Origin of the sequence: Marinobacter sp. DSM 26671 (assembly GCF_900112835.1) — a bacterium.
Classification (GTDB): Bacteria; Pseudomonadota; Gammaproteobacteria; order Pseudomonadales; family Oleiphilaceae; genus Marinobacter; species Marinobacter flavimaris.
The window spans coordinates 57,672-288,357 of sequence record NZ_FONF01000004.1 but is presented as its reverse complement, the minus strand read 5'-3'; the positions used below and the strand labels follow the sequence as shown (position 1 = coordinate 288,357).

Annotated in this window: 202 protein-coding genes and 1 riboswitch (2 of these 203 only partly in view); of the genes, 81 read left to right on the top strand and 121 right to left on the bottom strand. The window is 58.3% G+C overall.

Annotated features, from left to right (window positions below):
* The 20 genes from BM035_RS06755 to tssB all read right to left on the bottom strand — a co-directional run.
* Nucleotides 1-246, bottom strand: the 5' portion of a protein-coding gene (locus tag BM035_RS06755; protein WP_092030822.1) for a DNA ligase. Its footprint begins 609 nt before the window's first position; 246 of the gene's 855 nt are visible here — the first part of the coding sequence; its start codon is at nucleotides 244-246; its stop codon lies off the left edge, out of view.
* Between the two features lie 77 nt (nucleotides 247-323).
* Complete coding sequence (locus BM035_RS06750) at nucleotides 324-773, bottom strand: DUF4124 domain-containing protein (protein WP_227497864.1); 450 nt, start codon at nucleotides 771-773, stop codon at nucleotides 324-326.
* Between the two features lie 20 nt (nucleotides 774-793).
* Complete coding sequence (locus tag BM035_RS06745) at nucleotides 794-1,669, bottom strand: hypothetical protein (protein WP_008175742.1); 876 nt, start codon at nucleotides 1,667-1,669, stop codon at nucleotides 794-796.
* Entirely contained in the window at nucleotides 1,644-4,511 is a 2,868-nt protein-coding gene (locus tag BM035_RS06740; protein WP_092030820.1) for a toxin VasX, read from the bottom strand. Before BM035_RS06740 ends, BM035_RS06745 begins: the two co-directional genes overlap by 26 nt.
* Nucleotides 4,504-5,370 carry a DUF4123 domain-containing protein gene (locus tag BM035_RS06735; RefSeq protein ID WP_092030818.1) on the bottom strand — a complete coding sequence of 289 codons (867 nt, stop codon included), beginning with the start codon at nucleotides 5,368-5,370 and terminating at the stop codon, nucleotides 4,504-4,506. The genes BM035_RS06740 and BM035_RS06735 overlap by 8 nt, the downstream gene beginning before the upstream one ends.
* Nucleotides 5,370-7,448 (bottom strand): type VI secretion system Vgr family protein, encoded by a 2,079-nt coding sequence (locus tag BM035_RS06730; protein ID WP_092030840.1) that lies wholly within the window; start codon nucleotides 7,446-7,448, stop codon nucleotides 5,370-5,372. The genes BM035_RS06735 and BM035_RS06730 overlap by 1 nt, the downstream gene beginning before the upstream one ends.
* Nucleotides 7,449-7,564: 116 nt before the next feature.
* Nucleotides 7,565-11,158: a type VI secretion system membrane subunit TssM gene (gene tssM, locus BM035_RS06725; protein WP_092030817.1), complete on the bottom strand. Its 3,594-nt coding sequence runs from the start codon at nucleotides 11,156-11,158 to the stop codon at nucleotides 7,565-7,567.
* Nucleotides 11,159-11,190: 32 nt separating this feature from the next.
* Nucleotides 11,191-12,627 carry a type VI secretion system protein TssA gene (gene tssA, locus BM035_RS06720; protein ID WP_092030815.1) on the bottom strand — a complete coding sequence of 479 codons (1,437 nt, stop codon included), beginning with the start codon at nucleotides 12,625-12,627 and terminating at the stop codon, nucleotides 11,191-11,193.
* A 34-nt stretch (nucleotides 12,628-12,661) separates the two neighbouring features.
* Nucleotides 12,662-13,309: a type VI secretion system-associated protein VasI gene (gene vasI / locus BM035_RS06715; RefSeq protein WP_092030814.1), complete on the bottom strand. Its 648-nt coding sequence runs from the start codon at nucleotides 13,307-13,309 to the stop codon at nucleotides 12,662-12,664.
* On the bottom strand, nucleotides 13,306-14,877 hold the full coding sequence (locus tag BM035_RS06710) for a sigma-54-dependent Fis family transcriptional regulator (RefSeq protein ID WP_008175727.1): 1,572 nt from the start codon (nucleotides 14,875-14,877) through the stop codon (nucleotides 13,306-13,308). The genes vasI and BM035_RS06710 overlap by 4 nt, the downstream gene beginning before the upstream one ends.
* A 178-nt stretch (nucleotides 14,878-15,055) precedes the next feature.
* Nucleotides 15,056-17,689: a type VI secretion system ATPase TssH gene (gene tssH, locus BM035_RS06705; RefSeq protein ID WP_092030812.1), complete on the bottom strand. Its 2,634-nt coding sequence runs from the start codon at nucleotides 17,687-17,689 to the stop codon at nucleotides 15,056-15,058.
* 10 nt (nucleotides 17,690-17,699) lie between these two features.
* Nucleotides 17,700-18,527, bottom strand: a complete 828-nt coding sequence (icmH, locus tag BM035_RS06700; RefSeq protein WP_092030811.1) for a type IVB secretion system protein IcmH/DotU — start codon at nucleotides 18,525-18,527, stop codon at nucleotides 17,700-17,702.
* A 3-nt stretch (nucleotides 18,528-18,530) separates the two neighbouring features.
* Nucleotides 18,531-19,865 carry a type VI secretion system baseplate subunit TssK gene (tssK, locus tag BM035_RS06695; RefSeq protein WP_092030809.1) on the bottom strand — a complete coding sequence of 445 codons (1,335 nt, stop codon included), beginning with the start codon at nucleotides 19,863-19,865 and terminating at the stop codon, nucleotides 18,531-18,533.
* On the bottom strand, nucleotides 19,865-20,398 hold the full coding sequence (gene tssJ, locus BM035_RS06690) for a type VI secretion system lipoprotein TssJ (protein ID WP_092030807.1): 534 nt from the start codon (nucleotides 20,396-20,398) through the stop codon (nucleotides 19,865-19,867). The genes tssK and tssJ overlap by 1 nt, the downstream gene beginning before the upstream one ends.
* Entirely contained in the window at nucleotides 20,395-21,711 is a 1,317-nt protein-coding gene (gene tagH, locus BM035_RS06685) for a type VI secretion system-associated FHA domain protein TagH (protein ID WP_092030805.1), read from the bottom strand. The genes tssJ and tagH overlap by 4 nt, the downstream gene beginning before the upstream one ends.
* A 20-nt stretch (nucleotides 21,712-21,731) precedes the next feature.
* Nucleotides 21,732-22,748 carry a type VI secretion system baseplate subunit TssG gene (tssG, locus tag BM035_RS06680; RefSeq protein ID WP_008175716.1) on the bottom strand — a complete coding sequence of 339 codons (1,017 nt, stop codon included), beginning with the start codon at nucleotides 22,746-22,748 and terminating at the stop codon, nucleotides 21,732-21,734.
* On the bottom strand, nucleotides 22,712-24,484 hold the full coding sequence (tssF, locus tag BM035_RS06675; protein WP_092030804.1) for a type VI secretion system baseplate subunit TssF: 1,773 nt from the start codon (nucleotides 24,482-24,484) through the stop codon (nucleotides 22,712-22,714). The genes tssG and tssF overlap by 37 nt, the downstream gene beginning before the upstream one ends.
* A gap of 145 nt (nucleotides 24,485-24,629) precedes the next feature.
* Nucleotides 24,630-25,070 carry a type VI secretion system baseplate subunit TssE gene (gene tssE, locus BM035_RS06670; protein WP_062785799.1) on the bottom strand — a complete coding sequence of 147 codons (441 nt, stop codon included), beginning with the start codon at nucleotides 25,068-25,070 and terminating at the stop codon, nucleotides 24,630-24,632.
* Nucleotides 25,071-25,073: 3 nt separating this feature from the next.
* A complete protein-coding gene (gene tssC / locus BM035_RS06665; protein ID WP_092030802.1) occupies nucleotides 25,074-26,555 on the bottom strand; it encodes a type VI secretion system contractile sheath large subunit in 1,482 nt (493 codons plus the stop codon).
* A 56-nt stretch (nucleotides 26,556-26,611) separates the two neighbouring features.
* Nucleotides 26,612-27,109, bottom strand: coding sequence for a type VI secretion system contractile sheath small subunit (gene tssB, locus BM035_RS06660; protein ID WP_008175709.1), 498 nt, complete (start codon nucleotides 27,107-27,109; stop codon nucleotides 26,612-26,614).
* A 278-nt stretch (nucleotides 27,110-27,387) separates the two neighbouring features.
* On the opposite strand from tssB, the gene BM035_RS06655 reads away from it, so the two are divergent.
* Both BM035_RS06655 and BM035_RS06650 read left to right on the top strand, forming a co-directional pair.
* Entirely contained in the window at nucleotides 27,388-27,648 is a 261-nt protein-coding gene (locus BM035_RS06655; protein WP_008175707.1) for an acyl-CoA-binding protein, read from the top strand.
* A 133-nt stretch (nucleotides 27,649-27,781) separates the two neighbouring features.
* Complete coding sequence (locus BM035_RS06650) at nucleotides 27,782-28,099, top strand: site-specific integrase (RefSeq protein WP_092030801.1); 318 nt, start codon at nucleotides 27,782-27,784, stop codon at nucleotides 28,097-28,099.
* Between the two features lie 9 nt (nucleotides 28,100-28,108).
* On the opposite strand, the gene BM035_RS06645 is transcribed toward BM035_RS06650, so the two are convergent.
* Nucleotides 28,109-28,558, bottom strand: a complete 450-nt coding sequence (locus BM035_RS06645) for a hypothetical protein (protein WP_092030799.1) — start codon at nucleotides 28,556-28,558, stop codon at nucleotides 28,109-28,111.
* Between the two features lie 111 nt (nucleotides 28,559-28,669).
* Entirely contained in the window at nucleotides 28,670-29,185 is a 516-nt protein-coding gene (gene greB / locus BM035_RS06640; RefSeq protein WP_014578652.1) for a transcription elongation factor GreB, read from the bottom strand.
* Between the two features lie 302 nt (nucleotides 29,186-29,487).
* Here greB and BM035_RS06635 point away from each other — a divergent pair, with 302 nt between their 5' ends.
* Nucleotides 29,488-29,769, top strand: coding sequence for a hypothetical protein (locus BM035_RS06635; protein WP_014578653.1), 282 nt, complete (start codon nucleotides 29,488-29,490; stop codon nucleotides 29,767-29,769).
* A gap of 17 nt (nucleotides 29,770-29,786) precedes the next feature.
* Here the strand turns inward: BM035_RS06635 and BM035_RS06630 are convergent, their stop codons facing one another.
* The 8 genes from BM035_RS06630 to ftsY all read right to left on the bottom strand — a co-directional run bounded on the left by BM035_RS06630 (nucleotide 29,787) and on the right by ftsY (nucleotide 37,831).
* Nucleotides 29,787-31,253: a HAMP domain-containing sensor histidine kinase gene (locus BM035_RS06630; protein WP_092030798.1), complete on the bottom strand. Its 1,467-nt coding sequence runs from the start codon at nucleotides 31,251-31,253 to the stop codon at nucleotides 29,787-29,789.
* Nucleotides 31,240-31,920, bottom strand: coding sequence for a winged helix-turn-helix domain-containing protein (locus BM035_RS06625; protein ID WP_008175694.1), 681 nt, complete (start codon nucleotides 31,918-31,920; stop codon nucleotides 31,240-31,242). Before BM035_RS06625 ends, BM035_RS06630 begins: the two co-directional genes overlap by 14 nt.
* A gap of 103 nt (nucleotides 31,921-32,023) precedes the next feature.
* Nucleotides 32,024-32,803 (bottom strand): hydroxypyruvate isomerase, encoded by a 780-nt coding sequence (gene hyi, locus BM035_RS06620; RefSeq protein WP_092030797.1) that lies wholly within the window; start codon nucleotides 32,801-32,803, stop codon nucleotides 32,024-32,026.
* 7 nt (nucleotides 32,804-32,810) lie between these two features.
* Nucleotides 32,811-33,722: an NAD(P)-dependent oxidoreductase gene (locus BM035_RS06615; protein ID WP_092030795.1), complete on the bottom strand. Its 912-nt coding sequence runs from the start codon at nucleotides 33,720-33,722 to the stop codon at nucleotides 32,811-32,813.
* A gap of 150 nt (nucleotides 33,723-33,872) precedes the next feature.
* The gene (gene rpoH, locus BM035_RS06610) at nucleotides 33,873-34,733 is read right to left on the bottom strand and encodes an RNA polymerase sigma factor RpoH (RefSeq protein WP_008175688.1); all 861 of its coding nucleotides are present in this window, start codon (nucleotides 34,731-34,733) and stop codon (nucleotides 33,873-33,875) included.
* Between the two features lie 191 nt (nucleotides 34,734-34,924).
* Entirely contained in the window at nucleotides 34,925-35,932 is a 1,008-nt protein-coding gene (ftsX, locus tag BM035_RS06605; protein ID WP_092030793.1) for a permease-like cell division protein FtsX, read from the bottom strand.
* Nucleotides 35,922-36,614 carry a cell division ATP-binding protein FtsE gene (gene ftsE / locus BM035_RS06600; protein WP_008175683.1) on the bottom strand — a complete coding sequence of 231 codons (693 nt, stop codon included), beginning with the start codon at nucleotides 36,612-36,614 and terminating at the stop codon, nucleotides 35,922-35,924. The genes ftsX and ftsE overlap by 11 nt, the downstream gene beginning before the upstream one ends.
* Before the next feature lie 29 nt (nucleotides 36,615-36,643).
* The gene (ftsY, locus tag BM035_RS06595; protein ID WP_092030792.1) at nucleotides 36,644-37,831 is read right to left on the bottom strand and encodes a signal recognition particle-docking protein FtsY; all 1,188 of its coding nucleotides are present in this window, start codon (nucleotides 37,829-37,831) and stop codon (nucleotides 36,644-36,646) included.
* 161 nt (nucleotides 37,832-37,992) lie between these two features.
* Here ftsY and rsmD point away from each other — a divergent pair, with 161 nt between their 5' ends.
* A complete protein-coding gene (gene rsmD / locus BM035_RS06590; RefSeq protein ID WP_092030790.1) occupies nucleotides 37,993-38,643 on the top strand; it encodes a 16S rRNA (guanine(966)-N(2))-methyltransferase RsmD in 651 nt (216 codons plus the stop codon).
* A gap of 77 nt (nucleotides 38,644-38,720) precedes the next feature.
* On the opposite strand, the gene BM035_RS06585 is transcribed toward rsmD, so the two are convergent.
* Entirely contained in the window at nucleotides 38,721-39,899 is a 1,179-nt protein-coding gene (locus tag BM035_RS06585) for a DesA family fatty acid desaturase (protein ID WP_008175676.1), read from the bottom strand.
* Between the two features lie 140 nt (nucleotides 39,900-40,039).
* Here BM035_RS06585 and mutM point away from each other — a divergent pair, with 140 nt between their 5' ends.
* The 8 genes from mutM to BM035_RS06545 all read left to right on the top strand — a co-directional run bounded on the left by mutM (nucleotide 40,040) and on the right by BM035_RS06545 (nucleotide 46,678).
* Entirely contained in the window at nucleotides 40,040-40,852 is an 813-nt protein-coding gene (gene mutM / locus BM035_RS06580) for a bifunctional DNA-formamidopyrimidine glycosylase/DNA-(apurinic or apyrimidinic site) lyase (protein WP_092030789.1), read from the top strand.
* A 184-nt stretch (nucleotides 40,853-41,036) separates the two neighbouring features.
* Nucleotides 41,037-41,366 (top strand): hypothetical protein, encoded by a 330-nt coding sequence (locus BM035_RS06575; RefSeq protein WP_008175672.1) that lies wholly within the window; start codon nucleotides 41,037-41,039, stop codon nucleotides 41,364-41,366.
* Nucleotides 41,367-41,461: 95 nt separating this feature from the next.
* A complete protein-coding gene (yrfG, locus tag BM035_RS06570; protein ID WP_092030787.1) occupies nucleotides 41,462-42,151 on the top strand; it encodes a GMP/IMP nucleotidase in 690 nt (229 codons plus the stop codon).
* Between the two features lie 41 nt (nucleotides 42,152-42,192).
* Nucleotides 42,193-42,600: a ribosome-associated heat shock protein Hsp15 gene (gene hslR / locus BM035_RS06565; RefSeq protein ID WP_008175667.1), complete on the top strand. Its 408-nt coding sequence runs from the start codon at nucleotides 42,193-42,195 to the stop codon at nucleotides 42,598-42,600.
* A 69-nt stretch (nucleotides 42,601-42,669) separates the two neighbouring features.
* Nucleotides 42,670-43,524, top strand: coding sequence for an Hsp33 family molecular chaperone HslO (gene hslO / locus BM035_RS06560; protein WP_008175666.1), 855 nt, complete (start codon nucleotides 42,670-42,672; stop codon nucleotides 43,522-43,524).
* A gap of 172 nt (nucleotides 43,525-43,696) precedes the next feature.
* On the top strand, nucleotides 43,697-45,232 hold the full coding sequence (locus BM035_RS06555) for a phosphoenolpyruvate carboxykinase (RefSeq protein WP_092030786.1): 1,536 nt from the start codon (nucleotides 43,697-43,699) through the stop codon (nucleotides 45,230-45,232).
* 87 nt (nucleotides 45,233-45,319) lie between these two features.
* Nucleotides 45,320-45,598 carry a hypothetical protein gene (locus BM035_RS06550; RefSeq protein ID WP_088558734.1) on the top strand — a complete coding sequence of 93 codons (279 nt, stop codon included), beginning with the start codon at nucleotides 45,320-45,322 and terminating at the stop codon, nucleotides 45,596-45,598.
* A 45-nt stretch (nucleotides 45,599-45,643) separates the two neighbouring features.
* On the top strand, nucleotides 45,644-46,678 hold the full coding sequence (locus BM035_RS06545; RefSeq protein ID WP_092030784.1) for a DUF2157 domain-containing protein: 1,035 nt from the start codon (nucleotides 45,644-45,646) through the stop codon (nucleotides 46,676-46,678).
* Between the two features lie 22 nt (nucleotides 46,679-46,700).
* On the opposite strand, the gene BM035_RS06540 is transcribed toward BM035_RS06545, so the two are convergent.
* Nucleotides 46,701-48,764: a TRAP transporter large permease subunit gene (locus BM035_RS06540; protein WP_092030782.1), complete on the bottom strand. Its 2,064-nt coding sequence runs from the start codon at nucleotides 48,762-48,764 to the stop codon at nucleotides 46,701-46,703.
* Between the two features lie 26 nt (nucleotides 48,765-48,790).
* The gene (locus BM035_RS06535; RefSeq protein WP_092030839.1) at nucleotides 48,791-49,855 is read right to left on the bottom strand and encodes a hypothetical protein; all 1,065 of its coding nucleotides are present in this window, start codon (nucleotides 49,853-49,855) and stop codon (nucleotides 48,791-48,793) included.
* A gap of 294 nt (nucleotides 49,856-50,149) precedes the next feature.
* Here BM035_RS06535 and BM035_RS06530 point away from each other — a divergent pair, with 294 nt between their 5' ends.
* Nucleotides 50,150-50,422: an HU family DNA-binding protein gene (locus BM035_RS06530; protein WP_008175654.1), complete on the top strand. Its 273-nt coding sequence runs from the start codon at nucleotides 50,150-50,152 to the stop codon at nucleotides 50,420-50,422.
* Nucleotides 50,423-50,464: 42 nt separating this feature from the next.
* Here the strand turns inward: BM035_RS06530 and BM035_RS06525 are convergent, their stop codons facing one another.
* The 8 genes from BM035_RS06525 to gshB form a co-directional block, all read right to left on the bottom strand.
* The gene (locus tag BM035_RS06525; RefSeq protein WP_228743866.1) at nucleotides 50,465-51,430 is read right to left on the bottom strand and encodes a putative solute-binding protein; all 966 of its coding nucleotides are present in this window, start codon (nucleotides 51,428-51,430) and stop codon (nucleotides 50,465-50,467) included.
* Nucleotides 51,431-51,714: 284 nt separating this feature from the next.
* Nucleotides 51,715-53,019 carry a dihydroorotase gene (locus BM035_RS06520; RefSeq protein ID WP_092030780.1) on the bottom strand — a complete coding sequence of 435 codons (1,305 nt, stop codon included), beginning with the start codon at nucleotides 53,017-53,019 and terminating at the stop codon, nucleotides 51,715-51,717.
* Nucleotides 53,016-54,029: an aspartate carbamoyltransferase catalytic subunit gene (locus BM035_RS06515; protein WP_008175649.1), complete on the bottom strand. Its 1,014-nt coding sequence runs from the start codon at nucleotides 54,027-54,029 to the stop codon at nucleotides 53,016-53,018. The genes BM035_RS06520 and BM035_RS06515 overlap by 4 nt, the downstream gene beginning before the upstream one ends.
* Before the next feature lie 27 nt (nucleotides 54,030-54,056).
* On the bottom strand, nucleotides 54,057-54,566 hold the full coding sequence (pyrR, locus tag BM035_RS06510; RefSeq protein ID WP_092030778.1) for a bifunctional pyr operon transcriptional regulator/uracil phosphoribosyltransferase PyrR: 510 nt from the start codon (nucleotides 54,564-54,566) through the stop codon (nucleotides 54,057-54,059).
* Nucleotides 54,567-54,573: 7 nt separating this feature from the next.
* A complete protein-coding gene (gene ruvX, locus BM035_RS06505; RefSeq protein ID WP_008175643.1) occupies nucleotides 54,574-54,996 on the bottom strand; it encodes a Holliday junction resolvase RuvX in 423 nt (140 codons plus the stop codon).
* Nucleotides 54,989-55,555 (bottom strand): YqgE/AlgH family protein, encoded by a 567-nt coding sequence (locus tag BM035_RS06500; RefSeq protein ID WP_039882120.1) that lies wholly within the window; start codon nucleotides 55,553-55,555, stop codon nucleotides 54,989-54,991. The genes ruvX and BM035_RS06500 overlap by 8 nt, the downstream gene beginning before the upstream one ends.
* On the bottom strand, nucleotides 55,552-56,418 hold the full coding sequence (locus tag BM035_RS06495) for an energy transducer TonB (RefSeq protein WP_092030776.1): 867 nt from the start codon (nucleotides 56,416-56,418) through the stop codon (nucleotides 55,552-55,554). Before BM035_RS06495 ends, BM035_RS06500 begins: the two co-directional genes overlap by 4 nt.
* Nucleotides 56,419-56,466: 48 nt before the next feature.
* On the bottom strand, nucleotides 56,467-57,420 hold the full coding sequence (gene gshB / locus BM035_RS06490; protein WP_014578672.1) for a glutathione synthase: 954 nt from the start codon (nucleotides 57,418-57,420) through the stop codon (nucleotides 56,467-56,469).
* 297 nt (nucleotides 57,421-57,717) lie between these two features.
* On the opposite strand from gshB, the gene pilG reads away from it, so the two are divergent.
* The 12 genes from pilG to BM035_RS06430 all read left to right on the top strand — a co-directional run bounded on the left by pilG (nucleotide 57,718) and on the right by BM035_RS06430 (nucleotide 74,535).
* Entirely contained in the window at nucleotides 57,718-58,110 is a 393-nt protein-coding gene (gene pilG / locus BM035_RS06485; protein WP_008175635.1) for a twitching motility response regulator PilG, read from the top strand.
* Nucleotides 58,111-58,142: 32 nt separating this feature from the next.
* A complete protein-coding gene (gene pilH, locus BM035_RS06480; protein WP_011787171.1) occupies nucleotides 58,143-58,505 on the top strand; it encodes a twitching motility response regulator PilH in 363 nt (120 codons plus the stop codon).
* Between the two features lie 20 nt (nucleotides 58,506-58,525).
* Nucleotides 58,526-59,071: a chemotaxis protein CheW gene (locus tag BM035_RS06475; RefSeq protein WP_008172777.1), complete on the top strand. Its 546-nt coding sequence runs from the start codon at nucleotides 58,526-58,528 to the stop codon at nucleotides 59,069-59,071.
* A gap of 91 nt (nucleotides 59,072-59,162) precedes the next feature.
* On the top strand, nucleotides 59,163-61,238 hold the full coding sequence (locus BM035_RS06470) for a methyl-accepting chemotaxis protein (protein ID WP_175497350.1): 2,076 nt from the start codon (nucleotides 59,163-59,165) through the stop codon (nucleotides 61,236-61,238).
* 27 nt (nucleotides 61,239-61,265) lie between these two features.
* Complete coding sequence (locus BM035_RS06465; RefSeq protein ID WP_069182281.1) at nucleotides 61,266-62,165, top strand: CheR family methyltransferase; 900 nt, start codon at nucleotides 61,266-61,268, stop codon at nucleotides 62,163-62,165.
* Nucleotides 62,166-62,176: 11 nt separating this feature from the next.
* Entirely contained in the window at nucleotides 62,177-69,772 is a 7,596-nt protein-coding gene (locus tag BM035_RS06460; RefSeq protein WP_092030772.1) for an Hpt domain-containing protein, read from the top strand.
* Nucleotides 69,772-70,824, top strand: coding sequence for a chemotaxis protein CheB (locus BM035_RS06455; protein ID WP_092030771.1), 1,053 nt, complete (start codon nucleotides 69,772-69,774; stop codon nucleotides 70,822-70,824). Before BM035_RS06460 ends, BM035_RS06455 begins: the two co-directional genes overlap by 1 nt.
* A gap of 11 nt (nucleotides 70,825-70,835) precedes the next feature.
* Nucleotides 70,836-71,297, top strand: a complete 462-nt coding sequence (locus BM035_RS06450; RefSeq protein WP_008172769.1) for a chemotaxis protein CheW — start codon at nucleotides 70,836-70,838, stop codon at nucleotides 71,295-71,297.
* A gap of 73 nt (nucleotides 71,298-71,370) precedes the next feature.
* The gene (locus tag BM035_RS06445; RefSeq protein WP_014578678.1) at nucleotides 71,371-71,862 is read left to right on the top strand and encodes a Fur family transcriptional regulator; all 492 of its coding nucleotides are present in this window, start codon (nucleotides 71,371-71,373) and stop codon (nucleotides 71,860-71,862) included.
* Nucleotides 71,855-72,622 carry a zinc ABC transporter ATP-binding protein ZnuC gene (gene znuC, locus BM035_RS06440; RefSeq protein WP_092030769.1) on the top strand — a complete coding sequence of 256 codons (768 nt, stop codon included), beginning with the start codon at nucleotides 71,855-71,857 and terminating at the stop codon, nucleotides 72,620-72,622. The genes BM035_RS06445 and znuC overlap by 8 nt, the downstream gene beginning before the upstream one ends.
* Entirely contained in the window at nucleotides 72,609-73,421 is an 813-nt protein-coding gene (locus BM035_RS06435) for a metal ABC transporter permease (protein ID WP_092030767.1), read from the top strand. Before znuC ends, BM035_RS06435 begins: the two co-directional genes overlap by 14 nt.
* A gap of 91 nt (nucleotides 73,422-73,512) precedes the next feature.
* The gene (locus BM035_RS06430; RefSeq protein ID WP_008172765.1) at nucleotides 73,513-74,535 is read left to right on the top strand and encodes a PAS domain-containing protein; all 1,023 of its coding nucleotides are present in this window, start codon (nucleotides 73,513-73,515) and stop codon (nucleotides 74,533-74,535) included.
* Here BM035_RS06430 and BM035_RS06425 read toward each other — a convergent pair.
* Both BM035_RS06425 and BM035_RS06420 read right to left on the bottom strand, forming a co-directional pair.
* On the bottom strand, nucleotides 74,517-74,765 hold the full coding sequence (locus BM035_RS06425; protein WP_092030765.1) for a CDGSH iron-sulfur domain-containing protein: 249 nt from the start codon (nucleotides 74,763-74,765) through the stop codon (nucleotides 74,517-74,519). The two genes, BM035_RS06430 and BM035_RS06425, sit on opposite strands and share 19 nt — an antisense overlap.
* 63 nt (nucleotides 74,766-74,828) lie before the next feature.
* Nucleotides 74,829-75,911, bottom strand: a complete 1,083-nt coding sequence (locus BM035_RS06420; RefSeq protein WP_092030764.1) for a patatin-like phospholipase family protein — start codon at nucleotides 75,909-75,911, stop codon at nucleotides 74,829-74,831.
* Between the two features lie 195 nt (nucleotides 75,912-76,106).
* Here BM035_RS06420 and BM035_RS06415 point away from each other — a divergent pair, with 195 nt between their 5' ends.
* Nucleotides 76,107-77,174, top strand: a complete 1,068-nt coding sequence (locus tag BM035_RS06415) for a GGDEF domain-containing protein (RefSeq protein ID WP_014578682.1) — start codon at nucleotides 76,107-76,109, stop codon at nucleotides 77,172-77,174.
* A 19-nt stretch (nucleotides 77,175-77,193) separates the two neighbouring features.
* On the opposite strand, the gene BM035_RS06410 is transcribed toward BM035_RS06415, so the two are convergent.
* Nucleotides 77,194-78,114, bottom strand: coding sequence for an alpha/beta fold hydrolase (locus BM035_RS06410; protein WP_008172759.1), 921 nt, complete (start codon nucleotides 78,112-78,114; stop codon nucleotides 77,194-77,196).
* Between the two features lie 196 nt (nucleotides 78,115-78,310).
* On the opposite strand from BM035_RS06410, the gene folE reads away from it, so the two are divergent.
* The 12 genes from folE (at nucleotide 78,311) to BM035_RS06350 (ending at nucleotide 91,758) form a co-directional block, all read left to right on the top strand.
* Nucleotides 78,311-78,880, top strand: a complete 570-nt coding sequence (gene folE, locus BM035_RS06405; RefSeq protein WP_008172758.1) for a GTP cyclohydrolase I FolE — start codon at nucleotides 78,311-78,313, stop codon at nucleotides 78,878-78,880.
* 24 nt (nucleotides 78,881-78,904) lie between these two features.
* Nucleotides 78,905-79,279 carry a dihydroneopterin triphosphate 2'-epimerase gene (folX, locus tag BM035_RS06400; RefSeq protein ID WP_053113274.1) on the top strand — a complete coding sequence of 125 codons (375 nt, stop codon included), beginning with the start codon at nucleotides 78,905-78,907 and terminating at the stop codon, nucleotides 79,277-79,279.
* Nucleotides 79,280-79,302: 23 nt separating this feature from the next.
* On the top strand, nucleotides 79,303-79,740 hold the full coding sequence (locus BM035_RS06395) for a CoA-binding protein (protein WP_053113275.1): 438 nt from the start codon (nucleotides 79,303-79,305) through the stop codon (nucleotides 79,738-79,740).
* A 106-nt stretch (nucleotides 79,741-79,846) separates the two neighbouring features.
* Complete coding sequence (locus tag BM035_RS06390; protein WP_092030762.1) at nucleotides 79,847-81,163, top strand: HD-GYP domain-containing protein; 1,317 nt, start codon at nucleotides 79,847-79,849, stop codon at nucleotides 81,161-81,163.
* Between the two features lie 55 nt (nucleotides 81,164-81,218).
* Nucleotides 81,219-83,486, top strand: a complete 2,268-nt coding sequence (locus tag BM035_RS06385; protein ID WP_254775401.1) for a bifunctional diguanylate cyclase/phosphodiesterase — start codon at nucleotides 81,219-81,221, stop codon at nucleotides 83,484-83,486.
* A gap of 50 nt (nucleotides 83,487-83,536) precedes the next feature.
* Complete coding sequence (locus BM035_RS06380; RefSeq protein ID WP_008172753.1) at nucleotides 83,537-83,848, top strand: hypothetical protein; 312 nt, start codon at nucleotides 83,537-83,539, stop codon at nucleotides 83,846-83,848.
* 101 nt (nucleotides 83,849-83,949) lie between these two features.
* Nucleotides 83,950-84,354, top strand: a complete 405-nt coding sequence (locus BM035_RS06375; RefSeq protein WP_175497349.1) for a MerR family transcriptional regulator — start codon at nucleotides 83,950-83,952, stop codon at nucleotides 84,352-84,354.
* 6 nt (nucleotides 84,355-84,360) lie between these two features.
* Entirely contained in the window at nucleotides 84,361-86,982 is a 2,622-nt protein-coding gene (locus BM035_RS06370) for a heavy metal translocating P-type ATPase (RefSeq protein WP_092030759.1), read from the top strand.
* A 126-nt stretch (nucleotides 86,983-87,108) separates the two neighbouring features.
* Complete coding sequence (locus tag BM035_RS06365) at nucleotides 87,109-87,558, top strand: DUF411 domain-containing protein (protein ID WP_008172744.1); 450 nt, start codon at nucleotides 87,109-87,111, stop codon at nucleotides 87,556-87,558.
* A 156-nt stretch (nucleotides 87,559-87,714) separates the two neighbouring features.
* Complete coding sequence (locus BM035_RS06360) at nucleotides 87,715-89,433, top strand: diguanylate cyclase (RefSeq protein ID WP_092030758.1); 1,719 nt, start codon at nucleotides 87,715-87,717, stop codon at nucleotides 89,431-89,433.
* 74 nt (nucleotides 89,434-89,507) lie between these two features.
* Nucleotides 89,508-91,493: a ribonuclease R family protein gene (locus BM035_RS06355; protein WP_053113280.1), complete on the top strand. Its 1,986-nt coding sequence runs from the start codon at nucleotides 89,508-89,510 to the stop codon at nucleotides 91,491-91,493.
* A gap of 61 nt (nucleotides 91,494-91,554) precedes the next feature.
* Nucleotides 91,555-91,758 carry a hypothetical protein gene (locus tag BM035_RS06350; protein WP_008172739.1) on the top strand — a complete coding sequence of 68 codons (204 nt, stop codon included), beginning with the start codon at nucleotides 91,555-91,557 and terminating at the stop codon, nucleotides 91,756-91,758.
* 10 nt (nucleotides 91,759-91,768) lie between these two features.
* Here the strand turns inward: BM035_RS06350 and BM035_RS06345 are convergent, their stop codons facing one another.
* Nucleotides 91,769-92,662 (bottom strand): acyltransferase, encoded by an 894-nt coding sequence (locus BM035_RS06345; protein WP_053113281.1) that lies wholly within the window; start codon nucleotides 92,660-92,662, stop codon nucleotides 91,769-91,771.
* Nucleotides 92,663-92,887: 225 nt separating this feature from the next.
* On the opposite strand from BM035_RS06345, the gene BM035_RS06340 reads away from it, so the two are divergent.
* Nucleotides 92,888-94,039, top strand: coding sequence for an alpha/beta fold hydrolase (locus tag BM035_RS06340; RefSeq protein WP_092030756.1), 1,152 nt, complete (start codon nucleotides 92,888-92,890; stop codon nucleotides 94,037-94,039).
* Between the two features lie 148 nt (nucleotides 94,040-94,187).
* Here BM035_RS06340 and BM035_RS06335 read toward each other — a convergent pair whose 3' ends face one another.
* Complete coding sequence (locus tag BM035_RS06335) at nucleotides 94,188-94,859, bottom strand: haloacid dehalogenase type II (protein WP_092030755.1); 672 nt, start codon at nucleotides 94,857-94,859, stop codon at nucleotides 94,188-94,190.
* Between the two features lie 151 nt (nucleotides 94,860-95,010).
* Between BM035_RS06335 and BM035_RS06330 the strand changes: the two genes are divergently transcribed.
* The 5 genes from BM035_RS06330 (at nucleotide 95,011) to BM035_RS06310 (ending at nucleotide 100,751) form a co-directional block, all read left to right on the top strand.
* On the top strand, nucleotides 95,011-96,216 hold the full coding sequence (locus BM035_RS06330) for an alpha/beta hydrolase (RefSeq protein ID WP_254775397.1): 1,206 nt from the start codon (nucleotides 95,011-95,013) through the stop codon (nucleotides 96,214-96,216).
* Between the two features lie 33 nt (nucleotides 96,217-96,249).
* The gene (locus BM035_RS06325) at nucleotides 96,250-97,161 is read left to right on the top strand and encodes a LysR family transcriptional regulator (RefSeq protein WP_008172727.1); all 912 of its coding nucleotides are present in this window, start codon (nucleotides 96,250-96,252) and stop codon (nucleotides 97,159-97,161) included.
* Between the two features lie 235 nt (nucleotides 97,162-97,396).
* Nucleotides 97,397-98,617 carry a Bcr/CflA family multidrug efflux MFS transporter gene (locus BM035_RS06320; RefSeq protein ID WP_092030752.1) on the top strand — a complete coding sequence of 407 codons (1,221 nt, stop codon included), beginning with the start codon at nucleotides 97,397-97,399 and terminating at the stop codon, nucleotides 98,615-98,617.
* Between the two features lie 70 nt (nucleotides 98,618-98,687).
* Nucleotides 98,688-99,185, top strand: coding sequence for a thiol peroxidase (gene tpx, locus BM035_RS06315; protein ID WP_014578719.1), 498 nt, complete (start codon nucleotides 98,688-98,690; stop codon nucleotides 99,183-99,185).
* Nucleotides 99,186-99,413: 228 nt separating this feature from the next.
* Nucleotides 99,414-100,751 (top strand): MATE family efflux transporter, encoded by a 1,338-nt coding sequence (locus tag BM035_RS06310; protein WP_254775396.1) that lies wholly within the window; start codon nucleotides 99,414-99,416, stop codon nucleotides 100,749-100,751.
* Here BM035_RS06310 and BM035_RS06305 read toward each other — a convergent pair.
* Nucleotides 100,737-101,162, bottom strand: coding sequence for a thioesterase family protein (locus BM035_RS06305; RefSeq protein WP_008172718.1), 426 nt, complete (start codon nucleotides 101,160-101,162; stop codon nucleotides 100,737-100,739). The two genes, BM035_RS06310 and BM035_RS06305, sit on opposite strands and share 15 nt — an antisense overlap.
* Before the next feature lie 292 nt (nucleotides 101,163-101,454).
* On the opposite strand from BM035_RS06305, the gene BM035_RS06300 reads away from it, so the two are divergent.
* The 4 genes from BM035_RS06300 (at nucleotide 101,455) to BM035_RS06285 (ending at nucleotide 106,230) form a co-directional block, all read left to right on the top strand.
* Nucleotides 101,455-103,092: an MBL fold metallo-hydrolase gene (locus BM035_RS06300; protein ID WP_092030750.1), complete on the top strand. Its 1,638-nt coding sequence runs from the start codon at nucleotides 101,455-101,457 to the stop codon at nucleotides 103,090-103,092.
* Nucleotides 103,093-103,283: 191 nt separating this feature from the next.
* Nucleotides 103,284-104,681, top strand: coding sequence for a succinylglutamate desuccinylase/aspartoacylase family protein (locus tag BM035_RS06295; RefSeq protein WP_092030749.1), 1,398 nt, complete (start codon nucleotides 103,284-103,286; stop codon nucleotides 104,679-104,681).
* 45 nt (nucleotides 104,682-104,726) lie between these two features.
* A complete protein-coding gene (locus BM035_RS06290; protein WP_053113289.1) occupies nucleotides 104,727-105,695 on the top strand; it encodes a DMT family transporter in 969 nt (322 codons plus the stop codon).
* Nucleotides 105,688-106,230 carry a carbohydrate-binding protein gene (locus BM035_RS06285; protein ID WP_008172708.1) on the top strand — a complete coding sequence of 181 codons (543 nt, stop codon included), beginning with the start codon at nucleotides 105,688-105,690 and terminating at the stop codon, nucleotides 106,228-106,230. The genes BM035_RS06290 and BM035_RS06285 overlap by 8 nt, the downstream gene beginning before the upstream one ends.
* 18 nt (nucleotides 106,231-106,248) lie before the next feature.
* Here the strand turns inward: BM035_RS06285 and BM035_RS06280 are convergent, their stop codons facing one another.
* Nucleotides 106,249-107,433 carry a MalY/PatB family protein gene (locus BM035_RS06280; RefSeq protein WP_053113290.1) on the bottom strand — a complete coding sequence of 395 codons (1,185 nt, stop codon included), beginning with the start codon at nucleotides 107,431-107,433 and terminating at the stop codon, nucleotides 106,249-106,251.
* Between the two features lie 211 nt (nucleotides 107,434-107,644).
* Between BM035_RS06280 and BM035_RS06275 the strand changes: the two genes are divergently transcribed.
* The 11 genes from BM035_RS06275 to BM035_RS06225 all read left to right on the top strand — a co-directional run bounded on the left by BM035_RS06275 (nucleotide 107,645) and on the right by BM035_RS06225 (nucleotide 119,076).
* Nucleotides 107,645-108,532, top strand: a complete 888-nt coding sequence (locus tag BM035_RS06275) for an AEC family transporter (RefSeq protein ID WP_008172703.1) — start codon at nucleotides 107,645-107,647, stop codon at nucleotides 108,530-108,532.
* Nucleotides 108,533-108,575: 43 nt separating this feature from the next.
* Nucleotides 108,576-109,466, top strand: coding sequence for a prenyltransferase (locus tag BM035_RS06270; RefSeq protein WP_092030747.1), 891 nt, complete (start codon nucleotides 108,576-108,578; stop codon nucleotides 109,464-109,466).
* 68 nt (nucleotides 109,467-109,534) lie between these two features.
* Nucleotides 109,535-109,948 (top strand): hypothetical protein, encoded by a 414-nt coding sequence (locus tag BM035_RS23170; RefSeq protein ID WP_175497348.1) that lies wholly within the window; start codon nucleotides 109,535-109,537, stop codon nucleotides 109,946-109,948.
* Between the two features lie 235 nt (nucleotides 109,949-110,183).
* A complete protein-coding gene (locus tag BM035_RS06260; RefSeq protein ID WP_092030745.1) occupies nucleotides 110,184-112,691 on the top strand; it encodes an acyl-CoA dehydrogenase in 2,508 nt (835 codons plus the stop codon).
* A 15-nt stretch (nucleotides 112,692-112,706) separates the two neighbouring features.
* Nucleotides 112,707-113,198 (top strand): tRNA (N6-threonylcarbamoyladenosine(37)-N6)-methyltransferase TrmO, encoded by a 492-nt coding sequence (gene tsaA, locus BM035_RS06255; RefSeq protein ID WP_092030744.1) that lies wholly within the window; start codon nucleotides 112,707-112,709, stop codon nucleotides 113,196-113,198.
* Between the two features lie 292 nt (nucleotides 113,199-113,490).
* On the top strand, nucleotides 113,491-114,279 hold the full coding sequence (locus tag BM035_RS06250) for an ABC transporter ATP-binding protein (RefSeq protein WP_254775394.1): 789 nt from the start codon (nucleotides 113,491-113,493) through the stop codon (nucleotides 114,277-114,279).
* Nucleotides 114,269-114,988, top strand: coding sequence for an ABC transporter ATP-binding protein (locus BM035_RS06245; protein ID WP_092030742.1), 720 nt, complete (start codon nucleotides 114,269-114,271; stop codon nucleotides 114,986-114,988). The genes BM035_RS06250 and BM035_RS06245 overlap by 11 nt, the downstream gene beginning before the upstream one ends.
* 64 nt (nucleotides 114,989-115,052) lie before the next feature.
* Entirely contained in the window at nucleotides 115,053-116,270 is a 1,218-nt protein-coding gene (locus BM035_RS06240) for an ABC transporter substrate-binding protein (RefSeq protein ID WP_092030741.1), read from the top strand.
* 45 nt (nucleotides 116,271-116,315) lie between these two features.
* Nucleotides 116,316-117,206, top strand: coding sequence for a branched-chain amino acid ABC transporter permease (locus BM035_RS06235; RefSeq protein WP_175497352.1), 891 nt, complete (start codon nucleotides 116,316-116,318; stop codon nucleotides 117,204-117,206).
* A gap of 5 nt (nucleotides 117,207-117,211) precedes the next feature.
* The gene (locus tag BM035_RS06230; protein WP_092030738.1) at nucleotides 117,212-118,132 is read left to right on the top strand and encodes a branched-chain amino acid ABC transporter permease; all 921 of its coding nucleotides are present in this window, start codon (nucleotides 117,212-117,214) and stop codon (nucleotides 118,130-118,132) included.
* A 5-nt stretch (nucleotides 118,133-118,137) separates the two neighbouring features.
* Nucleotides 118,138-119,076, top strand: a complete 939-nt coding sequence (locus BM035_RS06225) for an ornithine cyclodeaminase family protein (protein ID WP_092030736.1) — start codon at nucleotides 118,138-118,140, stop codon at nucleotides 119,074-119,076.
* Here BM035_RS06225 and BM035_RS06220 read toward each other — a convergent pair.
* Nucleotides 119,073-120,020: a LysR family transcriptional regulator gene (locus tag BM035_RS06220; protein ID WP_092030734.1), complete on the bottom strand. Its 948-nt coding sequence runs from the start codon at nucleotides 120,018-120,020 to the stop codon at nucleotides 119,073-119,075. The two genes, BM035_RS06225 and BM035_RS06220, sit on opposite strands and share 4 nt — an antisense overlap.
* Nucleotides 120,021-120,248: 228 nt before the next feature.
* Between BM035_RS06220 and BM035_RS06215 the strand changes: the two genes are divergently transcribed.
* Nucleotides 120,249-121,199 (top strand): DMT family transporter, encoded by a 951-nt coding sequence (locus BM035_RS06215; RefSeq protein WP_092030733.1) that lies wholly within the window; start codon nucleotides 120,249-120,251, stop codon nucleotides 121,197-121,199.
* Here the strand turns inward: BM035_RS06215 and BM035_RS06210 are convergent.
* The 11 genes from BM035_RS06210 to BM035_RS06160 all read right to left on the bottom strand — a co-directional run bounded on the left by BM035_RS06210 (nucleotide 121,156) and on the right by BM035_RS06160 (nucleotide 137,007).
* Complete coding sequence (locus tag BM035_RS06210; protein WP_008172690.1) at nucleotides 121,156-121,620, bottom strand: hypothetical protein; 465 nt, start codon at nucleotides 121,618-121,620, stop codon at nucleotides 121,156-121,158. The genes BM035_RS06215 and BM035_RS06210 overlap by 44 nt on opposite strands.
* A gap of 207 nt (nucleotides 121,621-121,827) precedes the next feature.
* Entirely contained in the window at nucleotides 121,828-123,516 is a 1,689-nt protein-coding gene (locus tag BM035_RS06205) for a phosphoethanolamine transferase (RefSeq protein WP_092030731.1), read from the bottom strand.
* 75 nt (nucleotides 123,517-123,591) lie between these two features.
* Nucleotides 123,592-124,158 (bottom strand): gamma-glutamylcyclotransferase, encoded by a 567-nt coding sequence (locus BM035_RS06200; RefSeq protein ID WP_092030729.1) that lies wholly within the window; start codon nucleotides 124,156-124,158, stop codon nucleotides 123,592-123,594.
* 36 nt (nucleotides 124,159-124,194) lie between these two features.
* Complete coding sequence (locus tag BM035_RS06195; RefSeq protein WP_008172684.1) at nucleotides 124,195-124,818, bottom strand: MarC family protein; 624 nt, start codon at nucleotides 124,816-124,818, stop codon at nucleotides 124,195-124,197.
* Between the two features lie 115 nt (nucleotides 124,819-124,933).
* Entirely contained in the window at nucleotides 124,934-125,887 is a 954-nt protein-coding gene (locus BM035_RS06190; RefSeq protein ID WP_053113307.1) for a transglutaminase family protein, read from the bottom strand.
* 10 nt (nucleotides 125,888-125,897) lie between these two features.
* On the bottom strand, nucleotides 125,898-128,402 hold the full coding sequence (locus BM035_RS06185; protein ID WP_092030727.1) for a circularly permuted type 2 ATP-grasp protein: 2,505 nt from the start codon (nucleotides 128,400-128,402) through the stop codon (nucleotides 125,898-125,900).
* A gap of 89 nt (nucleotides 128,403-128,491) precedes the next feature.
* Nucleotides 128,492-131,794 (bottom strand): transglutaminase family protein, encoded by a 3,303-nt coding sequence (locus BM035_RS06180; protein ID WP_092030725.1) that lies wholly within the window; start codon nucleotides 131,792-131,794, stop codon nucleotides 128,492-128,494.
* A gap of 35 nt (nucleotides 131,795-131,829) precedes the next feature.
* Complete coding sequence (locus tag BM035_RS06175; protein WP_008172676.1) at nucleotides 131,830-132,768, bottom strand: alpha-E domain-containing protein; 939 nt, start codon at nucleotides 132,766-132,768, stop codon at nucleotides 131,830-131,832.
* Nucleotide 132,769: 1 nt separating this feature from the next.
* Nucleotides 132,770-134,230: a circularly permuted type 2 ATP-grasp protein gene (locus BM035_RS06170; protein WP_053113310.1), complete on the bottom strand. Its 1,461-nt coding sequence runs from the start codon at nucleotides 134,228-134,230 to the stop codon at nucleotides 132,770-132,772.
* Nucleotides 134,231-134,244: 14 nt separating this feature from the next.
* Nucleotides 134,245-135,306 (bottom strand): zinc-binding metallopeptidase family protein, encoded by a 1,062-nt coding sequence (locus BM035_RS06165; protein WP_092030723.1) that lies wholly within the window; start codon nucleotides 135,304-135,306, stop codon nucleotides 134,245-134,247.
* A gap of 117 nt (nucleotides 135,307-135,423) precedes the next feature.
* The gene (locus BM035_RS06160; protein ID WP_092030722.1) at nucleotides 135,424-137,007 is read right to left on the bottom strand and encodes a flavin-containing monooxygenase; all 1,584 of its coding nucleotides are present in this window, start codon (nucleotides 137,005-137,007) and stop codon (nucleotides 135,424-135,426) included.
* A gap of 506 nt (nucleotides 137,008-137,513) precedes the next feature.
* Here BM035_RS06160 and BM035_RS06155 point away from each other — a divergent pair.
* The 3 genes from BM035_RS06155 to pntB all read left to right on the top strand — a co-directional run bounded on the left by BM035_RS06155 (nucleotide 137,514) and on the right by pntB (nucleotide 141,232).
* The gene (locus tag BM035_RS06155; RefSeq protein ID WP_092030832.1) at nucleotides 137,514-138,146 is read left to right on the top strand and encodes a TetR family transcriptional regulator; all 633 of its coding nucleotides are present in this window, start codon (nucleotides 137,514-137,516) and stop codon (nucleotides 138,144-138,146) included.
* A gap of 104 nt (nucleotides 138,147-138,250) precedes the next feature.
* Entirely contained in the window at nucleotides 138,251-139,828 is a 1,578-nt protein-coding gene (locus BM035_RS06150; RefSeq protein WP_092030720.1) for a Re/Si-specific NAD(P)(+) transhydrogenase subunit alpha, read from the top strand.
* A 12-nt stretch (nucleotides 139,829-139,840) separates the two neighbouring features.
* Complete coding sequence (pntB, locus tag BM035_RS06145; RefSeq protein WP_053113313.1) at nucleotides 139,841-141,232, top strand: Re/Si-specific NAD(P)(+) transhydrogenase subunit beta; 1,392 nt, start codon at nucleotides 139,841-139,843, stop codon at nucleotides 141,230-141,232.
* A 30-nt stretch (nucleotides 141,233-141,262) separates the two neighbouring features.
* Here pntB and bamE read toward each other — a convergent pair whose 3' ends face one another.
* A complete protein-coding gene (bamE, locus tag BM035_RS06140; protein ID WP_053113314.1) occupies nucleotides 141,263-141,568 on the bottom strand; it encodes an outer membrane protein assembly factor BamE domain-containing protein in 306 nt (101 codons plus the stop codon).
* 155 nt (nucleotides 141,569-141,723) lie between these two features.
* Nucleotides 141,724-142,836: an NADH:flavin oxidoreductase gene (locus tag BM035_RS06135; RefSeq protein WP_092030718.1), complete on the bottom strand. Its 1,113-nt coding sequence runs from the start codon at nucleotides 142,834-142,836 to the stop codon at nucleotides 141,724-141,726.
* 89 nt (nucleotides 142,837-142,925) lie between these two features.
* On the opposite strand from BM035_RS06135, the gene BM035_RS06130 reads away from it, so the two are divergent.
* Nucleotides 142,926-143,396 carry a winged helix-turn-helix transcriptional regulator gene (locus tag BM035_RS06130; protein WP_053113315.1) on the top strand — a complete coding sequence of 157 codons (471 nt, stop codon included), beginning with the start codon at nucleotides 142,926-142,928 and terminating at the stop codon, nucleotides 143,394-143,396.
* Nucleotides 143,397-143,554: 158 nt separating this feature from the next.
* The gene (locus BM035_RS06125; protein WP_008172661.1) at nucleotides 143,555-144,271 is read left to right on the top strand and encodes an OmpW/AlkL family protein; all 717 of its coding nucleotides are present in this window, start codon (nucleotides 143,555-143,557) and stop codon (nucleotides 144,269-144,271) included.
* Nucleotides 144,272-144,420: 149 nt separating this feature from the next.
* Here BM035_RS06125 and BM035_RS06120 read toward each other — a convergent pair whose 3' ends face one another.
* Nucleotides 144,421-145,743, bottom strand: a complete 1,323-nt coding sequence (locus BM035_RS06120) for a DEAD/DEAH box helicase (protein ID WP_008172658.1) — start codon at nucleotides 145,741-145,743, stop codon at nucleotides 144,421-144,423.
* A 320-nt stretch (nucleotides 145,744-146,063) separates the two neighbouring features.
* Between BM035_RS06120 and BM035_RS06115 the strand changes: the two genes are divergently transcribed.
* Nucleotides 146,064-146,879, top strand: a complete 816-nt coding sequence (locus tag BM035_RS06115) for a prolipoprotein diacylglyceryl transferase family protein (RefSeq protein WP_092030717.1) — start codon at nucleotides 146,064-146,066, stop codon at nucleotides 146,877-146,879.
* A gap of 40 nt (nucleotides 146,880-146,919) precedes the next feature.
* Here BM035_RS06115 and BM035_RS06110 read toward each other — a convergent pair whose 3' ends face one another.
* Nucleotides 146,920-147,375 carry a DUF302 domain-containing protein gene (locus BM035_RS06110; RefSeq protein WP_092030715.1) on the bottom strand — a complete coding sequence of 152 codons (456 nt, stop codon included), beginning with the start codon at nucleotides 147,373-147,375 and terminating at the stop codon, nucleotides 146,920-146,922.
* 69 nt (nucleotides 147,376-147,444) lie between these two features.
* Nucleotides 147,445-148,365 carry a lysophospholipid acyltransferase family protein gene (locus tag BM035_RS06105; protein WP_092030714.1) on the bottom strand — a complete coding sequence of 307 codons (921 nt, stop codon included), beginning with the start codon at nucleotides 148,363-148,365 and terminating at the stop codon, nucleotides 147,445-147,447.
* Nucleotides 148,366-148,559: 194 nt separating this feature from the next.
* On the opposite strand from BM035_RS06105, the gene mltF reads away from it, so the two are divergent.
* On the top strand, nucleotides 148,560-149,936 hold the full coding sequence (gene mltF, locus BM035_RS06100) for a membrane-bound lytic murein transglycosylase MltF (protein WP_092030712.1): 1,377 nt from the start codon (nucleotides 148,560-148,562) through the stop codon (nucleotides 149,934-149,936).
* Here the strand turns inward: mltF and BM035_RS06095 are convergent, their stop codons facing one another.
* Both BM035_RS06095 and BM035_RS06090 read right to left on the bottom strand, forming a co-directional pair.
* Entirely contained in the window at nucleotides 149,937-151,463 is a 1,527-nt protein-coding gene (locus BM035_RS06095; protein WP_092030710.1) for a flavin-containing monooxygenase, read from the bottom strand.
* Between the two features lie 155 nt (nucleotides 151,464-151,618).
* Complete coding sequence (locus BM035_RS06090; protein WP_008172644.1) at nucleotides 151,619-152,167, bottom strand: YgjV family protein; 549 nt, start codon at nucleotides 152,165-152,167, stop codon at nucleotides 151,619-151,621.
* A gap of 143 nt (nucleotides 152,168-152,310) precedes the next feature.
* Here BM035_RS06090 and BM035_RS06085 point away from each other — a divergent pair, with 143 nt between their 5' ends.
* On the top strand, nucleotides 152,311-153,345 hold the full coding sequence (locus BM035_RS06085; protein WP_092030709.1) for a histone deacetylase family protein: 1,035 nt from the start codon (nucleotides 152,311-152,313) through the stop codon (nucleotides 153,343-153,345).
* 1 nt (nucleotide 153,346) lies between these two features.
* Here the strand turns inward: BM035_RS06085 and rlmE are convergent, their stop codons facing one another.
* Entirely contained in the window at nucleotides 153,347-153,967 is a 621-nt protein-coding gene (rlmE, locus tag BM035_RS06080; protein WP_092030707.1) for a 23S rRNA (uridine(2552)-2'-O)-methyltransferase RlmE, read from the bottom strand.
* Between the two features lie 156 nt (nucleotides 153,968-154,123).
* Between rlmE and BM035_RS06075 the strand changes: the two genes are divergently transcribed.
* Nucleotides 154,124-154,852: a TrmH family RNA methyltransferase gene (locus tag BM035_RS06075; RefSeq protein ID WP_092030706.1), complete on the top strand. Its 729-nt coding sequence runs from the start codon at nucleotides 154,124-154,126 to the stop codon at nucleotides 154,850-154,852.
* A gap of 116 nt (nucleotides 154,853-154,968) precedes the next feature.
* Nucleotides 154,969-155,637, top strand: a complete 669-nt coding sequence (locus BM035_RS06070; protein WP_092030704.1) for a transglutaminase-like domain-containing protein — start codon at nucleotides 154,969-154,971, stop codon at nucleotides 155,635-155,637.
* A 24-nt stretch (nucleotides 155,638-155,661) separates the two neighbouring features.
* Here BM035_RS06070 and BM035_RS06065 read toward each other — a convergent pair whose 3' ends face one another.
* Complete coding sequence (locus BM035_RS06065; protein ID WP_092030703.1) at nucleotides 155,662-156,816, bottom strand: ABC transporter substrate-binding protein; 1,155 nt, start codon at nucleotides 156,814-156,816, stop codon at nucleotides 155,662-155,664.
* Nucleotides 156,817-157,006: 190 nt separating this feature from the next.
* Nucleotides 157,007-158,593: an alkyl hydroperoxide reductase subunit F gene (gene ahpF, locus BM035_RS06060; protein ID WP_092030701.1), complete on the bottom strand. Its 1,587-nt coding sequence runs from the start codon at nucleotides 158,591-158,593 to the stop codon at nucleotides 157,007-157,009.
* A gap of 259 nt (nucleotides 158,594-158,852) precedes the next feature.
* On the opposite strand from ahpF, the gene BM035_RS06055 reads away from it, so the two are divergent.
* Together BM035_RS06055 and BM035_RS06050 are read left to right on the top strand one after the other, a co-directional pair.
* A complete protein-coding gene (locus tag BM035_RS06055; RefSeq protein ID WP_092030700.1) occupies nucleotides 158,853-159,608 on the top strand; it encodes a DUF3581 domain-containing protein in 756 nt (251 codons plus the stop codon).
* Nucleotides 159,589-160,065, top strand: coding sequence for a peroxiredoxin (locus BM035_RS06050; RefSeq protein WP_008172631.1), 477 nt, complete (start codon nucleotides 159,589-159,591; stop codon nucleotides 160,063-160,065). Before BM035_RS06055 ends, BM035_RS06050 begins: the two co-directional genes overlap by 20 nt.
* Nucleotides 160,066-160,142: 77 nt before the next feature.
* Here the strand turns inward: BM035_RS06050 and ahpC are convergent, their stop codons facing one another.
* The 6 genes from ahpC to BM035_RS06020 form a co-directional block, all read right to left on the bottom strand.
* Nucleotides 160,143-160,706, bottom strand: coding sequence for an alkyl hydroperoxide reductase subunit C (gene ahpC, locus BM035_RS06045; RefSeq protein WP_008172630.1), 564 nt, complete (start codon nucleotides 160,704-160,706; stop codon nucleotides 160,143-160,145).
* Nucleotides 160,707-160,868: 162 nt separating this feature from the next.
* The gene (locus tag BM035_RS06040) at nucleotides 160,869-162,086 is read right to left on the bottom strand and encodes a choline transporter (RefSeq protein WP_092030698.1); all 1,218 of its coding nucleotides are present in this window, start codon (nucleotides 162,084-162,086) and stop codon (nucleotides 160,869-160,871) included.
* Nucleotides 162,087-162,296: 210 nt separating this feature from the next.
* Entirely contained in the window at nucleotides 162,297-163,982 is a 1,686-nt protein-coding gene (gene betA, locus BM035_RS06035; protein WP_092030697.1) for a choline dehydrogenase, read from the bottom strand.
* A 25-nt stretch (nucleotides 163,983-164,007) separates the two neighbouring features.
* The gene (betB, locus tag BM035_RS06030) at nucleotides 164,008-165,477 is read right to left on the bottom strand and encodes a betaine-aldehyde dehydrogenase (RefSeq protein WP_092030695.1); all 1,470 of its coding nucleotides are present in this window, start codon (nucleotides 165,475-165,477) and stop codon (nucleotides 164,008-164,010) included.
* A gap of 63 nt (nucleotides 165,478-165,540) precedes the next feature.
* Nucleotides 165,541-166,134, bottom strand: coding sequence for a transcriptional regulator BetI (gene betI, locus BM035_RS06025; protein WP_014578776.1), 594 nt, complete (start codon nucleotides 166,132-166,134; stop codon nucleotides 165,541-165,543).
* Nucleotides 166,135-166,329: 195 nt separating this feature from the next.
* Nucleotides 166,330-166,542: a hypothetical protein gene (locus tag BM035_RS06020; protein WP_053113332.1), complete on the bottom strand. Its 213-nt coding sequence runs from the start codon at nucleotides 166,540-166,542 to the stop codon at nucleotides 166,330-166,332.
* 240 nt (nucleotides 166,543-166,782) lie between these two features.
* Here BM035_RS06020 and BM035_RS06015 point away from each other — a divergent pair, with 240 nt between their 5' ends.
* Nucleotides 166,783-169,257 carry a 7TM diverse intracellular signaling domain-containing protein gene (locus BM035_RS06015; protein ID WP_254775392.1) on the top strand — a complete coding sequence of 825 codons (2,475 nt, stop codon included), beginning with the start codon at nucleotides 166,783-166,785 and terminating at the stop codon, nucleotides 169,255-169,257.
* Here the strand turns inward: BM035_RS06015 and BM035_RS06010 are convergent.
* The gene (locus BM035_RS06010) at nucleotides 169,215-169,988 is read right to left on the bottom strand and encodes a CLCA_X family protein (protein WP_092030693.1); all 774 of its coding nucleotides are present in this window, start codon (nucleotides 169,986-169,988) and stop codon (nucleotides 169,215-169,217) included. The genes BM035_RS06015 and BM035_RS06010 overlap by 43 nt on opposite strands.
* A 163-nt stretch (nucleotides 169,989-170,151) precedes the next feature.
* Between BM035_RS06010 and BM035_RS06005 the strand changes: the two genes are divergently transcribed.
* Nucleotides 170,152-172,254 carry a molybdopterin-dependent oxidoreductase gene (locus BM035_RS06005; protein WP_092030692.1) on the top strand — a complete coding sequence of 701 codons (2,103 nt, stop codon included), beginning with the start codon at nucleotides 170,152-170,154 and terminating at the stop codon, nucleotides 172,252-172,254.
* 57 nt (nucleotides 172,255-172,311) lie between these two features.
* Here the strand turns inward: BM035_RS06005 and BM035_RS06000 are convergent, their stop codons facing one another.
* The 9 genes from BM035_RS06000 to BM035_RS05965 all read right to left on the bottom strand — a co-directional run bounded on the left by BM035_RS06000 (nucleotide 172,312) and on the right by BM035_RS05965 (nucleotide 178,417).
* Nucleotides 172,312-172,644: a putative quinol monooxygenase gene (locus tag BM035_RS06000; protein WP_092030690.1), complete on the bottom strand. Its 333-nt coding sequence runs from the start codon at nucleotides 172,642-172,644 to the stop codon at nucleotides 172,312-172,314.
* A 125-nt stretch (nucleotides 172,645-172,769) separates the two neighbouring features.
* On the bottom strand, nucleotides 172,770-173,393 hold the full coding sequence (locus BM035_RS05995; RefSeq protein ID WP_092030689.1) for a DUF2931 family protein: 624 nt from the start codon (nucleotides 173,391-173,393) through the stop codon (nucleotides 172,770-172,772).
* 17 nt (nucleotides 173,394-173,410) lie between these two features.
* Nucleotides 173,411-175,291: a phospholipase effector Tle1 domain-containing protein gene (locus tag BM035_RS05990; protein ID WP_092030687.1), complete on the bottom strand. Its 1,881-nt coding sequence runs from the start codon at nucleotides 175,289-175,291 to the stop codon at nucleotides 173,411-173,413.
* Between the two features lie 193 nt (nucleotides 175,292-175,484).
* The gene (locus BM035_RS05985) at nucleotides 175,485-175,946 is read right to left on the bottom strand and encodes a hypothetical protein (protein WP_092030685.1); all 462 of its coding nucleotides are present in this window, start codon (nucleotides 175,944-175,946) and stop codon (nucleotides 175,485-175,487) included.
* A gap of 118 nt (nucleotides 175,947-176,064) precedes the next feature.
* A complete protein-coding gene (locus tag BM035_RS05980) occupies nucleotides 176,065-176,478 on the bottom strand; it encodes a GNAT family N-acetyltransferase (protein ID WP_092030683.1) in 414 nt (137 codons plus the stop codon).
* Nucleotides 176,479-176,580: 102 nt separating this feature from the next.
* Nucleotides 176,581-176,931: a hypothetical protein gene (locus tag BM035_RS05975; RefSeq protein ID WP_053114992.1), complete on the bottom strand. Its 351-nt coding sequence runs from the start codon at nucleotides 176,929-176,931 to the stop codon at nucleotides 176,581-176,583.
* A gap of 101 nt (nucleotides 176,932-177,032) precedes the next feature.
* Nucleotides 177,033-177,452: a hypothetical protein gene (locus tag BM035_RS05970; RefSeq protein WP_092030681.1), complete on the bottom strand. Its 420-nt coding sequence runs from the start codon at nucleotides 177,450-177,452 to the stop codon at nucleotides 177,033-177,035.
* Between the two features lie 10 nt (nucleotides 177,453-177,462).
* Nucleotides 177,463-177,621, bottom strand: a complete 159-nt coding sequence (locus tag BM035_RS22600; protein ID WP_175497347.1) for a hypothetical protein — start codon at nucleotides 177,619-177,621, stop codon at nucleotides 177,463-177,465.
* A gap of 97 nt (nucleotides 177,622-177,718) precedes the next feature.
* The gene (locus BM035_RS05965) at nucleotides 177,719-178,417 is read right to left on the bottom strand and encodes an aspartate/glutamate racemase family protein (RefSeq protein ID WP_175497346.1); all 699 of its coding nucleotides are present in this window, start codon (nucleotides 178,415-178,417) and stop codon (nucleotides 177,719-177,721) included.
* Nucleotides 178,418-178,661: 244 nt separating this feature from the next.
* On the opposite strand from BM035_RS05965, the gene BM035_RS05960 reads away from it, so the two are divergent.
* Entirely contained in the window at nucleotides 178,662-179,621 is a 960-nt protein-coding gene (locus BM035_RS05960) for an integron integrase (RefSeq protein WP_092030678.1), read from the top strand.
* A 14-nt stretch (nucleotides 179,622-179,635) separates the two neighbouring features.
* Here the strand turns inward: BM035_RS05960 and BM035_RS05955 are convergent, their stop codons facing one another.
* The 11 genes from BM035_RS05955 to urtA all read right to left on the bottom strand — a co-directional run bounded on the left by BM035_RS05955 (nucleotide 179,636) and on the right by urtA (nucleotide 192,731).
* A complete protein-coding gene (locus tag BM035_RS05955) occupies nucleotides 179,636-180,694 on the bottom strand; it encodes a ribonucleotide-diphosphate reductase subunit beta (protein WP_092030676.1) in 1,059 nt (352 codons plus the stop codon).
* 30 nt (nucleotides 180,695-180,724) lie between these two features.
* Complete coding sequence (locus BM035_RS05950) at nucleotides 180,725-183,490, bottom strand: ribonucleoside-diphosphate reductase subunit alpha (RefSeq protein ID WP_092030675.1); 2,766 nt, start codon at nucleotides 183,488-183,490, stop codon at nucleotides 180,725-180,727.
* 129 nt (nucleotides 183,491-183,619) lie between these two features.
* Nucleotides 183,620-183,798: riboswitch (cobalamin riboswitch) on the bottom strand.
* Between the two features lie 155 nt (nucleotides 183,799-183,953).
* Nucleotides 183,954-184,307, bottom strand: coding sequence for an FmdB family zinc ribbon protein (locus BM035_RS05945; protein WP_092030673.1), 354 nt, complete (start codon nucleotides 184,305-184,307; stop codon nucleotides 183,954-183,956).
* A gap of 5 nt (nucleotides 184,308-184,312) precedes the next feature.
* Nucleotides 184,313-185,545, bottom strand: coding sequence for a formamidase (gene fmdA, locus BM035_RS05940; RefSeq protein WP_092030671.1), 1,233 nt, complete (start codon nucleotides 185,543-185,545; stop codon nucleotides 184,313-184,315).
* A gap of 101 nt (nucleotides 185,546-185,646) precedes the next feature.
* Nucleotides 185,647-186,690, bottom strand: a complete 1,044-nt coding sequence (locus BM035_RS05935; protein WP_092030669.1) for an AAA family ATPase — start codon at nucleotides 186,688-186,690, stop codon at nucleotides 185,647-185,649.
* A 15-nt stretch (nucleotides 186,691-186,705) separates the two neighbouring features.
* Entirely contained in the window at nucleotides 186,706-187,752 is a 1,047-nt protein-coding gene (locus BM035_RS05930) for an aliphatic amidase (RefSeq protein WP_053113349.1), read from the bottom strand.
* A gap of 14 nt (nucleotides 187,753-187,766) precedes the next feature.
* Nucleotides 187,767-188,456 carry an urea ABC transporter ATP-binding subunit UrtE gene (gene urtE, locus BM035_RS05925; RefSeq protein WP_014578803.1) on the bottom strand — a complete coding sequence of 230 codons (690 nt, stop codon included), beginning with the start codon at nucleotides 188,454-188,456 and terminating at the stop codon, nucleotides 187,767-187,769.
* 2 nt (nucleotides 188,457-188,458) lie between these two features.
* Nucleotides 188,459-189,217, bottom strand: a complete 759-nt coding sequence (gene urtD, locus BM035_RS05920; protein ID WP_053113350.1) for an urea ABC transporter ATP-binding protein UrtD — start codon at nucleotides 189,215-189,217, stop codon at nucleotides 188,459-188,461.
* On the bottom strand, nucleotides 189,217-190,425 hold the full coding sequence (urtC, locus tag BM035_RS05915; protein ID WP_014578805.1) for an urea ABC transporter permease subunit UrtC: 1,209 nt from the start codon (nucleotides 190,423-190,425) through the stop codon (nucleotides 189,217-189,219). The genes urtD and urtC overlap by 1 nt, the downstream gene beginning before the upstream one ends.
* 9 nt (nucleotides 190,426-190,434) lie before the next feature.
* Nucleotides 190,435-191,361, bottom strand: a complete 927-nt coding sequence (gene urtB, locus BM035_RS05910) for an urea ABC transporter permease subunit UrtB (RefSeq protein WP_014578806.1) — start codon at nucleotides 191,359-191,361, stop codon at nucleotides 190,435-190,437.
* Nucleotides 191,362-191,459: 98 nt separating this feature from the next.
* Nucleotides 191,460-192,731, bottom strand: a complete 1,272-nt coding sequence (urtA, locus tag BM035_RS05905) for an urea ABC transporter substrate-binding protein (protein ID WP_014578807.1) — start codon at nucleotides 192,729-192,731, stop codon at nucleotides 191,460-191,462.
* A 297-nt stretch (nucleotides 192,732-193,028) separates the two neighbouring features.
* On the opposite strand from urtA, the gene BM035_RS05900 reads away from it, so the two are divergent.
* From BM035_RS05900 to BM035_RS05890, 3 genes are all read left to right on the top strand, one after another.
* The gene (locus BM035_RS05900; protein ID WP_092030668.1) at nucleotides 193,029-196,412 is read left to right on the top strand and encodes an ATP-binding protein; all 3,384 of its coding nucleotides are present in this window, start codon (nucleotides 193,029-193,031) and stop codon (nucleotides 196,410-196,412) included.
* Nucleotides 196,399-197,304: a response regulator transcription factor gene (locus tag BM035_RS05895; RefSeq protein WP_053113353.1), complete on the top strand. Its 906-nt coding sequence runs from the start codon at nucleotides 196,399-196,401 to the stop codon at nucleotides 197,302-197,304. The genes BM035_RS05900 and BM035_RS05895 overlap by 14 nt, the downstream gene beginning before the upstream one ends.
* 108 nt (nucleotides 197,305-197,412) lie before the next feature.
* Nucleotides 197,413-198,105, top strand: a complete 693-nt coding sequence (locus BM035_RS05890) for a DUF3047 domain-containing protein (RefSeq protein WP_175497351.1) — start codon at nucleotides 197,413-197,415, stop codon at nucleotides 198,103-198,105.
* A 6-nt stretch (nucleotides 198,106-198,111) separates the two neighbouring features.
* Here the strand turns inward: BM035_RS05890 and BM035_RS05885 are convergent, their stop codons facing one another.
* From BM035_RS05885 to BM035_RS05785, 21 genes are all read right to left on the bottom strand, one after another.
* Nucleotides 198,112-198,948, bottom strand: a complete 837-nt coding sequence (locus BM035_RS05885; protein ID WP_254775390.1) for a substrate-binding periplasmic protein — start codon at nucleotides 198,946-198,948, stop codon at nucleotides 198,112-198,114.
* A 91-nt stretch (nucleotides 198,949-199,039) separates the two neighbouring features.
* Complete coding sequence (gene nhaB / locus BM035_RS05880) at nucleotides 199,040-200,545, bottom strand: sodium/proton antiporter NhaB (RefSeq protein WP_092030666.1); 1,506 nt, start codon at nucleotides 200,543-200,545, stop codon at nucleotides 199,040-199,042.
* A 340-nt stretch (nucleotides 200,546-200,885) separates the two neighbouring features.
* Nucleotides 200,886-203,039 carry a TonB-dependent siderophore receptor gene (locus BM035_RS05875; RefSeq protein ID WP_092030664.1) on the bottom strand — a complete coding sequence of 718 codons (2,154 nt, stop codon included), beginning with the start codon at nucleotides 203,037-203,039 and terminating at the stop codon, nucleotides 200,886-200,888.
* Between the two features lie 106 nt (nucleotides 203,040-203,145).
* On the bottom strand, nucleotides 203,146-204,105 hold the full coding sequence (locus BM035_RS05870; RefSeq protein WP_092030662.1) for a helix-turn-helix transcriptional regulator: 960 nt from the start codon (nucleotides 204,103-204,105) through the stop codon (nucleotides 203,146-203,148).
* A gap of 55 nt (nucleotides 204,106-204,160) precedes the next feature.
* Nucleotides 204,161-204,631 (bottom strand): hypothetical protein, encoded by a 471-nt coding sequence (locus tag BM035_RS05865; RefSeq protein WP_092030661.1) that lies wholly within the window; start codon nucleotides 204,629-204,631, stop codon nucleotides 204,161-204,163.
* 101 nt (nucleotides 204,632-204,732) lie between these two features.
* On the bottom strand, nucleotides 204,733-206,565 hold the full coding sequence (gene glmS / locus BM035_RS05860) for a glutamine--fructose-6-phosphate transaminase (isomerizing) (RefSeq protein ID WP_092030659.1): 1,833 nt from the start codon (nucleotides 206,563-206,565) through the stop codon (nucleotides 204,733-204,735).
* Between the two features lie 30 nt (nucleotides 206,566-206,595).
* Complete coding sequence (gene glmU / locus BM035_RS05855) at nucleotides 206,596-207,960, bottom strand: bifunctional UDP-N-acetylglucosamine diphosphorylase/glucosamine-1-phosphate N-acetyltransferase GlmU (RefSeq protein ID WP_053113388.1); 1,365 nt, start codon at nucleotides 207,958-207,960, stop codon at nucleotides 206,596-206,598.
* A 149-nt stretch (nucleotides 207,961-208,109) separates the two neighbouring features.
* Nucleotides 208,110-208,532 carry a F0F1 ATP synthase subunit epsilon gene (locus tag BM035_RS05850; RefSeq protein ID WP_008172596.1) on the bottom strand — a complete coding sequence of 141 codons (423 nt, stop codon included), beginning with the start codon at nucleotides 208,530-208,532 and terminating at the stop codon, nucleotides 208,110-208,112.
* 47 nt (nucleotides 208,533-208,579) lie between these two features.
* Nucleotides 208,580-209,974 (bottom strand): F0F1 ATP synthase subunit beta, encoded by a 1,395-nt coding sequence (gene atpD / locus BM035_RS05845; protein WP_008172594.1) that lies wholly within the window; start codon nucleotides 209,972-209,974, stop codon nucleotides 208,580-208,582.
* Nucleotides 209,975-210,029: 55 nt separating this feature from the next.
* The gene (gene atpG / locus BM035_RS05840; protein WP_008172593.1) at nucleotides 210,030-210,893 is read right to left on the bottom strand and encodes a F0F1 ATP synthase subunit gamma; all 864 of its coding nucleotides are present in this window, start codon (nucleotides 210,891-210,893) and stop codon (nucleotides 210,030-210,032) included.
* 75 nt (nucleotides 210,894-210,968) lie between these two features.
* Nucleotides 210,969-212,513 carry a F0F1 ATP synthase subunit alpha gene (gene atpA / locus BM035_RS05835; RefSeq protein ID WP_008172590.1) on the bottom strand — a complete coding sequence of 515 codons (1,545 nt, stop codon included), beginning with the start codon at nucleotides 212,511-212,513 and terminating at the stop codon, nucleotides 210,969-210,971.
* 28 nt (nucleotides 212,514-212,541) lie between these two features.
* Nucleotides 212,542-213,078: a F0F1 ATP synthase subunit delta gene (locus BM035_RS05830; protein WP_008172588.1), complete on the bottom strand. Its 537-nt coding sequence runs from the start codon at nucleotides 213,076-213,078 to the stop codon at nucleotides 212,542-212,544.
* A gap of 15 nt (nucleotides 213,079-213,093) precedes the next feature.
* Nucleotides 213,094-213,564 carry a F0F1 ATP synthase subunit B gene (locus BM035_RS05825; protein WP_008172587.1) on the bottom strand — a complete coding sequence of 157 codons (471 nt, stop codon included), beginning with the start codon at nucleotides 213,562-213,564 and terminating at the stop codon, nucleotides 213,094-213,096.
* A gap of 69 nt (nucleotides 213,565-213,633) precedes the next feature.
* The gene (atpE, locus tag BM035_RS05820; RefSeq protein ID WP_012138088.1) at nucleotides 213,634-213,891 is read right to left on the bottom strand and encodes a F0F1 ATP synthase subunit C; all 258 of its coding nucleotides are present in this window, start codon (nucleotides 213,889-213,891) and stop codon (nucleotides 213,634-213,636) included.
* Between the two features lie 75 nt (nucleotides 213,892-213,966).
* Nucleotides 213,967-214,839 (bottom strand): F0F1 ATP synthase subunit A, encoded by an 873-nt coding sequence (atpB, locus tag BM035_RS05815; RefSeq protein WP_008172580.1) that lies wholly within the window; start codon nucleotides 214,837-214,839, stop codon nucleotides 213,967-213,969.
* 19 nt (nucleotides 214,840-214,858) lie between these two features.
* Entirely contained in the window at nucleotides 214,859-215,257 is a 399-nt protein-coding gene (locus tag BM035_RS05810; RefSeq protein WP_008172578.1) for a F0F1 ATP synthase subunit I, read from the bottom strand.
* Nucleotides 215,258-215,529: 272 nt separating this feature from the next.
* The gene (locus tag BM035_RS05805) at nucleotides 215,530-216,405 is read right to left on the bottom strand and encodes a ParB/RepB/Spo0J family partition protein (protein WP_039881967.1); all 876 of its coding nucleotides are present in this window, start codon (nucleotides 216,403-216,405) and stop codon (nucleotides 215,530-215,532) included.
* Nucleotides 216,406-216,465: 60 nt separating this feature from the next.
* Nucleotides 216,466-217,260 carry a ParA family protein gene (locus BM035_RS05800; RefSeq protein WP_008172572.1) on the bottom strand — a complete coding sequence of 265 codons (795 nt, stop codon included), beginning with the start codon at nucleotides 217,258-217,260 and terminating at the stop codon, nucleotides 216,466-216,468.
* Between the two features lie 50 nt (nucleotides 217,261-217,310).
* On the bottom strand, nucleotides 217,311-217,955 hold the full coding sequence (gene rsmG / locus BM035_RS05795; protein ID WP_008172570.1) for a 16S rRNA (guanine(527)-N(7))-methyltransferase RsmG: 645 nt from the start codon (nucleotides 217,953-217,955) through the stop codon (nucleotides 217,311-217,313).
* Between the two features lie 9 nt (nucleotides 217,956-217,964).
* A complete protein-coding gene (mnmG, locus tag BM035_RS05790) occupies nucleotides 217,965-219,851 on the bottom strand; it encodes a tRNA uridine-5-carboxymethylaminomethyl(34) synthesis enzyme MnmG (RefSeq protein ID WP_092030658.1) in 1,887 nt (628 codons plus the stop codon).
* 339 nt (nucleotides 219,852-220,190) lie between these two features.
* Nucleotides 220,191-221,489 (bottom strand): MFS transporter, encoded by a 1,299-nt coding sequence (locus BM035_RS05785; RefSeq protein ID WP_053113389.1) that lies wholly within the window; start codon nucleotides 221,487-221,489, stop codon nucleotides 220,191-220,193.
* Between the two features lie 228 nt (nucleotides 221,490-221,717).
* Between BM035_RS05785 and BM035_RS05780 the strand changes: the two genes are divergently transcribed.
* On the top strand, nucleotides 221,718-222,983 hold the full coding sequence (locus BM035_RS05780) for an EAL domain-containing protein (RefSeq protein ID WP_092030656.1): 1,266 nt from the start codon (nucleotides 221,718-221,720) through the stop codon (nucleotides 222,981-222,983).
* A gap of 12 nt (nucleotides 222,984-222,995) precedes the next feature.
* On the opposite strand, the gene BM035_RS05775 is transcribed toward BM035_RS05780, so the two are convergent.
* Genes BM035_RS05775 through BM035_RS05765 form a run of 3 tightly spaced genes read right to left on the bottom strand, consistent with a single transcriptional unit; the run spans nucleotide 222,996 to nucleotide 227,839 of the window.
* Nucleotides 222,996-226,142 carry an efflux RND transporter permease subunit gene (locus tag BM035_RS05775; protein ID WP_092030655.1) on the bottom strand — a complete coding sequence of 1,049 codons (3,147 nt, stop codon included), beginning with the start codon at nucleotides 226,140-226,142 and terminating at the stop codon, nucleotides 222,996-222,998.
* 3 nt (nucleotides 226,143-226,145) lie between these two features.
* Nucleotides 226,146-227,240, bottom strand: coding sequence for an efflux RND transporter periplasmic adaptor subunit (locus tag BM035_RS05770; protein WP_092030653.1), 1,095 nt, complete (start codon nucleotides 227,238-227,240; stop codon nucleotides 226,146-226,148).
* Nucleotides 227,241-227,278: 38 nt separating this feature from the next.
* A complete protein-coding gene (locus BM035_RS05765) occupies nucleotides 227,279-227,839 on the bottom strand; it encodes a DUF3833 domain-containing protein (RefSeq protein ID WP_092030651.1) in 561 nt (186 codons plus the stop codon).
* Nucleotides 227,840-228,086: 247 nt separating this feature from the next.
* Between BM035_RS05765 and BM035_RS05760 the strand changes: the two genes are divergently transcribed.
* Nucleotides 228,087-229,907, top strand: coding sequence for an acyl-CoA dehydrogenase C-terminal domain-containing protein (locus BM035_RS05760; RefSeq protein WP_092030650.1), 1,821 nt, complete (start codon nucleotides 228,087-228,089; stop codon nucleotides 229,905-229,907).
* A 165-nt stretch (nucleotides 229,908-230,072) separates the two neighbouring features.
* Nucleotides 230,073-230,686, top strand: partial view of an ectoine hydroxylase gene (thpD, locus tag BM035_RS05755; RefSeq protein WP_053113394.1) — the 5' portion only. Its footprint extends 322 nt past the window's final position; the window shows 614 of its 936 coding nt (coding positions 1-614); its start codon is at nucleotides 230,073-230,075; its stop codon lies off the right edge, out of view.

The following is a 230,686-nucleotide window of genomic DNA, read 5'->3' as shown; positions in this document are numbered from 1 at the left end:
TGCCGGAAACCCTCTGGTGAACCAACCGGGTGCCCGATACTCATGACCGCCACGGGAAAGAAATCGCTCGCCAGTCCAGTATGCTCGCACCCCGTCGAGCTTTTCACTGACCCAGTAGCCGTCCAGCGGCATGCCCTTTTGATACACGTTGGCGAGTGTCAGCTCGGGCTGTTTCGCTACCGCCACGGGGGAAAACAGAAGGGAAATCAGCACCGGCAGCGCGGCGCTGAACAATCGAAACGGCATGGCAATTCCTTTGCTCTCAGTTGCTTTTTCCTACAGAGGTCAGACTTTCCTTTCCGCCCCTGGTCAGCATCCGCGTATTAGTCGTTTCCGCAGGTGCTCCTCACCTTTTCCCGGAAATCCTCACGAATACGGGTATTCTCGGCCTCATTGACATAAATCCGCTCGCCCTGATCGTTGATGTTGTAGAAGGTCGAAACGCTGGCAAGAAACTTGAGGCGCGCCCGAAGCTTTCTGCACAGCTCGGCTTGCTTCTCCGCCTTCTCCTCGGCTTTGGCATTGGCAGCCTGCCGCGTCTCACGCTCTTCCTGCTGCTGCTCCAGAAACTCGGTCATCTTCTGATGCCGCTCCCGGGCTCCCGCATCCACGCTGGCCGGGGCGGCCTTTACCGTAACTTCACTTGATGCTGCCTGAGCTGGTGGACGGTCCCCGAAATGGGTCTGACCGTTGGCATCGACCCATTTGTAGACGCCGGCGTTTGTGGAGAGGGGAATAAGGCAGAGGAGCATTAGAGCGATTTTTACAGACACCGCGAATTCCTTTTCAATGGCTAGTAGTAATTGGCTTTACCGAAAATGGCTTCAATTTCCTTCGGCCATTTGTATTTAAAGGGGGTAAAATTCCACCAAATAATACTCGGAACAAATAAAATGACCCCCAAACACTCAACAATTTTGATCCCAATTGATTTCTTTTTCAGATCCTCTTTATAGAAATCGTAATTAACCCAGGCAAGATTATCGAAGTCCTCTCTAGTGGTTCCTTCATCATAATACCTGACAATAAAATTCCATTTCTGGTAAATACGTTCTTCTTTAAAACCGGAAGATATTTTTTTCCGCTGCAGGGGCATCTTTGGGGGCTTTCCACAAAAGTAATGCTTTTCCCGCATAAAAAGGTGGGCGTAGTACTGTCGTTCCCATACAACCCCGGAGCCTAAATATTGCCAGTTGTAAGAAAAGGTCACTTCCAATTCGTCCCAAGGAATCCGGTAGAACGTCCCTCTATGCCCTACGTAAACAAATCCTTCCTTTCGGTCGATCCGGACGGGCAACGTGAGGGGAAGAAAAATTTCGAACACATAGACGGCCACCCAGACTGGCCCAAAAGCAATCAACATCGCAAACAGTGCTTTTGAATAAAAAAAGCTAATAACCCAACCCAATACCATAACAATAATCATGAAAATATTGATGATTGCTGGCAAGCCTGAGCGAAGAGACATTAAGGCAGTGCGAATGTCCACGAAACGTTCACCGATGCAGGCAAAACTGTGCTCCATCTTTTCCGACGAATCGGACACCCCCCTCACTTTTCGTGCCGGCGGACTAGCAAGCCGCGCTCCGTGGGTTCGGTACAGCTTCTTTTCCAGTTGTTGTTCCAGGTTCGTGTCCGGAAAATCACACTTCAAAGGCAAGTCTTTCATCGATACCCAGTTCCTCTACATCGTTGTTATCCAGAATGACTCTAAGCCCGTTTTCACCCGTTACGCTCCTGCCGTCTTTCTCATACTCGATCAGCATTTCGAGCTGTTCCCAATTGTCGTGATTGTAGTGCGTGAACCGATACATTAAGCCCTGCGAAGTGGAGTCTATCCTCGCTGTTCTATTAAACAGATCTGTGATTTCCCTCGACTCGTTCTCCACTAACCAGTTTCTATTAGCCACGAAAAGCTTGATGGAGACAGCGCAGTTACCTTCAATGTAACCTGGAAAATACACGATGAGACTGGTGAATTCTGATAGAACTCGCTGCTCACCCTGTTGGGTTACCGCCCAATGCTTGGGCATGTACTCAGTTATCTTTACCAGGGGGGAGAACAGCAAATAGTAGAATCCATCCAGTTCCGCTTCGAAATATCGCCTGACATCGACACCCTCACCCTGAGAAACAATGGTTCGGCTATCTTCCAGAAGCTCTGCGCTTGATGGCCTGGATTGCTCATCCCAGTACCGCAATGTAGGCGCGTTACCCCAGAATGACAGTGAAATGAAATCCTCGATCCTAGATCGGGCTATATATAGCTGTACCATACTGATGACGAAAGAGATCGCGACCAGTACTGAACCCACCACAAGCACAACGGGTAAACCCGCCCCGGTAACGGCGCCCGCTACTGCCAAAGACGCCAGGTAAGTGATGCCGATACTCAGCCCAATCTGGACCCCGGATAGCGACGCCATTGCGTAATGGCCTGTGTTCAGAGCCTTGTGGCTCGTCCAGCCTTCCAGACCTATTGACAGTATGACACCGACGTAAGGAAGGGGCTTTATGCTGATTCTCGCAAGACTCACCGTAATATCTGCGACCTTGCTAACAAACCTTAGCCCATTAAAAGCCACCGAAACCCTGGCACCAGCCGCAGAGAGACTTGCCCCCAAGGCTCTGGCATATTCCTCCTTGACTAATACTCCACTGAGATTAACAACGCCCTCGCCGACGCTCCATAGGCCGGACAAAACAGCCCCCCACCGGTCAATAGCTGTCCTATCGCCAATCATCACGTCCTTCCGAGTCTTATCCAACCCAGAAAACAGGTTTGCCAGATTAATCGCGTGGAAGAAAGTCACGGCGCCGATGAACTTGCCCCTATTCTGCTTGATGCTTTCAACTACCGGGTCCAGACGGGTATGAAGCCAGCCAAAGGGGTTGTCCTTGAAGTCCGGGGTCAGGTGGAATACGTCGATCAGTGCCCTGTTCAGGTAGGCCCTGATACGTGCATCCGCCATTCCGGCGGCCAGGGGTGTCATTGCAAGTTCTGAGAGATTATGGCCGGCCCCTTCCAATGATTTACGGTGGACCTCGTGGAGCAAGTCGGCCGCGGTATTCAATGTTATTCCGTGTCGGTGGACATCAATGCCATAACGTCGCTGGACGGCCCTGGTCCACTTTCTCCACTGCGGCCAAGTTTGAGGGTCTTTCGCCCAGGTGCCCATCTTGGCAGCGGGAGCGGCAAATTCCAGCATCAGAGTATCGGTGGCGGTGCTCACCTGCACATAGGCAGGCATATCGAAGATACTATCCACGATCTTTAGGCTGCCATAGTCAAAGCCGGGCAGGCCTTTCAGTTTTTCGGTCATGCCGTTGGTAGCAGATGCGAGGAACAGGACGGTTTTTAACATGTTCCCAACCGTACCCGCGTCGCCCTCATCAGCAGCTAACCAATTTTCAGAGTCTTCCTTACCTTTCTCCGAACTGACGTAGCCATCCAATATATCTGCCAGTTCCTGCTCAACCGCCTTGAACCCTTCGGCGCAGTAACAGTCGTTGAGCTCCAGCTTCCTGGCCAGTTGGTCAGAATCAATCCATCGCTTCCAATCATCGAATACCAATGTTCGAGCGTGGTCATACTTTTCAAGCTGCTTGTGGTAGCTTTCGACGAATGCGTCTTTTTCCTCTGAACGAACTCGTTCTTTAAGTTCCTCAGCAGTTTCCTGCTGGTCCTCAGGCGATTCCTTTTTGCCAGCCTCACGGGCAATGAGCGCATCTACCATCTGGGCGGTTGTATAGGCGTATGCGTTCTCCTCGGCATAGTTCGTAATCAGATTCACATAAAGAGCATGCAATTGACTCAAATCAGATGTGATACCGATTTCGTCTTCAAGAGCAACGCAGTAAGAAAATTCAGTTTCTTTTTTGCATTGGCCCTGCAAATCCGATTCACCGATTCCATGCATTAAGGTGGTCAGACTCCATTCAAAATCCAACGGTTCTGATCGAAAATCTTCAACCACCTCGCTTATCGCTTCAGTTTCACTGATATTAACGGCCTCACCTCTTCCAGGTAGGCTTCGCAAGTCGAACGGCTGCATGTGCTCTTCGCGAATTTCCGCATCCGTGCGTACAAGTTCCTGCAAACGGGAAGTCCATCGATGCTGCACAAACTTAAGAAAAACTTTTCCTTCCGCAGGGTGATGTAAGGCGGGCAAAGCGCTTTCTGCGTCCACAGCGGAAAAAAGAACCGAGTTGAACCCCGGCTGCACTTCTGTCAACTCGCCTTGTTCGTCAACACGATACTCATGCAGCGTTCCGAATACTTCGGAGAACATATACACCCAACCGGGCGTTAGTTTTCGTACACAGTAATGCGTGGTTTCAAGCGCAACGGTGGGCGGTCGGAAGTGAGGGGGCAGCGCTACTTCTTCCTGACTGATCGCCCAACGTACCGGATACAACGCAACGGTTTTGAACTGGAGCGGGCACATCTGTGCCGCTGAGTCTATGTCATCAGCACCCTGTATAAACGCTGAGCTGTTAGCGCTACCCATGAACCAGTCCCTCCGTTGACTTTTTCTCGGCGAATTCTGCAATTCGCGCTATGGCTTTGCCTGGCGCTGCGGAATTCTCTTTCCACAGAAGCTGTACTTCACTGTCGTCGAATGCCTGGTGTCCAAGCCAGCCAATCGTATTGATAAACAGCGCAATATCTCGGGTACTACAGAGTCCCCGCGCTTTCGCCGCATCGACTAAAGCAGAGACCATCCCCCAATCCTTCCCATCTGTATCCGTTTTCTGAAGCAAATGGGGAAAGTAGTTTGCAACGTGAAGTTCGAGTTTCCTGAGGGCCGTCCGTTCCGCCGCTCTTTCCATGGCAACCTGGTGTTCCTCACGAATGCTTAACCTCTCAGCCTGCCGCTCACTACTGGGCTGATCATTATGAAAATAGTCCCACCCACCAGTGCGGCGATCCTGAATGGCGAACAGGCTACAAGGCCCCATCAATCGCCTCACACTTTCACCTGATGAATCCAGCTTCAACAGGTGCCGCGCGATTTCAGGATCATAAAACCGGAAAACAACCTCATCTCCCGTGACCAACCTCGCCATAAGCAATCCACGCAAGTGGTGCATGACCTCTTCGAAGTGGCATTCAGCCCGCAATAAGATGGCAACACCCTGATGTTTCCAATCATTGAAGCATTTAAGTGTCAGCGAGCTATCTATTCCCGTTTCAACCAGCCACGGTGAAATTTCCAATAGGTCGGCAAGCTCCGTTTGCCTGTAGAGCGCATCACAATGAGGTGTTTCGATCTCACGATAAATAACTTGGGGCAGATTATTTACTTTGGCGCCATCAATAAGAATGAACGTCTTCCCCTCACCGGGAAGTTCAGCCAGATGCCCCATCAGATCGCACCTTGTGATTCTGATGAGCAGACCTGGCAAATTCCCTTACCCTGATTCGCGGCATTCTTGATGGCGCGCATCTGGTCGGACTTGGCCATCGGTCTTTGCTGTGTCTCCGGCAGGGCCACCGGCGCAACAGCCCCCCCATTCTTCTCCACCAACCCCGGCATATCCGGCACCTGCACCCTCTGCCCACTCCCCTTACCCGGGGCCCCTCCAGCATTAAGTTTGATCGTCGCCCCAGCCATAGCCACACCGCTGGGGTCGATCTTCACGAAGCTGCCACCGGCATTGAGGGTGATTTCCGCACCGGCTTCAATAACGGCTTTCTGGCCGGCCTTGATATGCAATTCGGTGCCAGAGTCGGTTAGCCAGGCCGTGCCGGCTTTCAGGTGCAACGTACCAGTGACGTTGAAACTGCGGTCTTTGCCGTTTTTCTCCCGTTTTTCACCGTTCACCGTGGCGTGGCCACTGCCTTTTATGTGGGCCTTGCGGTCGTTGCCCACGGTCAGGTGGCAATCGTTCCTAATGACTTCAGTGCGGTTGTTCTCCGTGATCAGAGCTAGGTCTTTCTGGGCGTGAACGTAGATCTGTTCTTCGCCGGCTTCGTCTTCAAACCGAAGCTCGTTACTGCCCTCGCCCTTGTGGGTTTTGGTTTTCAGGGTGGTGCGGGTTTTGTGTTCCGGCAGCGAATACGGCGGTGTGTTGGTGGCGTGCCAGGTCCGGCCGGTGATGATCGGCTGGTCCGGGTCGCCGTCCAGGAAGGAAACGATCACTTCATGGCCGATCCTCGGCAGTGCGGTGAAACCATACTGGCCGCCGGCCCAACCCTGGCTGACTCGGAGCCAGGCACTGCTGTGTTGATCATTTAACGCATAGCGATCCCAGGGAAAGCGCACTTTCACCCGGCCGTATTGGTCGCAATGAATTTCTTCGCCTTCCGGGCCGGTCACCATGGCCATCTGGGGTCCGTCCATCAATGGTTTGTGCTCACACACGGGCCGCCAGCTACGGTCTGCGGGGATGGCGGTAAAGTGGTTGCCGTAGCGTGTCGGTTCGCTGCCACCCTCTTCTTCCAGGGCCTGGGGTTGTGAGCCAGTATGGGTGATCGCTGTGAGAAGCCAGTCGCGGTTCACAGCCTCGTTGTCGTGGTCGGTCAGGAGCACCCTGGCCCCAGGTGCAAACTCCGGGCGATTGCTCTCGCCAAAGGCTGTGCTGGCATCGCTGCGCAGCGCCGCAAGCCTGGCTTCAGTGAACGGCCGACCACTGGCATCCTGTTTGAATCGGCCGGGGTAGTCGTAGTGCTGGTAATCCTCCCGGTGGACGAGCTTATCGCCAGACTGCTCATGCATCAGGGCATAGGCCGGGTTTTTGAAGGTGTAATCCTTCATGGCGACCGAAGCAGGGCGCACCCGTTCCCGGTACGCGAACCGGAACACACAGGGCGTTCGGGTGCTGCCCCCTGCTTTGCCGTTGTAAGGGACGGCTTCGAGCCGTGGCGAATCGCGATGATGATCGGCAAAAACCAGGGCCGGTGGCTCCTGACCATCGAGGCTGCCGTGCTGGTAGCGGTAGTGCCAGCCTTCTTCGGCAGCCAGACGTTCAACAAAGGCCAGATCACTTTCCCGATGCTGGACGCAGTATTCCCGCTCCTCGGGGCGGCGTTCAAGGTCGAAGACGGTATCGACAATCCCCCGCTCCTCCAGCAGGGTACGCACAATCTCATCCGTGCCGCGGTTCTGGAAAATACGGCTGTTGTGCATCAGCGCCAGGCGCCAGAGCGGTGGTTGGAAAACCAGTTGGTAGCGGGTACGCCGATGGCCGGATTCGCCGCGGGCAAATTCGCTGACGACGCCGGTAAAACGGCGCAGCGGGGTCCCGTCCCGCCAGATCACGAGATCTATCGGTTGCTCCAGAACGCTGGAGGCGCCAACAGACGAGTCAGTGCTGGCTAGGTCAAGACGTCCATGCAACAGCTCCGACAGTCGCTCTGTCAGCGCAAAGCCAACAACGGAAAAGTGATCAGAGGAGAATTCGCCAATGGTGGCGGTGAATTGCAGTCCGCTTGCCTGGGGCATGTCTTCGGTCCCTGAAGAAAAATAAAGTCCGGGCTTTCGCACCATCCTGTGCGAAGGCCCAGCCCTGATAAGAACATCCTGCTCTCATCAGGGCGGCCCTGTTTTAGTGGCAGAGTTTAATACAAGCTGCGGGGTATGCGGTACCCCGCCAGTAGTTGCTGTGTGAACGGGTTGGTATTGCTGGCCGCATGGAGGCGATAACGCATCTCACCGTCGTCGACCCGGAACCGCACATCCACCGCGCTACTGCTCACGCCGGTAATCTCGGCGCTATCGAGCAGTCGGAACAGCGCCCAGGGGCCGCTTTCCGAGAGGCTGCGCGGCGAACGATTCACCTGGACCGGCACCAGGGTAATACGGCTCTCCACAGAGTCCCGAAGGGTATTCGGCCAGACCAGCGGAATGCTTTGGCGCGGGCCGTGGCTGAACTCCACCAGCTGGCCGTCCACGTTAACCACGCTGCGGCGTTTGTTGGCTGAGAGATTGAGCGGTTCCAGGGCAAACTCCACATCCAGGGAACCACCCCGGGTAAAGTAGGCCCTGCGGATTCGGTCGGCATTTTCCAGGGAAGTCAGTACCGCTCCGCGCACCAGGCCGGCACGTCGAGCATCGCCCACCTGTTCCGGGTGATCCTCGAGGAACAGTTTCAGGTTGTCCTGATAGAAGGCGTCCAAAACCCCGCCCGGGGAAAAGAAGCGTTCGAAGTCCTGCAGTGCAACATCCCGCCCTGAATCCGGATTAAACGGGTAGTGTCGGGCCAGATTCTGCTGGAAAGGCTGATATACCTCGCGATACCACTCACGCTCCAGCTGCGCCACTGCCTGGTCCAGAACTACTCGCCAGCTTTCCGTGGCCAACCGGGTCAGAAGCCGGTTTAGAGGCTCCGGCTGATTATCGGCCATGCGCTGCAGGGTGAAGATCGGGTCGGCACCCTGCAGGCCCATGCGGGCCCGGGCAGCAGCCAACGCAGCCTTGCCCTTGTCTGGCGCTTCCTGGATGTTGCGCATGTACTCGTGAAGTTCCCCGACCACCAGCATGATCTGCTCAAGCCCGGTTGCCTGATCTCCATTTTCCCGGGTCAACTGGTTGAGCTCCGCAAACTGGCGTTCAATATCCTGCAGCATGCGGAAATGGGGTGACTGCTCCAGAAGCTCACGAGCTGCGGCATTCTCCCCTTCTGCCGAAGGAACAAGACGCGTGTTATGGCTAACCTGCCTGAGCAGGCTTGCCAGGGGCTCGTGGCCGCTGGTCAGGCTCTCGAGAATGCGTACGCCGTGGTTCAGGTCCTCAAACCGCTGAATATCGATGCGGCTCAAGGCAGTACGCCAGGCCTCGGCGTAGTGCTCAGCATAGAGGGTCTGCAAACTGGCCAGCAGCCTGGCTTCATCCGCATTGCTAAAATCGACGTTGTCCCGGCGGCCCAACACCCAGGCGTCTACCAGGGCCAGCTCCGTTACCGAGCCGGACTTGCGCAGGAACCACTTCTCAAGCCCCTCCCGCGTCAGCAACGCGGGGATAGTCAATGGGTCTTCCTCGACCGCTGCCCCAGATTGGGATGGCTCGCCATACCCATCCACCCGAGTGAACACCGTGCTGAATGCCGGCCCGGATGCCCGGGCCAGTTCCAACGGTGCCCGAAATTCCTGTTCTGCTTCAATTTCCAGATCCTTATAGACCCGGTCTGGCGTAGCAATCCGACCAAGCTCATGTTGTGCCCACTCGACGCTGCTACGAAACGGCGCCAAAGTCATATCGGCAACTGCATCCCCTTGGCGAGTGAGCTGTGCCAGATCGGTATGCGCCATGGCATAGTCCAGATGACCCAGTAGCCGCTGCTGCAGTTCACTCTGGCCGGGGAACGCCTCCTGCCAATGGTGCTGCATGTAGCGGGTAACAATATCGTCGCGACGACCACTGGCGTCATACAACATGCGCAACACCCGCAGGTGCTCCAGACGCTCAGTGCTGTTGTCCGGCGCCTGGCCCATCTCGGCCATCACACCGAACATCAGGGCTGGCAAATACTGGTATGCCAGCATATCCAGATAGGATTCTTCTACTTCCGGGCCAACCTCATGGCCACGGTACAGGCCCATATCACTGAATAACGGCCAGTTCCGGCGATAATCGCCAAAGGCCAGGGTCGCCTCACGAAGTTCATCCAGCGGGCCGAGCAAATTCCGTCCGGTGTTATCCGGTTCAAAGCCCACCGGCTGCCAGTTATCGATGAACCCCTTAACACGGGTTTCCACGGCGGTCGCGGCCTCTGCATTCTTGATAAAGAAATGCTGCCAGCCGGCGGTCATACCCGCACCGGCACAAATGGCCACCACGGCGGCCACGGCCAGCCGCCGTTGGCGGGACTGAATCACCCGTCGGTTATCACCGGCCAGGCCCGCCTCCGGATAGATGATCTGGGGGAACAGTGCCCGGGTAAACAGGGCAGCGGACTGCCCTGTCCGTTGAGCAGGCTGAATGGGTCCGGCAATCTGATAGTTGGCGGCAGCTGCTGAGACAAAGGCATCCTCCGGAACGCCCTCCTGCAACACCGAGGTGAAGTAGGTGCCGCGAACCATCGCAGGTGTCGAGAACACATCCGCAGACAGCAAATCGGTCAGGAATTGCTCCAGAACAGGCTTGAGGCCAGCAAGCTGGCGAGTAAAAGAGTAGGCTGCTGCCCGCTCCTCGGCGTCCCGGGTATTGGCCAGAACATCCGGCAAGCGATCGGTAAGCCGCACAACCATGGCGGTGTATCGGTCCGCGAACTGGTGCAGCCAATCGTCGTTGTCCATCTGGCCTTCGAGGCTGAAGGTAAAGCCAAGAGCCTGTTCCTTCTCCTGCTTGCTCAAGGTCCGCACGAGCGGGCCAAAACCGTAGAGCAGGTCCATCTTGGTGAAAGTGACATAAACGGGCAGGCGGGAGCCGATTTGCTCCATCAGTTCCCTCAGGCGCGTCCGTAACAGGATGGCACGGTCCCGCCTCTGGCCGGGGTCTGCCACGCTGAGACTGGCCACATCAATGGCCAGCACCACACCATTGAGGGGGCGTTGCGGGCGATTTCGCTCAAGCCAGGCAATGAAATGATTCCAAAGACGTTGCTGGATCTCCGCACCGGCACCCTCACCCTGACTCTGGCTCAGCAGTTCACCATCCGGATCGATAAGGACACCCTCATCGCCAATCCACCAGTCAAAACCGAAGGCATTGCGATCCACCCGATTGTTGCGGGTTACGTTGGTGAGCGTGTAGGTCTGCCCGGAGCGTTGAATCAGGCTGGTCTTGCCAGCATCCTCCAGGCCCATCACCAGGTACCAAGGCAGCCGGTAAATGCCTTTGCGGCCGGGGAGGTTGCTTTTCAGGGCCGCCAGCTGGCGATCCAGCAGGCGCTGCTGCTTGCGCTCCATCGGCAGAATCGGATCTTCCTGTTCCTTCTGCACTTCGGCCTGCTGGACATTCACCTTGCGCAGGCGGCGCGCCAGCACCATGCCCCACATCATCGCGACCACAAGGACAACGCCCAGGGTTACGAGGGCCCGCATCTGCCAGGCCGCCAATGGAAACTCACCACTCAGCTCCCAGCGGGGCCCCAGCCACCAGGTGGCCACCAGCAAGGCGATAACGCCCAGTGTCAGCGTGACCGGGGCTGCATTTTTAAGGTATGGCAAAAGCCAGCGACAGATGAGTAAAGCTTTTCTCCACATGGTTTCCATTCCTGCTGTGATTCCTTGGTGTGCTCCGGGGATCAGCCCAGCTTTTCAAGCTGCCTGATCAGGGCTGGCTCCCAGTCCTCGAGAGCCAGCCCGCGAACCTGCGTTTGCAGATCCTGGACCTGCTGCGCGGCCAACGATTTAAGGCCTGCGTCTTTCATTAAACGGGCGCTGGCAAGACGCCAGTAAAAGCGGTCTCTTGGTTCTCTCGCTTCTGCCAGCCCGTCCTCCAGAAGTTGCATCCCGGCAGCCAGTTCCTTTTGTGAAACAAAATCCCGAGCTTTGTCATAAGCCTGCTCCCAGGCGTTGGCGCTGCCGGCGGAACCACTAGTCGCCGGCGCGGACCAGAGCCACTCTTCCGCCTCGCAGGAGAGGAACGGCGTGCCATCGTTGAAGGTGAGCTCCGGCAACTGGGTAAGCCGCTCAACAAACTCCTTTGCAGACACACGGATGGCTTCAGCACAAGCATGATGGCCCAGGGCTGTCGCTACCCGGGCACTCAACCAATGGCCGTCGAGCCAGAACGGACTGACGGACAAGCTCTGCTCGATTTTCTGCCACAACGCCAGGTCGGCGGACTTTTCCAGGGCTTCCCGATAGTCGGCCACACGATCGGCACTGACGGCGGCAAGATCGGTACGCTTTCCATCCCGTGTCGGCGGTACCGTGGTGATGTTCTGCCAGATGGCGTAACGGCGAATCTGGTAACCCAGAGGCTGGTCCGGCCCGGTTTCGGTGAGCATGTCCGCGACTTTCAGAAGACTCTGCCGGGTTGCTCGCTCATCGCCCGGGTCCAGGGTGAGTGCCCCAAGGGAAGCCTTCGACGATGCGGGTTTCTGCTCTGGCATTTCCGTTCCAGAATCCTGGTTGACCGATCCTGCCGGCGAACGGGGTTCGGGGGCTGCCGTGGCGTCGCTCACCCTGGGAAGCTTTTCAACCGCCCGTTTAAGATCCTGCAGTGACTCCTCGGGTAACTCCCGGCCAGTGGCCTGGTCCATCAATCTGGCCAGAAGTTCAAGGCAGAACGCCCGACCGTCGCCAACACTGCCATCAAACGCCAGGGCGTCGACGCCTTTGCCGGCGCGCTGGAGCATCTGGGTGAACATCATCTTGCGTGCCCGCTTGCCCGTCTCTCCAGGGTAGGGCCAGGCCTGCTCCCACCATTCGTCCAGCACCCGGTGCAGCAGGTACAGGGATAGGGCGAACCGTTCACCATCACCACCGCGTTGCAGGGCGACCAGAAGAAAACCGAGCACTTTCAGATCCTTGCTGCGGTCCGAGAGAATCGTCAGGGCATCGCTTTCAACCTTGCTCCAGTCGATGTCGGTATGGGCCAGAGAGCCCACCTTCATGATCTCGTTTTCCAGAGACTCGAGCGTTGCATCGTCTCCGAGTGCCTCGCCGACACCGGAATCGCCGGGCAATGGTGAGACAACCTGTTCAACGTAGGGATGTTGCTCAATGATCTGCATGTTGCTGTCCTGAATCGCTGTGTTCAGCCGGCATTTACCAGCCACAGGTCTCGCGTAGCGGTTCGATGGCCCGGCGGTATCCCGAGAGATCAAACAGCAGGCCATCAATGCGACCGTTGGGCGAGTCAATGCGCGCCTCTGTGCCGTCGATCATGGCTTTCACGGTACGAATGGCTGGCAGTCCCCGGCCGCCGCTGAGCACGAAACCGTTGTCCCGCACCCGCCAGACGGTCTGTCCCCGGCCAAACCCCAGCCGAATCCGCTGCTCGTCCATTGCCTCGGGCAGCATCAGCGTGAGTTCCGTGATGTTGTTGTAGCACTGAAGGGCCAGCAGAGGTCTGGGAGGTTGAACGCCCAGAGCCGGAACCGTCACCAGGTGGCCAGCTGCTCGCCCGGTATTCCGGTAAAGCACACCGGCACCGGCATTTTCTGCATCAAGGCTGGCGTAGGCCTGTCGCCATCGCTCGGATCGCCGGGCATCCGGGGCCGCAAGTTCCTCGCCGGATGCCGCCAGGGGAGTACCAAAAACCTCGTCAAAGCAGGCCAGCCGTTCAAGTCGCTGGGGCTCACTGGTACAGAGTCGGGCATCTTCAAGCTGGTCAGCGCTGGCATTGGAGACCAGCGAAAGCAGCGCCAATGCCGCTGCAATACCACCGGTTAATCGCACTCTTCGGGGAATCATGACTCTGTCACCCGGTACTTGAGACACTTGTGGGCCAGGGTCCGCTTTGGCAGGCCGAGGCTTTCTGCCGCCTGGGCCCGGTTGCCACCATACTGGCGCAGACGCTCGCGAATAATTGCCGCTTCAAAGGCCTGTGCCGCGACTTTAAGATCCCGGACCTCTTCCACAGCAGGTAGATCAACGGGATTTCTGTCTCTGGCATCCGAGGGTGCGCGGGTCCAGCCATCGGGCTCTTCAAACAGGTCATTAATCCTCAGAACTTCCGGCTGGATATCATCCCCGCCCGGGGTCTGCAGGCAGGCCAGTTCAATGATGTTGCGCAGCTCACGGACATTGCCCGGGAAGTCGTATCCAGCCAGCAGGTGCAGAGCGTGGCTGGAAATGCCCATGGGCCCGCTACCCTCACGCTCGGTATACAGGCGGATAAAGTGACGGCTCAGGGCTTCGAGGTCCTCGGGGCGCTCCCGCAAGGGCGTCACCCGCAGCGGAAACTGGCTCAGGCGATAAAACAGGTCCCGCCGGAAGCTGCCGTCTTCGATACCTGCCTGCAGCGGCTGGTGGGTGGCCGCTACCAGGCGAAAATCGGAGTGCTGTTCCTCACGGGCGCCCAGTGGGCGGAACTGACGGCTCTCCAACACCCGGAGCAGCTTCGACTGCAGGGCCAAGGGCATGTCGCCGATTTCATCCAGGAACAGGGTGCCGCCGTTGGCCTGTGCCAGAAGCCCCTGCTTGTCCCGGTCGGCGCCTGAGAACGCTCCCCTGGTATGCCCGAAAAGTTCGCTTTCCAGGAGGGTATCGGGAATCGCGGCGCAGTTGACCACCACCATCGGGCCGTCGGCCCGGTCGGACAGTTCATGGATACCGCGGGCGACCACATCCTTGCCACAGCCGGTTTCACCCTGCACCAAAACGGACAGTTGGCTGCCGGCGGCCCGGACGATCTGGGCCCGGAGGCTGGTCATGACCTGGGAGTTGCCGACCAGGGTTCGGGCCAGTTGTTCGCACCGGGTGCGAACGGTTTCGGCGTCGTGCAAATGATCCAGTGAGCGCTTGAGCAGGCGACGCTGCCAGACCTGATCACGGCTCTGAAGCTGGGTAATCCATTGATGAACCAGCAGTTGCCGTAGGCCACAATACAGAGGCTGGCCGGTAATGCCGTCCCAGTCGGGTTCGTCCCGACACAGTACGAGCACCCCCAGGGTTCGGCCGTCATTACCGGTGAGGGGCTCAAGCCACAGGGAACGCGGCCGGTCGCTGGCCTCAAACAGGGCCTGGAAGCCGACGTGGTCCAGGCGGTAGCTGGCGGCACGGGTAAGTTCCCGGGCTTTGCCGGTTTGCAGCACGTGGGCAAAGGGGTGGCTGAAGTCACCGCAGTCGAATTCGCCGTGTTCGGCGAGGTCGCTGCAGTGCAGGGTCCGGCCACTGAGGTCGAGTTCGAGTGCCCAGCAGCGGGTCAGGCCGAAGGCGTTTTCCAGCTGTCTTGTGGCGGTTTTCAGCAGATCCGGCAGGTTGTCTTGCTGGATCAGGGCCACCGCCAGGTCGATTCCGGTGTGCAGTTCCATCTGCATCCGTCCCATGGTTCTCTTCCCTAAGATTTTTATGCTTTTGTGTTCGCCAACCGCACACCGTGCGGATTTGCTTTCCAAAACACGCCGTGAATACGTCCCTGTAGGCTCCGCTCCGCCATCCATGGCTCCGCAGGGTTTTGAAAAGCCGAACCCCACGCTGCGCTACTTTGGAGTGGCCCTAAACCACCATTCCCGTGAATCTGGCATCTTCAACACCCAACGTCACCTTTGTAACCGGCTCCCTCGCCGCCAGTTTCTCCAGCAACGCGAGTGAAACAGGCGGCAACAACTCACCCTCTATGATCGACTCAAGCATCCTTGCGCCATTTTCACTTCTTGTCGCACGGATTCGAATAGCCTCGATAAGTCCTTCTTCCAGTTCCACCTCGGTGTGGTAGCGGCCCTTGATCTGGTCTGCCAGGCGCTGGAGTTTGTCGCCAACGATTCGGTTGAGGGTTTCCTCGCCAAGAGGCAGGTAGGGCACCACTTCCATTCTTGCCAGCAAGGCCGGCTTGAAGAAGCTGGCCAGTTCCGGGTAGAGAGCTTCGTCCAGGCTGGCCGGCGACTCGGCGTGGTTGACGATGGTCTGGTATCCGAGGTTGGAGGTGAGAAAGAAGACGACGTTCTTGCAGTCGATCAGACGGCCTTCGCCATCGGCCAGTTCGCCTTTGTCGAATGCCTGGTAGAACAGATTGAGGACTTCCGGATGGGCTTTTTCGACTTCGTCGAGCAAGACCACGGAGTAGGGTTTCTGGCGGATGGCTTCGGTGAGGATGCCGCCTTCACCAAAACCCACATAGCCGGGGGGCGAGCCGATCAGACGGGAGACGGTGTGTTTTTCCTGGTATTCGGACATGTTGATGGTAGTAAGGAACTGACGACCGCCGTAGAGGAGTTCAGCCAGCTGTACCACGGTTTCGGTTTTGCCAACGCCGCTGGGTCCCACCAGCAGGAAGGCGCCCATGGGGCGGCCGGGCCGGCGCAGGTCGGCGCGGGCGGTAAGCAGGTGTTGGTGCAGGCAGTCGATGGCGGTGTCCTGGCCTTTGATGTGCTCCTGCAGATACGCCGGCAAATGGGTGATTTTTTCCAGTTCGTCGGTGGTCATGCGATTGACCGGAATACCAGTCCAGTCGGCAATGACTTCGGCCACCTGTCTGGCGTCAACCCGGGTGTGAACCAACGGCTCGTCGGCCTGGAGTTCCGTCAGTTCCTGCTCGATGGCGGCGGCTTCGCTTTTCAGGTCCGGGCGTTCTTCTGTTATCCCATCGGTCAATTCAGGGGTATTCGCTTCAGCCTGCGATTCGCCGGTGAGCAACTTTTCCCGGATCTCCACCAGTCGTGCCACCAGTTCGCGCTGGTCGTTCCAGCGTTGTTCCAGGGCTGCAGATTCAACAGTGATCCCGGCAACGCGCTGTTCCAGTTCCCGTTCCCGTTCGGCATCCACGGTCTGTCCCAGGGTGTGTTCCCGGCTCAGCAGGTTCTGTTCCATGGCCAACTGATGCAGCTCGCTTCGGACGCGGCTCAGGCGTCTGGGCGGCGTGCTCAGATTCAGGCTAACGCGGGCGCAGGCGGTATCCAGCACGTCGATGGCTTTGTCCGGTAGCTGACGGCCGGCAAGGTAACGGGCAGACATTTCGGCGGCGGCTTTCAGGGCGCTGTCGGCGATAAGTACCTGATGGGCTTTTTCATAGACGGTGCGCAAGCCACGGAGGATGTGGACCGCTTCCACGGGAGTGGGCTCATCCAGCGCCACAGGCTGGAAACGGCGGCTCAGGGCTGGGTCTTTTTCGAAGTATTTCTTGTATTCGCGCCAGGTGGTCGCTGCGATGGTACGCAGCTCGCCCCGGGCAAGGGCAGGTTTGAGCAGGTTGGCAGCGTCAGAGCCGCCTTCGCTGTTGCCTGCGCCAATCAGGGTATGGGCTTCGTCAATGAACAGGATGATCGGGGTAGCCGAGCCTTTGACCGCTTCGATCACGCCTTTGAGGCGTTTCTCGAACTCGCCCTTCACGGAGGCGCCCGCCTGCAGCCCCCCCATGTCCAGGGTCCATAGCTCAACGCTCTTCAGACGGTCAGGCACGTCGCCGTTGACGATGCGCAGAGCCAGGCCCTCCACCACGGCGCTTTTGCCCACGCCGGCATCGCCCACCACAATCGGGTTGTTCTTGCGGCGGCGGCAGAGGATGTCGATCATCTGGTCGATCTCGGCGTCACGGCAAACCACGGGGTCCAGTTTGTCCTCCCGGGCCAGTCTGGTGAAGTCGGTGGCGTAGCGTTTGAGCGGGTCCAGATCCACGCTGGCCACTGGTTGCCCGGGTTCCTGCTCGCTTGGTTCCAGTCTCTCCGCGGAGCCCTCGGTGAACCGGTCAAATTGCTTGCGCAGCTGCTCACGATTGATGTCCACCATTGCCTTTGCCACCCGGGGCATCAGGTATCGATCGGCATTCATCAGCAGGGCCAGGAATACCGCGCCGGAACGCAATTCGGTGTGGCCCAGTTCGGTGGAAGCCAGCAGCCAGGCATCCTGCATCAGCTCCACCAACAGCGGAGAGAACGATGGGTAGGGCTCAGCGCTTTGCGACTCTCCGTTCAGGCTATCGCCTACCAGCGGTTGCAATTGCTGATGCTCAAGGCCGGTGTGCTCCAGAATCTGGCGCACGTCGGAAAACGGCGTTTCCAGCAGTTTGAACAGCAAATGGGCCGGAGTGATTTCCGCGCCCTGACGGCTGATGCACAAAGCGGCCGAGGCTTCCAGCGCCTGGCGTGACATGTCGTTGAGGCGCCCGATCAGCGCTGGCAGTTCTACCCGAATCACGTTGATGTCCTTATTTCGGTAGTTGGTCGAGTACGCGCAATACGTCCGTGATGCGCTCGTTCAGTGCGATGTTATACAGCGAGTAGATGCCGGCCATGGCCGCCACAAACAGACCAGCAATGCCCCAGACAGGCATGCCGCTGCGCAACCGGTTCCGGGTTGGCGTTACATTTGCCCGGGCATCCGCAAGAGGCGCCGGTTCCTGCTCCTCCTGTAACGCTTTCAGTTGCTCGTGCAGGCCACGTACAATCTGGTCGTATTCATCGCGGCCGTTTTCCATCACCTTGTATCGCCCCTCGAAACCCAGACAGAGACACAGATAGATAAACGACAGCATGTCGCGATAACGGGCCGGCTCCTGCTCCATCCGGGCAAGAATGGCAAAGACCTTTTCTCCACCCCATGTCTCGTTGTGGAAGCGGGACAGCAGGGAGTGCTGTGACCAGATGCTATGGGCGCCCCAGTCGGTTCCCAGCACGGCCTCGTCGATTAAGGCGCAGAGGACGTACCGATAGGCGACAACAACCGGCCGGTCGTAACCCTGTTCCACCAGTTCCCGGTCGATGGCCGAGATCTCATCCACCACCTGCTGGTAGAGGATTTCCACTGCGCGATAGTCTGCCAACCTGCGTATCCTGATCACCAGGCCCAGCAATGGTGTGGCGGCGTCAATCAGGCGGTTATGTTCCAACCCTCTGAGCTGAAAATGCTCGTCGACCTGGCCTTCCCTGTCGCCCTCAGCTGCTCCCCGGCTGTCGGCAAAAATCAGATCACTGAACGCACTGCTGCCGGAATTTCTGCTGCCATTGGGTAAGTCCATTACCTGTGCATCTGCCATGATTTAGCTCCTGATTGCCCAGAACTGCATTTCCATGCCCGGGAAACTGCCGGCCACGTGGAATGCGAAGCCGCTGGCGTTGTCGAGCATTTGCCAGGCCTGGCTCTGGTCGTCCAGGCGGAAGTACACGAAGCCGGCGTGGTACGGCAACTGCCGGGGTGCAACCGGCAATGCAGCAAGCGGAATCCCCGGCAGCTGCAGGCTGATCAGATCCCGGATCTTTTCCACAGAGGCCACCTTGCACTGCTGAGTGAACTGCTTGCGCAGATCGTCCAGTGGCATGTCGGCTTTGACCGCCAGAATGAATTCCGCATCCCGGACCAACTGGGCATCCTGGACCGGGGCCACAGTCAGGCCGTACTGGCGCTGCTGGAGCTGGATAGCCAGGGCCCTCGGTTCCAGCACTGTGCTCAGGGACTGCCGCAGAACCTGCATGAGCGGGGTAAAAGCATCCTCCGGGAGATCGTGGTCATAGGCCGGATACTCCCTCGGCAAACGCCCTTCATCGGTGAAGGTCACCAGCTCACCACAAAGTTCAAGCAGAGCTTCGAACAGCCGTTCAGGATGCAACTGGCGAAGGCGAGCCAGATGCATGAACCTGGGGTGGGCGCGATTCAGCATCTGCAGCAACATGAAATCCGCCACGTCTGCAACGCCGCCCTGCCCAGGGGCACCGACACGTTCGGAAATATTGCGCGCCCGTTCCCGCATCAGTCCCGCCATTTCACCGACAAATCGCTGCAGCCTGGGTGCAGCTCGCACACTCAGCATGGTGGGTAGGAAGTTCGGATCCATCACCAGGCTTCCGTCCGGGCGCTTTTCAAGAATCCGGCCGATAGCCAGGGCCGCATAGGCGCTGCGATCTTCCCTCTCCAGCATCAGGCGGGGCGCCACTCGGCCCACATCAATGGTGTGGGCATCGCCGTCAATCGAATGCAGGTCCCGGATTTCCCGTGAGTCGGCACGGAACCGGCCGGCCACGGGGGCGTCCGGCCATTCCACTTCAGCCAGGCTTTCACTGCCCAGGGGTAACGCCAGGTAGACGACTTGGTTGGCCACTGAGGCATCGGTGATCTCCATCGGTTCAGGCATCACGTCGTCCTGGGGAAGACTGAAGCGGGTGCCATCCGGGAACAACCCCGATGCCCGAACCAGGCCCACCCGGCCGAAACTCAGATACTCCGCATTCAGCTCCAGGTCGCTGAAGCCATAGAGATAATCGGAGATCGCGAGCGCCCGTTCATTGATCTGATGCTCCAGATATCGTTGCTGTTGCTGGAAATGTTGAGGCTTGATAAACAGGCCATCACTCCAGACGACTCGATTGATTACCGCCATCAGGTGTCATCCGAATGCTTGAGTTGAACTTCCCGCTCCCGCAGGTTCACCAGCAGGTTGTAGCGGCCGCCGATTGGATCCACCTTTACCACCTTCTTCCATTGGGACAGGTTGGGGTAGGCGTAAAAGGCGATCACGCCGATAAATCGGGTGTCCTCGCCAATCTCGAAGGGTTCGATGTACTTGAACTGACCCGGCACCAGGGAGTAATCGCTGTGGTCCACATAGTTCTGACCCAGTGAAGACTCAAGGTCACTCAGTAGCTGGTCGAAATCCCCGGCCATCAGTAGTGAGCTGTCGCGCATCTCGATGATCTGAAACGCAACGGGCGTGGGTGCCAGGGATTCATTCGGGTTTGCATCCGGTTCGGCCACCATGGTCAGACCTACCCGGCTAGGCAGATCCTCCGGGTACCCCACCGGGATATCCGGGTCCCAGAGCACTTTTGCGGTTTTGGTGACGGCGTTATAGGGTGTGCTGCATCCGGCAAGCACGAATACGACGGCCAGCAAACTCCATTTGCAGGTCTTCACAACGGGTTCTCCCTCTGTAGTTGGCGCAGGTTCTGGTCGTAAGCCTGTTCGAACACTTCCTGGAACAGACGCTCGAATCCCTGCTGTCGACTGGATTTCAACTCCCGGTAATAGTGCTGGTACATATCCCATGCCCAGCGTCCCTCGTCCTCGTTCTGGCGCAGCCCCCGGCGGTAACCATGGAAACGACGCAGCAAGGCCTCGGGCGAAAAGGCATGCAGGATGGCCTCCAATGCCTCGCTGATGGCCTCACGGGTTGCCTGCTGGTGATGATTCAGGCTCTGCAGACTCTCCCGCACCGCCGCCGGCGCCGACAGGTGAACCGGGCTACGATGGCTGGCGAACAGGGTCTGCACCGTATCCTCATAACCCTCACCCAACCGCAGTGGATTATCCTCAATGGGTTGCAGGCGGGTTCGCAGCGCCTGATGCCTGCTGTCTTCTCCCTGATGCAGGGCCAACAGGCCTTCCACGGTCGACTTCAGTGTCTGTCCTGCTTCCTCCAGGAACAGACGCATCTCGTCGCTGTCGGCAAAATCCAGCCCGACTTCCATACCCCGCAACAGGGGTGCACCACTGATGTGCTTGCTGCTCTGATCGGAGGCCTCCCGGCGATCAGCGCTCTCTGAAATCTCAGACATCCTGTCTTTCTCTCCTTTGCGAACTGGCAGGCCCATCGCTACGTCGCGGTTTTCACGGTACTCATCCGAAACCTGCCTTTCGGCGGCGCGCCAGGAGGTCTCGCTGCCCATCAGCGCGTCAGCATCCGACGTCTGTTGGTCCTGCTGTAGATTCCAGGGTGCCAATGGGTCATCACTGACTGCCTCCCCGGCTACCGCGCCAAAATTCTGCATCGGCTCCGGGTTCTCAGTCTGGCTGGTTAAGTACTCGGCCCGCATCAGCGGCCCTTCATCGACATCAATCAGTTGCCGGGCCTGATCTGCCTCACCTCTCTCAAGCAACGGTTCACTTACAACCTCGGCCAACTCCGCACGGAGTTGATAGCGACCAATACTGATGGTATCGCCATGATTCAGTCGTGCCCGACGGCCCCGACCCACCGGCTGACTTGCGCTATTGATGTAGGTCCGGCCACTGCGATCAATCAGGCAGAAGCCGCCGTCCAGAAAACGGATCTCCGCGTGGCCGGGAACCGCACCCGTTCGGTGGGACGATAACCGCCAGGTATCACTGGCTGCTGTACCGATAGAGCCGCCACGAACACTGAAGCAGTGGTCGATGGTTGCCCCTCCGCCAGCAACAGTCGGATTGGTGACTGTCAGTTTGAGTCCCACAGCCTGTTGTTCATCCATGAATATCTTCCCTGCCGGATTCACCGGCGAATCTGGATCCGGACCGCCGGTCGGCGCCTGGCCTTTTCCGGGGTCACGAAGGAATTCCAGCCCAACCGCACATCTTCTCCCAGCTCCATGGGACGGATGTCTTTCGGACGCATTTGAAGCTCCAGGTCGTACGCCAGCTGCTCCCGTGTGGTGAACTCAACGAGCTTGACCAGGCGTTGGTGGTCCTGGCCATTAGGCAGGAAATCCGCAAAGCGCTGTCGGCTGAGATTTCGCAACCGGAGCACGAATTTACCACTGCGATCCCGAATGGCCGATCCCACCAGTGTGTCGCTGCCCAGACAGGCGTTAGCCTGGCCCAGTCGGGTCTGCTGATCATCGGCGATGGCCACCTTGCGCAGGACCCACTGTTCAATACTGACATCATCCAGATCGAAGCAATGGGCAACGATGCCGCTCACCACCTCAGGCGACCGGCTACGACCGGCCATCAGGCCGGAATAGGCCAGCATCTTGGACCAGTTCACCGGTGTCGCCTCCCGCAACCGGCTGTCGCCCAGACCTATCAGGGCAAAGATCAGCTCTGAAAAGCCGTCCGAGGCACCGGGTTGAAACCGAACGTAGTAGCGATACTTGCGCCATGCCCGGTGGAACAGCGTGACCAGGCGATGATTGAAAAAATCAAGAAAATGCCGCCGGATGCCCAGATTCTGCCCCGCTTCCCAGGCCAGGTCTTCAAGGTAATAGCCCGGCAACGGCGACTGTGAGCCGTGCAATCCCAGAAAGCTGACTTCCATCTGATACGGGGCGTGCTCGTGCTCCGGCGACAGCGCCGAAACCACATCGCTACCGGGAAACCCCAGCCCCGCGGAGGCAGAAAACCGGATCCTCTCCTGCCGCGGTTGATCGTCGCTGTTTCGCTCCAGGTCATCCCCGTGGTGCCGGTGAATAAGGTCCACCAGCTGGAAAAAACTGTATCGCCGCGCATTGCCCAGAACGGGTTGCAGCTCGGCTACATCAGCGGCTGCTGACCTTGCTGTAACGTCCATGTGTACCGTTCCTGGTTATCGGTGTTCACCACTTCCAGTTGGTGAAATGCGTTGATACTGGCGTAAAGAGCAAAGAACTGGCTGAGTACCGTGCCGAACAGGTAAAGATCACCCTCCGATGCAAAGGCCTGTTGCTCCAGTTTCAATACCGAGCGAATCCCCCGCACCGGCAGGCCTTTGACCATCCGATCAACGGGAGCCGTCTCGATACAGGTAATACCAGCAAGACGCTTCTGTGATACCCGCTCCGCCTGACGGTCCACCAGAGCCCGGAAATCATAAACTCGAAGCACCGTGCGCAGAGCATCCACGTCCAGCATGGACAGGTAATTGAGCGACAGATTCGAGATCAGCGTCCACAAAAGGCTGCCATCCAGGGTTGGCCGCAGGGTCGCCGTGGGCCGGGTAATGTTGCTGAAGGCGGCAAACGCCGGCGTGCTCTCGGTCGCCATGCAGATTTCGCCTACCGCCAGTTGGCTGGGCAAGTGGCGGTTGGTGCAGGTGAGGGTCAGGGAAACCGCTTCCTGCCGGCTCAGGCACTCCGACTCGTCGCCCCGGACAAACGAAATATAATGATCAAAGCCGTCCCCGCGCACGCTATCCCGGGCCCGGACCCGATAGTACAGGGCGGTCCGTCCTCGATCCCGTTCCACCTCATGCTGGAAACTCTCAAAGGGCGTGTAGATGCGGGGCTCACCGCGCCCGGACCGTCCCTCCAGCCAGCCTTCCACCTGCTCAATGCTGAACACCTCGTAGTGATCCGGCGAGCGGCTGGAAGGCGAAATCCGGTATTCGGTCTGGCGGCCGTTCAGGTCCACCGGCTCACCTTCATGGGTAAACAGGTTCACCGCCGGGGAACAATAGAGCTGGAAATTGTCCTCCCGCACTTTTGCATCCGGTGGCAATATCCGACTGAAATGGAAACGCAGGCTTATTTCGTCGGCCTGCAGCGCTGGCAGCCGACGCCCGAGTCCGAGAATATCCACAAAACGGAAGGCCTCCGGGAAACTAAGATACTCCTGTAGAATGCGGTAACCGGGGTAGGCGTTCTTGGGATACGGCAACAGGGCCTCTTCGTTGCCAAAACCGACCGGCCGCAAAAGCGAGGCAGGCAGACGGTAAACAGCGTCGCCCACCACCAGATCGATGCGTTCCAGATAGTGGTTCAACCAAAGAAAAAGGGTTTCGGCGATATGACTCTCGCCGCCCAGATAAAAGCGCAGGCTGTCCATACCCAGTGACGACAGGGGCTGATCGGTGTGCAGTGCCAGGTCCACGGTCACTGAGGACACTTCCCGTGAGTGCTCTGCATGTGCCGCGGCAACGCTCACAGGAAATACATCCACCGCCCGGCAAGTACGAAACCGACACTGGGTCTGGCGATTCGCATCGCCCAGGGGACGGCTCTTGATCTCGGTATGACGCTCTACTCTCTGGCGTTCACTGATTGCATGCAACTGCGGATCGAAGCGCATGATCGTGCAACTGGGTACCGGCCGCAGATAATTCGGCCACAGCATGTTCAGCAGCGAGTGCGTGATCTCCGGAAATTCGTCCTCAACCTTTTCCCGCAGTTTGCCGGTCAGGAAAGCAAAGCCTTCCAGCAGTCGTTCAACATCCGGATCGGTGCTCTGCTCGGACAGAAACCGGGTCAGCTGCGGATGGGCATCCGCGAATTCCCGGCCCTGGAGCCTGAGAAAACTCAACTCGTCCCTGTAAAATCGATTTAACCTCATACTGCTACCGCATCCTTGGGAGTATGAGACGGTCGGTACACTTTTCTTCCGGGAAAAAACAACTCGCTACGCTCAGACATTTTTTCCCTGCAGAAAAGCATCCCCACCGTCTCCTGCCATCCTTGGTGTTTGCTTATCCGTTTCGTTACACCACCTGGTAGTAACGTTTGTCATCCAATACCAAATCTATGGTTGTTTTGTCGTCTTTCGAACCGACGTTCAGATAGACCGTCACCTGAAACCGCAGCTGTAACGGATCAGGGCCCTGGGGCAAATTAACGACATCCACCCGCTTCACCCTGGGTTCGAACTTCTCGATGCACTGCCGGATCGCGCCACGGATCTGAACGCTCAGATCGTGGGTGCCGAGCGTGGCGTCGTTGAAGTCCAGCAGGCCCAGATCCGGTACGCTGGCACTGTTACCCGGGTGGGCATTCAGCAGCCGAACCAGGTGGCGCTTGATCGATTCAACAACGCGGGTGACGTCTCCCATACTCTGGCCAGCCGGTTCAGCAGCCTGCTCGAGTCTCTCGAACAGGCTGCCGCTGCTGGCCTGCGATCCGTCGCTGGCCGGGTGCTGGAACACGGATTAATCCTTGTCCAGCCGGCCAACCAGTGACAGTTCGAAGTTAGCACCCATGTACTTGAAGTGGGGCCGAACCGCCAGGGACACCTGGTACCAGCCCGGATCGCCTTCCACCTCAGAAACGGTGACCTGTGCCGCGCGCAGGGGGCGACGGCTGCGGACTTCGGCGGGCGGGTTTTCCTGGTCGGCCACGTACTGACGTATCCAGGTGTTCAGCTCCCGCTCCAGGTCCTGACGTTCCTTCCAGGAGCCGATCTGCTCCCGCTGCAGGACCTTTATGTAGTGGGCCAGGCGGTTCACGATCATCATGTAGGGCAGCTGGGTACCCAGTTTGTAGTTGGTTTCCGCTTCCTTCCCTTCCTTGGTGTTAGGGAACTGCTTGGGTTTCTGCACCGAGTTGGCGGAGAAAAACGCAGCGTTATCGCTGCCTTTGCGCATGGTCAGGGCAATGAAGCCTTCGTCGGCCATTTCGTATTCACGACGATCGGTGATCAGCACTTCGGTCGGGATCTTGGCTTCCAGTTGACCAAAGGATTCGAACAGGTGCACCGGCAGGTCCTCGACTGCACCACCGCTTTGGGGACCGATGATGTTCGGGCACCAGCGGTACTTGGCGAAGCTTTCCGTCAGGCGAGTGGCCAGCAGGTAGGCCGTGTTGCCCCACAGGTAGTGTTCGTGGTCTGCCGACACGTCTTCTTTGTAGTTGAAGCTGCGCACCGGGTTTTCGGTAGGATCGTAAGGCACCCGCAGCAAGAAGCGCGGTGAAGTGAGGCCCAGATAACGGGCGTCTTCGGATTCACGCAGGGAGCGCCATTTGGCGTATTTCGGGCCTTCGAAAACGGCCTTCAGTTCCTTGATGGCAGGTAGTTCCTGGTAGCTGTCGACGCCAAAGAACGACGGTGCCACCGAGGACAGAAACGGAGCATGGGCCATCGCTCCGACAGACGATACGTACTGCAGCAACTTCATGTCGGGTGTGGACGGGGTAAAGGCGTAGTTGCCAACAACCGCGCCGACCGGTTCACCACCGAACTGGCCATATTCCGTGGAATAGATGTGCTTGTAGAAACCGGTCTGGGTAACGTCCGGCGCGAACTCGAAGTCTTCCAGCAGCTCGGTCTTGGTGGCGTGGAGGATATCCACCTTGATGTTCTCACGGAAGTCGGTGCGGTCCACCATGAGCTTCAGGCCGCGCCAGGAAGACTCCAGCTCCTGCAGCTTGGGCGCGTGCAGGATTTCATCCATCTGGGCGCTGATCTTTCGATCCAGCTCCACTACCATCTGGTCCACCAGGGCCTTGTTGACCGGCTGGCCTTTTTCGTCTCTTTTCAGCAGGTTGGCAATAAACGTTGCCACGCCCTTGCGAGCAACATCGTAACCCTCATCCGCCGGCGCCATGCGGCTGTTGGCCATGACCTGGTCGAGGAGAGAGCCTTCAGTGACGGATTCGGAGGCAGCAGATTGCTGCACAGCAGTATCAGACATACCACATCCTTTTAGTACGTTTTGAATTCAGTCGGAAATTATGAGCGGGTGTTCCCTTACTCGTTGCTGTCTGTGGCCAGTTCCAGTTCGGCCAACAGCTTGTCCCGGGCGTCGTCGTTGTCCAGCAGTTCCTGAAGCTTGGAACGGAACGACGGTACGTTACCCAATGGGCCTTTCAGGGCCACCAGGGCTTCCCGCAGCTCAATCAGCTTGTTCAGCTCCGGAACCTGACGGGCAACGCTGTCGGGAGAGAAGTCATCAAGGGTCTGGAATTCCAGGTTTACCGGCAGTTCGTCGGCTTCCTCATCCAGCTTGTTGGTCACGGTGGTGGAAAGGGTCAGGCCGGCTTCCTTCATGACCGAACGGAAGTTGTTCTTGTCGACGGAAATGGCCTTGCGATCTTCGATGGGGGTTTCTTCTGCGTGTCCCTTGAAATCGCCAACCACGAACATCTTCAGCGGCAACTCGGTTTCTGCCTGCTGATCTCCGGTGGCGGGGACGTACTTGATATTGATGCGCTCTTTAGGCGCGACGGAACCGTCTTTTGAAGACATGCGCTTGCTCCCTGTGCAAATCATTTGCAATTGTTCAATCCCTTGTACGCACCCTCCTGGCGCGCAACGACCAAAACTCTACACAGATCACTTGCCATTCTCAAGCAAAAACTGGCCAGCTTTCTTCGCGAATGTGCGGCCGGGCAAGCTTTTGCCAGAATACGCGGGATCTCCAATCTGTCATCACTCATAAGAAACTTCAGTCAATGACGGCATTGTTGGCTGTGGCTATACTCGCCCAACGAGCAGGATCAACACGAAACCATAAGGAGATCAACATGAGTGACCTGAAAACCCGCTTCGACGAAGCCGTGAATTACATCCAGACTGCCGAGGGCGACTTCAAACCGTCCAACGAGATGAAACTGGAGTTCTACGCGCTCTATAAGCAGGCCACCGAGGGCGATGTGTCCGGCAAGCGCCCGGGCATGATGGATTTTGTCGGCCGCGCCAAGTTTGATGCCTGGGAAAAGGCCAAGGGCATGTCCAGCGATGAGGCCATGCAGAAGTACATTGACAAGCTTGAAGCCCTGAAATAACTGGTGTTCCAGCCCAGACTCTGGTCGAAAAATGACCAGAGTCAATCTTCCTGAATAAAGCTTTGCGCTCGTAAATGAGCTGTCATAAGATGCGCGCAAAATAACAACACCAATTCACCAGGAAGAGTTATTTATGGACATCACGGAAGCGCTGGAGCAGTCCCAGCCGGGCTTGGTAGCACGGGTCAAGGACGCCATACACAAGCACAAGCTCACTCAACGCTCAGAGCAAACCTACCTGCACTGGATCACCCGGTTCGTGCTGTTTAACGACATGAAAGATCCGGATGCGCTGGCCAACGAAGACCGCCGGCTGTTTCTGGAATACCTGAACGATCGCATGCGGGTATCCCGGGCGCGTTTCAATCAGGCCAGCCAGGCCCTGGCATTTTTCTATGAAGATGTACTTGGGAAGACGCCCGCCGGAGACAACGGCTGCGCCGCAGCCTGATAGCCTGTCTCAACGCTCATTCATATTGATGTTAAGCGCATCGTAAGTGCGGTTCTCGGGTGGGCGGATCACGTAGTTGTTGCTGTGGGTCTGCCCGGGAATGGATTTCGGATTGCTGAACCGGAACTCCACCGGAATCTGTGATCGGCCGAGGTCCGTGCGGCTATCTCCGGGTCGAAGCCCGAGGGGATCCAGGTAGAAGTCGTCTTCAACCCGGGGTTTGAGCGGTACACCCGCAGCCGGTGCCGCAAGGCCACCCTCGATAACGGTATTGGCCAGCGTCTCTTCCTCCATGGAATTCAGCTGGATGGTGTGGATGGTTGAGCGTTCTTCGTACTGGAAAGCACTGTCCTGCGCGTCGCTCTGCGCAACCGCCGCACCGGCAGAAAATGCTGCAGCCAAGACAAGCACCGTGATTACACTGCTCTGAACGTTACCCGCTTCTCCACGCATACCCATGGCATTTACCCCGGCAGACGATCCTGTCTGCGACCAGTTGTGACAAATTTTGATCAGTTTATCGACAAATCACACAACCTGCCCGGGCACTCGCCAATTTTGTGACATCATTCACTTGTCGTCGGATGGCGCCTCGTAGCGAATTCCTACGACAAAGACCGACTTCCAACCTTCCGGGGTGCGAACGCTCACTTCGTCGTCAAGGCGTTTGCCGATCAGGGCCCGGGCGAGCGGTGAGTTGATGCTGAGGTAGCCTTTGTTCAAATCAAACTCGTCGGCGCCGACCAGGCGATAGGTCTGTTCGTCACCCTCCTCGTCTTCCACCGTTACCCAGGCACCAAAAAACACCTTGTCCCGGTCATCCGGCAATCGGTCCACAACGGTCAGCTCTTCCAGGCGCTTGCCCAGAAAGCGCACCCGACGGTCTATTTCCCGCAGCTGCTTCTTGCCGTAGATGTACTCGGCGTTCTCGGATCGATCACCAAGAGCGGCAGCTTCCCGCACGGCCTGAGTCACTTCCGGGCGCTTTACCTTCCAGAGATACTGCAGTTCATCACGCAAGGCCCGCTCGCCTTCCGGAGTGATGTATCTGGGGCGTGGGCCGCCATTACCGGGAACCTGGGTCATTGGTCTCGCAACGTCCTCTGCCAGTTGGGAATCAAAAATTGGAAGGGCATAAAAAAACCCCGTAAAAACGGGGTAAGGCTAGCGCTGTGCTGGAGGGAGAAGCAAGCAACAAATCTGCAAGCTTCCAAAGCTACAGTTTCAATTATGCACAGCATGGATTACACCGGCGTGGCCGAGGAATTACGTTTTGGTCAGGGAAACTACGAACGCCGGCCCCGGGAATTAGGTTGCAGACTCTAGGTTCGGAGCATAGCGTAGCGCTTAAATTCTTTTCGAACGTTTCCATTCTCGGAGAAAACAACATGAATACACAGAAGCTGCTGAACATGGCACTTAATGGCGTGGATGCTATTGGTTACCGGCTCGACCAGTACGGAATTACTGGCAAGGTCAATCGGCACAACATTGCGGCTTTTCTCGCGGCCGAGCAGAGGCATCTGGAAGGTGAGTGGGACAGCATTCAGGTGCGGGTAAACCGTCGCCGCTCCCAGGTGGAAAAGATTACCCACGAGATCGAGTCCCGCAGGGATGCGCTGATTGGCCCCGTGATGTCACGCATCAACCGTTTCCGCGCCAGTCAGTAAGTATTTACGCCGGTGGATCAAGAGGCGGTTCGGGTTTCCCCGGCCGCTGAATCCGTCGGCTGCTCGGCCTGGGCCGCGCGGATGCGTTTGCGGGCTTCGCTGTAGGCGGGGATCTTCACGGCCACGGTAAGCCCCGGCGATTCCTCCCCGGGATGCGTATCACTGAGGACAATCCGGCCCTGGTGAATCTCAGCAACAGCGCTCACCAGGCTCAGACCCAAACCATTCCCCGGTAGCGAACGGCTCTTGCCAACCCGGTAAAACCGCTGGAAGACCTGGTCTTTCTCGGCATCGGGAATACCAATTCCACTATCCCGAACTTCAAACACCGCCTCGGCACCCTCGCGCCGAACCGAAACCCCTATAACGCCATGCTCCGGCGTATATTTGATAGCGTTATCAATCAGGTTGCTGACCATCTGGAACAGAAGATCGCGGTCGCCCTCGATCATCACTCCGCTTTCCAGGCCCTGCTCGAACGACTGGTCCTTGTCCTCAGCCAAGGCCTCATAGAGCTCACAGGCATCGGTGACCAACTCATCCAGCGGCACAGGTTTCATGTCGGCGGTATTACCCCGGGTTTCCAGCCGAGCGATGCGCAACAACGCGTTGAAGGTAGCCAGCAGCTGATCGGCCTCCGCCACGGCGCGGCCTGCCTGCTCCCTCGCCTCGTCGTTATCCACCGACATCAGCGTGTTTTCAAGCTGGTTGCGGAGTCGGGTCAGGGGCGTGCGCAAATCGTGGGCAATACTGTCGGAAACGTGCCGGATGCCCTCCATCAGATACACAATCCGGTCCAGCATCTGATTCAGGTTTTCCGCCAGCTGGTCGAAATCATCGTCGGTGCCACGGGTTGGTATCCGCAGCGAAAGGTGGCCGTTCATGATCCGACGTGAAGTGTTGTTGATAACCTCGATACGCCGGGTCGTGCTGCGGCTCATCAGGAAGCCACCAAGCAGCGCAAGGGCGAGAGTGATCCCCATACCCCAGTTGATGGCGGTTTCAATCACCCGCTTGAGGTTGGTGAGTTCGTCAACATCCCGTCCGACCAGCAGGCGCAAACCACCCTGAACCTCAAAGATCCGGGCACGGGCCAGGCGTTCGGGCCCCGTCCAGCCGACGGATTCGTTCAGGGTGAAGTTGATCCAGCCGCTCTCTGACCGGCTGCCTTCCGGCCAGGTCTCGATGTTGCCGGCCAGCTTCAGGAAGTCATCGGTGGTCAGCAGATAGATGGATTTGGCGTTGGGGTCGCGGGCAACACGCTCACGGATAATGGTGATGAGGCCATTTACGCCACGGCCACGATACTGCTCCGCCAGACCGGCGATTTCCGCTTCAATGGTTTCGTCGGTCTGGGCGGTCATGAAGCCCGCCGTACGCCAGTAGATAAAGGCCAGTAACAGAAATACCGAGGTGGCGAACACCACCATGTACAGCAGGGCTAGCTGAAAGGACGAGGTCCTGAGCTGGCTAAGCAGTTTCACGTAACATGTACCCTGCACCCCGGATGGTCTGCAGTAAGGGTGTATCGAATTCCTTATCGATCTTGGCTCGCAGCCGGCTGATGTGTACGTCGATGACGTTGGTCTGGGGATCGAAATGGTAATCCCAGACTTTCTCCAGCAACATGGTCCGGGTGACCACCTGGCCGGCATTACGCATCAGGTACTCCAGCAGACGGAACTCCCTGGGCTGGACATCAATATTCTGGCCGGCCCGCTTTACCGTGCGTGCGAGCAGATCCATTTCGAGATCGGCGACCCGCAGTACGGTTTCGGTTTCCGCCGACTGCCGATTTCTGCGCACCAGGGATTCGATACGGGCCAACAATTCGGTGAACGAGAACGGCTTGGTGAGGTAGTCATCGCCGCCGCCACGCAAACCTTCCACGCGGTCGTCCACATCACCCAGGGCGCTGAGAATCAGAACCGGCACCTGGTTTCCGGTCGCACGCACGGTTTTGATAATGGACAGACCGTCCATTCCCGGCAGCATGCGATCTACAATCATGATGTCGTAATCCTCGCTGGCCGCCATCATCATGCCTTCCTTGCCATCGGCTGCATGGTCGACCACGAAGTCGGATTCCTTCAGCCCTTTGACAAGATAATTTGCAACGTCCTGATCGTCTTCGATTACCAGCGCTTTCACCGGCTCTCCTCCCGATAGCGGATTACAGTAACGACAAGGGTACGAAGAAGTTGGCAACCCGGCCAGTTACGATCTTGTAAGAGGGTGTCGCCAATGGCGACGGTCAGGCTTTCCCCGGAAACCAGCCCAGACTGTCACCGGTCGCCCCGGTAGGCCGGTATTCTGCGCTTACCCAGCCGTGATATCCCATGGCATCGATGGCCGCAAAAACATTCGAAAAGTTAATCTCCCCCGTGCCGGGTTCATGTCGCCCCGGGTTGTCCGCAAACTGAATGTGGCCGATCCAGGGCAAAAGACACTCCATGGAGCGCACCAGATCCCCTTCCATGATTTGCATATGGTAAAGGTCGTACTGCAGGCGCACGTTGTCGGCGTCGATTTCCTCGATCAGTGCGAGCACCTTGCCGGAGGTATCCAGTACGAAGCCTGGCATATCCACGCGCGAGTTAATGGCTTCCAGGCACAGGGTGATACCCTCTTCAGCCAGCCTGCCCGCTGCCCAGGCGACATTACTCACCAACGTCTGCCAGGCAATGTCATCGGAAACGTTCGCCGGCTTCAGCCCCGCAAGGCAGTTCAGCTGCCGGCAGCCAAGGGCTTTGGCATAGTCGATCGCCTGGTCCACGCCGGCCTGGAACTCCTCAACGCGGTCCGGCAGGCAGGCGATGCCCCGTTCACCGGCGTCCCAGTTACCGGGCGGCAGATTGAACAGCACCTGAGTCAGCTGGTTATCGCTCAGCATCTGGCCGAGTCGCTCTTTGGGGTAGGCATAGGGGAACAGGTATTCCACGCCCTCAAAACCCGCGGCCCGGGCCATGGCGAAGCGCTCGGGAAAGTCCACTTCCGTGAACAGCATGGACAGATTGGCAGCAAAACGGGGCATGGCGTGTTTACTCCTTCGGGCCGCGGCCAAGGGAGCCAAGCAGGGCACCGTTCAGATGCTCCAGCTCCAGCAACAGGCCACTGTGGTCGACATCACTGTGGCCATTGGCCACCAGCGACAGGTATTCGTTGTGCGTCTGTTGAGCCAGGGGCAGGGTCAACCCTTCCGCACGGGCCTCATCCAGAATCATCCGCATGTCCTTTAGCTGGATCCGAGCCGGCGCGCCGGGTGCAAATTCCCGGTCGATCATCCGCTGGCCGTGCAGCTCCAGAATCCGGCTACCGGCAAACCCGCCCAGCAACGCTTCCCGCACAGCCGCAGGATCGGCACCGCCTTTCGCCGCCAGCAAAAGCGCCTCGGACACAGCACCAATGGTGATACCAACAATAGCCTGATTGGCCAGCTTCGCCAGTTGCCCCGCGCCAACAGGACCAATCCGCGTGCACTTGCCGAGCGCCTCGAACACCGGCCGTGCGCGATCCACATCCGCTTCCGAGCCACCCGCCATGATACTCAGGCGGGCTTCAGCCGCGCCCACAGTCCCCCCGGACACCGGCGCATCCACATACCCAGCGCCCTGCTCTGCAACCAACTCGCCATGCCGCCGGGCCACGGAAGGTTGAATTGAACTCATATCAATAACCAGCGCGCCCGGCTTCAGGGTATCAATCGCGCCCTGGGCGACCAGCACCTGCTCCACCACATCGCTGTTCTCCAGCATGGTGATCACCACATCGGCATTGGCAACCGCTTCCACCGGGGATTCGGCGATCACCGCCTCAGAGGCAAACGGCTCGCACTTGCTGGACGTGCGGTTCCACAGAGTCATTGGAAAACCCGCGTTCAGGAGGTTACGGGTCATGGGCGTACCCATCAGGCCGATGCCGAGAAATGCAATATGGGGTTTAGTCGAGGTCATGGTTAGCTGGCCTTACTCAAAGGTTCGGGGCGTGGTTGGGAGGCGTCTTCCACAAAAGTTAGATGGCCGATTATACAAACAAAAACGCCACCAACCGGAACCGGTGGTGGCGTTTTTTACGACTCAGATACTCAGTGGCTAGCCAATAACTCAGGCCACCTCTGACATCTGCATGCGAATCTTCTTCATCGCATTCTTCTCAAGCTGCCGTATACGCTCGGCCGAGACGCCGTACCTGTCGGCCAGCTCGTGCAAGGTCGACTTGCTTTCAGACAACCAGCGCTCCCGGAGAATATCTTGGCTGCGCTCATCCAATTGCCCCAGAGCCTGCATCAGCCGGCCATTGGAATCGTCCGACCAATCCGCGTTCTCAAGCTGGGTCGCCGGGTTGCTGCGAGCGTCTTCCAGATAGTACGCAGGCGCCTGATAGGCGTTGTCGTCATCGTCGTCCTGAGGACCGTCAAAGGCGGTATCCTGAGACGCCAGCCGGCCTTCCATTTCGCGGACAACCCTGGGCTCGACACCCAGATCCTCGGCAACAGCGTTCAGCTCATCATGGCTGAGCCACGCAAGCTTCTTCTTCTGGCTGCGAAGGTTAAAGAACAGCTTACGCTGGGCCTTGGTGGTGGCCACTTTAACAATCCGCCAGTTACGCAGGATAAACTCGTGAATCTCTGCCTTGATCCAGTGCACCGCAAAAGACACCAGCCGCACACCGTACTCAGGATTGAAGCGCTTGACCGCCTTCATCAGGCCAACGTTGCCTTCCTGGATCAAATCCGCCTGAGCGAGGCCATAGCCGGAATAGCTCCGGGCAATGTGAATCACAAAGCGCAGGTGGGACATAACCAGCTGACGGGCGGCTTCCACATCGCCCTCGTAATGGAGCCGTTCAGCCAGCTCACGCTCTTCGTCAACTGTGAGCACCGGGATGCGGCTCGCAGCCTGAATATAAGACTCGAGATTCTGACCCGGAACCAGTCTGTCAACCAGTTGTAAACTCGTACCCATGCTCTAACCTCCGAACCCAACGGCCCTAAATATATCAATTACCCTTTAGACCGCCAAGAACCCTGAAAGTTCCCGAAATTCCCAGTAAAACGTTATAAAACAACTATCTGGGAAATTCACCGTGGCTTTACTACTTATCAACCTACGCTAATAGAAGCTGTCTCTTCAATACGGTTTTCCCGTTATTCGGATCATGCTCCTCCGGCAATATCACCCGGCTCCATGTCATCCAGATGACGCTTCACGGCCACCCAAGCGCCTAGCCAGCCTAGCAGCATCGAAACAATTATCAACGCCAGGGCGCCATCAATGTGCAGCCCATCCAGGGAAAAGTCGCTCCTGTACAGGCCTGCCAGCCGCTCTATGGGCCCGCTGAGCCACCAAAGTGACAATTGCAGTAATATCAGGGCAACAATCCCACCACCGAGCCCGAACCAGGCGCCGGTGTACAGAAAGGGCCTGCGAACAAAGCTGTCTGTTCCGCCCACCAGCTTCGCAACCAGGATCTCGTCGCGACGGCTCTCGATTGAAAGCCGTACGGTATTGCCGATCACCAGCACAACCGCCGCCGCAAGCAGGATCGCCAACGCCCAGACAGCACGGGCAAGCAGATCCGTCATGGCGTTCAGCCTCTGCAACCAGCCCAGGTCTACCTGAACCCGCTCTATGCCTTCCATGCCCTCGATAAACCGCACCAACCCCTCAACACCCTCAGTGGACCGGGCGCCCTCTTCCGGGGTAATCAGCAGGGTATGTGGCAACGGATTATCCTCGAGATAGTCCAGAGCATCTTCCAGGCCCGATGAAGCGCGGAACTCCGCAAGCGCCTGGTCGCGATCCACCAGCTCAACACTTGCCACCCGGCCGTCTCCGGAAATTTCGTTACCCAGCACTCGGGCTCGTTCGAGAGGCACATCCAACTGGATATAGGCCGTCACCCGGGCGCTGCTCTCCCAGCCTGCGCTGACTCCCTGAAGACTGGTCAGCAGCAACAGCAATGCCACTGGCAACGCCAGGGCAACCCCCATGACCGTCCACGTCATCAGACTCGCCACCGGTGTATGCAAAAGGCGGTTGGCACTGTCCCTGGCGACCTTGCGGTGATGGATGAAATAACTTTCTGCCTGCTCACGCCAGGGCGCGCGAGCCTGGTTGGCGCCGCGGGTAGGCTGTGCTTTCTTGCGGGGATCAGCGGCCATGGACACCTCCCCCGAGAACTGGCGTGCCGCCGGCCACCAGACGGCCATGATCCAGCTTCAGCGTTCGACGCCCCATCTCGTTGATCAGGGCAATGTCGTGGGTTGCGATCAACACGGTCACACCCACCTGGCTGAACTGCCCGAACAGATTCATGATATCCGCAGACAGAGCCGGGTCCAGGTTACCCGTGGGCTCATCCGCCAGCAGCACAGGGGGTTTGTTCACCACCGCCCGGGCAATACCCACGCGCTGCTGCTCCCCGCCAGAGAGCTGCATCGGGTTCATTTTTTCCTTCTGCAGCAAACCCACCTTGTCCAGGGCCGCGCGCACGCGGCGACCCGTATCTCTGGGGGAGGCGCCCATGACTTCCAGTGGCATGGCGACGTTGTCGAACACCGTGCGGTCAAACAACAGTTGGTGGTTCTGGAAGACCACGCCAATGTGGCGACGAATGTAGGGAATCTGGCGTCGGGGCAAACGGTTGAGAACCTGCCCCCCAACCACCACTTCACCGGCACTGGGGCGCTCCATCACCATGATCAGCTTCAGGAGGGTACTCTTGCCAGCGCCGGAATGGCCGGTCAGGAACGCCAGCTCGCCGCGTTCCAGGCCAAAATTGACCTGTCGCAGAGCGGTGTGATCACTGTCGTAACGCTTGGTGACCTGGCGAAACTCAATCATGGGCGGCTTCCGCGCGGCTGGGTTCCGGGCTATTCGTCAAACAGGGCGTCCACAAAGGTTTCGGCATCAAAACTGCGCAGGTCGTCCACCTGCTCACCAACACCAATAAACCGGATGGGCAACTGCAACTGACGGGCGATAGCAAACACGATACCGCCTTTGGCCGTGCCGTCCAGTTTCGTTAACGTAATGCCACTGACGCCTACGGCCTGCTGGAACACCTGCGCCTGGCTCAGGGCGTTCTGGCCGGTGCCTGCATCCAGCACCAGCATGACCTCGTGGGGTGCGGATTCGTCCAGCTTCTTCATAACCCGGACCACCTTTTCCAGCTCCTGCATCAGGTTGTCCTTGTTCTGCAGGCGGCCGGCGGTATCGGCAATCACCACATCAACACCACGGGACTTGGCCGACTGGATGGCATCGAAAATCACCGAGGCACTGTCAGCGCCGGTGTGTTGCGCCACCACCGGAACCTTGTTGCGCTCGCCCCAGACCTGCAGCTGCTCAACCGCAGCGGCACGGAAGGTATCGCCGGCGGCCAGCATGACCGACTTTCCTTCGTTCTGGAATTTCTTGGTGAGCTTGCCGATGGTGGTGGTCTTGCCCACCCCATTTACGCCCACCATGAGAATCACGTAAGGCGTCTTGCCGGAGTCGATCTGCAGTGGCTTGGTGACATCCTTCAGCAGACCATGCAGTTCATCCCTCAGAGCCTTACGCAGGGCCTCGCCGTCTTTGAGCTGATTGCGCTCAAGTTTGTCGGTGAGTGAGTCGATGATTTCAGAAGTGGCGGTTACGCCAACGTCTGCCATCAGCAGCGTGGTCTCGATTTCCTCCAGCAGTTCCTCATCGATTTTCTTGCCAAGCGAGAACATGTCGGACAAGCCACCGGTCAGGCTTGCCCGGGTTTTGCCCAACCCCTTTTTGATTCGCTCGAAAACGCTGACCTGAGGCTCCGGTTCCGGTGCTTTCTGCGGTTCTTCCGCGGGCTCTGGGGTCGGTTCCGGCTCAGCCACCGGCTCTGGTTGTGGCTCTGCGGCGGCAGGCGCTTCAATCTCGCCCTCTTCCGGCTCTGGTGCCGGCCCTTTGGAAACCTCGGGCTTGCGCTGCGGCACCCGCTTGGGGCGTGGTGCCCGGCTACGGTTGCCGGCGATATCCAGGACAAATACGAGCACAAGAAGGGCCAGGAGGCCGATTGAAATCCACTCTGCCGTCATAAAAATCAATCCATCAGTCTGAATGGGCGGGACAAAGAAAGCCGGTATTCTAGCAGACTGTCCCGGTGAAGTGAGGGTCGCTCCGATTATCGCGACCGTAAACGTTTCCGGTAAGATGCAGGCACATATCCTGAACCGAATATTTCCGTGGAGCGGCGGCTATGGCGCGCAGACAATCCGCAAGCAGGTCTCACCAGACGAGATCCCCAGCCGGTCGCGAGGCGGCTCCGGCTGGCAAAGGCAGCGGCACCGGTGAGCTGCGAATCATTGGCGGCGACTGGCGCAGCCGGAAACTGCACTTTCCGGACGCCGGTGGCGTTCGACCCACCCCCGCGCGCACCCGGGAAACCCTGTTCAACTGGCTTGCCTTCCACCTTGCCGGCAGTGACTGCCTCGATTTGTTCGCCGGCTCCGGCGCCCTCGGGCTCGAGGCTCTTTCCCGGGGTGCCGGGCAGACCACCCTCGTGGACCACACGCCAGCCCTGGCCAGAGCACTGAGGGACAACCTCCGGTTGTTGAAATCCGACAACGGCGAAGTGGTGTGTTCGGACGTCGAAAGCTATCTGGCCCAGAGAAACCGACCGTCCTTCGATATCGTGTTCATGGATCCGCCGTTTCGCCAGGGCTGGCTCGAAAAGCTGTTTCCGTTGCTGGAAAAACAGGCGTGGATCAAACCCGGCGGCTGGGTTTACGTGGAACACGAGAGCGAGCTGCCAACGCCTTCTGTGCCCGTTTCCTGGCAGCTACACCGGCAAAAAAGTGCGGGACAGGTCACCTACTCCCTGTTCCGGGTTGTTTCCGGGCCAGAATAAAAAAGGGCCAGATGAACACTTTCATCTGGCCCCGGATTCCCCGCCGAAGCAGGTTTACGTCGATTCTCTACCCGGCATCAGGCCGAGGGGCGCAGCGAGTAGGCCCGGAGGTGCTCGGCGAACTCTTCCAGATAGCGGATACCGCTGGCTTCCGCCTCACGGCACCACTCCATCAGCGCGTTCAGCTTGTCCTGGGGTTTGAGCCCACGTTGGCGCCAGAGCGCCTGCAGCTCGTGGCTCTTCTCATAGATCTGGCGCAGCACCGCATTGCGCTCCAGCACAGACTCGAGGGTTTCCTTCTCCTTCGGCTGAATCAGCGTGATCTCACGGGAGAGCAGTTGCTTGAGCTTCCGGTAACGGGGACGGATCTCATCGTCCATCAGCGACTTCTGCTGGCGCAGGACCGGCTCCATGACACGTTTACGGTACTGGCGCATGATATCGAACCGGTTGTTGGCGATGGCCTGAACCGTTTCCACATCCACCTCCAGTTTACCTGGCACATGGTGGGCAATCGGTCGATAACCCTTGGGCTTGGCCAGTCCGAACAACTGGAACAGGCGGATGTAGCCCCAGCCGATATCCACCTCGAACCAACGGCGAGACAGCTTGGATGAGTTGGGATAGGTATGGTGGTTGTTGTGCAACTCTTCACCGCCAATCAGAAAACCCAGTGGGCTGATATTGCGGGCGTTATCGGCACATTCGTAGTTCCGGTAGCCCATCCAGTGGCCGATACCGTTGACTACACCGGCAGCCCAGACCGGAATCCACATCATCTGCACCGCCCAGATCCAGATACCGTGAACGCCAAACAGGGCCAGGTTGATTACCGCCATCAACGCGATGCCGAGCATCTTGTAGCGGCTGTAAACATTGCGCTCCACCCAGTCTTCCGGTGTCCGCTGGCCGTATCGCTCGAGGGTTTCGGGCGTCGCCGATTCCGCATAGAGTTCGGCGCCCTGGAACAGGACCTTGCGAATACCCAAGACGACCGGGCTGTGGGGATCTTCCTCGGTTTCGCACTTGGCGTGGTGTTTACGATGGATGGCGGTCCATTCCTTGGTGTTCTGCGCAGTGGTTAACCAGAGCCAGAACCGGAAGAAGTGTTTCAGGGCCGGATGCAGGTCCAGCGAGTTATGCGCCGAATGGCGATGCAGGTAGAGCGTTACACTGACAATCGTGACGTGTGTCATTCCGAGGGTGACCAGAATGAGCTGCATCACCGACAGGTCAAGAAGACCATTAAACCACATAGCAAATCCTCAAAATCAATATCTTTGGCGCGAGGCCAACCTTCACACTTTAGCGTACAGCTGTAAGCCACAACAACAGCATTTGGATGCAAAATTGTTACTGATTACACTTAGTCGTTTTCCACTGGAGATTCCCGCCCGTGCCTGAACTGCCCGAAGTAGAAACGACCCGACGGGGTATAGCACCCCACTGCGAGGGCGAGACAATAACCCGAGTGACAGTCCGCAACGGCAGTCTGCGCTGGCCTGTTCCGGCCGATCTGGGCGAGAAACTGGAAGGTCAGGTGATTAAAAGTGTAGACCGCCGGGCCAAGTATTTGTTCCTGAACATGGACCGGGGCACGGTGATTGTTCACCTTGGCATGTCCGGCAGCCTGCGCATCATCACTGACAATACCGCTCCCCTGACCCATGATCATATCGACGTGGCATTACAGTCTGGCGTCATCCTTCGATTCAACGACCCACGCCGGTTCGGCTGCTGGCTGTGGGCTGATTCCGCCGAAGAGCACCCGCTGATCACCCACCTGGGCCCGGAACCCCTGGCCCCGGAATTCAATGGCGCGCACCTGTTCCGGCTCTCCCGCGGCAAAAACACACCGGTGAAATCGTTCATCATGGACAATCAGGTGGTCGTGGGTGCCGGTAACATCTATGCCAATGAAGCGCTGTTCAAATCGGGCATTCATCCCCGGCGCAAGGCCGGGAGAATCAGCCTCGACCGCTATCACAGGCTGGCCGAAGCCATCCGGGAAACGCTCAGCGCCGCCATTCTGATGGGCGGAACCACCCTTCGGGACTTCGTGAACAGTGATGGCAAGCCCGGCTATTTTGCCCAGTCCCTGCTGGTGTACGGCCGGGGCGGCCAGGCCTGCAAGGAATGCGGGGCACCACTGAAGGAAATCCGGATGAACAATCGCTCAACGGTTTACTGTCCCCGTTGCCAGCGCTGAACGCTTACCAGATCGCACATTCTGCAACGAAAAATCGTTTGAAAATGCGCAAATATGATTCATAGTTAACAGAGGATTAACGCCCACGGTTTACAATAGGATGGTATCCGGTTGATACGATCCGGGTTTGCTTTTCTTTAAAGCAGTACCCTTTCAGGGCCACTAAAGCTCAGGAGACAGTAAGATGACCCGCAAGATTTCCCGCACCCTGGTAGCCACTGTGGCGGCCTGCCTGTTGGCATTCTCATCCCTCGGGCACGCTCAGGCCGTGGACGAAACCCCGTCGGCACTGGCAATGACCGGTGATGCGATTTTTGTTCGCCCGGCCTTGCTGGCTACCACCATCGTGGGCAGCGCTGTCTACCTGGTCTCCCTGCCCTTCTCCCTGCTGGGCGGAAACGCTGATGAAGCAGGGGAAGTTCTGGTAATGGGCCCGGCCAAGGCGACCTTCGTGCGCTGCCTGGGCTGCACCCGTACCGGCAAGAAACCCGAGACGGTCCAGACCAGCAACTGATCCGGCTCCATCGGGCACGCCTCCGTACTATCACGGCTTGCCCCGACGAGCGAACTCCGGCAGCCTGAAGCAAATTCTTCAGGCTGTTTTTCTCTATGGTTGACTGGTCCTCGCTTAACACGGTGTTCCTGGATATGGACGGGACACTGCTGGATCTGCATTTCGATAACCACTTCTGGCTCGAGCATCTGCCGGCAAGGTACGCCGAGCACTACGACCTCCACCCCCAGGAAGCGAAAGACCGCCTGATTCCGATGATCATGGCCGAGCGCGGCTCACTGAACTGGTATTGCACCGATTACTGGAGCGAGCGGCTGTCCCTCGACATCACGGGGCTGAAAGCAGAGGTAGGCGACCGGATCGGTTATCGCCCCCACGTCACGGATTTTCTCGATGCCCTCCGACAAGCCGGGCTTCACTCGGTGATTGTCACCAACTGTCACCCCGACCCCCTGGCCCTGAAGCTAAAACGAACCGGCCTTGATACACGGGTGGATGCCATTGTTTCCAGCCACCAGTTGGGCAAGCCCAAGGAAGATCCCTCGTTCTGGCAGGACCTCCAGCGAGTAACGCCTTACCAGGCCGAAAGCACCCTGATGGTCGACGACAGTTTTCCGGTGCTGGAAAGTGCGCTGGAGGCCGGCATTGCCCAATGTCTGGCCGTATTGGCGCCGGACAGCCAGCAAGAAGCCCGGGAGCAGCACCCGGAAATACCCTGTATTCATCACTTCGATGAAATTCTCCCCGCGCTTCGCCAGCGGTCGCCCCTGCCATCCGGCCGATGACAGGGTTATAATTGGGCTACAAGCCCATCAGGTGAGGAGACATGACGGCATCAACCGCTGACGACCAACGTGTAAGACTCGATAAATGGCTCTGGGCCGCCCGATTCTACAAGACCCGCTCCCTGGCCAAGGAAGCGATCGAGGGTGGCAAGGTCCACTACAACAGCCAGAGATGCAAACCCGGCAGGCTGGTGGAAGCCGGCGCAAAGCTGACGTTGCGCCTGGGCTGGCAGGAAAAAATCATTATTGTTGATGACATCAGCGACCGGCGCCGTGGTGCACCCGAAGCTCAGAAGCTCTACCACGAAACCGAAGACAGCGTTAAGAAACGCGAGGAAATGGCCTGGCAGCGTAAAACCATGCAGGCAGCGCAGCTTCCTCCGGCCAGACGCCCCTCAAAGAAAGACCGAAGGGACATTCAGCGCTTTCGCGAACAGAACGGCCTCTGAACCCTTTATTACATCCCCGCCCTCAGTCAAACGTGCAACGACCGGCATTCAGCATTCAGGAGACACAACATGGCAGCCCGCGACCAGTTCCAGCGCTTTATCTTTGAACACAGCCAGGTGCGGGGAGCCTGGGTTCAGCTAGCGGACAGCTATCAGGAAATCGGCAGCCAGGCGCCCTACCCGGACACGGTCCGGGAACTCCTCGGAGAAGCACTGGTGGCGAGCATCCTGATGAGCAGCACCCTGAAGTTTGAGGGTACATTGTCGGTACAGGCCCAGGGTGAAGGGCCTCTGCGCACATTAATGGCCGAGTGCAGCCACGACAGACACATCCGCGGCCTGGCCCGCTTTGATGAGCATGCGGTCAGCGAAGACAGCTTCCACGATCTGCTCGGCGAGGGTCGGATGGCTATTACCATCACGCCCAACCGCGGCAACCGTTATCAGGGCGTTGTACCCCGGGATCAGGAGACACTCGCCGGCTGCCTTGAGGAATACTTTGATCGCTCGGAGCAGATTCCCACCAGCCTGTTCCTGTTTGCCGACGAAAACGGCGCCGCCGGCCTGATGCTACAGCGCCTGCCGGGCGCCACAGAGGAGGATGAAGACCTCTGGGACCGGGTAAACCATCTGGCCCGAACCGTGGAAGCCTCCGAATTACTGGAGCTGGACAGCGAAACCCTGCTTCACCGCCTGTTCCATGAGGAGACCGTACGCCTGTTTGACTCCGAACCGGTCGCCTTCCAGTGCAGCTGCTCACGGGAGCGTACCCTCGGCGCCCTGGAAGCCATCGGCCGCGAGGAGTGTTACAGCATCCTGGAGGAAGAGGGCTCTATCGAAATGGACTGCCAGTTCTGTCATGCTCACTATCGCTTCGATAGAAATGATATTGATCATCTTTTCACCGGTCATACGCTACACTAGAAACACGTTCGATTAGCCGGGAACCCGCTGATAGCAAGGCTTCCCGGGCAGTCGTTTTTTACCGGCGTCTCTGGCATAATAGCGCGCCTGAATTGACCCGATTGCTCAGATTTCCGTCAATTTTAGGAAGCGGCCTGAGCAATCACTAAGACATCCCGAGGGCGAGGTCGAAGTGAGCAACACTTATAGTGATCTGAGTACAGCACGACTGGTTGAGGTGGCACTGGCGCGTGAAGAAGGCCAGCTGGCATCCAACGGTTCCCTGGTCGTAAAAACCGGTGAGCGCACGGGCCGGTCTCCCAAGGACCGTTATATTGTCGAGGAGCCCAGCACCTCGGACGATATCCACTGGGGTCCGATCAACCGTCCTTTCGACGCTGAAAAATTCGACGCCCTCTGGGATCGTGTTGAAGCCTACATCGCCGAGAAAGACCAGTTCGTGTCTCACGTTCATGTTGGTTCCGACCCGGAACACTACCTGCCGGTCAAAATGACGACCGAGACCGCCTGGCAGAATCTGTTCGGCCGCAACCTGTTTATCCGTCCGGACAGCTATAACCCGGCCGACAAGCAGGAATGGCAGATCCTGAACGCCGCCAACTTCGAGTGCGATCCCGAGCGCGATGGCACCAACAGCAACGGCTGCGTGATGATCAACTTTGCCAAGCGCAAGGTTCTGCTGGCTGGCATGCACTACGCCGGCGAGATGAAAAAGGCCATGTTCTCCGTGCAGAATTTCCTGCTGCCGGAGAAAGACGTGTTGCCCATGCACTGCTCGGCCAACGTCGGTGAAGACGGCGAAACCTGCCTGTTCTTCGGTCTGTCCGGCACTGGCAAGACTACCCTCTCCGCCGATCCGCACCGCTTCCTCATCGGTGACGACGAGCACGGTTGGGGCCCGGGCACCGTATTCAACATCGAAGGCGGTTGCTACGCGAAGTGCATCGACCTGACCCGGAAAAATGAACCGATCATCTGGGACGCCATCCGTTTCGGTGCCATTGTCGAGAACGTGACCATCGACCCTGAGACCCGTGAGCCGGATTACGCCGACGTATCCCTCACCGAAAATTCCCGCTGCGCCTACCCGCTTGAGCACGTTGAAAAGCGCGTGATCGAGAACCGCGCCGGTGAGCCATCTCACATCGTGTTCCTGACCTGCGACATGACCGGCGTCCTGCCGCCCGTGTCCATCCTGAGCCGCGAAGGCGCCGCTTACCACTTCCTGAGTGGCTATACCGCTCTGGTTGGCTCCACCGAGATGGGTTCCTCCTCGAAGCTGAAGTCCACCTTCTCAACCTGCTTCGGTGCGCCCTTCTTCCCCCGTCCGGCCGGCGTTTACGCCGAGCTTCTGATGAAGCGGATGGACGAGTTTGGCAGCAAGGTCTTCCTGGTCAACACCGGCTGGACCGGCGGTCCTTACGGTGAAGGCCAGCGATTCAGCATTCCGACCACCCGTGCCATCATCGCCTCAATCCAGAATGGCGACCTGGACGACGTGGAAACCGAACACCTGCCAACCCTGAACCTGGACGTGCCCAAGCATGTTCCGGGCGTGGACACCGAGCTGCTGAACCCGCGCAACACATGGGTAAGCCCGGACTACTACGATGGCAAGGCCCAGGAACTGATCGCCCAGTTCGTCGAGAACTTCAAGAAGTTCGACGTGGCAGATTCGATCGTCGAGGCCGGTCCGAAGCTGAGCTGAGTCGATTACGGCAAGTAAGGAAAGCGCCCTGCGAAAGCACGGCGCTTTTTTTGTATGATAGCCCAACACACTCTAGGAAATGGCTTCATGAAACAGCGTCTACGCCAACTCTTTTCGTTTATTCTCAAACCACTGGAATCCGGAAAGGTTGGGCCCAGCTACAAAGATTCGCACCGCACCGTGCTGAATGTGGTGGGCGTCCTGTTCCTCGTTCTGGCGACGGTGTCGACGGCTATGCTCGTTTACACCGGTAAGGCAGGCGCCTTGATTCCCGTGCTTGTTTTCTTCGGTATTGGTGGCGTGTCCTTGGTGGTCGGGACGTTGGGCTCGGATGCCGCGGTGTCGAAGATGTGGGGCAATCGGTGAGCTGAACCGGTTCCAACAAGGAGGGTTATTCGTGGAGAAGCATTCATGGAACTGAAGCGCAGTCTTCTCGATCAAGCCGCAGGCAAAGAGATCATAACGGACGAACAGGCTGACCAACTCTGGACGTTCCTCTCAGAACAGCAGCAACAAACACCCTCTTTCCGTTTCACCCACATCCTTTATTACTTCGGCGGGCTGATTGCAATCGGGGCCATGAGCCTGTTCATGACCCTCTCGTGGGAAAGCCTTGGTGGATGGGGTCTGCTACTGATTGCCCTGATCTACGCCGGCGCAGGCCTTTGGCTCACCGAGTTTTTCCTGAAGCGGCTGGACCTGAAAATTCCTGCCGGGATCACTGCCACTTTTGTCGTTGTCCTTACTCCACTCGCGGTTTTCGGGTTTCAGGCCGGCATGGGCTGGTGGTCGGGCGGCCATGAATACCGGGACTACCACCGCTACATCGACTGGAGCTGGTTATTCATGGAACTGGCTACACTGGCCTCAGGCGCAGTCATGCTGTGGCGCTACCGATTGCCCTTTCTGGTCATGCCGGTGGCCGTGACGCTCTGGTACATGAGTATGGATCTGGCTCCCTTCCTGTTCGGTGAGGAGTACGTTGCCTGGGAACTCAGGAAATGGGTCTCCCTGTGGTTCGGACTCCTGATCGCCCTGTTGGCTTTCTGGGTGGATATCCGAAATCAGAGCAGCCGCGACTTTGCGTTCTGGTTATACATATTCGGTGTCACGGCTTTCTGGAGCGGACTTTCCCTGATGGAGTCTGAGAGCGAATGGAGCAAGCTTCTCTACTGCATGGTGAATATTGGCATGATTTTCACCGGGGCCATTCTGGGCCGGCGGGTATTCGTGGTCTTCGGCGGTCTGGGAGTCGCCGGGTACCTTGGCTATCTTGCCTACGAGGTTTTCGAGAACAGCCTTCTGTTTCCAATTGCGCTTACGTTGATTGGTCTGGCGATCGTGTGGTTGGGCATTCTGTGGCAACGGCACGAACAGCCCGTTTCAAACCGGTTGCGACGCCTTCTTCCCGCACCGCTCAGGGAACTGATCGAGCGTCGCCATTAGACAGAGAGCCAACACCCGAACCTCACGCGTAGAAAATAAGGGGTATGAAGGCCACCAGAACCAGCGAAATCCCCATGGCAATCAGCGGCATAATGATACGCTCATGGCGCTGATAAAAAGTCCCCGTTTCCTGTTGCGCCGCCAGCACTTCCGCCTCTCCAACCACCTGCCGGGTCAGCAGATGGTTCAGGGCTACCGGCGGGCTCAGGTAGCCAAGTTCAAATGCCACCAGGGTCACCATCCAGAAATGGATCGGATGAATCCCGCTGGAATAGGCAATCGTGGCAACCGTGGCGGTCACCAGGATCACGGCACCGAATGCGTCCATGATCATGCCCAGGATCACCAGGATTACCACCATCAGCAGCATGGCCGACCAGGCACTGTCGAACGACTGCGGGAAAGCCTCCATCAGGTGGGCCCGCTCGATCACGCCACCGATGCTGACCGATAGCCCCAGCAACAGCAACAGCGCGCCAATTTCCGCCGTCGTATCGTTTGTGGCGCCGCGGAGGCTTCGCTCCAGGCCCTGATGGTGGATCTCTCCCGAGGCTTTTCCTGACCGGTTTTTCAGGCTGACATGTTCGTACACAAGGATTGCCAGCATGATCACCGGCAGCAGCCTTGGCGCCGAGAATTCATCCATGCTCACGTCCAGCGCCAGCCGGTAGAACAGCACCACAGTAGCGATTACCAGAACGTAGGGAATCAGGGGTTTGAGCGCCTGCGTCATGGCCGGGAAGGCTTCAGCAGAGGGCGCCAGGTTGAATTCACTCTGTCGGTTCACACTGAGGGCCACGATCGCGAACATGGTGGCGGTCAGCACGAACACCCAGATGCCCCAGCCAAACAGCTCATCAGTGGTGACTTCCCGGTTCAGGTAAGCAATGACAACCACCAGCAGGCAGGGCCGCAAAACCACACCCAGGGAACCGGACATGGCGGTCGCCGCCAGGGCCAGATGCCGCCGGGCACCGGCGGCACGCAGCTCACTGTATATCACTGCGCCGGCCGCGATCACGAAAATGCCGGAAGCGCCGGTGTAGGCCGTTGGCACGGCCGCCACCAGAACCGCTACAACCGCCAGCATTTCCGGCGGCATGCGCCAGGGCCGGAAGACATTGAACACCAGGGTGGCCAGGCGGGTCTGCTTGAGCATCATGCCCACCCACACATACAGACCGACATTCAGGAACATGTCGGACAGCTCCATCATCTTGCCGAGATAGATACCAATCCCCGACGCGTGTCCGATCAGCGCAAAATAGGTGCCGGAGATCAGACACATAACGGTATAAAGCGGAACGGCCAGGAAGGCCTTGTTCAGGCTGCCGCCCTCCTCAAGATCATCAGGCACCCGGAACAGCCGGTAGAGGCTGGCCAGCGTGAGGCAGGCGAAACCGATAATCCAGAAATTGTGCAGCAACAACTCTTCGGACGAGACCGCCGTGTCTGAACCCAGGCTGGACTGGCGAAAGATTGCGCTCGACCCCAACAGCATGGCATTGGCGATGGTTTGAAGAGTATGGGAGACCGTGTAATCCAGCCGTGTTTCCATGGCACGCATGGCGATATGATGACGAGTGAGGGTCGCCGTGACCGCACACAGCATGACAAGGATCACGAGGATGAAACGCTGTGACTCCAGGCCAAAGGCGATCAGGTCAGCAATAAAAAGTTCGATGGCCCGATAGGCTTTCACCCCTGGTGTCAGCTGTTCACTGAGATTTTCGAAATTCTGGTGGGCCTCGCGGCAGTCAGCAACCGCTCGTTCGATGGCAAGCCGGACGTCAGCCGGGTCTTTTTCCTCGGCCCCCAGCAACGCGGCCATCGGGTCATCCGTCTCGGCATCCGCCGCCATTTCTTCAGCAACCGCCGCGTCGATATCCCGGTTCGGGTCGCAGGTGGGCTGAACCGGATCCATCCGCAACTTGTAATAGCCACTCCAGAGCTGTTCACCGCCCCGAAGCATCTGGTTGTGGATGTCGCTGCTCGTGGAGAAAATGACCACTGCAAGCAATAACAGACAGGCGGGCAGCGATGAAAACCACTCCAGCCCGCTACGGTGAAAACCGCCCTTCGACATAACTGATTACTCTGGGTAGGGAGTGGTTACAGCAGATCGTCCAGATCCATGGTTTCAACGGCTTCCGCCTGGTCATCCCAGAAGCTGCCCAGCTGCCCCATGGGTGTACGGTGCCCGGTGTTCTCAACCCAGAGACGGTCAGAAACCGCGACGATCATATCGGTGGCCATGGCGTCCACGAACCGCCACTGCTCATTGGCCGGCGTAGTCTCGATCGATTCGGCATGATCCCGGATCACCGAACGAACCATGGCTTCGTCTCCCTTGTTCAGGGCCGCGATGGCGTGGAACACGTGGGGCAAACGCACACCCGCAACCTCGCCCTGATCGTCGGCGATGGCCAGCCGTTCAAACGCGTTCTCACCCTCGGGCTGGGCACCCGGAATCATCGCCCACACCGTTGCCCGCAATGCCATGGGCGCACCCCACCATTTTTCATTATCGAGGCAGCTTGTGGCCCGGGCGGCAATGGAGCCAACATTCGCCGGTACGCCAATGGACGAGGTGGACTGAATCTGGGCATTAAGCGCCTGGAGGCCGGAAAGAAGACCCGCCATGTAGATGAACTCGTCCATGTCGTCATCAAAATCCGGGCATTCGCCATCGGCAGGATTGCCGTAATGGGTATTGTGGTGCTGCCAGGCCTTGTAATAGCGCCGGGCAGCAACGCTATGCGCGCGCTTCTGCCGGATCATGGCATCCTCGGCCTCATTGCCGTTCATGGCATTCAGGGCGGCAAGTGCGGCCAGCTCGTGCTCCCTGGCCTCTTCTTCGGCGCAGCCGCCGGCACTGAGGTAGAGCATCACCGCCAACTGGTCCGGCTCATTGGTAACGCGGCCGAAGGACATCAGCAGTGGCGCAGTCGCCTCGCTCATGGCGCACCCCATGGCCAGATCATTGCTTTCCATCAGAAAAGGCACCGTGTGATCCCTGGAGAAGCCCTGCATCACATCCCCGGTAGTCTTGTACATCACGTGATTCACCGCGCTGCAGCCGCCAAGGACCAAACTGGCCGTGAAAGCCGCCACAAGGTTACGTACTCGACGCGTGGAAAATGGCGACTTGCGGGAGGGATTCCGGAAATGGGTCATACCTTCTTCACCTTTTGCGTTTTTTGTTCTGATGCAGCCCTGCTGCAATCGCACGGCCCGGACTCTGGCGGAGAAACCGGTTTGTTACAGTCTGTAACCAGGCACGCATTATGGCGCAGGAGGCCCCGTTTTTATGCGACCGATGCCGCAAATGACGCCAATTTACACACACCTATGCCACCCCTTGGTTTGCACAATGGGCCGCGAGCCACTATAGATTGGAGCAACCGAGAGTCGTTGTGATTCCGGCCAGTACAGACCGAACCCGCAGAAATACAATAAAAGGAGTATCCGATGCGCAAACCTGAACTCGCCGCGGCCATTGCCGACCGCACCGGGCTGACCCGGGAAAAGGCCAGCGAAGTGATTACCGCATTTACCGACCAGGTATCGGCCGCCGCCTCCCGTGGCGAGGATGTCACCCTGATCGGCTTTGGCACTTTCAACATCCGCAGCCGCGAAGCGCGTGATGGACGAAACCCGCAAACCGGCGAGACCATTCGCATCCCTGCCAGCAAAACCGTAGGCTTCAAGGCCGGCAAGGCTCTCAAAGACGAAATCCGCTAGTCAGGCACAGGCCCGCAGCTGCGGGCCTGCTCTACCCCTGGTTCAGGTTCCGGCGACGGAAGCACACTCGGAGCGAGTGGCATCTACCCGGCAGCGAATCGCTTTCATCAACTTGATAGCCCGCTCATCGTATACACCGTCCTCCAGCAACGAGAGACGCACCTTGCGCAGCATCTTGTCGTATTCAGCGGTGTCTTCCTGGGGCAGCTGCATCCAGACGTCTTCCGGAATTTCAGCCTCTGCCTGGGCAATAATCTCGTAGGCTTCGTCTATGCGTTTGATGGCCTGGTCACGCACCATCTGGCCGGCGGAATCCGGGAACCGGTCACGGTGGATGATTACCTGGAAATTCATATACCCGAGGGCATATTTGACCACCGCACCGTTGGGCTGAACGCCCTTGTAAAGTTCCAGTGGTGTGTAGGCGACGGCCGGAGCATAGGCCAGGTCCACGCTACCGTTGTTGAACTTGCCGGCAAAGTTGGCGGAATTGGACCCCACCACAGATGCCCCCACATGGCGAACCATCCGCACGGATGCCTGATCGTAATCGAGGGTTGCAATCCGTTTGCCCTGCAGTTTCTCAACAGAATCGATGTTGCGGTCCCGGGTGTGGAGATAAATGGCGCCCCCGGGGAATACACCGGCAACCTCGTAGGGACCATCAATCAGGAACGGCCGGGCTTTGGGCTGGCTGAGGGTGTTGTACAGCAGCCGCATTTCCTCTTCGCCGGGCACTGCGCCCATGGCTTCAAGGCTGCCCGTGAACTTGTTGAATTCCCGGGCCCGGGTGCCGGTGAGCAGCACGGCGTCGCACTGGCCCGCCTTGAAGTCCTCGGCGGCCACCTTCTCATCGGTGTAGGCGCGAAGGTCCAGCTTGATGCCGTTTTTCAGAGCAACCGGCTGGAAGGTTTTGGTGATGGCAAACAGGGGACCATTGGCACCAACCGGGTCAAAAACGCAAAAGCTGCGTTCCAGAGGCTCGTTCTGCGCCTGTGCCTGCCCCATCGAGGGGAATACCAGACTGGCACAGAGGGCAGCTGCCAAAGCTACCCGCTGGGGGAGGTTTGCTGATTTCACGGGATGACTCCTGATTATTATTGTCGGGCGCCGGTCTGTGAAAATGAACCGGTCAGGCCACGCTTTCCTTGGTCGACCATAGGGCGACGGCTACAAGAATACGTTGGCACAGGTGCCTGCCATCAAGGGTTTTTCAGCAAAAAGGGGGGATTCTGTGATGGTGTCGACAGAGGTTCCGCAACCCCTGCCGCACTTTGTCGCCTGAGCCGGATTCAGATTGCCGGCTTTGGCCAGGCCTTTCGACCCTCACTGAGAGTGAGCCGGACGACACCCGGCAGTTCGCGATCGGTCACCGGCGCATGGCGACCGGCTGAAACCAGTGTTTTCGAGTTCGGTGTCCAGAAGGCATCAGGATCAAACACACAGACATCAGCGATTTCACCCTCGGCAAGGCGGGCTGTTCTGCCCAGCGCGGAAGCCGGACCGTTGGTCAGCGCGCGAATCAGATCAGGCAATGCCAGCTCATTCATCTCCACCAGTTCCAGCCCCAGCGACAGCACACTCTCAATGCTCGACAGTCCCGGCTCGGTGGCTGCCATGGGGGCCTGCTTGGCGGCGGTATCGTGAGGTTGATGCTGACTGACAATGGCATCAATCACACCGTCCCGAACACCGGCTATCAACGCCTTCCGATCGCCCTCGCCGCGCAGAGGAGGCCGAACATGGAAGCGGCTGTCGAAACCGGCCAGGGCCTCCTCGGTGAACACAAGCTGGTGCATGGCCACATCGGCGGTTACCGCAATGCCGCGGCGGCGGGCTTCAGCCAGCATTTCAACACTGCGACCACAGGAGAGCTGGCTCAGATGCAACCGTACCCCGGTCTCCTCCGCCAGCAACAACATTTCCATCACCGCAGCGGTTTCCGCCACTTCCGGAATACCGAGCAGGCCCAGGCGAGATGTTACCGGGCCGTCATGGGCGTAGCCGTCGGCAGCCAGGGCCTGGTTCTCGGGACTGAACATTACCGTCAAACCAAAGGTCTGGGCGTAGGCCATGCAGCGGCGCAAGATGCGGGCGTTGCGCACGCCCCGGGAGCCATTACCCACAGCGACACAACCCGCCGAGGCCAAGCCCGCCATGTCGCTGAGCAAATCACCCTCCAGACCCCGGGTGATGGCACCAATGGGCAACACCCGGATCGGCGACCGGCTGGCGGCGCCGTCCCGGATCAGGTGGGTGACGGCACTGGAATCGTTCACCGGCGAAGTTTCCGGCGAAGCGCAGACCGTCGTGAAACCGCCATGAGCCGCTGCGAGAGTTTCCGAGGCAATATTGCCTTTCTGGCCATTGCCCGGCTCACGGAGGTTACAGCAAAGATCGACAAACCCCGGCGTTATGACAGCGTTCTCTGCGCTGATTGTCTCGTCGGCCTGTGCCCGGGCGGCAGCTTCGCCCATTGCGGCAATACGGCCATCCCGAATCAGCAGCGCGGTATTCTGCTGCTCCGGGCCCTTACCATCGAACAGTCGGCCTCCGGTAATCTTCAGGCTGGTTCCGGATGTGTTGACACTGCTCATGCCTGGCCCCTCTCACTCAATTTCTGCTGCCGTTCTGAAACCTGGCCACCCATGGCCATGGACATGACCGCCATCCGGATGGCGATGCCGTTGGTCACCTGGTTCAGAATGACCGACTGTGGTCCGTCGGCAACCGCCGATTCGATTTCAACGCCCCGATTGATCGGCCCCGGGTGCATAACGATGCATTCCGGATGGGCCAACGCCAGTTTTTGCTGGTTCAGGCCGTAGAGCCGGTAGAACTCGCGCTCGCTGGGCAGCAATGCGCCTTCCATCCGCTCTTTCTGCAGTCGCAGCATGATGACCACATCCAGATCCTTCATCCCGCGGGTCATGTCGTATTCCACCGTGCAGCCGAGGCTTTCCACGTCTTTGGGAAGCAGGGTTCCCGGGGCAATGACGCGAACTTCCTCCGCACCCAGCTCGTTGAGAGCCCGGATCTGGGAGCGGGCCACTCGGGAGTGCAGCACGTCGCCAACGATAGCGACTTTGAGGCCCTCGAAACGCCCCTTGTGCTGGCGAATCGTCAGCATATCCAGCATGGCCTGCGTCGGGTGAGCGTGGCGACCATCACCAGCGTTGATGATGGCGACGCCGGGCGTCACGCTCTCGGCAATAAAATGCGGCGCACCACTCTGGGAGTGCCGGACCACGAACATGTCGCTGGCCATGGCTTCCAGGTTGAGCAGCGTGTCAGACAGGGATTCGCCTTTGGAGGTGGCCGAGGTGCTGATATCCAGGTTGAGCACATCCGCAGAGAGGCGCTTGGCCGCCAGCTCAAAGGTACTGCGGGTTCGGGTGCTGGACTCGAAAAACAGGTTTACCACGGTCCGCCCGCGAAGCAGTGGCACTTTCTTGATGGTTCGCTCACCGACCTCGATAAAGGAGTCCGCCGTGTCCAGGATGTCGGTCAGCAGCGCCCGATCCAGACCGTCGAGAGTGAGGAAATGCCGCAACTGACCATCCCGGGTCAGCTGCAAGTGGTGCGGGGAAGAGTCGTTCGCGGTCATGGGTCGCCTGTTATCCGATTCGGAGGTTTATTGTCCGGCTTCCTGAAGCTCGATACGGAGCGGGTCGGGGCCACGCAGTTTGACGCGTTGATGGGCTTCCAACGCCATTGTCTTGCCAGCCACATCCGGCTGGATGGGCAATTCCCGGGCACCGAGGTCAATCAGGGTGGCCAGTATGATACTGGCTGGACGGCCATAATCGAAGATCTCATTCATGGCCGCCCGGATCGTCCGGCCGCTCATGATGACATCGTCAATCAGGATGATGTCACGGCCTTCGGTATCGAAGGGCAGACTCGAGGGTTTCACCCGGGGATTCAGGCCGATGCGGCTGAAATCATCGCGGTAGAAGGAGATGTCCAGTTCGCCGAACGGCTCTTCGATGCCAAGGCGTTTGCTCAGCACGTCGGCCAGCCAGACGCCTCCGGTCCGTATACCGATCAGGACCGGGGATTGCACGCCCCGTTGCTCGAGCGCCTGACGCAGCCCGGTTTCCATCTGGTCAAGCAACTGATCAATATCAAGCAATGCCGTCATTCGGTCCTCACTGTTGAAAAAAGGTTTCCAGGATCAGCACCGCGGCCCGGTCATCCACTCCGTGGCGACCAAAATCACGACTGCCTCCGGCGGCCATCACTTCACCCTTGGCCTCGAAGCTGGTGAGCCGCTCGTCCACCATCTCGACCGGCACGTGGTAGCGCCCATGCAGGCGCTTGCCGAATTTGCGCGCCCGGGCACACATATCGTTTTCGGTGTCGTCCATGTTGAGGGGCAAACCGACCACGACCAGGTCCGGACGCCACTCCTCGAGCAGGGACTCAATCTGTTGCCAATCGGGGATACCGTCTCGGGCAGGAATCAGAGCCACCGGTTGGCCGGATCCAAGCAACTCCTGACCAACCGCTACGCCAATACGGCGGGTGCCAAAATCGAACGCCATGACGCGACGGCTGGCCGGTTCAGGCATGACCGACCGATTCGCTGAGCTGATTGAGATCAATGCCGATCAGCTGCAGCACCGCCTTGTAGCGCTCTTCCCAGGGAGTACGGAACAGGATGTCGGTGTTGGCCGGACAGGTGAGCCAGGCGTTGCTGCCCAGTTCCTCTTCCAGCTGCCCTTCGCTCCAGCCGGAATAGCCCAATGCCACCAGGTACTCGTCGGGACCTTCGCCACGACCAATGCCTGCCAATACATCGCGGGATGTGGTCAGCAGAACATCATCGGTGACCTTCGCCGTGTTCTGCCAGCTGGTGCCTGGGGGATGCAGCACAAAGCCGCGTTCCGGCTGCACCGGACCACCGCTGAATACCGGCAGATCCAGCTCGCCGCCTGGCAGGTCCAGTTGTTCCAGGATTTCACCAAGGTGGATGTCCAGCGGCTGATTGATCATTAACCCCAGGGCACCGTCGTCGGAATGCTCGCAAATGTAGATCACGCCGCCATGGAAACGGGGATCAGCGAGATAGGGCGATGCCACCAGGAACTGGTGGCGCAAGCTATGGGGAGAGTGTTTTGATGCTGTCATCCGGATGTCAGCCCCCGACGCTGGAAGGACCAGGTACGTATGATTTCGAGTTCATCCACCTCTTTCCGCATTTCGTCCGGAAATGGTGCAAAAGGTGAGGCCATCCTGACTATACGGATGGCAGCATCATCCAGGACGGTGCTACCGGAGGACTGCAGGATCGCCACCTCTTTAATGGTGCCGTCTTTCTTGAGTGACACCAACATTCGCAGTGTGCCATAGATTCCGGCATTACGCGCCTCGGTCGGGTAGTTGATATTCCCCACCCGCGTTACCTTGCTCACCCAGTTCTGAACGTACCAGGCGTTGGTGGACTTGAGCGTAGAGGCGGCGGTTACCCGCATCACCCTGGGTTTGCGGGCATAGGCCTGCTGCTGGGCATCGAATCGGGCCTCAAGGCTGGCAATTTCCAGGCTGCGCTCCATCAGGCTCTTTTTCTCGCGAACCGGCAGAGGTTCCTCTTCCGGCGTGGTGCGCTCTTCAGGCTGGCGAACCTTCTGACTGGAAGAACTTTCGGTCTGAACGACCTGCTTTTCCTGGCGCGGCTGCGGCTCGGTTTGCGCAGGAGGCTCGGGCTGAACCTGTGCCACCTGCGGCTGGCTCACCTCCGCCGGTTGCGGGGTGGTCATTTCCCGAACCTCTTCCTCGGTACCACTGCCCTTCTGACTGGTCTGGGCCAGGAAATCCGCCTTCTCCGGAGCTACCTCATCGTCAAACTGGGACAGGGTGATTTCCATGGTCTGGGCAGAGGAGCGGGGCGGTTCAGGCGCAAAGGTGATTCCCAGCACCACGATGGCGTGCACCGCCAGCGCCATAAACAGGGTGAAGGAAAACCGGTCGAAGTCGCTTACCTGAACTGCCATTCCTGATATGGATCCTGTCGTTATACCTGCCCGGCCGCCATCACCGGATTATGCCTGGCCCAGACGCTTCGCAATCGCGTCCATCAATAAGCCACCAATATCGATCCCGAAGGCCGCATCGAGTTCCCGGATACAGGTCGGGCTGGTGACATTGATTTCGGTAAGGTAGTCACCGATGACATCCAGACCCACGAAAATGAGGCCCTTCTCTTTGATCACCGGGGCAACGCGTTCGCAGATCTCGCGATCCCGCGCGGTCAGTTCACGACCCTCACCCCGGCCGCCGGCGGCCAGATTGCCCCGATTCTCGCCATGGGAGGGTATTCTCGCAAGTGAATAGGGTACCGGTTCACCGTCGATCAGCAGGATGCGCTTGTCGCCATCGCTGATTTCGGGGATGTATTTCTGGGCCATGGCCTGGTGCGTGCCATAGTTGGTAAGGGTTTCGATGATGACACCGAGATTGAAATCGTTTTCCCTGATACGGAAGATCGAATGACCGCCCATGCCGTCCACCGGCTTCATGATGACATCGCCGTGTTCGGCGTAGAACTCACGGAAGCGACTCGCCGAACGGCTGACAAGTAGTGGCGGCGTCAGGTCAGTAAACTGCGTGGCGAACAGCTTCTCATTGCAGTCACGCAGCGTGGACGCCGGATTGACCACCAGAGCGCCCTGCTGCTCGGCCGCCTCCAGTATATAGGTGGCCATCAGGAACTCCCGGTCTACCGGCGGGTCCTTGCGCATGAGGATGACATCCAGATCTCCCAGCGCCCGGTCCTGGGACGGCCCGAAGCCGTACCAGTTTTCCGGATCCATGTGCACAGTCAGGTCACGGGTGTGCGCCATGGCACGGCCACCGTCCAGGTACAGGTCGGGGAGCTCCATGTACTCGATTTCCCAACCGCGTTTCTGAGCAGCCAGCAACATGGCCAGTGAGCTGTCTTTCTTGAAGTGGATATCTTCAATCGGATCCATCACGATCCCGAGTCTGACGGTCATGGGCGTTCCTGCACTCCTGAGGGTTAAAAACACGAACCGGTCTGCAGAGCGGACCAGACATTAAGTGCTATGCTTTGAAATCAGATGGTATTGTACCCGAACTGCAAATGCATCCGGAGAAATCCTCAGTCAGTTACGTGACGTTGCGGGCAGTAGTACATTTGGTCACAAACTAATACTTTTTATCCGGCCATTGATAATCTATAAATGAGCGGGGTTTATAGAAGAACCTTAAGGTTTGTGTTAAAACCCCCGTTTTAAAATAACGACAGTCGCTGAGCGCAAGGCAGTTGGACAATGGATGACAACTTCGAGAACTTGAAGATCATGGTGATCGACGACAGTAAAACCATACGTCGCACCGCAGAAACCCTTCTGAAAAAGGTCGGCTGTGAGGTCATCACCGCGACTGACGGCTTTGACGCTCTTGCCAAGATTGCCGATTCACAGCCGGACATCATTTTTGTCGATATCATGATGCCCCGCCTGGACGGCTACCAGACCTGCGCACTTATCAAGAACAATTCCTCCTTCAAAAAGACGCCGGTTATCATGCTCTCCAGCAAGGACGGTCTGTTCGACAAGGCCAAGGGCCGCATCGTCGGCTCGGACCAGTATCTGACCAAACCGTTCAGTAAGGATGAGCTGCTTAATACCATCCGCCAGTATGTTCCACAGGCGGAACAGTAAACCTGCTGACCCAAAGAACCATCGAGGAAACCATGGCCCGCATTCTTATTGTTGACGACTCCCCTACCGAGGTTAAGAAAATCTCCACGATCCTGGAAAAGCATAAGCACGAGGTGCTTACAGCTGACAACGGCGCAGACGGCGTTGCCAAGGCTCGTGCAGAGACCCCGGATCTGGTTCTGATGGATGTAGTTATGCCCGGCCTGAACGGCTTTCAGGCAACCCGCCAACTGACCCGCGCCCCGGAAACCGCGTCCATCCCGGTCGTCATCGTAACCACCAAGGATCAGGAAACTGACCGCGTTTGGGGCACCCGACAGGGCGCCAAGGGTTACCTGGTCAAGCCGGTTAACGAAGACGACCTGATCAAAACAATCAACAGTCTGATTGCCTGATCCCCAACCGTGGAGTAAGCATGTCCGCCCAGGCCGCCCCTTTTGCCGTTCTGACGGATATCGCCGCGCGCAGCCGGTCGCTGGCTGCCGGCCTGCCGGAACAACAGCAAGCCGTTGAACTGTGGAACGGCATCGGCTTCGTTCTCGCAGGCGAACGGTACGTTGCCCCCATGGGCGAAGTCACTGAAATCCTCCACGTCCCCCGGTTTACCCATATACCGGGGGTTCGCCCGTTTTTGCTTGGCGCGGCCAATGTTCGCGGCCGCCTCCTGCCCCTGGTTGATCTTGCCGGCTTTTTCGATATTCCCCGCTCTTCCCGTAGCCAGCGGGAACGGCGCGTGCTGGTGGTAGAGCAGGGTGACATTTTCAGCGGGCTGGTAGTCGATAGTGTGCTGGGCATGCAGTATTTCGCAACTGACAGTTTCAAGGATTCGCCCGAGGGCGTGCCTGAAAACGTTCGACCGTTTGTCTCAGGCGGTTATGAACGCAACGAGGAAGTCTGGAAAGTGTTTTCGGCCGTCGACCTGCTCGAGGACGAACGATTTCTTGACGTCGCACAGTGGTAAGGGTGGTGACAATGGCAGGAACATCACCCTGACCGCCTGAAACCCGAAAAAACAAACTTGCCAATTTCTTGAAGAGGCCGGGAGCCAGAAAATGAAGAACAGAGCCGGAAGACTCAGTATGGGACAGGGAGGCAACAAGCTGGTTGCCGGCCTGATCGCCGCGCTGATCGCACTCACTATCCTGCTCGTTGTGGTGCTGTTCATTATCAATACAGACAGCCAGAACGATCAGGAATACATCGCCAACACCGCCGAACTGAGGGTGCTCTCTCAGGAGATTGCGAAGAACGCGACCGAGGCTGCCGGCGGTACAGCCGAGGCCTTCAACCAGCTGCGCCGCTCCCGTGACGAATTCCAGCAGCTCTGGACCAACGTAACCGAGGGTAATCCGGAAACCGGTCTGCCGCCGAGTGAACTGGCCCAGCAGAGTGGCGTTCAGGAAAACTGGAACACCGTGCGGGAAAACGCCGACAGCATCCTCTCCACCCAGGATGCGGTGCTCGGTCTCCACGAGGTTGCCCGGACTCTGAACGAAACCATTCCGCAGCTGCAGGTTGAGTACGACGATATCGTACAAATCCTGCTCGACAACGACGCACCCGCCGAACAGATCGCACTGGCGCAGCGTCAGTCACTCCTGGCGGAGCGGATTGTTCGCTCGGTTAACAACGTACTCTCCGGTGACGAAGACGCGGTTATTGCCGCGGACCGTTTCGGTCGTGACGCAAGCCTGTTCGGTCGAGTGCTCGAGGGCCAGCTGAACGGCAACCCGGCGATGGGTATCTCTCAGGTTAATGACGAAGACGCCATCTACGGCCTCGAAGCGGTCGATGAACTGTTCCAGTTCGTTTCCCAGAACGTAGACGCGATCCTTGAGGCCTCTCCCGACCTCTTCAAGGTTCGTACTGCCGCCAGCGACATCTTCCAGAATTCAGAGATCCTCCTTTCCGAACTCTCGGTACTGGCTGAGAACTTCCGGACCCAGTCCGGCTCACGACTGGTCAGCCCGACCCTGGCCTTCGCCATCCTGGCCGCCATGGTTGCGATCGTTGTCTTCATCGGTCTGGCCCTGTACCGCGAAGCCCAGGCCCGACTGGCTGCCACCCAGGAGCAGAACGAGCAGAACCAGAATGCAATCCTGCGACTGCTGGACGAACTGGCCGACCTCGCTGATGGTGACCTGACCACCGAGGCCACGGTTACCGAGGACTTCACCGGTGCCATCGCCGACTCCATCAACTACGCGATCGACCAGATGCGCGGACTGGTACAGGCGATTCGTGGTACTGCGGTACGGGTAGCTTCAGCGGCCCAGGAAACCCAGGCTACGGCCATGCACCTTGCTGATGCTTCCGAGCACCAGGCCCAGGAAATTGCCGGCGCGTCCGCCGCGGTTAACGAGATGGCTGTGTCCATCGACCAGGTATCCTCGAACGCTGCCGAATCCTCTGCGGTTGCGGAGCGGTCGGTTGCGATCGCGAAGAAAGGCGCGGAAGTGGTACAGAACACCATCCGCGGCATGGACAACATCCGTGAGCAGATCCAGGAAACGTCCAAGCGGATCAAGCGCCTGGGTGAGTCTTCCCAGGAAATCGGTGACATCGTATCCCTGATCAACGACATCGCCGACCAGACCAACATCCTGTCCCTGAACGCCGCGATCCAGGCCTCCATGGCCGGTGACGCGGGCCGGGGCTTCGCGGTGGTTGCGGACGAAGTTCAGCGACTGGCGGAACGTTCCTCCGCGGCTACCAAGCAGATTGAAGCGCTGGTTAAGACGATCCAGTCGGATACCAACGAAGCGGTTATCTCCATGGAACACACCACCGCCGAGGTGGTCCGTGGTGCCCGTCTGGCCCAGGACGCGGGTATCGCACTCGAGGAAATCGAGAACGTATCCATGTCTCTGGCGGAACTGATCCAGAACATCTCCAACGCCGCGCGTCAGCAGTCGTCGTCGGCCGCGCACATTTCCAACACCATGAACGTTATCCAGGAAATCACGTCCCAGACCTCCTCGGGTACCAATGCGACCGCGAAGTCCATCGGTAACCTGGCAGAAATGGCGTCCGAGCTGCGGTCTTCCGTTGCCGGCTTCACCCTGCCGGAAGAAGACGTGGCGGAACAGGAAGAAGAGGAAGACAGCGACGTTCCGGTGGTGGGCTGATTTCCGTTCCAGGGCTGTTGACGGTTTATGGCGCAAATGCATAACAACCTGTCACCTGCCGAGGGCATCTGGTCACTGCGCCGACTCCCGGATATGGACGAGGCGCAGTTCAGCCAGTGGCAAACCCTGCTGGAACACCGAACCGGCATAACCCTGTCCGCGGAACGCCGTTCGTTTCTGGAAACGAACCTTGGCATCCGGATGCGGGAGATCGGCTGCAGCAGCTATCAGGCCTATTACGAAAAAATCGTATCCGGGCCCGATGCAATCCGGGAATGGTCAACACTGGTCGATCGGCTCACGGTTCAGGAAACCCGGTTTTTCCGCGACCCCGACGCCTTCCGGCTGGTTTCCGACTACGTCCTGACCCGGCCTCGGGAGCAGCTGAAAAAGCGCCCCCTGGAGGCCTGGAGTGTCGGATGTAGCACCGGAGAGGAACCGTACACTCTGGCCATGGTGCTGAATGAATGCATGAGCCAGCTGGCGTTGCAGCCGCTGTTCGGTGTCACCGGCTCTGATATCAGCAAGCCGGTGATCGAGAAAGCCCGGAACGGTCAGTTCAATCCCCGCAAACTGCTGGGAATGGATGAAGACATGAAAGCCCGGTATTTCCGCCCGGCCGAGCGGAATACCGTAGAAATTGTGAACAGTATCCGTGACAGGGTGTGCTTTACCAGACTGAATGTTCTGGATCTTGATAAAGCACCCATGCACGGGATGAACATCATCTTCTGCCAGAATCTGCTGATTTATTTCCGTCGCTGGCGCCGGCGGGAGATTGTCAAGCGACTTGCAGAGCGGCTGGCGCCCGGGGGGTTGCTGGTTCTGGGCCAGGGAGAGCTGACCGATTGGCAGCCTCCCGGGTTACAGAGAGTCCCCTCGGAACATGTGCTGGCGTGGATCAAACGCCAGACTGACGAAGAATAACCGGAGTGGTTATGGGCAATCACCATGACAGCATCGCCCTCGACTGGGTTCGGGGTGAGATACAGGACACGCTGACCCAGGGTCAGCATGCACTGGAAGCGTATGTCGAGAATCGTGACGACACCGCGCGCCTGCGCTTCTGCCTGAATTATCTCCATCAGGTACACGGCACCTTGCAAATGGTCGAGCTCTACGGTGCAGCCCTGCTCACCGAGGAAATGGAAAAGCTCACGCAAGCCGTGCTCAACGAAACCGTTGCCAATACCGACGAAGCCGTTGAGGTCCTGATGCAGGCCATTCTGCAGCTGCCCCAATACCTCGAGCATCTGGCCAGCAGTCAGGACGATTTTCCGATGGTGCTGCTGCCACTGCTTAACGACCTTCGGGCCGCCCGTGGCGAATCCCTGCTGTCTGATACTTCATTGTTCAAACCGGATCTGGCGCCCTCACGAATCACAGTGACCGGCAAGGTATCGCAGCGCCTGCAAGACCCCACCGTTCTGGGCCACATCCGCAAGCTGCGCCAGATGTACCAGTTTGCGCTGGCCGGCGTCATCCGGGAAGCGGATCTCGATGCCCATTTCGAGTACATGCAGAAGGTGATCCAGCGGCTGATCCGTTTGTGCCAGAAAACGCCCCGGGGTGAGCTCTGGAAAGCGGCCAGTGCGTTCGTGGAAACACTGCAGGCACACGTCAATCCGGTGAACGCAGCAGTGAAATCCCTGCTCAGGGAACTGGACAGTGAAATCCGCCGGCTTACCGACGAGCATGCGGACATCCTCCAGCAACCGGTACCGGAAGCGCTGCTAAAACACCTGCTCTATTACGTTGCCCGTGCCCGGGATCTGGATTTGCCTCAGGTCAGCGCCCTGCGGGAGGCCTACCAGCTGAACCAGGCACTGCCATCGGAAGACGATGTTGATGCCGCCCGAACCCGGGTATCTGGTCCGGGCCGGGACGCCATCCATTCGGTGGTGGGTGCGCTCAACGAAGAGCTGGCCAAGCTCAAGGACCAGCTGGACTTGTTTGTTCGCTCAGAGCTGCGCCAGAACAGTGAGCTTGAGGACCTGCTCCCAGGTTTGCGCCAGGTGGCCAATACCCTGGCCGTGCTGGGTCTGGGGATACCGCGGAAAGTGATCACCGAGCAGGTCGAACTGGTTGAGAAACTCAGCGCCCAGGCCGAGCTGGTTGACGATGGCACGCTGATGGATATCGCCGGCGCACTGCTTTACGTCGAAGCCAGTCTCGCCGGTCTGGACAGCGAAGGTCAGCAAGAGTCGTCCGCTGACGAAACCTCCGATACACCGATTAACCTTGGCTCCCGGGAACTGGGTGAGGCGAGCGGCGCGTTGTTGCGGGAATCGCGGAACACTCTGGAGCAGGTGAAATCCGCCATCGTCAATTTCATTGCCTCGCAATGGGATACCCGGGAAATCGAGCATGTCCCCGGCCTGCTGCACAGCATTCGCGGCGGCCTCAGCCTGATCCCGCTGGACCGGGTTGCAAGCATGCTGGCCTCGGCAGAGCGCTACATCAGCGATGTGCTGCTGGACGGCAAGCAGGTTCCTGACTGGAAGCAGCTCGACATCCTGGCCGATGCGGTTACCAGCATTGAGTATTACCTGGAGCGCCTCGCTGAAGGGATTGGTGAAAACGATTCGATTCTGCGGGTTGCCGAGGACAGTCTCGCTTCCCTCGGCTTCCCGGTTGGGGCTGAGCCCACCTGGACTGAAACCACGGCCCAGGAAGAGACCGTCGCTGAACCGTCTTACGAGCAGGATGAAGTCAGCGTTTCGACCGCCCCGGAAGAAGCCAAAAGCTCGGATTCGGAGCTCCTGGACGACGAGATTCTTGGCATTTTCGTTGAGGAAGCCGAAGAGGTACTCGAGACCATTCATGAATTCTATCCCCGTCTGCGCCAGAATCACGACGACCGTGAGGCTCTGACCGAAGTTCGTCGTGCTTTCCATACGCTCAAGGGCAGCGGACGACTTGTGGGCGCGACCAGTATCGGCGAGCTGGCATGGTCTGTGGAAAACCTGCTGAACCGGGTGATCGATCAGACCATTCGCCCCACCGAAGACATGTTCACCCTGGTGGACGAGGTCAATGCCCGCATTCCATCACTGATCCGTGAATTCAAGGACGGCCAGACCGCAGGCGACGTGGAGGAGCTCATCAACCGGGCCGAGGCCATGGCAACCACCCGTCGCACCGACGACGATGCCGTGACGGCGCAGGACATTCCCGAGGTCGAAGACACCGTCGCCGGCTCGGGAGAAGAAGAGCAGGAAACCCCGGAATCCATCGTTGAAGAAGCCACCGTTGAGGCCGTGTCGGATGAGTCCGCCGATGACGATGACCTGATTGACGATGAAATACTTGAAATATTCGTCGAAGAAGCCGGTGAGGTGCTGGACACCATTCGCGAATACCTGCCAATGCTTTTGCGCCAGCACGATGACCGCAGCGCTTTGTCAGAAGTTCGCCGTGCCTTCCACACGCTGAAAGGCAGTGGCCGTATGGTCGGCGCGCTGGTTGTTGGCGAATTGGCCTGGTCCGTGGAGAACATGCTGAACCGCGTTATCGACGGCAGCATCTTCATGAACGATGACATCGCCAGTCTTCTGGAGGATGTCACTGCCAGCCTGCCGGCCCTGGTCGACGATTTCGAGAAGCGCCGTGCGGCTTCCCTCGATACCGCCAACCTCGAAGCCCGCGCCAACGCCCTGGCCAGCGGTGAGATTCCTGATGCCAGCATCATGCCGGCGGCCGAATCGGACGGCTCCGAAACCGTAGCGGAAGATGAGATCACCACTGCAGGCGCAGAGATCGAGACGGCTGAAGAAGATGCGGTCGACCCGGTATTGCTGGATATTTTTGAAAGTGAAACCGAGACCCATCTGCAGACGCTGAAGGATTTCCTGTCAGCAGCCGGAGACAAGACCACGGTTACCTATACCGATGATCTTTCCCGGGCCCTGCATACCCTCAAAGGCAGCGCCCATACCGCCGGCATTGCACCCATTGCTGCTGTAATCACACCACTGGAACGCTTCGTCAAGGAATCCCGGGCACAGAACAAGCGGGCCAACCGCGACGTGCTCTCGCTGATCGAATCCGCCTGCGATTTCCTGACCCAGGGCCTGGCCCAGATCCGTGAAAATCCACAGGCCTCGCTGCCTGGCACCGAAGCCTTCCTCGAGAAGCTGGACCAACTGACGGAAGAGACACTCCGCGGCCACAGCGAGGAAGCTCCGCGCCAGCATCCGCAGCAGGCTCCGTCACGGCTGGTTCAGCTGTTCCTGAACGAAGGCCTCGACATTGTTCTGGATGCTGACCGGATTCTCGACCACTGGGCGGACAACCCCGGCGAGATGGAGTCGTTGAACCCGTTGCGTTCCGAGCTGGAGCAGTTGACCTCCGGCGCCTCCGAAGCAGGGCTCAGCGACGTCGCCGCGCTCTCAAGCGCGTTGAAAGACACCTACGACGAAGCCGCCAGAAACGATGAAGCGCCGGACGAAACCTTTTTCGAGACCGTTCGGGCAGCTCACGAACAGCTGATCAACATGATGGATCAGGTGGCTGCCGGGCTTGCCACGGAATCCAGCGACGACATGGTTACCGCGCTCGAAAACCTGAAACGGGCCCCGAGCACAGAAAACCAGGAACCCGACGCCTTCGAGCAGGAATTCACCGGTGAACTCGAGGAAATCGATCTCAGCTTTGAGATGGATGAAACCGAAGTACCGGCAAATGAAGAACCAGCGGCGGCCGAACAACCGCCGCTGCCGGAAATGTCCGAATCCGATGATGACATGGACGAAGAGCTTGCGGAGATCTTCCTGGAAGAGGCCCGCGACCTCATCGACAGCACCGCCGAAGCGCTGCAGAGCTGGAGCGAAAATACCGGAAACCTGGATATCCTTCGGTTGCTGCAGCGGGATCTGCATACCCTTAAGGGTGGTGCACGCCTGGCCGACATTCCTGCCGTAGGCGATCTTTCCCACGAGTTGGAAAACCTGTTTGAGGGACTGACCGAGCAGCGGCTATCGATCAATGATGAGCTCTCAGATCTGCTGTTCCGCTGCCACGATCGGCTTGCGGGCATGGTCGAGAACCTTGAAGCCAAGGAGCCACCGCGCCCTGCGCCGGATCTGATTGGCGAAATCCAGGCGTACATCGACAGCGCCACCGGAACACGCCCGGTCACCAATGTTGCGAGCCCTGAAGAAGAAGCAGAACCGGATTTCAACGACGAAGAGCAGGCCCCGCTCCCGGAAGTCGAGGAACCCGTCGATTCCGATTCAGAAACCGCGGAAACCGGCGAGGTGGAAGACGGTGTTGCCGATCTCTCGCACCTGGATCCGGAGCTGGTCGGCATTTTCCTGGAAGAAGCCTACGACCTGATCAACTCTACCGGCAGCGCCCTGCACACCTGGACCGAAGACCCGTCGGACCGGAGCATTGCCGCGGAACTGCAACGGGATGTTCACACGCTCAAGGGTGGCGCCCGGATGGCTGGCGTTGAGGCCATTGGCGACCTGACCCACGTGCTCGAAGACCTGTTTGAAAAGGTTGCGGAGGGGCAGCTGGAAGCCAGCGACGCCATGAACGACCTCTTGTTCGCCTGCCATGACCGGCTGGCGCAAATGGTTGAGCAGGTGGCGACGCAGAAGCCTTGCCCACCGGCGGAGGAGCTGGTCGCTCGCGTCCAGTCCATCCTTCGGGGCGAGTCGGCGCCGTCCGATGATCGTGTACAAGAGCCGGAACAGCCGGCAGGGGCCGAAATTGCCGAGGCGCCCCCCGAGGAGTCAGCAGATGCCCCCGACCTCAGCGAGACTCTGACACAGGCCAGCGATGATGACCTGATCGGCATCTTCCTGGACGAAGGCCTGGAAATCTACGACGCCATTAGCGAGTGTCTGGACCAGTGGCGCGACGAGCCGGAGGAACTGACCGGACTGACCCAGCTGCAGCAGGAACTGCATACCCTCAAGGGTGGCGCACGGCTTTCTGACGTCGATCCGATTGCCAACCTGGCAGAAGCCTGGTCCGACGCTCTGGATCCCCTCATCTCCGGGTCCAATAACCAGAAGACGTTGCTGAAGCTCAGCGACCGGGCATTGGGCAGCCTGAAGACCATGCTCAACAGCCTGGAACAGGGCAGCAAGCCCGAGCCCGATGCGGACCTGATTGAGGACTTCCGGGTGGCCCACGAAGTGGCCGCCGAAAAGACCGCTGCTCCCCGAGAAGAGTCCCAACAGGAAGCGATCGATCCGGAAGTACTGGAAATCTTCCTGGAGGAAGCCGGTGAAATCATGGACCAGCTGGAGCAGCTGCTCGATGACTGGCGCAAGGAGCCGGCAAACCACACCTTCAACCAGGAAGCCCAGCGTGCATTGCATACGCTGAAAGGCGGCGCCCGCCTCTCCCAGCTGACCCAGCTTGGCGACAGGGCCCACGCCTTTGAGACCCGTCTGATCGACCTTGGCGGCAATGCCCCGGATGAGTCCCAGTGGCAGGCCATTACCGAAGATCACGACGCCATCATCGCCCTGGTTGCCGACATCCGTAAGGGTTATGAGTCCGGCATGGGTGTGCCCTCGGCAAAGGCCGAACAGCCTGCGCCAGCCCCGGCCGCGCCGGAACCGAAAAAGCCTGAAGAGCCGACGCCTCCCGCCCAGGCAGAAAAACCGGTAGCACCGGCACCCAAGCCCGGGAAATCGCCGGCCAAGGTTCGCAAACAGGCGGCCGAGGCACAGCGGGCGGCCCAGGAGACCATTCGGGTGTCCGCGCCGCTTTTGGATGAGCTGGTCAATCTGGCGGGTGAAACCAGTATTACCCGTGGCCGGCTTGAGCAGCAGACCAGCGATTTTGGCCATACCCTGGACGAAATGGCCGCAACCATCGAGCGTCTGCGTGAGCAGCTACGCCGGATGGAAATCGAGACCGAAGCCCAGATCCTGTTCAGTGCCGAGAAAGAACACGGACCGGATTACGGCGACGACTTCGACCCGCTGGAGATGGACCGCTACTCCTCCATCCAGCAGCTGTCCCGGGCTCTGACCGAGTCCTCCTCGGACCTTGCAGACCTGCGGGAAACCCTGTCTGACCGGGTACGGGACACTGAAACCCTGCTGGTGCAGCAGTCCCGGATCAACACGGAACTCCAGGAGGGTCTGATGAAGACCCGGATGATTCCGTTCGCCTCCATGGTGCCCCGTCTACGGCGCATCGTTCGCCAGATCAGCGGCGAACTTGGCAAGAAAGTCGACTTCGATGTCCGCAACGCCGAAGGCGAAATGGACCGGAACATCCTGGAGCGCATGATCGCGCCCCTGGAGCACATGCTCCGGAACGCCCTGGACCATGGCATTGAAAGCCCGGCGGACCGTAAGCAAGCCGGAAAGCCGGAGACCGGCGAAGTCACACTGTCACTGACCCGCGAAGGTGGCGACGTTGTCCTGAGGATGATCGACGATGGCGCCGGCATTCCCTCTTCGGTCATTCGCGACAAGGCGATCCGTCAGGGCATGCTGCGGGAAGACGAGGATCTGTCCGAGCGGGAAATCCTGCAGTTTATCCTGCAACCCGGCTTCTCCACCGCCCAACAAGTGACCCAGATTTCCGGCCGCGGCGTGGGCATGGACGTCGTTGCCAGCGAGATCAAACAGCTTGGCGGCAGCCTCGACATCGATTCCGCCGTTGGCCGCGGAACCACCTTTACGGTTCGCCTGCCGTTCACGGTTTCCGTCAACCGGGCGCTGATGGTGTCCACCGGCGAGGATTTCTACGCGATCCCGCTGAACACCATCGAGGGTATTGTCCGGGTCAGCACCTACGAGCTTGAGGAATACTACAAGCCGGACGCGCCGATGTACGAATACGCCGGCCAGGAATACCGGCTCCAATATTTGGGCAGCCTGCTGAACAGCGATCACCATCCGAAGCTGCAGGGGCAGGCCCTGCCGCTGCCGGTGATTCTGGTGCGCGGCGCTGAGCAGCCCATGGCCCTGCAGGTGGACAACCTGATGGGCAGCCGGGAGATCGTTGTTAAATCCCTTGGCCCGCAGTTCAGTTCGGTGCGCGGTGTGTCCGGTGCCACCATCCTGGGTGACGGGAACGTGGTGGTGATTCTCGACCTGCCTGCGATGATCCGTTCCGACATCCTGTCCGAGCGCCAGCGCCTGGCCAATCTCGAGAAAGCCCGGGAGTCTGCACGGTACGAGGAGCAGGCTACCGTGGTCATGGTGGTGGACGACTCGGTTACCGTACGGAAGGTTACCTCACGACTGCTGGAGCGCAACGGCATGGAAGTCATCACTGCCAAAGACGGCCTGGACGCGGTCGCACAATTGCAGGATCACAAACCGGACATCATCCTGCTGGATATCGAAATGCCGAGGATGGATGGTTTCGAGGTTGCCAGCTTCGTGCGCCACGACGACAGCCTGCGGGAAATTCCGATCTGCATGATCACCTCACGGACCGGCGAGAAACACCGAGAACGCGCGCTGGCTATTGGTGTGAACGAGTATCTCGGCAAGCCGTTCCAGGAAACCGAGTTGCTTGAGACTATTGAGCGGCTGACCGGACGTCAGTGATGGCCGGCCAGACTGGCCGGCCAAGGGTCGGGATCGTCTCGGATGTGGTTCTGCAGCGACACCGACTGCAGGCCGCGACATCAAAGTTCGGTCTGGAGGTGCGTTTTTCCGGGGATCCCGAGCGTTTGCTGGGCTACCCGGAGTTCCCGGATGCCAGCCTCTGGCTGGTTACCCTCGAAGACGAGGCAGATCACCCGTTACTGTTCGATCACCTGCTTGAAAATACCGACGCACCGGTACTGTTCGGATTGGATGAAGCACCCAAGCCGGGAAGTACCGAGTATTTTCGCTGGGAACGACGTTTACTGGGCAAACTTGAGCAGCAACTGGGACATCTGGAAGAGCTGGACTCAGAAGCCACTCTGACAGAACTGGAGCAGGAAACGCCGGCACCAGCACCATCGCCGGGACTTCCTCACTGGATAACGCCTGCCGTACCCGGTTCGGTGGCCGAGGAAGTCTGGATTCTGGGCGCTTCACTGGGAGGGCCGGCGGCGGTTAAGACGTTTCTGGACCACCTGCCGCCGAATCTGCCCGTGGGCTTCATCTACGCCCAGCACATAGATGGTAACTTCACAGAGGTTCTTACGCGGGTACTGGGTCGCCACGCCCATTACCAGCTCAAGCGAGCCGAGGAAGGTTATCGGGTCAAGAATGGTGATGTGGTGCTGATGCCGGTGGAGCACGAATGGAAGCTGAAAGAGCACGGAGCCCTCACCGAAACCAGCAATGCCTGGCCGGGGCCCTATGGCCCTTCCATTGATCAGGTCCTGCTTAACGTCGCGGATCATTACGGCCAGCGCTGCCATGCTATTCTTTTTTCCGGCATGGGTAATGATGGCGCTATTGCAGCGCCTTTACTGAAAGCCTACGGTAGCCGGATCTGGGTCCAGGAGAGCACAAGCTGCGGCAACAGCTCTATGCCCGAATCCGTCGCCGCCACCGGTTGCAGCGGTTTCTGTGGCACCCCGGAGCAGCTGGCACGGGAACTGGTAAAAACCATCGAAGAATCCTGCCTGCTCAAGAGCCGGCAGAAACGGGACTCCGCCTGAGGTAACACGCAATGAATGACAACAGCCAATCCCTCTCCTGCGTCATGATTCCCATGAGCGGACGGCAACTGTTGCTGCCCAACGTCTCGATTGCGGAAGTGGTCGACTATGCCAGCGCTGATGCCGGCGCGAACACGCCGGAATGGCTGGTTGGCTACCTTGACTGGCGGGGCCTGCAACTTCCGGTGATTTCATACGACGCGGCCAACGGCGGCGCCCTCACCGTTCCGGGCGATAATCGGGGCCGCATCGTGGTCCTCAACACCATTGGCGATCACCACAAGGAAGTCCCGTTTATGGCACTGGTTACCCAGGGCATTCCCAGCCAGGCCCGTTTGGCGGAAGACCAGGTCAGGAAGCTGGAGGGTGAACCGGGGCCGGCGGATCTGATGCAGGTCGAGGTTGAAGGTGAGCATGCCTGGATCCCGAATCTGGAATTTCTGGAATCCCTGGTTGTAAAGTCCCGACACTGACCCGTGCCACTGCCGGACATGGCAGACAGCCCTGCAAATGTTATAATGTTTCAAATTTTGCAGGATTGCGACCATGTCTGCCCGTGCTATTCCCTACCGGCCTCACAACCACGATGCCTGTGTCAGTCAGGCCCTGACTGACGCCCGGACCATTTGCCAGCGGCAGAATGCCCGACTGACGCCCATCCGGGAACGAGTTCTGGAACTGATCTGGCAGTCCCACAAGCCGCTGGGCGCCTACGACGTGCTGGCGGAACTGTCGTCCGATGGTCATAACGCTGCGCCGCCCACCGTTTACCGCGCACTGGATTTCCTTCAGCAGCATGGGCTGGTGCACCGCATCGCGTCGCTCAACGCCTTTATCGGCTGTACCCACGCGGGTGAAAGCCACACCGGCATGTTTCTGATCTGTCGCGCCTGCGGCAATGTGCTCGAACTGACCGCTCCAGAGGTTTCAACAGAGGTTCGTAAAGCCGCATCCGGCGAAGGCTTCCGGGCCGAGACCACGACGCTTGAAATTGCCGGCCTTTGCCCCCGATGCCAGTCGGAGCCGGGCCATGACTGATCCTCTGGTCACCCTGGAGAACCTCACTGTCCGGTTTGACGAACGCCCCGTGGTTGATCAGGTCAACCTGAAGATTCACCGTGGCGACATCATCACCATCATTGGTCCAAACGGGGCAGGAAAGACGACACTGATCAAGGCCGTACTGGGCATCCAGAAAGTGTCTGAGGGTCTGGTGTCCCTGAAAAAGAACCTGGTGATCGGGTACGTCCCGCAGCATCTGACGCTGGAGGCCACACTGCCCCTGAGCGTCAAACGGTTCATGCTGCTCAGCGGCCGGTCCCTCACAGAATGTGAGTCTGCCCTTGCCCGAACCGGCGTCGGACACCTGCTGCATTCCTCTGTACACCACCTCTCCGGGGGAGAGAAGCAGAGGCTGTTGCTGGCTCGGGCCCTGGCCCGCAAACCGGACCTTCTGGTCCTTGATGAACCCGCCCAGGGCGTCGACATCAATGGCCAGGCGTCATTGTATGATCTGATACGCCAGTTAAGGGATGACCTGAACTGCGGTGTTATCATGATCTCCCACGACCTGCACCTGGTCATGGCAGCAACCGACAAGGTTATCTGCCTGAACCAGCATGTCTGCTGCAGCGGTTACCCCGAGGACATCTCCCACGACCCGGCTTTCATCGAGACATTCGGTCGCCCCGTGGCAGAGTCCCTCGCGGTCTATCACCATCACCACAACCACAGCCACGATCTGCACGGGGATGTTGTCGAGGGCAGACACACGGAGTGTGACCATGCCCATCATTGACGCGATTCTGGACGATTTCTTCTGGCGCGCCCTGATCGGCGGACTCGGCGTGGCCCTGGTAGCCGGTCCATTGGGCTGTTTCGTGGTCTGGCGACGACTGGCCTATTTTGGCGATACCCTGGCGCACTCGGCCTTGCTCGGCATCGCCCTGAGCTTCCTGATCAGCGTACCGCTGAACCTCGGTGTGATCATCACCTGTGTGGTGCTGGCCATGGCACTGGTACTCCTGTCACGGACCCGGACTCTGGCAACCGATACCCTACTGGGCATACTGGCCCACAGCGCCCTGGCCATAGGGCTGGTAACCCTGAGCTTCATGCCGGATGTCCGTGTCGATCTGACCGGCCTTCTGTTCGGGGATCTGCTGGCCATGAGCCGTGAAGACCTGCTGTGGATCTACGGCGGCGCGGCACTGATCATTATCCTCCTTGCCGTGCTCTGGCAGGGGTTGCTGATGAGCACGATTCACGAAGAACTCGCCCGGGTGGAGGGTGTTGCCGTAGAGCGGCTTCGCCTCGTTCTGATGCTGATGTTCTCACTGGTCATTGCGGTAGCCATGAAAATCGTGGGCGTGCTGCTGATTACCGCACTGCTGATTATTCCTGCGGCAACCGCCAGGCGCCTGGCCCACAATCCGGAAATCATGGCAGCCATGGCCGTCGGATTCGGGTTTGTCGCGGTGAGCGGCGGTCTGAGTCTGTCCTGGCACCTGGACACACCGGCCGGCCCTTCCGTTGTTGTCACGGCTTTTGCCGTATTCCTGCTGGTCTACGGCGCAGCTGGCAAAGTCCGGACCTGAGCATTTCCCTCTCTTCATGAGCTGGACTAGAGTATAGGAGTAACGTCGGTCTGTTCTGAGGGTACAGACCCAGCCGCAAAGGACGCCCGGCATGGAAAGCTCGACTCCAGCCCGTTTCCGCAGACCGGTCTTATGGCCAGGAATCTGGATTCCCCTGCTTCTGGTCGCCGCCGGCCTGCTGGTAACCGGAATTACTGCAAACATTGAAGCGCGTCGGGCCATGGCGCTTGCCGAAGCGCGATATCACGCCCAGCATCAGGCCCTGGTGAATCATCTGCTGGCCAACGTTCCGGACCAGTCGATGGTGGGCGACCACAACCAACCCGTGTCGGCCTGGCTCCAGGCCTTGTTCAGTGACACCCTGCCGGATTCTCTCGGACTGCGCATCGACACCCTCGAACGACATACCAAGATGCCGCTGTTGGAACTGGGCACCAACGGTTCGGTGGACCCGACACGGGCGCTGCGTACCGAAGTTTCGCCAATGGATCAGAACTGGATACTCACGACCGTGCCGTCTCCAGAGGGACTTGAAGCGGTCGCCCAAGCCTCCCGACGAACCGTCTGGATCGCCGGTGCAGCCCTGTCGGTGTTCGCGGCCGCCCTCACCCTGGTGCTGAACCGACGGCTACACCGGCAAACACTTCACATTCGTGGTCTGGAACAGAGAGAAATTGGTGCTGACCATCAGATCGCCAACTTTCAGGTCGAAAAATCGATACTTCGGCGGGCACTGAACGATAGTGAGCAACGGAGCCGGGATCTGGTGGCCCTGTCCGGTGCGGTCATATGGGAACTGGACGAAAGAGGCAGGATCGGTTTTGTTTCACCGCAAATCGCCGAACTTCTGGACCAGGCACCCGCTGACCTGGTCAACCAGCCCCTGGAGGAACTTGTTGCACCGGCGTCCCGGGACAATTTCCGGCGAGCTCTCGCAGCCGCCCGCAGTGACAGTTCCATTGAACGCGTTGATCTTTCCCTGGTCCATCGTGACCAGGAGACGGAGATTCCAGTAGTACTCAGGGTTCGGGCGCTGAAAGACCCGGTTCACGGCCTCTCGGGCTTCAGGGTGAGTACCCTGCAGCGAATGGCGCTCTACTCGAGCGCTTTGTGACTGCCATCGCAGAGAGGGGCGTTACCGGTTTGCTTGCACCCGCAGAACCACACCCACTCTTTCTTCTCCGCCTCGTATTTGATCGGGGTTATCCCGGTCCCCTTGTGGGAACCGTCACAGAATGGCTGGCTACTACTGCGGCCACAGGCACACCAGAAGTAGTTCTTGCCCGCCTCAACCATCACAGAGAACGGTGTCTTGCTGGCGACCACCGGTTTTTCATCCGACATAACATATCCCCCGATTCGTGACTTTACTGCACCAGTATAGTCACTCTTTCGGAAGCCCTGTGTTCAGAGCGGCCTGATGACATCGGGCAGGCGCCGGGTTTCGGTGAGTTCCATAAACTCATCGCCAAGGCGATCACTCTCGGCAATCGCCGAACGCCAGGCCCGTTCCCGGCCGGCATCGTCACCGGCATAGCGCTCGAAATCCTTCCGGTCCGGGAGCTTGCGGTCAGGCAGGGACTCCAGATAGCTTCTTGATGGCGCAACCAGCAGCACGTCCTGCAACCGGGAGGCGTCGCCCCGCCGCCAGGGCAGGGACTTGTCGAACCAGCCGGGAACCACCTTATCGGTGAAATGCGGGTAGAGCACCACGCCAGGCTGCTGGTAAGGCAGATCCAGGTGGTAGTCCAGCAAACCACCGTCTCGATAGACACCCTCGGGCGCGCCGGGGATATTGCGGACACCGGACATCACCAGGGGGATAGATGCGGAGGCCAGGAGAGCAGGCAACAGGTTATCCCGGTTAAACGCAACCTCGTGGCTGGGAAAATCCACCAGGTTGGACACAGGCGCTTTCAGGCGGGCGTCATGGATGATGCCCCGCTCCATGAACCTGCCCAGATGACGACGACTGACCATGTTGGCGCTGATCGCGCCCATAAGGCCGAGCCCCAGCCGGCCCCGGGCGTCTTCCGCCAGCATGCCAAGGCTGCGAACGACCACAACGTTCAGTCGGTACCATGGGTGGTTCAGAATGGCGTCTTCCCGCCCACCGAGCAGCTCTTCCAGAAACAGCACGCTCTTGCGGCTCACTTCCTCAGCGCTGACACCCTTGGCAAAGCGTTGTGCGGTATAAAGTTCCGCCAGCCGGGCAAGCTGGGCTTTCGGGTCATCGGAGGAAGCCACGGCGGCAAAACGCCAGCTGCCGATCGACGAGCCGATCAATGATCGCTCCTGGGGAACCCTTGGCAACCAGTCACCGAAAATGGCTTTATCCAGGCCACTTATTCCCAGAGCCTTGGGGCCACCGGCAGCACCCGGAATGACATGCACATCCTCGGGCGACAGCGGCGTTTCCCTGAGGCGCTGCATCGCGCGCCGGCCTGCCCGGATCGTCAGAGCCGGTTCTCGGATGTGAATAGCAGTCATAGGATGGTCCCTGGGCGTGTCCCTGAATCAGTCCCGCGGAGTTTAACGAAGTGGACAAGGCGCGGCCAACTGAACAAAACTAATGGTGGTCATAAACGGCGCTGTCTGCTTCATTAAATGAACGGCCATGCTAGACTTCAAGACTGTCCCGGCACCGGACGCGGGCGGATACGACTCAAACAGCGGGAGTATGCTGTGAATTTTTCGGTACCACCCTCCACCCTTGCCACCAACCCGACACTCGCGGTGCTGGGTTTCAAGCGCCAGTTGGTTTATCACCTGCATTTCTGGGCATTTATCGCCGTAGCGCCCCTGGTTCTGGTGCAATGGCAGCAATCCCATTATCTGCTTTCCGCGGTACTGGTCCTGTTCTGCACGAACGCCCTTCTGGTTATCGCATTCCTGAGGTTCCGGGGCACCTACTTCCTCAAAGGCCGTCTGTTTCCACTGCTCGCCGTGGTCAGTGCCGCCTACTCGACACACATCAATGGCCATGCCGGCCTGTACTGGGCCTACCCGGCGGCCACGGCCCTGTTCTTTTTACTACCGCTCAGGGAGGCGATTGGAAGTAACATTGTTTTCGTTGTCGTTATGGCCGTCGTGTCCTTTTTACGATTTCCCGAGGCCGACTTCTGGCGGATAACCTTTTCGCTGGGCCTCACGTGCCTGTTTGCCATGATTTTCGCCTGGCTGGTGGGCAAGCTTCAGCAGGAACTCACGCGACTGGCAACCACCGATCCCCTGACCGGCTGTCTGAACCGTTCGCAACTGGCTGACATCCTCAACGGTCAGATTCAGATGCGGGAGCGGTATGAGCGGGTCTCCAGCCTGATTCTGCTGGACCTTGACTACTTCAAGACGATCAACGATCAGTGGGGTCATCTGGCCGGCGACAAGGTGCTCACGGAAATGGCACTGCGCCTGAGATCCCGCCTGCGCGAGAGCGATCAGCTGTTCCGGATTGGTGGTGAGGAGTTCATGATCGTTCTGCCGGAAACCCGCCAGAAAGATGCCGATGTGCTGGCGAATCAGCTTTTGACCAGCATCAGCGCACGGCCATTCCTGGAAGATATCAAGGTAACCGCCAGTGCCAGTGTCGCCGAGGTCAGCAAGGGTGAGACCTGGTCAGTCTGGCTGAACCGGGCGGACCAGGCGCTTTACGAAGCAAAATCCCGGGGTCGCAACCAGGTCGTCAACGCGGCCCGGCCGCTACCGGTTGTAGGCCGGGGTGCCGAGGATATGCCCGATTCCGCATCGGGCTAAGGAAAGCCCGCCCCGGGGGTTATCCCTCGCAGCGCTTGCGAAACTCCCGATAGGCACTGAAAACTTCCCAGGGGCACTCCAGATGGGGGTAGTGCCCGATATTCCTGAGGGTGACCACATCACCATCGGGCATCAGTTCCCTGTAGCGTCTGACCATGCCGGCACCCGAGACCGGATCGGCGGTACCCGAAATCAATCGCATCGGCTGCGTTGCCTTCTGCAGCGCGCCAACCCACCGGTTGCGGTGACAGCGTCGTTCTTCCATGAACTGGATCAGATGATGCAGGATGCCCCGGCCGTTGTTGTAGGTCAGCAGGTGCCAGAAATCCTCCATATCCTGTCGATCAGGCGGATTCTGGCTTCCGAATAACCGGCGGAAGTTTCGCTCGAAACTGCGTCGGGTCAGGCCTCGGCTGATCAGCCCGCCAAAGGGGCTCCCCAGCAGCTTCTGAATAAGCAGGGGATTGTGGACCTCGGGGAAAAGGGCGCCGTTGAGGAAACAGACACTCGCAATCCGGAATGGCAGCAGGTCCTCTTGCTCCCTCGCCAGAAGCTCCTGGGCAACACTGCACCCGTAGTCATGAACCAGAAGGTGCACGGACGGCAGACCCAGACCCTCAATCCAGCCCTGAAACAGATCCGCCTGGTCTTCAATGCTGTAATCGTAATCGGCGGGTTTATCGGAAAAGCCAAAGCCCAGCATGTCCAGGGCCAGCACGTTGTGCTGCTGAATCAGCATCGGCCAGAGTCGATTCCAGTCCCAGCTGGCAGTGGGAAATCCATGGATCAGCACCAGCGGTTCTCCCGAGCCTGCCATCCGGCTGAAGATGGCATGTCCCTCGAAACTGAACCACTTACCTCCATGTTGCCACCCTTCCAGGGTGCCTTCCTCGCGCCCCGCGGCGGAAACCCCACCAACGGTCGGCATCACCTCATCCATGCATTGTCCCCGACGAACATTGATAGCCTGAAACTGTAGAACAAACCGGCCGCCACTGCCATAGCCCCACCGCCCATACCATTGGGCGTGGCGGCCAAAGTGGTCTTTTCCGACGATGCCTGCGTAAAGCGTAGAGATGGCGGGCAAATTGCCTTAAGCTTTGGCCCTCGTAAGACACTGCTAACCGGAAAAGACTATGAGTAAACTCCTTGACGACCTCTCAGGGCACTTCCGTGCCATCATCGATGGCCTGGGCGAAGACCCGGATCGCGAGGGTCTGCAAGACACTCCAATGCGCGCGGCCAAGGCCATGCAGTTCCTCACGTGCGGGTACCAGCAGGACCTTGGCGACCTGGTGAACAATGCGGTATTCGAATCGGCCATGGATGAAATGGTCGTGGTTCAGGATATCGAACTCTACAGCATGTGTGAGCACCATATGCTGCCGTTCATCGGCAAGTGCCACATTGCCTACCTGCCCGCTGGCAAGGTACTGGGCCTGTCCAAGTTTGCCCGCATCGTCGACATGTACGCCCGCCGTCTGCAGATCCAGGAAAACCTGACCCGACAGATTGCCGAAGCTGTTGAGAGCGTCACGGGCGCCAAGGGCGTGGCCGTTGTCATCGAAGCCCAGCACATGTGCATGATGATGCGGGGCGTGGAGAAACAGAATTCCCGCATGAAAACCTCGATGATGCTGGGGCAGTTCCGCAAATCCCAGGCGACCCGCACAGAGTTTCTGACGCTGATCAGTAACAATCGCTGAACTATCTGACCCGAGGGAGGGCGCATGACAGACGTCAACGGGAATCACCTGGCAAAAGTCCGCATCAAGGATCTTCTTCTCAGGGCCTACATCGGCATCAAGGAAGAAGAAATCAATAATCAGCAGGACGTGTTGATTAACGTCGCGCTGACTTACGATGCCTCTGAGGCGGTAAACCGGAATGAAATCTCTGCCGCCCTCAACTATCGCACCATCACCAAGCAGATCATTCACCACGTGGATGGCAATCGCTTCGCCCTGCTGGAACGCCTGACCCACGAGGTCCTGACCATTGTCATGGAACACGAGGCGGTCCAGTGGGCCGAGGTGGAAATCGACAAGCCCCACGCGCTACGCTACGCGGAGTCCGTGTCTGTCTGTCTGCAGGCACACCGTTAATCCAGCGAGGTTTCGCCAGCATCATGCCCAGTACCAGCCCGGAACAGTTGCGTGACATCCTGACCACTGTCAGGACCATCGCCCTTGTCGGCGCGAGTGAAAAGACCAGCCGGCCTTCCCATGAGGTCATGGAGTACCTGCAGTCCCAGGGCTACCGAATCCTACCGGTCAATCCCCGCCTGGCAGGTCAGACCGTGCTCGGTGAAACGGTATACGCCGACCTCCGAAGCCTTCCCGAACCGGTGGACATGGTTGACCTGTTCCTGGCGCCGGAGCGCACCGATGCGATTATCGACCAGGCCATCGATCTGAAAATCCCCGTGGTCTGGCTCCAGATTGGCGTCATCAACCATGAAGGGGCGGCGCGAGCGGAAGCCTCGGGGCTGACCGTGGTGATGGACCGTTGCCCCAAGCAGGAAATTCCCCGGCTGGGGATTGCCAGAGTTTCCGGAAACGCCTGATACCCGATCTGCATCAGGAACTGCGTCACACTTCCAGCACTCTTCTGTAACCGGTCTGTCAGGTCTGACATAATCACCGGACATAAAACAGAAGACTGGTAGAGCCATGTGGTTCCGACGTAAATCCAGCAAACAGCACCGACATTCCGTCTCGGCGCCGTCGGCGCTCGCAACTCATTCGGACTCCCCTGTTTCGACTCTCCAGCGGGTGCGCTTACCGGTGGACCTTCTCCAGCCCGGCATGCGCGTCGTGAGCCTGGACCGGCCCTGGACCCAGGTGCCGGTTCTGTTTCAGGGCTTCACCCTGACTGATGACAACCAGGCGCAGATTCTGCGGCAGTACTGTGAGTGGGTTCTGGTGGAGGATGAAGAATCACGCCTGAACCCGGTGCTCGATCAGATCTCGCTACTCAAGCGTCGCACCAGCGAACCGCTGCCGGAAACCTGCTCTCTCCAGCAGGAACTCCCAAGGGCACACGCAACCTGGAGCCGGACCCAGGCCTTTGTGGAAGAAGTCACCCGACAGATTGAAGCCGGTAATGACCTCAACCTGCAGAGCGCCCGCCCCATCATCCGGGAGTGCGTGGACAGCGTGAAAGCCAACGCAAGCGCCATGTTCTGGATGAGCCGGATAAAGTCCCGGGATGCCTACACCGCAGAGCATTGCCTCAGGGTGGCTATATTCTGTGTCGCCTTTGCCCGCTTCCTGGGCATGCCGGACGAGGACCTGGAGACCGTGGGCATGTGCGGTCTTCTGCACGACATTGGCAAACTCAGGGTTCCCGACGAGATCCTCAATAAACCCGGCGCGTTGACGCCGGAAGAGCACAGCATCATGCGACAGCACACAACGCTGGGTTACGAATTGCTTTGTGCTGATGTCAATCTGGATCCGATTATCAGCGATGTCTCCCGTCACCACCATGAACGCATGGATGGTCGCGGCTATCCTGAACAGCTGGCGGAGTGGCAGATCAGCCGTTTCGCCCGTCTGGTTTCCATCGTCGACGCCTTCGATGCCATTACCAGCGACCGGTGTTACCGGGATGGGCTACCGGCCTCCGAAGCCATTCGCATCCTGTTCCGTAACCGCGGCCAACAGTTCGACGCTTCCATGGTGGAAGCCTTCATACGGATGATTGGCGTGTATCCGCCCGGCAGCCTGGTCGAGCTGTCGACGGGCGAAGTGGCCATCGTCCTGGCGACCCACCCCCGGCGCAAGCTGAAACCAAAGGTGGAGGTGCTGCTCAATGGCGACAAGCAGCCAGTCACCCCGCGTATCATCGACCTGGGAGGCACGGGTTCCGAACCTGACGAGGGTTCTCCGGAAATTGCACGGCCACTGTCCGACGGCGCCTTTGGAGTCTCGCTTCGGGACCGAATCAAGCAACTGATGGCGGTGGCCGGTAGAAATGCTTCATAATTGCGCTGGCGCTGCCGACTGCCCGGTACCACCGTTTAAAGTCACGGAGTAACCTGTGGAACAACCTGTATCACCTCCCAAACCTGTTGTCTCGGGCCTGCTGAGCCCGCTGTTTCCGGTGGTGATCTTTCTGGTTTTCCTGGGTCTGGCAGCCGGCCTGCGCTACGGGCTGGTACAGCAGGACAAACGTCAGATAGAAGCAAACCTGACCAACGAAGCCCGGGCCATGGCCAACCACCTGGAGCGGGAATTTCTGATCCACGCCGAAGCCATCCGGCGCATGGCCAAACGCCTGGAGGCAGACCCTGCCAAAACCAAACAGGAGTGGCGGCGGGATGCCCGCAACTACCTCGACGACTTCGGCGTTTACCAGGCCATTGAGTGGATTGACTACGATTTCATTATCCGCTGGCTGGAGCCGATTACCGACAACGAAGAGGTCATCGGCTACAACGTCGCCTTCAACGAGGAACGGCGCCAGGCACTGGAACGGGCGAAACAGTCCGGCAGCTGGGATCTTTCCGGTATCATTAATTTGCGCCAGGGCGGCAAGGGCATGGTGATCTATGCACCGGTGGGTGCCGGCCCCGAGAATAATGGCTTTATAGCGGGCGTGTTCAGAATGGAAGTGCTGGCGCGCCAGCTTCTCACCGAGCGGGTTCTGGACTCCTTCCGGGTCGAGATTCGCGAGGCCGGCGAGGTGAGCTATGAACTGAACGTGTCCCAGCCGGTTAGTCGCGACTTTGCCCAGACCCAGGACGTTAATTTGCCGACCCTGGACTGGACATTGACCCTGCGCCCTTCCACTGAATGGGTGGAAAGCCAGTACAGCTATTGGCCGGGGATGACCTTTGCAACCCTTTTGCTGATGGGTCTGCTGACCAGTCTGACCACGCTGCTGGTACAGCTCATTCTCAAGCGCAACCGCGCGCTGCTGAAGACCCGCCGGGAACTGGATCAGGAAATCGCGCAGCGCACCGCCATTCAGAAAGATCTGGCGCGACTGGAATCCACCGACACCCTCACCGGCCTGGCGAACCGTCGGTTCTTCATGGAAGACCTGTCCCACACCCTGAACATTGCCGATCGCCAGATGCGCCAGGTTGCCCTGGTGATGCTGGACCTGGACCGTTTCCAGACCCTCAACGACTCCCTCGGCCACCAGTTCGGGGATGAACTGCTGATCAAGGTGTCCGAGCGGCTGAACCGCCTCAGCAATGAACGCCTGCTGGTGGCCTACTCCGGGGGCGATGAGTTCATGTTCTGCCAGCAACAGGTGGACGACATTGACGACATCATTCACCTGCTGGGCCAGATCAAACAGTGCTTCGACCAGCCCTTCGATGTTCAGGGACAGTCCCACAGCATTACCGCCACAATGGGTGTAGCGGTGTACCCGCAGAGCGGTCTGGATGCGGATACGCTGTTGCGCAATGCCGACATTGCCCTCTACCGGGCCAAGGAACAGGGCCGGAATACCTATCAGTTCTATACCGAGGGCATGCAGCAACGGGAAGTCATGCGTCTTGAACTGGACAAGGATCTGAGCCAGGCCCTGGCCAACAACGAATTCGTGCTCTTCTATCAACCCCAGCTGAACCTGAACACCGGTGAAATCCAGAGCGTCGAGGCGCTGATCCGCTGGCGCCATCCCCGCCGCGGTCTTCTGCCGCCGGTGGAGTTTATCCCGCTGGCGGAAGAGAGCGGTCGGATCACTGATATCGGGCGCTGGGTGGTCATGGCGGCCTGTCGGCAGTTGGCCGCATGGAAAGGCACTCCCCATGAGGGCCTGCGCATTGCGGTCAATCTCTCGGGCCGGGAGCTGGACGACGAGGATCTGGTGGACCACATTCGGGAAGCCCTGGCGGCGGAGAATGTGCCGGCGAATCGCCTGGAGGTCGAGCTCACCGAGGAAATCTTCATCCAGAACATCGAGCACAACCTGAATCAGCTTTCGCGTCTGCACCAGTTGGGTGTTCACCTTGCCATTGATGACTTCGGGGTGGGTTATTCGTCGCTCGGTTACCTTCGGGATTTCCCCGTTGACCTGCTGAAAATCGACCGCTCGTTTATCACGGAAGTCACGGAACGCCATGACGACGCGGTGATTACCCGGGCGGTGATCAACCTGGCTCACAACCTGGGTATTGAGGTGGTGGCCGAGGGTGTGGAAACCGAGGAGCAGCTGAGTTTCCTGAAGAATCATCGATGTAACTTTGCCCAGGGTTATCTGATCAGCCGACCGATTCCGGTTTCCGACCTTGAGAAGGCCCTGGCTTCCGGTGTTCTGGTGGCGGGCATTACGGCCGATTCCGGATTGTAATTGCCGCGGCCCGTCCCCAAGATACGGGTAAATCCTTCAGGTGAGATTCTATGGCCGCGCAATACCTGACTCCGGAGCAGGACGATAAAATTCGCCAGTGGGAACGCTGGAACCGGAACTATTTCATTTTCGCGTTTGTGGCGCTGACCGTCATTCTGGTGTTCAGCAGTCAGCTTGGGTTGTCCAGCGGTGAAAGCTGGGGCCCCCTGGGTGTTCTGATCGCTGCGCTGATCACGCCTATTATTGTTCTGCAGCTGAAGCTGGCGTGTCCGGCTTGTGGCCACAAGATTGGCTGGCAGGCGAAGCTGATGGCGCCGGATCAGTGCAAGACCTGCGGTACGTTTCTTCGCTCGCGGGATTGATAGCCGTCCTTCGATTTTCCCTCCTCAAGAAAACCTTTGACCTGTGAGTTGCTCACAGGTTTTACTCTATTCTTAATTGGTTTAGAGTTTGCCGTGCTGAGGTGGGTACGGTCCGGTTTTACACCCGCGAGAACCTGCTCAAACCGACCCGTAACCCGGACAACAACTACCAGCAGTTCGATGCCGAGGATCTTCGACGGCTTCGGTTTGCCCGTAAGGCGCGGCAGCTGGGATTTTCGTTGCCTGAGATAAGACAGATCCTGGATCAGGCGGACAATCATCATTCGCCGTGTCCGATGGTTCGGGATGTGTTTCAGCACCGGTTGGCGGAGGTTGAGCGGGAGATTCAGGAGCTGCAGCAGTTGCGCAAGCGGATGACCGCCGCGCTGGCCGCCTGGCAGGACATGCCGGATGGTACGCCCGATGGCCATACCATTTGCCGGTTGATCGAACACTGGGATGATCCGGCGCCCTGTTGCGGGGCAACTGAACAGAACGAGGAGTGATTCTGGATGACTGACACACCTGTTTTACAAACCACTCTCAGCATTTCCGGGGCTTCCTGCCAGGGCTGTGTGAAGAAGATTCGCAGCGCCCTGGAGCCGTTGACAGGCGATGCTGAGCTGGTTGAGGTCGATCTGGAAAAACAGACCGTGGACCTGCCGGAGGGCGTGGATGCTGATGAGGCGGCTCGGATTGTCACCGAGACCGGCTACCCGGCCGAGCCTTTCCAGGAAGACGCCGAGCCGGCCAGTTGCTGTTCTTCAGGGAATGAGGATGAGGCCGATACCGCCGACGACTCTGAAGATCAGGCAACCGAGGCAGATTCTGCTCCGACTGGTTCTGGGGCAGCAGCCGGTGCGGACGGGCAGATTCATCTGTCAGTGACCGGTGCTACCTGTTCTTCCTGTGTAAACACCATTGAGAAGGCCCTGATGTCGGTCTCCGGTATCCGCCATTCCCATATGAACCTGGCGGACAATACCGCCACGGCCACGGGTGATGCCGATCCCGAGGCGCTGGTGAAGGCAATAGAAAATGCCGGTTATGGCGCCAGCGTGATCGAGGACGAGGACGAAGCGGACGCACGCAAGCAGGAGGAAGACCGGAAGCAGTACAAGACACTGCTGATAAAGATGGCCGTGAGTCTGAGCCTGGGTCTTGGGCTGATGGTCTACGGCATGGGTTTCGACACCATGATGGTGACGGATGCCAATCAGCTCACCTGGCTGAACCTGGGCATTCTCACTCTTGGGGTAATGATCGCTACCGGACGACACTTCTACACTGGTGCTTGGAAGGCATTCCGGCACCATAACGCCAACATGGACACCCTGATTGCCCTGGGTACCGGCACCGCCTGGCTTTATTCCATTGTCGTCACCAGTATTCCCGGCGCGTTGCCGGAGATGGCTCGCCATGTCTACTTTGAGGCCTCGGCGATGATCATCGGCCTGATCAACCTGGGTCAGGCCCTGGAGCTTCGGGCCAAAGGCAAGACATCGGAGGCGGTGCGCCGGTTGCTGGACCTGCGGGCGAAAACCGCGCGGGTGATTCGGGATGGTGAAGAGCAGGACATTCCGGTAGAGGAGGTTCTCAAGGGCGACCACATCCGGGTAAGACCCGGTGAGAAACTGCCGGTCGATGGCGTGATTGCCGAAGGCTCTACTCGCATTGATGAGAGCATGCTCACCGGTGAGCCCATGCCGGTGAGCAAATCGGAAGGCGATGAGGTGTCTGCCGGCACCCTCAACACCCATGGTTCGATTGTCTACGAGGCCACCCGGGTTGGCAGTGACACCGCGCTGGCTCAAATCATCAAGCTGGTGAAAAAAGCCCAGGGCTCGAAGCCTGCCATTGGACGGCTTGCGGACAAGATTTCGTCGGTGTTCGTGCCCACCGTGATGCTGATTGCCGTCGTGGCGGCGCTGGTCTGGTACAACGTCGGGCCGGAACCGGCGGTGGTTCATATGATGGTGGCCGCCACCACGGTGCTGATCATCGCCTGCCCCTGCGCCCTGGGCCTGGCCACGCCCATGTCGGTGATGGTTGGCGTTGGCAAGGCGGCGGAATACGGCGCCCTGATCCGCCAGGGCGATGCGCTGCAGACCGCCGGTAAGCTGGACCTGGTGATACTCGATAAAACCGGCACCATCACCGAAGGTCATCCGGCAGTTACCCGGGTTCATGCCAGCGACGGTGAAGAGCAACGCCTGCTGGCGCTCGCGGCGGGGCTGGAACAACACTCCGAACACCCTTTGGCCGAGGCGATTCTGGCGAAGGCCAAAGAAAAAAGCGTTCAGCTGGAGAAGCTGACCGGTTTCGAGGCCCTGAATGGTAAAGGCGTGCAAGGTGAACTCGACGGCAAGCCCGTGCGTCTGGGCAACCGCCGCTGGCTGGAAGACCAGGGCGTTGCGCTGGGCGATCTGGACGATGCCGCCCACTCGATTACCCAAGAAGCCGGCACGCCCCTGTTTCTGGCATTGGGCACCGAAGCTCTGGGGGTCATTGGCGTTGCCGATGCCATCAAACCGGACTCCAAGGCTGCCATCCAGCGCCTTCACAAGGCTGGCATCAAGGTGATGATGGTCACAGGCGATGTCGACGCCACCGCAAAGGCCATCGCGAAAAAAGCCGGCATCGATGACTATCGCGCGGAAGTGCTGCCTGAAGACAAGGCCGAGGTGGTCAGTGAAATGCGCGGCAAGGGCCACACAGTCGCCATGGTCGGCGACGGCATCAACGATGCTCCGGCCCTGGCGGCGGCGGACGTCGGTTTTGCCATCGGCACCGGCACGGATGTGGCCATTGAGAGCGCCGGCATCACGCTGATGCGAGGCTCGCTCCACGGCGTGCCCGATGCCATCGAGATCTCCCGGGCCACGGTGAAAAATATTCACCAGAACCTGTTTGGCGCGTTCGTATACAACACAATGGGTATTCCGGTGGCCGCCGGCCTGCTCTACCCTGTCTGGGGAATACTGATGAGTCCGATACTGGCCGGCGCTGCCATGTCCCTGTCTTCGGTGACGGTGGTTTCGAACGCCAACCGTCTGAGGTTGTTCCGAACCAGTCACCGTCCGGAACAGAACGACAGCAACAGTGATCCGAAACAGCAACAGGAGCGGAACTGATGGAAACAATGCTGGTCAACGTCGGAGGTCTTGCCCTGATGGCAGCCATCGTCTGGTGGTTCTGGCTTTCCGGTTCTGACGACACAGGCTCAAGTAAACATCAACATCACCACTGAGGTACTTGCCATGAAAAAACACACCCTGGCTTTTGGCCTGATGGCAGCCCTGGGATTCAGCACCACGGCGCTGGCAGCCGGCGCAGCCCAGAGCATCCACGTTTACAAATCCCCGACCTGCGGCTGCTGTGATGACTGGATAGATCACCTGAAAGAAAATGGCTTCGAGGTGGAGGCGACCAACACCAACGATATGGGCAGGATCAAGGCCGACGCAGGCCTGATTGCCGGTCTTGGCAGTTGCCATACCGCATTCGTGGGTGACTACGTCATCGAGGGCCATGTGCCAGCCGAGGACATCAAGCGCCTGATCAGCGAAGCACCCCAGGCCACCGGCCTCAGCGTGCCCGGGATGCCCATGGGGTCACCCGGCATGGAAATGGGCGACCGGAAAGATCATTACAAGGTCATCCTGTTTAACGAGGCGGGACAGACCCGGATCTTTTCCGAGCACAATTAACGCCAATAACCAGGCAAGGGCCGGTATTTATCGGCCCTTGCGGCCTCCTTTTCCTCCCGCTTCCTGCCAGTCCCTGTCTGTTTTTTCTACACTCTGGTTAACCAGTGTTCTATCATTGGCGCCCAGAAACCCAGAAAAATCCGAGAGGGATACTCGTTGAGCCTTAAAACCCGCATCCTTGGCCTGGCCGCCAGTCTCATCATCGTGGCTTCCGTGGCTTCGTGGCTGGCCTACCGGGAGCTGTCCGAGAGCATCATCGAACGCTGGGGCCAACAGGTCGCGGAAATACAGGTTCGCTACGACAGCGCCCGCCTGCTGCAGTCCCTGGAGCGGGAAATCGGGTTGGCCAAACAGATGGCCAGTTCCTCCGCCCTGATCAACTGGGCCGCTAATCCGGATGACACCGCACTCCAAGCTGAAGCCATCCGCCAGATGGAGAGTTTTCGTTCCAATTTCCGGGACAACAACTACTTCGTTGCCCTCGTCAACAATGCCCACTATTACTACAACAACGAGGAGAACGAATACGCCGGTAACCAGTTCCGATATGTGCTGGATAAAGACAAGCCGGATGACGCCTGGTTTTTCCAGCTCATAGAAGAAGGTCGCGACTTCCACCTCAACGTAAATCCGGATACCGAGCTGGGTGTTACCAAACTCTGGATTGATGTGCTGATGCGCGATGAGGCCGGCGAAATTGTCGGTATGGTCGGAACCGGTCTGAGTCTGGATGCTTTTCTGCAGGATATTGTCGACATCGGTCAGGAGGGCATCACCACCCTGTTCGTGGATTACAATGGCGCCATCCAGCTCTATCGCGACCGGAACTACATCGACTTCGCCAGCATCATCAAACCCGAAGGCCAGAAGAACACCATCGACCTGCTGTTCGATGATCCCCAGGACAAGCAGCAGATTCTCGGTATGTTGCAGCTTCTCAAGAAGCCGGGCGACCAGGCCGGCCAGGTGGAAAGCGGCTTCGTGACGGTGGATGGCCGCAAGCATCTGGCCGGGGTTGCCTTCCTGCCGGCGATTGGCTGGTTTGAGATCACCCTGCTTGACCTCAATACACTCTTGCCAACCAGCTATCTGTGGCCGCTGGTGGCGGTATTCCTGGGCACACTGCTGGTCACACTGGTGCTGTTCCACCTGATTATCCAGTCCCGGATTCTCAAGCCCATCATGAGCCTGAAACACGCCGTGGAAAAAGTCCGGGAGGGCAGCTTCGATCTGCCGCGGCTGGATAAACCGGATAATGAGATCGGCTGGCTGGCGGATCATTTCGAGAAAATGACCCAGAGCCTCGGCCACTCTACCCGGGAACTCGAAGAAAAAGTCGCTCAAAGAACGGATGAGTTGAACCGACTGGCCCGCGTCGATCCCCTGACCGGCCTGAAAAACCGTCGCGGCCTGGACGAAGTGCTGGATGAGGAAATCCAGCGGGCCCGCCGCCAGGAGACCGGCTTTGGCGTGATCTGGCTGGACATTGACCATTTCAAGAGCATCAATGACAACCTGGGCCATCAGGCCGGCGATCAGATCCTGTGCCGGGTTGCCCTGTGGCTGAAAGCCGGCGTGCGCCCCTACGACCATCCGGGACGCTGGGGTGGGGACGAGTTCGTGGTCCTGTTGTCGCCCTGCGATCCAGAGACACTACACCGTATCGCCCTCCGCATCCGGGAATCCGTGGAACAGGAGAGCCGCAAAACCGGCACCCAGGTCACCGTCAGTGTTGGTGGCTACTTTGCTCTGCCGGGTGACAGCACCGATACCATTCTTCGTCAAGCGGATCGGGCGCTTTATCAGGCCAAGGATGAGGGGCGCAACCGGGTCTGTATTACCACCTCGGAAGACCCGGAGATTAACCCCGCGTAACGGGTCTGACTCATACCGCCATAACCGTTATACTCCGCCCCATCATTCATTTTTTTTACCAGCCAGGTTACTTCATGCTCAATGCCGACGCCCTCAGCCAGTTGCGCCAGCTGAAATCGGATATCAAGGACAACAAGGTGGTTTTTCCCGGAACAGTCAAAGCCACCAATGGCCGCTTCGGATTTGTTGCGCTCGACGAAGGCCGGGATGTCTTCCTGCCACCCGAGGAAATGCAGAAGGTGCTGCCCGGGGACCGGGTGAATGTCACCGAGCAGGAGGTTGAGAAAGGCAAAACCCAGGGTGTTGTGGACGAACTGCTGGAAACCCGCCTGAACACCTTTGTTGGCCGTTACCTGGTGAAAGGCAAAGGCCATTTCGTGGTGCCCGAAACCCCGGGCATCAACCGCTGGATCTTCATTCCCCCCAAAGAGCGAATGAACGCCCAGCAGGACGATTACCTCTACTGTCAGATTCACAAGCATCCGATCAAGGATGGCAAGGGCCAGGCCAAGGTACTGCGGGTAATCGGCAAGGCGGGAGAACCCGGTATTGAACGCTCTTTCACCCTGGCTACCTTTGATCTGGCCGACACCTGGCCGGACGCGGTGCGTACACAGGCCGACAGCCTCAGTGAGAGTGATATCGAATCCCGGGAAGCCGGGCGGGAAGACCGCACGGATCGCCCGTATGTGACCATCGACAGCCCGGGCACCCAGGACATGGACGATGCCCTGCTGGCCGAACCCAACGCCACCGGCTGGACGCTGTCGATCGCCATTGCCGACCCGACCGCTGTGATCGAAACCGACAGCCCCGCGGAGCAGGAGGCGTTCAATCGCGCCACCGCCATTTACTTCCCGGGCGAACCCCTGCCCATGCTGCCTGACAGCATCAGCACCCGCCTGTGCTCTCTGATGCCAGACGTGAAGCGGCTGGCTCTGGTATGTGATCTTCAGGTTAACAACGATGGCAGCCTGGGCGACTACAGCTTTCACCAGGCGGTTATCCAGTCCAAGGGCAAGCTCAGCTACGAGCTCGTCTCAAACCTGATCGAAGGTCGGGAGGACGATGAGATCAAGGCACTTCCGGACGACGTTGCCAACAGCCTGGACCAGTTGCACCAGGCAGCGACAGCACTCAGGAAATGGCGCAGTGAACATGCGCTGCTGAGCGGCGACCGGCCGGAATTCCGCCTCCGGCTCGATGAAAACAAACGCATCCGGCTGATTGAACCGTCCGTCCAGAATGAAGCCCATCGGCTGGTGGAAGAGTGCATGGTCGCCGCCAACCGCTGCGCCGCAGACTTCCTCGCCAACCAGACTGCAGGGTTGTTTATCCAGCACCCCGGGCTACGGGATGATCGCGCCGACAACATCCGGGCACTGATCGACAGCCACGCACCACATCTCTCGGGGGTTGATGCCCATCAGGCCGAAGGCTTCCGGAAACTGATGAAAGAAACCGATGCCCTGGAAGCCGAGGTGCCGGTCAAAGCCATACTGTCCCGCCAGCTGGCCCGGGCCGAACTGAGCTTCAAGCCCGCGCCTCACCAGGGTATGGGCCTGGACGCCTACACCACCTTTACTTCGCCACTGCGCAAGTTCTCGGACTTCTATGTCCACCGGCTGATCAAGTCGGCGCTGTGGGACACCCCCATGAAGGCCTTGACCGAGGATCAACTCGAGGCCCTGCAGGCTGCACAGATCCGCGCCCGTCAGGCGGCAAACAGTCTGGAAGCCTGGCTCAAGAGTGACTTTGCCAAAACACTCGGCGAAGAACCCATGAGCGGTGTGATCAGCCGCACGGTGCCCGCCGGTTTCTTTGTACGGCTGGATGCCAACGGATTGGAAGGGTTCGTCAGCTGCAAGGATCTGGATGGCAAATACAGCTTTGACCCGGTCACTCTTCGCCTGATCCACAACAAGAACGGCCGAATCTTCCAGCTGGAGCAGCCGGTAACGGTAAGCTTTGCAGGCGTGGACGAAGAACGCAGGCAGATCAACTTCAAGCTGGTGGAAGCACAGGAGATCCCGACCGGGACCGGCTCCGACGACGGTTGAAAAACCACACGGGCAGGCGCATCGTACTTACAAGGACATATTCCTTTGATGGAGGTGCGCCATGCCCATCAGCCCTGACGAATTTCTGAAAAAGTACGGTTTTGACAAGGAAGAGGAAGAGCGGGACCACAGCCTGCGCCACAACGCCATGGAGCACGCCAAGCACCTGCGCCGGCCCCATGCGGGGACGCCCCACGACTGGGAAGAGTGGGAGCGCTACAAGCAGGAACACCCGGATGAAGTGGAAGACGACTCCGACAGCTGATGCCCGGTAATTACCGGGCCAGCATCCGCTCCAGCCGTTCATCCTTCGCCTGCCACTGATCCCCCAGCCAGTTTTTCACGTTCCGGCGGTGCTCTGCATCCGTTGAGTAGTCCCGGCCTTTCAGATGCTCCGGGATATCAACGGTGTGGATTTCCATTTTGACTTCCTTGACCCGGCCAGAGATAAATTCCCAGAAGGTGGGTGCTCCGTCCGGATAGGCGATGGTCACGTCCACCAGGGTCTGGATCGAATCGCCCATGGCGTCGAGCACGAAGGCGGCACCGCCAGCCTTGGGCGTCAGCAGGTGCTTGTAGGCCGACTTCTGTTTGTCGTGTTTGGCCTGGGTAAACCGGGTGCCTTCGACAAAGTTCATCACACTCACCGGGGTGTACCGGAACTTCTCACAGGCCCTGCGGGTTGACCGAAGATCCTCGCCCCGCTTCTCCGGATGTTTGATCAGGTATTCCCGGGTGTAGCGCTTCATGAACGGGAAATCCAGACCCCACCACGCGAGGCCGATCACCGGCACCCAGATCAGCTGCTGCTTGAGGAAGAACTTGAGGAACGGCGCCCGATGGTTGAACACCCGCTGCATGGCGAAGATATCCACCCAGCTCTGGTGATTGGCCAGCACCAGGTACCAGCTTTCCCGCTGGAGGTTTTCGGCACCTTTCACATCCCATTTCGTGCCATGGGTCAGCTTCATCCAGCCGGTGTTGCAGGCAACCCAGGCTTCCGCGATCCAGATGATGACCCGAGTACACAGGACCCGGAAGCCCTGGATGGGGATGATGAGTTTGAGAATGGCCGGGATGTAGAGCAGGATGCACCAGAACAGGGTGTTGATTCCCAACAGGATAGAATTGAGTACACCGATGACGGGGGCAGGGAGAAAGCTGAGCATGGCGGTCCTGTTTCTGGTTATTGTTTCCAAATAGGGGCTAATGATAGCAACCACAGACCGCATTGGGCAGTGGCCTGAAGTGACCGGTTTGCCCACCGGTTTGGACACTTCTGCCATGGTGATTTGCGCCTCACCATGGATAATCTCGATGTCTGGCCTGCGAGACGGGACAGTAGAAGTTCGGTAATCCGTATAGTGAGCGTCAAATTCTCCATGGACATTCCCATGCCCAATCTCTTCAAATCCGCCGCTGACCGGGCGGCAGGCGTTACCCGGCAAACGGCCCTTTATGCCGGCAACGCTTTCGACCGGGTGTTCCGGGCCGCCAGTCTGGTGCAGGCCGGGCAGACGCCGTTTGAAACCCTGTATACCGATGGTCTGGTCAGCCTGCGTTACTACCCACCACTGGCCGAGGATTTCATCGAGCTGGAAGGCGAGACCATTGCGGTTGAGCGCACGGCCCATAAGACACCGATTGTGATCGTGCCGCCCCTGGCGGTGAATATGCTGATCTACGATCTGTTTCCCCAGCGCAGTCTGGTTCGGTTTCTGCGTGCCAAGGGATTTGAGGTGTATCTGATCGACTGGGGCATGCCCACGCGGGAACACAGTCACTACAACCTGCATACCTATGTGGCCGAGTTGCTGCCGGCCTACCTGAACCGGGTTCGGGAGCATAGCGGTGAACAGGAGTTGTCGCTGCATGGCTGGAGTATGGGTGGCATGTTCACGCTGTTCTATTCCGCGCTCAGCAACGATCAACATGTGCGCAATGCCATTGTGCTGGGCTCGCCGATCGACAGCCATGCATCCGGGATCCTGGGGCTTGTGAATCAGCGCATGGCGGATGTGGCCGGGTTTGTGCGGAAACGCACCGGGTTCCGGCTTCACGATGTGAAACCTCACTGGTTTCATACCCCCGGCTGGGCCAATACCATCGGGTTCAAGCTGACCAATCCGATTGCCAGCGTGATGAGTTACTGGGAATTGATCATCCGTCTGGGTGACCGGGAGTTTGTCACCAGTCACGCCACCACATCGGCGTTTCTGGACCGTATGGTGGCCTACCCCGGCGGGATCATTCAGGACACGGTGGTGCGGGTCTGGATCGACAACCAGTTGTCCAAAGGGGAAATACAGATCGGCGAGGATGTTGCCAGGCTGGACAATGTGAGTGCCAACTTACTGGCCATCGCCGGGGGCGACGACACGCTCGTGACGCCGGGTGCGGCCAAGCGGGTGATGGATCATGTGAGCTCTACGGACAAGACGTTCCGGGTTGTGCCGGGTGGTCATATGGGCATTCTTGCGGGGAGTAAGGCGCCTCGTCAGAGTTGGCTGGAGTTGGCGGATTGGCTCGCTTTTCGGTCGGACTGAGTTTTTGAGTTTGGAGTTTGCCGGCAGGTGTCGGGGAGGGCTTTCCAAAACACGCTCCTTGCGGCACGTCCATGTGACGCTTGACTGTCGCCATCCATGGCGACAGACAGTTTTGGAAAGCCCTCCCCGACACCTGCCTCCTCTTACTTCAGAGGTTTTTCAGTGTTTCCTGCAGTTCTGAAAGGCTGTTGATCACTGCTGAGGGTTGAATCCCCCAGTCTTCAAATACCTTGTTCGGATCCCTCTGTACCCAGATTGCGAGTAATCCTGCAGCTCGTGCACCAATCACATCCCAGGCGTTACTGGACACAAGACACAGGGGTTTTTCCCAGGAACCGGTTGCGCGCCGGGCATAGGTGTAAACGGCAGGATCAGGTTTGAAACTCTTGATATCGTCTACCGATACCAGGCCTTCAAATTGGTCGAGCAAGTCGTTGTGCCCGAGCACTTTCTCCAGTGCTGGATAACCACCATTGGAGAATGCGAACAGCGGGTACTCGCCTCTGAGACTCTTTAACGCCGGCAACGCGTCCTCGAACGCGGGCAAAGACAGGTAGGCTGCCATCAGGGCGTTTTCGCGCTCTTCGGACAGGGTCAGTTTGTGAGTGGCCATGGCGTAGCGCAGGGCTTGGCGGGTGCAGACACCGAAGTCTTCGTAGACTTTCATCAGGCCCTTGCGAAACGAGAACTCCAATTGCTTCTCCCGCCACAGCGCGGCCACGGCTTCTGCCCTGTCGCCCGCGTCTTCCGCCAGCAGGCGGGACATGCCCATGGGGTCAACCAGGGTTCCGTAGACGTCGAAAGCGAGGGTCATGGTCATCGGTGGGGCTCCTCATCCGGAAGGGGGTTCGGGGTCGTATACTGGAGTCACAGTATCGAGATTTGAACGATCACTCAACACAGTCAGCGATGACGACAGTAATGACCAAAGGAGCGAAACCCACTCGCCGGCTATGACTATCCTCAGGACTTTGCTCGTTTTACTCGCGCTGGCCACCACTGCCGCCTGCGCCACCAGCACTCAACTCTACAGTCCCGGGCCATCAACCCTGGGCGCCGAACCGGTGACCGACTTCGACCGCTACCTCGAATCTGTCAAAGCCTATGTCGATACCAATCTGGTGCCGGTGGACGGGTTTGAGCGGGAGCAGCAGGTACTGTGGAACCTGCCGTACCGGCTGGCACCGGCGGCGGGTTGCAGCTCCGGGGATCGTACCGGGATCCTATTGGTTCACGGCCTGAGCGATTCACCCTTTGTGTTCCGGGATCTGGCCCGTTACCTGGCGGATCAGTGCGTTGAAGTCCGGACGCTGTTGCTGCAGGGACATGGCACCCGGCCCGGCGATATGGTGACGGCCAGCGCCGAGGTCTGGCGCGAACAGGTACGCAATCACTTTATTGCCCTGTCGCAGGAGGTGGATCGGGCGTTTATTGGCGGTTTTTCTCTGGGCGGGGCACTGGCCACAGATTACGCGCTTTCAGAGACCGGTCCTCGACCGGCGGGTCTGATTGCGGTTGCACCGGCCTGGCAGCTTAACGGTTTGCGGGACTACCTCTGGCTGGCGCCCATCGCCGACGTGTTTGCTGATTTTGTAGAGAAGGAGCCCGAACTTAATCCGGTGAAGTACGAGTCGTTTTCCTTCAACGCCGGCAGTCAGATCGGCGACGTTATATCGGCGGCCCAGGGCCGGATAGTGCAGCAAGAAAGCAGCGATATGCCTTTGTTCCTGGCTGCCACGGAGGCCGACTCGGTGATAAACCTCGACTATCTCATCACGCAGTTCCGGGAACGGTTTACCAATCCAGGGAACGCCATGGTGATCTTTCGGGATACCCGCACACCCTGGCCCAACGCGCAGGCTGATGAGCGCATCAGGTTTCTCAACAGCTATTTGCCTGACGCCAATATCCTGGAGTTCTCGCACCAGTCGCTGCTGATTGCTCCGAACAACGAACTCTATGGCCTGGGCGCGCCACTGCAGCGATGCCTGGAACCGAATAACATCTCTCTGGAGGGTTGCCGGCAGTTGCCGGAGGAAGATCTCTGGTTCAGTGCCTGGCACGACACGGAGCGTCCGGTGTATACCAGCCGGCTGACTTACAACCCCTGGTTCGACGATCTGGCAGAGGCTGTTGGAACATTCATTCAGGCAAACGAATCAGGCGAGGCGCCGTAGCGCCACCGCAGGCATCGGGTTACACTGCCATTCATGAACCCGATTGATACATTCAACCTGGATTTCCGGGCCCTCAGCACCTTTCTGGCGGTGCTTGATGAAGGCAGCGTGTCCCGCGCGGCAGTCAGGCTGGGCGTTACCCAGTCTGCGGTGAGTCACACGCTGGAACGTCTGCGCCAGGCCCTGGGCGACCCCCTGTTCGTGAAGTCCGGGCGCGGCATTGTGCCAACCCGCTACGCACTTCAGGCCGGGCCCCATATCCGCCAGATTTTGGATGACCTGCAGTCGCTGTCCTCGGGCCCGCCGTTCAGTCCCGCCACGGCAGAGTTCACCTTCACGATTGCTGCCAATGACTACCAGCGGGACCTGCTTTTGCCGGGCCTGGTGCGAACGTTGCGGCAGGAAGCTCCGGGCATCAGCCTTCAGGTGATTCCATCTGGCATTCCTCGGGCAGACCTTTTGCGGAAGGATGTCTGTGATCTGGTGATTTCTCCCCACGCGCCGGAGGCGACGGACATTATGCAGCGGGGCCTGATGGCCGATCGCATGGTGGTGTTCTATGATCCTGAACACCGGAAACCGCCAGCGGATCTGCCGGAATACCTTAAGGCAGACCACATTGCCCTGTTGTTCGCCACCGGCGAAAAACCGACTGTGGAAACCGCCATGGACACCCGTGGTCTGGTTCGTCGCAATGTGGTGACGGTCTCCAACTTCTCCGGCCTACCGGAGTTCCTCCGCGGAACAGATATGCTTGCTACGGCCCCGGAGGGCATGAGCAAACACTTACTCCGGGACTTCGCCTGGGTTCCGCTACCTTTTGATTTCAAACCCTTTACCCTGCTAATGCTGTGGCACCGCCGCAATCAGAACGATCCCGCCCACAAGTGGCTGCGCAACCAGGTGAATGCCGTTGCCGCTACCCTCAACGGTCTTAAAAGTTAATCAATTAGTTTTGCTCATAGGTTGTATGAGCTTTGCTGGCGTTATCTTCTGAACTCCTCTGACCTAGACTGCCTTCACTCCCTTATAGGCCGGGTTGGGTAAGGCTTTCCAAAACACGCTCCTTACGGCACGTCCCTGTGACGCTTGGGCTCCGCCATCCATGGCTCCGCACAGTTTTGGAAAGCCTTACCCAACCCGCCCTGTCGGAATTTTGAGATAACGCATCGGGAAACACATGCTGACTTTGACGAGTGTCTGGACAACCGTTCTGCTTGCTGCCGCTGTGGCCCTTGGGCCGCTGGCAACAGATATGTATTTGCCGGCACTTCCCCAGATAGGTTCAGACTTTGGCACCGGCACCGATCAGGTTCAGCTGACACTGAGCCTGTATCTGGTGGGCTTTGCCATTGCTCAGCTGGTTTGCGGTCCGTTGGCGGACCGTTTTGGTCGCAAACCGATCATGATCGGTGGTTTTGTGCTTTTCGCCATTGCCAGCATCGGCTGTGCCCTGGCGACGAACATCGAAACGCTGATTCTGTGCCGTTTCCTGCAGGCCCTTGGCGGTTCTGCCGGCCCGGTTCTGGGTCGGGCGGCCATTCGGGATATCTATACGCCCCGCGAAGCCGCCAAAATCCTGGCTATCCTGGCCAGTATCATGGCTCTGGCGCCTGCGGTCGCGCCGACCATCGGTGGCCTGTTGACGGCCAGTCTGGGTTGGGCTTCGGTATTCCTGGCTCTGGGTGGCTACGCCCTGGTGATGGCCGTGGTGGTTGCCTTTGGTATTCCCGAGCCCATGCGTCCGGAGCATCGCCAGTCCCTGAAAATGGGCAGCCTGCTGCGGAACTACCGCACGATTGCGAAAGACATCAGCTTCCTGGGCTACACCCTGACCAACGCACTGATTTTCTCCGGTCTGTTTGCCTTCCTGTCGGGCTCTTCGTTCGTGCTTATCGATTTCCTGGGGGTGCCGACCGAGCAGTTCGGTCTGTACTTTGCCTGCATGGTGGCCGGCTACATTGTTGGCAACCTGACCGCCGTCCGTCTCGGCCGTCGCCTGGTGCCGGACCAGATCCTTGTACGCGGCCTGATCATTGCTGTGGCTGGCGGCAGCCTTATGGCCGTGCTGGCACTGAGTGAAGTGTTCAACGTCTGGGCAGTCATTTTGCCTCAGGCCCTGTTCATGATCGGCACCGGGATGGTCCTGCCCCAGACCATGGCCGGCGCCCTGGCGAACTTCCCCACCATGGCCGGCTCCGCCTCTGCCCTGTTCGGCTTCACCCAGATGGCCGTCGCCGCCATCGCTGGCATGCTCGTCGGCCATCTGCACGACGGCACCTCCCTGGTCATGGCCTCTATCATTGCAGCATGCGCCGCCATTGCCATGGGCTGTTATCTGCTGCTGGTTCAGCGTTATCCTGCGAAAGGTTTCGAACCACAAAGTGCCACTGGCAATTAAGGCAAAATCATCCAAAGTGGTCTACACAGAGTACGTAAGACTCTAAACCAGACACCAAGGAGCAAATACCATGAGCAGCGTTAACCTGGACGGCAACCCCATTGAATTAAGCGGTAAATTTCCCGAAACAGGCGACAACGCGCCTCCCTTTACCCTGACCAACAGCGGGCTGGAAGAAGTCAAACTCGACAACTGGTCCGGCAAGCGCAAGATCCTGAACATCATCCCGAGCATCGACACCGGCGTCTGCGCCGCGTCTACCCGGAAGTTCAACGAAAAGGCCGGCAGCCTGGACAACACCGTGGTCCTCGTAGTCTCTGCCGACCTGCCCTTCGCAGCCGCTCGCTTCTGCGGCGCCGAAGGTCTGAAAAACGTCGAAACCCTCTCGACCTTCCGGAACTACAGCTTCCAGCAGGACTACGGCGTCGCCATTCAGGATGGCCCCCTCGCCGGTCTCTGCGCCAGGGCGGTGGTCGTACTGGATGAGAACGACAAGGTCATCCACAGCCAGCTGGTTGATGAGATCAAGGATGAGCCGGATTACGATGCGGCGCTGAAGGTGCTGTAACGCTTCTTATCGCCCTGAGCGCCGGACATATCACCGGTTTTCGGGGCAGTTGGATGGGGGCGGGCTTCTGAAACCGTGCGGAGCCATGGATGGCGGAGCCGAGCGTACAGGGATGTATTCACAGCGTGTTTCAGAAGCCCGCCCCCAGCCGACTGCATGCTCCAAAACCAGAACCTGTTAGAATCCCCGCCCAAAGCCCGAATCCTAACCGAAGGCCCACAACACCCCGTGCAGACCACCACCCAAAACCCATCCCTGGCCCGCCAGCTCTACAGCATGACCTGGCCCATGCTGTTCGGCGTGTTGTCCCTGATGACCTTCCAGCTGGCCGACAGTGCCTTCGTGGGTCAGCTGGGCCGGGATCCGCTGGCGGCACTGGGCTTCACACTGCCGATGCAGCAGTTGATCATCGGCCTTCAGGTGGGTCTGGGCATTGCGACCACAGCTATCGTTTCCCGCACCCTGGGTGCCGGCGATGAACTGCGCGCCTTCCGGCTGGGCGGCCTGATCATTACCGTTGGCGGCAGCCTCGTTTTTGTCATCTGCGTGGCGCTTTGGTTTCTGCAGGGGCCCATCATGACCGCCCTTGGCGCGGAAGACTCACTTCTGCCGCTGATCCGGCAGTACTGGGTTCCCTGGCTGATGGCCGCCTGGACCGGGGCGTTCCTGTACTTCGGCTACAGCGTGTGTCGCTCCCACGGTGACACCAAATTGCCGGGATATATGATGGTGGCCACGAGTCTGACCAACATCGCCCTGGACCCACTCTACATCTTTGTTTTCGGCTGGGGACTGCCCGGCGCCGCCTGGGCCACCGTTACCTCTTTCGGTATCGGCTGCCTGGTGATCTACCCGAAACTGCTGAAACGCCAATGGGTGCGTTTCGATCTTCAGGAGCTTGCCCTCTGGAAAGCCCTGAAACAGCTCAACGGCATCATGGCCCCGGCCATGGTGAGCCAATTGATGCCGGCTGTCTCGGCCATGCTGGCGACGGCTCTTGTCGCCGGCTTCGGCTCCGCCGCCGTTGCAGCCTGGGGCCTGGGCACCCGTCTGGAGTTTTTCTCAATTGTGGTGGTGCTGGCCCTGACCATGTCGATGCCGCCGATGATTGGCCGGTTATTGGGTGCCGGGGATATCGAGCAGATCCGTAAACTGGTGCGCCTTGCGGTCCGGTTTGTGGTGGTCTGGCAGCTGGCCATCGGCCTGACCTGGGTGGTGGCTTCCGGGTTGGTGTCGGAACTGTTCTCCAGCGACAGTGATGTTCAGAAGGTTCTCGCCGGTTATCTGGTGCGGGTGCCGCTGAGCTACAGCGGTCTGGGCGTGTGCATGCTGATGGTGTCGGTGTGCAATGCCCTCGGACTGGCGATGCGGGCCCTGCTGGTGTCCACCCTGCGCCTGTTCCTGTGCTTCCTGCCCCTGCTCTGGATCGGTAGCCAGATCAACGGGGTCTATGGCCTTATGAGTGGTGCGCTGGTGGGCAATCTGTTCGCCGGCGCCATGGCTTACAGCTTCTACCGGGCCGGCATGACGCGTTTGAAGGCGGAGCTCGCCTCAGGCAAAGCGTGAACGAAAGCTCTCGGGTACCGGCACCACTTCCTTGCGGTGGTAGTTGAAGAAGACGAATCCGTATTTGGCCAGTGCCACCGGCTGGCCGCTCTCGGCCTTGGTGACCCGGAACACGAAATCCCCGCCATACTTGTTGAAGTCCATCAGACCCACTTCAAAACGCAGCATTTCCGGGAAGAAGGATTCCGACTGGTACATGGTGGCCAGGTCGGTAACGATAATGCCGGTGCCGTCTTTGCTCGCTTCCTGGATACCGTAACTGACCAGGAACTGGGCCCGGGCTTCGGAGAGCATCGAGATCAGGGCGTCGTTGCCGAGGTGGTTGGCGCCGTTGATGTCGGTGATTCTGACGGGCATTCTGGTTTCGAAGCAGAAGACGTCGTCCGGGAAGGAGAGTTTGATTCGGGCCACGGGGGTTCCTGTTTTCACTGGGTATCTTGGGGCAAATCATACGCTGTTCGACTTTAGTGTTCATCTCAAGACGCCCAGTCCCAAATCGGTTATCTTGCTATGAGACCTCCGCGCCGATGGTTTTGGTGGAGCGACGGCAGGGAAGGGCTTTCCAAAACACGCTCCTTGCGGCACGTCCATGTGACGCTTGACTGTCGCCATCCCTGGCGACAGACAGTTTTGGAAAGCCCTTCCCTGCCATCGTTCGTATCACTCCCGCGCACTGACAATAAATATTTGAAGATGGAGTTTTATGGATATTCGCCCTGCTGCCACCTTGGTTCTGGTTCGAGATACAGCCGAAGGCCTTGAAGTCCTGCTGCTGCAACGCACCTGGGACGCCGTGTTTATGCCCGGCTATTTTGTATTCCCTGGCGGGCGAGTCGAGGAAAACGAGACTCACGGGCAGGACCATATTATCGGGCCCGGAGACGCCGAGATCAGTCAGACCATGAGTGTCGATGAAGGCGGCGCGGACTATATGTTGGCGGCGGTTCGGGAGTGTTTTGAGGAGTCCGGGGTTCTGGTTGCGGTGGATAAACAGGGCAACCCGATATCCGGGGATCATCCGGCCCATGCGGATCGGAGGTCGGTGTTCGACGGCGATCTGTCTCTGGCCAGTCTGTGCAAAAAGCACGGCTTGGCGCTTCCGCTGGACAGGCTTGCCTATCTCGGCCACTGGATTACGCCGCCGGGGCCGCCGAGGCGTTTCGATACACGGTTTTTCGTGACGCCCGCTCCGGAAGGTCAATTGGCCGGGCACGACGGTATCGAAACCATCGATCATGTCTGGATCCGCCCGGAACAGGCCCTTGAGGATCATCGGAACGGCCAGCGGTTGCTGGGGTTGCCAACGATTCGGACGTTGCGGGTGCTGAACGGGTTCGAGACCACCGATGCGCTGATGCGCTATGCCCACGCCAACCCGCCCGAGCCCTACCCCAACCAGCCCTGGCCGGCGGTCAAAAAGGGTAAGCCGGTGACGCTGGAGCCGGGAGCGCCGGCCTATGATGAGGCCGCGAAGCTGGATCCGGAAGGTGAAGGCTCGACCCGGGCGGAGATTAATCCCGGAGAGGCGGTTGAGGTCGCGGCCCGTGTCACCCGGCTGACGGCGCCCAACCCGGGGATGATGACCGGGCCAGGGACCAACACTTACATTCTGGGCCATGAACGCTTCACGGTGATCGACCCCGGCCCCGCCAACGAGTCCCATATCGAGCGAATTCTGGAGGTGACCGGTGGCGTCATTGACCAGGTTCTGGTAACCCACACGCACCAGGACCATTCGCCGGCCGTTGCCGCCCTGAAAGAGCGCACCGGTTGCCGGGTGTTCGGTTGGCCGGCGCCCCCGGGTGCCGGCCAGGACCAGACCTTCCGGGCCGATGATGAACCGGAGCACGGTGATCTGATTGTGACCGAAGCCGGGCTCCTGAAGGTGCTTCATACCCCGGGTCATGCCTCGAACCATCTGTGTTTTCTGCTGGTCGACCAGAAGCTGCTGTTTTCCGGTGACCACATCATGCAGGGCTCAACGGTGGTCATTAATCCGCCGGACGGCGACATGAAGGCCTACATCGAGTCGCTCTACGAGTTGCTGGCCGAATCCATTCGCTACATTGCGCCAGCACACGGCTTTCTGATGGGGCATCCCGAAGCGGTGATCGATTTCCTGATCACCCACCGTCTGTCCCGTGAGCACAAGGTGGCCCGCGCGCTGGAAGCCCTGGCTCCTGTAGACCTGAAAGCTCTTACCGCAAAAGCCTATGACGATGTTCCGGCCGCCATCCACGGCCTTGCGGCACGGTCAGCCCTGGCGCATTTACTGAAGCTGGAGGCGGAGCACAGGGCGTTCCGGGAGGACGATCTGTGGCATGTCGTACACGACAGCTAACGCGGGAGTAACGAAAGCACACGGGATTTCGCAAAACACCCATATTTTTAATCACTTTTCCGGCGTATAACTGTTTTCGTTATAACTTGCCCGGATTTCATGAAAGTGGCATTAAACCTTTGTCACAGCAGTATTCATGACCGCCAGAGGCACTCTATCCTTGAGCGCACACTGACGAACCGTGAGGAAATATGCTGTTTGAGCGGCTTCAAAAACCGTCCCCCCGGATCCTGCTGATTGGCCTGGTCATACCCTGGCTGTCGGCACCTGTTCTGGCCGAAACCGATTCGGCAAAGGCCAGCAAAAAATCCGAAGTGCTGATCGCGGAACTGGCCGAGGACGAGAGCGTCGAGGACGTTGAGCATTCGGCCCCTCTGCAGACCAAAGGGAAGAACAATACAGCCCGTCAGCCGGCAGTCCCACAGGGCGGAGCCGGTATCGATACGCCCTCGGCCGGTTCCCGCAAGGTAGCCCCGAACATCGATCTCAAGCAGGTTGCGCCGCCACCGGAGGCACAGGTTTCAGCGCCCGGAGATACCGATGCAGATGCCGCAGAATCCGAGGTCATGGCAACCGAAGCGGTGGCCGAACCCGAGCCGGAGCCGGAGCCGGAGCCCGAGATTCGCGAAGGCGAGGTCTTCACGCTGCTGGACAATGATGTCCTGCCCGGCACGTCTACCCGCCTGGCCTGGACCCCCGGCATTCAGATTGCCGGGCTGTCCCAGACAACCCCGGTTCTGGTGGTCAACGGCATCAACGCCGGCCCGACGCTGTGCCTCACCGGGGCAGTTCACGGGGATGAGTTGAATGGCATCGAGATCATCCGCCAGACCATGTATGACCTGAACCCGGAGAAGCTGTCGGGCACGGTCGTGGGTGTGCCGATTGTGAACCTGCCGGGATTCCAGCAGGGCAGTCGTTACCTGCCCGATCGCCGGGACCTCAACCGGCATTTCCCGGGCAGCCCCGATGGCAGCCTGGCCGACCGGATTGCCCATTCACTGTTCGAGAACGTGATTCGCAAGTGCGACATGCTGGTGGACATCCACACCGGCTCACTGAAGCGCACCAACCTGCCGCAGCTTCGCGCCGACATGAACAACCCGGACGTGGCGGAATTCACCCGGGGCTTTGACCGCATGGCGGTGGTTCACAGCTCCGGTTCTGCGGGCATGTTGCGCACCGCTGCTGTGGAAGCCGGTATTCGCACCGTCACCCTGGAAGCCGGCGAATCCCACCGTATACAGCAGCACCAGATCGGTGCCGGCGTGAACAGCCTAACCAGCCTGATGGAGCGTCAGGGCATGATCTCCCGGATGTTCGTGTGGGGCGATCCGGAGCCTGTCTACTACGATTCCGACTGGATCCGCGCGGACCACGGCGGGATTCTGTTCAGCGAAATTGAGTTGGGGGCCAGCGTATCGGAAGGGGAGATTCTCGGTTACGTGTCCGATCCGATCACCAATGCCCAGCACCCCATCCGGTCCACCACCGATGGCCGGGTTATCGGTATGGCCGTGGACCAGGTAGTGATGGCCGGTTTTGCCGCCTACCACATTGGTACGGAGGCAGAAGTTCCCGGAGAGTAGTATGCTAGGCTTTTTTCGGGCCTCACCAACCCCACAGGAGCCTTTGTGTCTTCCGAGAACGCCGGAGTCTTGTCACGAATTCCCGGCCTGGCCTACATCGGGCTGGTTCTTACACCTCTGTTCTGGGCCGGCAACGCCGTTGTCGCCCGGGGCACGGTAGAGAACATTCCGCCGCTCTCCATGTCGTTCTGGCGCTGGGTAATCGCCCTGGCCATCCTGCTGCCTTTCGGCCTGCCGGGTATCTGGCGCCACCGCGACGTTATCCGCCAGCGGTTCGGTTCCATGCTGGCCCTGGCGACCTTCAGCGTGGGGGCGTTCAATACCCTGCTGTACCTGGCGGCGACCACAACCACCGCGACCAACATTGCCCTGATCAACGCCACCATCCCCATTTTTGTGGCACTGCTGGCCTGGATTCTCCTAGGCGACCGCACCCGTCCGGTCCAGGCCTTCGGGATCGCACTGGCCATCACCGGCATCGTTACCGTGATTGCCCGCGGTGATCTCTCGGTGCTCACCAGCCTTCAGGCCCAGCCGGGGGATCTGATCATGGTGGCGGCGGTGTTCAGCTGGGGCCTGTTCTCGGTGCTACTGAGACGGCAGGCCGTACCACTGCCTGCACTAACGTTTCTGACCACCCAGATTCTCCTCGGCACACTGGTCGTCCTGCCCTTCTATCTGACGGATCTGCTGTTCTTCTCTGGTGGCTTTGAGCTGTCGCAAAGCACCGCCATGCCGTTGCTGTACTTCGCCATCTTCCCGGGGATCCTGGCCTATGGATTCTGGAACCACGGTGTGCATAAAATTGGTCCGGCCAGGGCGGCCATCTTTATGTACCTGACCCCTGTGTTTGCCACGGTTCTGGCCGGCATTTTCCTGGCCGAATCCCTCGGGCTGTTTCATGTTATCGGCGGGGCACTGATCCTGGCCGGGCTGGTGCTGGCCACGCAGACCCGGAAACACACCCACTACCCAACCCCGGAACGCTCAGCAAAAGGAGACCCCCATGATTAAACCTGTGCCAGGAAACTCTCACCGCTTCTTTTGCCTGGTTCTGGTCCTGTTGGCCGCTGGCCTGTCGGCGCCGGCTGCAGCGGAACCCTGTGATCCCGAAGAGTCAAAGTGGGTGCCTACCCGCTATTATCCAGCCGGTGCAGCGGTCTTTCACAAAGGCAGTTGGTATGAGTCCCGCGAACTGCACGAGGGCCTGGAGCCCGGCATTACGTTCGACTGGAAAGAACTGGATTCTGTGCCGGACTGCGAGGGCCGTAAGCAACCGGTTGACCAAACCCGGACCGGAGACGGCCAGAAAGGCACCGAGGCCGGCCAATCCGTCGGCAAGAGCAAACGGGGCGAGACGTCTTCCGGCATGTGCGTAAGACCGGACCCGTGGCTATTTTCCAGAAGCTACACGGTTGGCAGCCTGGTCACCCACGGCGGTCAGATCTGGGAGGCTATCCGGGCAACCAATGGTGACATGCCCGGCATGAACAAGCCTCCTCGCTGGCAACTGGTGGAGGATCATTGTTCCCTGGAAGGCCAACAGTAACGAGGAACGGGCAACTGACTAGAGAGCCGCTTCAATGCGGCCGATGACCTCTTCCAGAACCGATCTGGCGCAGCCGATGTTCAGGCGCATAAAGCCACTGCCCGGGTCGCCAAAGGAGAGTCCGGGGTTCATGCCCACACGGGCTTCCCGGACAAAAAAGCGTTTCAGGCCGGCATCGTCAAGCCCCAGTTCGCGGCAATCCAGCCACATGAGATAGGTGCCCTCCGGAGCGGACACGCGAATGGCGGGCAGGCGCTGGCCAACAGCCTCCACCACATAGTCCCGGCTGGCCTGCAGATAGGCCATCAGATCGTCCAGCCAGGGGGCACCATGGCGGTAGCCGGCCTCAAACCCGGCAATACTGAACGGATTGCACTGGGGCAGATGCATGGATTCAAACACGTCCTTCATTGCCTTGCGCCGGTCCGCATCGGGAATAACCAGAGCCGACAGGCCGAGGCCGGGCATGTTGAAACTCTTGCTCGGTGCGACCGCCGTTACCAGTGCATCTTCAGGACCGGCCAGCTTCGCCAGCATGGTGTGGCGGGGTTTATCCGTGAAGGTCAGGTCACAATGAATCTCGTCGGAGACCACCACCAGCCGGTGCCGGCGAGCAATATCCAGCACCGCCGTCAGTTCTTCCTCCGACCAAACCCGGCCAACCGGGTTATGGGGCGAGCACAGCAGCAGGATCCGGGCATCGGGGCGGGCTGCGCACTGCTCCAAGTGATCAAGATCCATGCGGTAGTGGCCCGGGTCTCCGGTGTCCGGATCCTCCGGCACCAAGGGGTTTTCGATCACCACCCGGCCACTGTGCCGCACCGAACTGAAAAACGGCGGATAAACCGGCGGCTGGATGATGACGCCCTCACCGGGTCCCGCGTAGGCCATGCACGCGGCGTTGATCGATGGCACCACGCCGGGCGCCATCAGTATCCACTCGCGCCGGATCTCCCAGTCATGGCGACTGGCAAACCAGTCGATCATCGACTGGTAAAGACTGTCCGGAAACAGGGTGTAGCCATAAACCGGATGTTCCGCCCGCTCCCTCAACGCACGGGTGACAGCCTCCGGTGCCGCGAAATCCATATCGGCCACCCAGACCGGGATAACATCCTCGGTGCCAAAAACCGCCTTGCGGGCATCAAACTTGACGGAACAGGTGTGTTCCCGGGAAACCGGCTGATCAAACGGGCTGGACACAGGGACTCTCCAGGGCAGATAACAACATTGGAAAACGGTATTGTGGTGGGCCCGAACGGCCATCGCAACCGTCGGCTGCCGATGTCGCCACCGTGTTCATATCCGGCTTTGGTCGAACATCGTCGATAAACACTTGCCCAAGCAGGGCGATACTTGCGAACCTAACGGTTTATCCAATAAAAACTTCCAAACATTCCCCGGAGCCTGTTCAATGATTGGCCAGATTCTGTCCACCATGTTGCCGGTATTTCTGATCGCCGGTTGCGGCGCACTCTATGGCCGCTACCGGACGCCCGACATCCAGGGACTGAACGTTCTCAACATGGAGCTGTTTGTGCCCATGCTGGTCTTCGCTGTTCTTGCTGACCAGCAGGCTCCGCTGCAGAACTACGCCCAGCTTGCACTGGCCGCCACGGTGGTTGTGCTCGGATCAGGAATTGTTCTGTATCCGCTGGCCAGGGTTCTGAAGCTGAACCTGAAGACCTTTCTGCCACCGATGATGTTTAACAATTCCGGCAATATGGGTCTTCCGCTGCTGGTACTGGCCTTTGGCGATGAGGCCCTGCCGGCGGCCATTGTGCTATTCATCGTGGAAATGCTGCTGCACTTTTCGGTGGGGCTGTACATGCTCGCCCCCCATACCTCCATCGTAAAACGCCTGAAGCTGCCCATCGTATTTGCCAGTATTGCCGGGCTCTCGGTCAATCTCGGGGGCGTGACCCTGCCAGAATGGCTGCTGGAAACCCTGAACATGCTCGGTGGTGTGAGCATACCGCTGATGCTCTTTGCCCTTGGCGTGCGCATGCTTGATATCGATTTCAGTGACTGGAAACTGGGTATGCTGGGCGCCATCGCCTGTCCCGCCAGCGGTCTGATCCTTGCATGGCCGATGATTGCGGTTCTGGATCTTCCCGGGATGCAGGTGGCGGCGCTGTGGGTATTTGCAGCCTTGCCTCCGGCCGTACTCAATTACATGGTGGCGGAACAGTATCGGCAGGAGCCACACAAGGTCGCCTCGCTGGTATTATTGAGCAATCTGGGCAGTCTTGTGGTTATGCCGGTTGTGCTCGGTCTGGTGTTTGCCGCCGGCTACGTCTGAGCATCTGCCCCACTAACCGCTCTGTTAGCCGAGGAAGGACCCGATGTCTGAAACCGTTGCGGTGGTGCGCGCCTCCCGACCCAATTTCCTGGTACTCGCACCGCTGTGTGCCGGCCTTGGCGTGGCGGTAGCCTGGCACCAGGGCGAGCCTCCGGCCCTGCTCAATACCCTGCTCGTCCTGATTGGCGCCCTGCTGGCCCATGCCGCCGTCAATCTGCTCAATGAGTACGAAGACTTTGCCTCCGGGCTGGATCTGATTACCCGTCGCACGCCATTCTCCGGCGGCAGTGGTGCCTTGCCGGAGGTTCCCACCGCCGCCCGGCAAGTCCTGCTGGCCGCCTTTGGCACACTGGGACTGGTTGTCGCAATCGGGTTGTATTTTCTCTGGCTCCGGGGCCTGCCAATGCTGGTGCTCGGCGCGGCCGGCGTGGTGCTGGTGCTCACGTATACCCGCTGGATTACCCGTTCGCCGCTGATTTGCCTGCTGGCTCCGGGGCTGGGGTTCGGACCGGTGATGATTCTGGGCAGTCTGATTGCCCTGGGTGCCCGGCTGGATGCCACGGCGCTCGCAGTTTCCGCCATCGGGCTTCTGATGGTTAGCGAGCTATTACTGATCAATCAGATACCGGATGCCGAGGCAGACCGGAAAGTCGGCCGCCGACATCTGGTCATTACCCTGGGCCAGCCGGCCGCAGCCCGACTGGTGGGGCTTTTGCTGCTAAGCAGCTTTGGGATTCTGGGCGCGGCGATCTGGATTGGCTGGTTGCCGGCCTGGACGGCACTTGCGGCCGCCCCGCTGCCGGCAGCGATCTGGATAAGTGCCAGGCTGCCCGGCGCGCTCAACCGTCCCGGACAGCTCAACTCTCTCCTCGGCACCAACGTCGCGGTGCTGCTGGCGACCCTGGCGCTATTAATCTGCGGCCTCAGCCTTTGAACCGGAACACACTGACCCGCGAACGCAGCTGACCGGCAAGCACGGCCAGATCCCGGCTGGCCCCGGCCATGGGTGCCCGCGCGGGCTGCCTCGATCGCGGCATTCAGCGCCAGGGCCCTGCGCTCGATCTCTTTGATCGCTGCCAGCAGTTCCTTTTCCCGACTGTTCGCGCCCTCTTCCCGGAACATCCTATCCATCGGGCCGGCGGAATCCCGGTAAAATGCCTTCAACTGCTCAATATCCGCGAGGTGGCGTTGCAGATCCCGGTCGTTCTCGACCAGTACCGCATCGCGGATGGCTATGGCCCGGTCATGAACACTGCCCCGGAAGTTAATCGCGTAGCGCTGCTTCACGGCGGCGCCATCACCCACGTCGGTCAGTGTCCTGTCGATAAAACCGACCCGCTGGTTACCAATAAGACTGATGGCAATCATCAGGGAGAGAATCAGACCAAAGCCAAGGGCTGCGTTTCGCAACGGTGAGCTGGCCAAACATGAGTACACTCCGGACACTTTTTATTGAATGAGGCTATGTGTTCTCTATAAGTGGCAGTCTGGATCAATCAAAAGAGGGAAACTTCCGGTTTTTTGACAATGCTTTTCATTACTGCAATCAATCTTTACATCCGACTCCTGCTCCCCTTGCAACTGCTCAGGCTTTGGCCGATGGTAAAGGGCAGTTTCTCGCTGATTGCATTCACGATACGGAGGTCTTCACATGAGTGTTCTACTTCTGCTGATCAGTGCCCTGGTGCTGATCTACCTGGGTATTGGCGGCACCACGGCGGCTGCCATCATGTCCATTGCGACCGTTGTGGGTCTGTTCCAGGATGAATGGCACCTGATCAGTATTCTTTTTGGCGGTGTTCTGCTGGCACTGGCGTTAATCCTTGTTATCCCCGGTGACTTGCGCCTGGACAAGCTCAGCCGCCCCCTGCTTGGCTGGGTGCGCAGCCGATTGCCCAAACTCTCGGATACCGAAGCCGAAGCCCTGAAATCCGGCTCGGTGGACTGGGACGGCGAACTCTTCTCCGGCAAGCCCAAATGGAACAAGTTGCTGGACGCCAAGCCGGCGCACCTCACCAGCGAGGAGCAAGCCTTCCTGGACGGCCCGGTGGAAAAGCTGTGCGCCATGCTCGACGACTGGAAAATCACCCACGAGCAGTATGACCTGCCGGACAAGGTCTGGAAGTTCATCCGTGAGAACGGATTTTTCGGGCTGGTGATTCCCAAAGAGGACGGCGGCCTGGGCTTCTCCAACACCGCCCATTCCGAAATCGTGATGAAGATTTCCACCCGCAGCGTGTCGGCCGCCGTGACCGTGATGGTGCCCAACTCCCTCGGCCCCGGCGAGCTGCTGATGCACTACGGCACCGATGAGCAGAAACAGCACTATCTGCCCAGACTGGCCGGCGGCGACGAGATTCCCTGTTTTGCCCTCACCTCCCCCGTTGCCGGCTCAGACGCTGGCGCCATTCCGGATAAAGGTATCGTCTGCAAAGGCCAGTGGAACGGCAAGGAAGTGCTGGGTCTGAAAGTCACCTGGAACAAGCGCTACATCACCCTTGCCCCGGTGGCGACACTGATCGGCCTGGCCATCAAGGTCTATGATCCGGACAAGCTGCTGGGTGAGTCTGACGAAATCGGCGTAACCTGCGTGCTGGTACCGCAGGACACCGAGGGCGTCAATTCCGGTGCCCGTCACCTGCCCATGAACACCGTCTTTATGAATGGCCCGACCTGGGGCAACGATGTCTTTATCCCCATGGAACAGGTGATTGGTGGCCAGGATATGCTCGGTAAGGGTTGGACCATGCTGCTGGAATGCCTGTCCATCGGTCGATCCATCTCCTTGCCAGCCCTGGGCACCGGCGCCGGCAAGGTCGCCAGCCTGGCCACCGGCTCCTACGCCTACACCCGGGAACAGTTCGGCCGATCCATCAGCCAGTTTGAAGGGGTCCAGGAAGCCCTGGAGCCCATCGCCGGCTACACCTACATGATGGACGCTGCCCGGCTGCTGACCTCCGGCATGCTGGACCGGGGGGTGCGGCCCTCGGTGCCGTCCGCCGTGCTGAAATACCGCAACACCGATCTGATGCGGGAAGTCATCAACCACGCCATGGACGTGGTGGCCGGCCGCGGCGTCATCACCGGCCCTCGCAACTTCCTGGCCCGGGCCTACCAGGCGGTGCCCATCGGCATCACCGTCGAGGGCGCCAACATCCTCACCCGCAGCCTGATGATCTTCGGCCAGGGATCTATCCGCTGCCATCCGTTCATTGTTGAGGAAATCGAAGCCGCGGGCATGGAAGATGAAGACAAAGCCGCGAAAAAATTCGACGGCATTTTCTACCGCCATCTGGCCCACACCACCCGCAATGCCCTGCGAGCATTACTGCTGGGGCTGACCCGTGGCTGGATCGAATCCGTGCCACGCCAGGGCGATATCAAACCCTGTTACCGACAGCTGGCGCGGTTCTCGGCGGCTTTCGCCCTGATGACCGATGTCACCCTGCTCACGGTCGGTGGCGGCCTGAAAGCCCGCCAAAGACTCTCCGGCCGCATGGCCGACTGCCTGGTTCAGCTTTACTACGCCACGGCCGTGATCAAGCAATGGCATGAAGAGGGTTACCCGGATGACCAGCGGCCGGTGGTGGAATGGTGTCTGAAGACCTGCCTGCGAGATCTGCAGGGCTCCATGCGCGAGGCGATCATCAACTTCCCGGTACCGGCCCTTCGCTGGCCCTTGCGCCTGCTGGTGTTCCCGCTGGGAGCCACCGGCCTAAACGGTCCCGATGACAAGCTGGGCGCGAAGGTCGCCGACTCCATCGTCAAGGACACCCCCGTGCGCCAGCGCATCAGCCGCGGTGCCTACACCACCATGGATCCCGAGGATCCGCTGGGACGGGTACTCAATGCCTACAAGCTGGCCAACGAAACGGCAGAGATGCGCAGCCGGCTGCATGAGGCCATTCGCAACCGCAATGAGGACGAAGTGGACGGCATTGCATTGCTGATGGGCCATGAGCGCAAGGAACTGGTGGACTGGGCCTGTGACCAGGGCATCGTGAAAAAAGAGGAGTGCGACAAGCTGCTGGAAGCTCTGGAAGCGCTCTACGATGTGATTCGCGTGGATGCCTTCGATGCCGATGGCCTGAAAGCGCTGTCACGGTGCGCCAAGGGCAAGCGCAAGGTGGTCGAACGTCCGCCAAGAGAAGAAAAATAGGGCGCAGATCAACCTATGACCGACCCTGGCGATTTGCGCCCCAACGAGGAGGCCGTCGAACTCGAACCGGCTTCTGACGCCACGTTGCGTTTCATCGGTACCATCCGGACCCCCTGGCGCGATCGCAAGGATTGCCCGCGCCAGGGCGACCTGGACGGCCCGGAATGCCAACTGGTTCTGGATCCTGTGTGGCACGAAGCGCTGGCGGGGCTCGAAGACTACGACACCATCGAGGTGCTCTACTGGCTGGACCAGAGCCGACGCGATCTGGTCCGGCAAAGCCCCAGAAGCGACGGCCAGACCTTCGGCACCTTCGCCCTGCGCTCCCCGGTTCGGCCCAATCCGATTGGCACGTCCATGGTCAAACTCGTTCGCATCGAAAAGGGAACCCTGATCGTGCGCGGCCTGGACTGTCTGGATGGCACGCCACTGTTGGACATCAAACCAGACCGCTGCGCCTTCAGCCCGAAGGCGCCGCCGAAGGCCGGCGACTGTCAGTTTTCCTGACAATAACTTCTGCGGCTTGGCGAGTACAGGCCCGAACATTGTCGACAGTGTCGGTCGCAGCCCGGGACGTACTGACCACCGCCAAACTGCGTTATCAGTATTTGCAAAACCCCTTTCCGGGAAGCGCTCGCCCTCCGGTCTTTTCTTGACAGACTCCACACACCCCGACTATTACTGAATGTCAGTTCAGTTGGCAGTATCTGCAACCTTTCAGAAAAAAAGTTTAAATAACAAATAATAATGAACCAACGGCGAGCCAATCGCCGACTTGAACCGAAAGGGGTGTATTTCCGTGAACGACCAAGCTGCGGGCCAGCATGCAACGCCCTCCCCGATAATCCTTGAAACCCGGAATCTAAAGAAGGATTTTAAGGGCTTCACAGCAATCAACAACGTCAACGTAAAAGTGGAGACGGGCAGCATACATGCCTTGATCGGTCCCAACGGTGCCGGCAAAACCACCTTTTTCAACCTGCTGACCCAATTTCTCAAGCCCAGTGCCGGCCAGATTATCTACGACGGTAACGATATAACCCACTCCAGACCCGCCGGTATCGCCCAGCAAGGCCTGATTCGCTCATTCCAGATCTCGGCGGTTTTTCCGCACCTCTCTGCCCGCGAAAACGTGAGAATTGCTCTGCAACGGACCCTGAGCGTGTCCTACCAGTTCTGGCGTTCCAAACGGGTACTCGATCAACTGAACGAAGAAGCTCAGTCGACTCTCGAACTGGTGGAGCTTGGCCGCTCGGCTGACACCAAAGCCGTGGAACTGCCCTACGGCCAGAAGCGGGCCCTGGAAATCGCCACCACGATAGCCCTGAAACCCCGGCTCATGCTGTTGGACGAACCCACTCAAGGCATGAGTGCAGAGGATGTGGGTACGGTCACCGATCTGATCAGGCGAGTGGTCAAAGGTCGGACCATCGTGATGGTGGAGCACAACCTGAATGTAGTAGCCACTCTGGCAGACACCATCACCGTACTGAACCGGGGAGAGGTTCTGGCAGAGGGCGATTACGATACCGTTTCTACCAACCCCGCCGTAATGGAAGCCTACATGGGAACCACCGATGCCGCCTGATCAAAGCCAGGACCTGCTCCGAATCGAGAACTTGCACGCCTGGTACGGCGAGTCCCACATTCTTCACGGAATGAACCTCAACCTACGGGAGGGCGAGGTGATTACACTGCTGGGCCGCAATGGATCCGGGCGCACCACCACCCTGAAGGCTATTCTCGGCCTGGTGGGCCGTCGCACCGGCTCGATCAAGATTCACGGCACCGAAATCATCAATATGCCCACACATCGGATTGCCCACATTGGCAAGCTGGGATATTGCCCGGAAGAACGGGGAATTTTTGCTTCTCTCAACGTCGATGAAAACCTCGAGTTGCCACCGGTCATCGCGAAAGGCGGTCTGTCGGTGGACGAAATCTACACCATGTTTCCAAACCTGAAAGAGCGACGAAAAAGCCAGGGCTCCAAACTCTCGGGTGGTGAACAGCAGATGCTGGCGATTGCCCGAATCCTGCGCACCGGAGCCAATCTTCTGTTACTGGACGAAATTACAGAGGGGCTTGCCCCGGTGATCCTGAGAGCCCTGGATGATGTTATTCGCAAACTGAGGGAGCGGGGCTTCACGATCATTCTGGTGGAACAGAATTTCCGGTTTGCCGCGCCTCTGGCCGATCGACACTACGTCATCGAGCATGGTCAGGTGGTTGAGCAGATCGATGCGGCCGATCTAGAGGCCAAAAAAGAGCAGTTGAACAGACACCTGAGTGTCTGAGCCTGTGGGCCTGGACCGGTTTCACCGGTCTGACCCGGAATCTAATAACAAAAGGATACCCACTATGTTCAAGCACTGGAAACAAGGACTGGTCGGCGCTGTGGCTGCAGCGACACTCACATTGCCGCTGGCCGCAGCTGGAGCTCTGTCTGACGACAAGATCAAGATCGGTGTACTCAGTGACATGTCGGGGGTTTATAAGTCCCTGGAGGGCCCCGGTGCCGTGATAGCCGCCCAAATGGCCATCGAAGACTTCGGTGGCTCGGTGATGGGCAAACCCATTGAGATCATCTCTGCTGATCACCAGAACAAACCGGATATTGGCGCCAGCACAGCACGTGAATGGATCGACGCCAAAGAAGTGGACATGATCACGGCCCTGGATAACTCTTCGGTCGCACTCTCGGTGCAGGGCCTTGCCAAGGACAAGAAAATTATCACCATGAACACCGGGGCAGGCACCACCGCGCTGACCGAAGAGCAGTGCTCACCCTATGGCATTCACTACGTCTATGACACCCATGCATTGCCGGTAGGCACAGCCACTGCCATGGTCAAAAATGGTGGCAAGCGCTGGTTCTTTATTACCGCAGACTACGCCTTCGGTCATTCCCTGCGAGACAACACAGGCGCCGTTGTAGAAAGCCTGGGTGGCGAGGTGGTTGGCAATGTGAACGCACCGCTTTCCACCAACGACTTTTCCTCCTACCTTCTGCAGGCACAATCGTCCGGTGCCGATGTTATCGGTCTCGCCAACGCCGGTCAGGATACTGTTAACGCCATCAAACAGGCTAACCAGTTCAGGATTGTTCAGAGTGGCCAGAAACTGGCCGGCATGCTGGTGTTTATCACGGATGTCCACAGCATGGGTCTGGACATTGCGCAGGGTCTTCAATTTACCACCGCCTTCGTCTGGAACCAGAATGACGAAACCAGAGCGTGGTCTGAACGGTTCCATGAGCGTCATGGCGCCATGCCAACGATGGTTCATGCGGGCGTCTATTCAGCGGTGACCCACTACCTGGAAGCCGTCAAGGAGACCGGAACGGACGATTCCGACACGGTCCGCGCCAAGCTGGGTGAAATGACCCTCAACGACATGTTTGTGAAAGGTGGCAAAATCGCCCCCAACGGCTCAATGCTGCACGACATGTACCTGGTCGAAGTGAAAAAGCCGTCGGAATCGAACAGTGAGTGGGACTTGCTGAACGTGATCTCAAAAATCCCCGCCGACCAGGCCTACATCTCGATGGCGGACACAAAATGTTCGCTGGTGAACTAACACACCGTTTGACTACCAATTGAAGGGGAGATAGCCAACGTGTCGATGCAGGTCATTCTGGCCCAGGCGCTGCTTGGGCTTAATGTCGGTGTGTTCTACGCCATGTTGAGCCTCGGGCTCGCGGTGATATTCGGACTGCTGAATATCATCAACTTTGCCCACGGCGCCATGTATATGCTCGGTGCCTTCATCGCATTGATTGGCTATTCCTTTCTGGAGCAATGGTTTGGTATCAGCGTCCAGATTGGCTTCTGGGCGTCACTGATTCTGGTGCCACTGCTCGTCGGCCTTCTGGGGGTTACCATTGAGCGCCTCCTGCTCCGGCGACTGTACGACCTGGATCATATCTACGGGCTGTTGCTGACCTTCGGCATCACGCTGATTCTGCAGGGCCTGTTTTCCAACTATTTCAATGTTTCCGGCACCCCCTACCCGGGCCAGCCGGAAAGCCTGAGCGGTGTGGTAGATCTCGGCTTTATGTACTTCCCTACTTACCGCTTGTTTGCCATCGTTTTTTCTCTGGTTGTGTGCTTTGCCACCTGGTTCTTCATTGAGCACACCAAGCTCGGCTCGCGGCTGCGAGCGGGCGTCGAAAACCCGGATCTGACCCAGGCGTTTGGCCTCAATGTTCCGCTGATGATTACCCTGACCTTTGCCTTCGGCGCCGGCCTTGCGGGCCTGGCCGGTGTTCTGGCGGCGCCGATTTACTCAGTGAGTCCGCTGATGGGGGCCGATCTGATCATCGTGGTGTTCGCAGTCGTGGTGATCGGCGGCATGGGCTCCATTATGGGGGCCATTCTCTCCGGCCTTGCCCTGGGCCTGGTTGAGGGACTGACCAAGGTGTTCTACCCGCCCGCCGCCAGTACCGTAATCTTCTTCCTGATGGTGCTGGTACTGCTATTCCGGCCCGCCGGCCTGTTTGGTAAGGAGAAGTAAGCGCCATGACCAACCGCATCCTCTTTATCATTATGCTGGTGGCAGGCCTGACCGCACCTCTGTATGCCTATCCGGTGTTCGTCATGGACCTGCTGTGCTTTGCACTGTTTGCCTGTGCCTTCAACCTGTTGCTCGGATACGCCGGCCTGTTATCGTTTGGTCATGCCGCCTTCTTTGGCGGCGCCGCCTACATTACGGGCTACGTAACCAAGGAATGGGGTTTCACCCCACTGCTTGGCGTACTCGCCGGAGCCGGATTTGCCCTGGTAATCGGCACGGTGTTTGGCTTTCTGGCCATACGCCGTCAGGGCATTTACTTCGCCATGGTGACCCTGGCACTGGCCCAGATCATATACTTCCTTGCCCTGCAAATGCCCTTCACAGGCGGTGAAAACGGCCTCCAGGGCATCCCCCGGGGGCACCTGTTCGGCCTGATTGACCTGAACAACTCCCTGGCCATGTACTACTTCGTATTTGCCATCTTCCTCATCGGATTTGGCATCATCTACCGCACCATCAATTCACCATTCGGCGAAGTTTTGCAGGCAATCCGGGAAAACGAATCGCGGGCACTGTCCCTTGGCTACGATGTCGATCACTTCAAACTGCTGGCGTTCGTAATCTCCGCCACCCTGGCCGGGCTGGCCGGCGCCACCAAGGCCATCATTTTCCAGTTTGCCGCCCTGACCAACGCTCACTGGCAAACCTCCGGGGAGGTTATCCTCATGACCCTGGTCGGCGGCCTGGGCACGGTTTTCGGCCCGGTGCTTGGCGCCATTACCGTAGGTGCCCTCAGCCACGAACTGTCAGCTTTCGGCTCCTGGGTCCAAGTCATTCTCGGCACCATTTTCGTGGTCTGCGTCATGGTCTTCCGTCGCGGCATCATCGGTGAGATCCAGCGCCTGGCAAGTCGTAAACAGGGTTAACGTCTATGCGCATTATTTCTGCACAAGAGGTGGCCGGCGCGCTGAAATGGCCGGCACTGATCGAGCGTCTTGCCAGCACCTTTCGTGAGGGCGTGGAAGCACCGCCAAGACATCACCATGCTATGCATCGCCCGGATGGTGAGGCCACCATGCTTCTTATGCCGGCCTGGGAAGAGACCGGTTACATCGGCATGAAAATGGTCAACGTGTTTCCGCAGAATTCTAACGCCGGCCTGCCTGCCATCTCGGGTCTGTACATCCTGTGCGAGGGTCAGCATGGCACCCCACTCGCCTGTATCGAAGGCGGCGCCCTGACCAGCCGGCGGACAGCCGCGGCGTCAGCCCTGGCGGCCCGAGAGCTGGCAAGGGACGACGCAGAATCTCTGCTGGTGGTAGGCACCGGAAAACTCGCACCGATGCTGATTGAGGCTCACGCGGCCGTTCGCCCCATCCGAAGGGTGAGGGTCTGGGGCCGACATCCAGACAAGGCAAAAGCCCTGGCCGACACATTCCGGGACCGGTTTGATTGCAAAGCGGTCACCGACCTGGAAACCGCAGTACCGGAAGCTGACATCATCAGCTGCGCAACGCTGTCGACGGAACCGCTGGTCCGGGGTGAATGGCTGCAGCCTGGCAGCCATCTCGATCTGGTCGGCGCATTCCGGCCCTCCATGCGGGAAACCAACAGTGAGTGCCTGGCCCGCAGTGAAGTCTTCGTGGACACCTACGCCGGGGCCCTGGGCGAGGCCGGCGACATTCTCCAGGCCATCGACGAAGGCGCGTTTCGCCAAACCGATCTGAGGGCTGAACTGGCAGAACTGCTGCGAGGCGCCAAGCCGGGGCGCACAAGCGATAGCGCGATCACCCTGTTCAAATCCGTGGGTGCCTCGCTGGAAGACCTGGCCGCCGCTATCGAAGTCTGGGAAGCTCTGGAAAGGGGCTAATCCGCTTCACCACGCAGCCCGCCCTCAATGGCCTGGCTCACCAGCCAGCGCCGCAACAACTGAATGCCCCGCTCCTTGCGCCGACTGGTTTTCCAGGCAAAGTAGAATTCATCCCCCGTCATCACCGGATGGCAGGGCAGCCGGACAAAGTCCTCCGAATCCTTACGGGTGCTCAGCATGTAATCATTGGTCAACGCGATACCCTGGTGGAACCGGGCTGCCTCCAGAGCCAGCAGCATGTGACTGAAATGCTGGATCCGGGCGCCCACGGGAATGTCCCGCTCTACCGACCTATACCACACCTCCCAGTCTCCCGCCGGTTTCTCGAAAATGCTGTGGGTCGACAACAACGGAAACTGCGCCACATCCTCTGGTGTCAGCGGAGCCTCTTCCCCATCCGTTCCCGCACGCCCCAGTTCCCGACGGACTCTTTGCCAATAATCCTGACTGCAGACTGGAAACAACCGCTCCACATACAGCAACTCATAGCTGTAAGCCGACGAACCCCTGCCAACCGTAATGAAACAGTCAGCCACCCGATCGGACAACACAGGATTGGCGCTGCTCATCTCAAGCGCCAGATCCAGCTGGGGATGCAGCCGCTGCAATTCCGGCAGCCGCGGCACCAGCCAGCGCACTGCAAACGAACTGAACACCGACAACCGCAGCCGGGCTTCCTCATGTCCCACTAACTGCTCACTTGCCCGCTCAATCTGCAACAACGCCGAACTGACCGCATCCAGATACTGGCGCCCCTGATCGGTCAGCGACAGCGTTCGCCCGCTGCGCCAGAACAGCCGCTCCCCCAGATAGGTTTCCAGCTGTTTGATCTGATGACTCACGGCGCTCTGGCTCACCGCCAACTCATCGGCAGCAAGTGAAAAGCTGTTGAGACGGGCAACGGCTTCGAATACGGGCAGGGCTTTCAGCGGTGGCAGTTTCATTATCTAATTTTCTAATGGGTGCTGAATAATGATCATTTTATCGGATATTAAAACCTAAATAGAATTCCTGAGCCAGTTAGGGGAGCCCGGGCAGCAAATGGCTTCCGAAAATGCTCGGAGCCAGGGAAGGCGGAGAGCAAGCGTACATGGATGTACTCGCAGCGGTTTTCGGAAGCCATTTGCTGACCGGGCTCATGCACCCAAAGTTGAAGGTTTGAGGAGAAAAAAATGTCAGGAAAAACCGTAAACAGCGCCATCCTGCTGCTGGTGATCGGCAACGCCATGGCATTGATCTCTGACGTGTTCATCAAACTCCTGGAGCCCGGCGCGCCCGTATTTCAGTTTGCGTTTCTGCGCTGCCTGATCACCCTGGGCCTTCTGCTGCCAATGGCCGGGCAACTGGACCGGAAAAACCTGTTCGCCGGACTGAAGATCCACACCTTCCGGGCCCACATCCACCTGGCCGGCCTCCTGTGCATGGTGATCGCCCTGGGCAACCTGCCGTTGGCAACCGCCAACGCCGTCTTCTATGCCGCGCCCATCCTGGTGATGGTGCTGTCGGTATTCCTGTTCCGGGAAAAGCTGACACCGCTGAGTGTCAGCGCCGTGTTCAGCGGCTTTGCCGGCATTGTGCTCATTCTACGGCCGGTGGAATTCAACTGGGCGGCCGTGGCAGCCCTTGGCTCGGCGTTTGCCCTGGCCATCAACGCCGTGCTGGTCCGGAAACTGCCGAAACAGCAGAGCACTGTCCACAAACTATTCCTGAACTACCTGCTGATTCTGCCAGCGGCTGGCGCCCTGGCCTGGTGGGAAGGCGCACAGTGGGATTCAGGCATCCTGATCGGCGCCATGGGCTCGGCCCTGTTCATTCTGGGCTACAACATCACCGTATTGCTGGCCTACCGCCAGGTAGACGCCAACCAGGTCACCAGCGCCGAGTACACCGGTCTGATCTGGGCCGTGGGGATTGGCTGGATCTGGTTCGGAGAGGTGCCCGACCTGTGGTTCCTGGCCGGCAGCCTGATGATCGTGGTGCCCCTGCTGCTCATTGGCCTGCAGCACCGGCGCAAGGAGCCTGCAAGAGGATTTAATCCAGCCCCGGAGCAACAGCAGCTCCGGAGCCAGGAAGCTTCATTCAGTGCCGGGACGATTCAATTAGCGCGTGAGTGTCGTGAATGATCCGACCAATCCGGGCCTCCGGCGGCAATCCGTCACCGTAGCCCAGTTTGAGGAGGTAATGGCCTGAATGGTTGCGATGCCAGTCACGCCGGCGGTCATGCCTGTCGCGATAGACATCGCGCTTGTGCTTCTTGCCCCAATGGCGCTTGTCACCATGGTAGCCGTGGCGATCGTAACGATTGTGGTGCTTGCGGTCCCACTTATGCTGTTTGTAGTGCCGGGGCTTGTGATGGTGCCGATCATAACGGTCGTCGCGGTAGTGGGCCTGCAGGAACTTTTTCTGTTGGCCAGGCGGCAGGGCATTGCCCCGCTCATGGTGCTTTTGCCAGCCGTGACCACGGCGGTCATCGTCGTTGGCCATCACCGGAGCCGATGCCATCAGGAATGCCGTTACCAGGCTTCCGATCAACAGTCGCTTCATGATGATTCTCCCGTTCTGCTCAGAGACAGATCTCGCATCCGGACCCAGTGCCGGATGCCTCTGAACCCAGATTATCGAAGCGGGAGCGAATGTCAGTGCCTTGGGGCCGGCTTTGCAGGATCTTTACGCAAGGCCCCGTCAGCTTGACGTTTGAATGGCCGGTAGTGTCGAATTTTCTGTCAGAAGGTGAAGAAAACGTTCAGCGCCTCAGGTGGTTCTGCAGTCCTCGAAAATATTGAGCGACGGCTTGATCGCCCCGGTCTTCACGTTCATCAGTCCCAGCATGGAGGAGAACAGGTTGTCGTGGCTCAACGGTTGCGATGCGATCCGGTTGACGCACTCGGCATCAATCCGGTTATCCATCCGGAAACCGTCTGACAACCACACAACCATGGGCACATGGGTCTGGGCCTCCGGCGCCAGCATGTAAGGAATACCGTGCAGGTAGATGCCACCCTCGCCCAGTGACTCGCCATGGTCAGAGACATACACGAGGGCAGTGTTGTAATCCGCCTGCATGGATTTCAGCATGCGCACGGTTTCCCCAAGCAAGCGATCGGTTACCAGAATACTGTCATCGTAGGCGTTGATGATGGCCTGTTGGTCACAGCTCTGCAGTTCATTGCTCTGACACTCGGGCAGGTACTTTTTCTGGTCCGGTTTGCTGCGCTTGTAGTACTCGGGACCGTGACTGCCAAGCTGATGCAACACCATGAAATGGTCGTTGTTTTCTGCAACATCGAGCTGCTGATGGGCACCCTTCAGCAGCACCAGATCATCACAGTACTCGCCCTGGCAAAGGTCGGTATCCTCCGGACGAACGGTCGGAATCCGGTCACACATGCCCTTGCAGCCGGAGTTATTATCCAGCCAGGTACTGACGATGCCGGCGCGGGTCATGACATCCAGGAAGTTATCACTGTTCTTGGCCACGGCTTCATCGTAATCCGATCTGCCCAGCCACGAGAACATACAGGGCACCGACAAGGCCGTTGCGGTCCCGCAGGAGGATACGCGGGGAAAATTGACCAGTGTTCCGCCCGATTGCCGGGCCAGTTTACTGAGCTCCGGGGTGGTATCGCGCTGATAGCCATTCAGACCAAAATGGTCTGCGCGCGCAGTTTCACCAAGAACGAAAACCACCAGATTGGGTTTGGCGCGATCGGAAACCGGGAGAGAAACCGTCGCATCCAGCCCCACCTGCTGGTATTCCTGGGGAAACTGCGCCGCAGCCACCTTGCTACCCAGCGATGCCAGGGCAGCAACACTGTTCACCGGCACCACAAGATCCTTGATGTCGCGGTGATTACGGAACGTTGAAGCCATCTCCTGATAGCTGGTCAACGCCAGTACCAGAATCAGAGCGATATCAACAATGATCGGGGCCAACCAGTGAGTGACCCTTTTCAGGCCCGCCGGCCAGCTCACGCGTGCCAGGAAGAGCAGCACAACCGGAATCACAAAGAAGAGCGCCATGTGCACAAGCAGTCCGAGGCTCAGCAGGCCGCGAGCCTCCTGCACATCGGTTTCGAACACGTTCTGCAGCATGTGCTTGTCGATCAGCACGCCATACGCGTTCATGAAATACCCACTGAGCGCTGCACTTAAAAACAGAAACACCAGTACCGGCTTCAGGATAAATCGTGCCGAAAACAGGCTGATCAGGAGATGGTTGACCAGCAGCAACAAAAACGCGAGTTTGAACATCAGCATCGGCTGATCAAAGCCGACGTATCGATCAAGGGCGGTGTAGAAAGGAACGTTATACAGAGCGGTAAGTGCAAAGGCGCTGATCAACACCAGCCAATGCGGTTTGATTGCAGGCCATTGAAACCGACCGGTTCCGCTATGCACAAACGGCTGCGCGTGAAGAGTGGGTTTTGAGGACAAGCCCATGGGATTTTCCGGGATAAGTGTGATTCAAGGTCTGGTGAGTGTGCTCCCCGAACCTTAAAGCAAACTTAAACGGACTTAGCTCAACTCATCACGCAGGTGGGATTCGATGGCAAAGGTGTGCGGGCAATCCGCACCCATTGCCCTCAGGGACTCTGCAAGGCGCAAGAGATAATCGGCATTCGGGCCACTGGGGCCTGAGGCAGAGGCGATCTGGCGGGCAATATCCGCGTCCGGCGCGTGGCCCAGGAAGGCTTCGTTGTCTTCGGTGGCAATGTAAACCAGGCCGTCGGCATGGCTGCCATCGTCGAAGGTGAGCGTGATGCTCAGGCGCAGATAGCCGTTCTTTTCACGGACATCCAGGTGCTCGAACACTTTGGGTGACACCCTGAACGCCATGCCCTTGCAGACAGCATTTGGCTTTTCTACCAGGGTAACCACGCGGCCGGGGGCCTCCGGCGTGCCCCGATGATCGTGGGAACCCTGCCAGAACCGCCTTTCCCACCCTCGAATCGACGCCGGGCGCTGCTCCAGAAAGGGGAAATCCACCTTGTAGATCAGCGAGCCGTAACCAAACAGCCACACCGACTCCACGCCGGAGAAATCGTATCGTTTGCGATTGTGCTCAATGGTATTGGCAGACATCAGACACCCTGCAGCGAAAACCTGTCCCGCGATACTCTAGGTGGAGGCAATGAAACCCGCAATGCCCGTCAACACGATTTCAGCCGCCATAGCAGAGAGGATCAGACCGCTGATCTTGGACATGATGTTCAGGCCGGTCTTGCCCAGCACCTTCTCCAGGTAGCCGGACAGGTGCAGCAGCACCGCGAGGATCAGCAGGCTGGATACCAATCCCAGGAGTCCGCCTGCCACTTCGGATACCCGGTTAAGCTCGGCGCCATACACCATGATTGCACCAATGGTGGCCGGGCCAATCATCACCGGAATAGCCAGTGGCACAACGGCAATGTCATCACGGTCCTCATCAGGCAGCCCGGTGGCGTGATTCCGGGTACCACTGGTCACCAGGCTGATGGCGGTCAGAAACAGCAGGCAACCGGCACCGATCCGGAACGAATTCAGGGTAATGCCGATGGCGCTGAACAACAGCGGGCCGGCAAAGAACAGAATCACGCCCATCAGAAAGGCCGAAACGCAGGCACGGCGGATGATCGATGTTTTCTCGGTTGCTGGAAGGCCCCTGGTCAGCGCCAGGAACATGGTCACTACGAAAAAAGGCGCCAGCAGGAACAGGAAGCGAATGGTGCTGCTGATGTAAGTCGAGAAAAACGTTTCAATCATTCCGTGTCGTCCGGGTGCCATCGAAAGCCCGCAAGCATAGCTTGCTACGCGGCACTCCGCCGTAAGGAAGTGAACGTATGGATAAGCTCAACCACAACCGGACGGGTGGATTCGGTTAAGTCGATAGTTCTTCCAGATAGGTTTCGCCGTCGCCGTACAGGGAGGCGAACTCCTCCTCGGGCACCACGGTCACGGCAATCTCCGGTTCATGTCCACCACCCCCCAGCAGGACGCCCCGCATCGGGGTGATATCGGAAAAGTCCCTGCCCCAGCCGAGGGTAATGTGTTCCAGGTCCGGCCTCAGGGCATTGGTAGGATCCAGCTCCAGCCAGCCGAAATCCGGCACGAACACAGCCACCCACGCATGGGTAGCATCGGCTCCAACAAGGCGCTCCTTGCCCTCGGGCGGATGGGTCAGGATATACCCGCTCATGTAACGTGCGGCCAGGCCCAACGAGCGAAGACAGGCAATCATGATGTGGGAGAAATCCTGGCAAACCCCTCGACGGGCCTTGAACGCCTGTTCGACCGGAGTGAAGGTTTCCGTCGCCGTTGCATCGAAACTGAAATCGCGATGAATCATCCGCATCAGGGCATCGGCCGCCTCTACCAGCGCGCGCCCCGGAAGGAACGCCTCCCGGGCATAGGCGGCGTACTGGGAATCAATGGGCACATTGGTGGAGACAAACCGGAACGCCGTGGCCTGAAGATGGTCCGCCGGGAACTTCCTGTCGGCACGGTACCGCAGGCTATCGCGGACGGTTTCCCAGGGAACTTTTGCCGCGGCTGCCGAGGGTTTCGGACGCTCACGAAGCTCCACCCAGAATTCGCTGATGATCCGTAAGTACTCATGTTCCGCGGTAAAATCAATCTTGGTAATCCGATTGCCGAAACTGTCCAGGAACGAGCTTCGCACCGGGGGTTCCGGTGCAATCGCCAGATGATGTTCCAGATTCCGCTGCCAGGGCAGGGCCCGTGGCGTAAGCCTCAGCAAATGGTGGGACTCCCCCACCACCTGATCGTACTGGTAGAGGGTCTCATGACGCACATGGTAACGGACAAATGTCATGACAGGTGCCTCAATCCGGGTTCACAGACCGGTCGGAATACCGGGTGTGAATAAAACACTGCCGCTGGATTTCATCAGACACACGATAGGCCTCCGACCGGATGTCACACAATAGCTCCGCCAGGGCTTCACAGGCTTTATCCGGGCGTTTGCGCTCAAACGGATGCAAATCAAGCGCTCGCAGCCGCTGCAGCGATTCGTTCAGATCCGGCGGAAACAGCTGACCGGTTTTACGACCCATCTCCGGCAGGTCCTTCTGGAGCTGGCGCAGCTGGAACATCACCGAATGAGGATTGCTTGCGTCTATCACCAGGGTATGGAGTACCCCCAGAAGCTCTGGTGTCCGACGGTATCGGGTGCGGTAGGTGACTTCCGAGTTGGCCACTTCCAGCAGCCACTCTAGCATGGCATGGCGGCTGAACCGGTCGCTGAACAGCGGCACGCAAATCAGCGTACAGAGATTGGCCAGTCGCTCCAGGCGCCGGCCGATCACGAGGAAAACCCAACTGGCATCCCGCGTAATGTCATCCATCGCAAAGCCCGCCAGGGAGATGCAGTCCAGCAACACCAGGTTCAGTGCCCGAATCGACCGGTCCGGCGTAGTTGGCGCCGGGCTCAGGGGCTTACCCACCCGATTGAGCGTGTGCCAGTTGTCGGAAGACAGACGGTCCCGGACCTGGCTGGCATTGAACAGCAACGCCTGGAGAATCGACGCAATTGAACCCGGAAATTGCAGGTCACTCACCGCTCTCAACAAGGCGTCGGGAAGCGGCTCGGGGACCGCATCTTCTTCAGGCTCCGGAAGGGTCCCGAATTGCTCGGCGGCCTGTTGCAGCCCGAGCAGGGCTTCTTCACTGGCCTGGTCGTGGCCCGACAGGCGGTTGAACGCCGCCCGCAATAAACGGGCAGTTCCCTCCGCCCGCTCCGAGTGCCGGCCCATCCAGAACAGGTTTTCTCCCACCCGGGAGGGCGTGTCCCGCTCGCCGTCGAGCAGGTCAGACACCTGCAGCCGTTTCTTGATCAGTGACTTGGAGGGGGCCGTGTAGCGAGCCTGTACCCAGGTGTCCTTCGACAGCCCTCCCCGTTGCATGGAGATGACTTCCACACCCGCATCCATGGCGACCCGGGTCAGCCCACCGGGCATGACCCGCCAGCCGGAGGGCGTGGCCGCCGCAAACAGCCGCAGGCCGATGGACCGGGTGGCCAGCGGCTGCTCCGGATCCCCCTTCCAGACCGGCGCCTGGGAAAGATGGACGAGCTCCTGGCCGACAAAGGCATGGGGATGGGCATGCATCTTCTTGATCAGGGCGTCCCGCTCTGCACCTTTCACCTGGTAACCGAACACCGGCTCCATTCGCATGCTCGCGAAGGCCGGTTTAATGACCAGCTCGTCCAGGTGCTCAATGACATAATCCAGAGCCGGTTTCTCACCACACCACCAGGACGCCACCGACGGCATAGCCAGAGGCGAGCCCAGTAATTTCTTCGAAATCTCCGGCAAAAACCCGAATAACGCCGCACTCTCAAGCACCCCGGAACCCAGGGCATTTGCCATGAGAACCTTGCCGGCCCGCACCGCCCCCAGCAGTCCGGGAATACCGAGCACGGAATCGGCGCGCAGCTCCAGCGGGTCACAGAAACCATCGTCCAGCCGGCGATAAATGGCGTGTACCCGCCGCAGACCCTGGAGCGTTTTCAGGTACACCGTGTCATCACGCACGGTCAGGTCCTGGCCTTCAACCAGGGGCAAGCCCAGGTAGCGGGCGAGGAACACATGTTCGAAATAGGTTTCGTTGAAACGGCCGGGGGTCAGCAGGACACACAGCGGCGACTCGGTTCCCGCTGGCGACATGCCCGCCAGGCTGTTCTGGAAACCCTGGAAGAATTCCGAAAGGTTGGTCACCGGCAGGTTGTGGAATGGCGCCGGAAAGGCCCGGGAAATCACCAGCCGGTTCTGCAGTGCATAGCCCGCGCCGGAAGGCGCCTGGGTTCTGTCCGCCATCACCCACCAGCCACCGTCCGGCGCCCGGGCCAGATCCACGGCGTACAGGTGCAGGAACCGGCCACCGGCGGGCTCAATCCCCTGACAGGGCCACTGGAAACCCGCCTGACCATAGACCAGGGCGGGGGGCATGAAGCCCTCTTTTAACAGCGACTGCTCGCCGTACAGATCGCCCAGAACGCTGTCCAGAAGCTCTGCACGCTGGGCGACGGCTTTCGATAGCCACTGCCACTCATCGGCGCCCAGGATCAGGGGAAGCAGATCCACTTCCCAGGGCCGGGAATCTCCACGAGGGTCCTCGTAGACGTTGTAGGTTACGCCGTCTTCGGCAATGGCATTGGAAACAGCCTGGGCCCTGAGGTTGAGACCAGCGACAGACTCAAGGTTCAGCTGCTGCAACAACGGACGCCAGTGCGACTTGGGCCCGGAACCCCCGGTGCCAAGCTCATCAAACCGGTCCGGCACCGGATGGTACTGGCGGAGGATGTCAGTAACTGCTTGCTGCTTCGCCACCTTGAATTCAGGCTCCGTTAGTCAGTGAGCTGGAAGCATAGCCGCTTTCTACTCTCCGGAGCCAGCATCAAACCACATGTCCAGGCATCTTATTTGTGATATCGCAGATCCAGGGTAAACGGAAACTCCCGATGCTCCGGAACCGGCCGCAGGGGCTGTTGCCCCGAGCTGTGTCCCATCCGGAAGAAGCGCGCCATGCGGCGGCCTTCCGCTTCGAACGAGTTCACCGGCAAAGTCTCGAAATTCCGGCCACCGGGATGGGTCACGTGATATTCACAGCCGCCCAGACTGCGTTCATTCCAGGTGTCCACGATATCAAACACCAAAGGCCCATCCACACCAATGGTCGGGTGCATGCACTGGGATGGCTGCCAGGCCCGGTAACGGACGCCGGCGACCGATTCACCCACCATCCCTGTTGGCTGAAGCGGCAACGGCACCTGATTGCAGGTGATCTGGTAACGATCCGGGGCAGCGCCGCGTACCTTCACCTGCAAACGCTCCAGGGAAGAATCCACGTAGCGGGCGGTGCCGCCGATCGCGCCGTGCTCCCCGGTCACATGCCAGGGCTCCAGAGCCGAGCGCAGTTCAAGGGTAATGCCCTTGACCTTGTAGTCGCCGATCCGGGGGAACCGGAATTCGAAATGGGGCGCGAACCATTCGCTCTCAAGCGGGTAGCCCTGCGCTTTCATGTCGTCGATGACGTCCTCGAAATCCTGCCAGACATAGTGCGGCAGCAGGAAACGATCGTGCAGTTCTGTGCCCCAGCGAACCAGTCCGGAAGGCTTGTAGGGTTGCTCCCAGAATCTGGCCACCAGCGCCCGCAACAGCAGTTGCTGGGTCAGGCTCATCCGGGCATGGGGCGGCATCTCGAAGGCCCGCAATTCCAGCAACCCGTGGCGCCCACCGGGGCCGTCCGGGGAATAGAGCTTGTCGATACAGAATTCCGCCCGATGGGTATTGCCGGTCACATCCGTGAGCAGGTCCCGGAGCAGCCGGTCCACCACCCAGGGCGCGACTTTCTTGCCCACCGGGCACAGCCGCTCCATCTCCCTGAATGCCAGTTCCATTTCGAACACGTGATCGTTGCGGGCTTCGTCGATTCTCGGCGCCTGGGAGCTGGGACCGATAAACAGGCCGGAGAACAGGTAGGACAGGCTGGGGTGGTTATGCCAGTAACTGATGAGGCTGCGTAACAGGTCCGGACGTCGCAGGAAGGGCGAATCCTCTGCCTTCTGGGCGCCCAGCACAAAATGGTTGCCGCCACCGGTGCCGGTATGACGGCCGTCCATCATAAACTTCTCGGAGGTGAGCCGGCATTCGTAGGCGTCGGCGTACAGGGATTCGGTCTGCTCCACCATTTCGTCCCAGGTCCGGACCGGCTGCACATTCACTTCGATCACCCCCGGGTCCGGGGTGATCCGGAAATGGGTGATCCGGTGGTCCGAGGGTGGCTCGTAGCCCTCCAGCAATACCGGTTGTTGGAGAGTTGCAGCGGTTTTCTCGATGGCTGACACCAATGCCAGATAGGGCTCAAGCTCCTCCAGCGGCGGCATGAAAATACGGAGAATGCCATCCCGGGGCTCCACACACAGGGCCGTTCGGACAATCTCCGGTGCCGACTTGCCTTTTGCGGGAGGCTCCCGCTCCGGCGACGACTGGCCGACCTGGCCACGGCTGTTCCATTGCCGGATCTCCTCGCTGGCAGGCAACGAGCCACGGGGCGCAAAGGGGTCCTGCTCGTGTATCCAGGGGTAATCGGCTTCTTCCACCCAGGGCTGGCTATCCAGAGGCAGCCGGTGCCCCATGGGGGAGCCGCCCGGAATCAGGTAACAGCGTTCACTGCGAAGGAACCACGGGCCGGTTTCCCAGGCCTGTTCCTTTTCCGACACACGCAGTGGCAGCACGTAGCCGACGGGCTCATCCAGTCCCCGGCTGAAAATCTGCTGAAGCTGCTTGCGCTCCAAGGCATTCTCGAGTTTCGCATCGAAAGGATCGACGTTGACCGGTAGACGTCGTTCCCGCCACAAGTAATAAAAGGCATCCTCGAACCCCGGGAACAGCTGTTTTTCATCAACACCAAGCTCTTTCGCCAGGGCCGACAAAAACCTGTGGGCATCTTCCGGGCTTGCGTTGCCTTCGATGCGCTCATCCGCCAGCCAGCGCTCGTCCCGCCAGATCGGCTCGCCATCCTTGCGCCAGAAACAGTTCAGGGACCATCGGGGCAGCGGCTCCCCCGGATACCACTTTCCCTGGCCGAAATGAACCAACCCGCCAGCGCCATAGCGATCCCGCATCCGGTGATAGAGCTCGATGGCCTTCTTGCGCTTGGTGGGGCCCATGGCCTCGGTGTTCCACTCCGGCTCGTCCCGGTCGTGATTCGCCACGAAGGTGGGTTCACCGCCCTGGGTCAGACGCACATCCAGTTCTGTCAGACGCTGGTCCACGTCATGGCCCAGCCCAACGATGCGTTGCCACTGGGCCTCGGTATAGGGTTTGGTCACCCGAGGTGCTTCCCAGATGCGCTGAACGCTCATCTGGTGCTCGAACTCGACCCCGCACTCCTCAACCATGCCGGTAATTGGCGCCGCCGAGGACGGATCCGGGCTGCAGGCCAGCGGGATATGCCCTTCTCCGGCAAACAGGCCGGACGTCGGATCCAGCCCCACCCAACCGGCGCCCGGCAGGAAGACTTCGCACCAGGCGTGCAAATCGGTGAAGTCTTCCTCAGCGCCCGAAGGGCCATCCAGTGCTTTCTGGTCTGCCTTGAGCTGAATCAGGTAGCCGGACACAAAGCGCGCCGCCAGCCCCAGATGCCGGAGCGTCTGCACCAGCAACCAGGTCGAATCCCGACAGGAGCCGGAGCCCTTTTTCAGGGTTTCCTCCGGGGTCTGGACGCCCGGCTCCATCCGGATCAGGTAATCAATACGGTCAGCAAGGCTCTGGTTCACACCCACCAGGAAATCCACGCTGGGAGTTTCCTTGCGGTCTATGGTGGCCATCCACTTACGGAATTCCGGTGTTTCCGGTAGTTTCTGTAAATAAGGCGCCAGCTCTGCCGTCTGCCACTCCTCGTATTCAAACGGAATGGTCTCTGCCCGGGGTTCCAGAAAGAAATCGAACGGGTTGATCACGGCCATCTCGGCAACCAGATCCACAGTGATCTTCAGTTCTTCGGTTTTCTCCGGAAACACCAGGCGGGCCAGATAATTGGCCTGGGGGTCCTGTTGCCAGTTCAGGAAATAACCCTCTGGTTCCACCTTCAGCGAGTAGCTGAGGATGCGCGTCCGCCCGTGCGGACACGGACGCAATCGAACTATTTGCGGGCCCAGGCTGATCGGGCGCTCATAGCGATAGTGGGTGGTATGGCTCAGGGCAACGTGAATCGACATGGAACCTATCTCACAGGCGAATAAAATTGGGAGTTTCAGGCTGTCTCGTAGACAGGAAACCACGTCTCTGCAATATCGTCGTGAAGCTCACCGATTTCTAACTGCAGTTTTTCCAGGAACAGGATCACGTCCTCCTTGCGGATCAGTGCATCCACGTCCCCATCCCGGGTGTGACGTACCGCCTGCAACGCGGTGCGGAGCGGAATCTCGTTCCTTGGCAGACGGTCGAGAGCGCCCGCGACTTCGCTGAGGCTGTGCAGCACCGATCGCGGGAACGGCTCATTCTGCAACAGGAAACGAATGACCAGAGGCCCGCTGACCTTCCGCCGCACATTGTGACGGTACATCTGGAAGGCACTCTGATAACGCAGGACACTGGTCCACAGCAGCCCGCCATAGGTTTCGGTGCCATCCCAGCCGTCGAGGAACTGCAGGGCGCCCACTTCAATCTGCCGGGTGGCCATGTCCGCCCGCTCCAGGTTGCGGCCTACTCGGATGAAGTCATACCCCTCATCGTGACTCATGCAACCGGCCAGCAAACCATTGAGCATCTGGCAGCGACCCACGATTTCGTTGAGGAATTCGTACCTCGCCCGCTTACCAACCCCCTGATCTATGTTCTCCAGGATGTACCGGTACAGCTCGTTGATCACCTCCCAGGCGTCGGTTGGAATCTGGTCCCGGGTGGTGCGCACGTTCTCCCGGGCGGCCTTGATGCAGGAGGCAATGGAGCTCGGGTTGTAGCCATCCGCCATCAGAAACTTCACACAGTTGCGCTCATCGGCCTTCTGATGATGCTGGTCAAACAGCGCCCCCATGCCCGTCACGGCCACCAGTCCCTTCCAGGAAAGCTGGGTTTCCCGGGGCATGTCCAACGCCAGGGAATTAAAGGCCATGATCATCCGGGCGTTGTTCTCGGCCCGCTCAAGGTATCTGGCCATCCAGTACAGTCGTTCCGCTACACGTGACAGCACATCAATTCTCCTCGTCCACGATCCAGGTATCCTTGCTTCCACCGCCCTGGGACGAATTCACCACCAGGGAGCCTTTTCGCATCGCCACCCGCGTAAGCCCGCCAGCCGTAACGTAGGTTCTCACGCCCTGCAGCACAAAAGGCCGAAGATCCAGGTGTCGGGGCGCCAGGCCCTCGTCGCACAAAGTTGGGGCCACAGAGAGACTCAATGTGGGTTGGGCGATGTAGTTGCGCGGGTTCTTCTTGATCAGGCGCGCGAACTCGGTGCGCTGCTTCTTGGTGGAATGGGGCCCCACCAGCATGCCATAGCCCCCGGACTCGTTCGCGGGCTTGACCACCAACTCGTCGAGATGCTCAAGGACATACTCCTGATCCTGCTTGTTCACACACATGTAGGTGGGCACGTTCGGGATGATCGGCTCCTCATCCAGGTAGTAACGGATCATGTCCGGCACGAAGGCGTAGATCACCTTGTCGTCGGCCACGCCGGCACCCGGTGCATTGGCGAGGCCAACCTTGCCATTGCGCCAGGCTCGCATCAGACCGGGCACGCCCAGAGTGGAATCGGAACGGAATACCTCCGGGTCCAGGAAATCGTCGTCAATGCGGCGATAAATCACATCCACGCGCTCCAGGCCCTCGACAGTACGCATGTAGACACAATCATCTTCGCCAACCACCAGGTCGGCCCCTTCTACCAGCTCGGCGCCCATGCGCTGAGCCAGGAAGGAATGTTCAAAATAGGCGGAGTTGAAAATACCTGGCGTGAGCACCGCAATTTTCGGGTGGTCCTGAGGCCGGGGCGAAATCGACGCCAGCATGTCGAACAGCTGGTTGGTGTAGTCATCGACCGGCAGAATGCTGGTTTTGTCGAACAGCTCCGGGAACACCCGTTTGGTCAACTGACGGTTCTCCAGCATGTAGGAAACACCCGAGGGGACCCGCAGGTTGTCCTCAAGAACATACACCTTGCCATCTTTATCCCGCACCAGGTCGGATCCACAGATGTGCGCCCAGACCCCCAGTGGCGGCGTGAACCCCCGACATTGCTCGCGAAAGTTCTTCGAGTTGGCGAACACATATTTGGGGATGACCTTGTCCTTGACGATGTTCTGGTCGTTGTAGATATCGTTAATGAACATGTTTAGGGCCGTCAGGCGCTGGGCCAGACCCTGCTCGATGGTTTCCCACTCCCGACGCGAAATAACCCGGGGAATGATGTCGAAGGGCCAGGCCCGGTCAATATTTTCGCCCTCGCTATAGATAGTGAAGCTGACCCCCATCTCAAGTATCGCCAGTTCGGCCGCCTGCTGGCGCGCCTGGATTTCCTCGGAACCAAGATTGCCCAGGTAGTCGGTAATCGCCGTGGCCGCAGGCCGGGGCTTGCCCTTGGCAGCAATCAGTTCATCGTAGAACTCGTTGGGATCGTAGTTTTTCCAGTCTATCGATTTGTTCTTTTTCATTTGGGGTCCTTTCGTTAACCACCGTGAGCTATTCGGTGTACCAGACGGAGTTTCTCCACCACCGGAGCCGCAAGCACGAAGGGGTAGGCATCGTCATGCCCCATGCTTCGATTCAGGCTGTTGAGCGCAAGCGTCAGGGGTAACCAGTGCTTGATCAGTGCATCGAAATCGTCGGCCTGGTAGGGATCAAACGCAGGGTCTGGTTCGCTGTTCATCATCGGGCTCTGGCGGGCGTTGACTCGCATCCCGAACTGCCAGGCGGTTTCCAGTGTATCCACCATATGCAGGTAATGTGCCCAGGTCTCTGCCCAGTCTTCCCAGGCATGGCTGCTGGCATAGGCACTGATGTACCAGCTTTGCCAGTCACCGGGCGGGCCGTACTGGTAATGCTGGTCCATCGCCTGTTTGTAGTCTCTGGTGTCGTCACCAAACATCTCCCGAACCGACCCAAGCCATGGCCCGGACCGCACCAGGAGGTCCCAGAAATAATGACCGGATTCGTGACGGAAATGCCCCAAAACAGTGCGATAGGGCTCGGCCATCTGGCTGCGCATCCGCTCCCGTTCCACCGGGTCGGCCTCGGCAATGTTCATGGTGATCACGCCATTGGCGTGGCCGGTTTTTACCTTCGACCGCTCGTCAAACATTGCCGGCTGGTCGGCAAGAAAATCGAAGTTCAGGCCGTATTGGTCTTCCTGCCGGGGCTCGCAAGGCAGCTTCAGGCGCAGCAGTGAATAGACCAGGCGACGTTTCTCTTTCTCCAGCCGCACCCACAGATCGTGGTTCCGGAAGGTGCTCAGGTCGGGAATGGTGCGATTAAGACGGCAGGCAACGCAGAAAGCGTGTGAATCAGAGGCAGGCACCAGCCAGTTGCAAGCGCCCTGGTTCTGGTAGTTACCACATAGACGGTATTGATCGCTGGCGGTGACCTCTTCCCAGGTATCGTTACCCTTCGGATCAATCGCCACCAGATCCATCACATCCGGCGCGAAGCCAAGGCTTGCTCCGCAACTGGTACAGCAGCTGTTTTCGAAATAAAGCAGGTTGGCGCATCGGCCGCAGTGAAACAGCTTCATTTGGGGACATCCTTGGCCGATACCGGCAAGACCGTTGCTTCAAGTATTGGCCATCCGGGCCAAAACGCAACTTATCCACCGTTAAAACCCGGCTGAAATGCCCCCGCTGCTCCGATGCTAGATGGCCATGGCAGAATCAACTCCGGCAACGCTGTCACTGGCGCCTTTACACAGGTACCACTCTGCGTCGAAGCGCCGCGTCTGGTTCCGGAACTGCCAGGTAAAACCCGGCCATAGGGTCGTGTTCCTGCCGTTTTCGTTGACGTACCAGCTCTTGCAACCGGTCTGCCATACCGAGTCACCCAGCTTCGCGTGAATGGACGCGTTGTAGCGGCTCTGGGCGTCCGGCTTCACTTCCATGCTGGTCCACTGCTGCCGGCGCATCTGTTGCAGGGCATCCAGCACGTACTGGATCTGACTTTCGATCATATACACCATGGAGCTGTGACCGAGACCGGTGTTCGGTCCCATCAGCATGAAAAAGTTCGGAAAGCCACTGACGGTGGTGCCTTTGTAGGCCTCTGCGCCGTCCTTCCAGGCGTCCAGCAGGTCCTGGCCGTTTCGCCCAAAGATCATGCCCGCGGGAATCGGGTCCTGGGCCCGGAAGCCGGTGCCGTAGATGATGCAATCCACTTGCCGCTTGTTGCCCTGACCATCGATCACGGTGTTGCCCTGCACCTCACGGATACCCTCGGTCACCACATCCACATGGTCCTGGGCCAGCGCCGGATAGTAGTTATTGGAAATCAGCACCCGTTTGCAGCCGAAATGAAAATCCGGGGTAACCTTTCTGCGCAAGGCCTTGTCCGGAATCTGGTTGCGGATATGCCGGCGGGCCTGCAGTTCACCCAACTTCAGAATACGCGGATTGCCCACAAAGCCCAGTACCCGCGCCTCAAGCGACCAGTAGATACTCTGCCTGAACGCATTGAGTGTTTGTGGGAACATCCGGAAAAGCCGCTTCTCCACTGGCCGGATGGCACGGTCCGGCTTGGGCATGATCCACGGTGGTGTGCGCTGGTACAGGTCTACCTTTGCCGCCTGCTTCGCCACCTCCGGAACAAACTGGATGGCCGAGGCACCGGTCCCGATCACCGCCACCCGCTTGCCGCGCAAATCGTAGTCGTGATCCCAGTCCTGGGAGTGGAAACGCTTGCCCGTGAAGGATTCGATCCCCTTGATCTCCGGATACGCCGGCGTGCTCAATCCCCCCATTCCGGAAACGAGGATATCGGCCCTCAAGGTAGTGAATTCCGGCAGCCCCTTATCGGTTCGATCCAACCGGTCTCCCGGCTTCACGCCTCTTTCCTGCATGTACGCCCAAAGCGTCGGACTATCACAGGTTTCAACAACCCACCGTTGGTGGGTCTCATCAAATCGCGCTCCCGCCACGTGGGTGTTCAGCCGGATGTGCTTCATCAGCCCGTATTTCTCGGCGCAATGTTTCAGATACGCCTTGATCTCGTGCTGCTGGGCATACATCCGGCTCCAGTTCGGGTTCTGCTCGAAGGAGAAGGAGTAGAGTGCAGACTGCACGTCACAGGCACACCCCGGGTAGTGGTTCTGGTGCCAGGTGCCACCGATGTCGTCACTCTGCTCCAGGATCACGAAGTCGTTGTAGCCGGCTTCCTTGAGTTTGATGGCCATGCCCAGGCCGGAGAATCCGGTGCCGATGATGGCGATCTGTGTGTTCTGTGTCATTGCTGCACTCCTGCGTTGGCCCCAGTGCCCCAGCTAAACGGGACACTAGACCTTGTCTGTTGTTATCCGGCGGGTCATCATGGCCGGTAGACACATGTATACACAGCTTGGTATACAACCGTATACTCCTGGTTCGGTGATTGGCCTCAGGTGACTGATCATTGGCCTCTGCGGCGGGCTCTGGCTGGGGGGGGCTGGTCATTTGTGGGAAGGGCTTCCAAAACGCGCTCCTTGCGGCACATCCCTGTGACGCTTGGCTCTCGCCATCCATGGCGAGAGACAGTTTTGGAAGCCCTTCCCACAAACGACCGTCAGACTCACAGTGGCCCGCCCTCATACAGTCGCCTCAAGTCTGGCAGCCCACTTCCATTGTTCGGGGGCCGTGTTGGCAGGTATTCCGAAAATGCTCGGAGCCAGGGATGGCGGAGAGCAAGCGTACATGGACGTACTTGCAGCGGTTTTCGGAATACCTGCCAACGCGGCCAACCTCCAAAGCAGAGGAAAAGATGAACGGATTAACCGGCGGAAAGCTGAAACTCATCCAGGCTGCGCTTCGGCTGATTACCGAAACCCGGAGCCTGACGTCGCTGGGACTGCGGGAGCTTGCCCGGGAGGCGGGGCTGAATCCGAATACCTTTTACCGACACTTCAAGAGCCTGGATGAATTCGGCCTGCAGGTACTGGGTTACATTGCCGAGGAGATGAAAGCCGGGGTCCGGGATCTGCGGCAGATGGCGGATTCTTCCGAACAGGCCTCGCGGGATACGGTGGCGTTTGTGTATCACTATTTCCTGGCCAATCCGGCGGCAACTACGGTGGCCGTGCGGGAACTCCACGGCCCCTCCCCGATACTGCGCCGGGCCCTTGAATCACAGCTTGAAGCCAGTGCCCGGGAAATGGCCGAAGACATTATCGAGCGGCAACTGGTGAGCGCCGTGCCGTCCGAGACCATTCATGAAATCTCCCGCATGACCATCCGCTACATCCTGTTCCGCGCCATGGACTACATCGAGAAACCTGCCCAGCGGGAAACCATCCAGACCGAAACCGAACATTTCATCAACCGGCAGTTCCGGGGTGCGATGCTTGATCACCTGTCGCAAACGGAAGTCGAACGTCTCGCCCAGAAACACAGCTGAAAAGCCTCCGATAACTCCCCTTTCCGGGCAGATCTGGCAACCTGCACTAGTATGTAGATAACCAGAACAAGTGATCGATCGGGAAATCCGGAGGCAAACCAATAATGAAAATCGGTATCCCCAAGGAAATCTTTGAGGACGAGCGGCGAGTGGCCGCCACGCCACCTTCTGTTCACAAGTTAATCGGACTTGGTTATGACGTCATCGTGGAAGGCGGCGCCGGCGAGGCGGCGAACTACTCCGATGCCGCCTATGAAAAAGTGGGCGCAGCCATCGCAGCCGATACCAGCTCGCTGTGGAAAGAAGCCGACTTTATCCTCAAGGTCCGGGCGCCCATGGAAAATCCGGCACTGGGCAAACACGAAGCGGATCTGATGAAGGAGGGGGCGTTTCTGGTCAGCTACATCTGGCCGGCCCAGAGTCCGGAATTGCTGGAAAAGCTGGCCGCCAGAAAGATCACGTCTTTCGCCATCGACAGCCTGCCCCGCATCAGCCGCGCCCAGAAGATGGACGCCCTCAGCGCCATGGCCAACATCGCCGGCTATCGGGCGGTGATCGAGGCGGCGAACCACTTCGGGCGTTTCTTTACCGGGCAGGTTACCGCTGCTGGCAAGGTGCCACCCGCGAAAATCATGGTCATCGGTGCCGGGGTGGCTGGCCTGGCAGCCATTGGCGCTGCCAATAGCATGGGCGCTATCGTGCGGGCCTTTGATACCCGGCTGGAAGTGAAGGAACAGGTCGAGAGCATGGGGGCCGAGTTCCTGGAACTGGATTTCGGTGACGAGGAGGGCAGCGGCAGCGGTGGTTACGCCAAGCAGATGAGTGACGAGTTCATCAAGGCGGAGATGGCGCTGTTCGCAGAGCAGGCGGAAGAGGTGGATATCATCATCACCACCGCCCTGATTCCCGGCAAACCGGCACCGAAACTGATCACCGCCGACATGGTAAAATCCATGAAGCCCGGCAGCGTGATCGTGGATCTGGCCTCAGAGCGAGGGGGTAACTGCGAACTGACCGAACCGGGCAAAGTCGCCCATCAACACGGCGTTACCCTGATCGGCTACACCGACCTGCCCAGCCGGATGGCCAAGGTGGCCAGTGATCTGTACGCCACCAACCTGGTGCATCTGCTCACCGAGCTGACACCCGAGAAAGACGGCACGCCGCTGGTGAACATGGAAGACGAAGTCATCCGCGGCCTGACGGTGGTTCACGAGGACGAAATAACCTGGCCGCCGCCACAACCGGAATCGCCGGTCAGCCCCAAGCCCGCACCGGGCACCGAGGAGCCTTCAGCCGAAGCAAAAGCGGCCGCCAAGAAGGACGCGGACCGTCGCAGCCTGATCGGCAAAGGCGTTCTTCTGGTGGTGACGGCCCTGGCGCTCTACGGAGTGGGCGCCCACGCGCCGGAAAGCTTCCTGCAACACTTCACTGTGTTCGTACTGGCCTGCTTTATTGGCTGGCAGGTGATCTGGAACGTAACCCCTTCCCTGCATACCCCCCTGATGAGCGTTACCAACGCCATCAGCGGCATCATCGTTATCGGCGCCATTCTGCATCTGGCCCAGGCGGAGAATATTGCCGTTGGCATCATGGCGTTTGTGGCGGTGCTGATTGCCAGCATCAACGTGGGCGGTGGCTTCCGGGTCACCCATCGCATGCTCAAAATGTTCCGCAAGTAGGAGGCGCCCGATATGAGCACAGGACTGGTGAGCGTGGCCTACGTGGTCGCAAGTATCTTGTTTATTCTCAGCCTGGGTGGCCTCAGCCACCAGGAATCGGCACGGCGCGGTAATCTCTACGGCGTCGCCGGCATTATCATCGCGGTGGGGGCCACTCTGGCCAGCGTAGACGGAGGCATTACCGCCATCATCATTGCCGTGTTGCTCGGTGCCGGCATTGGCATTCCCATCGCCAACAAGGTGGAAATGACCCAGATGCCTCAGCTGGTCGCCCTGCTCCACAGTTTCGTGGGTCTGGCGGCGGTATTGGTAGGTTTTTCCGGTTATATCGAGCCGTTGATTGCCACCTCCGGTACCGAGCACACCATCAAACTGGTGGAGGTGTTTGTCGGCATTTTTATAGGTGCCATTACCTTCACTGGTTCACTGGTGGCCTGCGGCAAACTGGACGGCCGAATCGACAGCAAGGCGCTGACCCTGCCCGGACGGCATCTGATGAACCTGACAGCGATCATTGTCTGCGTCTTGCTCGGGGCCTGGTTCCTGGGCACCGAGAGCATGGCCCTGGGAATCGTTGCCCTGATCCTGATGACCGCCATTGCCTCGGTCCTCGGCATTCACCTGATCATGGCTATTGGCGGCGCCGACATGCCGGTGGTGGTATCCATGCTAAACAGTTACTCCGGGTGGGCCGCCGCTTCCATCGGTTTCATGTTGGGCAATGATCTGCTGATTGTCGTTGGTGCCCTGGTGGGCAGCAGCGGTGCCATCCTCAGCTACATCATGTGCAAGGCCATGAACCGCTCGTTCATCAGCGTGATTCTCGGTGGCTTCGGCCAGACCAGCAGCAGTTCGGCGGCCGCGGACGCCGATCAAACGGTGCACGAATCCAGTGCCGATGATGTCTGCGAGGAGTTGCGCAACGCCCAGTCGGTGATCATTGTGCCCGGTTACGGTATGGCGGTGGCCCAGGCCCAGAACGGCGTCAGCGAGATGACCAAGATCCTTCGGGAACGGGGCGTAAACGTGCGTTTCGGCATTCATCCGGTGGCCGGCCGTCTGCCAGGGCATATGAACGTGCTATTGGCGGAAGCCCACGTCCCTTATGACATCGTGCTGGAAATGGACGAAATCAACGATGACTTCCCGGATACCGACGTGGTGCTGGTCATCGGCGCCAACGACACCGTGAACCCGGCCGCCGCCGAAGACCCGGGCAGTCCGATTGCCGGCATGCCGGTGCTGGAGGTCTGGAAGGCCCACCAGGTGGTTATCCTCAAGCGGGGCATGGCCACCGGTTATTCCGGGGTGGAGAATCCACTGTTCTTCAAGGACAACGCCCGTATGCTGTTCGGCGATGCCAAGGAAAGCATCGATAAGCTGGTAGGAGGCTTGCGGGGCTGAAGGCAGCCCCGCGCCTGTTTTCTTCGGGAGTTATTCGGTGGTGTTGTACACGTAGGACGACACGGTGCCGTCCTGGTTGAACCGCACCACCAGGTCGGTGGTTTCCGCTTCACCGAAGGCAGACCACTTGTACTTGCCATAGGTCCAGGTGCGTTTGCCGTCTTCGATCCCGGTGCGCCACGGCTCGCCGAACATCTCCTGGATATCGGCCCGCGTGGTTTCACCAATCTGGATCTGGTCCACATTGTGGGTGGCGAAGTCTTTGCCGACAGTCGCACAGCCCACCATGGCCGCCATCACCAAGGCCACGCACAGCGTTTTAACCGAACCAATCATCGACATAGGGATCCCTCATATTCGGGTGAATTTCACCCATCATAGCGTGTCTATGAGCAGACGCGATTACGAAGACGACAGGTTTCCGGGAACAAAAAAAGCCGCAGGCCGGGAGGCGCTGCGGCAAGTTTCGATCGTCCGACCGAAGGGGATAATCAAAACAGCTTGGCGAGGGACTTCTTGGCGAAGGATTCGACTTCGTTCAACCGGCCTTCTTTCACCTTGATCAGCCACTCGGGATCCTGCAGAAGTGCCCGGCCAACGGCGATCAGCTCAAACTCGTGGTTATTCATCCGCTCCACCAGCTCATCGATGCCGGCCTTCTCAACGGCTTCCTGCTTGCTGGCAAAGGTGCCGCTGATGAAATCTTCGGTCAGCCCGACACTGCCCACGGACATGGTCGGCTTGCCGGAAAGCTTCTGGGTCCAGCCTGCGAGGTTCAGATCCGAGCCTTCAAACTCCGGCTCCCAGAACCGGCGGGTAGAGGCGTGGAAAATGTCCACACCGGCTTCCACCAGTGGCTTCAGGAACCGTTCGAGTTCCTCAGGGCTGTTCACCAGTTTGGCTTCGTAATCCTGCTGCTTCCACTGGGAGAACCGCAGCATGATCGGGAAATCAGGCCCGACGCGATGGCGCACCGCCTCAACGATTTCGACCACGAAGCGCAGGCGGTTTTCCATAGAGCCGCCGTATTCATCGTCCCGCTGGTTGGTGCCTTCCCACAGGAACTGGTCCAGCAGGTAGCCATGGGCACCGTGGATCTCGACACCATCAAAACCGAGGGCTTTGGCATCCTGGGCGGCATCGGCAAAGGCGGTGACCACGTCCTCAATATCCTCTTTGGTCATGGCTTTGCCGTTGGGCTTGCCAGGGCCAAACAGACCGGATGGGCTGTAACCGGGCACCGAAGGATCCGGAGGTGTGCCTTCCTTGCGTACGGCGCCAACGTGCCAGAGTTGCGGGAAAATGGCTCCACCGGCTTCGTGCACGGCATCAACAACGTTTTTCCAGCCTTGAAGGGCGTCGGAACCATGAAATGCCGGCACATTGGGATAACCACTGGCGGCGGGGTGATTTACTGTAGTGCCTTCGGTAATGATCAGACCAACGCCGGCTTCGGCGCGGCGCTGATAATAGGCCACAACATCCTCACCCGGCACACCATCAGGCGAGAAGTTGCGGGTCATCGGTGCCATCGCCACCCGGTTCCGCAGCTTGAGATTGTGGAGCTCAAAAGGTTCGAAAAGCGGGCCAAGATTCATGCTCATGGTAATGTGCAACCTTACTAGTTTGGTTTCGTTAAGCAACCATATTGAATCTGGTTTTAAAATGCAACCCTATTCAGTACACTCCCACCATGGCCAGAAAACGTTTTGATGACTCCAGTTGCTCCGTCGCCCGTGCCCTCAATGAAGTGGGTGACTGGTGGTCCCTGCTGATCGTACTACACGCCATGTATGGCACCCGCCGGTTCGTGGACTTCCAGCAGGAACTGGGCATTGCCAAGAATATCCTCTGCGATCGTCTGGCCCGGCTGGTGGATAACGAGGTGTTGCGCAAGGTGGATGTGGGCGAACACGGCTCCCGCTTTGAATACCGCCTGACTGAGAAAGGCCGGGATCTGTTCCCGGTGGTGATTGCCCTGCGCCAGTGGGGAGATAAATGGAACCCCGCCCCGGATGAGGCTCCGCTGGACCTGCGCGACCGCGCCACCGGTCGCCCGATACACACGGTGGAAGTCCAGGACGCCGATGGCAAAGCCCTGTCCATTCGCGATGTGTTTGTTCCGGAAGAAAGCCTGCCAGTGCGAAAAAAGAACTCGGCCTGACTCTCCGCAGTAATCGCGGCGCCGCCCGATTTCTTGAGCTACGTCAATCTTGCGATCAAACCAGCCCCCCTGCCCGGCCAATCTTGCGCTAAATCAAGTTTCCTTTCTCCGCTGCCACTAATCTGAAGCCATCAACGATTCAGGTTAAGGAGATGGATATGTCCCGCACATTTAAACTTGGTGTTCTGGCTGCAGCGGTTATGGCTGCGGCGCCGGCTGTTCAAGCGTACGAAGCTGGTGATTTTATTGGCCGCGTTGGCGTGGTGACTGTTGATCCGGATTCCTCCAGCAGCAATTTGAACTCCAATGCTCTTGGTGAGCTTGACGGCGCCAAGGTTAGCGTTGATTCCAACACTCAGTTGGGCCTGACCGTGAGCTATATGTTCACTGATCAGATTGCTCTGGGTATTCTGGGCGCGACGCCGTTCAAGCACAACATTGAAGGTGATGGATCCATTCTGGGTGGCGCCGGCAAACTGGCCGAAACCAAGCAACTGCCGCCAACCATCACGCTGCAATACTTCCCGATGCCAAGTGGCAGCAAGTTCCAGCCTTATGTTGGCGTTGGCGTGAACTACACCAACTTCTTTGAAGAGAAAACCACCCAGACTCTGACCGATACCTATGCAACACTCGCCTCAGGCGTGGACCGCACCGACATCGAACTGGATGACAGCTTTGGCTTGGCAGCTGAGATTGGCCTGGATTACATGGTCACAGACAACATCGGTGTAAACGCCGCTATCTGGTACGCAGACATCGATACCGAGGCCACCATCAACGCCTACGCTGGCAACACTAAAGCAGACACCAGCACCATTGACGTTGATATCGACCCCTGGGTCTACATGGTAGGCCTGTCCTACAAGTTTTGATCCCCGTGCCTCCGTCAGTCGCCACGGTCTGTTGGCTGGCGGAAGGTGCGTTCTCCTGTGCGGGGCCCTCCGGCCCCGCCTTTTTTTTGTCCGCCAGAAACAGGAAGGCGGAGCACCTGCCCCGCCTTCCTGAACTGTCCTGACCTGCCTCAGGCACTCTGGCGCTGGGCTGAGCGGCTTCGCTGACCACCGCCATTCTGGCTCCGGCCACCACTGCGGCCACCTGGCTTGTCCCCAAAGCTTTTCGGCTTGCCTCCGGGCCGGCCATTGCCACCACCGTTACTACTGCGGGTACGGGCGCGGCTGGGATCGGCCTTGGCTTTCGGTTTCAGCGGCAGGTTGTTGGTAGGCTCAAAGCCTTCCACTTCCGTGCGCGGCAGCTGCTTCTTAATCAGTCTTTCGATACCGGCGAGCATTTTGCCTTCATCGGCACTGACCAGTGACAGGGCGTGACCACTTTCACCGGCACGGCCGGTGCGACCAATACGATGCACATAGTCTTCCGGCACGTTGGGCAGTTCGAAGTTCACCACCTGGGGCAGCTGCTTGATGTCCAGACCACGAGCAGCGATATCCGTTGCCACCAGCACACGCACTTCGCCAGCCTTGAAGTCCGCCAGCGCGCGGGTGCGGGCACCCTGCGACTTGTTGCCGTGAATGGCAGCAGCGGTAATACCGTCCTTCTCCAGTTTCTGGGTCAGGCGGTTGGCACCGTGCTTGGTGCGGGTAAACACCAGCACCTGGTCCCAGCTGTTGTCACGCACCAGCTTGCTCAGCAGGGCGGTTTTCTGGCTCTGATCCACCGGGTAGACAGACTGCTTGATGTTTTCGGCAGAGGTGTTTCGAGCCGCCACTTCAACCTGAACCGGGTTATCCAGCAGACCTTCGGCCAGAGTCCGGATCTCGTTCGAGAAGGTGGCGGAGAACAACAGGTTCTGGCGCTTGGCTGGCAGCAGCGCAAGAATCTTGCGGATGTCGCGAATAAAGCCCATATCCAGCATGCGGTCGGCTTCGTCCAGCACCAGGATTTCCACTTCGTTGAAGCGCACAGCGTTCTGCTGATACAGGTCCATCAGGCGGCCCGGTGTTGCCACCAGCACGTCCAGGCCTTTGCGCAGCTTCATCATCTGCGGATTGATTTTCACACCACCGAAAACCACCGCGGCCTTGGTAGGAACGTATTTGCTGTAAAGATTCACGCTGTCGTGAACCTGTGCCGCCAGTTCACGGGTGGGCGTCAGGATCAGCGCGCGGGGGCCTTTGCCGGTGCGCGGGTTTTCACCCAGACGCTGCAGCAAGGGCAAGGTAAAACCGGCGGTTTTGCCGGTACCGGTCTGGGCAGCAGCCATAACGTCCCGGCCAGAAAGCACGGCGGGAATGGCCTGGGCCTGAATGGGAGACGGGGTTTCATAACCCTGGTCAGACGTGGCACGGACCAGCTGCTCGGACAAACCGAGTGAAGAAAAACTCATATTGGATCAACTCTTGATTATTCTGCCTCCACGACCACCGTTCTCGGTGAATGCGGGCAGATGCCATGAACATTCATGGAATAAAAGACGACTACGGTCACGCGCCGTTATCGGGGTGACGTCCTCTGACAGGTCGTATGGAAAGGTCGCACGGGCTTAAAGCCTTAAACTGCGGAATCCCTAGAGGCAGGATGCGGGCACATTAACAGAGCCCCGGCCAATTAGCCATAGGTGATTATAATAAGCATCCGAAGGAACCTGGATTGCATCTTCGAGTCAGACTGCCTTTACGAAACCGAACCACACAGGGATTTGTCAGAATGAGCGTCAGTATCGGCCCAGTGAGCCTGTCCATCGGCCATCTTCTCCTGGTTATCGCCTTCGGCCTGGCTCTGCTGGTTGGAGGGGTGCTGGGCCGCAAATATCGGGTGCCGGTAGCCGGATCGGTGGCCGATATCTTTGTAGTCGCGATGCTGAGCGCCCGGATCGGTTTCGTAATCAGCTATTTCGAGCATTACCAGAACGACCTGCTGGGCATCATTGATATCCGTGACGGCGGTTTCGATGTGCTCTGGGGTGTCATAGGCGCCATCATCTTCACCGGCTTTCTGATGTGGCGCAGGAGAGCACAACGCAAGCCGCTGGCTACCGCCGCGTTAACGGGCGCCCTGTTCTGGGCCGGTACCGCAGGCACCATTACACTGATCGAACAGCAGGCCCGCAGTATGCCGGACGTGGCCCTGCGCTCGCTCAATGGTGAAGTGATCAACCTGTCCCGGCTGGCTCCCGGCCAACCCCTGGTCGTGAACCTCTGGGCAACCTGGTGCCCACCCTGCATCCGGGAAATGCCGGTGCTGGAGGAAGCCCAACACATCTATCCGGATATCGCGTTTGTGTTTGCCAACCAGCGGGAACAGCCCGAGACCATCCGTTCCTTTCTTGAGGAAAACCGCCTGAACCTGAACAACCTTTACCGGGACGATCAGGCCCAGCTGGCACGCGCCGTGGGCAGCAATGGCTTGCCAACAACGCTTTTCTACAATGCCCAGGGCGAACTGATCGATTCCCACATGGGCGAGCTGTCACGGGCAACACTGGCCAGGGGCCTGGAAAAGATCCGCGGACCCGACCAGTGAACCAGGCCCGCTGTGCCCGTTAACCGCATGGCGTTTTTATCTACCGGGTTGCCGCTTTGGCAAAATTTCCCAGTGCGCCGCTTACTTTTCCGAGCACCTCATCGCACCCCTCAATGCCATGGCGGCTCTTGAGGTATTGCGGGTCGTTGTAACCCAGCCACACCTCTCCGTTGGCATCCTCCCAGATCAGGGCTTTTTGGGGCAGGTCGATGGCGACACTCTGGGCGCACTGCATCAGCGGTGTGCCGACTTTGGGGTTGCCGAAAATAACCACTTCGGTCGGACGCAATTCCAGACCGGCTTTTTCCGCGCCCTGCTGATGATTAACGCGAGCCATGACCGTCATGCCCTTCTCTTTGAGCACAGACTCGAGTTTGTCGGCCGTGGCTTTTACATCGTGACTGCTTTTGATCGCGACCAGTCCATCTGCGGCATGGGTGAGCGTGGCGAACAGCAGAGCCGATGCCACCAGAACCAGTCTGAGAGTGCAGCGCATAGTATCCTCCAGAGGGTTTGTTGAAGTTTTCAGGATAGAACAGAGGCAGGCGTTACGCATGAACGCGCCTCAGTATATCGTTGCCGCACCTTCTGGCCTGCTCTTGAATCGCTTGTGCAGCCAGAGGTACTGATCGGGTTGCTCACGAACAGTGGCTTCAATAAAACCGTTCCAGACTTTGGCGTCCTGTTCCGGATGTTCGCCAAAGGACTCCTGAATCGGAGAGAACACCACCCGGTAACTGCCATCGGGCATTCGCAGGTGACTCACGCAGATAACGGCGGCGCCGGATTCCCGGGCAATGTAGCTCGGCGACGTAATACAGCCGGCACTGACCCCGAAAAAGGGCACAAACACCTCCGACTTGTTGCCGAAATCCTGATCACAGGCGAACCAGACCTGCCCCCCTTCCTTAAGAAACGACAACATGGGTCTGATCTGACGCTTGGTGAAGGGCCGGATACCAAAATGGCGTCGGCGGCCGCGTTCGATCATACGGTCGATCACCGGGTTGTTGTTGGGGCGATACATGTAACCCGGCTTCTCGAGCTTGCAGGCAATCAAGGGCAGTGCAAAATCAAAAATACTGTAGTGACCACCGATCAGCAACACACCCTTGCCGCGTCGTTTCGCTTCTTCGAGGTGCTCGGTGCCATATACCGAGGCGCTTTCGCAATAGGGAGTCATATCCCGCCACCAGGCATGAACGCTTTCCAGAACGCCACGCGCCGAGGCCACAAAGGCATCCTCAACCAGTTGGCGACGGGTTGCTTCATCCAGATCCGGCATGCAGGCGGCGAGATTGGCGTCCGCAACCCTGGCCCGGGATCGCATTTTTCTGGAAAGCAGCCTGCCCAGCCAGCGACCAAAGCGCTGCTTCAGTCCCATGGGAAGAAATGAGAAAAGCCAGAGCAGGAAGACCAGAGCCCAGGCCCCCCAAAAAGCGGGATGCCAGAGAGCGCGTTTTCTACTTTTTCTACCGGAGGCCATACAACGATCGCCTGTGATCTGTAATAAGGAAGGGGTCGGTAAGCCTGACACATTCTCCGCTGGCGGGATACTTGAGATCCTCATGGGCCTTGTTGGCCCAAAAGGGGATCCAATTCCGGAATTCAGGAGTATGGTTTACAGGAGATACGCGTTTATACGTAGAAATCATCCTAAAAGACAGGAAATTCCTCGCTATGTCCCGATGGAAGTTCGCCCCCGGCATTCTTATCCTGCCGCTCGTATTCGCCGGCTGCAGTGAAAATAACAGCCAACAGACGACAACACAGCCGACAGCAGAGCTCAAACCACCGTCGGAAACCGGGACTCTCAAGGTCGCCACCCGCAATGGCTCCACCACCTATTACCTGGATCGCCACGAAAATCCTGTCGGTCCCGAGCATGCGCTGATCAGCGCCTACGCCGAACAGCGTGGCTGGGAGGTGGAATGGACCATGCTGGAATCCACCAGCGAAGTTCTGGCTGCGCTGGAATCCGGCAATACCCACCTGGCGGCAGCCGGGCTGACCCATCTGGCCTCCCGGGATGAGCGTTTCGCCCGGGGCCCGGCCCACACCGAGATTACCGAACAACTGGTCTGCCATCGCGATGCACGCCCCATGCCCCGGAAGCCCGAAGACATCCCGGGCACCGATATTGTCGTGACTGCCGGCTCCAGCTATGCCGAAACCCTGAACAAGCTCAATGAGCAACACCCGGGCATCGGGTTTCGGGAAGATGCAGACCGCACCACAGAAGTGATTCTCTCGGATGTCGCGGAACAGGACGTCGGCTGCACCGTGGCCGATTCCAACATTGTTCAGGTAATGCGCCGGCACTTCCCGCATCTGGAAGTGGCAATGACGCTCACAGAAGGCCGGAATCTGGGCTGGTACCTGCCCATGGGCTCGGAAGATCTTGGCTCGGATGCCCACGAGTGGATAAACAGCGTGGATGGCGATGAAGCCATCGGCCTGATGGAAAACCGCTACTATTCCTACATCGGTGATTTCGATTTTGTCGATCTGCGGGCACTGAACCGTCGGATTGAGGATCGGCTACCCGAGTTCATTGATGAATTCCGGGAAGCCGAGGCCAAAACCGGGATGCCCGCAGACCTTCTGGCCGCCCTGTCTTACCAGGAGTCCCATTGGGACCCGGCAGCAAAATCTCCCACCGGCGTCCGGGGCATCATGATGCTGACCCGACGAACCGCCGAATCTCTGGGTGTAACCAACCGGCTCGATCCCGATGCAGCTATTGATGGTGGCGCCCGCTATCTGGCCGACCGTCACCGCCGCCTGCCAGAGACTATTCCTGAGCCGGACCGCACCTTCCTGGCGCTGGCAAGCTACAACATCGGCCGTGGGCACCTGCTGGATGCCCGGGAACTGGCGCGGAACCTGAACAAGAATCCGGACTCCTGGCAGGATATGACCGAGGTGCTACCCCTGAAAGCCGACAAGCGATACTACCCCAGCACCCGCTACGGATACGCCCGAGGCTATGAGCCGGTGCATTACGTGCAGCGCATTCGCAACTACCGGGATGTCATACGTTCGGCTTTTGAGTGATCAGGTTCCGAACAGGGCCGAGCGCAGGGGCCGCAGGAAACCACCGGATTCCTTGTGGCTCGCGTGGGTCCGCTTTCCATCGAATTCCAGATAGCCATCCTCAATCGGCTCGAATCGCAGGATTTCGACGTCCTTGAGATAATTCTGGGACGACTTCCAGGGCCCGTGAGTGCCCTGGCGGGGGAGACGATCAGCGGCGCGGTTGATGTAGCCGGCATTGAGGGACCCCAGGACGGTGTCGTCGCCGCGACTGTTTTCGGTGTCCCGGGCCACCACGGTGCGATAGCCACGCTTGTCCATCAGGTTCATCAGCCGGCAGAGATACTCGGCGGCAATATCCACCTTCAGGGTCCAGGAGATGTTGGTGTACCCGAAGATCATGCCGGCATTGGGTACGCCCTCCACCATCACATTCTTGTAGATGACTTTGTCTTTCATAACCACTTCCTGGCCATCCACGGTCGGCCGGATACCTCCCAGCATCTGGATATCCAGGCCGGTGGCCGGAATGATGATGTCAGCAGACAGTTTCTCGCCCGATTTCAGGCGGATGCCGGTTTCTGTGAAGCGGTCAATATGATCGGTGGCGATGGAGGCCTTGCCCGCTTTCATGGCCTGGAAAAGATCCCCGTCTTTCACCACACACAGGCGCTGGTCCCAGGGATTGTAATCCGGGGTGAAATGCCGCATGTCAGCAGTGTTGCCCACCTTGCGTTTGATAATGCTCAGGAAAAGCCGACGCATGAACTGCGGGCTCTTTCTGGAACGCTGGTATAGAAAACGGGAGATGGCAATATTCCGGGCCCGGGTCAGCCGGTAGGCGGTTTTCTCGGGCAATATTTTCTGCAGGGCCAGAGTCAGCTTGTCGGTGGAGGGCAACGGCATCAGATAGGTGGGTGAGCGCTGGAGCATGGTTACATGCGCGGCCTTCTCCGCCATGGTCGGCACCAGGGTGATCGCGGTTGCCCCGCTGCCAATGACCACCACCTTCTTGCCCGTATAGTCGAGATCCTCCGGCCAGTGCTGCGGGTGCACAATCTGGCCACGGAAATCACTTTCGTCCGGGAAGTCCGGTTTGTAGCCCTGATCATAATTGTAGTAGCCGGTACACCCGACCATGAAGTTGGCGGTGTAGTGCTCGGTTTCCCCGGTTTCTTCGTTCAGGGCCGTGAGCTTCCAGCATTTGTCGACGCCCGACCAGTCCGCCGTTTTGACGGCCAGGCCAAAGCGAATATGGCGCTCAACGTCGTGTTCCCTCGCGGTCTCCGCCACATAATTCTTGATCGACGCACCATCCGCCAGCACCTTGCCACCAGTCCAGGGGCGGAAGTTGTAGCCGAAGGTGAACATGTCGGAATCCGAGCGGATACCCGGGTAACGGAACAGGTCCCAGGTGCCACCCAGGGACTGTCGGCGCTCAAGGATGGCAAATGACTTCCCCGGGCACTCACTTTTCAGATGACACGCCATGCCAATACCGGAAACGCCGGCGCCGATGATCAGTACATCGAAATGCTGGTTACTCATTGCCTGTCCTCTCGGATTCCAGTCCGCTTTTTATAATCAATGGCCTGGAATCAAGATAGCTCAGGCTGCGCTGGTCGGGAATTGGCCAAAGTGGTCCCTGCCCCTGGTTGTTTCAGTCAGTCTCGAGATGCGAAACCGCCGACCCGCAGCGCCGTTCAACTCCCGGGCGTGAAATCGGGGTATTTCTTCTGCAGCCGATAGAGCCGGATGATGGTGATGATGTTGGTGACCAGCACCATGCCTTCTGCCAGGGTTCCACCCACGGAACCGATAACGATGTTGTTGAGCATCCAGGCCAGGGCAGCAAACCCGAGCACGATTCGCAGGGGAATACCCCTGAGCATGAACATGCCCACGGTGCCGAAAACGGCGGCGGCGAGGGGGAATACATCGGTGATGGATTTCCAGGTCGCCCAGGCAACGACCAGGTTTACCGCCAGCATGCCCAGCATAATAGGCCAGTTGCCCTGGTACTTGCGCGCCAAAGTAATGCGCACAATCACCAGAACGGTCAGTGCCGAGGCGGTCCAGCTCTCGAAGAACGCGAACATCAAGGCAAACGCAACGTTGGCGGAGATCAGCAGCACCATCAACCGGTCGTCATTCTTGTTCGCGAAGCCGGCAATGCAGAAACCCAGGGCTACAAGACCGCACACCTGGCCCAGAACCTCGGCGAGGGTCATGTCCGCGATCAGATCAATCATCCTTTACCGGCCTGTCGCTCGTCGCCATATCGGTAATCCCCTCTGCCCGCAAAAGGTTTCAGCCTGCCACAATCAGGGCCTTTGAGCCATCAAGCTCCCTGTGCCAAAGTGCTCACGTCATTCAGCAAGGACCACTCAAGACCATGAAAACCGTATTCTCTCCATTGCACAGCCGCCGACACGTCAAAACCGAACTGGATGGCGGACTGCTGATCGAGCCTCACGAGAAGCCGTCCCGTGCCGAAACCATCCTGGCACGAGTGAAAGAACAGGCGCTGGGAGAGATTCTGGAACCGGAAGAATATGGCCTGGAGCCCGTCAAACGGGTACACACCGCCGATTACGTGGCGTTCCTGAAAACCTGCTGGCAGGAATGGTTGGCTGCCGGCAAACCGGGTGAAGCCATCCCGGCGGTCTGGGCGGGTCGCGGCATGCGCCATCGGCTGCCCAGGGACATCGACGGCCGGCTGGGCTATTACAGCTTCGCGGCGGAGACGTCGATCTCGGATGGTACGTGGGAAGCCGCCCGGGCATCCGCCAATGTGGCCCTGACCGCCCAGAAACTGGTGGCCGGAGGCGAGCGCGCTGCCTTTGCCCTGTGCCGCCCACCCGGACATCACGCCCATGCCGATCTGTTCGGCGGGTACTGTTTCTTCAACAACGCCGCCATCGTGGCTCAGGCTTTTCGTGACCAGGGCTATGGCAAGGTCGCGGTGCTGGATGTGGACTTCCACCACGGCAACGGCACCCAGGCAATCTTCTATGATCGCAACGACGTGCTGACCATCAGCCTGCATGGCGATCCGGATCTGGTGTTTCCCCATTTTCTGGGCTTTGAAGACGAGATTGGCGAGGGCGCCGGTGAGGGCTACAACCTGAACATGGTTTACCCGCCAAACACGCCCTACAGTGTCTGGAGTCAGGGTCTGGAAACCGCCTGCGAGCGGATCCAGTCATTCCAGCCAGACGCCCTGGTCGTTGCCCTGGGTGTCGATACCTTCGAAGAGGACCCGTTTTCGTTCTTCAAGCTGACCTCCGGCGATTATCTGACCCTGGGCCAACGTCTCGCCCGGCTTGGACTACCAACGGTATTTACCATGGAAGGCGGTTACGACGTCGACGCCATCGGCGTGAATGCGGTGAACGTCATGCAGGGATTCGACAGGGCTGCAGGCTGAATCAGCCCTTGAAGCCCTTGCCGAGAATGTAGACTTCCCGGGAGCGGGAGCGGGAGGAATCCGGCTTGCGCACCACAACCTGGTCGAAGACAGCGCGGACCGATTTCAGGTACTCATCGTACCCTTCGCCCTGGAACACCTTGGCCAGGAAGCTGCCCTTGGGCTTGAGCACCTGGCTTGCCATGTCCAGGGCCAGTTCGACGAGATACATGGACGAGGCCTGGTCGGCCACGGTCACGCCGCTGATGTTCGGAGCCATGTCGGAAATCACCACGTCCACCGGGTCATCACCCAGGGTGGCCATGATCGACTCGAACACGTCGTTCTCAGTGAAATCGCCCTGAATGAAATCGACGCCGGCAATGGCGTCCATGGGGAGGATATCTGAGGCAATGACACGGCCCTTATGGCCCACCAGTTTGGCCGCCACCTGAGACCAGCCGCCAGGTGCAGAGCCCAGATCCACCACCACCATATTGGGGTGGATCAGCCGATCCTTCTTGTTGATCTCAAGTAGCTTGTAACTGGCACGGGAGCGGTAGCCATCCACCTGCGCCTGCTTCACGAAGGGGTCGTTGACGTGCTCTTCGAGCCAGCGGTTACTGCTTTTGGATCGGGCCATGGGGTCTCTTCAGAACGGGAAAGCCAAGCGCTTATTGTACGTGCCGCGCCGGGCCGCGGCAAAACCCTGACAACCGCGCTGGCCACACGTACAATCCGGCCAGCATTCTGTGATTTTTCAGAACCGACCAAGCCCACCTCACCGGAGACTCCCCTCGTGAATCTGGCCGACATCAAAAAGCTGCACCAGAAAAAATACCGGCAGTCGTTTGGCCACTATCTGGTTGAGGGCGAACACCTGGTTCTCGAGCTGCAGAAAGCCGCCGACCGCCAACCCGCTCTGACGGCCTCGGAACTTTACGTCACCGGAGCCTATGAGCACTGGCAGAGCCCGTTCAGAACCCATGTCATCAGCGATCGCCAGATGGCACAGCTCGCCGACACCCGAACACCCCAGGGGATTCTGGCGGTGGTGCCCATGCCGGAGCGCCCGGCGGAACCGGTGCCCGGCGAAAAAACGATTTACCTGCATGAGGTTCAGGACCCCGGCAACCTCGGTACGATACTGCGCACCCTCGCCTGGTTCGGCGGTTTCCGGTGTCTGCTGAGCCCGGGCAGTGTCGACCCCTTCAACCCGAAGGTAGTGCGAGCCAGCATGGGGGCGCTCTTTCACGTCCCTCTTGAAACCGACGTTGCTCTGACAAGCCTTCCCGACCGATACCAGAGCCTGGCCTGCCTCGACCTCAATGGCGGTTCGATGGCATCCCGGGGCTTCAGGGAACACGACTGTTATCTGTTCGGCAACGAGGCCCGGGGCGTGCCGCGGGAGGCCCTCAATCAATTGAAGGCGGTGTCGTACAGCATTCAAGGCCAGGGGCAGATCGAGTCCCTGAACCTGGCCTCAGCGGTGAATATGTGCACCTACGAATTAATGCGGGACCTTTAGACTGCAAACCCCATGCTCTGAGCACTTTCCCCAATCGTTCTGGCGGAAACCGCCATTGCCTGTGCATTGCCAATTGAGCACGATCAGAGTCTGATCCCGAGACCGGACTGATGACTATGGAACGCTATCTCCAGCCCACCGCTTTTTTTGACTATGACCATCCCCGGCTGCAGGCCTGGATCGAGTCAGAGCTGGAGGGAGTTCCTGATGAGCCGGTGGAGCAGATCAAGGCGCTCTATCTCGCTGTTCGTGACAGCATCAGCTACAACCCCTACGTATTCCGGACCGATGCCAACACGTTCAGTGCCAGCTACGCTCTGGAAAGCGGCGAAACCTACTGCATCCCAAAGGCGGTTCTCCTGGGCGCGGCAGCTCGCTCGATTGGCGTTCCCAGCCGCCTCGGCCTGGCCGATGTACGCAACCATCTTTCAAGCCCGAAACTGATCGAATGGCTGCGGTCGGACATTTTCCGTATGCACGGGTATATCGAGCTGTTCCTGAATGGCCAATGGGTGAAGGCGACGCCGGCGTTCAATCGGCAACTGTGCGAGCTGATGAAGGTGGGGCCGCTGGAATTCGATGGGGTGCACGATTCCATGTTCCAGGAGTACACCGAGGATGGCCACGCGCACATGGAATATGTGAACGACCACGGCCTGTTCGACGACGTGCCCCATGAGTTTATCGTCTCTGGTGTCCGGGCGGCCTACAGTCATCTCTTTGCCGAAGAAGAGGAGCCTGAAGCTCCGAAAGGCAGTCTGGTGCAGGATATATCGAGCCCCTAGAGCCTGCTCGAATCCAGGAAGACCTTATTCTCTCCTCGCTACGGTGTCTGCTCTCTGCCCTGCCAGCGCCCCACTGATCGCATCCAGCACGGCATCAGAATCGGGCACTGTTTTCCCGGTCTCAGTCTCACCAATGCGGCTGAAGCGCCTAAAATCAATGGCGCTCCAATTCTTCGAGTCCATAATGCGCTGCACCCGCTCAACATTTTCACGGGTTGCAGGTTCCAGCTTGTAGCGGAAAACATAGTCCGGTGACATATCTCCGAAATCCTGGCCATGGTGATAATCATGCAGCAGGAGCAAGGCAAGTCCACCGCCCATGAAATGTCGGCCCAGACTGACCAGTAACTCCCCCTGCCGGATACTTTCCAGGGCCTCAGGTTCCCAGTCTACGCCGCCCACCAACAGATCTTTGCCCGGCGTCCGGCCGGCATTTCGAGCGGCTTCAATCGCGCCCAGTGCCATGCCATCACTCGCGCTCCAGATTGAGACAGTATTCGGATAGCGCTTCAGCAGGACCTCCGTTTTTTCACGGGCCAGCGTGCCGCTCCAGTTGGCATACACCAGTTGCATAAGCTCGCTGCGCTGCTGGATTGCAGCCGCCAGCAACCCTCCATTCCTGTCCTTGGTGGCAGAGGAATCAAGGGTTCCCGAGAGGGCGACCATGGGAATACTGGGGCCGGAGGCCAGCCCCAATTGTTCGGCCTGTTTGCCCAGCAGCGTTACCAGAGAACGGCCGGCGGCAATATTGTCCGGCGAAAGATGGCCGAGCCAGCCCGACAAGACACTTCGGGGCATACCGATGCTGGCTCGAGCGGCGTCAGGCACATCGGTATTGAAGGTAAACGTCTTTACACCGGCCCCATCCGCGAGCCTGAGCATGGATTCGGTAACATGCTCCTTGCACATGAAAAGCAGATAGTCGGGCTTTTCTTCGCGGGCCAATACGTCCTTCGCCATGCGAAGATAGCTGAATCGATGACTCTCCCGATCGTACTGAACCTCCAGGTCTACCTCGAGATCCTCCGCTACTGCCTCCATGAAACCGGCCACCAGTTGCCAGAACCGGGAGTCGTCCGGGGAAAGAAAAACAACGCTTGGTCGGGTGCCGGCGTCTGCCAAAGGAACTGTAAACAGGAGCAGGAAACCGATGAGGAAGCGGGCTGGAAAGGACTTCATGTAATGAACAACCCTCTGGACGATCTGGCAACGTTCGCTTTCGCGGGGCCTAAGCTACCGAGCTGTCGTGTAACAGACAAGCCTAGATCCGTAACCAATGTCTCAGTTCGGGAGGGAATGTTCAGCGGAAACGAAAAAAGCACCGGATTGCTCCGGTGCCTTTCTCTCTCATCAGGCGGCGTTAAGTCGATTACGCCGCTTCGTCTTCGCTCTCGTCCACAGAATTGCGGATCAGGAAGTCAAAGGCGCTGAGGGCGGCTTTGGAACCTTCGCCCATGGAGATCACGATCTGCTTGTAAGGCACGGTCGTCGCGTCGCCCGCTGCAAAAACGCCCGGAATGGAGGTTTCGTTGCGGTCGTTAACGATGATCTCGCCGTGCTGGCTGAGTTCGATGTCACCCTTCAGCCATTCGGTGTTGGGCACCAGGCCGATCTGTACAAACACACCTTCCAGGGAGATGTGATGCTGCTCACCGGAGTTGCGGTCGGTGTAATTCAGACCGTTGACCTTGCCATTCTCCCCGGTAATCTCGGTGGTCTGTCCTGACGTGATGATCTCCACGTTCTTCAGACTCCGCAGTTTCTTCTGCAACACCTCATCAGCACGCATCTCGGCACCGAATTCGATCAGGGTTACATGGCCCACGATACCGGCCAGATCGATGGCTGCCTCGACACCGGAGTTACCTCCACCGATTACCGCCACGCGCTTGCCCTTGAACAGGGGGCCGTCGCAGTGCGGGCAGTAGGCCACACCCTTGTTGCGGTACTCTTCCTCTCCCGGAACGCCCATCTGGCGCCAGCGGGCACCGGTGGACAGCACCAGGCTGCGCGCTTTGAGAGTGGCACCGTTTTCCAACCTTACCTGGTGGAGCATGCCCGGGCGTGACGCCGGGATCAGCTTCTCCGCGCGCTGCATGTTCATGATATCCACGTCGTATTCCTTGACGTTTTGCTCCATGGCCGCCACCAGTTTCGGACCCTCGGTGTAGGGTACGGAAATCAGGTTCTCAATGCCCATGGTGTCAGCCACCTGGCCACCGAAACGCTCGGCCGCGATGCCGGTGGAAATGCCCTTCCGCGCAGCGTAGATAGCAGCAGAAGCGCCAGCCGGGCCGCCACCAATGATCAGGACCTCAAAGGCGTCTTTCTGATTGATTTTCTCGGCGTCTTTCTCGCTGGAGCTGGTGTCCAGCTTGGCAACAATTTCTTCCAGGGTCATACGGCCCTGGCCCCAGGGCTCACCGTTCATGTAAACGCTGGGAACCGCCATGACTTCGCGCTGCTCCACTTCATCCTGGAACAGGGCCCCATCGATCGAGGTGTTCGTGATGTTCGGGTTCAACACGCTCATCAGGTTCAGGGCCTGAACCACGTCCGGGCAGTTCTGGCAGGACAGGGAAAAGTAGGTTTCAAACTCGAACCGGCCTTCCAGAGACTGGATCTGCTCGATCACATCCTGGGACGCCTTGGAAGGATGGCCACCCACCTGCAGCAGGGCCAGCACCAGGGAAGTAAACTCGTGGCCCATGGGGATGCCCGCAAAGCGAACGCCAATATCAGTGCCTACACGGTTAATGGCGAAGGACGGACGACGCACGTCATTGGATTCTTCAGTGCGGAGACTGATCTTGGAAGACATCGGCTCCAGCTCTTCCAGCAACTCCCGGAGTTCCTGGGATTTCTTGCTGTCGTCATAGGCCGCGACCAGCTCAATCGGCTGCTGCAGCTTGTCCATGTAGGCCTTGAGCTGTTCCTTGATATTGGCATCCAACATAGTCTGACTTCTCCTTTAAATTTCGGAACTAAGTATTTGAATCAAATACGGTGGTTAAGTTGAGTTGGTGCAACAATACGGCCCCGCCACTCAATGCTCAAATTAATTGACCCAAACTGTTTGATAGGGCTTTGCTATACCTCCAGATTCACCGCTGCTTGGGGCTTGACCAATAGCGCATATCCACCGAAAGCCTGCCGCAGTATGATGTTGTCATATCGTCGCAACATCATTCTCTGGTATCCAGAATAGGCAACGCATGTTTCTAGACCGTTTCCACTCCGTCCAGGACGGACACGTCGTAATTTCCGCCCTGCAGGCAAGCCAGTTCGCCAAGGAAATCGCGGGGGATTTCAATCCCATCCACGACCCGGATGCCCGCCGTTTCTGCGTTCCAGGAGACCTGCTTTTCGCCATTGTGCTCGCCCGGTTCGGGCTGTCGGAGAACATGACCTTCCGGTTCCGCAGCCTGCTTGGAGAGAATGTGCCGCTCAAGTTCGTTGAAACCGAAAACACCATTGAAGTCTGTGACGACGCCGGCAAAGTCTATATCGAGGTGGCCCGCAGTGGCGCGACAACCCGGGATGAGGAGTTGATCGAGACCATCACCCGTGCCTATGTGGCGGCCTCCGGCAAGAACTTCCCCCATACCCTGAAACCTTTAATGGAGTCTAACGGGGTGATGTTCAATCCTGATCGCCCAATGGTGATGTACGAGAGCATGAGCCTGGCCCTGGAGAATCTGGATCTGCCCTCGCCCGGGCTGGAATTGCACAACGCCACCCTGGAGGCAGCCGGTAAACGGGGTAACGTTCTCCTGGAATACCGTCTGACCGCCGATCACAAACCAGTGGGCGAAGTGACCAAACGGCTCGTATTAAGTGGTCTGCGGCCGTACTGTGCCGAGGCGATGGCCGGCGTAATTGAAGAGTTCTATCGCCTCAAGGCCCGGGGTGCCGACTATTTCAACAAGGACAACAGCGGAGACCACAGCAATGCCAATTCAGCCGGGTGATACCCTGCCAGACATCGAACTTCAGGTAATGGGCGAAAAAGGCCCTGAGAAAGTCCGTACCAGTGAACTCTTTGCCGGCAAGAAAGCCGTTCTGTTTGCTGTACCCGGCGCGTTTACCCCCACCTGTTCAGCCGCCCATTTACCCGGTTTTGTGGTAAATGCCGACAAACTGCGGGCCAAAGGCATCGACAGCATCGTTTGCACGTCAGTAAACGACGCGTTTGTAATGGACGCCTGGGGCAAGGCCCACAACGCCGAAGAAATCGTCATGCTGGCCGATGGCGTGGCAGAGTTCGCCAAGGCTCTGGATCTGACCCAGGATCGGACTGCGAACGGCATGGGCATTCGTAGCCAGCGCTACGCCATGATCGTGAACGACGGCAAGGTCGAGCTGCTGAATATCGACGCCCAGGGATTGGACCAGACCAGCGCCGAAACCATCCTAGAGGCTCTTTGAACCTCACTTTTTCATCAGACATAAAAAACCCCGGATTTTCCGGGGTTTTTTGTAACCAAGCTTTCCGTCAGGAGAGCTTAGATCTTGCCAACCAGGTCCAGTGACGGAGTCAGCGTTTCTTCGCCTTCCTTCCACTTGGCCGGGCATACTTCGCCAGGATTCTTGCGAACGTACTGAGCGGCTTTCACTTTGCGCATCAGGTCGTCTGCGTCACGGCCGATACCTTCAGCAGTGATTTCCATCGCCTGGATCACGCCGTCCGGATCGATCAGGAAGGTAGCGCGATCTGCCAGGCCCTGACCTTCACGCATCACACCAAAGTTGTTGGTGATGGTGCCGTTCTGGTCGCCAACCATGTAGTAGTTGATCTTACCGATGGTCTCAGAGCTGCTGTGCCATGCCTTGTGGGTGAAGTGCGTGTCGGTAGACACGGAGAATACTTCAACGCCCAGCTTTTGCAGCTCTTCGTACTTGTCAGCCACGTCGCCCAGCTCGGTCGGGCACACGAAGGTAAAGTCGGCCGGGTAGAAGAAAAATACCGCCCACTTGCCTTTCACGTCTGCTTCGCTGATTTCAACGAACTCGCCGTTTTTGAAGGCGGTAGCGTTGAACGGTTTGATCTCGCTGTTAATGATGCCCATTAAAGAACTCCTTGTTGATGGATTCATAAGTTAATGAATTTGTGGCGCCCACAGTACGGATATCGGCGGTGCGGATAAAATTGATAATTCCCAAGCCAGGGATAGAAAAAACCTATCCCTGGCTTCTGAAGGGAATTTTTCCGCCACCCCGTTTATGGGGTCTTAACCAGCCAGTTCAATCTTTCCAAAGTCCAGAATATTTTCTTTCGGTGACGCTTTAATGGCAGCCACTTCTGCCCGCTTGTTCGCCAGGATATAGACGAAGCAGCCAAAATACAGTGCAATCACCAGGGCGCCAACCCACTGAATCCGCAGGAAATCCAGCTGGAACAGCATGGTCAGACCAACCATCGCCAGGAAATTGAACACCACATAGTTCACCCGCCCGAGGCGCTGGGCAGTGAGATTGAGGTTGTCGGTATAGAGCCGGATCAATGAATCCAGCGAGTTCACCACCATCAACACACCCACCGAAATCATGGCGAGATTGGTGAACGCCGCAATCTGCAGGCCTTCCGCGTGGTAGTGGTAAAGCACGGTAAACCAGACACCAATGGCGATGGACGGTACCACCAGCATGGCAATCAACAGCTGCCAGGTACGGATACCGCTCACAAAACGCGCGGTAAACTGGCCAATCATGATGCTCCAGGCAAACCACCAGAACAGGTAGAACTCGTGGTAGTCGTTGATCGGCAGGGCAAACTGGTGGATGTTGGCGAAGTACTCGCCGATCAATCCGGCGGTGCCAAAGAAGTCTGCCGGTGAGCCCGCACCCATAACGAACGCCCGGAACCACATGCCCACGATCAGGGCAATAAACAACAGGCTCGAGCCCAGACTGAGGATGCGCACATATTTGATCTTGGAGCTGGAATAGACCGCCAGCGCAATCGAGGCAAATACAATGAAGTAGAACGCTGGTACCACCGATTCGCCATCACCGAGCATGGGCAGGTACCAGGGCAGATTCACCAGCAGCAGATAGGCGGTAAACGCACAGGTTCCGATGATTACCACGTTGTTTACGACCTTCACCAACGGAATCTCGAAGAACTGCACCCGCGGCTCAATGATCGCGAAGTAAAAACAGGTCAGGAAATAGAAGCCCCAGATCAGGAACGCCCAGAACCCGAATTCGATAGCCAGCGGATTGGCAAAGCCGTACTCCGGGCTTGCCGACAGATCGCCATAGCCACCGAACTCGGTCAGCGGGAACATGATCAGCCCCACATCCAGACCTGAGGTGAACAGGATGGCGATAAAGGTGAAGGTTCGTACCGGCGTTACGCCGATGCACTGGATGTCCCACCATTTGTACAGGATCAGCACAATGGCGGCGAAGGTGAAGATCAGACCTGCAGATAACCAGAGTGTCATAAGGTCCTCCGGTTACTTTGTTTCTTTGCAATGAACAGCATGGGTGTTCCTCCTCTACTTGGTAAGCGCTGCTTCTTTCGAATCGGACACAAACCCAGGACTTGCCTATCGGGCGCCCGAAAACGGCAGAACACCGTCGCGCTGATAGGGAAATCCTGAGGGCTTGCAAAACCCCGGGCGCGTTGCACGCCCGGGTGGGATGACGACGCGCTATGCGAGCGCGCGCTTTGCCTGTCCCGGTCGCTGACGTGTCTGCCACTGGTCGTCCATCACCACAGGCGCGTCAGAAGGTTGCAGGGGCTCCCTGCCCCGGATCAGATCGGCTGCCCGCTCGGCCACCATGATGGTGGGCGAATTCAGGTTGCCATTGGGTATGGTCGGGAAGATGGACGAATCCACCACCCTGAGATTCCGGATACCGTGAACCCGCGTCTCCGGGTCCACCACCGCCAGCTCGTCGGTGCCCATCTTGCAGGAGCAGGACGGGTGGTAGGCGCTCTCCACCGCCTGGCGGACAAACGCATCAATTTCCTCGTCGGTCTGGACCTCGGCACCGGGCTGGATCTCCGCTCCCCGGTACTCGTCCATGGCCGGCTGGTTGATGATTTCCCGGGTCAGGCGCACACAGTCCCGGAAGCCCTCCCGGTCTGCCTCGTGCTGCAGATAATTGAAGCGGATGGTCGGTGCCTGTTTCGGGTCGGCCGATTGCACATGCACAAAGCCCCGACTTTTCGGCTTGTTGTGACCAATGTGCAGCTGGAATCCGTCTCCGTTGAAGGCTTCTTTACCGTCGTAGCGCATGGCTGCCGGTAAGAAGTGATATTGCAGGTCGGGCCACTCGACGCCGGCCTTGGACCGGATAAAGCCACAGGACTCGAAGTGATTGGTGGCGCCCAGGCCGTCCTTGCGGAGAATCCAGCGAACACCGATCTTCAGCTTGTTCCACCAATCCAGCTTGCCGTTGAGCGACACCGGCTGTTTGCAGCGGTACTGGAAGTAGAACTCCAGGTGGTCCTGCAGGTTCTCACCGACGCCTGGTAACTCGTGCTTTACCTCGATACCAGCCTTTTCCAGTACCTCACGCTTGCCAATCCCGGACAGCTGGAGCAGATGGGGTGAGCCGATCGAGCCGGCCGATAGGATGACCTCTTCGGCGGCTTTCGCCTCGTGCACCTTGCCGCCCTGCTCGTAACGGACACCGGTGGCGGTTTTGCCATCGAGCAACACCTTGTGCACCAACGCATGGGTGACCACAGTCAGGTTATCGCGCTCCATGGCCGGGCGCAGATAGGCGTTCGCAGTGGACCAGCGACGACCGTTCTTCACGGTCATGTGCATGGCGCCGAAGCCTTCCTGCTGCGTACCGTTGTAATCATCGGTCTCGAAGTAACCGGCATCGGAACCCGCCCTGATAAAGGCCTTGTAGAGCGGATTCTGCATGTTATTGCCGTTATTCACACCGAGCGGGCCCTTATCGCCCCGGTAGTCATTGCCGCCAAAGGCCCAGGTCTCGGCCTTCCTGAAATAGGGCAGGACGTTGCGGTAATGCCAGCCGGTAGCGCCCTCGGAATCCCATTCGTCAAAATCCCGGGCGTGGCCACGGACATAGACCATGCCATTGATGGAGGAAGACCCCCCCAGCACCTTGCCCCGTGGGCAGTGCATGCGACGGTTGTCCAGGAACGGCTCCGGCTCGGTCTCGAACTGCCAGGCGTATTTCTTGGTCTTCATGGGAATGGAAAGGGCGGTGGGCATCTGGATGAAGATGCTCTTGTCGCTGCCGCCGGTTTCCAGCAGCAGCACCCGGTGGCGCGCGTCCTCGGTCAGGCGGTTGGCCAGTACACAACCGGCGGAACCCGCACCCACAATGATGTAGTCGTATCGATTTTCTGTCATACGCGCTCTCCTGTGTGGCCTGCGACTAAAAGGGTGCGTCCAAATCTTCCATGCCCACATACACCGATTTGATCTGGGTGTAGTGCGCAATGGTTTCGCGCCCGTTCTCGCGGCCGATGCCGGAGAGTTTGTAGCCGCCAACCGGCATTTCCGCCGGGGAAGCGCCGTAGCTGTTGATCCAGCAGATGCCGGCCTGGATCTGGTGAATCACCCGGTGGGCCCGACGGATATCGTTGGTGAACACGCCAGCGGCCAGACCCGTATCCGTGTTATTCGCGCGGGCAATCACCTCGTCCTCATCGCGGAAAGTAAGGACCGACATCACCGGCCCGAAAATCTCTTCCTTTACGATGGTCATATCATCGGTGCAGTCGGTGAAAATGGTGGGTTCCACAAAATAGCCGCCCTTGGAATCCTCAGGCTCGAAGGCCCGACCGCCGTGGCTGAGAGTCGCGCCTTCGGACAGGCCTTTGGCGATGTAATCGAGCACCAGATCCCGGTGTTTTGCGGAGATGAGCGCGCCGAAATTGGTGTCCGGATTCATCGGGTCGCCGGGCTTGATATTGTTGCGGGTGCGTTCCAGCAGACGTTCGATAAAGCGCGGGTACAGATCTTCATGAACAAACACCCGGGTGCCGTTGGTGCAGATCTCACCCTGGGTGTAGAAGTTGCCGACCATGGCGGCGGAAATGGCGTTCTCAAGATCCGCATCGTCAAAGATGATCAGCGGTGACTTCCCGCCCAGCTCCATGGTGACGTCCTTCAGGGTGGAGGATGCCGCTGCCATCACCTTCTTGCCGGTGGCCACTTCTCCCGTGAAGGAGACCTTGGCAATCTCGGGGTGGTGGGTCAGCCACTGGCCCACTTCGGCGGCGCCCTGCACCACGTTGAATACGCCCGACGGCACGCCCGCTTCGGTAAAGATTTCCGCCAGCTTCACCGCACCCATGGGGGTTTCCTCGGATGGCTTGAAGATCATGGCGTTGCCGCAGGCCAGGGCCGGCGCGGATTTCCAGCAGGCGATCTGGATCGGGTAGTTCCAGGCGCCAATGCCGGCACAGATGCCCAGGGGCTCCCGGCGGGTGTAGTAAAAATCACCGCCCAGGTCCTGTTGGTTACCTTCGATGGAGGGTGCCAGGCCGGCAAAGAACTCAACCGCATCGGCACCGGTGACCACATCCACGGCTTCTGCTTCCTGCCAGGGCTTGCCAGTATCGCGCACCTCTGCGGCAGCCAATTCATCATTACGCTCTCTCAGAAGCGCAACCGCCCGAAGCAGAATCCGGCTGCGCTCAATGGCAGTCATGGCAGACCACTCGGCAAAACCGGCACGGGCACTTTCAATGGCGGCCTGCTGCACGGATTCATCCGCCACTTCCACTTCGTAGATAACCTGACCCGTGGCCGGGTTCACCACGGGAAAGGTTTCGCCGGTGCTGTTGGCCAGGAAACGGCCATGGACGAAATTCTGAACAACAGGAAGAGATGCAGACATAGTCGGTAATTAACCTCGGTTCGGTATCTTCAGGCCTTGTGGGCCGTTCGAATCAATCCCGGCTCAGGCGGTTGCCTGCGCCAGTGTCTCGTGGACAAATTTCTTGCAGAGCCGCTCACCGGCTTCAAAACTCTCTGCCGGGTCCAGGCTCAGGGCACTGCGCAACCAGAACCCATCGATCATTGCCGCGGTTTGCCGGGCGGCCTCGGTCGCTGCGCCGGGTTCAAGCACCTGTGCGAAGGAATATCGCAAGTTGCTGTACAGCCGGGCGTTGTTGATCTGCTGCAGCCGCTTGAGCCCCGGCTCATGCATCGACCGGGCCCAGAAGCTCAGCCAGGTCTTGGCCGCCAGCGCAGAACGCTGAAACTCGGAAAAGTTCGACTCGATGATGCAATTGAGCCGCTGTTCCGGGGAGCGGTCGGTCTTGGCCATGCGCTCCCGCAGTTCCTTGCCCAGTTGATCGAGCAGATAACGCAGGGCCGCCTCAATCAGACCCTGCTTGCCGCCGAAATAATGGCTGATAATCCCGGAGGACATGCCCGCCCGTTTGCTGATGCTCACAATGGTGGTGTTCTGCATGCCCAGCTCGGCAATCGAATGCATGGTGGCTTCAATCAGCTGCTGCTTGCGTGTGTCTTTGACCCCAACTTTTGGCATGGCGGCTTCGGTTACTCGTCTTGTTTCCGGTGTTGAAAAGCAGCACCAATCAGCCCTGCTTTTTATTAATTGAACGTTCAATTAATAAAAATCTTACAGAAGCGAGGCGGGGAATTCAAACCTGATCAGAAAGCAGGGAAGCCTCGCGCCACTCTGATATGGCGCGGTTGTGACGGCAGGAAGGGCAAGCAAATATCAGCTATGGCGACGGTAATCCGGGTCTGTCCAGCACACAGGAAGCGCTTCACCGGAGGGAAATGCGAGTTCGGCTTTTTTAAACAATTCAGGATCCTGCGCCTCCTCTCCGTAATGGAGGCTGCCTCGCACCTGCTGGCTATGGGGATCAAACAGCGCCTGTGTATCCAGAACTTCGATCAGGTGCCCGGTTGCTTTTTCAGCGACGAACATAGAGGCCTCCTTGGGAATGAATGTCTCCTTTCAACGTAGCAGATGGGCCGCTATCGAGACAGGTGCTTGAGGGCTACGGGGAGCACAAAAGGACGGGTGGGCAAGGCGGAGAATCTGCAGATATGAGACATTTCGCTACATTAAATATTGGTTCTCGGCTTTTCCGGTGAAGAAAGGCTGTTAAGCTGATGATCAGGAAAATAAAAAAGCCTGATGGCGATATAACGGGGTCTACTGTTGGTGATCCTCAGCACTGCTCTGCGTATCTTTTTACTGAGTCTGGCGACTTTCACGTCGCAGTTTGCGCATGCGAATAGCGCCCCGGTCACACTTGCCTCAGAAAAACCGATTGAAAGCCATTTCCAGTACTGGGAAGACGCCAGCGCCGAAGCGGAACTGGCCGATGTTCGCGCCCTTCCCGATCGCGCCTGGCAGACCAATCCATCGGGTAAGGCCACCTTCGGGATTACCGATTCCGCCTACTGGCTGCGGGTTGAGGTGCAAAACCAGACCGGCCGCGACCAGCTTCTGATTGCAGAGCTGGGCTATTCCCAGCTTGATGACGTGGTGTTTCACGAGCTCTCCGGCGGCACCCTGCTCCGAGAATTCGCCACCGGGGACACCCGCTCTTTCTACCCCAGGGATGTCGACCATCCCAACATGCTATATCGATTCCATGTAGCCCCGGACGCCTCGAAAACGCTTTATATCCGGGTCGCCACCCAGGGCACGATGGTGGTGCCGCTGCAGATCTGGCAGCAGAATGATTTTTACGAAGCCGCTGCCAACGAGCAGAAACTGCACTTTTTCTACTACGGCAGTCTGGCAGTGATCATCCTGATCAACCTGGCCGTGTTCCTGACCCTGCGAGAAAAGCTGTACCTGTTCTACGCCCTGGCCATTTCCGGCTACTTCCTGTTCTTCGCCGCTGTGCGCGGCTATACACTTCAGCACATCTACCCGGGCGCACCGTTTCTTCACACGCATGTGCTTCTGCTGTCGATGCCATTCCTGGCGATGTTCTCGATACTGTTCTGCATGGAGTTCCTCCAGGTGCGCTCTAACAGCCCCAGGCTGTACCGGGCCCTGCAGGCGATGCTCTTGTTTGAGATGCTGTTTTTCCTGTCTGCGCCGCTGCTGGATTACGACACCGGTATCCGGGTGGCGGCCGTTTCCGCGTTCGCATTCTTCTCGCTGCTCCTGGTGGCCGGCCCTGTGGCCTGGGCTGCCGGTGTCAGGGCCGGGGTGTTCTTCACGATCGCCTGGACACCTCTTACGATAGGGGTCTCGGCAACGGCGGGGCGGGCCCTGGGCCTGTTGCCAGAGAATTTCTTTACCGAGTACGCCATGCAGATCGGCTCCGGGCTCGAGGCTTTCATTCTCACGCTTGCCCTCGCCGACCGCCTGTACCGGGAACGGGAACAGAAAATCCAGGCTCAGGCCGATATCCTCAAACAACAGAAGGCCCGCAACGAAGCCCAGACCCAGTTGAATGAAGCACTGACCCACGATCCGGTGACCGGGCTACCAAACCGGAACCGGTTCGAATGGATGGTGGATGAGCAATTGCGGGAAAACCCCAACGGGCGCTTCATGGTGGGCGTTACCCGGATAACGCAGCTCAAGGAAATCAGCCGGACCCTGGGCCTCGACCGTAGCGAACGTTTGCTCAAGGCCATGGCAGAGCATATGACCCGTTTGGCCTCAGGCCTGCCCATGGTTCATCACACCGTCGATGCGCGTGGGAACGATGAGCGGGTATATCAGCTGTCTGGCGACAGTTTTGGTTTGTTGGTGAACGTCAGTAAAACGGCAGACGACTTCCAGTCGCTGGATAACGCACTCAAACAACTGGCGGAACCCGTGTTGCTGGATAACATTGCCATAGAGCCCAATCCCCGGTTTGGTGCCGCCAGCTATCCGGAACATGGCAAGAAAGCCGCTCTGCTGATCCGCAATGCCCATGTCGGCATGGAAATGGCGCCTCATGGCCCGTATCAAACCGGCCTGTATTCCCGCAAGGATGACATCTATGACGAAAGCCGGCTGACGTTGATGTCCGACTTCCGGGAGGCACTGCACCACAATCAGACCGAGCTCTACTATCAGGCTATGAACGATCTCAAAGCACTCCACGAGATTGATCCGGAGCTGACCATCTCAGTGAATATCTCCGCTCGCGATCTCAGTTCTCCAGAACTGATTGGCCTGTTTGAAACCCGCATAAAGCGATATCAGCTACAGGCGGAACAGGTCATCATCGAACTCACCGAAACCGCGGCCATGGACGATCCACACCGGGGCCTGAAAGCCCTGAATGAATTGACGGCGATCGGGCTCAAGCTCTCAATTGACGACTTCGGCGCCGGCTACTCCTCACTCTCCTACCTGAAGAAGCAGCCCGCCAGCGAAATAAAGCTGGACCGCACCCTGCTGCAGGACATCGAGTCCAGCGACAGCGCCCGGATGATTGTGGAAACCGCCATCAGTATGGGCCAGGGCCTGGGTTATCGGGTGGTTGCCGAAGGCATTGAGACCGAAAAATCGGCACACCTCCTTGAATCTCTCGGAGCGGAAATGCTCCAGGGCTACTGGATCTGCCCACCGAATTCACTTGAAGATCTCAAAGCCTGGCTGGATGTTGGAAGACAAGTCACGGGCCGAGGAGACGTTTACTCCTCTGCCAAGCGAAGCGCCCGGCCAAGAGACGTGTAATAACGGTGAAACGCGCGGTTGACTCTTTCCCGTTGCGCGCCAACCGGATAGAGCCCCAGTTTTGCGTCTTCGGATTCTCGGGTTCCGCTCACCAGAAAGGCGTTCTTCACGTTTGCATCCTGCACAAACGCTTCAAACGCCCGGGCGCAAAGCTCTTCAGGCAAGCTGAAATATTGAATTCCTGCCGCTTTGTCCGCCCTCACCGAGCACCGGAAGAGCTCGCTGGGCTCTGCGCCTTTTTCGTCCAGCAGAATCGCCTTGAAGCAGGCCTGCAGTCGATCGTTCAGCGGATGCCGCACAGCGTCGTCACGGCCAAGCCAGAGCTTCGAAGCAAACTGGCCTCTGTGGGCCTCGCCGAAAAGTTTCTCGCCGATGTAATGATCAAAGGCGTGAAACCACTCGTGGGCGATGCTGCCGGGCCCGGCATTTTTGGCCAGTGAGAAGCTGCGCGTGGCCGGCGTGTAGTGGGCCGACACACCCGGTCGGCCGCCAATGCCATATTGAAGAGCCAGGGTGCCACGCAGGGAAACCAGAGACTCGGTGCCGCCAAGAATGGTCATCAGATCGCACAGGGCATCGTAGAACAGCGACGCACTGCGCTGTTTTTCCGGCTCGGTGACCCAGCGGCCAAGCTCGATGGAACGGAACTGGAAACGACGGCGGACGTCGAGAAAGGTAACCGGCGCTCCGGCTCGATGGTCCGGGCCCCGACGGTAAAAGGTTTTAGCCATGGGCTATTGTACGATGAAATTCCGGCCTGTCTTTCAGGCACCGAGAGAAACAGTATTTGGCGGGATTGACCGGTTTTATGTGAATTATGACCGTCTGATTTTCCGCCGGCTTGTGCCACACTGCCAGTACCAATAACGACAATATCCGGACCGAGTGTTTGCCATGACCGACACCCAGACCCATTACCGCACCTGTAACATCTGTGAAGCCATGTGTGGCCTCGAAATCCAGCATCGGGGTAGCGAGATCCTGTCCATCAAGGGCGACAGCAACGACCCGTTCAGCCACGGCCATATCTGCCCGAAAGCCGTTGCACTGCAGGATTTCTACAATGACAAGGACCGCCTGAAAGCACCCATGAAGCGCACCGCGGACGGCTGGCAGGAGATCAGCTGGGAAGCTGCCTTCGAGGAAATCGCCTCGCGGTTTCGCGGCATCCAGCAGGAACACGGGCAGGATGCCGTTGGGGTGTATCTGGGTAATCCAAACGCCCATAACTTCGGCAACGCCATCATGCTGCCGCGGTTCTTCAAGGCGCTGGGCACCAATAACCGCTACAGCTCCGCATCGGCGGACCAGTTACCACACCACGTGGCCTCCAATTACATGCTGGGTGCCGGCATGCTGATTCCGGTGCCGGACATCGACCATACGGATTTCATGCTGATCATTGGTGCCAACCCGATTGTTTCCAACGGCAGCCTGATGACTGCCCCCGGCGTCGGCAAACGCCTGAAGGCCATCCAGCAACGTGGCGGCAAGGTGGTGGTGGTTGATCCACGGCGCACCGAGACCGCGAGAAAGGCCGACCAGCACCTGTTTATCCGCCCGGAAACCGATGCCCTGTTCATGCTGGCCATGGTTCACACCCTGTTTGAGGAACAATTGGTTACCCTTGGTCATCTGGACGACCGGATCGACGGGCTGGAGCAACTGGTCGAGGCCGTCAAACCCTATAGCCCGGAAACCGTGGCGGCAGCCTGTGGTATGACCGCTAACGCCATCCGCGAACTGGCCCGGGAGATGTCAGCTGCGAAGAGCGCCGTTTGCTACAGCCGCATGGGCGCCTCGACGCAGTCGTTCGGCGGCCTCTGCCAGTGGCTCAACAATGTACTGAACATTCTCACCGGCAACTTCGATAGCCGCGGTGGCGCCATGTTCCCCCAGCCGGCCTTTGATCTTGTCAGGGACAAAAAGGGCAAGCCGAGTTCCTATGGCCGTTACGAGTCCCGGGTGCGAAAACTGCCCTACTTCAACAACGAATTCCCCGTGGCTACCCTGGCCGATGAGATCCTGACCCCGGGCGAGGGCCAGATCCGCGCGATGATCACCATCGCCGGCAATCCAGTGCTTTCGGCGCCCGGCGGAGCCCGACTGGAAGACGCCTTCGATGCCCTGGATTTCATGGTGTCGGTGGATATCTACCTGAACGAAACCACCCGCCATGCCGACATCATCCTGCCGGCCACAACCGGGCTGGAAGTGCCGCACTTCGATGTGTTCTTCAACTCTTTCGCCGTTCGCAATACCGCCAAGTTCTCGGAACCGATGTTCGAGAAAGGACCGAGCCAGAAACACGACTGGGAGATTCTGCGGGATCTGGCCCTGCAGTTAACGGGCCTGGAAGACGATGGCGTAACGCCGGAGGCCATGCTGGATCTGGGCCTGAAACACGGCGCCTACGGAAAAGAGGGCATGAGCCTGGAGACCCTGAAAGCCAACCCCCATGGTGTGGATCTGGGACCACTGCAGCCCTGCCTGGCGCAGCGCATCCAGACCGAGGACGGCAAGATCCGCATTGCCCCCGAGCTATACCTGAAGGATCTGAAACGCCTGGATGCCTCAGGCCTGTTGCAGGCAGATGAGACCAGCGACTATCCGTTCACGCTGGTCAGCCGCCGCCTGCCCCGCAGCCACAATACCTGGACCCAGAACTCCCACCGGCTGGTAAAAGGCAAGAACCCGTGCACTTTGCAGATGAACGCGTCAGATGCCCTCAAAATCGGGCTTGAAGACGGACAACTGGCCACGGTTACGTCGGCTTCCGGAAGCATCAACCTGCCAGTAGAAATCGACGACGATATGTTCGAGGGTGTGATCAGCATGCCCCAGGGCTGGGGCCATAACCGGCCGGACACCGCCATGTCGATCGCCGAGGGACAACCCGGCGTGAGCATGAACGACGTCACCGATTCCGGGCGCATTGACGCGTTGACGGGCAATGCGGCGTTCAACGGTACGAGGGTAGCCGTACGCGCAGCCTGATGTGAGATATGGCATGGAGAAGGTTGCGCGTCTTGCTGAACGGGGGAAGGCTGTCAGTCAGTCCTGGTTGGGACTACGGGACAGATTGGCACGCAAGTAATCGTCACTGACTTCCAATTCATAGACAGTTTTCGATTGAACCAGGCAGTCGAGCATTTGTTTACGTGCCCTATGATATTTTTCATCGATTACGTGACGATCTTTCTGCCACGTTTCCCGATCAGGCCACTGAGCATAACCAACCAGGATATTCGGCTTGTCTGAAGTGTGGAGTCTTGAACCAAAACTGCCACAGTGCTCATAGATCGCTTTCGTCACTTCAAGCCAGGCTTCTCGAAATGAAGTCTCTGTGCCTTCCTTGATTTCAAACTCATAAACGGCAACAAACATTCATTTTCTCTCTGAGTGCTAACGCTCGCCATCACCGGTGACAAAACCGCAGCGAAGCGGAGGGTTTGGCATCCGGTGCATGGCATTGTTATGTGGTGCTTGGCTCATTAGTCAGAAGTACTCATTCACCAACCATCATATCGTATTCCATTTTTTTGCAGGAAGTCCCCCTCTCTTTCAAGGTAGGTTTCAGTCCGGCGAGTATAGTCCTCTCCTTCTTTTTGGTAATCGTATGGTTTCGCCTGGTACCGCCCAACCTCAATGGCATTTTCCCCACGATTCATGATCCAGAGCACCACAGTACCGCCAGGTGCCAGCCCCAGCACAAGCGTGTCCCGAGGCCGAACTGCAATCTCACCAAAGCTCTCAAACGGTGCGGGTTCTCTCATTTTCTCCACAATCTCGTCGGGATTATCCAGCTTGATCACAGCCTCGTAGGACTGCTGCTCCGCGAATGAAAACCAACGTATCAGGAACAGTTCAGGGGTGGTTTGCCATTCAGCGCCGGACAGCGGAGCGCTTTTCCAGCAACAAGAGACAATCCCAAATGGGCGACGCCAACCTATATCCTCTGACAAGGACTCAATATAAAACTTATCCACCCAGACATCGTAATGCCTAGGCGCCACAACACCGATACTCCGATAAGTCGAGTTGGGACCTGGCTTTGATCCTTCGGAGGCTGTCTGCTCCGAGCATCCTGACAACAAAAGTAGGCATACACTGAGCACAAGGCCTTGAATTTTCATAGCGCTTCCCCTTCAAATCACTTGGTCTTGTTTGGATGGATAACACGTCGACCATATTTGGCCGGCTGAAACGGGTAAATCGGCCATGCGCCTTTCACGTACATTGTCAGGTAATGATCGGAGTGGTGGATATACCGTTGCTTCAATAGTGCCTTGGACTCCGGGGAGATCAGCAGTTCATTGCCATACCACACATGGGCGGCAAGGTTCCTGGCAACGGGTACAAGCTCTTGAGGTAAAGCATAGGAAGAATCTTTCGGATCGATTTCATCAAAAGGTACCCCCGCATCCACTGCTAACTTGTGCATCAGATAAAGCGGAATTCGGGAATATTCGCCCCGAACTTCTCGATCCAGCCACAGGCGAAGCGTGACATCTCCGCCAGGCAAACCACGTTGGCGCTCCTGTTCTATCTCCAGCGTAGCAAGCGGATTCAGTGGCCCAATCCAGCCCTCACTTTTAATCAGTGCGCGCTCTTGCAACATGCGAGAGAACTCAAAACTTGCTTCGGGATTGCGGCGATCCTTTCCTTTGACCACGAGGGGCGGGCGAACTTCGATACGCTCCTGAAAACGATCCGGGTAACCGCCACCAATATCGGAATGAACACCCGGCAACACCCATTCGCTGAAATGTTCAGGTAAGTTTCCGGATTCGTTTCGCAGGCTGTTCAGTGAAAAGTTGTGTCGACGTTCATCTCGGGCAGCAAATTGCACGGCTCGCTCGACGTGCCCCGGTTTTACGTTAACGTTGATGCGTCCCGTATCGGCATCGTGGGCAGAAAAATCGAGATTATCCAGGTCTGCAACCGCAGTTACGGTATCAAATAGCCCTAGAAAACGGACAGTAACCTTGTTCGGCCAGGGAATTCCCTCCCGCTCGAAGGCCTTGACCAACCTACCTTTATACTCGCCGTATAAAGAGCCAGTGGTGTCATGGATCTCCCGGCTGACGAAATGCCGGGCGGTTGCCGCCCCACGGCTGAAACCAAACACGTCGAGGACCAGTTCGTCGATGGGTTCGGTGACGGCACGGCTTAATCGGAAAGCGAAATCATTACTGCCTTCCTCAATCTTTTTTAGTATGCCTTGCTCACCAAGGCCAAGTCCCATGCTCGGACCGTCATCAGGATCACCAGACTTTGTACCGACGCCAGGCACGTAGGTTGAAATCCTGACTATGGTCTCGCCATTTTCGCCGTGGCCACCTGTTCGCTGATACAGGTTCTCAAGCTTGGACACGTTGGTTTCAGCATTGAGGTAGCTACCACCCATAATCTGCGACAGTTCACTACTGCATTCTTCTTCTGAGATAGCTCCAGCGGCATTGGCCGTCAGACACTCGTCCACCTGCTGCTGATACGTCTGGGTATTGTCCCGGTTATTGCCAGTGCCATCGAAAAAGATGCCAGCCTCTACCCGGACTTTGGGGCGCTCCTCTTCTTCGGGCGAGTCCTCCGGTGACTCGTCCGGCAAGCCTTCATCAATCAACGCGCCTTTCTGCGCAGCTTTGCGAACAAATTCCTGCGGATCTTTATCCAGCAACTCTTTAGCGGCAGGGGTAAGCTGGCCTTTATCATCCAATGCACCCGCCATGGCGAAGTCGACAACTGGCGCGGTGTTGGTCGCTACGCCGAGAATGACCCGGGGATTACCACTGACAATGGAACCGCCATGACTCGTGGGACTGCCAAGGTATGCCACGGGCATGCCATCGGCCTGAGCCAATGGGTAGCCTTGAGTAATGACCGCACCGCAGCCGGTGACATCGCCAACCCGGGCAATGGGTTTGCCTTCAACAAGGATGCTGGAGCCGTTTGGCATGATGGGAGAGGAGCCGTGCCCTTTGATCGGGCAAACATGCATATCGCCGACGCAGGCGGCAATCAGATTGCTCATAGTGAGAGTTCCTTTCAATAAAAAGTAGCTTCCTGGCTACCCTTGGTTAAACATGGTTCAAATCCCGAAATTGTAGCATGGTCAGCACTACATAACGCCTTACTAAAAGGCGGAAAATGTTTGGCTATACTTTGCGACGAAGGAGCACAAGCCAAGCGTTTTGCGTCCTTTTGAGTAAATTGTTAGGGCTAGTCTATGAATTGTTATTGAGCTTCTTTTGTCTTTTAATATAGCTATACAAAAAAACAAACCAAATAAGACTAAAGAATGTAGGTGTTAATGCTTCAAAATATGAACCTAAACTAAGGTAGTACTTCCCATTTTTAGATAAATATACAATAGCAAAATCACCTGGTTGATAGAGGTTGGCATATTTCTTTTTTGAAATACATGTTGAAATATCACCTGGCTTAACATCCCCAATAATAATATTCTCATTGCTTGATAATATTTTTAATTCTACCTCAATGATGCAGGAGTTTCTAAAACCCACATCGGAATACCTATCGAATTCAGAATCAATTATTTCAGCTTCTAGAACTTCAGAGTCTAAGGCACTAAAAACTTCATAAACCTGAAAAGGCATAAAAAATACTGTAAGTCCAAAACTAAAAAAGGTGAGAACTAAAATACAAATACCTTTAAGCTTGTCCATTGGTCAAATCGATCCTTGATAGCCCTAACGCCGAAGCACAGCGGCGGCCTTGGAGTGGCGACGAAGGAGCCACGGAAAGGGCGTCCGGCGGCCATCGGCCGTGTACTGCTGCGACTTGTTATAAATCAGTGACTTTGGTGCTCATGAGAGCACTGTTTCCAGAGAAGCCGAACTTCTCGTACAACCCTTGAGCATCGCGGGTTTGCAACACCATTTGAGTTCCCTTTATGGCCGGGTGTGCAACCAAGCATTCCATGATCCACTGCCCCAAGCCGGCGCCCCGAAACTCGGGCTCAACCACAATATCCGCTACCCAGGTAAACGTAGCACTATCGGTGACTGCCCGCCCAAAACCGATCTGCGTGGGACCACGGTAAAGACTGAAGCAGATGGAGCCTGCAACCATGCGCTCTACGATTTCTCTGGAGCGGCGGCCACCCCAATAGGTTGCAGCAAGCAAGCGGTGGACGATATCCAGCTGCACCTTGGATTTGTCGTCAGTGATTAGGTAATCGTCCTTGCGCCACTCCATCGATGGCCACTCCCTGATTTATAACGCCGAGGTAACCGGCGCCGGAGCGCTAGCGGAGGGCACCAAAAGCGCCACGCTTTTGGCGTCCGGTTGACCGCCTGGTTATGGCCTCGCATGCTTAGTCACCGTATGAATTACAAATTTTCCGCAAACCAAGCAAATGACGAGCATTAGTAAAATTTGGATGGGGAGGTTCGCGGCGAAATACCACCAGTACTGGTCAGATACCTCTTCCTTAGCTGCGACCAAGCGGTCCAAAAATTCCGGAGAGCGCCTCAATGCATTGCCCTCTTCTCGGGAAAGATCTGATATGGACCTGCCATCTAACGCTAATTCAATAGCCTCTTTATTAACGTGCTCTGTCAGTGCTCGCCCATAACTTCCGCCTGCGGCGCTGACAAACACTGCCAAAATTAGGCTGGCAAAAATGGACAGATAAACCTTCTTCTTCACTCGACTTCCTTGTGGTCATAACGCCCGCAGCACGCGCGGCTTTGTAGTGAAGGCGCAGCCGCAACGAAAAAGCCGTCGCTGTGACTGCGATTGTTAGGCCATTACCCGCCATGTCTTGCTCTATGTTGACGTGCCATCTCTTCCAGAACCTCGATCAGCGTCATTCCATTCATTTTTGCAGTCTGTGATGCTGTTCGATGATGCGTCGCAATACCTGAGGGTTCTATTAACGATGACTCCACAACGCCTGAACCACCTGCGACCTCAATGACAAAACCAACATGACTACCATCCGCTTTATCACCAGAGCCAACTATTACCGTTGCCCCGGCAGTCTTTGCCAACCCAGGATCTTCGTATGAACTGAAACGGACTGATGAGGGCTTTATTCCATGATTAGTAAACCACGAATCTGCCTCATCAAGTGCATTGAATGCTTGGTGAGCTTTTACTTTTGATCGCGTTGAGAAGAAAAACCACAACACTAAAACCACAAGTGCGCCGATAATAAATTCACCCATTACTTTCTCCTTATATGAGGAACCCGACTACCACTAAGACTACTCCAACAAGAAATATCACGCCGCCATTTTTCAAAATCACCAATGGCCGGTTCCATTGAGGCTGGCTCATGCAATAGCCCCAGTAAGCAAGCACAACCGCTCCAAGTATGAAAAGCAGAATACTCATGGTCTCTCCTTTTTGGCCTAACGCGAAGCTTAGCGGCGTCCTTGTAATGGAGGCAAAGCCGCAATGAAAAGGGCGTCCGGCGGCCGTAGGCCGCGAACTACAGCGATTTGTTATCTGAGTTTTCCATTGAAGCTCGGTGAATGGCATCAATGTGGACCAAAGCACTGTCAACGTATTTGAACCCGCATTCATACCCATTGAAGGCCACGAAAAGATCTGTGCCAGCAAGAACAACAGCTTGAGCACCTTGCTCGTCACACATCTTCTTGCCAGCCTGGAATATGGTCTCTCTTTGGTCTTCGTTTGCAGCACCAGAAACAGCAATGCTCATGTAGGCTTCATGGACTTTGTTTAGGCTATCGCCAGGCGGAACAACGATTTCGGTCTCTCGAAAACTATCGAACAGCCGTGTCTCCATGACCACCTTGTTGCCCAATACGCCCACCCTTGTGTAGCCGTTTTGAATTAATGCGCTTTCGAGTCCAGACAACGCATCGATAATGGGAATGGGTGACACTTTCTCCAGTTCGGAAATGCAAAAATGTCCAGCTATTGACGTCACTGCCAATGCTTCGGCACCAGCCGCGCTCAAACGATTAGCCAGTACTTCAAAAATTCTGACCTGCGCATCGACATCGCCAACCTGAATGTTGCGTATCAAATCGCTCGCTTGGGCATGGCAAATCGTCAGCTCCATGCGACTATAACCATCTGATGCCTGATCGGCTTTCACCAAGTTACGATAATAGAACTCTGTTGCGGCTGGTCCGATACCACCGATTAGTCCAATGTGCATAGAAACCTCCATGTGGTGAGTTCTTCTTAAAGATAACAGCAATTAGACAGAGCGCTTCATGATTGCAGAAATTTGACCGCTTCGTTATTGCGGCTTCTGGATCACAGTACGCAGTGCCCATAAATTTATAAAACAACAGGTTAGCCCACTACAAACTGGCTTTCCATGTAATCATTTGACATCTGTGATCCACGCTACCAATAATACTGTATAAATAAACAGTATTGGCAGGGAGCCGGGACGCATGAAGGGAAAACAACCTCGCTTACGGGACCAGGTTCATGCGGTTATCCGCGTGAATCATTACAGCATCCGTACCGAAAAAACCTACTGGTACTGGATCCGTTACTTCATTCGTTTTCAGCAAATGAAGCACCCTCGCGATATGGGGCCCCGCGAAGTCAATGAGTTTCTGACCTGGCTCGCTGTCCATCGTAATGTCGCGGCAGCCACTCAGGCGCAGGCCCTGAATGCTCTCGTTTTTCTCTACGACAAGGTGCTGGATAAGCCGCTCGGTGAGATTGGGGAAGTTATTCGCTCAAAGAAACCCCGGAAATTACCCGTGGTTTTGACGCACGAGGAAGCCATGCAGATTATCGACCGGCTTGGTAAAACCGACAGGCTGATTGCTTCCCTGCTCTATGGTTCGGGATTGCGGGTTACCGAGGCCTGTCGCTTGCGCATCAAGGACCTGGATTTTCAGCAGCAGGTGTTAACGGTGCGGGATGGTAAAGGCGCCAAAGACCGGACGACCCTTCTTCCCACAACGCTCCTTGGGCCGTTGCACGATCATGTTGACGCCATCCGCAAGGCCTGGAGACGGCGAGATGAGGAATTCCTGCATCCGGTAAGCCTTCCGTTTGCTCTCGCCCGCAAATACCCCAATGCCGGGAAATCGCTGGAATGGCAGTGGATGTTCCCCTCCCCCACGCTCAGCACGGATAATCTTGGTAATGTCGCTCGCCATCATCGCCATATATCCTCTGTACAGCGGGCTGTGCGCGCGGCTGCACAAGAAGCCGGCATTGGTAAGCGCGCTGGCTGCCACACCTTTCGACATACCTTTGCCACGGAACTCCTGAAGAGGGGAACCGACATCCGCACGGTTCAGGATTTACTGGGCCATGCGGATCTGCGAACCACCCAAATTTATACCCACGTCCTCGGACAAGGTTTCGCAGGGGTGCGCAGTCCGCTCGGCTAGCGGTCAGTAAGCCCTCACCACTCCAACTGAGCCCCGGTCTGGTATTCAATCACCCGCGTTTCAAAGAAGTTCTTTTCCTTGCGCAGGGTGGCCTGCTCGTCTAACCAGGGCGAGACGTTCTTCGCGCCGGGGAACGGCTCTTCCAGGCCGACGGTGCGAGCACGGCGGTTGGCCACGAAGCGGAACTGTTCACTGTGATACTCGGCGGAGTAGCCGAGTATCGGGTCCCGCAGGATGTAATCCGCATAGGCCCTTTCGGCGGCTTCGGATTCGTCCCACATCTCGCGCACGGCCTTCGGGTCGAAGGTGATGTTCTCCTCTTCCACGATCTGGTTGACCACTTTCAGGCCGAATGAGAAGTGCATGGCCTCGTCCCGAAGGATGTACTGCAATTGTTCGCCGGTGCCGCGCATCAGGCCCCGGCGCTGCAGGGCGAAGATAGGGCTGAAGCCGTTGTAGAACCAGGTGCCTTCGAACACCGCCGCGAAGAACAGGTAAGACATGATGAACTCCTGAAGGTCGTCCTTGTTACGCAAGTTCATGTCCGGGCGCATGGCCGCATCCAGCCGGCGGTTGGCAATCTGGATCTTGCCGTTGATGGCGGGCACCACGCGGTAACGGTTGTAGATCTCGCTCTGGTCCAGGTTGAGGGTTTCGATGCAGTGCTGGTAGGCCCAGGTGTGCATGGCTTCCTCGTATACCTGCCGGGCCTGGTAGATCTGCAGCTCGGGCGCGCTCATCTTCTCCATCACCGCCAGGCCGATGTTGCGCATGGCGAGGATGTCGGAAGTGGTGAGGTAAGCCAACACGTTCTCGTACACGTGCTTTTCCGGCGCGGTCAGCCGGTGGTGGTAGTCGTGAACGTCCTGGGCCATGTTCACGTCCAGGGGGGTCCAGTGGTTTTTGTTGGCGTTCATGAAGTACTCCCAGGCCCAGGGGTACTTGAACGGTGCCAGCTGGTTGATGTCGGTTTCGCCGTTGATGACGCGTTTGTCGTCCACGTTCACCGGTGCCGGGGCGCCGGGAGGCGCCGCTTTGGATTCCGTTTTTGGTTCGTCGTCCCAATCAAGCATGGTTTTGCCTCGAAATCGTTAAGTGAGCAGTTACTGACAGGCTTCGCAGTCGGGATCGTCGATGCTGCAAACCTGGGGCTGGGGCGCGGCAACCGGAGCGGTTTTTTCAGCGCCGGTGGCACCCAGGGAGCGCAGGTAGTAGGTGGTTTTCAGCCCACGTTCCCAGGCCAGCTGGTACAGGGCATCCAGCTTTTTGCCGCTGGGCTCGGCCATGTACAGGTTCAGGCTCTGGGCCTGGTCTAGCCATTTCTGGCGCCGGGCGGCGGCTTCCACCAGCCACCTTGCGTCGATCTCAAAGGCAGTGGCGTATCGCGCTTTCAATTCGTTGGGGATGCGGTCGATCTGCTGCACGCTGCCGTCGAAGTATTTGAGATCGTTCACCATCACGTTGTCCCACAGGCCTTCGGCCTTGAGGTCTCGGACCAGGGAGGGGTTGACCACGGTGAACTCGCCGGAGAGGTTCGATTTCACGAACAGGTTCTGGTACGCCGGCTCGATGGACTGGGACACACCCACGATGTTGGAAATCGTGGCAGTCGGAGCGATCGCCATCACGTTGCTGTTGCGCATTCCGTTTTTTGCGATCAGTTCGCGCACGGGAGACCAGTCCAGCCGGGCGTTGGTATTCACGGACAGGTCCCCTTCCCGGCGGTTTTCCTTGAGCAGGTTGATGGATTCGATCGGCAGGATGCCCTGCTGCCAGAGTGAGCCCTCATAGCTCTCATAGGCGCCTCGCTCACCCGCCAGCGAAGCCGAGGCGCGGATGGCGAAGTAGCTGAGTTGCTCCATGGCAAGGTCAGCGAACTCAATCGCTTCCGAGCTGGAATATGGCAGGCCCAATTGATAGAGCGCGTCCTGGAAACCCATGAAGCCGAGACCGACCGGGCGATGCCTGAGGTTGGAATTGCGGGCCTGGGGCACGGCGTAATAGTTGGTGTCGATAACGTTATCGAGCATGCGCACGGCGGTGTTTACCGTCTGTTCCAGGCGCTGCACGTCCAGCTCGCCGTTGGCAATATGGGCGGCCAGGTTCACGGAACCGAGGTTGCATACGGCGATCTCGTCGGCACTGGTGTTCAGGGTGATTTCCGTGCACAGGTTAGAGCTGTGCACCACGCCCCGGTGCTGCTGGGGAGAGCGCAGATTGCACGGGTCCTTGAACGTGATCCAGGGGTGGCCGGTTTCGAACAGCACGGTGAGCATCTTGCGCCAGAGCTGCTTGGCCGGGATTTTCTTGAACAGCTTGATTTTGCCCTGCTCTGCGAGGGCTTCGTAATGCTCGTAGCGTTCACGGAAGGCGTTGCCGTACAGGTCGTGCAGATCCGGCGCATCGCTGGGAGAGAACAGGGTCCAGTCACGGTCTTCGCGCATGCGCTCGATCAGCAGATCGGGCACCCAGTTCGCCGTATTCATGTCGTGGGTTCGGCGGCGTTCGTCGCCGGTATTCTTGCGCAGCTCCAGGAACTCCTCGATGTCCAGGTGCCAGCTTTCCAGGTAGGCACACACCGCGCCTTTACGTTTGCCGCCCTGGTTGACCGCCACGGCGGTGTCGTTGACTACTTTCAGGAAGGGCACCACGCCCTGGCTCTGGCCGTTGGTTCCTTTGATGTGGGAGCCCAGCGCACGAACTGGCGTCCAGTCGTTACCCAGACCGCCAGCCCATTTCGACAGCATGGCGTTATCACGGATGGCGCCGTAGATGTCTTCAAGATCGTCGCCTACCGTCGTCAGATAACAGGACGACAGCTGAGAATGGCGGGTACCGCTGTTGAACAGCGTGGGTGTGGACGCCATGTAGTCAAACGACGACAACAGGTTGTAAAACTCGATGGCCCGGGCATTCGGGTCATCTTCGCGCAGGGCCAGGCCCATGGCAACGCGCATGAAAAATACCTGGGGCAATTCCAGGCGGGCCTTGTTCCAGTGCAGGAAGTAACGGTCGTACAGGGTTTGCAGACCCAGGAAGCCGAATTGCAGATCCCGCTCCGGCTGAAGGGCAGCGCCGAGGCGCTCCAGATCGAAAGCAGCCAGGGCTTCGTCCAGCAGTTCATAACGAATTCCCGCCTCGACAAAGGCGCTCAGGGCCTGTGGATAAATCTCAGCCAATGGCAGACTGATGGGCAGGCCCAGGGCAGCGGCATTCTCCAAACGCAGCTGTTCCAGCAGTAGACGAGCGGTGACCGCGCTGTAGTCCGGCTCCCGCTCAATCCGGCTGCGGGCCGTCATGATCAAAGCCGACAGCACGTCTTCCTCGGCGATGCCGTCATAAAGGTTGGTCAGGGCATCGTCCACCAGGGAATCACCGTCAATGCCCTCCAGCCCTGTGGCGGCCTGCTCCACCTGCAGTTTCATCAGGCCCAGATCCAGCGGAGCAATCTCGCCACTGGTCTTTTTCACCGTCAGATGGGGGTGTGCCTCAACCGGCGCATGGCGGGCGCGCTCGCGGGCATGCTCTTCCCGATACAGGACGTAGGCGCGGGCCACCTTCTGTTCTTCGGCCCGCATCAGGGCCAGTTCCACCTGATCCTGGATGTCTTCGATATGTACCTTGCCACCAGCCTTCAGGCGACGGCCAATCGCCTGGATAACCTGGTCGGTCACCCGGTGTACCGCGTCATTGATACGCGCGGAACCGGCGGCGGTGTCGCCCTCAACTGCGAGGAAGGCTTTGGTTACGGCGATGCTGATCTTCGAGGGGTCGAAGCCGACAAGCGTGCCGTTGCGCTTGATGACCTGAAGGGATTCGGTGTCCGTGTGCGAGGTTGGCCGGGGTTCGGCCAGGGCTGAGGCAGACATGCAGTGTTCTCCTGAATACGCGTTGAGTTCCTTTCACCATCGCGTACGCAGGGGCACACCTCGCCATGGGAATGGCTGGGCATAACCGGTCTGCTCACCCTGGGTCGCGAAGGTGCAGTTGGGAGCCGTAAGGCTCCTTCATCCCTGGCAGGTCTTCGGACTCAGGGGCGTGAATCGATAGATTCGGCCTCGTGTGGCGACTTCCCGGCTTTCGCCAGTGTCTTGATGCCACGCTTGTTCCCCAATACCGCTGCGCGTCAGTTCCGGAGTCTCACCGGATTCCCGATACCAGAATGGCTGAGATGATCACACGTTGACCGAGTTGGTTACGCACTGATCACTACATCTGGTATTTGACCAAGGATTAAAACACTATATACACGATATTCAGAAGGGACAACCTGAAGAAACAAAAAAGGCCCCGGAGAGGGGGCCAAACACGTGACAGTCTCAACTCAGCCAATCAGTGGCTGATCATCCAGGGCCGCATGGAGGGAAACATCTTCTTCCCGTCAGCGGTGTAAAACAGCATGGACTTTCCGGGTTTCGGGGAGCCACAGCCGCAGGCGCGACTGTGCTCCTTATCATTCGCCCTTCGGTCTGCGGTGGAAAACACCGGCTCATGCCGGGACCGCTCGTTCCGGTCCTCGGCCGCCCTTTTGGCTGGGTCCACGGCGGCAATGTGGGATGGCAATACGATCACCCGCGGCGACATGGCCTTGCAGGTGGGGCATTGCGCCGGCTTGGCCGCATCCTCCATGGTGGCCAGTGTGTGAAAGAGGCCATGTTCACGGCACTTGTAGTCATACACGGGCATGGCGATTACTCCTTATCTTTCGACAGCGGTACGTCCATGCCCCCGCTGACTTTCTTCTGCGGACCCTCAGCGGACGGGTTAATGTCGAAGTCGAAGATGCCCGTCGGCAACCAGAGTGTGGCGCAGGCGTTCGGGATATCCACCACGCCGCTGATGTGGCCTTCCACCGGCGCACAACCCAGAATCGCGTAGGCCTGAGCCCTGGTGTAACCGAACTTGGTCATGTATTCGATGGCGTTCAGACACGCCTGACGATAAGCCACGTGCACGTCCAGGTAATGCTGGCCGCCGTCCTCGTCTACAGAGATGCCTTCAAAGATCACATAGTCGTCGTAACGGGGCTTGATCGGGCTGGGCTTGAACACCGGATTCTTGATGCCGTACTTCTTCACGCCGTCCTTGATCAGGTTTACCCGCAGGTGAATCCAGCCGGCCATTTCGATGGCGCCACAGAACGTGATTTCACCGTCGCCCTGGCTGAAGTGAAGGTCGCCTACGGAGAGGCCGGCACCGTCCACGTACACCGGGAAATACACCTTGGAGCCACGGGACAGATCCTTGATGTCACAGTTGCCACCGTGTTCCCGTGGCGGCACGGTACGGGCGGCTTCGTCGCCGGCAGCCTTGGCCGCGTCACCGGTCATCTGGCCCATGTGGGCGGTCTCACCATTGGGCAGTGTTGCCAATTCCGGCACACGCTCCGGATCGGTCGCGACCAGTCCGGCCTCACGCTTGTTCCAGGTGTCCAGCAATTCTTTGGAGGGCAGGCAGCCAATCAGGCCCGGGTGAATCAGGCCAGCAAATTCCACGTTGGGAATGTGGCGGGATTTGGTGAACATGCCGTTGAAGTCCCAGATGGATTTCTGGGCCTCCGGGAAGTGTTCGGTCAGGAAGCCACCGCCGTTCTGCTTGGAGAAGAAGCCGTTAAAGCCCCACTGGCTCTCTTCGAAGGTGCCGATGTCGAGGATGTCGACTTCCAGCAGGTCGCCCGGCTCCGCGCCCTCGACCCCGATCGGTCCCGACAGGAAGTGAACCTGGCTGAGATCAACATCGCGCACGTCGTCGGCGCTGTCGTCGTTCTTGATCTGACCGCCGGTCCAGTCATAGCACTCAACGATGAAATCGTCGCCCGGCTTGACGGTAGCCACCAGCGGAATATCCGGGTGCCAGCGGTTGTGGATTTTGTCGTTCTCATAGGCCGACTTGTTTAGATCGATCTTGATAATGGTTTCAGCCATAACGGGCGCTCCTTGGTGTTGGCTTGCACGATTAGGTAACAGCTTTACTATCCGAAATCCCGTCCCTGTGAGGTATTCGCGAAATGCCCCCGGTGCCTACGTCATTCGACGTATTGGTGCACCGTGACCTCACTGCCCTGCAGGCCGGCTTCAAACCGCCGACAGTCCGGATACGCCAGCAACGCCCGGGCAACGGCGGGTTCCAACCGCTGGCGAAAAGCCCGCAGCAGTTCCCGGGCGCCATAGCGAGCGTCGTAGCCACGGCACAGTTCCTCTCGCAGCTCAGGCGACAGCGACAGCTCGGCGTGCTTTCTGGACAACCGGCGATTGAGGCCCGCCAGCTCAATGTCCAGCAGGGCGTCCAGCCAGTTGTCGGTAAGTCGGTTGAAGGTGAAGATCTGATCAATCCGGTTGAGGAATTCCGGGTCAAAGTGCCGGCGCAGAGCGGTATCGCGAATGGCCTCGCCGTTGCCAGGTGATAAACCGAGCCAGCGGCGCCAGCCCTGCTGGTAGCCCTGCTCATGCGTCTCCGCCTCCAGCGCACCGGCGTTGCTGGTCATGAAGATCAGGGTGTTGCGGAAGTCGATCTCGCGGTTGCCGGAGGGAAACACCAGCCGACCGGTGTCCAGCACGTTCAGCAGCGTGCGCACCACTTCCTTGCTGGCTTTTTCGATTTCATCAAACAACACAATGCCGGGTTTGCTGAACGAGCCCTGTACCTTGTCCAGATCGAACAGGCTGTGGCCTTCCTTACTGCCCACGTAGCCCGGCGGTGCACCAGTCAGGGCAGCCGCGTAATGCTCCTGGGCCAGGGTGTTCATGTCGATACGACACAGCCCATCGCGATTACCGTGGATGGCTTCGGCAATGAGGCGCACGGTTTCGGTTTTGCCCACGCCGGTAGGACCCAGGAACAGGTGCACCGCCAGCGGCCGGTTGTCCTCGCCGATATCGGCTTTCACCCGCACCAGCATGGATTCCATGGCGGCCAGGGCCTCATCCTGGCCGACGATATTTTCCCGCAGTCTGGCCATCACGGCCTCGGGCTCGAAGCGGAACCGGGAAGCACGAACCGGGCCTGAGGCGGCCCGGTTCTTTTCAATGGTTTCCCGATTGGCTTCCAGCCGTTCGTTGATAAACGGCATGAACGCCTCCCGGGCTCAGGCCCCTGCGGATTTTTCCTTGCCGTCGAACGGCAGCTCGCCCACCGGGCACTCGGCGGTACCTACCGTCTTCCGGGTCATGGCCTCCACGTTTTCCTGCGCCTTCTGGGCGTCCATCACCCAGGTACGGTAGAACTCGAACGGACAGTCGGCCACGCCCTTGTCGCCGTCCCCGGAGGCATGCACACCGGTGTAGCCCCGGTGCAGCAGCTTGAACAGGTGATTCTGGGACTGGTCGTTCGCACGGGCATCACGGATCTGGCTTACGGACAGCTGGGCATACTGAATGCCCATGTCTTCCTCACCGCATTCCCCGAGGGTACGGCCATCGAAGCCAATGATCGCGGAGTGGCCGAAGTAGGAATACACGCCGTCAAATCCGGCGGCGTTGGCCACCGCAACGTAACAGTTGTTGGCCCAGGCCATGCTCTTGGCCATCATCACCTGCTGTTCCTTGGCCGGGTACATGTAGCCCTGACAGCGAACAATCAGCTCCGCCCCCTTCATGGCGCAATCGCGCCAGATCTCGGGATAGTTGCCGTCGTCGCAGATGATCAGGCTGATCTTCATGCCCTTTGGCCCCTCGGTGACGTAGGTGGTGTCACCCGGATACCATCCCTCGATCGGACACCAGGGGATACACTTGCGGTATTTCTGGACGACCTCACCCTCGTTGTTGATCAGAACCAGGGTGTTGTACGGCGCCTTGTTGGGGTGATCCTCGTGTCGCTCTCCGGTGAGCGAAAACACGCCCCAGGTGTTCGCCTCACGACAGGCGGCGGAGAAGATGGCCGTTTCGTCACCGGGCACGGTGGCCGCGGTTTCCATCATTTCCTCGTTGTCGTACATGATGCCCATGGTGCTGTATTCCGGGAACACCACCAGGTCCATGCCCGGCAGGCCGACCTTCATACCCTTGATCATGTCAGCGATGTTGCGGGCGTTGTCCAACACCTCGGCTTTGGTATGCAGCCGCGGCATCTTGTAGTTCACCACCGCCACGCCGACGGTATCGTCGCTGCTGGAAATATCACCGTGTCTCATCGTTCTGCTCCTCGTTAAACCGCCAGATAGCTCGCAATCTTGTCCTGATCCGCTTCTTCGCGGCTCTCTTCGTGCACAATCGCGCCCTTTTCAATCACCAGGATCCGGTCTGCCGCATCCATCACGAAGCTCAGAACCTGCTCCGACACCACAATCGACAGGCCCCGCTCATCCCGGATGCGCCGAAGGGTCTGCGCAATTTCCTTGATAATGTTGGGCTGGATACCTTCCGTGGGTTCGTCAAGCAGCAGCACCTTGGGCCGGGTGGCCAGTGCCCGGGCAATAGCCAGCTGTTGTTGCTGACCGCCGGAAAGGTTGCCACCACGCCGGTTCTGCATTTCCTTCAGTACCGGGAACATCTCGTAGAGGTCCTCGGGTACCTTCTTCTCACCCACGGCGGCCAGGCCGGTCTCGATATTCTCCCGTACCGTCAGTGTCGGAAAGATCATCCGCCCCTGCGGCACGAAACCGATTCCGGCGCGCACACGCTGGAAGCTCTTCAGGCCGGAAAGGTCGTTCCCATCCAGGCTGACCTCACCGCCTCGCGTGGGGGTCATGCCCACCAGGGATTTCATCAGCGTGGTCTTGCCCATGCCGTTTCGCCCCACCACGGCGACTATTTCGTTCTTTGCCACGTCGAGGTTGAGGTCATCGATGATGGTGCTTTGGCCGTAGGCCACCGAATGATGTTTGATGCTCAGCATGATCAGTGCCCCAGGTAGACTTCGATGACTTTCGGGTCCGATTTCACGTGCTCGATGGACCCTTCGGAAAGAACTTTGCCCTGATGCATGACCGTGACCCGGTCAGCGATATCACCGACAAACTGCATATCGTGCTCGATCACCAATACCGTATGGTCCCTGGTAATCACCCTCAGCAGCTCGGCGGTTTTCTTGCGCTCGGTGACGGACATCCCGGCTACCGGCTCATCCAGCATCAGCAGGTCCGGTTTCTGGATCAGCAGCATGCCGATCTCCAGCCACTGCTTCTGGCCATGGCTCAACGATGCAGCCGGCTCATTCAGGGCCTCGGTCAGGAAGATGGTTTCAGCCACCTCCTCCACAGCATTGATCACCTCCGCGTCGCGCTTGAATCCCAGGGCGCCCATCACGCTGTGTCCCTTTGGGTAGGACACTTCAAGGTTTTCAAAGACGGTCAGGTCCTCGAACACGGACGGGGTCTGGAACTTCCGGCCCACACCCGAGTGAACAATCTGGTGCTCCTTGAGCTTGGTAAGCTCCTTACCGTCAAACTTGATGGAGCCGGACGTGGCCTTGGTCTTGCCGCAGATCAGGTCCAGAACCGTGGTTTTACCGGCACCGTTGGGGCCGATGATGACCCGGATTTCCTTGGGATCGAGGTAGAAGGACAGGTCATCCACGGCCTTGAAGCCATCGAATGACACGGTCAGGCCTTCGACCGCCAGCAGGAAATCCCCACTTTTGCTTTTGGCTGCACTCATCACGATTTCTCCGGGCTGTAGGAATCGATCATCGGATCGTAATCAGGAGTCTTCTCAGCGGTCGGCTTCGGCTCTGCGGCTTTTTCCGCGGGCTTGGCCTCCAGCTGTGCACCCTTGTTGCGCTTGAAGATCTTGTCTTCCAGGGGCATGACGTAGGTCTGATACAGGCCGGCCAGACCGTTCGGGAAGGCCAGTACGACACCGATAAACAACGCACCCATGGCAAACGGCCAGAGTTCCGGGAAGGATTCCGAGAAGCCACTCTTGGCGGCATTCACGAGCAAGGCACCGTAGACCGCGCCGAGGATGGACAACCGGCCACCCAGGGCACAGAAGATGACCATCTCGATGGAAGCGACGATGCCGATGAACGACGGCGACATGAAGCCAACAATCAGGGTGAACATGGCACCACCGACGCCTGCAAAAGCCGCTGCCAGGCAGAACACGAAGATCTTGAAGGCGGCAACGTCATAGCCGGAAAAACGCACTCGGTTTTCCTGGGCGTTCATGGCCACCAGGATGCGGCCCAGCTTCCGGTTCTGGACCAGGCGCGCCACAAACAGGCAAAGGAACAGCATGCCAACACAGACAAAGTACAGGATGGTCCGGGCTTCATCGGTGCGGATGTCCCAGCCGTTCAGCGTCTGCAGATCGGTAATGCCGTTCACACCGCCGGTATAGCCCTGCTGTCCGATAATCAGGATCGTCAGGATTGCGGCGATGGCCTGGGTGATGATGGCGAAGTACACGCCCCCCACCCGCCGGGTGAACATGGCGAAGCCGATAACGAACGCCAGCAGAACCGGCACACCGATCACCGCCAGCAGGGTGAAGGAGAAGCTGTGGAACGGTTCCCAGAACCAGGGCAGCTCGGTGAGCTGGTTCCAGTCCATGAAATCCGGGATGCCGGGGGTGGACTGGATGGCGGTGGCCTCCGGAGTGGAAGCCTCCAGCTTCAGGAACATGGCCATGCAGTAGCCGCCAAGACCAAAGAACACACCCTGGCCCAGGCTGAGAATGCCGGCCTTGCCCCAGCACATCACCAGGCCAATGGCGACAAAGGCGTAGGTCAGGTACTTGCCCACCATGTTCAGGCGGAATGGGTCCAGCGCCAGTGGCAAAAGCACCACCAACAACACGGCCAGTGCGACGTAATACAGTCCCTCGCGGGTGGCAAACCATTTCAATGGGGATGAACTCTTCATGACAATCTCCTAGCGACGGACCTTGAGGGCCATGAGTCCTTCTGGACGCAGCATCAGGATGCCGACGACGACCAGCAGGGTGAGCACCTTGGCCATGGAACCACTGAGGAAGAACTCCATGGTGGACTGGGCCTGGGATATACCGAAGGCGGACACAATGGTGCCGATCAGGCTCTGGGCACCGCCAAACACCACCACCAGGAAGGTGTCTACGATATAAGCCTGGCCAGAGGACGGACCGGTGGAACCGATCATGGTGAAGGCAGCACCCGCGACGCCGGCGATGCCACACCCGAGGGCAAAGGTGGCTCGGTCGATACCGGCACTGTTGATACCAACGGCTTCAGCCATGGGGCGATTCTGAACCACCGCCCGCACTTTCTTGCCATAGCCGGATCGGTACATCAGGAAATACACGCCCACGGCAATGGACAGCGCGATGATCATGACGAACAAGCCGTTGATGGGCAGCTCCACCAGGTCAGTCACCTGGATCGCCCCCATCATCCACTCGGGCAGGTCCACACCCACTTCCCGGGCGCCAAAGATGGATCGGTAAGCCTGCTGCATGATCAGGCTCAGACCCCAGGTGGCCAGAAGGGTATCCAGTGGTCGGTGATAGAGTCGCCGTATCATGAGCCATTCGACGAAAGCCCCCAGGGCAGCACAAATCAGGAAAGCCAGAACCATGGCGACGAAGAAGTAGCCGCCGAAGAGGCTCGGCAGATAGGACTGGAAAAAACCGGATGTCAGGTAGGTGGTGTAGGCGCCGAGGATCATGAACTCCCCGTGGGCCATATTGATCACCCCCATCTGACCAAAGATGATGGCCAGGCCCAACGCCATCAGTACGAACACTGAAAACAGGGAGAGCCCGGCAAACCCCTGCATGGCAAATATCGACATCAATTCACTGCTGGTGTAGCCATCAAACATGACCCTTACTCCCCTTTAGACCAACTAACCCTTCAAACCCTTAATCTCGTGTTCAGAGGCAACGGATGCTGGCGCCCGGGGGCGCCAGCAGTCCGGGCTTATTGGTAGCCTTCCGGGAACGGGTCCGGTTCCATCAGTTCTTCGGTCTCGTAGACAACCTTGTACTGGCCGTCAGGTTGAGCCTGGCCGATACGGGTCTTGGACCACAGGTGATGGTTTTCGTGGATGCGCACGTAACCTTCTGGCGCTTTGGTGAACTCAATGCCTGCGAATTCTTCACGGATCTTGTCGATGTCGAATGAGCCGGCTTTTTCAACCGCAGCTTTCCACAGCCATGGGCCGAGATAAGCCGCCTGGGTCACGTCACCGATGACCATGTCATCGCCGTAGGCTTCCTTGAAGGCCGCAACAAATTCCTTGTTGTTGGGGTTATCGAGGCTCTGGAAATACTTCATGGAGGCGTAGATGCCGTCCACGTTCTCACCGCCGATACCGCGGATTTCGTCCTCGGTCACGGAGATGGTCAGCAGAAGGGGCTTCTCATCAGTGAAATCGATACCGGCCGCTTTCATCTGCTTGTAGAAGGCCACGTTGGAGCCACCGACAACCGAGGCAAAGATCACGTCCGGCTTGCGCAGCTTGATCTTGTTGATCACCGAGTTGAACTGGGTGTGACCCAGCGGATAGTACTCTTCGCCAGAGACCTTGAGGCCCAGCTTGTCCTCGATGTGCTTGCGGGCGATCTTGTTCGAAGTACGGGGCCAGATGTAGTCCGATCCGAGCAGATAGAAGCTCTTGGCACCCTTGGTTTCTGCGGCCCAGTCGATACTGGCAAGAATCTGTTGCGTCGCTTCCTGGCCGGTGTAGACCACGTTGGGCGACTGCTCAAGACCCTCGTAGAAGGTGGGGTAATAGAGCATGCCGTTGTATTGCTCGATGACCGGGAGAACGGCCTTGCGGGAAGCCGAGGTCCAGGCGCCGAAGATCGCAGCAACGTTGTCCTGGCGCAGTAGCTTCCGGGATTTTTCAGCGAAGGTCGGCCAGTCACTGGCGCCGTCTTCCTGGACGAATTCAATCTGGCGGCCCAGGACACCACCGGAGGCGTTGATCTGGTCAATAGCCAGCTTTTCCGCCTGAACCGAGCCAATCTCACTGATCGCCATTGTGCCGGTGATGGAGTGCAGAATGCCGACCGTAACGGTGTCGTCCGTCACCGCCAGACCAGTCGTGTTGACCTCTGCTGTGGCCGGCACTGCCGCCTGTGCCGACGTCGCAAGCATGACGGAAGCCGCCAGCGTCATCAGGCTCTTTTTCAGCCCCAGTCCCTTACCGAACGACCGCCCGTTGGCGGCTTGATCTGTCGTATCCATGGTGATTCCTCGCAGTTTTTGAAGTCCGGATCCGCGCTTCCCTTCGAAAGCACAGTGCCCACGAGAATCATTCTGCTCGGCACCCGTACAGGTGCCCATTCGGCAATCGCCCCAGCGCGCTACGTCATTTGACGCATTCCTGTAACCAACAGGACAGGCTAAAAACGCAGGCATGCAGAAGAAGAACATCCCTGCACCGGTCTATGGCACGGATATTGTTCCGGCTTTCTCATCCGGTGCATTTCAGCTTGAAGCTGCACTAACGCGGGGCACTCAAACACCAAAGGCAAGGCAGTCATGGCGGCAAGACAGAATATTTTTCGGGTTCGGCGCAGCTACAACCAGTGGGTAGCCAACCAGACCCTGGAAGACTATGCGCTTCGCTTTACCGCCAAGAGTGCCCGGCGCTGGTCCGCGGCCCGGGTAAGCAACACAGCCCTGGGCGCCATCTCCTTTCTGGCACTGGAAGCCATCGGCGGCTCCATTACGCTCCACTACGGATTCGACAACGCGGTCGCCGCGATACTGGCCGTCAGCCTGGTGATTTTCCTCACCGCCATCCCGATCAGTTACTACGCGGCCCGTTACGGCGTCGACATTGACCTGCTGACTCGCGGTGCCGGCTTTGGCTATATAGGCTCCACCATCACCTCGCTGATCTACGCCTCGTTCACATTTATCTTTTTCGCCATCGAGGCGGCCATCATGGCCATGGCGCTGGAAATGCTGTTCGGGATTCCCCTGGTCCTGGGCTACCTGATTTGCTCCGTGGTGATCATTCCCTTTGTCATCCACGGGATCACCACGATCAGCCGGTTCCAGGTCTGGACCCAGCCAGCCTTCATCTTTCTCCAACTGGTGCCCTTCGTTTTCATTGTTTACGCCGATGCCTCTTCCGTCAGCGACTGGACACAGTTCGAGGGGCTTAACCCGGTTGATTCGGGTGGCTTCAGCATCGTTATGTTCGGGGCTGCTGCGGCTGTGGTGTTCTCATTGATTGCCCAGATCGGCGAGCAGGTGGATTTCCTGCGCTTCATTCCAGAACCCCGCAATGCCCGGGAAAAGCGACGTTGGTGGGCCGCCGTTATGGCAGGCGGACCTGGCTGGATTGTGATCGGCATGTTGAAAATCCTGGCGGGCTCCTTTCTTGCGGTTCTTGCCCTGAAACAGGGCGTTACCGCCTCGGAGGCGGCTGATCCAACCCAGATGTATCTGATCGCCTTCAATTACATTACCCATTCGCCCGAGATCTCCCTGGCGATGGCGGGCATTTTCGTCATTCTTTGCCAGCTCAAGATCAACGTTACCAATGCCTATGCCGGCTCCATCGCCTGGTCCAACTTCTTCTCGCGACTCACCCACAGCCACCCCGGGCGAGTTGTCTGGCTGTTTTTCAACGTCGCCATTGCCCTTCTGGTGATGGAACTGGGTGTTTACCGGGCGCTGGAGGAAACCCTGGGTTTCTACGGCATCGTCGCCATTGCCTGGGTTGGTTCGCTGGTGGCGGATCTGGTGATCAACAAACCACTGGGGCTTAGTCCCGCACACATTGAGTTCAAACGTGCCCACCTGTACGACATCAACCCGGTCGGGGTTGGTGCCATGCTGACGGCCTCTGTAGTAGGCATCATCTGCCACACCGGCATACTGGGCGTTTATCCGGAGGCTCTGTCCCATTTTATCGCCATGGGAGTCGCGCTGATCATGGCGCCTCTGATCGCCTGGAAAACCGGTGGCCGTTTCTACACAGCACGGCCATTCGTCCCCATCGCTACTGACCATCAGCTCGTGCAATGCACGATTTGTGAACATCACTTCGAACCGGAAGATCTCACCCATTGTCCCGCGTACGACGGCACCATCTGTTCACTGTGCTGTTCGCTCGATGCCCGTTGCGCAGACGCCTGCAAACCGGGGGCCGGATATCAGGAACAGCTCAATCAGTTTCTCGGGAGCCTGATGCCAAAACCGGTGTTGGCCGGTCTGCGCTCAAGGCTCGGGCATTTTCTGAGCCTGCTGGTGCTCATCAACGGCCTTTCCGGCCTGCTGCTGTCCCTGATCTATTTCAAGACGCCGGTCGCTTCACCTGCGGAAGGCCTTCTTTTATCGGTAACCCTGTGGAAGGTGTTCTTCATTCTGGTGATCGTGACCGGTGTGATCTGCTGGTTGTTCGTGCTCGCCCATGAAAGCCGGGTGGTGGCCGAGGAAGAGTCCCGACGCCAGAACCGCCTCCTGATGGAAGAGATCGTCGCCCACGAACGGACCGACCAGGCTCTTCAGCAGGCAAAGGAACAGGCGGAGGCCGCCAACGGGGCGAAAAGTCGCTACTTGACGGGGATCAGTCACGAACTCCGTTCCCCACTCAATGCCATCCTCGGTTATGCCCAGTTGATGGAAAACGACGAGACCATCCCTTCCCACCGCAAGGAAGCCCTCGGCGTGATACGCCGAAGCGGTGAGTACCTCGCCGATCTGATAGAGGGGCTGTTGGATATTTCCAAGATCGAGGCTGGCCGCCTGGACCTGCACCGCGATCAGGTTCGAATAGAGCTGTTGATGGAGCAACTGGTAACCATGTTCCGCCTGCAGGCGGAAGATAAAGGCCTGGCCTTCGATTACCACTGCCCCAACCCGCTTCCGGAAATGGTCACCACCGACGAGAAGCGGCTGCGCCAGATTCTGATCAACCTTCTCTCCAACGCCATTAAATACACGGATCGGGGCGGCGTCTCCCTGACCCTGCGTTATCGCAGTCAGGTCGCCGAGTTCACCGTACGCGATACCGGGGAAGGCATAGCCCCTGAGAATGTGGAACGCATCTTCCGACCCTTCGAACGTATCCGGACACCGGGGCAAAGCCGGGCCGGCACAGGCCTGGGTCTGACCATTACCCGCCTGCTCACGGAAATCATGGGTGGCGATATCTCGCTGGAGAGCGTACCGGGTCAAGGTAGTGTCTTCCGGGTCAGTCTGATGCTATCAAGCCTGCATTCTTCGACACCCCGCTCGATATCAATGCCGGCCAAGCGCATCTACGGTTACCACGGTTCGCGGCGAAAGGTACTGCTGGTGGATGACGATGTGTCCCACCGCCAGGTCATGCGGGCCATGCTCTCGCCCCTGGGCTTTGAGATCGTCGATCTTGGCAATGCTCTGCAGGTTTTGGCAACCGTTGAGGCCGAACGCCCTGAACTTGTGCTTCTCGACGTGTCCATGCCGGGACAAAGCGGCTGGGAAGTCCTTGCAATGCTACGACAGCACAAGCACACCATGCCTGTCGTGATGGTCTCTGCCGACGCTAACGAGGGCCACCACGCCGCAGACTCACCGCGTCTGCACGATGGCTACATCATCAAACCGGTTCGGCTGAACCTGTTGCTCGACACCATTGCCAGCGTGCTGGATCTCAATTGGCGATTCGATAAGAGCCCGGATCCCATGGCGGCTATTCCAGCACCCGACCATGGCGTTTTGCCTTTACCCAAAATGGAGCATCGCCTGGCTCTGGCCACTCTGGCCCGGATCGGACACCGGAAAGGCCTGCTTGAGGCATTGCATGACCTGAAACACAGCGGCGAGGCGGCCGAACCCTTTGCGATTGAGCTCACCAGACTCACCAACGATTTCCAGTTTGAGAAAATTCTTGAACTACTCGAGGTAGCCGAACATGAAGCTTCATAATGACCGGAAGACTGTCGTGATGGTCGTAGATGACGCAGTCGACTCCATTCGAATGATCAACGATGCCATGGAAGAGGCAGGTATGACGGTGCTCGTTGCGCTGGAAGGAAACCAGGCCCTTACGATCAGCCAGAATATCACCCCGGATGTGGTGTTGATGGACGCTTTGATGCCCCATATGGACGGCTTTGAAACCTGTCGTCGATTGAAAGAGAACCCTGCGTTCGCCGATATTCCTATAATCTTCATGACCGGTCTGAGCGATACCGAGCACGTTGTTATGGGGCTCAACGCCGGTGGTGTGGATTACGTGACCAAACCGATTAACACCACCGAACTTCTGGCCAGAATGGATGTACACCTGACGAACGCCCGCATGACCCGCAGCGCTCGTAGCGCCCTGGATACGGCCGGTCAGAACCTGTTTGCGGTGGACCGCGAGGCGAATTTGCTCTGGGGCACGCCACAGGTTTGCCAGTATCTGCCCGACGCAGCGCACCCCGAATTCCCCGAGGTACGTGCCAGACTGGAGGAATGGCTGGGCCATCGTCCCGAGCCGGGCCACAGCATGCCAGTCGAAATCATGGGCATCGACAGAACGGTAGAGTTTCTTGCCCTTGTGGATAACCGGGAATACCTGCTGAGGCTGAAAACACCACAGAACCAGAACAGCGCAACAGCAGCCTTGCGGCAACGGTTCGAGCTGACACTGAGAGAATCCGACGTGTTACTCTGGATCGCGAACGGCAAGACCAACCGGGAGATAGGGCAGATCCTGGATATGAGTCCCCGAACCGTTAACAAACACCTGGAGCAGGTATTCCGGAAACTGGGCGTAGAGAACCGGACGGCGGCCGCAGCCAGTGCAATCCGCTTGCTGGCAATCCAGTAATGGCCTCGGGCACTTTTGCTCATAGCGTCTGTCCATCGGGGTACTGTGAGCCTGAAAGCGAGAAGCGCGATGAGAAAGACTGCCACATTTTTATCAGTGCTGGTTCTGATGGGCCTGTCAGGGCTTTTGTTGGCACAGACACCATCCCCGCTCACACCTTTCTCGGAAATGCAGTCCCTGAATGATGGCTGGGAGCCTCTGGAATTCCCGAAGATAGATCAGCTCAGCCGCTATGAACTGACAACCGAAGACGGTCAGCAGGTCGTGCGGGCGACCACGGACGGCGGTGCGTCGGGACTGATCGCACGGGTCAGGCTGGAGCCCACCGATTCGCTGATTCTGCAATGGCGCTGGAAGGTCTCGAATGTCTTCGAAAAAGGCGATGCCCGGGAAAAGTCCGGGGACGATTATCCGGCAAGAATCTATGTGGCGTTCGAGTTCCAGCCCGGGAAGGCGGGGTTTTTCGAGCGCGCCAAACGCAAGACCGTCGAAGTGTTATTCGGTGAGTCCCTGCCGGGCAATGCCCTCAACTACATCTGGGCCAATACTCTCCCGAAGGGCGAGTTTGTGCCCACGCCGTACACCGAGAAAACCATGATGATTGCCGTGAATTCCGGATCAGAACAGGTCGGCCAATGGGTCACGGTGGAGCGGGATATCATGGCCGACTATCGGGAAGCGTTTGGCGAGGAACCGCCACCGGTGGTGGGTATTGCCATCATGTCGGATTCGGACAACACCGGTGAAAAGGCCACGGCCTGGTATGGGGACATCCTTCTGACCCCGGTTCCTGAGCCCTGAACACTACTAACGGTATTGCTCGGGAAATCCGGGGATCACAAAGCTTTCTCCAAGGTTTCGTATCGGCGGCACTTCACCCTTTTCAGCCAGACGGATGTAGGCATCATCGAACTCTTCCCGCAGGATCGCTGCCCGGGGATTGGCCAGCGAGAACAGCCAGGTCAGATTCCTCAAACGGATCGCCGATTCACGGATTTTCTCGTCTTTGGGCATGGTCAGGGTTTCCACAACCGGATCCCGATGGCCAAACAGGTAATGGCCTCGGCCAAGCTTGAGCATTTCCAGAGCAGCCCGATAGTTTGGAGCCTGGGTGACGTCAATCGAACCTTCCGCCTCCAGCCAGTACAAGAGCCCTCCATAGGTGTACCCGCCTATCGTGATGACGGTCTTGCCCTGCAGTTGATCGAAATGTGTAAGTGGTTCGGTTCCCTCCAGATACCAGGCACTGAGCTGGGTCGCGAGGGGAGTGACCCAGGTCTCCAGAACTTCACCATTAAGGGCGGGAACGTTGGCCGAACCTGGCCAAACGTCAATTCTACCGTTGCGCAGATACAGGTATACCCGGCTGATGGGCAAGAAGAGAAATTCCGGCTCGTAACCCGCTTCCACAGCGATCTTCCGGGTAAGCTCTATAAAGCTGCCAGCAGGGCGGCCATCGCTGGCCTGATAGGTAATGGGGGGAAACTCCACATAGGCAATGCGCAGAGTCTTGTTTACGGATTCCGACGCGCCAAGGGAGGCGGACGTAAATAATATACCTACCAGCAATATCCAAAGCCGGACAACGATCAAATGCATGGCTTCAGAGAGTCGGGAAGAATGGACCGGGCAGTTTCTGGGCATGGAATCCGTATTGTTCGGGTCTGTTTAGCCAAAGATTAACAGACCCGGAAAGATCTGCACTGACACCGCCCGCAAAAATCCGAACATAATGTCAAATATGGTTGATAACCATGTACAGACCAACACCGCCCATTACCAGCATGTAGGGAAACGCCATCACCACCATCTTGCCGTAGGACAGCCGAACCAGCGGCGCTATGGCAGACGTCAGCAGGAACAGGAAAGCCGCCTGGCCATTGGGAGTCGCAACGCTGGGAAGGTTGGTACCGGTGTTGATGGCAACTGCCAACTTCTGGAAATGCTCGTAGCTGATGGCCCCTGCATCCAGAGCCTGTTTGACTTCGCTGATATAAACAGTCGCTACGAAGACGTTATCGCTGATCATTGAGAGCACGCCGTTGGCAATGAAGAACATGCCAGGCTGCCGGGCTTCTGGAAGCGACAGCACGTAATCAATAATCGGCTTGAACAGGTGCTGTTCGTGGATCACCGCAACCACCGCGAAAAACACCACCAGCAGCGAGGTAAACGGCAGGGATTCCTGGAAAGCCTTGCCAATCTGGTGCTCATCGGTAACGCCGGTAAAGGAGGTAATCAGGATGATGACAAGCAGGCCAATGAGGCCGACCTCGGCGAGATGGAAAGCCAGACCCACCACCAGGATCGCGGCGGCAACGGCCTGTACCCAGAGCGCGGCCTGATCAGCCTTGGTACGTTTGGTCCGCTCGTTCTCCGCAAACTCTTCCAGCACCTGACGCACAGGTTTGGGCAAGCGCCCGCCGTAGCCGAACCAACGCAGCTTCTCCAGGGCCCAGCAGGTAAATAATCCAGCCGCCAATACCGGCAAACTCACTGGCGCCATATGCAGGAAGAAACCGGCAAAGTCCCAACCTACCACTTTGGCAATTAACAGATTCTGGGGCTCACCCACCATGGTGGCAACGCCGCCCAACGCGGTACCAATAGCACCATGCATCAAAAGGCTGCGCAAGAACGCCCGGAAATTTTCCAGATCTTCACGGTGCAGCTCGATTACTTCGTCATCGCTGCCCGCGTTGTGGTCCTTGTGCTGGTAGCCCTTGCCGGAGGCAACCTTGTGGTAAACCGCGTAAAACCCGACCGCCACGCTGATAATAACCGCGGTAACCGTCAGGGCATCGAGGAAGGCCGAAAGCAGTGCTGCTGCGCTACAGAACAGCAACGATAACGCCGACTTGGAACGCACACCCACCAGAATCTGGGTGAACGTCACCAGCAGCAGTTCCTTCATGAAGTAGATGCCCGCCACCATGAACATCAGTAGCAATATCACCGGGAAGTTGGTGAGCACTTCCAGATACACCGCATCCGGCGTGGTCAGCCCGATCAGAAGCGCCTCTACCGCCAGCAGGCCACCTGGAAGAAGGGGGTAACATTTCAGGGCCATGGCCAGGGTAAAGATAAACTCGGCAATCAGAAGCCAGCCGGCCGTGCCCGGCCCCAGGGTCCACATGACAATCGGGTTGGCGATGAGAAACAGCAGGATGACCTGCTTGTACCAGACGGGCGCCTTGCCAAGGAAGTTGTGGGTAAAGCCGGAGATAACGGTATTGGGCATTACGGAAATCTTCTGAGAAAACGGGTTATTGGTATTGTGTGCCAGCAGGCCCGCATCTTCCTTGATATTTGCGTACCGGGGTATGGGCCAAAGGTACAAAATGAAGACCGATTTTGGTCTTACTAACAAGCAAATGGGGAATGGGCGCTGATCAACACAGATATCTTCGTAGTATTACTTGATCAACAAAGATGTAGCGCGCGTATTTTAACCGATTTGCGTGGCTGTGAGGTCGCTTTGTGAAAAAAATACACAAATGTTCTGGGGGAAGGACACTGATGGGGTCTATTGAGAAAATTTGTCGGAGCCGGCGCGTCCCTGCGCCGGGAGGATAATGCAATCAGAACCGGTAAGTAACGGAACCGGTCACTTCACGCCGGGTGCCATACGTACCGGAGCTGTCGAAAGCCGTTGCTACATACTGTTCGTCCAGCAGGTTCTGAGCATGCAGCCCCAGCGACACCTGGCCAATGTCATAGGTAATCGCAGCATCCACCAGGGTGACATCCGGCACTTTGAGGACCGAATTATCCGCGTTGAATGCCGCTCCGAAACTCTCGCCGAGATAACGCACGCCGGCACTCACCCCCAGGCCATGCAGCATGCCGCCCCGGAAATTGTATTTACCCCACAGCGCTGCTTCATGTTCCGGTGTGTATTCCAGCGGCTCGCCCTCTTCCACCGGGTTGCTGGCTTTGGTGATCTCGGCATCGGTATAGCTATAGCTGGCGATCACATCCAGCCCATGGAACAGACGGGTGCGCGCTTCCATCTCAAGGCCCTGTGAGTTGGCCTCGCCCTTCTGCTCATTGGCGAAGGTCGATGGGTTGGTGGTCAGGTAGTCTTCCCGGGTCAGGTCGAACCAGGCCAGTGTCACCAGCGTGTCCGTATTGGGCTGGTATTTTACGCCCACCTCATATTGGTGTGCGGTTTCGGGCTCGAACGGGTTGCCGGCCGCATCGATACCTGTGGTGGGGAGAAACGACTCCATGTAGCTCACATAGGGGGCAAAGCCATTCGCGAACTGGTAACTGGCACCGGCACGACCAGTGAAGGCCTCGTCTTCCCGGCTAGCTGTGGCGCCGGTGAGATTATTGAGTGTCTCGGAACGGGCCACGTCATACCGGCCGCCAAGGGAAACCGTCCAACGATCTACCCGGATCTGATCCTGGAGGTAAATGCCGGTCTGTTTGAGTTGTCCTTCCTCGTCTTTAAACAATGGGGCATCAGGGACAGGCGCTCCATAGACAGGATCATAGATGTCCAGGTTACTGGCGGCCCCAAAGAACTGCCGGGATGACACATCGATATCCTGATGATCCAGGCCGACCAATACCGTGTGGTCTGCCGCACCCGCCTGGGCGGTCAACTGCAGCTGGTTATCCATGGCCAGTCCGTCAATGCGACCGAAACTGTCGAAGCGTGACCGGGAAATGGTTCTCTGATCCGCCAGCAAGCCGGTGGTGTAGATGGTCTGGTCGTCAACATCGTTACGGTAGTCCCGGACATTCTGACGCAGAACTATCTGGTCATTGATGCGGTGCTCAAACTCGTAACCAATGGCACTCTCGCGACGCTCATAGGCATCGTACCCTGGCTCGCCGGTAAACCGGTTGTCAGGAATCGGGCCATTCGGATTTGGCTCCAACGTGCCCTGCAACGGGTAACGTTGAGATGGCTGGGTATCGTCGTACTGCCAGTGCGCCAATACCGTCAGTCGGGTGGCGTCCGTGGGCTGCCAGGTCAGGCTGGGGGCCAGGTACTTTCGGTCGTCGTTGACGAAATCCACCTGGGTTTCGCTGTCGCGAACCAGGCCTACCAGGCGAACCGCGAGGGTATCACTGTCATTCACCGCCCCACTGATATCAAACTGACCCTGGACCAGATCGTTGGTACCAGCCTCAACGCGCACTTCTCGACGGGTGTCGAAAGTAGGACGTTTGGACACATAGTTCACCAACCCACCCGGGCCCGCTTGTCCGTACAGAACGGAAGAAGGCCCCTTGAGCACATCAATGCGCTCGGTGCCATAGGGCTCCAGGCTGTAACCGGCGGCAAAGCCGGGGTTCGCCAGTTTCAGGTTGTCACGAAACAAGCCACTGGTGGCCACATCGAAGCCGCGTACTCTCAGAAACGTGGTGCGCGGCTCGAAACCAAAGGTCTCGCCTCGGGCGCCGGCTGTATAACGCAGAACTTCGCCCAGGTTGGCGGCGTTCTGGTCCTCGATCTGATCCGCTGTGACTGTGGAAATGGACTGGGGCGTTTCAACCACGTTGGTGGTTGTTTTCGTGCCGGTAACGGTCGCCTCTGCGGTGTAGCCATCACTCGGTGCGGTGCCGCTCGGTTCGGCGGCATCTGCCGATACTTCAATGGCATCCAGCTCGGTAATATTCGCTTCCTGCGCGTACAGTATCGGGCTTGCCAGAACCCCGGCTATGGCCACGGCCAGGCCGGACGGGAGTAAGTACTGGCGATTATCACGTAACGAATTCATTGATCAGCTCCAAACAACGCGCTTTACAAGTTTAAGTGTAATGCGAATTATTGTCGTTTAGATCCGAGCTTTGGTATTCCAGAAGCCAAAAAACCTATGCGCAATGCTATTTCTTGTGATTGGCCGCCCGTTGTCGGGGAGAAAAGCCGAACTCTCGGCGAAACGCCGTCGAAAAATTGGTCGCGTGGGTGTAACCCACCCTGTTCGCGCTCTGTTCAACACTGAAGCCTTGCTCCAGATAATGTTTTGCCAACCGAAGTCGGCATTTTCTGAGATAGTCGAACACCGGCACGCCGTACATCGCCCGGAATTTCGCTCGCAAGCCGCTTGGGCTCATGGCAGCCATCTGTGCGAGGTCCTTTAGGGTGTGGTCATGGTCCGGGGTGAACTCCAGATGCTGCCTTACGAGCTCAAGTCGCTGACGTTGCTGGACCGGAACCACCGGAACATCCGGGGATTCATGCTCGTCGCCTACCAGACCCAATCCGGCAAGCTGCAGCGCGAGGCCCTCCAACACCAGGTTTTTCTGGGCGACGGTCATCGTGAGGCGTGCATGGGTCCGCAGCAACTCCTCGAACGGGTGGGGCACACTCCATTGGCGCAGGGGAACCTGGGGAAGAATGGTCAGGTCTTGTAAGCTGGAGGAGACGTGGCCCAATGTTGCGCCGCGTGGGTCGAAAGCGAGTGCCACAATTTGCAGATGCTCTTGCTCAGGCTGGTGCGCCCGTAACGGGTAGTCCGGGTGCAGCTGCATGCTGACAGCATTACCCGGTGACAGAACGTGTTCGACCGACCCGAGGGTAAGCTCAACGGTGCCATCCAGAACGACCAGCACAAGCAACGGCGCATGACCAGAAGAGACTGATTCATACGCCTGGAGCACCTGAAGCGAAGAAAACGTAAACCGAAAACCCGAAGCCAGGCTGTACTCGGCAATCTCACCCCGGGCAACGATACGGTCATCACTTCCGGTGTCGCCCTGGATGGCCGGAAACCGAAATTCTATGTCGTAAAGCTGCCCGAAACGTTCGAAATCTGCCTGACTGAATGTGTGCAACCTGCCCACTCCACGCCTATCCAACCTGGTCTGCTAACTATGCCTCTGTTGTCCGGTTACGAGGTCAATGGAGCGTCCGTACCATAGTTGCCCGTTTTGGTGGAACGAAAGGTAAGGAGGGCCAGTTGAGGTAGTCAGCAAAAAAGTCTGCGTGCCGTGAAGGATCTATAAGCACAGAAACGCAGTCGTGGATGTCACAGCAACCGTCGATGGGGGCGGCATGGTCCGGGTGCTGAAGGCTCTCCAGTGCACGGAGAATCACCGCGTCCATACCGGCCCGCTCACCGCGATCGGAAAGGGCCCGGGAGACCAGTATGGCTGAGAGAGTCAGTTCGATGTGCATGCAGGATTCATCCCGCGGCCCGTGCAGGCAAGCAAGATCGAAGGCGCTGCCAGCCAGCGAGATAACATCCCGCCACTGCCCCTGCTCACTGCAGTCGTAGGCATTCTCCATCCAGAACAGCCACAGGTCTTTGCGTTCTTCCAGCGGCAGGTCCGCGAACTGTTGGCGGTGATTGGGACACAGAAATTCCATGACGTTCTCCTTGTTTATTCACGATAATGATAATAATTATCATTATCGTAAAATACAAGAAAACGTTTATTCTGTGATCAAGGCCTTGCTGGCCTGCGGGGCTACTCTACAGTGACACTCTTGGCCAGGTTCCGCGGCTGGTCCACATCGGTACCCTTCAACACGGCCACATGGTAGGACAGCAACTGCAGTGGCACCGTGTAAACGATCGGCGCGGTAATCGGATGCACGGACGGAATCTGCATCACGTGCAGGCCCTCTTCCGCTTTGACGTCGGCCTTTTTATCAGCAAAGACAAACAGTTCACCGCCGCGGGCCCGGACCTCTTCCAGGTTGGATTTCAGCTTTTCAACCAGGTCGTTGTTCGGAGCGACAGTGACCACTGGCATTTCGCTGTCGACCAGGGCCAGGGGGCCGTGCTTGAGCTCGCCGGCAGGATAGGCCTCGGCGTGGATGTAGGAGATTTCCTTGAGCTTGAGGGCACCTTCAAGAGCCACCGGGAACTGGGAACCGCGCCCCAGGAACAGGCTGTGGTTCTTATCCATGAATGCCTTGGACATCTCGGCGATCTCGCCATCCAGGGCCAGCACATCGCTGACCTGGCCAGGCACGAGGTGAAGAGCCTCGACGATTTCAGCTTCCTGCTCCTCGGGCAGCCCATTATGACGGGCCAGGGCCAAGGTAAAGATCAGCAAAGCCGTGAGCTGGGTGGTGAACGCCTTGGTAGAGGCCACGCCGATTTCCGGTCCCGCCTGGGTCATGATCACCAGGTCGGATTCGCGAACCAGGGAGCTGCCCGGCACGTTACAGATGGCCAATGCTGCCCGGAAACCTGCTTTTTTCGCCTGACGCAGGGCCGCCAGGGTATCGGCGGTTTCGCCGGACTGGGAAATACAGAGGAACAGGGTGTCCTGCTGGATCACGTGTTTGCGATAGCGGAATTCGGAAGCCACCTCCACGGAACAGGCAACGCCCGCCAGTTCCTCAATCCAGTAACGGGCCACCATACCTGCATGGTAACTGGTACCACAGGCAATGATCTGGACATGACGAACGTTCTCTAGAAGGTTGGCGGCCTCGGTCCCTAGGGCCTGTTCCAGCACCCGGGTCCTGGTGACCCGGCCTTCCATGGTCGCCTTGATCACCTTCGGCTGCTCGTAGATTTCCTTGAGCATGAAGTGGCGATACTCGCCCTTGTCGGCGGAATCAGCGCCGTGCTCGAAGCGTGTTACCTCCCGCTCAACGGCATTGCCATCGCGGTCGAGAATGGCAATGGCGTCCTTTCGGATATCGGCGATATCGCCTTCTTCCAGGAACATGAACCGGTCGGTCACTGGCAGCAGCGCCAGCTGGTCAGACGCGATGAAGTTTTCGCCAATACCCACACCAATGACCAGGGGGCTGCCCTCACGGCATACCACGAGGTGCTCCGGTTCGTCGGCGTGTACCACCGCCAGGGCATAGGCTCCACGCAAACGGGCGATCGCCGAACGCACGGAATCATGGAGATTACCCAGTGTGCGGTAGTGTTTCTCAATCAGGTGCGCGACGACTTCGGTATCGGTCTGGGACGTAAACTCGAAACCGTCAGCCCGCAATTCTTCACGCAGCTCCTGATAGTTTTCGATGATCCCGTTGTGGACAATAGCCAGCCGGTCGCCGGACATGTGCGGATGGGCGTTGATCTGAGAGGGCTCGCCATGGGTTGCCCAGCGGGTATGGGCAATGCCCAGGTGGCCCGCGAGAGGGTTTGCTTCCATGGCATCGCTGAGTGCGGCAACTTTACCCACTTCCCGAGCGCGCTGGACACTGTGGTCGCCACCGATTACAGCCATACCGGCCGAATCATATCCCCGGTATTCCAGACGGCGCAGACCCTCAAGAAGGATACCCTGAACGTCCCTTTCCGAAACGGCGCCTACAATTCCACACATGCTGTTCTACCTGTCTGTTGATCGTTTGTATCAGTGTTTCTTCGGCTTTTCCCAACCGGCGATATTGCGCTGCCGGCCCCTTGCGACGGCCAGTTCGTGGTCGGCTACATCACGGGTGATGGTGGACCCGGCACCGATGGTGGCATCGGCCGCAACGGTAACCGGCGCAACCAGGGCTGTATTGGAGCCGACAAAGACCCCGTCGCCGAGCACCGTCCGGTACTTGTTCACACCATCATAATTACAGGTGATGGTTCCTGCACCCACATTCACATTACGGCCCAGTGAGGCATCACCCACATAGCTGAGATGGTTGATCTTGCTGCCCTCACCCACAATGGCCTTTTTGGTTTCCACGAAGTTGCCCACTTTGGTGTTGGCCGCCAGTTCCGTGCCCGGCCGGATACGTGCAAACGGCCCGATTTGGGCGCTGGCGCCAATTACGGCCCCTTCAATCACGCTGTTGGCCTTGATCTCCGCGCCATCTGCAATGGTGGCGTCCTTGATGACGCAACCGGGGCCAATGGATACATTACTGCCAAGGCTGACCTTGCCCTCGAATACCACGTTCACATCAATCCAGAGGTCATTGCCGATACTCAGCTCGCCACGGACATCTATCCGGGAGGGGTCCGCGAGTGTCGCTCCTTCTGTCATCAGCCGGTCAGCCTGCTGGCGCTGGAACCAGCGTTCCAGTTCAGCCAGTTGCAGGCGATTGTTGACTCCCTGGACTTCATAGGGATTCTCCGGCTGGGACACCGCAATACGGAGACCCTGTTCCACCGCCATGGCAATGATGTCGGTCAGATAATATTCGCCCTGGGCGTTGCTGTTGGAGAGCGTCGGCAACCAGGTTTTCAGGTGTTTCGCCGACACCGCCAGTATCCCGGTGTTCACTTCGCGGATCTGCTGCTGCTCGGGAGAGGCGTCTTTCTGCTCGACGATCGACTGCACGTCGCCATCAGCACTCCGGACAATCCGTCCGTATCCCTGGGGATTGTCCATGGTGACGGTCAACAAACCCAGGGTGTGGTCATCAAGTGTCCCAACCAATCCGTCGAGCGTCTCATGACGAGTCAGAGGCACATCGCCGTAAAGCACAAGAACACGGGCGTCATCGGGAAGATCCGGCAGGGCCTGAGCCACAGCATGGCCGGTACCCAACTGCTCACTCTGGGTGACCCAGTTTACCGAGGCCTCATCGGTGGTTTCCCGAACCTTGTCAGCACCATGACCTATGACCGTATGGATCCTCTCGGCGCCAAGCTGTTTGGCGGTGTCGATCACGTGATGAAGCATAGGGCGGCCGGCAATCGGATGCAGCACCTTTGGCAGTGCGGATTTCATTCTGGAACCCTGGCCAGCGGCCAGAATGACGACGTGTAGCGGGCTCATGGAAAAGTCAGGCTCCCGGAGTGTTTACTCTCTGAATGCTGAAAATAAAAAAACCGCACCCTTCAGGGCCGGACGGCCAACGCAACACGTTGGTCTTCCAGCCGCTCAGGATGCGGCTTCGGTGTTCGGCAAACCCGAAACGGAAATGCTTAGCGCATTTTGTTACGCAGCTGCTGGATGGTACGAAGCTGGGCAACAGCCTCGGCCAGCTCTGCAGCGGCACGGGAGTACTCGAATTCACCAGTCTTGTTGGCAAGTGCTTTCTCGGCTTCTTTCTGAGCTTCGAGCGCGGCTGCTTCGTCCACATCCTTTGCACGAACAGCGGTATCCGCCAACAAAGTCACCAGATTGGGCTGGACTTCCAGATACCCGCCGGACACGTAAAGAATTTCTTCCTCACCGCCCTGCTTGATAATCCGAATAGGGCCCGGCTTCAGCTGGGTCAGCAGTGGGGTGTGACCCGGGGCAATACCCAGGTCACCTTCAGAGCCCGCTGCGATCAGCATTTCCACCAATCCGGAATAGATCTTTGTTTCGGCACTTACCACATCACAATGCACGGTCATACCCATGTCAGTTGCCTCTTTGATCGATCCGGAAACAAATGCGTCGGCTCAGATTAGCTCTTTGCCTTGCTCTTCATTTCCTTCGCTTTCTCGACCGCTTCCTCAATGGTACCAACCATGTAGAACGCCTGCTCGGGCAGTTCATCATAGTCGCCATTCAGGATGCCCTTAAAGCTGCTGATGGTTTCCTTGAGGGAAACGTACTTACCGGGGGAACCGGTGAATACTTCAGCAACGTGGAACGGCTGGGACAGAAAACGCTCGATCTTACGGGCACGGGCTACAGTCAGCTTGTCTTCTTCTGACAGTTCATCCATACCCAGGATGGCGATGATGTCTTTCAGCTCCTTGTAGCGCTGCAGGTTGGTCTGCACGCCACGGGCCACTTCGTAATGCTCCTGACCGATGATCAGCGGATCCAGCTGACGAGAGGTGGAATCCAGCGGATCGATCGCCGGGTAGATACCCTTGGAAGCGATGTCACGGCTCAGTACAACGGTAGCATCCAGGTGCGAGAAGGTGGTTGCAGGCGACGGGTCAGTCAAGTCATCCGCCGGTACGTATACCGCCTGGATGGACGTGATGGAACCGTTCTTGGTGGAGGTAATACGCTCCTGCAGCTGACCCATCTCTTCAGCCAGAGTCGGCTGGTAACCTACCGCAGACGGCATACGGCCGAGCAGTGCGGATACTTCGGTACCTGCCAGGGTGTAACGGTAGATGTTGTCGACGAACAACAGTACGTCACGACCTTCGTCCCGGAACTTCTCGGCCATGGTGAGACCGGTCAGGGCCACACGCAGACGGTTTCCGGGGGGCTCATTCATCTGGCCGTAAACCATGGCAACCTTATCGAGAACGTTGGACTCCTTCATTTCGTAGTAGAAGTCGTTACCTTCCCGGGTCCGCTCACCAACACCTGCGAATACGGAGAGACCGGAGTGCTCTTTCGCGATGTTGTTGATCAGCTCCATCATGTTTACGGTTTTACCAACACCGGCACCACCGAACAGGCCAACCTTACCACCCTTGGCGAACGGGCAGATCAGGTCGATAACCTTGATGCCGGTTTCCAGCAGGTCCGCAGACGCTGCCTGATCGGCATAGCCCGGTGCCTTACGGTGAATCGCCCAACGCTCTTCTTCGCCGATCTCGCCGGCTTCGTCGATAGGACGACCCAGAACATCCATGATACGGCCCAGAGTCTGGGTACCAACCGGTACCGAAATCGGGTTGCCGGTGTTTTCTGCTTTCAGGCCACGCTTCAGGCCTTCGGTGCTGCCCATGGCGATGGTACGAACAATGCCGTCACCCAGCTGCTGCTGGACTTCCAGAGTTGTTTCGCCACCTTCAAGCAGCAGTGCGTCATATACTTTGGGTACGGAGTCACGTGGGAATTCCACGTCGATAACCGCGCCAATGATCTGAACGATTTGTCCGCTACTCATGCTCGGTTCCTCGTTATCTTGATAGTCAATAAAACCAGTTGGATTGTGGGTCGGATCAGACCGAAGCGGCGCCGCTCACAATCTCCGATATCTCTTGGGTAATGGCTGCCTGACGCGCCTTGTTATAAGCCAGCTGAAGCTCGTCGATAATGCTACCGGCGTTATCAGTTGCGCTCTTCATGGCGATCATCCGGGCTGCCTGTTCACATGCCAGATTTTCTACCACACCCTGGTACACCTGGGATTCAATAAAACGTGGCAGAAGGCCATCGAGGATCTGCCTGGCATCGGGCTCGTAGAGATAATCCCACTGGTTCTTGATCTCTTCTTCGTCTTCGCTCTCAGGCAGGGGCAGAAGCTGCTCGACCTTCGGGCTTTGGGTCATGGTGTTGACGAACTCGTTGCTGACCACATAAAGACGGTCGATCTTGCCTTCCGAGAACGCATCCAGCATAACCTTGACGTTGCCGATGAGTTTTTCAGAGCTCGGGCTGTCCCCCAGATGGGTCAGCGCCGCGACGACATTGCCGCCGTAGCTCCGGAAAAAGGAAGCCCCTTTCTGCCCGATGGCGCACAGATCGGTTTCCACTCCTTTTTCTTTCCACGCTTTCATTTCACGGACAAGCGCTTTGAACAGGTTGATGTTCAGACCACCACAGAGGCCACGATCAGTTGACACCACGATATAGCCCACGCGCTTTACCTCGCGCTCGACCATGAACGGGTGCTTGTACTGAGCATTCGCCTTGGCAATGTGCCCGATCACCTGACGCATCTTGTCGGCATACGGGCGAGTTGCCTGCATGCGTTCCTGAGCCTTACGCATTTTACTCGCAGCCACCATTTCCATGGCGCTGGTGATTTTCTGCGTGCTCTTGATGCTTGAAATCTGGTTACGTATTTCTTTGCCGACGGCCATAACTCACTGCCTTCTCAAGTTAGACACTCGTTGCTACGAAAAGCGGCCCGCGACAATTGCCGCAGGCCCGTTTTCTTACCAGCTCTGAGTGGTCTTGAATTTCTCAAGTGCAGCTTTGAGGCCGGCAGCGATTTCGTCGTTGTAATCGCCTTTCTCGTTGATCTTGTCGAGGAGGTCTTTCTGCTCGGAGCGCATCCAGTCGAGCATCTGCGCTTCAAACTTCACTACCTTGTCGACATCAACGTCGTCCAGGAAGCCTTCGTTGGCTGCGAACAGAACCGTACCCATTTCAGCCACAGACATCGGGCTGTACTGGTTCTGCTTCATGAGTTCCGTTACACGCTGACCGTGCTCAAGCTGCTGACGGGTTGCTTCGTCGAGGTCGGAAGCAAACTGTGCGAAAGCGGCCAGTTCACGATACTGGGCCAGAGCCAGACGGATGTTACCGCCGAGCTTCTTCATGATCTTGGTCTGGGCCGAACCACCTACCCGGGATACGGAGATACCGGCGTTCATCGCCGGACGGATACCGGAGTTAAACAGGTTGGTTTCCAGGAAGATCTGACCGTCGGTAATGGAGATTACGTTGGTCGGTACGAACGCGGATACGTCACCAGCCTGGGTTTCAATGATCGGCAGAGCGGTCAGGGAACCGGTCTGGCCTTTCACTTCACCGTTGGTCAGCTGCTCAACGTAATCAGCGTTAACACGGGACGCACGCTCCAGCAGACGGGAGTGCAGGTAGAATACGTCACCCGGGTATGCTTCACGGCCTGGCGGACGACGCAGCAGCAGGGAGATCTGGCGGTAAGCCACAGCCTGCTTGGACAGATCATCATAGATGATCAGGGCGTCTTCACCACGGTCACGGAAGTATTCACCCATGGAGGTACCGGAGTACGGAGCCAGGAACTGCATCGCTGCAGGATCGGCGGCACCGGCGGCAACCACGATGGTGTGATCCATGGCACCGTGCTCTTCCAGCTTGCGCACAACGGCGGCAATGGAAGACTGCTTCTGACCGACGGCAACGTAGATACACTTGATGCCGGTGTCTTTCTGGTTAATGATCGCGTCGATGGCGACAGCGGTCTTACCGATCTGACGGTCACCGATGATCAGCTCACGCTGGCCGCGACCGATCGGCACCATGGTGTCGATTGCCTTCAGACCAGTCTGAACCGGCTCATCAACGGACTGACGAGCGATAACACCCGGTGCAACCTTTTCGACCGGAGAGGTCAGGTCGGTACCGAGGTCGCCCTTGCCGTCGATGGGGTTACCCAGAGCGTCGACCACACGGCCCATCAGTTCCGGACCAACCGGTACTTCCAGGATGCGGCCGGTGCAACGAACTTTCTGGCCTTCAGCCAGATCTTCGTAGTCACCCAGCACAACCGCACCAACGGAATCACGCTCCAGGTTCAGAGCCATGCCGAACGTGCCGTTGGCAAATTCAATCATCTCGCCGTACATAACGTCGGCCAGACCGTGGATCAGCACGATACCGTCGGATACCGACAGGATCGTACCTTCGTTCTTTGCTTCGGAAGAGATGTCGAGTTTCTCGATTCTCTTCTTGATGATGTCACTGATCTCGGATGGATTCAGTTGCTGCATGCCAATATCCTCAAACCTTGTGCTGAAATCAGGAGCCCAGAGCGTCGGCCAGCTTGGTCAGCTTTCCGCGTACAGATGCGTCAATGACCAGATCGCCGGTGCGAATAATCACGCCGCCAATCAGAGACTTGTCCAATGACGCTGCGAGTGACACTTGCCGCTCGAGTTTCTTCGAAAGTGCCTGGGCGAGCTTCTGTTGCTGTTCGTCCGTCAGCTCGAAAGCCGCGGTAACTTCGATATCAACAGTGCGCTCCAGATCAGCCCGGTACGTGTTGAAGAGCGCTGCAATCTCAGGAAGAAGAGTCAGCCGGCGGTTTTCAGCCAGTACAGCGAAAAAGTTGCGGACCTGATCGGTGACGCCATCTTCAGCGACCTCCAGAATCAGTTCAGCCTTCTTCTGCTCTTCCAGACCCGGATTCGCGAGAAGCTGTCGAATGTCTTTGTTCGCGGTGACCTGCCCGGCGATCGTCAGCACCTTGGACCACTCAGCCAGCTGTTCATGCTCCTGAGCGGCACTAAATGCTGCCTTTGCGTAGGGACGGGCCAGCGTTCTCAGTTCTGCCATGATGAACCTCGTCGTTTAAAGTTCTGCCGCCAGTTTTTCCAACATCTCGTTGTGCTTGGAGGCATCGACAGAGGTTTCCAGGATCTTCTCGGCACCGGCAACGGCAATGCTGGCAATTTCTGCACGCAAAGCGTCACGAGCCTGATTCCGCTCCTGTTCAATTTCGGCCTTGGCCTGCTCAATCAGCTTCTGGCCTTCCTTGCGGGCGTCATCCTTGGATGCTTCCACAATCTGGGCCGCGCGCTTGTTGGCCTGTTCAATCAGACCAGCAGCTTGCTGCTTGGCTTCACGCAGTTCCTGAGCTGACTTTTCCTGAGCCAGTTCCAGATCGCGCGCAGCGCGGTCTGAGGCAGCCAGTCCGTCAGCGATCTTCTTTTGACGCTCCTGCAGTGCGGCCATGATTGGCGGCCACACGTACTTCATGCAGAAGACGACAAAGATAAAGAACGCGATGGCTTGACCAATCATCGTCAAATTAATGTTCACGTCTTCACCTCTCGCCTGTTTTGTTAAGAATCATCTGACCGGGGCAAAACCCCGGCTCTGGCGACTCGATTAACCGGCGATCTGGCCGACAAACGGGTTGGCGAAAGTGAAGAACAGTGCGATACCAACACCGATCATGGTTACGGCGTCCAGCAGACCTGCAACGATGAACATTTTAACCTGCAGCATCGGGGTCATTTCCGGCTGACGCGCAGCGCCTTCCAGGAACTTGCCACCGAGGATACCAAAGCCAATCGCAGTACCCAGGGCACCCAGGCCAATCAGCAGTGCAACGGCAATAGCGGTCATTCCAACTACAGTTTCCATGATAACTCCCAGTTTTCAGTTAGGTTTTTCAGTTTAAGGGTTTAGGGTTTAGAACTACGGCTTAATGGTGTCCGATCAGTGACTGTCTTCGTGAGCCATGCTCAGGTACACGATCGTCAACATCATAAAGATGAATGCCTGCAGGGTGATAACCAGAATGTGGAAAATCGCCCAGGGTACAGACAGTGCCCACTGTGCCCAGAACGGCAGCAGTGCAATCAGGATAAAGATCAGCTCGCCTGCGTACAGGTTACCGAACAGACGCAGCGCCAGTGAGATCGGCTTGGCGATCAGGCTCACGCCTTCCAGCAGGAAGTTGATCGGGACAAGCAAAATCTTCAGGAACAGGTTGTCTGAAGAGAAGGGGTGCAGGGTCAGCTCACCAACGAAGCCACCCACGCCCTTCACTTTCAGGCTGTAATAGATGATCAGAGCGAATACGGACAGGGACATACCCAGAGTTACGTTTACATCCGTAGTCGGAACGACCTTCATGTATTCCAGACCCATCAGGTGGAACAGCTGGGGCAGGAAGTCTACCGGCACCAGGTCCATCAGGTTCATCAGGAATACCCAGCAGAAGATGGTCAGCGATAGCGGCGCAATCACCTTGTTCTTGCCGTGGAAGGTTTCCTTGACGCTCTGATCGACAAACTCAACCATCACTTCAACAAAGTTCTGGAGCCCGCCGGGCTGGTCTGAGGTGGCGCGCTTGGCGGCCAAGCGGAAAATAAACAGGAACAGGGCACCGAGGGCGACTGCCCAGCCCAGTGAATCGATGTGCAGAGCCCAGAAGCCCATGTCGGATGCTTCCCTGCCGGTGTGAGCCAGCGTCCAGGTTGCATCTTGAAGTACGGTACCGTCGGCACGCTCATAGCCTGCCGGAAGTTTACCGTAGGTGAGGTTCTGGAGGTGATGCTGGATATATTCGGATGCACTTCCTGCCATAACGGTTTCCCAGGTCCAGTTAGCTTTGCTGCGTATTGCTGCCCGCCAGAAGCGGTGTCAACCAGTTGGTGACCAGCATGATCGCAAATGTTAAAAAAAGTGCCGCAATATCAAGCGGCTGAATCCATTTGAACACCATCGTGAAGAGGATGGCGCACAGGATGAGCTTGCCGGCCTCACCCTGATAAAAAGACGTCATGATCTTCTTGGCAGACCGCGCGCCGGCGTAGCGGAATGCCTTGAGCGCAAAATAACCATGGGGGATCAGAAAGATAAGTCCACCCAGCAGCGCTGAATAACCGGAAACCTCGCCTCGCAAGAGAAACGCCAGGCTGACGAAGACAAGTACCACACTCTCTATAACAAACCATCGTGCGATGGGTGGACGGCCAATGCCGCCTGAAGCTGCCTTCGTCATGTTCGTTCCGGAAGTACGGTGCTTTTCGGTCGATGTCGTTTAAAAAGTAAGCAAATACACCGACACGAGCGCCGCAGATTATATGTGTTCAATGTGCACGAATCAACAAAACCGGGAACCGGCTGATCCGTCAAAAGCGGCGTAATAACTGGGTTTTGGCAATTTTCGTCACAAATAGACGGCCGTTCAGTTTTTCACCACTACATGTTGTGTACGTAACCAGATACGAACTTTCGTAGGGGGGTCGGACGACCCACAAAACCCCGACGATTTTATTTGATGTGGCCCAGGATGCCGTCGAGTTCGTCGAGGGAACTGTACTCGATCACCAGCTTGCCTTTGCCACGCTGGCCATGATCGATGGACACTCGTGCACCCAATCGCTCCGCCAGGTCATCCTGGAGCGCGCGAATGTTGGGGTCCACCACTCCCTTTTTCCGGGATTTGCTGTCCGGTGTTTCCTGTTGCACCCGTCGTACGAGGGCTTCAGTCTGGCGAACCGACAGGGATTTGGCCACCACCTGTTTGGCCACCTGCATCTGCAGTTCCGGCGCCAGGGTCAGCATTGCCCGGCCATGGCCCATTTCCAGATCGCCATGCTCGAGCATAATACGAACGTCTTCGGACAAACCGATCAGTCGAAGCAGGTTGGTAATAGTCGTACGGGATTTGCCCACGGCTTCGGCCACCTGGGCCTGGGTCAGGCCAAACTCGTCCTGCAGGCGCTGAAGAGCGAAAGCTTCTTCAATGGGATTGAGGTTCTCACGCTGGATGTTCTCGATCAGCGCCATGGCGATGGCGGCTTCATCGGGGACATCCCGGATGATGGCAGGGATGCTGTCCAGGCCGGCCATCTGGGTGGCCCGCCAGCGGCGCTCACCGGCGATCAGCTCGTAACGGCCTTCAGCGATGGGACGAACTACCACCGGCTGCATCACGCCTTGTTGGCGGATGGAATCTGCCAGTTCCTGCAGGGCGGCGGGATCCATGTCGCGCCGGGGCTGGTACCGGCCGCGCTGGATCAGATCAATGGGAACTTCGCGGAGCTCACCGTCGTGGTCTTTCAGCTCCTGGTCAAGATTGACCTTGGAGCCCGCCAGCAGGGCGCCCAGTCCACGTTCACCCAAACCTCGTTTCTTCGCCGCCATGGTGTCAGTCATTCTTCCCGTTGAATATCGTTGTGCTTAAGTGAGTGACAGGGCGGTATGTTACACCGCAACCGGCGCGGATGTCTTTTTTGAACCGTGGCGGCGTACCATTTCGCCGGCCAGGGCCAGGTAGGCGATCGCACCCTTGGAGGCGCGGTCGTATTTCAGGGCCGGAACCCCATAGCTGGGGGCCTCGGCCAGACGGACATTGCGGGGAATCACTGCACGATACACCTTGTCGCCAAAGTACTCGCTCAGCTGGCCGGAAACGTCCAGGGTAAGGCTGTTGCGAGGGTCGTACATGGTACGCAGAATGCCTTCTACCTGCAGATTCGGATTGACCGTTTCCTGAATCTGCTCAACGGTGTTCATCAGCGCCGCTAACCCCTCAAGGGCGTAGTACTCGCACTGCATGGGAATCAGCACAGAGTCTGCCGCCGAGAGGGCATTCACCGTCAACAGGCTGAGCGATGGTGGACAATCGATGAGGATGTAATCGTAATTATCACGAACGGTGTTCAACGCCAGTCTCAGGCGGTGTTCGCGACCAATTTCGTTCATCAGTTCCACTTCGGCCGCCGTCAGGTCACCGTTGGCCGGAAGGATATCGAAGCCGGAAGCCTCGGCGGGAATGATCACCTCGGCGGCACTGGCGCGCTTGGTCAGCATGTCGTAGCCAGACAGTTCCAGGGCGTTTTTATCCACACCACTGCCCATGGTGGCGTTGCCCTGGGGATCCATATCCACCAGCAGCACCCGACGCTTGGTGGCGGCCAGGGAGGCAGCAAGGTTGACGCAGGTGGTGGTTTTGCCCACGCCGCCTTTCTGATTGGTCACTGCAATCACGCGCGCCATGTCCTGCCTCCTTGTTTATGGGTTACCGGTTCAGAAATTGGACTGCCAAACTACCGGGAATTCACGGTCCGGGCGATCACCAGCAGGTGGCGGTCGCCATCGGCGCCCGGTACGTCCAGGGAATGGCTGGATGTTACCTGCCAGCCAGCCGGAAGGGCAGACACTTCATCATCCGGAAACTGACCTTTCATGGCAAGGAACTCACCCTCATTTGCCAACAGATCACCGCACCAGCTCACCAGATTCTCGAGCGCGGTAAAGGCTCGGCTGCTGATCTGGCTGAAGGGTTCCGGAGGATTGCAATCTTCCGCGCGCCCGTGAACAACCTCGACATTTTTCAGGCCGAGCTCCAGCACACACTGGTTGAGAAAGCGGGTCTTCTTGCCGTTGCTGTCGAGCAGGGTAAAGCGTTTTTCGGGCAGGGCAATCGCCAGGGGAATACCGGGCAGGCCGCCGCCGGCGCCCACATCCAGAAGATGGTCCGTCGTTACCCACGGCAGAATGCTCAGGCTGTCGAGCAGTTGCCGGGACACCATCACACGCTCATCACGTACAGCAGTGAGGTTGTAAGCCCGGTTCCACTTGTTAAGCAGGCCCAGAAAAGCCAGCAGCTTTTCCTGCCGATCCTCATCCAGGGACAGGCCCATCGTGGCCAGTCCATCCCGGAGTTGGCCGTGCCAGAGTGACTTGGTCATGGGCGCGGATCAGGCCGACTGTTTGCGCAGCAGGTCGCGCTTTTTCAGGTGCACCAGGATCTGGCTCACCGCCGCCGGGGTCACACCCTGGATACGTGAGGCCTGAGCCACGGTTTCCGGCCGCACGGTCTTGAGCTTCTGCTTGATCTCGTTGGACAGGCCGCCGATGACGTCATAATCCAGATCCACCGGCAGGGCGGTGTTCTCGTTTTTACGGAGCCGCTCAATCTCGTCCGTCTGACGGGAAATATAACCCTCGTACTTGATCTCGATTTCCACCTGATCCGCGACCACCGGATCTTCCGCTTTCTCGGCACCGATCTCGGCAATGTGGCTGTAGACAATCTCGGGCCGGCGCAGCAGCTCTGCCAGGGACTGATCACGGGTCATCGGCTGCTTGAGAAAGCCGTTGGCGCGCTCACCGGCCTCGGTATTCGGATGAATCCGGGTGACCTCGAGGCGGCTACGCTCGGTAGCGATCGCCTCGCGCTTGTCATTGAACTTCTGCCAGCGCTCATCATTAACCAGGCCGAGCTTACGACCGGTTTCGGTCAGACGCAGATCGGCATTGTCCTCGCGCAGGATGAGGCGATACTCGGCGCGGCTGGTAAACATGCGATAGGGCTCGGACGTGCCCATGGTGATCAGGTCATCCACCAGCACACCCAGGTAAGCCTCGTCCCGGCGCGGGTACCACTCGTCTTTTTCCTGCGACCGCAGGGCAGCGTTGATCCCGGCCAGCAGGCCCTGGGCGCCCGCTTCTTCATAGCCGGTGGTGCCGTTGATCTGGCCGGCAAAATACAGGCCCTGGATAAACTTGGTTTCCAGGGTATGGCGCAGGTCCTGCGGATTCAGGTAGTCGTATTCGATGGCGTAACCCGGCCGGGTGATATGGGCATTTTCAAAACCGGGAATCGAACGCACCGCCGCCAACTGGATATCAAACGGCAGGCTGGTGGAAATCCCGTTCGGGTAGAGCTCGTTGGTGGTCAGGCCTTCCGGTTCTACAAAGATCTGGTGTGAATCCTTGTCGGCAAAGCGGTTTACCTTATCCTCAATCGACGGGCAGTAGCGGGGGCCCACACCTTCGATGCTGCCGGCAAACATCGGCGAACGGTCGAAACCGCTGCGGATAATATCGTGGGTCTGTTCGGTAGTCCGGGTCACGTAGCAGCAAACCTGTTCCGGATGCTGGCTACGGCTGCCGATGAAGGACATCACCGGGGTGGGGTCATCCCCCCACTGCTCCTGCATCACCGAGAAATCCACAGACCGGGCGTCGATGCGAGGCGGCGTGCCGGTTTTCAGGCGACCAACGTTGAAAGGAAGTTCCCGCAAGCGCTGTGCCAGGGCATTGGCCGGCGCATCACCGGCACGGCCGCCGGCATGGTGCTGCATACCAATGTGAATAACGCCGCCCAGGAAAGTACCGGTGGTAAGCACCACGGTCCTGGCGTTGAAGCGAATACCGGTCTGGGTCACGACACCGGTCACCTGGTCGTTTTCCACAATCAGATCGTCCGCCGCCTGCTGGAACAGTGTCAGGTTCGGCTGGCTTTCCAGGGTATGGCGGATGGCGGCTTTGTAAAGCACACGGTCAGCCTGGGCACGGGTGGCGCGCACGGCCGGTCCCTTGCGACTGTTAAGGACCCGGAACTGGATGCCAGCCTTGTCCGTGGCCTCGGCCATGGCACCACCAAGCGCATCGATTTCTTTCACCAGATGGCTTTTACCAATACCGCCGATGGCCGGGTTGCAGGACATCTGGCCCAGGGTCTCAATGTTGTGGGTCAGCAGCAGGGTCTGGGAACCCATGCGCGCAGCCGCCAGCGCGGCCTCGGTACCGGCATGGCCACCACCAATGACAATGACATCGAAACGGGTCGGAAAATCCACAGCTCACCTCGGAAATCGGGGGATAAAATCGGGCGGCGAGTATAACGCTTCACCCGGGAAATTGCAGTCAGGATGTGCAAATTTTAACCAGAGACGAACCACGTTGAAAGCGGCAGTGGCCTGGTCAGGGCTCAAAGGGGACTTTTCCGAGCGTTAAATGGATAGTGGAAAACCGAAACCTACGGCTTTTCATGGGTTTGGATCACTCTTCTCAGAAAAGTTTTCAAGAAAGTTATCCACATGCAAGACTACTTATCAATCACCCTAAAAAAACACCTAAGCTATTGTTTTATATTATTTTACAGAAAGTAATCCAGAGGCTTTCCGTAGGTTGTCCAACTAATTATCCACAGAACTGCCGGCTGTTTTTCGTCGAAGCCGCCAGACCACCAGCAACACCAACCCGTTCAGGAGCGAGAGCAGGAGGAAAAACCCCGGAATGCTTACCTCCAATACACCAAGCACCACAATTCCGGCCAGGGCACTCACCACCATGAACAATGCATTAATGACATTCAGCGCAGCAATGATACGGGCACGTTTGGTCCGTGGCGTTTCGTGCTGGATAAAGGCATACAGAGGCACGATGAAAAGACCGCCGCAAATCCCGATACCGACCAGATCCATCAAAACCCTCAGATAGACAGGATCGGTCAACAGGGTCCACCAGGTCGACGCCATGGGATCATCCGGCACCGCAAAATACAGGTCTATTCCGAACAGGCTCAGCCCCAGGGCGCCCCAGGGCACGGGTGACAGGGTAATGCGGTGTTTGGTGAGTCGCTCGCACATCATGGAGCCGATGGAAATGCCGATCGTGAACATGGCCAATAACAGGGTCACCACGGTCTCGTCACCCAGGAGGTTGGTGCGGGCAAAATTGGGAAACTGGGTCAGATAGGCGGCTCCGAGGAACCAGAACCAGGAGATCGTCAGCACCGCCAGCAACACCTGCCGGCGCTCGGCCGCCAGAGCCATCAGTTTCCAGGTTTCGAGCACCGGGCGAAACCGGACATTGACACCGGAACCATCGGAATCCGTCGCCGGAACCTGTCGCGCCGCCAGATAGCCAAGGACCGCCATGGCGACGACCGCAATCGCCGTTAACCGGGCCGCAGTCTCAAACCCCATCAACAAACCCGCAGCTATGGTGCCGAGAAGAATGGCCACAAACGTGCCCATACCAACCAGGCCATTGCCGCCCACCAGCTCATCGTCCGCCAACACCTGGGGCAGGATCGCGTATTTCACCGGACCGAAGAACGTGGACTGGGTACCCATCAGGAACAACAGAACCAGCAACAACTCGTACCAGCCGAACCACAGTCCGAGTGCGGCAACGGCCATGATGACAATTTCCGCCAACTTCACATTCCGGATAATCCGGGATTTTTCGTAGCGATCCGCCATCTCGCCGGCAATACCGGAAAACAGGAAAAACGGCAATATGAAGAGGAAAGCAGCCAGGTTAACCACCACATTCACCGACAACCCCATCAAACCGCCGGCACTGAAGGTGATCAGCAGCAGCAGCGCGTTCTTGAACAGATTGTCGTTGAAGGCGCCAGAGAACTGGGTCAGATAAAACGGCAGGAACCGGCGTTGGCCAAGCAAACGGAACTGACTTTTCGATGGCATCAAGAAACCCTGTTTTGGTGCGTTGCCGGCGTTGCGACCGAAAATTTGCCCGAATCCGGTGCAATAGCGCAAAAAGCGGCAATCATGTTCATTTATTTGACGGGGTTAAGCATTTTCAAACGCTTGATTTTTGGCCGTCTGGTACGAAATTCGCTTGGTCTCCTTGTTCAGACACTTTTTCATCGGGCCAGGATGGCTGGATTATTGGCACTATAAAGGTTCCTGACCATGAGCAGCGTAGTCCGACTTCCACGGCGCATCTATCGCGGAGCCGAAATATCCAAGACTCCAAAGATCATCGACGACTATGATTTCAGTTCTGTTTACCAGCCTATCCTGAGCCCAACCCATCGAAAACTGGTTGGCTACGAGGCATTGGTCCGGGTCAGAAAGAACAATGAGAGCATCTCTCCGTTTACGCTTTTCGAACAGGCCGAAAAAAACAACCAGACACCGGAGCTGGATCGGCACCTGTTGCAGCTCCATCTGGACAACTTTGCGGCCAGCTCCCAGGCCGTCTGGCTGTTCCTGAATATCAATCCCGGTACCTGCATCCATCCGGAAGCCTCCCTGGAAAAGCTTGCTCTGCAATGCCAGCGTAGCGGAATCGATCCCGAGAAAGTGGTTCTGGAACTGGTCGAAACCGCGTCCGACAACCCGACCGCACTTCTGGAATTCATCCTCAAGGCCAAAGCACACGGCTTTCAGATCGCTATCGACGATTTCGGTATGGGCGATTCCAATTTTGAGCGCCTGTGGCGCATCAATCCGCTCATTGTGAAACTCGACCGGAGCCTATTGGTAAACGCCGAGAACAACAGTCGCGCCCGAATGCTGCTGGAGAGTCTGGTAAAGATGATCCGCGAAAGCGGCAGCCTCGTGCTTTTGGAAGGGATCGAGAACCACACCCAGGCTCACATTGCCCTGCAAACGGAGGCCGATCTTCTGCAGGGCTTCCTGTTCGCAAGGCCGTCCAACCTGAAACAACACGAGCCAGAGCTGACCGAACAGGCGCTAAAACGCATCATTGCCGATTCCAGCGAGTCATCAGCCCAGGACATACGCGATCAGGAGAGTTATTTCCGCCTTCTGCGTTTCGAAATTCTCGAAGCCTGCCATTCCCTGAGCCGGGAGTTGCCGTTCAGCACCGCCTGCAACAAGCTGTTGGAAGTGGATGGCGTGAAACGCTGCTTCCTGCTCAATCCAAAGGGCATCCAGCAAGGCAACCTTGCCCGCGCCAATCCGGACATTCATCGCGGAAAGTTCAATCCGCTGTATCATTCCGCCGGTGCTCAATGGACCCACCGGGAGTACTTCCGGAATGCCCTGGAACGGCCCCAGCACATCAGCAGCTGTCGGCCCTATGTCGGTCTGCCGGACGCAAAACGTACCGTCACCCTGTCAACAATGCTGCCGGGGCAACAGGTCTTCTGCGTCGACATACACCCGGATGAGATGTTTGGCGGCCAGCTGGAGTTCCCGGCCACCCTGTAATCATCCGGTGAGTCAGAAATCGTCGGCGCGTTTCTGTGGCGCGGCGGCCAATCCCGTGCCACCCGCCTGTCCGGACGCCTGACGTTCCAGTTCTTTTTCCACCGCATTGGAAGACTTGGCAAACCGGGCCAACAGGTTGTAGAGCACCGGAATGATGAACAGGGTCAGCGTGGTGGCGAAGATCAGCCCGCCCAGAATGACCATACCAATCGCAGCCCGACTCTCGGCTCCCGCACCTGTGGCAATGACCAGTGGCACGGCACCGAAAATCGTCGATATGGTAGTCATCAATACCGGACGGAAACGCAGACAGGCGCCTTCGAGAATCGCCTCCCGCACCTCGTAACCCTTGTCCCGGAGCTGGTTGGCGAACTCCACGATCAGTATCCCGTTCTTGGCCATCAATCCCAGCAACATGATGATGCCGATCTGGCTATAGATGTTCAGACTGATACCCGTCCACCAGAGCGCCAGGAGAGCCCCGGTTACCGCCAGCGGCACCGACAGCATGATAATCAACGGATGTATCCAGCTTTCAAACTGGGCTGCCAACACCAGGAACACGATGACGAAAGCCAGCGCAAAGGTAACGTAGATTGCCGCCGAGGATTCCTGGAATTCCCGGCTCAGGCCCTTGTAACTAATGCGGGCTTCCGGCGGCAGGTTATCCAAAGCCAGATTGTTCAGGTAGGTCAATGCCGAACCCAGGTCGTAACCATCCGCCATAGACGCACTGATCACCACAGCGGGCAGGCGGTCGATGCGGCGGAGGTCCGGGTTGGCGCCGATCTCCTGCACGGAAACCAGTGCCTGCAATGGGATCAGGTTACCGCCCTCCCGGGGCCGCAGGAAAATCTGGCCGAGGTCTTCGGGCGTTGCCCGGTTGGCATCTTCCGCCTGAATGATTACATCGTATTCGCGGCCTCGATCGATGTAAGTCGTTACCTGCCGGGAAGCCAGCATGGTCTGCAAGGTGAGGCCCACGTCTTCTACCGTGATATCCAGATCCGCGGCCCGTTCCCGGTCGATGTTCACCCGAAGTTCCGGCCGGGTCAGCTCGAAATCAGTATCCAGGTTCTGGAGATTCGGGTTTTCCTTGGCGCGCTCCACGATCTCCTGGCTCCAGGCCTGAACCGACTCATAGTCCGGACCAGCCACCACGAACTCGATCGCCTGGCTGAAACCCCTTTGGCCCAGACCCGCCGGATTGACGGCCACGGTCCGGATGCCGGACACATCAGCCAACTTCCTGCGGATTTCGCTGGTCACCTCCTGCTGCTTGATATCCCGCTCTTCCCAGGGTACCAGGCCCATGATCATGAACGCGTTGTCCTCTTCATTGCGGAATCCGACGATAGCAAGCAAACGGTTGGCTATCCCCTCGTCCAGATACGGGAGCAGTGTTTCTTCCACCTGCCGAACGTAGTGGTCGGTGTATTCCACCGTTGAGCCACGGGGCGCGCTGGTGGGCATGATGATCACGGCACGGTCTTCGGTAGGCGCCAGCTCCTGAGGCAATTTCGGATACACCACGGCGGCAATGACCAGCCCGACAAGTCCAAGGCCCAGCAACAAGCCCGGCTGCCTCAGGGAAAACTCCAACAGCCTGCGGTAACCATTGGTCAGGCCATTCAGGGCCTTTTCACTGGCGGCCCAGAGACGATGACCTTCTGCCGATTCGGGGCTGTGCCTGAGCCACTTGGAACACAGCATCGGCGCCAGGGTCAGGGCCACGAGGCTCGAAAACACCACTGCCGCCGCCAGGGTAAAGCCGAATTCGGCAAACAATCGGCCAATGTTGCCGCCCATGAAGGAGATGGGAACGAACACCGCCACCAGGGTCAGAGTGGTCGCAATCACGGCGAAGGCAACCTGCTTCGCGCCCCGGTAGGCGGCAAGCAACGGGGGCTCACCCTCGTCAATCCGGCGCTGGATGTTTTCCAGCATTACGATGGCATCGTCCACCACCAGGCCGATGGCAAGAATCACCGCCAGCAGGGTCAGTACGTTGATGGAAAAACCCAGGAAGCCCAGACCGATAAAGGCACCAATCACCGCAACCGGAATGGTCACCGCGGGAATGAGGGTCGCCCGCCAGGAGCGCAGGAACAGGAAGATAACCAGGATAACCAGAGACACTGCGATGGCGAGCGTGGTGACCACTTCCTTGATGGAAGCCCGAATGAAAATGGATTCGTCGTAGCTTTCCGCGATGGTGACTTCCGGTGGCAGTGTCTCCCGGATCTTCTCCAGCTCGGCGCGGACGGCATCGGAAACCGCAACGGTGTTGGCCTTGGACTGGCGGATAATCCCCATGCCGATGGCGGTCTGGCCATTGGCGCGCAGGCGGCTCACATCCGACTCCACACCCATCTGGACATTGGCCACCTCGCCCAGGCGCAACAGATCATTACCATCCCGGCGAACCACAAGCTCCCGGAACTGTTCCACGTTCGACAGCCGGCCCTCGGCCCGCACGGTGAAATTCCGGGTGGACGAATCCACCGATCCTGCCGGAAGCTCCACGTTGTTGGCACGCAGGGCCCGTTCCACTTCCGCCACGGTGATATCCCGAGCCGCAAGACGTTCGCGGTCCAGCCAGACCCGGATGGCATAGCGCCGTTCGCCACCGATACGCACGTCGGCAACACCATCGAGTACCGACAACCTGTCCGCCAGGACCCGGTCGGCAAAGTCACTCAATTCGGCACTGTCCCAGACATCACTGCGCAGGGTCACCCACATCATCGGGCGTGCATCGGAATCCGCCTTGCGCACCACCGGTGGATCGGCTTCATCTGGCAGCTGGTTGGCCACCCGGGACACCGCATCACGGACATCATTGGCGGCAATATCCACATCCCGGGCGGTGGTAAATTCAATACTGGTTCGGGACTCGCCCTGCTCGGTGGATGATTCGATCGACCGAATACCCTCAATGCCACTGATGGCACCTTCGATCACCTGGGTAATCTGGGTATCCACCACCTCGGCCGCGGCGCCGGTGTAGTCGGTAGAGATGGAAACAACGGGTGGGTCAATATCCGGGTACTCGCGCACCGGCAGGCCCATCAGGGCTGCCAGACCGAACACAACGATCAGAAGACTGAGGACCGTAGCGAACACCGGCCGCTTGATGGAGACGTCAGAGAGGACCACCGGTTACGACTCCCTGGCCGTAATAAAACGGTTCTCGGGAATGGCTTTGTCGTCTTCCAATACCCGAACCCGGTCCCCACTGCTGAGTCGGTCCTGACCGGTCACGATCACCGGGTCTTCCTGGCTCAGACCGTTCGAAACTTCCACAAAACCGGGCATGCGCGAGCCCAGGCTCACCGAAACCCGCCGGGCCACACCGTCTTCAGCCACAAACACATATTGTTCATCACCCCGGATCATCACCGCCTGCTCGGGGATTACCAGCGCCTGCCGTTGCCGGAGTGTTAGCGTCGCAGACATGAACTGTCCCGGCCGGAGCAGACCATCCGGGTTATCGATCAGTGCCCGGACAGGCAGCGAACGGCTCAACTCACTGACCCTGGAACCCAACTCCACCAGCTGGCCGGAAAAGGTCTGGTCCGGATAGGCCGGCGATGCGCCCCTTACCTCTTGCCCGAGACTCACCTGCCCCAGGAAACGCTCCGGGATCGAAAAGCCCAGTTCCATACGGTCGGTGTTATCCAGGGTAGTCACCGAGGTTCCGGTAGTGATATGGGCGCCGACGCTGATGTCACTCAGCCCGACCACACCGGCAAACGGCGCCTCGATCCGGTGGTTTTCCAGACGAACTTGAGCTGACTGGCGCTGAGCCTCGGCGACATCGACTGACGTTCTCAGTTGATCCACCTGGGACTGGGAAATACTGTTGTTCGAACGCAACCGCTGTGCCCTTTCAAGCTGTCGGCGGGCATCCGCCAGTTGCGCCTCGATCACCTGCAGGTCTGCCCGGGCCTGGCGATCATCAAGCCGCAACAGGACGTCGCCCTGCCCCACCCGGCGGCCGGTTTCCAGATTCAATTCCACCACCCGGCCACTGACTTCCGTGGTCAGTTCCACCGCGTTCAGGGCTTTGAGACTGCCAACGGCGTTGACCACATCCCGTACTGCCTCCATCTGCGGAAGCATGGTGTTAACGGCGCTGGCGGGACGTTCGCGGCCGCTCTGGGCGGCGGTCCCATCATCGAAGTTCTGATACACAAAGGCGCCGCCGATAGCGACAGCCACCAGTACCAACGCAATCAACCACTGTTTCCACATAGGATTTCCAGGTATTTCGGGGTCAGGTTAGTCGTCTGTTACTTTTTCTGGATGACCAGAACCACCTCGCCCACGTCGATTCCCCACTTGCTCATGGTGGTCTGATTGATCAACGTGTCGGGCGTAATCAGGTACATCCAGTCATCCATGCGTACGTCCAGGGTACCGTCGCCATAGGCCACCTGGAGCACATAATTCATGTGAATTGCATTGCCACTCCAACGCATGGTTCCGGGTTCAACCACGTCACCGGCGTCAGCATGGTAGCCGTCTTCCGCGGGAGTCAGGGTCCAGACGCGGGTCTGCACTTCGCCGTCATCGAAACGGAACACCTCATCCAGAGTGCCTACGCCCTCGTCATCCCACGACGCGCTAATATCCGCATCAAAGGTGCGAATCACCTCACCGGAAAAATTCTTGACCACCCCCCGGGCGGAAAGTTCGCCGGTAAAGAACTCTTCAGGGACCAGTTCTGGCGTGCGGTCGGCGTAGTCCTCGAGCGAGGGACTGGCACAGCCACTGAGCAGCAGTGTCGAAAACAATACCCAGAGTATAGGTGTCGAGAGGCGTTTCGATATCTCGGTAAACAGGCTTTGCATGACTTTTACACTCTCTGAACAGGAATATGTGGGGGTCCTCGGCGCAAGGAAATACGCCGAAAGCCTCTTTAACGATCATTACCCGGAATCCACGATCTCTGCTACGTCATCTCGGCCAATTGTCCATTCTGACAGTCTGCCCGGTGCTTTTCGTCAATGGCAGTGCCCGGGTATTGGCGTAAAACACAAGGCAACGAACGGTGGTTGCCCACCCAAGATTGTTGAGAAAGACACAGAGGATTCCGCTATGCCGGTTTACAAAGCACCCTTGCGCGACATGAAATTCCTGCTGAACGAGGTGTTCGATTACCCGGGTCATTACGCCACCCTGACCAGCGGTGAAAACGCCACGCCCGATATCGTGGACGCGATACTCGGCGAATGCGGAAAGTTTTGTGAAGAGGTGCTGAGCCCACTTTACCTCTCTGGCGACGAAGAAGGTTGCAAACTGGACAACGGTGAAGTCACCACACCCGCCGGTTACCGGGACGCCTACCAGCATTACGCCATGGGGGGCTGGCAGGGACTCTCAGCGCCCGAGGAATACGGCGGCCAGGGCCTTCCCGCGTCCATGGGACTGCTGAAACAGGAAATGATGGGTACTGCCAACTGGCCTTTCTCCATGTATCCGGGGCTGTCCCTGGGGGCCATGAACACAATTTTCCTTCATGGTACGGAAGACCAGAAACAGACCTACCTTGCGCCACTGACCGACGGCCGCTGGGCCGGCACCATGTGCCTGACCGAGCCCCAGTGTGGCACCGATCTGGGCCAGGTAAAGACCAAAGCCGAACCACAGGCCGACGGCAGCTACCGGCTTACCGGAACCAAGATCTTCATCTCCTCTGGCGACCACGACCTGACCGAGAACATTATCCATATTGTGCTGGCCCGTCTGCCCGACGCCCCCAAGGGCACCCGGGGCATCAGCCTTTTTATCGTACCCAAGTTCCTGCCCGACGGTAACGGCGATGTCGGTGAGCGCAACGGTGTCGTCTGCGGCAGCCTGGAAAAGAAAATGGGCATCAAGGCCTCGGCCACCTGTGTAATGAATTTCGATGGCGCCACCGGTTTTCTCATTGGCCCCGAGAATGAAGGGCTCAATTGCATGTTCACTTTCATGAACACCGCCCGCATCGGCACCGCCATTCAGGGCGTCGGTCCGGCGGAGCTGTCCTATCAGTGGGCGTTGGCCTATGCAAAAGATCGGCGCTCCATGCGGGCACTCTCAGGCAAGAAAGAGCCGGAGCAGGTCGCCGACAGCCTGATCCATCATGCTGATGTACGCCGGATGTTACTGACCCAGAAGGCCATCGCCGAAGGCGGTCGGGCCATGCTGTATTATGCGGCCCGCCTGGCCGATCACATGGTCGAGGGATTCACCGAGGGTGACGATAAAAAGGCGGAAAAGTACGATGACAAACTCGGCTTCCTGACGCCAATTCTGAAGGGCTTTCTCACTGAACTCGGCTGCGAAGCGGCTAACCTGGGGGTCCAGGTTTTTGGCGGCCACGGTTACATCCGCGAACACGGCATGGAGCAGATTGTCAGGGATACCCGCATCGCCACCCTGTACGAGGGCACTACCGGTATCCAGGCGCTGGACCTGCTGGGACGAAAAGTATTGCTGATGACCCAGGGCGGCGCGGTGCGCGAGTTCACCCTGAACATTGCCAATTTTGCCCGTAAGCATCTCACCGATAAACGGCTACGGCCCTGGGCTCTGGAACTGCTCAAGCTGACCGGGCAATGGAACCTGCTGACCGTCCGTATCATGCTCGCGGCGCGCAAGGATCGCGATGTGGTGAGTTCCGCATCCTACGATTTCCTGATGTATAGCGGCTACGTCACCATGGCCTATATCTGGCTGCGTCAGGCTGCGGTGGCTGTGGATAAACTCGATAACGGTGGTGAGGAATCCACCGGCTTTTACCAGGCCAAGCTCGCCACCACCGAGTTCTATTTTGAACGTTTGCTGCCCCGGGCCCAGAGCCACGCCACCAGCATGCTCAGCCCCAGCAAAAACCTGATGCAGCTCGACGCCGAAGATCTGGCCTTCACCGGGTAGGGTATCCGGTACACCTGATCCCCGGGCCTCGGCCCGGGTTTTTTTGCCCTTGAAATACGTCCGCCTGAACCCATTTTACAGGTGCATTTCCGAATTGGAGTTATTAACTCACTGAATTAAATGAAAATGTTCTGATGTCTCGAATAAAAGTAAGGAGGTTCGAATATGGAGACTCGTACTGACGACTTTTATCCCACCCGCCTGGAACGCCCCACCAAAAGCTTTGAACGTCAGGATCCCGTGGTTCACAGCAGCGGCTCGGACCGTTCCGACGGACCACTAAGTGAGACTGAGCTGGCACAGTATGAGCGCGACGGTTTTCTGGTCTTCGACAGTTTTCTCGACCAGGCCACGGTGCGCCAGTTCCGGGAGGATTTGCGGGGCTATGAGGACGATGAAAGTATTCTGCGCTCGGAAGGCACCATTACTGAACCCGGCAAGCAGGAAATCCGCTCGATTTTTGGCATTCACGAACTGTCGGACCGATTCGACCGGCTGACCCGGGATCCCAGGATTCTGGCCATGGTACGTCAGCTTCTGGGCAGTGAAGCCTACATCCACCAGTCCCGGATCAACTTCAAACCCGGTTTCCACGGCAAGGGTTTTGACTGGCACTCGGATTTTGAAACCTGGCACGCCGAGGACGGCATGCCACGGATGCGGGCAGTCAGCTTCTCCATCGCCCTCACCGACAACACGCCTTTCAACGGCCCCCTGATGCTTATTCCCGGTTCCCACAAGACCTTTGTGCCCTGCGTTGGCCGCACACCGGAGGACAA

What these genes read in the sequence shown, in the direction of transcription:
- BM035_RS06745 (WP_008175742.1), bottom strand. Translation starts at nt 1,669, where the DNA reads ATGAAAGACTTGCCTTTGAAGTGTGATTTTCCGGACACGAACCTGGAA.
- BM035_RS06740 (WP_092030820.1), bottom strand. Translation starts at nt 4,511, where the DNA reads ATGGGTAGCGCTAACAGCTCAGCGTTTATACAGGGTGCTGATGACATA.
- BM035_RS06735 (WP_092030818.1), bottom strand. Translation starts at nt 5,370, where the DNA reads ATGGGGCATCTGGCTGAACTTCCCGGTGAGGGGAAGACGTTCATTCTT.
- BM035_RS06730 (WP_092030840.1), bottom strand. Translation starts at nt 7,448, where the DNA reads ATGCCCCAGGCAAGCGGACTGCAATTCACCGCCACCATTGGCGAATTC.
- tssM (WP_092030817.1), bottom strand. Translation starts at nt 11,158, where the DNA reads ATGGAAACCATGTGGAGAAAAGCTTTACTCATCTGTCGCTGGCTTTTG.
- tssA (WP_092030815.1), bottom strand. Translation starts at nt 12,627, where the DNA reads ATGCAGATCATTGAGCAACATCCCTACGTTGAACAGGTTGTCTCACCA.
- vasI (WP_092030814.1), bottom strand. Translation starts at nt 13,309, where the DNA reads ATGATTCCCCGAAGAGTGCGATTAACCGGTGGTATTGCAGCGGCATTG.
- BM035_RS06710 (WP_008175727.1), bottom strand. Translation starts at nt 14,877, where the DNA reads ATGCAGATGGAACTGCACACCGGAATCGACCTGGCGGTGGCCCTGATC.
- icmH (WP_092030811.1), bottom strand. Translation starts at nt 18,527, where the DNA reads ATGGCAGATGCACAGGTAATGGACTTACCCAATGGCAGCAGAAATTCC.
- tssK (WP_092030809.1), bottom strand. Translation starts at nt 19,865, where the DNA reads ATGGCGGTAATCAATCGAGTCGTCTGGAGTGATGGCCTGTTTATCAAG.
- tagH (WP_092030805.1), bottom strand. Translation starts at nt 21,711, where the DNA reads ATGGATGAACAACAGGCTGTGGGACTCAAACTGACAGTCACCAATCCG.
- tssG (WP_008175716.1), bottom strand. Translation starts at nt 22,748, where the DNA reads ATGGACGTTACAGCAAGGTCAGCAGCCGCTGATGTAGCCGAGCTGCAA.
- tssF (WP_092030804.1), bottom strand. Translation starts at nt 24,484, where the DNA reads ATGAGGTTAAATCGATTTTACAGGGACGAGTTGAGTTTTCTCAGGCTC.
- tssC (WP_092030802.1), bottom strand. Translation starts at nt 26,555, where the DNA reads ATGTCTGATACTGCTGTGCAGCAATCTGCTGCCTCCGAATCCGTCACT.
- tssB (WP_008175709.1), bottom strand. Translation starts at nt 27,109, where the DNA reads ATGTCTTCAAAAGACGGTTCCGTCGCGCCTAAAGAGCGCATCAATATC.
- BM035_RS06655 (WP_008175707.1), top strand. Translation starts at nt 27,388, where the DNA reads ATGAGTGACCTGAAAACCCGCTTCGACGAAGCCGTGAATTACATCCAG.
- BM035_RS06650 (WP_092030801.1), top strand. Translation starts at nt 27,782, where the DNA reads ATGGACATCACGGAAGCGCTGGAGCAGTCCCAGCCGGGCTTGGTAGCA.
- BM035_RS06645 (WP_092030799.1), bottom strand. Translation starts at nt 28,558, where the DNA reads ATGGGTATGCGTGGAGAAGCGGGTAACGTTCAGAGCAGTGTAATCACG.
- greB (WP_014578652.1), bottom strand. Translation starts at nt 29,185, where the DNA reads ATGACCCAGGTTCCCGGTAATGGCGGCCCACGCCCCAGATACATCACT.
- BM035_RS06635 (WP_014578653.1), top strand. Translation starts at nt 29,488, where the DNA reads ATGAATACACAGAAGCTGCTGAACATGGCACTTAATGGCGTGGATGCT.
- hyi (WP_092030797.1), bottom strand. Translation starts at nt 32,803, where the DNA reads ATGCCCCGTTTTGCTGCCAATCTGTCCATGCTGTTCACGGAAGTGGAC.
- BM035_RS06615 (WP_092030795.1), bottom strand. Translation starts at nt 33,722, where the DNA reads ATGACCTCGACTAAACCCCATATTGCATTTCTCGGCATCGGCCTGATG.
- rpoH (WP_008175688.1), bottom strand. Translation starts at nt 34,733, where the DNA reads ATGGGTACGAGTTTACAACTGGTTGACAGACTGGTTCCGGGTCAGAAT.
- ftsX (WP_092030793.1), bottom strand. Translation starts at nt 35,932, where the DNA reads ATGGCCGCTGATCCCCGCAAGAAAGCACAGCCTACCCGCGGCGCCAAC.
- ftsE (WP_008175683.1), bottom strand. Translation starts at nt 36,614, where the DNA reads ATGATTGAGTTTCGCCAGGTCACCAAGCGTTACGACAGTGATCACACC.
- ftsY (WP_092030792.1), bottom strand. Translation starts at nt 37,831, where the DNA reads ATGACGGCAGAGTGGATTTCAATCGGCCTCCTGGCCCTTCTTGTGCTC.
- rsmD (WP_092030790.1), top strand. Translation starts at nt 37,993, where the DNA reads ATGGCGCGCAGACAATCCGCAAGCAGGTCTCACCAGACGAGATCCCCA.
- BM035_RS06585 (WP_008175676.1), bottom strand. Translation starts at nt 39,899, where the DNA reads ATGTGGTTTAATGGTCTTCTTGACCTGTCGGTGATGCAGCTCATTCTG.
- BM035_RS06575 (WP_008175672.1), top strand. Translation starts at nt 41,037, where the DNA reads ATGACCCGCAAGATTTCCCGCACCCTGGTAGCCACTGTGGCGGCCTGC.
- yrfG (WP_092030787.1), top strand. Translation starts at nt 41,462, where the DNA reads ATGGTTGACTGGTCCTCGCTTAACACGGTGTTCCTGGATATGGACGGG.
- hslR (WP_008175667.1), top strand. Translation starts at nt 42,193, where the DNA reads ATGACGGCATCAACCGCTGACGACCAACGTGTAAGACTCGATAAATGG.
- hslO (WP_008175666.1), top strand. Translation starts at nt 42,670, where the DNA reads ATGGCAGCCCGCGACCAGTTCCAGCGCTTTATCTTTGAACACAGCCAG.
- BM035_RS06550 (WP_088558734.1), top strand. Translation starts at nt 45,320, where the DNA reads ATGAAACAGCGTCTACGCCAACTCTTTTCGTTTATTCTCAAACCACTG.
- BM035_RS06545 (WP_092030784.1), top strand. Translation starts at nt 45,644, where the DNA reads ATGGAACTGAAGCGCAGTCTTCTCGATCAAGCCGCAGGCAAAGAGATC.
- BM035_RS06540 (WP_092030782.1), bottom strand. Translation starts at nt 48,764, where the DNA reads ATGTCGAAGGGCGGTTTTCACCGTAGCGGGCTGGAGTGGTTTTCATCG.
- BM035_RS06535 (WP_092030839.1), bottom strand. Translation starts at nt 49,855, where the DNA reads ATGACCCATTTCCGGAATCCCTCCCGCAAGTCGCCATTTTCCACGCGT.
- BM035_RS06530 (WP_008175654.1), top strand. Translation starts at nt 50,150, where the DNA reads ATGCGCAAACCTGAACTCGCCGCGGCCATTGCCGACCGCACCGGGCTG.
- BM035_RS06525 (WP_228743866.1), bottom strand. Translation starts at nt 51,430, where the DNA reads ATGGGGCAGGCACAGGCGCAGAACGAGCCTCTGGAACGCAGCTTTTGC.
- BM035_RS06520 (WP_092030780.1), bottom strand. Translation starts at nt 53,019, where the DNA reads ATGAGCAGTGTCAACACATCCGGAACCAGCCTGAAGATTACCGGAGGC.
- BM035_RS06515 (WP_008175649.1), bottom strand. Translation starts at nt 54,029, where the DNA reads ATGACCGCGAACGACTCTTCCCCGCACCACTTGCAGCTGACCCGGGAT.
- pyrR (WP_092030778.1), bottom strand. Translation starts at nt 54,566, where the DNA reads ATGACGGCATTGCTTGATATTGATCAGTTGCTTGACCAGATGGAAACC.
- ruvX (WP_008175643.1), bottom strand. Translation starts at nt 54,996, where the DNA reads ATGCCTGAACCGGCCAGCCGTCGCGTCATGGCGTTCGATTTTGGCACC.
- BM035_RS06500 (WP_039882120.1), bottom strand. Translation starts at nt 55,555, where the DNA reads ATGACAGCATCAAAACACTCTCCCCATAGCTTGCGCCACCAGTTCCTG.
- BM035_RS06495 (WP_092030776.1), bottom strand. Translation starts at nt 56,418, where the DNA reads ATGGCAGTTCAGGTAAGCGACTTCGACCGGTTTTCCTTCACCCTGTTT.
- gshB (WP_014578672.1), bottom strand. Translation starts at nt 57,420, where the DNA reads ATGACCGTCAGACTCGGGATCGTGATGGATCCGATTGAAGATATCCAC.
- pilG (WP_008175635.1), top strand. Translation starts at nt 57,718, where the DNA reads ATGGATGACAACTTCGAGAACTTGAAGATCATGGTGATCGACGACAGT.
- pilH (WP_011787171.1), top strand. Translation starts at nt 58,143, where the DNA reads ATGGCCCGCATTCTTATTGTTGACGACTCCCCTACCGAGGTTAAGAAA.
- BM035_RS06475 (WP_008172777.1), top strand. Translation starts at nt 58,526, where the DNA reads ATGTCCGCCCAGGCCGCCCCTTTTGCCGTTCTGACGGATATCGCCGCG.
- BM035_RS06470 (WP_175497350.1), top strand. Translation starts at nt 59,163, where the DNA reads ATGAAGAACAGAGCCGGAAGACTCAGTATGGGACAGGGAGGCAACAAG.
- BM035_RS06465 (WP_069182281.1), top strand. Translation starts at nt 61,266, where the DNA reads ATGGCGCAAATGCATAACAACCTGTCACCTGCCGAGGGCATCTGGTCA.
- BM035_RS06460 (WP_092030772.1), top strand. Translation starts at nt 62,177, where the DNA reads ATGGGCAATCACCATGACAGCATCGCCCTCGACTGGGTTCGGGGTGAG.
- BM035_RS06455 (WP_092030771.1), top strand. Translation starts at nt 69,772, where the DNA reads ATGGCCGGCCAGACTGGCCGGCCAAGGGTCGGGATCGTCTCGGATGTG.
- BM035_RS06450 (WP_008172769.1), top strand. Translation starts at nt 70,836, where the DNA reads ATGAATGACAACAGCCAATCCCTCTCCTGCGTCATGATTCCCATGAGC.
- BM035_RS06445 (WP_014578678.1), top strand. Translation starts at nt 71,371, where the DNA reads ATGTCTGCCCGTGCTATTCCCTACCGGCCTCACAACCACGATGCCTGT.
- znuC (WP_092030769.1), top strand. Translation starts at nt 71,855, where the DNA reads ATGACTGATCCTCTGGTCACCCTGGAGAACCTCACTGTCCGGTTTGAC.
- BM035_RS06435 (WP_092030767.1), top strand. Translation starts at nt 72,609, where the DNA reads ATGCCCATCATTGACGCGATTCTGGACGATTTCTTCTGGCGCGCCCTG.
- BM035_RS06430 (WP_008172765.1), top strand. Translation starts at nt 73,513, where the DNA reads ATGGAAAGCTCGACTCCAGCCCGTTTCCGCAGACCGGTCTTATGGCCA.
- BM035_RS06425 (WP_092030765.1), bottom strand. Translation starts at nt 74,765, where the DNA reads ATGTCGGATGAAAAACCGGTGGTCGCCAGCAAGACACCGTTCTCTGTG.
- BM035_RS06420 (WP_092030764.1), bottom strand. Translation starts at nt 75,911, where the DNA reads ATGACTGCTATTCACATCCGAGAACCGGCTCTGACGATCCGGGCAGGC.
- BM035_RS06410 (WP_008172759.1), bottom strand. Translation starts at nt 78,114, where the DNA reads ATGGATGAGGTGATGCCGACCGTTGGTGGGGTTTCCGCCGCGGGGCGC.
- folE (WP_008172758.1), top strand. Translation starts at nt 78,311, where the DNA reads ATGAGTAAACTCCTTGACGACCTCTCAGGGCACTTCCGTGCCATCATC.
- folX (WP_053113274.1), top strand. Translation starts at nt 78,905, where the DNA reads ATGACAGACGTCAACGGGAATCACCTGGCAAAAGTCCGCATCAAGGAT.
- BM035_RS06395 (WP_053113275.1), top strand. Translation starts at nt 79,303, where the DNA reads ATGCCCAGTACCAGCCCGGAACAGTTGCGTGACATCCTGACCACTGTC.
- BM035_RS06390 (WP_092030762.1), top strand. Translation starts at nt 79,847, where the DNA reads ATGTGGTTCCGACGTAAATCCAGCAAACAGCACCGACATTCCGTCTCG.
- BM035_RS06380 (WP_008172753.1), top strand. Translation starts at nt 83,537, where the DNA reads ATGGCCGCGCAATACCTGACTCCGGAGCAGGACGATAAAATTCGCCAG.
- BM035_RS06370 (WP_092030759.1), top strand. Translation starts at nt 84,361, where the DNA reads ATGACTGACACACCTGTTTTACAAACCACTCTCAGCATTTCCGGGGCT.
- BM035_RS06365 (WP_008172744.1), top strand. Translation starts at nt 87,109, where the DNA reads ATGAAAAAACACACCCTGGCTTTTGGCCTGATGGCAGCCCTGGGATTC.
- BM035_RS06355 (WP_053113280.1), top strand. Translation starts at nt 89,508, where the DNA reads ATGCTCAATGCCGACGCCCTCAGCCAGTTGCGCCAGCTGAAATCGGAT.
- BM035_RS06350 (WP_008172739.1), top strand. Translation starts at nt 91,555, where the DNA reads ATGCCCATCAGCCCTGACGAATTTCTGAAAAAGTACGGTTTTGACAAG.
- BM035_RS06345 (WP_053113281.1), bottom strand. Translation starts at nt 92,662, where the DNA reads ATGCTCAGCTTTCTCCCTGCCCCCGTCATCGGTGTACTCAATTCTATC.
- BM035_RS06340 (WP_092030756.1), top strand. Translation starts at nt 92,888, where the DNA reads ATGCCCAATCTCTTCAAATCCGCCGCTGACCGGGCGGCAGGCGTTACC.
- BM035_RS06335 (WP_092030755.1), bottom strand. Translation starts at nt 94,859, where the DNA reads ATGACCATGACCCTCGCTTTCGACGTCTACGGAACCCTGGTTGACCCC.
- BM035_RS06325 (WP_008172727.1), top strand. Translation starts at nt 96,250, where the DNA reads ATGAACCCGATTGATACATTCAACCTGGATTTCCGGGCCCTCAGCACC.
- BM035_RS06320 (WP_092030752.1), top strand. Translation starts at nt 97,397, where the DNA reads ATGCTGACTTTGACGAGTGTCTGGACAACCGTTCTGCTTGCTGCCGCT.
- tpx (WP_014578719.1), top strand. Translation starts at nt 98,688, where the DNA reads ATGAGCAGCGTTAACCTGGACGGCAACCCCATTGAATTAAGCGGTAAA.
- BM035_RS06300 (WP_092030750.1), top strand. Translation starts at nt 101,455, where the DNA reads ATGGATATTCGCCCTGCTGCCACCTTGGTTCTGGTTCGAGATACAGCC.
- BM035_RS06295 (WP_092030749.1), top strand. Translation starts at nt 103,284, where the DNA reads ATGCTGTTTGAGCGGCTTCAAAAACCGTCCCCCCGGATCCTGCTGATT.
- BM035_RS06285 (WP_008172708.1), top strand. Translation starts at nt 105,688, where the DNA reads ATGATTAAACCTGTGCCAGGAAACTCTCACCGCTTCTTTTGCCTGGTT.
- BM035_RS06275 (WP_008172703.1), top strand. Translation starts at nt 107,645, where the DNA reads ATGATTGGCCAGATTCTGTCCACCATGTTGCCGGTATTTCTGATCGCC.
- BM035_RS06270 (WP_092030747.1), top strand. Translation starts at nt 108,576, where the DNA reads ATGTCTGAAACCGTTGCGGTGGTGCGCGCCTCCCGACCCAATTTCCTG.
- BM035_RS23170 (WP_175497348.1), top strand. Translation starts at nt 109,535, where the DNA reads ATGGGTGCCCGCGCGGGCTGCCTCGATCGCGGCATTCAGCGCCAGGGC.
- BM035_RS06260 (WP_092030745.1), top strand. Translation starts at nt 110,184, where the DNA reads ATGAGTGTTCTACTTCTGCTGATCAGTGCCCTGGTGCTGATCTACCTG.
- tsaA (WP_092030744.1), top strand. Translation starts at nt 112,707, where the DNA reads ATGACCGACCCTGGCGATTTGCGCCCCAACGAGGAGGCCGTCGAACTC.
- BM035_RS06245 (WP_092030742.1), top strand. Translation starts at nt 114,269, where the DNA reads ATGCCGCCTGATCAAAGCCAGGACCTGCTCCGAATCGAGAACTTGCAC.
- BM035_RS06240 (WP_092030741.1), top strand. Translation starts at nt 115,053, where the DNA reads ATGTTCAAGCACTGGAAACAAGGACTGGTCGGCGCTGTGGCTGCAGCG.
- BM035_RS06235 (WP_175497352.1), top strand. Translation starts at nt 116,316, where the DNA reads ATGCAGGTCATTCTGGCCCAGGCGCTGCTTGGGCTTAATGTCGGTGTG.
- BM035_RS06230 (WP_092030738.1), top strand. Translation starts at nt 117,212, where the DNA reads ATGACCAACCGCATCCTCTTTATCATTATGCTGGTGGCAGGCCTGACC.
- BM035_RS06225 (WP_092030736.1), top strand. Translation starts at nt 118,138, where the DNA reads ATGCGCATTATTTCTGCACAAGAGGTGGCCGGCGCGCTGAAATGGCCG.
- BM035_RS06220 (WP_092030734.1), bottom strand. Translation starts at nt 120,020, where the DNA reads ATGAAACTGCCACCGCTGAAAGCCCTGCCCGTATTCGAAGCCGTTGCC.
- BM035_RS06215 (WP_092030733.1), top strand. Translation starts at nt 120,249, where the DNA reads ATGTCAGGAAAAACCGTAAACAGCGCCATCCTGCTGCTGGTGATCGGC.
- BM035_RS06210 (WP_008172690.1), bottom strand. Translation starts at nt 121,620, where the DNA reads ATGAAGCGACTGTTGATCGGAAGCCTGGTAACGGCATTCCTGATGGCA.
- BM035_RS06205 (WP_092030731.1), bottom strand. Translation starts at nt 123,516, where the DNA reads ATGGGCTTGTCCTCAAAACCCACTCTTCACGCGCAGCCGTTTGTGCAT.
- BM035_RS06200 (WP_092030729.1), bottom strand. Translation starts at nt 124,158, where the DNA reads ATGTCTGCCAATACCATTGAGCACAATCGCAAACGATACGATTTCTCC.
- BM035_RS06195 (WP_008172684.1), bottom strand. Translation starts at nt 124,818, where the DNA reads ATGATTGAAACGTTTTTCTCGACTTACATCAGCAGCACCATTCGCTTC.
- BM035_RS06190 (WP_053113307.1), bottom strand. Translation starts at nt 125,887, where the DNA reads ATGACATTTGTCCGTTACCATGTGCGTCATGAGACCCTCTACCAGTAC.
- BM035_RS06180 (WP_092030725.1), bottom strand. Translation starts at nt 131,794, where the DNA reads ATGTCGATTCACGTTGCCCTGAGCCATACCACCCACTATCGCTATGAG.
- BM035_RS06170 (WP_053113310.1), bottom strand. Translation starts at nt 134,230, where the DNA reads ATGAAAAAGAACAAATCGATAGACTGGAAAAACTACGATCCCAACGAG.
- BM035_RS06165 (WP_092030723.1), bottom strand. Translation starts at nt 135,306, where the DNA reads ATGAAGCTGTTTCACTGCGGCCGATGCGCCAACCTGCTTTATTTCGAA.
- BM035_RS06160 (WP_092030722.1), bottom strand. Translation starts at nt 137,007, where the DNA reads ATGACACAGAACACACAGATCGCCATCATCGGCACCGGATTCTCCGGC.
- BM035_RS06155 (WP_092030832.1), top strand. Translation starts at nt 137,514, where the DNA reads ATGAACGGATTAACCGGCGGAAAGCTGAAACTCATCCAGGCTGCGCTT.
- BM035_RS06150 (WP_092030720.1), top strand. Translation starts at nt 138,251, where the DNA reads ATGAAAATCGGTATCCCCAAGGAAATCTTTGAGGACGAGCGGCGAGTG.
- pntB (WP_053113313.1), top strand. Translation starts at nt 139,841, where the DNA reads ATGAGCACAGGACTGGTGAGCGTGGCCTACGTGGTCGCAAGTATCTTG.
- bamE (WP_053113314.1), bottom strand. Translation starts at nt 141,568, where the DNA reads ATGATTGGTTCGGTTAAAACGCTGTGCGTGGCCTTGGTGATGGCGGCC.
- BM035_RS06135 (WP_092030718.1), bottom strand. Translation starts at nt 142,836, where the DNA reads ATGAGCATGAATCTTGGCCCGCTTTTCGAACCTTTTGAGCTCCACAAT.
- BM035_RS06130 (WP_053113315.1), top strand. Translation starts at nt 142,926, where the DNA reads ATGGCCAGAAAACGTTTTGATGACTCCAGTTGCTCCGTCGCCCGTGCC.
- BM035_RS06125 (WP_008172661.1), top strand. Translation starts at nt 143,555, where the DNA reads ATGTCCCGCACATTTAAACTTGGTGTTCTGGCTGCAGCGGTTATGGCT.
- BM035_RS06120 (WP_008172658.1), bottom strand. Translation starts at nt 145,743, where the DNA reads ATGAGTTTTTCTTCACTCGGTTTGTCCGAGCAGCTGGTCCGTGCCACG.
- BM035_RS06115 (WP_092030717.1), top strand. Translation starts at nt 146,064, where the DNA reads ATGAGCGTCAGTATCGGCCCAGTGAGCCTGTCCATCGGCCATCTTCTC.
- BM035_RS06110 (WP_092030715.1), bottom strand. Translation starts at nt 147,375, where the DNA reads ATGCGCTGCACTCTCAGACTGGTTCTGGTGGCATCGGCTCTGCTGTTC.
- BM035_RS06105 (WP_092030714.1), bottom strand. Translation starts at nt 148,365, where the DNA reads ATGGCCTCCGGTAGAAAAAGTAGAAAACGCGCTCTCTGGCATCCCGCT.
- mltF (WP_092030712.1), top strand. Translation starts at nt 148,560, where the DNA reads ATGTCCCGATGGAAGTTCGCCCCCGGCATTCTTATCCTGCCGCTCGTA.
- BM035_RS06095 (WP_092030710.1), bottom strand. Translation starts at nt 151,463, where the DNA reads ATGAGTAACCAGCATTTCGATGTACTGATCATCGGCGCCGGCGTTTCC.
- BM035_RS06090 (WP_008172644.1), bottom strand. Translation starts at nt 152,167, where the DNA reads ATGATTGATCTGATCGCGGACATGACCCTCGCCGAGGTTCTGGGCCAG.
- BM035_RS06085 (WP_092030709.1), top strand. Translation starts at nt 152,311, where the DNA reads ATGAAAACCGTATTCTCTCCATTGCACAGCCGCCGACACGTCAAAACC.
- rlmE (WP_092030707.1), bottom strand. Translation starts at nt 153,967, where the DNA reads ATGGCCCGATCCAAAAGCAGTAACCGCTGGCTCGAAGAGCACGTCAAC.
- BM035_RS06070 (WP_092030704.1), top strand. Translation starts at nt 154,969, where the DNA reads ATGGAACGCTATCTCCAGCCCACCGCTTTTTTTGACTATGACCATCCC.
- BM035_RS06065 (WP_092030703.1), bottom strand. Translation starts at nt 156,816, where the DNA reads ATGAAGTCCTTTCCAGCCCGCTTCCTCATCGGTTTCCTGCTCCTGTTT.
- ahpF (WP_092030701.1), bottom strand. Translation starts at nt 158,593, where the DNA reads ATGTTGGATGCCAATATCAAGGAACAGCTCAAGGCCTACATGGACAAG.
- BM035_RS06055 (WP_092030700.1), top strand. Translation starts at nt 158,853, where the DNA reads ATGTTTCTAGACCGTTTCCACTCCGTCCAGGACGGACACGTCGTAATT.
- BM035_RS06050 (WP_008172631.1), top strand. Translation starts at nt 159,589, where the DNA reads ATGCCAATTCAGCCGGGTGATACCCTGCCAGACATCGAACTTCAGGTA.
- ahpC (WP_008172630.1), bottom strand. Translation starts at nt 160,706, where the DNA reads ATGGGCATCATTAACAGCGAGATCAAACCGTTCAACGCTACCGCCTTC.
- BM035_RS06040 (WP_092030698.1), bottom strand. Translation starts at nt 162,086, where the DNA reads ATGACACTCTGGTTATCTGCAGGTCTGATCTTCACCTTCGCCGCCATT.
- betA (WP_092030697.1), bottom strand. Translation starts at nt 163,982, where the DNA reads ATGACAGAAAATCGATACGACTACATCATTGTGGGTGCGGGTTCCGCC.
- betB (WP_092030695.1), bottom strand. Translation starts at nt 165,477, where the DNA reads ATGTCTGCATCTCTTCCTGTTGTTCAGAATTTCGTCCATGGCCGTTTC.
- betI (WP_014578776.1), bottom strand. Translation starts at nt 166,134, where the DNA reads ATGCCAAAAGTTGGGGTCAAAGACACACGCAAGCAGCAGCTGATTGAA.
- BM035_RS06020 (WP_053113332.1), bottom strand. Translation starts at nt 166,542, where the DNA reads ATGTTCGTCGCTGAAAAAGCAACCGGGCACCTGATCGAAGTTCTGGAT.
- BM035_RS06010 (WP_092030693.1), bottom strand. Translation starts at nt 169,988, where the DNA reads ATGGCTAAAACCTTTTACCGTCGGGGCCCGGACCATCGAGCCGGAGCG.
- BM035_RS06005 (WP_092030692.1), top strand. Translation starts at nt 170,152, where the DNA reads ATGACCGACACCCAGACCCATTACCGCACCTGTAACATCTGTGAAGCC.
- BM035_RS06000 (WP_092030690.1), bottom strand. Translation starts at nt 172,644, where the DNA reads ATGTTTGTTGCCGTTTATGAGTTTGAAATCAAGGAAGGCACAGAGACT.
- BM035_RS05995 (WP_092030689.1), bottom strand. Translation starts at nt 173,393, where the DNA reads ATGAAAATTCAAGGCCTTGTGCTCAGTGTATGCCTACTTTTGTTGTCA.
- BM035_RS05990 (WP_092030687.1), bottom strand. Translation starts at nt 175,291, where the DNA reads ATGAGCAATCTGATTGCCGCCTGCGTCGGCGATATGCATGTTTGCCCG.
- BM035_RS05985 (WP_092030685.1), bottom strand. Translation starts at nt 175,946, where the DNA reads ATGGACAAGCTTAAAGGTATTTGTATTTTAGTTCTCACCTTTTTTAGT.
- BM035_RS05980 (WP_092030683.1), bottom strand. Translation starts at nt 176,478, where the DNA reads ATGGAGTGGCGCAAGGACGATTACCTAATCACTGACGACAAATCCAAG.
- BM035_RS05970 (WP_092030681.1), bottom strand. Translation starts at nt 177,452, where the DNA reads ATGGGTGAATTTATTATCGGCGCACTTGTGGTTTTAGTGTTGTGGTTT.
- BM035_RS22600 (WP_175497347.1), bottom strand. Translation starts at nt 177,621, where the DNA reads ATGAGTATTCTGCTTTTCATACTTGGAGCGGTTGTGCTTGCTTACTGG.
- BM035_RS05965 (WP_175497346.1), bottom strand. Translation starts at nt 178,417, where the DNA reads ATGCACATTGGACTAATCGGTGGTATCGGACCAGCCGCAACAGAGTTC.
- BM035_RS05960 (WP_092030678.1), top strand. Translation starts at nt 178,662, where the DNA reads ATGAAGGGAAAACAACCTCGCTTACGGGACCAGGTTCATGCGGTTATC.
- BM035_RS05955 (WP_092030676.1), bottom strand. Translation starts at nt 180,694, where the DNA reads ATGCTTGATTGGGACGACGAACCAAAAACGGAATCCAAAGCGGCGCCT.
- BM035_RS05950 (WP_092030675.1), bottom strand. Translation starts at nt 183,490, where the DNA reads ATGTCTGCCTCAGCCCTGGCCGAACCCCGGCCAACCTCGCACACGGAC.
- BM035_RS05945 (WP_092030673.1), bottom strand. Translation starts at nt 184,307, where the DNA reads ATGCCCGTGTATGACTACAAGTGCCGTGAACATGGCCTCTTTCACACA.
- fmdA (WP_092030671.1), bottom strand. Translation starts at nt 185,545, where the DNA reads ATGGCTGAAACCATTATCAAGATCGATCTAAACAAGTCGGCCTATGAG.
- BM035_RS05935 (WP_092030669.1), bottom strand. Translation starts at nt 186,690, where the DNA reads ATGCCGTTTATCAACGAACGGCTGGAAGCCAATCGGGAAACCATTGAA.
- BM035_RS05930 (WP_053113349.1), bottom strand. Translation starts at nt 187,752, where the DNA reads ATGAGACACGGTGATATTTCCAGCAGCGACGATACCGTCGGCGTGGCG.
- urtE (WP_014578803.1), bottom strand. Translation starts at nt 188,456, where the DNA reads ATGCTGAGCATCAAACATCATTCGGTGGCCTACGGCCAAAGCACCATC.
- urtD (WP_053113350.1), bottom strand. Translation starts at nt 189,217, where the DNA reads ATGAGTGCAGCCAAAAGCAAAAGTGGGGATTTCCTGCTGGCGGTCGAA.
- urtC (WP_014578805.1), bottom strand. Translation starts at nt 190,425, where the DNA reads ATGAAGAGTTCATCCCCATTGAAATGGTTTGCCACCCGCGAGGGACTG.
- urtB (WP_014578806.1), bottom strand. Translation starts at nt 191,361, where the DNA reads ATGTTTGATGGCTACACCAGCAGTGAATTGATGTCGATATTTGCCATG.
- urtA (WP_014578807.1), bottom strand. Translation starts at nt 192,731, where the DNA reads ATGGATACGACAGATCAAGCCGCCAACGGGCGGTCGTTCGGTAAGGGA.
- BM035_RS05900 (WP_092030668.1), top strand. Translation starts at nt 193,029, where the DNA reads ATGGCGGCAAGACAGAATATTTTTCGGGTTCGGCGCAGCTACAACCAG.
- BM035_RS05895 (WP_053113353.1), top strand. Translation starts at nt 196,399, where the DNA reads ATGAAGCTTCATAATGACCGGAAGACTGTCGTGATGGTCGTAGATGAC.
- BM035_RS05890 (WP_175497351.1), top strand. Translation starts at nt 197,413, where the DNA reads ATGGGCCTGTCAGGGCTTTTGTTGGCACAGACACCATCCCCGCTCACA.
- BM035_RS05885 (WP_254775390.1), bottom strand. Translation starts at nt 198,948, where the DNA reads ATGCCCAGAAACTGCCCGGTCCATTCTTCCCGACTCTCTGAAGCCATG.
- nhaB (WP_092030666.1), bottom strand. Translation starts at nt 200,545, where the DNA reads ATGCCCAATACCGTTATCTCCGGCTTTACCCACAACTTCCTTGGCAAG.
- BM035_RS05875 (WP_092030664.1), bottom strand. Translation starts at nt 203,039, where the DNA reads ATGAATTCGTTACGTGATAATCGCCAGTACTTACTCCCGTCCGGCCTG.
- BM035_RS05865 (WP_092030661.1), bottom strand. Translation starts at nt 204,631, where the DNA reads ATGGAATTTCTGTGTCCCAATCACCGCCAACAGTTCGCGGACCTGCCG.
- glmS (WP_092030659.1), bottom strand. Translation starts at nt 206,565, where the DNA reads ATGTGTGGAATTGTAGGCGCCGTTTCGGAAAGGGACGTTCAGGGTATC.
- glmU (WP_053113388.1), bottom strand. Translation starts at nt 207,960, where the DNA reads ATGAGCCCGCTACACGTCGTCATTCTGGCCGCTGGCCAGGGTTCCAGA.
- BM035_RS05850 (WP_008172596.1), bottom strand. Translation starts at nt 208,532, where the DNA reads ATGGGTATGACCGTGCATTGTGATGTGGTAAGTGCCGAAACAAAGATC.
- atpD (WP_008172594.1), bottom strand. Translation starts at nt 209,974, where the DNA reads ATGAGTAGCGGACAAATCGTTCAGATCATTGGCGCGGTTATCGACGTG.
- atpG (WP_008172593.1), bottom strand. Translation starts at nt 210,893, where the DNA reads ATGGCCGTCGGCAAAGAAATACGTAACCAGATTTCAAGCATCAAGAGC.
- atpA (WP_008172590.1), bottom strand. Translation starts at nt 212,513, where the DNA reads ATGCAGCAACTGAATCCATCCGAGATCAGTGACATCATCAAGAAGAGA.
- BM035_RS05830 (WP_008172588.1), bottom strand. Translation starts at nt 213,078, where the DNA reads ATGGCAGAACTGAGAACGCTGGCCCGTCCCTACGCAAAGGCAGCATTT.
- atpE (WP_012138088.1), bottom strand. Translation starts at nt 213,891, where the DNA reads ATGGAAACTGTAGTTGGAATGACCGCTATTGCCGTTGCACTGCTGATT.
- atpB (WP_008172580.1), bottom strand. Translation starts at nt 214,839, where the DNA reads ATGGCAGGAAGTGCATCCGAATATATCCAGCATCACCTCCAGAACCTC.
- BM035_RS05810 (WP_008172578.1), bottom strand. Translation starts at nt 215,257, where the DNA reads ATGACGAAGGCAGCTTCAGGCGGCATTGGCCGTCCACCCATCGCACGA.
- BM035_RS05805 (WP_039881967.1), bottom strand. Translation starts at nt 216,405, where the DNA reads ATGGCGGCGAAGAAACGAGGTTTGGGTGAACGTGGACTGGGCGCCCTG.
- BM035_RS05800 (WP_008172572.1), bottom strand. Translation starts at nt 217,260, where the DNA reads ATGGCGCGCGTGATTGCAGTGACCAATCAGAAAGGCGGCGTGGGCAAA.
- rsmG (WP_008172570.1), bottom strand. Translation starts at nt 217,955, where the DNA reads ATGACCAAGTCACTCTGGCACGGCCAACTCCGGGATGGACTGGCCACG.
- BM035_RS05785 (WP_053113389.1), bottom strand. Translation starts at nt 221,489, where the DNA reads ATGCCATCGAAAAGTCAGTTCCGTTTGCTTGGCCAACGCCGGTTCCTG.
- BM035_RS05780 (WP_092030656.1), top strand. Translation starts at nt 221,718, where the DNA reads ATGAGCAGCGTAGTCCGACTTCCACGGCGCATCTATCGCGGAGCCGAA.
- BM035_RS05770 (WP_092030653.1), bottom strand. Translation starts at nt 227,240, where the DNA reads ATGTGGAAACAGTGGTTGATTGCGTTGGTACTGGTGGCTGTCGCTATC.
- BM035_RS05765 (WP_092030651.1), bottom strand. Translation starts at nt 227,839, where the DNA reads ATGCAAAGCCTGTTTACCGAGATATCGAAACGCCTCTCGACACCTATA.
- BM035_RS05760 (WP_092030650.1), top strand. Translation starts at nt 228,087, where the DNA reads ATGCCGGTTTACAAAGCACCCTTGCGCGACATGAAATTCCTGCTGAAC.